Origin of the sequence: Massilia violaceinigra (assembly GCF_002752675.1) — a bacterium.
In the GTDB taxonomy this organism is placed as follows: Bacteria; Pseudomonadota; Gammaproteobacteria; order Burkholderiales; family Burkholderiaceae_D; genus Telluria_A; species Telluria_A violaceinigra.
Genome location: NZ_CP024608.1, coordinates 6661333 through 6890229 on the forward strand (window position 1 = coordinate 6661333; position 228897 = coordinate 6890229).

Below are 228897 nucleotides of genomic sequence, written 5' to 3' on the forward strand. Positions count from 1 at the left end.
CGAAGCCCATCGGGTGGCGCGCGAAGCGGGCCGCGTTGGTGCGCAGTTCGCGCGGCGGCGTGCCCATGATGGCCACGTCGATCTCCTGGCGCGCCAGCATGTTGACGATTTCAACCCGGTTGCCGACCTGGAGTTTCAGGCGCACGTCGGGCCGCTCCAGCGTGAACGGCACCAGCAGCGGCGGCAGCAAATGCTCGGCCGTGGTGACCGCGCCGATGCGCAGCGTGCCGCTGGTGACGCCCTGCAGCGCCGACAGCTCCTCGCCGGCGTGCTCCCACAGGCGCAGGATGCGTTCGGCGAAATCGACCATCACCTCGCCGGCCGCGGTCAGCTGGATGCCGCGCCCGTCCTTGCGCACCAGCGCCACGCCGGTGATGCTTTCCAGCGTGCGCAGTTGGAGCGACACCGCCGGCTGCGTCACGTGCATGGCCTCCGCCGCTTTCGACACGCTCTCGTGGCGGGCCACGAGAACCAGCGACTGGAGCTGGCGGAAGCTGGCGTGATACATAAGCTATTCCCTATCGATGTGTGAATTACGCGATAAACCCGTTTCTGCCACGCCATGATAGACCAGTTGGCGCGGCCCGGTTCAGAATGCGTAATTGACCGTCACCGCCAGCAGCGGCGCCGTCTTGCGCTTGACGATCGGGCTGTCGGCGGCGTCGCCCACGATGCTGACCACGCCGGCCATGGTGTTGACCGACCATGCCTTGCCCAGCTTGCGGTTCCAGTTGATACCCGCATTCACGCGCGAAAAACCGGCCTTGGTGTCGTAACGCTTGTAGCCGGACGTCAGGCTCTGGGCCGCGGTAACGCCATAAAACGCCTGCATGTTCTTTTTGTCGCTGTAGGTGGCCGACACGAACAGGCCCAGCTGGTTCGCTTCGCTCTTGATCAAAGGTGCCTGCGCGCCAAACTCATAGCTGTTGCCGCGCTCGCGGTGCGTGAGCGCCATCATGGCGCGCATGCCGATGCCGATGCCGCCGTCGAACTCATAGCCGACACCGAACACACCCAGCGCCGACGTCTTGATTTCGCCCATGCCCCTGAGCGCGTCGGATCCCTGCGAGATGCCGTGATCGCGGTCGCTGCGGCTCGGCGCGACGCCGAGCGCGCCGCTCAGGGACACCGGCCCGAACTTGGTCTTGTAGCCAATGCCGCTCACCGTGCTGGCGAAAAACCCGCTGCTGTGCTGATAGTCGGCCACCAGTACCGGCACTGCCCGGTTCTTGTCGCTGCCGGAGTATTCGGGAATGGCCGCCACGCCCAGGCCCAGGGTCATGGTCGATTCGCCCGGCTTGGCGGGGGCGACGCCCATCTCGGCGGCATGAAGGGTGGGAGCAAGCGTGCTCAGCAGGATGATGGCGGCGTGGCGAAAACGTAACATGACTGTGTCCTTGGACTAGAGGTTGGCGGTGTTTGCTTGATAACTTGAAACAACGGACGGGAGTGTCGCAACCTTTCCAAAGCTGCACCATGCAATCCTCGGGTGTACCGAACGGCGCCCTCAAACGTAGCGCCAGGAGGTACTTTCGGTCCTTGTCCTTGATACCGGTCATGCGGCCGGCACATGCATACGAATAAGTCGGGGCTTATGGATATCCACAAATGTCTGATTTTTCTTTTGTAGCGTGCGCATCTATATTGACATCCGGTCAACGCACTTTCCCATCGCGACACCTACAGGAGAAGACACCATGGAAACCATCGTCATCGTCGGCGGCGGCGCCGGAGGGCTGGAACTGGCCACCCGGCTCGGCAACAGCGCCGGCAAGGCAGGCCGCGCACGCGTCGTACTGGTCGACCGCTGGCCCACCCATTTCTGGAAGCCGCTGCTGCACACGGTCGCTTCGGGCAAGCACGATCCCCAGGTGATGGCGATCGACTACGCGGCGCAGGCGTCCGAACACGGCTTCGAGTTCGCGCGCGGCGAAGTGCTGGGCGTGGACCGTGAAACGCGGCGCGTGTCGCTGGCGCCGTGGATCGCCGACGACGGCGCCGAAGTGCTCCCCGCCCGCTCGATCGGCTACGACAAGCTGGTGCTGGCACTCGGGTCGGTCACCAACTTCTTCGGCGTGCCCGGGGCCGAACAGCACGTGCTGACCCTGGACGACGTGGCGCAGGCCGAAACGTTCCGCCAGCGCTTCGTGGATGGCTGTATCCAGGCCAGCGCGCGCCAGGCCGCCGGCGGCCAGCTCAATCCCGGCATCGACATCGTGATCGTCGGCGGCGGCGCCACCGGGGTGGAGCTGGCGGCCGAATTGAGCCACAGCGCGCGCACGCTGGCCAAATACAATGTGCACGCGCTCGATCCGGTGCGCCATGTGCGCATCCGCATCCTGGAGCGCGGTTCGCTGCTGCTGCCGCACCTGCATCCGCGCCTGTCCAAGCGCGCCGCGCGCCATCTGCGCGCGCTCGGCATCAAGGTGCTCACCGATACCGCCGTGGCGCGCGTCGATGGCGGCGCGGTGCTCGATACGGAAGGCTGCACCTACCCGTCGGCGATCACCCTGTGGGCGGCGGGTGTGGAAGCGCCGCCGCTGTGCGCCACGCTGGGATTGACCACCAACCCCCTGCGCCAGATCGCGGTCGCGCCTTCGCTGCAGGCGCTGGAAGATCCGGACGTGTATGCGATCGGCGACTGCGCCAATTTTGTGTGTCCGATCATGGGGAAAGTACCGCCACGCGCGCAGGCCGCGCACCAGCAGGCCATGTATCTGGCGCAGGTGCTGGGGCAGGCGTCACCGCTCAAGGCGCCCTTTGCCTACCGCGATTACGGCTCGCTGGTGTCGCTCGGGCCACTGGCGGCGGTCGGTGTACTCACCGGCACGGCCGGCGGGCGCAAATACCCGGTGGGCGGCGTGCTGGCCAGGTTGTTGTATTCGCTGATGTACCGCAAGCACCAGATGGCGCTGCACGGGGTGGTGAGGATGTCGGCGCAGACGGTGGCGGACTGGATTCGCCAGAAGCTCTCGCCGGCGGTCAAGCTGCATTAGGCCGCGCCGGGCGCGCGTGGCGATTGCCGGCGTCCGCCGCTTGGGTTTATAGTCAGGCCTGGTGTTCAAGATCATTGACATGCACGGACAAAGGAGATCGCCATGCCGCATCTGCCACCCCCCGGCCTGCCCACGCCGGCGCGCCGGCGCCTCGCCTGCGCCCTCTTCGTCGGCGCCGCCGCCGGTACGGCCCATGCGGGCGGCTGGGATATCGTCTCGGCGTCGCGCACTTACAACACCATTCCGCTGAAAAGCGACGACACCGTCAACCCCATGCGCGGCTACCACCGCTGGCAAAACCAGGAACTGGTGCCGCAGGCGGCGCCCGCCCGCGACGCTTTCCGCCGCTACCACTGGCGCGACCTCGAAGGCGTGCAGGGCCAGTACACGTTCGGCGCCATCCTGGCCGACCTGAAAACGGCGCGTGACCAGGGCCGCAAGTACGCGTTCAGGCTGCGCATGATGGCCGGCTACGACGACGGCCAGCTGTATGCCCCCGCCTACCTGGCCGGCAATGCATCCTGCCTGCACGGTTGCGGCTTCTGGGCCGACGCCGGCGCCGCTTCCGGCAAGACCTGGGTGCCCGACTGGAACGATCCGTTTGTGCTGGCGCGTTCGCGCGCGCTGCTGCAGGCGCTGGCGCAAGCGATTGCCGCTTCCGGCAACGCCGCCAGCATCGCCTGGATCGACGTCGGCCTGTACGGCCAGTACGGCGAATGGGCGATTCGCAAGAGCGTCTACACCAACCGCCCGGCCGGCATCGAGGAAGCCACCACGGCGACCCGGCGCGCGCTCGCAAAAATGCATTTCGAGGCCTTCCCCACCCAGCAATTCGTCATGTTCATCCCGTACGCGAACCGCGACGCGCTGCGCTACGCCCTGCTCGAACAGACCATCACCACTAAACCGGTGGGCTTGCGCGCCGACTGCCTGGCCCAGGCGGGCTACTTCAAGCAGTGGACCGATCACGCGGACGAGTGGCGCCAGTTTGCCGACCAATGGCGCAAAGCGCCCTTCATCGCCGAATTCTGCCCGTTTGAAAGCGGCCACCCGACCAACGGACCGGCGACGGCGCGCGCCCAGGCCAGCGAATTTCACATCTCCTCGGTGGGCAATGCGAACTTCGCGCTGTCCAAACCGGACGATCAACGCTGGCTGTCGCTGAGCGACCCGGAACGACACGACATGCTGATGCTGGGCCGCGAGGCGGGCTACCGCTACGGCGTCGACAGCACCTGGGTGAGCCTCACGGGCGATGGCCAGCTGACCCTGGCGGCCACCTTCCGCAACAGCGGCAACGCGCCCACCTACGAGCCGTGGAACGTCAAGCTGGAGATCGTCGACACCAGCGGCATGGCGCGCTGGTCGGGCACCGTGCCGGTCGCGTTGAACAGCCTCGCCGGCGGCGGCGTGACCACGAGGGTGCAATCGAGCTGGCGGGTGCCGGCGCTGGCGGCGGGCACCTATACCCTGCGGCTGGTTGCGCGCGACGCCCGCCCGGCCGATGGCCAGCAGCGCCGCCCCCTGGCATGGGTGTTGGGTGAACGCGACGCCGACGGCGGCCTGACCTTGCGCAGCCTGCGCCGGCGCTGACATGGGGCAGCCCCATGGTAGCATCGGATTTACCCGACAAATTGCGAGGGCAATGATGACAAAGAACTTGATTGGACCATTCGCTGCGCTGTTGGTGGGGGCGCTCATGTCCGGCTGCGACACGATGACGCCGGACGAGTGCAAGGCCGCCAACTGGAGCGATATCGGTCTGCGCGACGGCGCGGCTGGAAAGCCCATCTCCATGCTGGAAGAGCGCGCCAAAGCCTGCTCGAAGGCCGGCACCGCGATCGATTCGGCCGGCTACATCGCCGGCCGCGAACGCGGCTTGCAGACCTTTTGCCGGCTCGAGAACGCCGCGCCGCTCGGCCTGAACGGCACCGCTTATGCCGGTGTCTGCCCGGCGCCGCTCGACTTCGAGTTCCGCCGCCGCCATCAGGCCGGATACGCCGTTTATACCCTGCGCAACGAGATCAGCGGGTTCGATAGCCGTAGCGATCGTTTGCAACGCAAGCTGCGCGAGGCCGACAGTGACGAATCGAAGCAACTTGCGGCCAGCGACAAGGACGACGAGCGCAAGCGCATTCGCCGGGAATTCGACGAGCGCCGGCGCCATCTGCGCAATGAACTGCGCGACATCGACCGCTCGCTGCAAGGCACGCGCGACGCCCTGCGGTCCGCCGAATATATCGTCGATACACTGCGCTAAGCGTAGCGCGGCGCCGCGCCGGGGGGATACCGGCCGGCGCCCTGCATTTCGCGCCGCCCCGCTGCATTTCGCGCCGCTTTCCCGCATTTCGTCGCATGCCCGCTTCTCTCCGGTTTGATGTCGATAAAGTCACTTCATCGCAATCACAAACCCACCGGAGAATCCCATGCGCCACCTGCTCGCTACCGCCTTCTGCACCGCCGCCCTGCTGACCGCATCCCTGGCCAGCGCCGCCGACCTCACCATCCGCATCGACGACGTGCGCAGCGACGACGGCACGGTCATGGTGGCCCTGTATAACTCGGCCGGCAGCTTCCTCAAAAAACCCGTCGGCGCCGCCGGCGAAAAAGCCGTCAAAGGCAGCACCACCATCACCATCAAGGACCTGCCAGCGGGCGCCTACGCCTACGCCATCTACCACGATGCCAACGCCAATGGCAAAATGGATGCCAACATGATGGGCATCCCGACCGAGGACTTCGCATTCAGTAATAACGCCCTCGGTAAAATGGGCCCACCCAAATTCGACGACGCCATGTTCACCCTTCCAGCGGCTGGCCTGGACGCCACCGTCAGCCTGAAACACTAAGCCGGAGACCGCCATGCAACGCCGCACCTTCCTCACCTGCGCCACCAGCCTGGCCGCCCTCGGCCTCGTTCCCGGCAGCGCCATGGCCGATGCCGCCACTTTCCAGCGCTTCCATGCGGCGCTCAAGCGCGACCCCACGCTGGCGGTGTATGCCAACACGGTCGGCCAGCAGTCCGGCATCGCGCGCATCGTCGGGCGCATCCCGTCGGATCTGAACGGCGTGTTCTTCCGCAATGGCCCCGGGCGCTTTGAACTGGGCGGCGAACGCCACCACCACTGGTTTGACGGCGACGGCTTCGCCCAGCGCTGGCAGATCGCCGGCGGAAAAGTGAGCCACATCGGCAAATTTGTCGACACCGAACGCTTCACCGAAGAAAACGCCGCCGGCAAGTTCCTCTATCCATCCTTCGGCACGCATGTCGACCGGCGCGGCGTCAAGACCAACGACACCATGAACGCGGCCAATACCAACCTGCTGCCCTTCAACGGGCGTGTGTACGCCCTGTGGGAAGGCGGCTCGGCCATCGAGGTCGATGCGCAGACCCTGGCCACGGTCGGCATCAAGACCTGGAACGAGGACATGAAGTCGATGCCGTTTTCGGCCCACCCCAAGATCGATCCGGATGGCGGCATGTGGAATTTCGGCGCCCTCCCCGGCGGCAACCGCCTGGCCCTGTACCGCATCGGCGCCGATGGCAAGGTGCTTAAAACCGCCATGGTCAGCGTGCCGCAACTGGCCATGGTGCATGACTTCGTGGTCAGCGCGAACCATCTGATTTTCCTGATTCCGCCGTATGACATGATCAGGGCCGACGACCGCAGCTTCGCCGAGCAGCACCACTGGGCCGGCAGCGGCGCCAATGCGCGCCCGCTGCGGGTGGTGGTCGTCTCCAAGGCCACCATGGAGATCCGCCAGACCTTCGAGCTGCCGCCGCATATGGTTTTCCACTTCGGGAATGCCTTCGACGACGGCGCAACCACCCGCTTCGACGTGGTGCTGCACGAGGGCGATGCGCTGGCCGACGTCGGTCGCGTCATGCGCGGCGAGCGCCAGAAAAATTCGTCCGGCCGCGGCTTCGCGGCCCAGGTCACGCTCGATTACGCGAGCGGCAAGGCCACCACGGCGCGCCTGTTCGGCGCCAGCGAATTCCCGCGCGTGATGCCGCAGGTGGTTACGAGCCGCCACCGCCAGCTTGCGCTACTAAGCAGTTCAGCCCGCAATACGGAGATCTTGCTCGACACCGTCAATCTGGTCGGCACCGACACCGGCAAGGCCGACAGCTACCGCTTCGACGCCGGCTGGCAGATGGAAGAACACGTGCTGGTCCCACGCGCCGGCGCCCGCTCGGAAACCGACGGTTACCTGGTCGGCGTGGCGCAGGACACCAAACGCGGGCACACCGTGATGACCGTGTTCGACGCTGCCCGCATCAAGGCCGGTCCGGTGGCGCTGGCACGCCTTCCCTACCGCGCACCGCACTGCTTCCACGGTAATTTTCTGGCTGCCTGATGACGATGACTCACAGTCCCCCGCACACCTCGTCGCATCCGCTGGATGTGATTCCCCTGTTCCGGCGCTGGCCATGTTCACCGTGGCGCGACGTGCTCTATACCGGCATCTGGAACAGTCTGATCGCCATCTTCCTCACGGCGGCGAACATGCTGTTCAGCGGTGAAAGCCGCGGCTTTCCCGATTTTTTCGGGCCGACGCTGGTGATTTCGAACGTGGTGGGCTACCTGATCCATGCGGTGCTCAGCGGCGCTGACTGGCTGCTGCGCGGCTGGCCGTCGCGCCTCGTCGGGCTGCCGCGCGTCCTGTACTTCCTCACCACGGTGGGACTGTGCGTGGTCGCGGGCATCGTCATCGGCACCAGTCTGCTCAAAGGCGTCAATCCGCTGCACTATCTGACCGGCGGCGCGGACCTGGCGCCGCTGCTGCCATTTGCGCTGTTTACGGCCCTGATCATGGTCATTGTGCTGGTCAGCGGCGAGCGCCGCGTCGCCACCGAAACGCTGGCCGCGCGCCAGGGCGAGCAGATCGCCAGCGCCGCCCAGTTGCTGGCCGAAGCGCGCCTGCGCGCACTGCAGGCCCAGATCGAGCCGCATTTTTTGTACAACACCCTGGCCAACGTGGTCGGCCTGATCGACACCAATCCCGTCCAGGCACGCCACATGCTTGAACGCTTCATCGACTACCTGCGCGCCAGCCTCGCCGCCAGCCGCGCCGAGGAGGCCACCCTGGGCGCGGAACTCGATCTGGTGGCCGCCTACCTCGACGTGCTGGCGGTGCGCATGGGCGCGCGTCTGTCGTACCGCATCGAGGCCGACGGCTGCCGCCAGATCGGCATGGCGCCCATGCTGCTCCAGCCGCTCGTCGAAAACGCCGTCGCGCACGGACTCGAACCGAAGGTCGAGGGTGGCGAGATCGTGATCCGCGCGAGTTGCCGCGACGGGCAGCTGTGCATCGAAGTGAGCGACACCGGCGCGGGGCTGGGCAATGCCCCGCCCAAGCCGGGCGGCGGGGTCGGCCTGTCCAATTTGCGGGCGCGCCTGCGCAGTCTCCACGGCGTCGGAGCTCAGGTACAATTACTCGAAAATGAACCGTGCGGGATCACCGTGCGCCTCCTGCTGCCACTGAAAGACACGCCGCCATCGACCATCCACGCGCCCTCCTAGCGGACGACGAACCGCACCTGCTCGACTACCTGCAAACGCAGCTGGCCACGGCATGGCCGCAGCTGCGCATCGTCGGCAAAGCCGGCAACGGCATCGAAGCGCTGCGCCTGATCGACGAGCTGGCGCCGGACGTGGTCTTCCTCGACATCCAGATGCCGGGCCTGAACGGCCTCACGCTGGCCGGGCGGCTGACGGCGGACGGCAAGGCGCCGCACATCGTGTTCGTCACTGCCCATCACGAGTACGCGGTCGACGCTTTTGATCATGCGGCGCTCGACTACCTGCTCAAGCCGACCACGCCGGAGCGGCTGGCCAAGACCGTCGCCAAGCTCAAACTGGCGCTGCATGCACCCGCGCCAGCGGTGGCGCCGGATGCCCTGCGCGCGCTGCTGCAGCAGCTTGCCGCGCCGGTTCCTGCCGCGCCGGTGGCCGCGCCGCTGCAATGGATACGCGCCGCGCATGGCGACGAGACGCGCCTGATCGCCATCGACGAAGTGATCTACTTCCAGAGCAACGACAAATATACCAGCGTGTTTTTGCAGGACGGCGAATGCCTGATCCGCACGCCGCTGAGCAAGCTGCGCGAGCAGCTCGACGAGGCGCGCTTCTGGCAGATTCACCGCAGCGTGATCGTCGCCGCCAAGTCGGTGGCCGGCACCCACACCGATTTCCGCGGCCGCCTCGTGGTCAAGCTCAAGGAACGGCGCGAGCAGCTCACCGTCAGCCGCAATTACGCCGAGCAGTTCAAGCAGATGTAGCGGTGCGATGGACGTCAAGCCGCGCGCTCGGCGAAGACTTCCTTCGCCGCAAAAAGGCCATTGATGGCAGCGGGAAAGCCCGCGTACAAGGCCATCTGCATCATCACCTCCACGATTTCATCGCGCGTGCAGCCGACATTGAGCGCGCCATGAATATGCACCCGCAGCTGCGGCGCCGCCGTGCCGAGCGCGCACAGGGCTGCGATCGTGGCTATCTCGCGCGACCGCAAATCGAGGCCCGGACGCGAATAGATATCGCCAAAGCCAAACTCAATCAGCAGCCGGCCAAAATCGGGCGCGATACCGGCCAGGCTGGCGATCACTCTTTCGCCCTGCTCGCCATCGATTTCCTTCAGCTTGGCCCAGCCGCGTGCGTAGCGGTCCTTGTCCATCGTCTTCTCCTTGTGGTGGTTGATGGAGCGACTGTAGGGCCAGCCGGCGCGATGGTCCAATACCGTTTATGTGATACCTTTTCGGTATCGAATCATCAAGGACGATCTCATGGACGCCGCTACACTGACGCTGTTTGTTCCCGCCTGCTTTGCGCTGAATATGGCACCGGGCCCCAACAACCTGCTCTCGCTGAGCAATGCGACGCGCTACGGTTTTCGCCAATCGTGCGCTGCGGGACTGGGCAGGCTGGTGGCATTCGCGGGGATGCTGGTCCTCGCTTCCGCCGGCCTGGCGGTGATCCTGCACACGTCCGAACTGCTGTTCTACGCGATCAAGATCGTGGGCGCGGCCTATCTGTTTTACCTGGCCGTACAACTGTGGCGCGCGCCAGCGGCGGCGCAGGATGCCGCGCAGTCGCCAGCCGCCGGCTTGTTCGGTCTTGCGCGCCAGGAGTTCCTGGTCGCTGCCGGCAACCCCAAGGCGATCCTGATCTTCACCGCCTTCCTGCCGCAGTTCGTCAGCCCCGCCGAAGCATCCGCGCCGCAGTTTGCGGTGCTGGGTATCCTGTTCCTGCTGCTCGAACTGCTCGCCATCGCCGCCTACGCCTATATGGGCGTGCACCTGCGCCGCTGGTTTGCCCAGCCGCGCGGGCAGCGCATCTTCAACCGCAGTTGCGCGGTGCTGCTGGCCGGCGCGGGCACGGGCCTGCTGGCGGCGCGCCGCTAAAAACCAAGATAGGCGTTGATGGTGGCCAGCATGCCGGTCAGGCCGTCGAGTACCGGGTTGTGCGCCGCCGAGACGATCCTGACGCTGCCCGTCATGGTGCGGCCGGGCGCGGCCTGCGGTGCATCGATGTTGACGTCGACCGCGTAAAACGCGCCGTGCAGGCGTTCGCCGGCGGGCGTCTGCACGGCCGGCAGCGGCCCGTGCGAGAGCGATGTCAGGGCTCTTTCGGCGGCCGTGCTGCTGGCCGCCACGCTGACGGCGCGCACAGTTCCGCGCATGACCGTGAGCGGGTCCCCATCGGGAAAAAAGCGCACCATCGCGCCATTGCGCACCCGCCGGTAATCGACCTCGCGCACATACGCCACCGCCTGCAGAGTGGCACCATCGGCCGGCAGCAGGGTCGCGATCTTCTCGTTCATGCGCAGCCAGCGCCCTTCGACGATATGGGAAGGCAGGTCGCGCACGATGGCATTGCGGCTGGCGCGCACGGTCAGGCGCGCGATCTCGGCCTGGACGCTGTCGCGTTCGACCATGCGCTCGGCCAGCGTTTGCTGCAGCACGTCGGACTGGTCGAACGTGCTGCTGTTGGTGGCCGCCTTGTCCAGGCGCGCCTGCGCTTCGCGGATGCGGGCTTCAAGCGTCACCAGCCGGTGGGCCAGCTCCGGCGAGGCCAGTTCGAGCACGATGTCGCCGGCCTTGACGCGCTGCCCATTGTGCACATGCAGCGCGCGCACCTGCGCACTCGCCGGCACGAACAGGTTCTGGCGCGCGGCCACCGTCAGGAACGCCGGCGCCTCGACCCGCCCCGACCAGGGCAGCACGGTCACCAGCAGCAGGCCGACCAGCGCCGCTCCGTACCAGCGGCGCCGCGCGCGCGTGATCTCGCTACGGCGCGGCCACATGGCGGCCAGTTCCGCCACCACCGGTTTGACGATGAACCAGCCGATTTCCACCGCCGCCAGCGGCACGCCGAGCAGCGGAGGAAAACTGATGAAGACAAAATAGGCGATCCCCAAGAACAGCACCAGCCGGTACAGGGCCGTGCCGAAACCGAAGCCAGCCAGTGCCCACAGGGGCAGGCCGGCATGCGGCGCCGGGGGCTCGTTCAAGCCGATCCAGCGCCGCAGCACCATGCGCGCGGCGCGAAACGAGGCTTCCTGCAGGTTCGGATAATCGAGCAGGTCCGACAGCAGGTAATAGCCGTCAAAGCGCATGAAGGGATTGAGGTTAATCACCAGCGACAGCACCCATGCGGTGCCGGCGATGATGAACATCGCGCTTTGCAGCGGCCCTTCCGGCAGCAGCAGCCAGCCCCAGGTCGCCAGCACGGCAAATACCAGCTCGGTCGCAATGCCGGCCACGCTCACCTGCAGACGCGCGCGCCAGTCGGCCAGTTTCCAGATGTCGTTCACGTCGGTGTACAGCACGGGCCACAGCACCAGCAGCGCCACGCCGGTGCGCGTAACGCGCAGGCCCTGGCGCTTGGCCGCCACGCCATGGCCCACTTCATGGGTGGATTTGAGCAGGGCCAGCGACAGCGCGATCCACAGCGCCCCTTCGAGGCTGAAGGCGTAGCTGAAAGTAGCGCCGAAGCGGTCGGTCTGGGTCATCACCTGCCCCACGGCGATCAGCCCGAGCAGCGCGATGACGATCCAGAAGCCGGGCCGGAAGAGGAATTCCAGGCGCGGTGCCAGCCAGCCGTAGAAGCGGTCGGGATTGGCCAGCGGGACGCGCAGGAACAGGTAATTGTGCAGCAGCCAGCTGCCCCACGGCGTGGGCGGCGGCGCGAGACTGGCCAGTGCCGCGGTGGCGCTGCGCTCGCGCCGCGCCAGCAACTGATGCTGGTGCAGGAACAGCAGCAGCGCCTCGAGGTTGGCCGCCTCCGGCGCGAGCGGCATCGCATCCTGCAAGGCCGCCAGCGCTGCGGCGCTGCTGCCAAGGTGCCAGTGCGCCAGCATCTGGAACTCGGCCTCGCCGATCTGGAAGAAGCGGTTGCGCAGCGGGTCGTACAGTCGCCACGATGGTGTGCCCAGGGGCGACGGCCCGGCCGCGAAAATCTCGATGTCGTCGCGCAGCGGCGGCAGGTGCTCGGGCAGCGCCATCTCAAAGGCCGATCAGCCGGCGCAGGGCTGCCAGCGGCCGACGCAGCATGTGGTATGCCAGCGGCGCGCGTTCGCCGTACAGACGCACCGTTCCCTTGAGCCCGAGCTGGGGCGGCTGCCCCGTGAAGTGCCCGCGCAGCCGGTAGGCGCTGCCGCCTTCGGGGGCGGTTTCGGTTTCGTAGCTGCTGCCGTCGAGCGTGGCCGGCACCGATGCCAGCGGCGCGGTATGCAGCGACAGGCTCATTTGCGCGCCGGGCATGAGCGCGATCGCATCGGCCGGCGGCAGCCAGGCTTGCAGGGCCACGCGGGCCGGGTCGGCCAGGGTCATGATATGTTCACCGGTGACGACCGGTTTCCCTACCAGGTCGAGCGGGTCCGAAAACACCACCACTCCGTCGGCCGGGGCTTTGACGGTCAGGCGCTGAACCAGTTCGCCCAGATACGCCAGCTCGGCCTGTTTTTCCTCGATCCGCGCCGACAGCGCGGCCACGTCGGCACGCGAGCCGTCGTCGCTGAAACCTTTCTGGCTCGAGCGCAGCCAGTCGGCGCGTGCGATGTCGAGCGATTTGGTCGCCACCGCGAGGCGGTTGCGCACCCCGGTGTCGTCGAGGGCAAACAGCGCCTGGCCCGTCTTGACGGCCTGGTTGGGCCGCACCAGCACTGCGCGGATCGGCGCGTCGGCCGGCGCAGCCAGCACCAGCGGCGCCAGCGCCACCACTTCGCCGCTGACCACCACCGACATGCGCAGGGGCAGCAATAGCAGCAGCGACAGCGCCAGCACGCCGAAACGCAGGCGGCGGCTGCTCCAGCGCTTGCGCAGTCGCGCGCGCAAATTGCGGTGTTGGCGCCGCCAGCCCCACAAGGCGTGGCCATGAAAGATGGCCGCTTCCTGCAGCAGCGCCACCTCGTGCGGCTCGAACGGCGTGGCGCGCGCCAGGCACATGACACCCGGCCACGGCTCGCCCGGCGACGGCAGCGGAAGCCACAGCAAATGCGCAGGCAACCACTCGCTCCACTGGCTGGCCAGGCGCTCGGGAAAATCGGCTGGACCCAGTGCGGCCGCCTGCGTGCGCGCCTCCGGCAGCTGTTTAATGCGATGTGCGGCCAAGGCATTCATCCACAGCACGAACGGGCTGTCGCCTTCAATTCGCGCCAGGCCGGAAGCGTGGGTGACCCTGCCGCCGCCAACGTCCGATGGTTGCCACAGCAGCGCCAGATGGTAGGGCAGCAGCTGGAAGGTCTGGTTGACGATCGCGTACGCGGCCAGGTCTTCGCTGCGTGCCTGGCTGACGTCGCGCGCCAGCGACAGCAGGCCTGCCAGCAGGTCGGCGCGCGCGTCCACGCTAGCGTTCATTGAACTGCGCCGTCCCGCTCATGCCGGCGATGAGTTCCGGATGCTTGCCTTCGACCGCGCCGGTCAGTTCGACCGTGCGGCTCGCCGGATCGACGCGCCCATTGATCACACGCACGCGCGCCGGGTAGCTCTTGCCGGTTTCGTCGACGACGATGGTGAACGCGGCGCCCTCCCCCAGCCAGCTGAGCCAGCGCGATGGCACGTGCAGCTGGAAGCGGAAGGCGCTGTTGTCGATCAGCTCCAGCAAGGGCTGGCCGGCGGCCACGGTTTCGTGGGCGCGCGCGCGCAGGCGCACCAGGCGCCCCGAAAACGGCGCGCTGATGCTGCAGTAACCCATTTGTGCCTTGACCACGTTCACCTGGGCCAGCGCCTTGTCGACCGCGCTGGCGGCCAGGCGTACATCGAGTTCGCTGGCCGAGCGGTAGCTTTTCAGTTCCTGCTTGCTGGCGTTGGTTTCGCGCGCGGAGGCCAGTTCCGATTCGCTCATTTTCAGCCGCGCGGCCTGTTCGGCGCAGTCGAAGCGGACCAGCGTGTCGCCCTTGCGAATGCGGCTGCCCAGCGCCGCCGGCAAGGCCACGATGCGCGCCGCGATCTGGCTGGAGATGACCGCTTCGTTTTCCGGCACCAGCAGCACCCGGATCGGATCGCCGCTTTTTGCCGCCGGCGCGGGCACAGGCGCCTTGGTCTGGGCCATGACCAGCGCCGGCAGAAGAACAGCACATAGCGAGAAGGCGCATACCGTCGGCATGCGCGTCATGGTTTGGAGCTCTCCTGGGTCCGCAGAATCTGGTCGACGCTCCAGCGTTGCAGGCTCCGGTCCAGGCCCGCCGAGAAGTCGGCAAGGCTGGCCGCCTGCGATGGGATGGCCAGGTCGACGCCCATCGAATTGAGCATGCGCGCATGTGCGGCCTGCATCGCGGCCTGCGAGTTGGCGCGCTGGAGGCTGGAAAGCACTGCACGCGCCTGCGCGCGAATCGCTTCGAGCTCGTTTTCGGCCGAACTCTTGACGGCGTTCGCCATCTGCGTGTTGATGCGCTGATCGATCCCGTCGAGACGGCGCGCCAGTTCGAATTCCTCGATGCTCTGGCGATAGCGCTCGGCGGCGATGCGCACCTGCGCCATCACGGCCATGGTCAGGGCCGCGCGGCGCGTGTCGTCGACCTTGACCTGGGCCTCGTGCTGGCGGCGCGCGGCCGGCAGCGAGAACGCCTTGAACAGGTTGAACGAGACGCGCAGGCCCGATTCGTACCAGCTGTTGTGGTACAGATATTTGTTCGAGTCGTACTGGAAGCCCGTGTCGAACGACAGGCCGGGCAGGATGCTGAGCATCGTCTTGCGCATTTCGAGCGCGCTGTTACGCAGGCGGTAGTCTTCTTCACGCAGTTCGGCGCGATTGACCAGCGCATAGTCTTCTATACGCGGCAACGCAGCCACGTCCAGCATCGGCGGCATGGCCGGCTCGGCGCCGCTGTCCTTGAGGCGGAACGCGATGCCCGGACGCAGATTCATCAGCGCCGCCAGTTCGATGCGCGCGCTTTCCAGTTCGTTGCGGCGGCTGCGCAACTGCTGCACGATTTCGAGCAGGCCGCGCTGGTAGATCAGCGCCTGCAGCGGCGGCATCAGGCGCTTCTCTTCGATCTTCTTCGAATCGGTCAGCGCCGTCTCGGCCACGCCATGCAGGCGGTCGATCTCCGCGGTCCAGCGCTGCGCCGCCATCGCGCGCCAGTAGGCGGTGTAGACCTCCTGCGTGATGTTCTGCAGCGTCTTGCGGCGCCGTTCCTCGGCGATCAGCGCCTGGTTGGCGCTTTGCTGCGCGCGCACGTAGCTCAGGCCGAAATCGAGCGCGTTCCACGAAAAGGTCAGCTGGTCGGTGTTGCGGCTGCGTTCCTGGGCCACCGACACGTCGGTCTGGACCACCCCGGTGCGCAAGTTCATCGCGGTCCCACCCGGATCGTTGTTGCGGGTGGTGTAGCCGGCCGCCGCGGTCAGGCGCGGCAGCATGTCGTAGAACCCCAGGTCGAGCTGACTTTTCAGCAGCGCGTTTTCCATCAGCTTAACGCGGTTCTCCAGGTTGTACTGGTAGGCGCGCGCCAGCACGTCGGCGAAACTGAGCTCGCCGCTGACCGGCTCCTGGTCGCGGAACATCGCCTGCTGGTCGCTGCTCACGCGCGCCTGTCGCTCGGCCTCGGTGGTCACCACCGGGGTGAGGGTACAACCGGCCAGCATGGCGGCGGCGAGAGCAAGCGGCATCACTTTGATGAGCATGGAAGGTTCCCTGTGGTGTGGTTGGTTCATGTCGGTCGGGCTTCTCCGGAGTTAGCGCTGGCGCGCCGCGAGCGCCAGCAATTGGTCGCGTCCCTGCGTTTGCCGGGCGTGCGCATTGGCGATCTGTGCCACCAGACCGGTCTTGCCGGGGCGCGCAGCCTCGCCCGCATCGGCGCTGCCGCCAGGCCGTGGCGGTGCCCCCTCCAGCGCTGCCTCCGGGCCCCGATACTCCTTGGCGCCCTGCTGGACCTGGCCCGCCTCCGACTTGATGGTAAAGCGGATCGTGCGCTTGGCTTTGACGTCGCTGCCATCGGCATCGCGCAGCTTGAGGCCACGGATCACTTTCTCGTATTCGGTCACCGAGGCGCCGCCGCTCAGCACCATGGTGCCGGTGGCGGCGTCGAATACCGACGTGATGTTGGGCGAGGAGACGGTCAGGGCCAGCTGGTCGCGCTGCGGCACCAGGCCATCGTCGATGCGCACCACGGCCGAAACCAGCCGCACCGTATCCTTGTCGGCGGCGCTGCCGTCGGCCTGGCGCACATTGATCGAGAAGCCGGCGCCGATGTCGCTCGGGTTGAACGATTCCCCCACGCGCGAGGTACCGGTCGCGGTGTTGCCGGTCTCGATTTCGAATACGCTGACGCGTACCGGCTCCTGCGTCAGCAGGCCGGTGGCGCGCAAGCCGCTCGCCAGCACCGGGGAAGGCACGCCGGCCGCCACCAGCGGCATGCCCGGCGCCAGCACGGCGCTGTCGAGCGGCGCCGGGCCTGGCGCCTGCGCAGGCGCCGCATCCGGCGCCACGGGCGCGTCGACGATGACGGGAGCGACAGGCGCAGTGACGCCGGTCGAATTTGCATCGGCGCCCAACAGCGGTTCAGCGGCCGGCAGGGTATCGGGCGTAAAGACGATGCCGGTATCGGTCAGCGTGACGGCGCGCGTGCTGGCGCCGCCCGCGTTACCGGCGGCGTCGGTCAGGCGCGTGACGATGCTCCAGTTGCCGCCATGTGCGCCCGTGTCAGGCGCGTTCCAGCCAGTCCCGCCGACCGTTGCCGGCACCCAGCTGGCGCCGCCATCAAAGCTCACTTCCAGCAGCTCGCCGGCAGCCAGCGGTGCCGAAACGGTGCCGCTGACGGTGCGCCCCGCTCCGCCATCGCTGGTAATAAAGTCGCCGGCGGCGTCGGTGTCACGCTCCATCGTCTCGATGGTGACGGTTTGCGCGGGCGCGCTGGTATCGATGCGCAGCGCGTAGCCGGCTGACGGTACGCCGGCGCGCCCGGTCGCGCTGTTTTCCACGCGTGCCGTGTAGCTGACGCTGGCGCCATCGGCCAAGGCGCTGTCGGCGTAGCTCCAGGCGGTACCGGTGACGCTGGCCGTGCCGATGCGTACGCCATTGCGGTAGACCGCAAGCACTTCATTCGGGCCGAGTGCCGCGGACAACGCCCCGCTCACGCCTGGCGCACTATCGTTGGTTGCGCCGCCGTTGGCGACGGTGCCGGTCACGGGACCGACATCGTCAACGACGGTCGTGATGGTCACGCTTTGCGCCGGCGCACCCAGGTCGATCGTGATGCTGTACGGGGCCGAGGCGGTGCTGTTGATACCTGTGACGCTGTTTTCCACACGCGCCGTGTAGGCGTACGTGGCGCCGTCCGCCAGGCCGCTGTCGGCATAAGTCCATGCCGCGCCGCTGACGCTGGCGTTGCCGATGCGCGTGCCGTCGCGGTAGACAGCCACCACCTCGTTCGCACCCGGCGCCAGGGCCAGGGCCAGCGTGCCGGCCAGCAGCGGCGTGGTGTCGTTGCTGATGCCGCCGCTGGCCACCGTGCCAGTCGAAGGCGCAGCGTCATCGGTGATGCTGCTGATGCCAACCGCCTGCACCGGGTCGGCCTGCAGCACCACCGCGCGCGCCGCGGCGCCGCCAGTATTGCCGGCCGCGTCGACGATGCGCGTCGTGATAGTCCAGTTGGCGCTGTGGGCCGCCGCATCAAGGGCAGACCAGCCGGTGCCGCTGACGCTGGCCACGACCCAGCTTGCGCCATCGTCGAAGCTGGCCTGCAGCACTTCGCCGGTGCCGAGCACCGAAGACAATGTGCCCGTCACCACGCGTCCCGCGCCGCCGTCGCCGGTGACAAAGTCGCCGGCAATGCCACTGTCGCGTGTCATCGCCACGATGACGACGCCCTGCGCAGGCGCGCTGGCGTCGATGCTCACCGCGTATGCGCCGGAAGCGCTGCCTGCCAGCGTTGTAACGAGGTTTTCCACCTGGGCGGTGTAGCTGTAGCTGGCGCCGTCGAGCAGGCCGCCATCGGCGAAGGTCCAGGCGCCACCCAGCACGCTGGCGTTACCGATGCGGGTGCCGTTGCGGTACACCGCCAGCACCTCGTTCGCACCCAGCGGCGCGGATATGGTGCCGCTCACCCCAGGCGCGGTATCGTTGGTGACGCCGCCGCTCGCGACCGTGCCGGTCAGCGCCGCGACATCGTCGGCGATGGCGGTAACGGCCACTGTCTGCACGGGCGCGCCGGACAGAATGACATCCCGGCTGACGGCCGGGCCGACATTGCCGGCGCTGTCGACGATGCGCGCCGAGATGGTCCAGCCGGCGGCATGCGCAGCGCTGTCGGTGCTCGCCCAGGCGCTGCCGGTCACGGTTGCGAGGCTCCAGGTGACGCCGCCATCATGACTGATTTCGAGCACATCGCCGGTTCCCAGCGGCGCCGTGAGCGTGCCGCTGACCACGCGGCCGGCGGCGCCATCGCTGGTGATGAAGTCGCCCGCAATGCCGCTGTCGCGCGTCATGGCGGCGATGGCCACGCCCTGCGCCGGCGCGGCGGTATCGACCACGATCGTGTAGGCGTTCGATGGTGTGCCGGTCGATGGCGTAGCGGTATTGTCGATGCGCGCGGTGTAGCTGTACGTGGCGCCGTTCACCAGGGCGCTGTCGGTGAAGCTCCAGGTGGCGCCGCTAACGCTTGCATTGCCGATCTTGACCCCGTCGCGCAGCACGGACACGATCTCGTTCGCGCCAAGCGGCGCGGACAGCGTGCCCGAAATGGCCGGCGCGTTGTCGTTGGTGACGCCGCCGCTGGCGATGATGCCGGTGACGCGCGCCACGTCATCCGTCACCGCCGTGATGGCCACGCTGGTGCCGGCCGCGCCTTGCAGCACCACGTTCTGCGTGGCAGCGCCACCGGTATTGCCGGCAGCATCGACGATGCGGGTGGTGATGGTCCAGTTGCCGGTGTGGACGCCGGCGTCGAGCGCCGTCCAGCCGGTGCCGTCGACGCTGGCCACGACCCAGTTCGCACCGCCGTCGAAGCTCAGCTCCAGCACCTCGCCGTTCGCGAGCGTACTCCCCAGGGTGCCGGTCACGGTGCGCCCGGCGGCGCCGTCGGTGGTGATGAAGTCGCCCGGCGTGCCGCTGTCGCGCGTCATCGAGACAATCGTGACGTTTTGCGCGGGGGCGCCGGTATCGAGCACGATGGCGTATGCGCCCGATGCCGTGCCAGCCGTGCCGGCCAGCGAGTTCTCCACCTGCGCGGTGTAACTGTGGGTAGCGTCGGCCAGGCCGCTGTCGGCGTAGGTCCAGCCGGTGCCGCTGACGGTGGCGTCGCCAAGCCGGACGCCGTTGCGGTACACGCCCACGACCTCGTTGGCACCCAATCCGGCCGAGATGGTGCCGGCCAGCGCCGGCGCGGCGTCGTTGGTGGCGCCGCCGTTGGCCACCGTGCCGATGACCGGCGCCACGTCGTCGGCAATGCTGGTGATAATCACCGTCTGCGCCGGCACGTTGGCATTGGTGCTGACGTTGACGGTGGCCGTGGCGCTGGCGGCAGCATTGCCGGCATCGTCGCGCGCGCTGAATGCGAACGTGCGCGCGCCGAGTGTCGAGGCAGCGCCGGCGTCGTTCCGATAGCTGATGTCGCGCGCCACAGCCTGGGCTTCGGCCGCACTCATGGCGGCGAAATCGTAGCGCTGGATGGAAAAGACGCCGGCGGCGTAAGAAAGATTCACGCGCACGCCGCCGACCATGATGTCGGTGCGGGTAGTGACGCTGTCGCTGCCGTCGGCGGCAACCACGGTGCCGCCGAACACCAGCTTCTCGCTGGCGCCGTCGGCTCCCGCCAGGCCGCCCACGGCCAGCGTGAGGCGCAGCAGCCGGTTGCTCGCATCGACCAGGGTCAGAGGATCGGCGCCATCGTCCAGGCTGACCGCCCCCCCGTTGACGCTGGCGACGCTGCGATCAAGCGTGGCGCCGTTCGAGGGCGCCAGGTCGATCACGGGCGCGGCCAGATCCTGCACCGTGAGCTCGTTGCTGCTGCTGTCGGCCAGGATGTTGCCGGCGACGTCGCGAATGGTCGCCACCACCTGGTACACGCCGTCGAAGCCGGCGCCGGCACTGGCGGGCGTGAGGGCGTCGGCCTCGGGAATGGCCAGCGTCCAAGTGGCGCCGGTGACGCTCAGGCGGCCATCACCGGCGAGGTAGGTCTTGCCGTTGACGGTGACGGCGAGCGTTTCGCCGGCGCCCAGGGTGACGCTGCCGGAAATTTGCGGCGTGCTGTCGGATGTGACCAGCGGATGGACCACGCTCACCGGGCCATTCGGCGCAGCGGTGTCAACGATCACCGTTTGCGTAGCGACCGCGCCGAGGCCAACCTGCGCGCTCAGGGCGTAGCTGCCGTCGGCGAGCGTGCTGCCCTGGAAGTCGTAGCTCCAGTTGCCGGCACCATCGGCGGTGACGGTCAGGCCGTTGGCGAACACATTGCCGCCGGCGCCGGGACCGGTCATCACCAGCTTGACCAGCGCGCCCGGTGCCGCGCTGCCGCGGAACAGCAGCGTGTTATCGGAGGTGATGAAGTCGCCCGCGATGGCGCTGTCGGTGCTGATGCTGTCGATGGTGGCGTTGGCGCCGGCGATGCTCTTGTCGTGCAGGACGGTGGCCACCGCGACGTACGGGGTGCCGCCCGCATCAAGGTAGGTGGCGGTGACGGTGATGGTGCCGTTGGCCAGCCCGCGCAGGTTGGCCGGCGCCAGCTGCCACGCGTTGGCACTGACGGTGGCGGTGTCGGCCAGCGTGGTAACGCCGTCGGTGATGGTGATGGACAACGTGGCGCCGTCCGGCACGCCGCTGGTGGACCCGCGCAGGATCACGCTGGTGTCTTCGCTGGCGACCAGGATGCCGTTCGGCGTATTGCTGCCCGTGTAATCGAGTTCGGTGGTGATGGCAATGGCCGGCGCGGCGATGTCGATCACCATCGCCTTGCTGCTGCTGGCGCTGTTGCCGGCCAGGTCGGTGCCGCTGGCGGTAATCGTCAGCTGCGCGCCGTTGGAAAACGCTACCGGCCCGCCGCTGCCCGCCGGGACCGCATCACCGGTATCGATGCTCCAGGTGCCGTCAGGCGCCACCGTGGTGGTGTAGCTCAGGGTACCGCCGCCGCTGATGGCCACGTCGACCGCGATCGCGCGGCCGACTTCGATGTCGGTGGTGCCGCGCAAGACCGGGCTGGTATCGGCCGTCTTGTAGTTGGTGGTGATGCCGATATCGGCGCGCGTGTCGATCACGATCGCGCGGCTGACGGTGCTGGTGACGCCGGAAGCGTCGGTGACGGCGGCGCGCAGGGTGTAGCTGCCGTCGCCGAGGGCGGCATCGAGGCTGCGGTCGACCGACCACGCTCCGCCGGCAGCGCTGGCGAGCTGGCGGAAGACTTCGGCGCCGCTGGCGTCTTCCAGCGTCACGCTCACCATGGCGCCGGTTGTCGCGCTGCCGTTGAACACCAGCGTGGTGTCGCTGGTGAGGAAGTCGGCGCCGGCGCCGCTGTCGGCGCTGATGCCGCCGATGGCCAGCGCCTGGGCATCGATGACGATGGTCTGGGTGCTGAGCGCTCCGTTGCCGTTGACGGTGGTGGCGGCGGTCAGCGTGTAGCTGCCGTTGGCCAGCGAGGTGGCGCTGAAGTCGAAGGTCCACACGCCGGTGACCGGGTCCGCCACTGGCGTGCCGATCACGGTGCCGTTCAGGCGCAGGGTGACGGTCGCACCCAGTGCGGCGCTGCCGCTGAAGGTCAGGTTGCGCTGGTTGGTGATGAAGTCGGCCGGCGTGCCGCTGTCCGGGCTGATCGCCATGATCGACGTGGCCGCCACGCTGGCGGCGTTGCCGGCCGGGTCGCTGGCGGTGGCGATGATGATGCTGTCGGCCGGAGTCGGGATGGCCGACTGCACGCGCCAGCTGCCGTCGGCCTGCACCGTGGTGCTGTAGGTCGCTTCGACGGCGCCGGTGCGGTCGCTGTTGATGGTAACGGTAACGGTGGCGCCCGCGGCCAGGCCGGCGCTGGTGCCGGTGATCAGGGGCAGATTATTGGCCACGCTGGCCGCCGCCGTGATGTTGAGCACCGGCGCGGTCTTGTCATGCACGGTCGTGGTGCTGGTGCTGGCGCTGTCGCTGGTGGCGGGGTTGCGGTCGGGGTCGACCACGGCCGCCACCGTCAGCGTGCCGTCGTTCAGGGCCGACAGGTTCATGCCGGTCACGCTCCAGCTGCCGTCATCGGCCACGGTGGCGGTGGCGGTCGGGTCGACGGTGGCGTTGTCGCCATCGGAGACGGTGACCTTGACCTCCCCGCCGGCGGCATTGACGGCGCGCCCGCGGATGGTGACGCTGTCGTCCTCGGTGGCGTTGACCAGGCCATTGGCATCGACCACCTCGGTGATGCTGACCGACGGCGTGCCGGTCACCAGCAGCAGCGTCGGCTGGGTCACGTCCGAGACGGTGTAGAAGGTGCCGGCGCCGCTGCCGACTGTATCGGTCAGCTGGGCCTTCACGATCAGGGGACCGTTGTTGAAGCTCTTGACCACCGCCTCGGTCAGCACGGCGCTCCAGGTACCGTTGATGTTACGGGTCAGGGTGACGCCGGTGTCGGCATTGGTTTTGGTGTGCACGCCGTCCGTAATCGACAGCGTCAACGTGCCGCTGGCCGTGGTCTTGGTATTGGCGAAGGTGCCGGAGATGGTGACGCCGCCGAGAATGTCGCTGCTGGTGATGGTGGTGTCGCCGCTGCCGGTGCCGGTGATGCCGCTGATGGTGACCACCGGCGGATTCACGTTCGGGGTCTGGTAGGCCACCGTCTGTTCCGCGTTGGCGACCTTGTTGCCGGCCAGGTCGGTGGCGCTGGACGAGGCGGTAATCTTCACGGTGCCGTTGCTGCTCAGGCTTAGCGTTGTCGAAAAATCCCCGTTGGCGTCGACCGTCGCGCTCAAGCCGGTTTGCGGATAGTCGGTAACGAGCGAGATGACCGAGCCGGCCGGCAGGTTGGCGTTGCCGGTGACGACCGGGGAGCTGGTCTTGATGATCGACGGCGTGGTCAGCACGATCTGCGGTGCGATCTTGTCGTGGATGATGGCCTTTTGCGCGCTGGTGCCCAGCACCGTCGCCGTCACGGTCAGGCCGGCGCTGTTCAGGGCCGACAGATCGAATGCGTTGCCGTCGTTGGCCGTGCCGGCGCCGGACGACAGCAGCGTGAACGTACCGTTGGCGGCCACCACGGCGGTCTTGGTGTAGTCGAGCGTGCCGTCCGAGATGGTGATGACCACCGAGCTGCCCTGCGCCACGTTGGTCGTGGTACCGCTGACGATGACGGAATCGTCCTCGGCCATGTTGAAGATGCCGTCACCGGTGATGATATTGGCGAGGCTGCCGCCGTTGGCAATGGTCGTCTCGATGCCGGTCAGGTTGTTGGCGGCGGTTCCGATCGTGATGCCCGGGATGACCACGCTCAGGTTTTGCGTGTTGCTGGCGCTCTGCCCGCTCGCGTCGAGCGGGGTACTGGCCACCACCACCGCGCTGCCCGACAGGCCCGCCACCGGCATCGCGCCGGCTACTGGCTGCAACGGCCCGCTGGTATCCAGGCTCCAGTTGCCGCTGGCATCGGTCTGCACGGAATAGGTAATCCGGTCGGTCGTGCCATTGCCAGTCGGGTCGATGGATACCGTGATGAAGCCGCTCAGCACCGACGAGGTGCCGGCAAAGGTGGGTTTGGGCACCGTAACGGTGACGTTGTCGTCGTTGACGCCATCGTTGTCGACGATATCGATGCTCGGTCCGCCGATGATCACCAACTCGCCGCTGGTGGTGTCGGCCACGGTGGCGCCGCCGCGCGTGACCTCGGCCACGATCTGGTAAGTCTGGTCGGGCGCGAGCGCGCCCACGGTGCCGCCGCCGTCCTTGATGGCGCTGGCCAGGTCGACGCTCCAGCTGTTGCCGGCCGGCACCAGGGTGTACGTGGCCAGCAAGCTGCCGGGATTGCCCGCGTTGTTTGTGTACAGCTTGACAGTGAGCGTGTCGCCGGCCACGTTGGTCCAGCTGCCGCCGATGGTCGGGCTGGTCGAGCCGGTGCTCTGGCTGGTCACGGTGGGCCGGTTCAGCCCGACCGCGCTGCCCACATTGCCGGCGGCGTCGATGGCCGAGGCCGTGATTTTCGTGGTCGGCGTCAGGCCGCCGGCGGGCAGGCTGCCCGAGAGCGGCGTGGCAGTGGCGGTATTCAGGGTCCAGGCGCCGCCAGCCACCACCACCTGGTACAGCACATTGGCGGTAGCGGGGTTGTTGTCCGGGTCGAGCGTCAAGGTCACGACTGCGCCGTCGGGCAGGTCGGAGGTGCCGCTCAGGGTCGGCGTGCCGGCCGTGGTGGTGGCGAGCGGGTTGATGGCAACCAGCGGCGCGGTTTTGTCGAGCACGACGGTGGCGGTATCGGTCGCGGTACTGCCGCTTTCGGTGACCGAGGCGGCCACGCTCAGGGTACCTTCGGCCAGGCCGGACAGGTTGACGTTCGATACGCTCCAGGTATTGAGTCCGTTGACGCCGGCGACGACGGTGGCGCTGGCATTGGTGCTGCCGGCGCCGCTGTCGGTAATGACCAGGCTGACGGTGGCACCGGCCGCAGCCTTGGTGCCGCCCGACAGGGTGACTGCCGCAGCCTCCGTGGCGCCCGACGCGCCGGCCAGTTTGCCGTCGCCGACCGGTTCGTTAATGGTGATCGACAGCCCGTCCGGCACCGGATTGGCAGCCGACATGGGCGACGTGAACGCGCCCAGGGCGGCGAAGGTGGCGTTCTTGTCGTAGGCCGCGCCGACCCCGTTCAGGTCACCGTTGATGGGGCCGGTCTGGGTTTGCGTGAAGCTGATGTACTGCACCACCGTGTCTTTCCCGTAGTTGGCAATGCCGCCGGCGCCACGCGGGCCGGCCACGCCGCTGCGGTCGGTGGCCGACGGTTTGGCCAGCACGATGGCGATATCGGCGATCGGCACGCGCCAGTTGATGAACACGTCGGTGCCGTTGGCGCCGGTCAGGTTGCTGTTGCTGCTGCCGGGCGCGGGCACGGCGGCCGGGGCCCAGTCCGAATCTGTCGCGGCCGACACCGCCACCACGGAATAGTTGGATGGCGAGAAGGCGTACACGCCATTGTTCGGCAGCCAGCCGGTCGGCAGGGCCGAGGTGGAGGTGGTATTCGGCGAGACGTTGGCGCCGGTGCCGGGGTCGAGCAGGCGCACGGCCTGGCCGTTGTTGCGTCCATCAACCGAGAAGAACAGGTCGACCCGCCCGTCCCGGTTGGCATCCATGCCGACGATGGCCACGCCCGAAAAATTGGTGACGCTGGTCGGGTTGTCGATGCGCATGCGAAACACCAGCGTGTCGTCGCCGGTGGCCGCCGTGCCCTTGTCGTCGTAGGCGGTGTAGAGCGAGCCGTGGGTGGCGTCGCCGATGATGTCGGTGTCGGCCGCGCCGGCCTGGGTATCGTTGAAAGGATCGCGTACCGGGCCTTTCATGATCGTGGTCCAGCCGGTGGAGCCCGACAGGTTGATCGTGGCAAGGCGGTTGGCATAGCTGGCGCCGTCGCCCAGGCCGGGGCTGAACAGCGCCGGGGCGGCGATCGCACCGGTGCGGTATTCGAGCGTCCAGTCGGCGCCGGCGGTGCCGCCGCTGTCGTTGCTGGAGGCGGCCACGTCGGCGCCGGTGAGCGCGGCGAGGCGCTCGGCCAGGGCCACGCCGGCCTGGCCGGCGGCGACATCGCACCCGTAGACGAGGATGTCGGCGTCGGCGGTCAAGGCGTGCGACCACGCGGCCACCTGGGCGGCGCGCGCGTCGAGGGTGGCACTGCTGAGCGCCTGGCCGGGCAGCGCGATAAACGCATCCGAGCCGTGCGAGATGAGGTGGATGGCGGCCACGTCGTGGCGGGCGGCGAGGATGTCGCTGATCTGGTCGATGCCGTCGCGCCCGGCCGCCAGCTCGATCACTTCGGCGGTTGCGCCGAAGGCCTGGCGGATCTGCGCCGGGTCGGCGACTTCGGGCGAAATGAAGACGATCTGGACCGGTCCGGCTGAGGCGGGCGCGTCGGCTGGCGGTGGCGCTTGCGGCGCTGCCGTGGCCGCATCCCAGGATATCAGCGCTGCCCCGTCGAACAACATGCGCGGTTCGAGTGCGGACAATTCAACATGGCGCTTCAGGCCGGGGGTGCGGTTCGTCGACATCGGAGATTCCGTTTCAAAGGGACCGGTCACACGCGCGGATGGCGGACTGGTCAAAAATCTGGACACGGTTTGTTGGGTGTCAACGGAAACAAATATAGCGTAGATTTTGTGGGATACAGGGGCGCGATTCGACGTTTTTGGCAATACTGTCGCGTACGCCATACGGAATTGCCAGTTTTATATCGTGGCGCTGCGGTGAGGAATGCGATAGCGGTCGGAGGGCGAACGACGTGACAAGGCGCCCCGCCGCGCGGCTGGCGGCAGAGGCGAAGGCGGAGAGTCAGCGGCGCCGGACGCCGCCGCAGCGGGCTGCTCAGTCGGTGCCGACGACCGGTATGCCCAGGAATTTCTGCAAGTCGACCACGCGCGGGCCGACTTGTTCAATGGCTTCGGCCAGGCGCGCGCGGGTGACGCCGAACTGGCCGGTCCAGTAGACCAGCTCCGCCTCCACATTGACGTTGATGCGGTCGTAGTCCTGGGGATTCGGTTCGAGCGGATTGTCTGACATGGTGTTCTCCGGTGTGGCGCGTAGTGCGTCCGTATCCTCACAGCTTGACAGCGCGTTCCCGCGCACACCGTTCGATGACGCACGCATGGCGCCGCGGGCAGTTTTCACAAGGCAAGGCGACTCGGAGTAACTCGGAGTAAGATACCGCCCTCATCATGCTGCCACGACCGACCATGCGACGCCCACTAGCGCTTCTGTTGAGTTCTCTCGCGCTGCTGACGCTCAGGATGGATAGCAGCGCCAGCATCCGGCCCCCTGCCCATCCGGCACTGGCCGCCCTGCCCGCTCACATGATCTGGGCATGGGAGCGGCCGGAAGACCTGCGCTGGCTGCCCGCCGGTGTCGGCGTCGCCTACGTCGCCTCGACCGTGCTGCTGCAGGGCGACGAAGCGCTGGTCTACCGGCGCGCCGCGCCGCTGCTGCTGGCCGCCAGCGTGCCGCGGGTGCCGGTGCTGCACGTGGATATGTCGTGGCGCCGACCGCCGGCCCTCACCGACGCGCAGAGCCGGCGCGTCGCCGACGAACTGCTGCGCCTGGCCGGACGCGCCAACCGCCAGGTGGTGCAGCTCGACTTCGAGGTGCGCCGCTCGCAGCGGCCCTTCCTGGCGCGCACCATCGGCGCCATCCGCGCCCGCCTCGACCCCGCCATCGCGCTGTCGGTCACGGCGCTGGCCTCGTGGTGCCTGGACGATTACTGGCTGCACGATATCGCCGCCGACGAAGTGGTGCCGATGGCCTTTCGCATGGGTGGCGATCAGCACGCCCTGCGCGCCCGCCTGCTGCAGCAGCGCGGCTTTACCCGCGCGCGTTGCGGCGCGGCCATCGGCTTTTCCACCGACGAACCGATGATGGCGGTGCGCGAAGGCCGCCACTACTATTTTTCACCGCAAGCCTGGAGCGCCGCCCGCTGGCAGGCGCTGCGCAGCGCTCCCCGTTCATCCATTCCATCGAGACCCTAAGCCATGCGCCTATCCCGCACCTGTTCCCTCCTCGCCTCCGCCTTCCTGTGGATGGTGGCCCTGCCCGCCTCGGCCAGCGGCGGCGACGACTTCCAGACCAACCGCTTCGCCTCCGAATTCCAGCCCGCTAACGCCGAACTGTTCGCCTCCGGCAATCTGGGCGTGGTGCCGGGCAGTTACTGGCGCGTGTACCACTACCTGGCGTACCAGGCCGCGCGCGGGCGAGCGCTGACCAGGCAGCAGGTGGCGGCACTGGGCCTCAATACCTGGCACGTGGGCCGTTCCAGCGACTGGGCTGGCGTGGACCCTGAGAAAAACAGCGCGGATGCCTGGCTGGCCGCGCGCTCGCCGTACGCGGCGCAAGCGGCGCTGCCGGCCGATATCTGGATCGACCCGAGCGCCGACACGGCCGACAGCGAGAGCTATCTGAATTGCCATTCCGATGCGTTCAGGCAGGCCGGCGTCACCATGGCCGCCCGCGCGCGCCTGGGTGCGGGCGGCAAGCCCGATGCGTGGTTCAAGCTGTGGCTGCAGGGACAGGACGCGGTGTTCTCGAACTGCGAAGAGCCGCCGCACGGATTCGGCGAGCCGGTGCCGAAACGCGTGGTCAAGCTGCCGCCGCCGCTGCCGGCCAACGCACCGGACTGGCTCAGGGATGACCACGCCTACCAGACGGCCGCGGCCAATTTCTACGCGCGCAACTTCGATCTGGCGCGCACGCAATTCCAGGCGATCGCGCGCCAGCCCAAGTCGCCATGGCAGGCGCTGGCGCCTTACCTGGCCGCGCGCACGCTGATCCGCAAGGCCGTGCTGGACTATCCGCTGCGCGAGAAGCAGCCGGCGGCGCGCGAGCGCGTCGAGGCGCTGGCGCAGGCCAAACAGGAATTCGATGCACTGGCCCAGGCGTCCGGCCCTGCCCGGCAAATGGTGACCCTGGTCGAAGCACGCCTGAACCCGGCCGAACGGCTGGCCGCGCTGGCGCGTGCGCTCGACAAGGAACCGTTCGGTCCGGATACCCCGCGCATGCTGAGCGACTATCTGGTGTTGATGGACAAGATGATGGATACGCAGCCGAACAGCGCCCTCGCGGCCAGGGAGCCGATGACCGCCTGGATTGCCGGCATGCAGGCCGGACTCGGGTCCGGTGACGTGTCGGTGGACCAGGCCAGGCAGCGCGCCAGCGCCATCGACGCTCTGCGCAAGAGCTGGCTCAAGCAGGGAGAGCCGCTCTGGCTGGCGCCGCTGCTCACCATGGCCCGCGCCAACGAGCTGACGGCGGCCGAGCGCAAGGCGGCGGCCGCCGTGCCGGCCTCGCATCCGCTGTACCAGACGCTGCAATACCACCTGGCGCGCCTGGCGCTGCTCGAACAGCAGGCCGAGCGCGCCGACAAGGATATCGACCGCCTGCTGTCGGCCCACGGCAAGCAGATGTCGGTGGCAACCACCAATCGCTTTCTCGCGCTCAAGATGGTGTCGGCCGGCACGGTGGATGACTTCCTCAAGGCGGCGCGGCGCCGGCCCGATCCGGTCGAGCGGGGCGAGGCCATCGATGCGGCGGCCACGGCGGATGCCGCCGAGACCGATGAGGACTTCGGCATTGCCGTCTCGCGCCATCTGCCGATGGCGGAACTGAAGGTGCTGCTCAAGCATCCGCTGCTGCCGCCGGCATGGAAGCCCATGCTGCAGGAAACCATGCTGACACGCGCGCTCATTTTCAATGACGAGGACACCGCGCTCGGACTGCTCGATGCGGTAGCTAAAACGCGCAAGAGCACCGCGCATTTGTACGAGCGCTACCGCAAGGCGGCGAGCGGCCCCGGGCGTCGACTTGCTGGCGCGCTGATTCTGGTCAACACGCCCGAGCTGCAGCCTTCGGTCATCGACAGGGACGACAAGTCGCGCTACTGGGGTTGTGCCGGGACGGCGGGACGGCCGCCGGTGGCGCCGCACGTGGTGATGCCGGCGCCGCGTTTCCTCGGTGCGCAGCGCACGGCGGAAGCGGCCAGGGAGCAAGAGATGCTGCTGCGCCTGCCCCTGCGCACCGAGTTCCTGGCGCCCGCCCTGCTGGAGTGGGCACGCACCAAGCCGGTGGACGACGAGGCGCCGAAAGCACTGCACTTCCTGGTCGCGTCGACCCGCATGGAATGCCCGTACGGCACCGCCGTACCCGAGGAAAAACAATTGCGGGCACGGTACTCGCGCGAAGCGTATGAGGTGGCGCACAAGCTGTATCCGGCCAGTAAATGGACCAAGGCCACCAAGTACTATTATTGACGCGACCTGAACATGCGCCGATCGTTTGGCCGGCATCAGCGCGCCGCCTGTGCCTGGACAGCGCCAGCGTGGCATGCAGCCGGGCATGTTCATGCGTGCGCCAATCTGCCGCAAGGAAATGGTTTGGATCGACAGGATCGTGGCTGCCCCGCTCGGCGAAGCGACCGAATTTCTTTAGGCATTATCGGTGGGATCACATAAGATGCCGCCGTGCCTGATCAATGAAAGAAGTAGGAAGTGAGCGAACTGAAGAAAGACCTGGAAGGCTTGAATGGCTGGCTGCTGATGGTGGGAATCGGCGTGCTGTTCACGCCGCTACGCATGCTGTTTCAATTACCGGAACTGTATGTGAATTTGTTCGGCAGCGCCCACTGGGTCGCCATGACCACGCCCGGCACGGGCGCCTACCATTCGGCGTGGAAGCCGCTGATTTTCACGGAAGTGGCGTTCAACTGCGGCATGCTCCTGACATCCTTCGTGCTGGTCTACCTGTTTTTCTCCAAGAAACGTGGCTTCCCGATGCTATTCATCGTGCTGCATGTGGCCGGAATCCTGTTCATGGTGTGCGAGAGCATGATCGTTCACCTGATCTTGCCCGCTGAGCCGCTGTTCGACCCGGCTACCAGTACCGATCTGGTGCGCTCGCTGCTCATGGCGCTGATCTGGGTGCCGTACATGCTGGTGTCGGAGCGGGTGGAACAGACGTTTGTGGAATGAATTGAAGGAGTCGGAACATGCCGCTATGCGATCTCACCAGCCTTGCCAAGGCGCTGCCGCGCGCGTGGCAGTCCACCATCCTGGGCCGGGTCGGCCCCGCCCGCGTCAAGCTGCTCCGCATGGACGAGATGGCGTACGGCGAGGAAGTGCACGACTATAACGAGGCGCTGCTGGTCATATCCGGGCGGATGATGCTGGAGGTGGCTGGCCAGCCGGTGACGGTGGAAGCCGGTCATCTGTACCTGGTCGAGGCGGGCGTCGCACACACGGTGCTGGCAGGCAGCCACGGCAGCCTGGTGATTATCGACGTTGCGCCGGAGCCGCTCACCGCTTGCTTGCCGTGATCGCCTGCCCGTCATCCATCGTGGCATGGCGCGGCAAGGCGCGTGAGATCAGACTTTGACGAAGTCGATCAGCGCGCGCAAGGCCGGTGAGATCGCGCGCGGGCTCGGCGGCGCCTGATGCGAAGGCCCAAAAGATTATTTCGGCGCCAGGGTGTCCGTTTCGCGGAACAGTTCCATCGCGCGCTGCGCATTCATGTCGGCCACACAGGCAAGCCGGCTGATCTCGTGCGAATTGCCGGCGCCGCCGCCCGCGAGCGAGGTGGCGAAGGCGCACTGCGCCTGGCGATAACGGGCAAAGGCGGCGCCGGATTCCCGCAGCTTTGCCTGGGCCGCCTTGATGTAGTTGGCGTCTTCGTCCCACCTGGAAATGGCGTCAGCGGCCCTGGCCTCGGCCTTTTTCAGCGATGCCGCGCTGTCGATGGCCTTTTTGGCCAGGCACTCGCGCATGCCGGCCTGGGAAAATTCGCTGCATTCCTCGGCCGCATCGAATAGGCGCACCGGCTCGGCTGCCCGGGCCTGCACGGCGAGCAGTGCCGATGCGATTAGCGCCGCCCGGACGATCCCGTCCAGGGTGCGCATGGCGCAGTCGTCCAGGGCCGCGTCGCCAGACAAGTTTGCAAGACCTTGGGGCCACCTTTTGAAACAGCCCATTGGCATCCTTGGGAAAATGGCGTTGAAACATCAACGCATGTCAAACGATATCATTGCGCATGACATAAATGTCAATATCGAATGAGATCAGGCGGAATCAGTCCAGGCATCGACCAGCGGCCCAACGACGACATTTTCGAGCAACGCTTGATTCTCCAGCCAGGCGCCGACCGACGCGCGATGGTGCTCGCCGAGCGGTGCGTACTTCACGCCCAAGGACACGATACCGTGAAAGGCCTCGGTGCCACCTCCGCCGAACACCAAGCCCTGCCCCTCGATCGCAACGTCGATGAACGCGTCCATCATTGGGTAGAGCGCGGGCCGGTCTGGCTCGCTGCGATAGCGGGCGTCGACAGCGAAGCAGAACTCCTGAAACTCGCCAACATGCTTTTTCTTCCTTTGCCGTCGGTTCAAGCGGTGTGCTGCACGACTCATCACTTTTCATCCATTCGTCAGTAAAAAAGCATGATAGCAGCGTTGAAATAAAGAAATATGCAGCCGCTGTGGCAAATACCGCACGACAATGTTGTATTTTTACCCAGTAAAACGTTTGAAAATGATATTGCTTAGTTACACCCATCATTGCTGATTGAGTAATGCACAAAGACAAGTCATACTCGTTATCCGCCCGAACCGGACGCGGACCAATTCAGGAGAGAGCATGTTGATTGTATGGGGTAAGCGCACCTATGGCGCCGTGCACAAGGTGGGTGACACGTCGGTCAAAACCGTCTTCGGACACCTGTGGTATCTGCCCCTGTTTCCGATGAGCAGCCATTATGTCGACGGCAAAACTGGCGCTTCCTTCGAGCTCAACAACATGAATGTCCGCTCGGTCCTGTGCGGCTACATGCGCGTATGGCTACCGGTCGTGTTTCTGTTCTTTTTAATGTCCTTTCAGGCCAGGCACACCGGAATCAAGGTGTTCTCCGGACTGGCGATGTTTCTTATGGTCGCGTTGGTGATCGGTTCCTATATTTTCGACAAAAAAGTCGTCAGCCCGTCGACCGTCCAGGTGCGCAATATGATGAAGCGCCATTTCGGCGTGGCGGTCGATCCGTATCAGTGCCTGACCAGCCTGCAGATGGAAATCGACGAACGGATGCGCGCACACAGCAGCGACTCGCTGGACGCGTTTTGGTACAAGAACTTGCTCAACGCCCCTGCCAGCCGGCCGGAAATTGTTGAACTGGCCGTCCTGCGCGCCCGCTGCGACCAGCACGACCAGCCGCTGCAACAGCTCGCCCTGCAAAAACTGCCCGGCGTGCGCCTGGTAGCATAAGCGCGTCGTTCGCTGGCGGTGCGCGGCCTCGTGCCCGCGCCGCCAGCCCATCCCTTCCCCACCTGCGCTGTTGAGGCCGCGTTTAACCCCGTTTTCCTCGTCGCATCGTTTAAAGAACAAGGGCGATGCAATTGCCCGTCTTATCGCAGCCGCCAATGCGCCGGATGGCTGCTTTCTTCGATCGACAACGCAAGGATTGCCATGATGGACCTGAACCCCGTAACGCGCGCCGCCGGCTGCCTCACCCTGCTTGCCTTGATGGCGGCATGCTCGAAAAAAGAAACGATGGAATCGGCGCAAGTCGCTGCCGTCGCCCCGCTGGCCGAGAGTGCCGCAGCGCCGGCTGCCGCGCCGCCACCGCTGCCAGAGCTACGCGCGCGCAGACAGGCGGGAAATGAGGTGGCGCCAGCAGCCTCTGCCAAGGCCCTGACCACGGCAAGCGCCGGCGAGCAAATGGCCGGGGGCGCATCCACCTACATCGACAACAACGAGCGCAAGTTCATCCGTACGGCGAGCGCGCACTTTCGCGTCAAGGATGTGTATGTGGCCGCACTGGGGATCGAAGACACCGTGGCCGGCCATGGCGGTTTCGTGGTCAAGAACGATATCAGTACCGAAAGCACGAATACGCAGCGCCATCCGGGCGGCGACGGCAAGTTGATCGAGCTGAGCGAATACACCGTGCAAGCGCATTTGATCGTGCGCGTGCCCAGTGCCAAGACCCAGGAATTCCTGCGCGCGATTGCCGGTCATGTGGTGTTTCTGGATGCGCGCAAATACGCCGCCCACGACGCGCAATTCGACGTGCTGCGCCAGCAACTGCAAGCCATGCGCGACCAGGAAACCCAGGGCGAACTGGGCGACGCGGTGCGGGATGGCGGCAAGCTGGTACAAAAGACGGACGCGATTGCCATGCGCAGCGACGTCAAGGCCACGCGCGATGCCGCCCTGCTCGCGAAAAAGGAATTCGAGGACCGGGTCGCGTTCAGCACCATCGACCTGACACTGCTCCAGCCATCGCGCGTGCTGCAAAGCGAGCGCGTGGATGTGGACAGTGTGTACCGCCAGTACCGTCCCGGCTTTGCCAGCCAGCTGCGCGATCAGTTGCGCGGCGGCTGGGAAGGCTTGTTGACATTTTTCCTGGCGCTGGCCGGACTGTGGCCGCTATTGCTGATCGCCGCCGCAAGCAGCATGGTGCTGCGGCGCTTCCTGCGGCGTCAGAAAAAGGCCGTCGCGCCGGAGTAAGTGCTGGCGCGGCGGCAGCGACAAACGCGCTGGCACTGGCAGCGCGTCCGATGTCATGCGCGGGACCTCAACGAGGCTCAGGCGACGTTCTGGTCGCGCCGCGGCAGGCGCCAGTCCTTGCGGATGAAGTGGCAGGTGTAGCCGGACGGATTGCGCACCAGATAGTCCTGATGCTCAGGTTCGGCTTCCCAGAACGGCCCCGCCGGCGCCAGCTCGGTGACCACTGTCCCGGGCCACATGCCGGAGGCATCGACGTCGGCGATGGTGTCGAGCGCGGTCGCCTTCTGCGCGTCGCTGGTGAAGAAAATGGCCGAGCGATAACTCATGCCGGTATCGTTGCCCTGGCGATTGACCGTGGACGGGTCGTGGATCTGGAAGAAAAATTCCAGCAACTGGCGGTAACTCATCACGTCAGGGTCGAACACGATCTCGATCGCTTCCGCGTGCGTTCCGTGGTTGCGGTAGGTGGCGTTGGGCACGTCGCCGCCCGAGTAACCGACGCGGGTGGACGTCACGCCGGGCATTTTGCGGATCAAGTCTTGCATGCCCCAAAAACATCCGCCGGCCAGGATTGCTTGTTCTGATTTCATGTGTGCCTCTCGTTGTCACCGCTTTGCGGCATCAGGAATAGATGGGACGCGACCGGGTAATTGCAATAGAGCGGAGGAAAACGACCGGCCGATCAATTGCCCGGCTTGGTAAAATCGGGATTGGCATCATCAATATGCAGCATCAGGTCGCTACACGGGCCATCAGAGATGGACAACGAGAACGGACGATGACACAACAACCAGAACAAACCAACCCGGCACTGGCCGCCCCTGCGCCGGATGCAGATGCCCTGGGGGCACTCATCGGGAGCTACGACAAAGGCTTTCCACAAGCGTCCACATTGTGGTTCATGGCCGCGCTATTGTTCGCTTTCGGCATATTCGTCTTCTGGCGCAGCGCGCAAAACCTTCCCGACACGACACCCGACGGCGTTGTGTACATACTGTACGCGATCGGGGTTATCGCCTTGGCCTTGGGCGTTGCCTTGGGCTGTTTCATCCGTCGCCTGGTGGCGGAGCAACCGGCATATGATGTGTTCGAGCATGGCATCCGTACGTGCAATCGCTACGGGGAACAGACCGCCCTGTATAGCGACATCGAGGATATGTTTTCCCACAATAATCGCGCCATGGCCTTCCGCATATCGCCGCGAACCCCGTGGATTTTTCTCGGCTATTCCCCGGACCAGTTGGCCGTTTTAAGCGAACTGCACGACCGGCACAGGGCCCAGCGCGCCAAGACCTTGTTTCAACAAGCAATGGACGGCAAAACGGTGCTGTTCCGCTATTTCCAGAATACGAGCTGGCGGGCGAAAAACATGCTGATGAATTTCCCGACGTCCGAGCTAACACTGAACAAGCGGCAGCTGACAATCGGAGACAAGAGCATCGACCTCGACCGCATCGACCATATTGACATCAGTGCCTGGACGTTGAAAAAAACGTTCCTTCACAAGGATGGGAGCATTTTTCATACCATGCCGATGAATGCTGTTCTGTCATTCGATGTGCTGTATCTTCTCCTCATGACGCTTCAGGCAGTCCAACCGCCGCAGCCCGCGCCACAATGACCCGCCCATCGCGCACGCTCTCGCCGGGCTGTGGCGGACGCGTTCCAGTGCATGTTCGCCTTACTCCACCGCATGGCCAGATGATGCCGGTGGCGGATCCGATTCCGGAAAGGCGGGGCCCGGCGGCTCGCCCATGATGAACATTCCGGTCGTTGGAGCGCCGGCGGTATCGTTTGAACCGGGCGGCGCATCGCCAGCGGTACAGCCGACAGCGGACAAGGCGAGCACCGCAGCGCCGGCAATGCCGGGCAGTTTGCGCCACGCCTGCCGCACCGCAGCGCGCGGGCTGTCGCTGCAATCGCTGGTCATGACGGTACCATCCTGGCGCTGGTAGAACCGCACACACAGGTCGCCGTTATGGTTTTCCGCCAGCAGCGCCGCCGCTTCCGTCGCGGGCATGGCGGACAGGTTGAATACGTTCTTGTTGCAGTCCTTGCAGTGACGAACGCGATCATTGCCCGTCATCTTGTCCCATGACGCCGTACAGGGCGATGCGATCTCGATACGGTGCAGGGTTATCGGCTGGTCCTGCGTGCGCGATGGTTTCATGGTGAAATCCGTTTCTTTTCAATGGATCATAAGGCCCGACTGGACATATTCTTATCGGCTGCTTATTGAAACGGCCTACCCGCGCAAACAGGGTCAAACATGCCGCAAAAATTCGCCTGTTCCGGGCATACAGCGCTTATCGCGCTCGTGCCGTACAGTTTGCTAGAATCGGATGATTGTTTTTTCAACGTTGTACCGTTGGGCCCGAGGCAAGGCACATTCATGACCGATGATGAAAGCGAGCGATGACACAAGCCGAACAATCACGAAACGCGCAGGCGCTGGGTCCACTAATCGCCACCTATGGCAAAAGCCGTTCATTCCTGTTCGTTGGCTGGTTCATGGCGGCGCTGTTCGCCGGGGTCGGAATCTTTGTGCTGTGGCTTACCACCCGCATTGGCCCCCATTTCCGTTTCAGCGGCGATGTGTCGCTGCTGTACACGGTCGGATTTGGCGCTCTGGCGCTGGGCGCGGCGATTGCATTCTTTATCTGGCGGCTGGCCGCGTCGCAGCCAGTTTTCCAGTTGTTCGACAACGGCATCCGCGCGAGCGGGCCCGATGGCGAAAACGTGACCCTGTACCGCGATCTGGAAGACCTGTACACCTTCTTTTATGGCGGCATCGGCTATCGCGCCACTTCGAATGCGCCGTGGACGTTTATCGGCAGCCGCATCCACAAGTTCGGCGAATTGAGCGAACGCTTGCGCAGCCTGCAGGTGGCGCACCGGGGCGAGGTGTTGCACCAGCAGCTGCAGGCCGGAAAGCCCGTGGTCTTCCGCTATCTTGAGGACAGCGTGGCCCAATCGAAAAGCATGGTCGCTTCGCGCAATATGAACTTTCCCACCTTTGAAATGACCTTGACCGCGCACCAGTTGCAGATCGGACAGAAAAGCATCGGCATCGACCGCATCGCCGATATTAAAACCAATTTGTGGACGGAGACATCGAGCATCATGGATGGCGATGGCAAGGTGTTTCACAAAATTCACCCGAGCTCGATTCTGTCCTTCGACCTGCTGCGCGCACTGATTGCGCGACAGCAGAAATCCATCCAGTATTGATCAGCAGCCGGGTACAGGCAGTCCGCTCGCAGCTTATCGCGTGGGCGGGTTCGCGCCCTTGGCCGCTTGCTTGAGCGGCTCCCGTGGCGGCGCGACGTTGCCCATCCAAGCCGCCGACTTGGTTTTCTTTTCTGGCTGGCCAGTTTGGCCGCTTGGCAGCGCCGGCTTCGTGGCGTCGGACACGCCCTGCATGCTTGGCCGAGGCGGGGTACCCATCATTACCATCGTGCGCGCAGGCGTCACCTTCGGTACCGGGGCATCCACCTTGGCGTCGGGCACAGCGTCGCCCGCGGAGCTGCCTGCGGCGGACAATGCAAGCACGGCCGCACCAGCCATGTGAGGCAGCTTGCGCCACGCCTGGCGGACGGCCGCGCGCGGGCTGTCGCCGCGATCGCTGGTCATGACCGTGCCGTCCTGGCGTCGGTAAAACCTGACGCACAGCTCGCCGTGATGGTTTTCCGCCAGCAGCGCAGCGGCGTCCGCTTGCGGCATGGCCGACAGATTGAACACGTTCTTGTTACAGTCCTTGCAGTGGCGGACGCGATCGTCACCTGCCATCTTGTCCCATGATGCGGTACAGGGGGAAGCGATGTCGACGCGCTGCAGTGCGATCGTCTGCTTGCGGGGGCTGGATTGCTCCATGTTGAGATCCGTTTCTGATGATTGAGGAATCCGACTGGACAGATCGGCAACGGCCGATCGACGGCTTGCGTGGCCATGTGCGTCCGACGGCTTGTTTTTCTAATGTAGAGCTTGAAAATGGGCGTCTTGGCCGCCTGGCCGATTAACGCGTACACATGCCTTTACTATCCACCAGTACAGACGGCATTGAATGTCCTGCTGCCGGCTTTCCGATCAGGCGCTGTATCTCAGCATTTTTTTCACACTGCCGCGCGCCCTGGACGGACGATATGGTTGGCGCAACGACGGCCGGAGCCGGGGCGGTCGCGGGCGGCGCGCCCATCAGAACTGTCACGGGTGGTTCAGGGTTGACCGTTGCGCCGGCAGACACTGCCGGTACGGGCTGGGAGTCGTTTGTGGAACAGCCGGCTGCGGACAAGGCGAGCACCGCAGCGCCAGCCATGGCCGGCAGTCCGCGCCATGGCTGGCGCGCTGTGGGGCGGGCACTGTCGCCGCAATCGCTGGAGACGACGCTGCCGTCCTGGCGCTTATCCATCCGCACACACAGATCCCCATTGAGGTTCTCCGCGATGAGCGCGGCCCCTTCCGCGGCAGGCATGGCGGAGAGATTGAAGACGTTCTTGTTGCAGTCCTTGCAGTGACGGACCCGGTGATCGCCCGTCATGTCCTCCCATGAGGCGGTACAGGGCACGGGAATGTCGATACGGTGCAATGTAATTGGCTGGTGCTGCGCGCGTGGTGGTTTCATGGCGGAATCCGTTTCGTTCAATGCGTCAAAGGTCCGGATGGACAGTTCTACATCGGTACAGAGTGAAACGGGGGCGTCAGGCAAACGGGGTTAATCTTCTCAAGAATATTTTTCCTGTCTCAGCGAGAAATCGCTATATCGGCAGCCGAAGTACAAGGAATATGGCAACAGGCCCCTCGGCGCAGTCGATGCGCCAGGCGGGTTCCACGGTTCTGCGGACAGAAAACCCCGCACGCAAATGAAAAAAGCCCTCGTTGCCGAGGGCTTTTTCAACAAGCTAAGTGCTTGATTTTATGGCGGAAAGGGTGAGATTCGAACTCACGGTACACCATAGATGTACACTGGATTTCGAGTCCAGCGCATTCGACCACTCTGCCACCTTTCCTGGTCTTGCTTCAAAAAAAATCCCCAAATAGCGGGGATTTTTTCTTTATTCATGGCGGAGAGGGTGGGATTCGAACCCACGGATGGGTCGCCCCATCGCTTGATTTCGAGTCAAGTACATTCGACCACTCTGCCACCTCTCCTTTCTCACATTCCTGCGAGAAGGCAAGATTATAGCACCCCGAAAAAAAAAGGCAAAGACTATTTTCAGGGTGTCAAATGGGTCAGCCCGCCCATATACGGAAGCAGCACGTCCGGAATCGCCACGCTGCCATCGGCCTGCTGATAGTTCTCCAGTACCGCCACCAAGGTGCGTCCCACCGCCAGGCCGGAACCGTTGAGCGTGTGCAGCAGTTCCGGCTTGCCGGCCGCGTTGCGGAAGCGCGCTTGCATGCGGCGCGCCTGGAAGGCCTCGCAGTTCGACAGCGACGAAATCTCGCGGTACGTGTTCTGCGCCGGCAGCCACACTTCCAGGTCGTACGTCTTGGTCGCGCTAAAACCCATGTCGCCGGTGCACAGCGACATCACGCGGTACGGCAGGCCAAGCCCCTTCAGGATGGCTTCGGCGTGGCCGACCATCTCTTCCAGCACGTCGTACGAGGTGTCCGGATGCACCACCTGCACCAACTCCACCTTGTCGAACTGATGCTGGCGAATCATGCCGCGCGTGTCGCGCCCGTAGCTGCCCGCTTCCGAACGGAAGCACGGCGTGTGGGCCGTCATCTTGATCGGCAGCTGATCGAGGGCCACGATCTCGTCGCGCACGATGTTGGTCAGCGATACTTCCGACGTCGGGATCAGGTAGAAGGTCTCGCCCTCGCCTTCCGCGCCACCTTTTTTCACCGAAAACAGATCGGCTTCAAACTTGGGCAACTGGCCGGTGCCGCGCAGCGAATCGGCGTTGACCATGTACGGCGTGTAGCATTCGGTGTAGCCATGCTCGCCCGTGTGGGTGTTGAGCATGTACTGGGCCAGGGCGCGGTGCAGGCGCGCGATGCCGCCCTTCATTACCGAGAAGCGCGAGCCGGTCAGCTTGGTGGCGACGTCGAAATCGAGCCCCAGCGCACTGCCCACGTCCACATGGTCGCGCACCTCAAAGTCGAACGCGGGCGGTGTGCCCACCTTGCGCACTTCGACATTGCCGCTTTCATCCGCTCCAACCGGCACGCCGGCGTGCGGCAGGTTCGGCACCGCTTCCATGAACGCGGCCAGTTTCGCCTGCACGTCGCCCAGCGACGTTTCGTTGGCCTTGAGCTCGTCACCCAGGCCGGCGACGTCCGCCATCACGGCCGACGTATCTTCGCCCTTGCCCTTGAGCATGCCGATCTGCTTCGACAGCGAGTTACGCTTGCTTTGCAGGTCTTCGGTACGCGTTTGAATCGCCTTGCGTTCGGCTTCGAGGGCGTTAAAGGCGGCCACGTCGAGCTGGAACTTGCGCGTCGCGAGGCGGGCCGCGACGTTGTCGATATCTTTACGGAGAAGTTGAATGTCTATCATTATCGGTAGTGCCGCTATGTGGAAGGACAGGAAGGATCCGTTGCCGAATCGCTTTTCCCTGGGAACCGTGCGGGCGGATGCCGCCGCGCACGAATCAAGCAAAATAAAAGCTTCGTTACGAAGCCGGTGTCACAACGCGCTAACCAAGGCGATGCACTTGATGAGGCAGCCAGGCGGCAAGCCAAGCCTGCACAACGCGCACTGATCCTGTTGTTCAATGCGCAGTTTAACCGATTCCCTGCACAATGGCACCTTGTCGGGCCTGCATGCGCCCGCCGTGCGGCGGGCAATCGGCATTACCGTCCGGAGATCATGCTGGCCAGCTTGCGCTGTGCCCGCGCTACCTCGGCGTTCTTGGCGCTGAGCTCTTTCATGAGCACATTGGCATCATCGAGGACTTTCTGATCGTCGATCTGGGCCATGATCGCGGAGAACTTGATTTGGTCTTTGTGAGCATCGAGAAAATCGGCCAATTTTTCGGCACTGGTCAGCATGCCCTCCATCACCACGAGAAATTCCTTGAAGTTGTTTCCCGGATCGCTGACCGTACGGGCATACGCCTTGTCGTAGACCGGTTTCAAGTCGTCCGGCTGCTTGAGCGCGGTGCGCCTGGTGGCGGCCGCCGCCTGTTCGGCGTCAATCACCGCACGCAGTTGCGCACTGGTCTTGCGCAAGGCGACCACGTCGGCCCGGCGCGCCATCAGATCGGGCATGGTGTTCGGCATGTTCTTGACCATCATATCGCGCAGGGGTTGCTGGACCTTCGCATCCATCGATTTGTTGTAGTCGGTAATCACAGCATAATGCTTGCTGTAATCGCCGAACGACTTTTCTACTTTGGGGGTCAGGCTGGGTACATGGACCCCGGGCTTATCGACAATGCGCGTTTGCAGGAACGCGATGAACGCCGCACGCTCCTTGGGCTCGGCACTGCAGCCGGCGATGCCCAGGGCTAGAACGCCGCCCACGGCCCACATCAGGGCGCGTTGTGAAAAGCTCATGACTGTTTGCATGAATAACTCCTCTATGATCAGTGCCTGATCATAGTGCAAACATGCAAAATTGGCAGCAACAAACTATGCTTTCTCTGCCAGAAGCGTGCTGTGGAGTAACTAACAGGCACGCTGCGGTGCGGGGAGGCCCGCCCCGGACTTACTGTTGTGCGGCTTTTTCGGCGGCGGTGAGGCGCTTGGCGCTGACCACGACGACGGTCACATTGCTGTCGGCGACGGCGGCGGCACGGGCTGGCGCGGCACTTGCGCGCACCGGTACGTCGGCGGTGGCGTAGGCGGCAAAGGTGACCATGACGGTGGCTGCAAGGAAAACGGCTTCGAGGTTTTTGCGGACTTTCATGTTCTTCTCCAGTGGGTGAGGCGAGTTGGTATGGTGTTACTTTACCCATTCGCCCCCTGCCCTTCCACCGGATTGCGATGAAGCGCCGGAAAGCCGGGACAGGACGCATTAGATCGCGACGGCCTGTTATCCGCATGCAAGCGCGCCCGCCGTTGCAGGCGAACCCACCACAGCAGCGGCTTTCCCGCACCGCCGATAGCCCTCGAAGCCAGCCCTGGCGGCGCCTCCAGCACGTGCGCCGCGCGCGCTGTTCAGTTGCCAGCGTCCTCGTCGAGCCCGCGCAGCCAGGCCAGCTTCTCGGCGATCTTGGCTTCGATCCCGCGCGGCACCGGCTCGTACCAGCGTGGCTCGACCATGCCGTCCGGCAGATAGGTTTCGCCGGCCGCATACGCGTTCGGCTCGTCATGCGCGTAGCGGTACTCGTGGCCGTAGCCGAGTTCCTTCATCAGCTTGGTCGGGGCGTTGCGCAGGTGCACCGGCACCTCGCGCGACTTGTCCTTCTTGACGAACGCCACGGCACGGTTGTACGCGTTGTAGCCGGCATTGCTCTTGGCCGCGATGGCCAGGTAGATGACCGCCTGCCCCAGCGCCAGTTCGCCTTCCGGCGAGCCGAGCCGTTCGTAGGTGGCGGCGGCATCGTTGGCGATCTGGATCGCGCGCGGGTCGGCAATGCCGATATCTTCCCACGCCATGCGCACGATGCGGCGCAGCAGGTATTGCGGATCGGCGCCGCCGTCGAGCATGCGGCACAGCCAGTACAGCGCCGCGTCCGGGTGCGATCCGCGCACCGATTTATGCAGTGCCGAAATCTGGTCGTAGAAATTGTCCCCGCCCTTGTCGAAACGGCGCGAATTGAGGGTCAGCGCATTGTCGACGAATTCGCCGGTGATGTGCGTGAGGCTAGATGTTTCGGCCGAGGTCTTGGTCTGTTCGAGCAGGTTGAGAAAGCGGCGCGCATCGCCATCGGCATAACCGATCAGCGTGGCGATGGCGACCTCGTCGAACGTCAGGTGGCCGAGCACCTTCTCCTGGGCGCGCTTGAGCAGTTGCAGCAGCTCGGCGTCGGTCAGCGCCTTGAGCACATATACCTGCGAGCGCGACAGCAGCGCCGAATTGACCTCGAACGAGGGATTTTCAGTGGTCGCGCCGATCAGGGTCACCAGGCCCGACTCGACGAACGGCAGCAAGGCATCCTGCTGCGACTTGTTAAAGCGGTGAATCTCGTCGATGAACAGGATCGTGTGCTTGCCCGTTGCCAGGTGATGCTCGGCCTGTTCGATGGCGGCGCGGATATCCTTCACGCCCGACAAAACGGCCGACAAGGCGATGAATTCGCAGCCGAAGGCGTTCGCCGTCAGGCGCGCCAGGGTCGTCTTGCCGACCCCGGGCGGGCCCCACAGGATCATCGAATGCGGTTTGCCCGATTTGAATACGAGGCGCAGGGGCTTGCCCTCGCCCAGCAAATGGCTCTGGCCGATGACCTCGTCAATCGTTGCCGGACGCAGCGCTTCGGCGAGGGGCGCGGCAGGTTCGGTCTTGAACAAATCGTCCATGCGAAGTCTTCATTGATAGGAAGCGCGTAGTCTAGCGCATGGCGCGAATCGGCGTTCAAGATAAGACCCGCGCAGTGCGCAACAGTTCCCGCACAACGCGAAATTACCGCACGACGCTCTATGCAACTTCTCAAGCAGCGCCGACGCCATGCACGGCGCCTGCGTTCGCCTGCACGCCGCTCTTGCGCATCAAGATGGCTATCGCTGGCGGAAACACCAGCCAGAAGCCCGAGTCCGGCATCAGCACCACACCCAGCACGGCCATCCCGATCAAGCCCCAGCCGATCGACTTGGGCAGTGCGACGCCGGCTTTCTCGAGCGCATGCACCGGGATCGCAAACAAGGCCAGCAGAATGCCGAACAGGAAGAACCAGGTAGTCGCGCCCTCGGTCATGCTCTTGGCTGAATTAAACAAGCCCTTGTCCAGCATCGACAGCATGACCGGCCCCATGACAACGAAAGCAAACACGGTGTGAAGAAATGCAACCCCTAGCAACCAACGGCTGATCCAATGTTTCATGAAGCCCTCCCGATGACGCGGCCCCGGCGGGACCGACGCACGATCATATACCTGGGAAATCAATATTGCCAGATATGCATGTCCGATTTATTCGGCGGGGGGGGAGTTGCCAGCAGCACGCGTCCATACACGGCATCGGTCTTCGGTCCCGGAGCGTTGGCGGCGACGAAACGGCAGGTTTGCACGTAGTGCCTGATGTGTTCTGCCAGCGCGGTATCGGTGACGCGCCCTTCGAGGCGGATGTTAAACGGCTCGCCCCGGCCATTGGTGAGGAAGCGCACCAGCACGCCGTCGCGCGCGGTCGGCGTCCTGTCGAGCGGCACGAAGCTACTGAACAGCGGCGATGCCGCACAGCTGCCGGGATGGAGTTGCGGGCGCGCCGACGGTCCGCCGGCCGTTGCCCACACGTAGTCGACCGACCGCACCGCGCTCTCGCGCGGCCGGGCGGGATCGGCCTTCAGCTTACATGCCTGCAAAGTGCGCGCTGCGGCGGCATCGAGGATCGGCCAGCCGCTGCTCTTGCGCACCTTCACATCGGCGATGCGCCACTCCCTGATCCGGTAGGCGAGCACGGTCGTGCCCTCCAGATCGTAGCGCCTGGCCTCGGGAGGCCAGTCGGGCCGGGTGCAGGCCGACGGCAGCCGGTCGGCCGTGGCAGACGGCGCCCTGGTCTGCGCCAGAGCGGGAGCCAAGGCTAGAGCCTAGGCTGGAGCCATCGTGGTGCCAGTAAAAAACGTTACAGCCAGTACAGTACCGATTGTTCGACGATTCAAGTGTGCTCCACGAGGAAGAGGGATCAGTTATTGACGACGTCGGCGCCTTTCGGAATGACGAATTTGAACTGGGTCGCCGTCAATGGCGGGTTTTTCTCGAACTTCTTGAACGCGAGCACCGAAGTCTGGCCGAAGGCATCACGCAGCTCCATCGCTTCCGGCGTGCCGTTGCGCAGGCCGATGCTGATCTGCTCGAACTGTGAATCCTTGCCCTTGGGCAAGGCGTTGAGCCACTCCAGGCCGTCGCGCGTGCCCGCTTCGCTCAGGGTGAAATTCTTTTCCAGGTCGTTGCTGCCGAACAGGATGGCGGCGGGCGAGGAACCGAGCGCGTCGCCCAGCTTCCTGGTCGTGACCTGGTTCAGGTCCTTGTCGTAGATATACAGCTGCTCGCCATCGGCCTGCAGCAGTTGCTCGTACGGCTTCACGTAGGTCCAGATGAACTTGCCCGGACGGGCGAACACGAAGGTGCCCGACGATGGCGCCGCCACCTTGCCCGCATCGGCCTTCTTGACCTGGCGCTGGGTGAACTCGCCGCGCGCAGCCTTGGTGCCGGAGACGAAGGTTTTGAATTGATCGAGGGCGGTAGCGTGGGCCATGCCGGCGCAGGCCAGGCTCAGTGCCAGCACGGCGGTCGTTTTAGTCAGTAGAAATCGCATGTATATCCTTTATGTGGGCCGCGTGGGCAATGTGATGCCCGGGAACCGGTCCATCCTGTAACGGATGAGCAGGGAACCCGGTGCACACGCGACGGTTTATTCTGCGCTGGCAGCCGGCACCAGGATGTCGCGGTTGCCGTTCGATTGCATCGGCGACACAACCCCGCTGTTTTCCATCTGTTCCAGCAAGCGCGCGGCGCGGTTGTAGCCGATGCGCAAGTGACGCTGCACCAGCGAGATCGAGGCGCGCCGGTTCTTGAGCACCACCTGCACCGCCTGGTCGTACATCGGATCGGCTTCGCCGCCGGCATCGCCCGCCGCGCCGCCTTCCGCGCCGCCGCCCTCGCCTTCGAGCGTGCCGCCTTCGAGGATGCCTTCAATATAGTTCGGCTCGCCCGACAGCTTGAGGTGGGCGACCACCCGGTGTACTTCCTCATCGGAAACAAACGCACCGTGTACCCGCACCGGCAAACCGGTACCGGGCGGCATGTACAGCATGTCGCCCATGCCCAGCAGCGCTTCCGCGCCCATCTGGTCGAGAATGGTGCGCGAGTCGATCTTGGACGACACCTGGAACGCGATCCGGGTCGGAATATTCGCCTTGATCAGGCCGGTGATGACGTCCACCGACGGCCGCTGGGTCGCAAGGATCAGGTGCAAGCCGGCCGCGCGCGCCTTTTGCGCGATACGGGCGATCAATTCCTCGACCTTTTTGCCGACGACCATCATCAGGTCGGCCAGCTCGTCGATGATGATGACGATGGTCGGCAGTTTTTCCAGCGGCTCCGGCGAATCGGGCGTGATGCTGAACGGATTCGGAATATGTTCTTCGCGCTTGGCCGCCTCGGCGATCTTGGCGTTGTAGCCAGCCAGGTTACGCACGCCGAGCTTGCTCATCAGCTTGTAGCGGCGCTCCATCTCGTTGACCGCCCAGTTCAGCGCGTGCCCCGCCTGGCGCATGTCGGTCACGACCGGCGCCAGCAAGTGCGGAATGCCTTCGTACACCGACATTTCCAGCATCTTCGGATCGATCAGGATCATGCGCACATCGGCCGGGTCGGACTTGTAGAGCAGCGACAGGATGGTGGCGTTGATGCCCACCGATTTCCCCGAACCGGTGGTACCGGCCACCAGCAAGTGCGGCATCTTGGCCAGGTCGGCGATGACGGCCTTGCCGGCGATATCCTTGCCCAGCGCCACAGTCAGCTGCGACGCGCTGTCGTTGTAGATCTTGGAACCGACGATTTCGGTCAGGCGCACGATCTGGCGCTTAGGATTAGGCAACTCCAGCGCCATGAAATTCTTGCCGGGAATAGTTTCCACGACCCGGATCGAGGTCAGCGACAGCGAACGCGCCAGGTCGCGCGCCAAGCCGACAATCTGGCTGCCCTTGACGCCCGTGGCCGGTTCGATTTCGTAGCGCGTTACCACCGGGCCCGGGTACGCCGCCACCACCTTGGCATCGACCCCGAAGTCCGACAATTTCTTTTCGATCAGGCGGCTGGTGAATTCCAGCGTTTCCACCGACACCGTTTCCTGCACCTCGGGCGCGTCGTCCAGCAGGGACAGCGGCGGCAGCGACGAGTCGCCCGGCAGGTCGCGGAACAGCGGCGCCTGCTTTTCCTTCTGCACGCGCTCGGACTTGACCACCTCCATTACCTGCGGCTCGATCTTGACCGGCGGCGACGCCACATGCTTTTCCACATGCTTGGCGCGCTCGTGCACCACCACTTCATCGCGTTTCACGGCCGCCACTTCGCCCTGCTTGCGGTCCTCGCGGTCCTGGTAGCGCAGGCGGAACCAGTCGATGGCGTTTTCGATGGCGCCGCCGATGCGCTCGGCCACGCCCAGCCACGACACATGGAAAAACAGGCTGAAACCGAGTCCGAACAGCAGCAACAGCAGCAAGGTGGCGCCGGTGAACCCGAACGCCGAATGGGCCGCATGGCCGATCAGCTGGCCAAGCACCCCGCCAGGCGCGCGCGGCAACTGCACCGAGAGCGACCACATGCGCAAATATTCCAGGCCCAGGCTGCCGACGAACAGCACCGCAAAGCCGAGCCAGCGGATGGCCGCTTCCTGCTGGTGCTCGGGATCTTCTTCCGTTTCCAGCACAAACTTTTGATTGAGCGAGCGATAGCCCTTCCACAGCATGCGCAGGAAACAGACGCACCACCACCAGGCCGAAAAGCCGAAAATGAACAGCAGCAAATCGGCCAGGTAAGCGCCCGCGCGCCCGCCCAGGTTGCTCACCTGCGATACCTGCACCTCGTGCGACCAGCCGGGATCGCCCTTGTTGTAGCTGAGCAATATCATCACGAAATACAGGAACATCACGCCCAGCGCGATCCAGCGCGCCTCGGACAGCAGGCGCACCACGCGGTTCGGCAGCGGTTGCCGCATGACGGGCTTTCGGGTGTAACTGGCGTTGGAAGGTTGGCTTGTCTTAGTCATTCTTTGTTACTTGCAGTGCTGCCGTGTGTTTACCGATGTTGGCGATGCGCCCATTCTAAGCCATCCGGCGTGCATCGGCCCCATGATTCATGCTAGGGCGCATCATGGACTATAATCGAGGGTGCGCAATTGAATTTCCGCGCTCTTGATCTGTCCCCAATCGACCCCAGTTTCTCTTCATACACATTTCGATTAAAGCCGCCCCATGACCACTACCAAACACGCCAAAGTTCTGATTCTCGGCTCCGGCCCAGCCGGCTACAGCGCGGCCGTTTACGCTGCGCGCGCCAACCTGCAGCCGATGCTCGTCACCGGCGTGGAGCAAGGCGGCCAGCTGATGACCACGACCGACGTCGAAAACTGGCCGGGCGACCCGATGGGCGTACAAGGCCCGGACCTCATGCAGCGCCTGCTGGAACACGCCAAGCGTTTTAACACCGAAATCGTGTTTGACCACATTCACACGACAAAGCTCAATGAAAAACCGATGCGTTTGATCGGCGACAGCCATGAGTACACCTGCGACGCCCTGATCATCGCCACCGGCGCCTCGGCCATGTACCTGGGCCTGCCGTCCGAAACGGCGTTCATGGGCCGCGGCGTCTCGGCCTGCGCCACCTGCGACGGTTTCTTCTACCGCAACCAGGAAGTCGCGGTCGTCGGCGGCGGCAACACCGCGGTCGAAGAAGCGCTGTACCTGTCGAACATCGCCAACAAGGTCACGATCATCCACCGCCGCGACAAATTCCGCGCCGAACCGATCCTGATCGACCGCCTGAATGCCAAGGCGGCCGAAGGCAAGATTGTCATCAAGTACAACCACACCCTGGAAGAAGTGGTCGGCAACGACAGCGGCGTGACCGGCGTGCACATCAAGTCGACCGTCGACGGCGCCATCACCCCGATTTCCGTGCACGGCCTGTTCGTGGCGATCGGCCACAAGCCGAACACCAGCATCTTCGAAGGCCAGCTCGACATGCACAACGGCTACATCAAGACCCGTACCGGCCTCGAAGGCATGGCCACCGCGACCAACATCCCGGGCGTGTTCGCCGCCGGCGACGTGCAGGATCACATCTACCGCCAGGCCATCACCAGCTCCGGCACCGGTTGCATGGCGGCGCTCGATGCCCAGCGCTACCTGGAAAGCCTGAACGACTAATATAGGTAAATAAGTAAAGCGATGCCGATGAAAGACTTTTCCGATCTGAAATCCCTGCGCGAACAGCTCAAGGGCCAGGACGAAGCGCGCGCCCGCGAAAAAGCCGAGCGCGAAGAACGTGAACGGGTGGCCGCGCAAGAGGCCAACCTGTTCAAGAGCGCCATCGGCGGCGTGCGCAAGATGCCCGAATCGAACCGCTTCGTGCCCAACGCCCCGCCCGGCATCAACGTCAAGATCAAGCCGGCCAAGGTGTTTCGCAACCAGGCCGAGGACGACGCGGCGGTGCTGCGCGAGTCGCTCTCGGACCAGTTCGAGGTCGATCACCTGCTCGAGGACGACCCCAGCCTGAGTTTTTCGCGCGCCGGGATCGGCACGGACGTGGTGCGCAAGCTGCGCAAGGGGCACTGGCCGGTCCAGGACGAGCTCGACCTGCACGGCTTGCGCCGCGATGGCGCGCGCGATGCCATCGGCGAATTCCTGCACAATGCCGGCAAGCGCAAGCTGCGCTGCGTGTGCGTGATCCACGGCAAGGGCCTCGGATCGGCCGGCGGCGAACCGGTGCTGCGCTCGATGGTGCACAGCTGGCTCGAGCAGAAGGATGAAGTGATTGCCTTCTGCGCCGCCAATGTGGACGGGCGCAGCCATGGCGCCCTGATCGTCCTGCTCAAATCGGCCATCGGCACCTGAATCACGCGCCCGGTATTTCCCCGGGCGCACTCCTTACACTGTCCATCATGCCAAGCGCATGTTAGGCTAGCAATATTCGCCACAGTACAGTGCACCGCATGACCCTCATTACGCTCATCGAAATCATGGCGATCCTGGTTGGCGCCTTTTCCGGCTTCATCGAAGCGCGCCGCAAGCGCATGGATCTGGTCGGCGTCTTCACGGTGGCCTTCATTACCGCCTTCGGCGGCGGCACCCTGCGCGACATCCTGCTCGACCGGCGTCCGCTGTTCTGGGTCACGCACCAGGAATACGCCATTCTCATCTTCGTGCTGGCCCTGATGGCCGCGCCGCTGATCCGCACCCTGCGCCAGATCGTGTCGGAGCGCCTGATCGTGGTAGCCGACGCGGTGGGATTGGGATTGTTCTCGATTGCCGGCGTGGCATCGGCGCTGGAAGCGCACATGCCGATTTTCATCGCCTCGATGATGGGGGTGATCACCGGAATTTTTGGCGGGGTACTGCGCGACATCGTCTGCAACGAAGTGCCGATGGTCTTCCGTGACGGCAAGCCCTACGCGATCTGCGCGTTCATTGGCAGCTGGATGTTCCTGCTGATGAAGAAATTCGGCGCCGATCCCGACCTGGCGCTGTGGTCGAGCGCCACGGTCATCAGCGGCCTGCGCCTGCTCACGTGGAAATTCGACATGCGCATGGGCCGCTCATAAAGTTTCCTGACCGGGGACAAACCTCGATGCATCAAAGTTCAGAACTCGATGCGTTATATTCAAAACCGTCGCCCCCGCGCCAAGGCGGCTCTCGGCGGGGGCCCAAGTTCCCCGCTCAGCTGTAGGCTACGGACCGAACTTGCCCCCCGCCGAGAGCCGCCTTGGCGCGGGGGCGACGGCTCATAGGTTAACGCTACGGATTTGCCTCGTTACAGCGAACTTCTTAAACTGCTTCCGGACCCGTCTCGCCGGTGCGGATACGGATCACTTGCTCCACATCCTGCACGAAAATCTTGCCGTCGCCGATCTTGCCGGTACGGGCGGCCTTGATGATGGCGTCCACCACCTGGTCCGCCATGCTGTCGTCCACCACCACTTCAATCTTGACCTTCGGCAGGAAATCGACCACGTACTCGGCACCGCGGTACAGCTCGGTATGGCCCTTCTGGCGGCCGAAACCCTTGACCTCGGTGACCGTCAGCCCCGTCACATTGACGTCGGCCAGCGCTTCGCGCACTTCGTCCAGCTTGAACGGTTTGATGACACAGGTAATTTGTTTCATGGCTACTCCTAAATAGTTGCTCGTCACGCGATGGAATTGCTGTTGCCGCTATTCTAAACGAGCGGCCGCACCCCAGGCCGGGCTATTTCCCGGCTTCATCCGGAATCCTGTCCAGATCGGCCTGCCACACGACCGCCTCGGCGTCGCTCGGCGCACGCCAGTCGCCGCGCGGCGAGAGCGATCCGCCATTGCCGACCTTCGGCCCGTTCGGCACGCACGAGCGCTTGAACTGGCTGATCTTGAAGAAGCGGTACACGAACGTGGCCAGGTGTTTCTTAATATCGGCCAGCATATACTGGTTGCGGCTGGCATGGACCGCGTCCGGCCAAGCGCCCTGCTCGCGGTCCTTCCACGCCGACCACGCCAGGAACGCCACCTTCGACGGCGCAAAGCCATAGCGCAGGATGTAATACAGATTGAAATCCTGCAGCTCGTACGGTCCGATCGAACTTTCCGTGCTCTGCGCCGGCTTGTCTTCCCCGGCCTTGCCCGGCACCAGCTCTGGGCTGATTTCGGTCGCCAGCACCTGCAGCAGCACGTCCGAGCCGCTCGTGCCGATCACGCCCGACTCGGCCACCCAGCGCACCAGATGACTGATCAGGGTCTTGGGCACGCTGGCGTTGACGTTGTAGTGCGACATATGGTCGCCCACGCCGTACGTGCACCAGCCCAGCGCCAGCTCGCTCAGGTCGCCCGTGCCGATCACGATCCCGTTGTGGAAGTTCGCCAGCCGGAACAGATGGCTGGTGCGCTCGCCCGCCTGCACGTTCTCGAACGTGATGTCGTAGGTTTCCTGCCCTTCCGCGTACGGATGGCCCAGGTCCTCGAGCATCTGGATGCAGCTCGGACGGATGTCGATTTCGTGCGCTTCGCAGCCCACCGCTTCCATCAGCGCGCGCGCCTGGCGCAAGGTACGCTCGCTGGTCGCAAAACCCGGCATGGTGTACGCCAGGATATTCGTGCGCGGCAGCTTCAGGCGGTCCATCGCCTTGGCGCACACCAGCAGCGCGTGGGTCGAATCGAGCCCGCCCGAGACGCCGATGATCACCTTCTTCATGCCGCTTTGCGACAGCCGCTGCACCAGCGCCTGCACCTGGATGTGATAGACCTCGGTGCAGCGCTCGTCGCGCCGCTGCGGGTCCGACGGCACGTACGGAAAGCGCTCGACCGCGCGCCCCAAGGCCAGCGTTTTGCCGCCGCCGGGCGCGCCCGGCAAGGCAAAGCGCACCACGCGGAACGCCGCCACCTGCTGCGCATGGTGCCGCACCTGCTGCGCAAACGTGGTCGTATGCATGCGCTCGCGCGACAAGCGTTCCAGGTCGACGTCGCCATAAATGATGTGCGAGTCGTCCTGGAAGCGCTCGGCCTCGGCCAGCAGGTCGCCTTTTTCGTAGATCAGGGTCTGGCCATCCCACGCCATGTCGGTCGACGATTCGCCACGCCCGGCCGAGGTGTACAGATACGCCGCCAGGCAGCGCGCCGACTGCTGCGACACCAGCTGGTGCCGGTAGCCGCTCTTGCCCACCAAGACGTTCGACGCCGACAGGTTGACCAGCACCGTGGCCCCGGCCAGCGCCGCAAACGACGACGGCGGAATCGGCACCCACACATCCTCGCAGATCTCCACATGAAAGCGCAGCAGCGCCACGCCCTCGACCTCGAACAGCAGGCCGGCGCCGAACGGCACGCTTTGCCCGAGCAGGTCGACCTGGCTGCATGGCGCGCTGTCGGCGGCGCTGAACTGGCGCGCTTCGTAAAATTCGCCGTAGTTCGGCAGGTAGCTTTTCGGGACCACGCCGAGGATCTTCCCGCCCGCGAGCACTACCCCGCAGTTGAACAGCTGATGCCCGACCCGCAGCGGCAGGCCGACCACCAGCGCCAGCGGCAGCTGCGCGGTCGCATCCATCACCGTGCGCAAGCCCGCTTCGCAGGCGTCCAGCAGCGCGGCCTGATGAAACAGGTCGTCGCAGCTGTAGGCCGACAGTCCCAACTCGGGAAAGGCCACCAGCGCCGCGCCCTGCTGCGCCGCCGCTTCGGCCAGCGCGATGGTCTGGGCCGCGTTGAAGACGGGATCGGCGATCTTGCAGCGTGGCGTGGCCACCGCGACCCGGGCGAAACCGTGCGAATAGAGGTTAAAGAAGTCGTTCTGCATGCAGTGTCTTTCGTAGGGTGGCGGCGCGCGCGGCGCGGCGTCCGAACGCCTTGCGCCTCCTTACGCTAATGTGCGTAGAATGCAATGGACCGGCCTGCATCAGCCAGCGTCGCCCGCCAAAATAATGGAATAGCCGATTCGACAAGAATGAATTATCGCACGCAAATCGTATCCTCTCTGAGCGAGATCGGACAACCCGCCTGGGACGCCCTGGCATCCTCCCAGGCCGAGACCAATCCCTTCCTCTCCTTCGCTTTTCTCGACGCCCTGCATGAATCAGGCAGCGCTTGCCCTGATACCGGCTGGCAGCCGCAATTCCTGGTCCTGTACGACGGCGCCGAACTGGCCGCCGCCATGCCGCTGTACGTCAAGATGCACTCCTACGGCGAGTACGTGTTCGACTGGGCCTGGGCCGACGCCTACCAGCGCAACGGCGTCGATTACTATCCCAAGCTGCTCTCGGCGATTCCCTTCACGCCGGTGACCGGGCCGCGCCTGCTGGCGCGCGACACCGCCGCGCGCGCCGCGCTCCTGGCCGCGCTGGTGTCGACCCAGAAGGCATCCGACGTCTCCTCGACCCACATCCTGTACCCGCCCGAAGACCAGGTAAAGCAGCTGGAGGAGGCCGGCTTCATGCTGCGCAGCGGCGTGCAGTTCCACTGGCTGAACGCCGGCTACCGCGATTTCGACGAGTTCCTCGCCACGCTGGAGCAAAAGAAGCGCAAGAACATCCGCGCGGAGCGGCGCAAGGTGCGCGAGGCCGGCGTGATGCTGCGCCGCGTGCGCGGAGCCGCAGCGACGGACGCCGACTGGCGCCTGTTCAACCGCTGCTACCAGCGCACCTACGCGGCGCACCGTTCCTCGCCCTACCTGAACCTGGATTTTTTCCAGCGCATCGGGCGCACCATGCCGGACAATATCCTGCTGGTGATCGCCGAGCGCGAAGGTGAACCAATCGCCGCCTCGCTGGTGATCCACAGCGCCGACACCCTGTTCGGGCGCTACTGGGGCGAACTCGAACACGTGCCCTGCCTGCACTTCGAAACAGCCTACTACCAGCCGCTCGAATTTTGCATCGAGCACAAGATCGCCGTGTTCGAGGGCGGCGCCCAGGGCGAACACAAAATGGCGCGCGGCTTCCTGCCGACCCGCACCTGGTCGGCGCACTGGCTGGCCCACCCCGCGTTTTCGGACGCCATCGAGCGCTTCCTGGAGCGCGAAAGCGGCGGCATCGACGACTACATCGATGAACTGAACGAGCGCAATCCTTTCAAGGAACCCGCATGATTTCGCATGTCTTCATCGGCGTCACCGACTTCGCGCCCGCCTTCGGCTTCTATGCGGCCCTGATGCCGGAACTGGGCCTGGCGCTCAAGTTCAGCGATCCGGCCAAGCCGTGGGCCGGCTGGATGAAGCCGGGCAGCCCGCGCCCGCTGTTCCTGATCGGCCATCCCTTCGCCGGCCAGCATGCCGCCGGCAACGGCCAGATGACCGCCCTGCTGGCGCCCTCGCGCGCCGCGGTCGAGCGCGCCCACGCCACCGCCCTCGCCCACGGCGCCACCTGCGAAGGCGCGCCCGGCCTGCGGCCCGAGTATCACGCCACCTACTACGGCGCCTACTTCCGCGATCTGGACGGCAACAAACTGTGCGTCTGCTGCCACGAGTAAGCGGCGCGGAAACCGGCGGCGGCCGTCAATATGCCGGTCGAAACCTTGTTCCAGCCGGAACCAGATAATCCACAACACTTGCGTCGCGACATTCCAATCAGGCGCCTCATTGAGGCAGGTCGGTTTTATCACTGACGCAGGCTGAACTCCGGCGCGCCATCCGGCCCATGATGACCTTCCAACCTCATCACCGGGAGATATCATGACGCAAGCTACCGCCAATGCAGAGGAACTGTTTCGCTTCGCCACCGCCCGGGCACCCAACCCGACACCGGCGCCAGCGGGACTCCTCGAACTGCCGGACGAATCGAACGTCGCGGCGTGGATCGCCTCCGCCGCCAATCAGGATTTCACAGCACAACTCGAGACCCTGACCGCACGCTGGTCCGCGCTGGTCAAGCGCACGCCGGAAGCCATCGACGCCGACCTCAACGCAGCGCGCCAGGGCCAGCTGACCCTGGCCGCCGACACCCTGTTCCCGATCGCCCAGAGCGCACCGGCCGAGGTCACCCCCTTGCAGAACGACCTCTGGCAGTTCCACCTGCAAGGCATCGCCTCCGGCAAAGCCAGCACCGCCCAGTTGCAGCGCGCCCAGCAGTTGCTGGGCCAGGTCACCCTGCTGCAAAAACTGGTGGCCGGCGACCAGAACGCGCTTTCGAGCGCATCGGTGCAGGCCGCGCTCGCGCCCGCGCTCAAACTGCCGGCCGCGTTCGAGGAACAGATGCGCCTGCGCCGCGAACAGCAACATGCCCAGCAAACCGTCGCCGGCGACAACGCCGCCGAGGAAGAAGATGCCATCCTGCGCGACCTGCTCAAGCAGATCGATACCCTGGTCCTGCTCGAAAAACGCCTGATTGCGGCGCTCGACCAGATCGCCGGCGGCGGCGCGCACACGCCCGGCATGCCAGGCACCGGCAGCCCGTCGGAACTGCAAAAAGTATTCCGCATTCAGCCCGCCGCCGACATCGACGCGCAGTTCCGCGCCGACAACGCGAACCTGATCCAGGAGCTGGCCGACGCCAATGTGCCCACCGCCACGCTGGGCGCCTACGAGCTGCTCGACGACGTGCGGCGGCGCATTTCGAACGGCGTCGCCATTGCCGCCGGCACGCCCGCCACGGGTCCGGAAGCGGCAGCCGTGCTGGCCGCCAGTCCGGAACTGGGCCAGCTTCTGCCCACCGCGCCGGTCTCGAAACCGGCCCCCGCGCCAGGCATGAAGTTCGGCATCCGTCCCGTTGGCGTGGCCGACCTGCGCGTGGTGCGCCAGGTACTGGTGGGCTACGAAAAAGGTGAGCTGGCCAATATCCACAACGTCCTGCAAGGCGAAGAGCACGAGCACTTCCGCTCGCGCCTGAGCCGCGCCGACGAAAGCCAGGGCAGTTTCAACGACGGCGACGCCGAATTCTCGCAGGAAGAGACGGGCTTCAACCGCTTCGAACTGGGCCAGTCGGCTTTCCAGACCGCGCGCAACCAGCAGGACCGCAACGCCAGCATCAACCTGACCACCAACTATGGCGCCGTCAATGCCCAGGCATCGACCTTCATGAACAACTCGCGCGGCGGCGACCAATCGCGCGGCAACGATGTGCGCCAGTCGCGCGATCTGGTCGACCGCGCCGTGACGCTGGTGCGCGAACGGGTCGGGCGCCAGCGTTTCCTTACCCGCAGCGCCGAGGTATACCAAAGCGATATGGTGCGCCACTGCGCACCGGCAGCCAATGTGCGCGCCCAGTACCGCTGGGTCGACAAGGTGTATCAGGCGCAGGTGTTCACCTACGGCGCGCGCGCCATGTACGAGGTCATGGTGCCGGCGCCGGCGGCCATGTTCCGCCACCTGCTGGCCCGGCAGCCCGGCTTCGGCGGACATGCCGGTCCGGCCCCGATCAAGCCCACCCTGCGCCCGGCCGAGATCACCGACGCCAGCTGGCTGGCGATCGCCGACCGCTTCGACGTGACCCTGCCGCCGCCACCGACGGCCGCCATCACCGAATACGCCAGCCTGACCTACCCCTCGGGTAGTGGCGCAACACCCGCCGTCAGCGGCGTGTTCAATTCACCCGTGGCGCTGGAACAGGGCTACGCGGCGACGGCGGCCGGCGTGTCGATGGCCTGGTACGGGGTCGAGAACCAGTCCGGCATCACCGCCAGCATCGGCACCCGGCTGTTTTCGAGCAGCCCGGCAGGCAGCACGCCGATCGCGGCCCAGACCATCGGCACCAACAGCGGCGCGGTCAGCTACAACGCCAGCGGCTGGGGCCAGCTGGACCAGTTCACGGTCAATTTCTACTTGGTCTGGACCCGCACCAAGGTGGCGGTCGAGAAGTGGCAGCTGACGTGCCACCAGATCATCATGGACCAGTACGAAAGCGACCTGAAACAGCAGCACGCCCGGCTGGCCGCGGCGCGCGCCGACGAAAAAGGTCCCTACGCTGCGCTGGGCGAAGAACAGATGCGCACCATCGAACGCACCGAGCTCAAACGCGCGGTGCTGGAAATCGTGCGCAGCGGCAGCGGCCGGGCCGCGCCGGCCTCGCCCATCATCCAGGGCGCAATACCGGCCATCGCGCCGGAGCGGCTGGAGCAGGCGGCGCGCGAAGTGCGCTTCTTCGAGTACGCCTTCGAGTGGGATCAGCTGACCTACAGCTTCTTCCCGTATTTCTGGAGCGAGGGGTCGCAGCAATGGGCCGCTTCCCGGTTCGAGCAGCAGGGCGACAGCGTGTTCACGGCTTTCCTCAACGCCGGCTTTGCGTCGGTGATCCTGCCGGTGCGCAGCGGGTATGAAGATGCCGCCGCGCTGTACCTGCAGACCGGGATCGTGTCCGACATCGCGGTGGTGCCGGCCGACCAGGTGCTCGCCGACCTGAATCGCGAAGTCCAGCTGGTCAACCGCACCACGCCGATGGAAGGAACGCCGGAAGGCGCGGCATGGGCCTACCGCGTGCCAACCACGCTGATGGTGCTCGATGACGGTACCGACATCGCGTTCCCGAAGCTGGCGGTGCCTGCGGGCCAGGAAGAAACCATCCTGATTCCACCGCTGGTGATCGACGGGAAGCCGGAGGACTAAAACCACTGGCGCTGCCTAGCAGCGTTAGCCAGTAGACCGTCGTTCCCGCGCCAAGGCGGCACTCGGCGGGAACCCAAGTTTTCTGTGTAGCCCGCGAGTGCGCTACGAACTTGGGTTCCCGCCGTCGCGGGAAGTCGTTCCTGCCAGTGGCATGGAACGACGAGTTGCAGGCTCCTCCTTCCCGTGCACGAACAGCGACGGCTGCCGGTCCGAATACTCCCTCAGCAAATTCCACACCGCCCGCACCCGCTGCAGGCGGTACAGATCGGTCGGCGCGGCCAGCCAGAACGAGCGCTCCGCAAAAAACTGGTCGAGCACCGGCACCAGCCGGCCATCGTCCGGCACCGCATACGGCGGCGCCATGATCAGCCCCATCCCCAGCGACGCCGCCTCCACCTGCGCAGTCATCCCGGTGCAGCACAGGCGGCGCCTCGGCGTGAATCCCAGTTCATTGAGATAACTGAGCTCGCGGCTGGCCAGCCGGTCCTGCACGTAATCGACAAAATCGTGGCGCGCCAGGTCGGCATGCTCGCGGATCGGCGGATGGCGCGCCAGGTAGTCGGGCGATGCGTACAAATAGAAACGGAACGACGCCAGCCGCGTGATCATGTAGCGCCCGGTGCTGGGCGGATCGAGCATGACGCCCAGGTCGGCCTCGCGGTTGGCCAGGTTGGCAAAGCGCGGCAGCACCAGCAGATCGATGCTCAGGTCGGGGTGGGTCTGCAAGAGGCCAACCAGCAGCGGCGCCACCACGCGCACGCCGAACACTTCCGGCACGCCGAGCCGCACCACACCGTGCGCCGCCACTTCGGTGCCGCCCAGCTGCTCGGTGGCGGCCAGCGCCGCGCTTTCCATCGCTTCGGCATGCGGCAGCAGCGCCTGGCCCATGTCGGTGAGCTCATAGCCTTCGCGGCTGCGGTCGAACAAGGTGGTGCCGAGCTGGATTTCGAGCCGGTCGATGCGGCGCGCCACCGTGGTGTGCTCCACCTCCAGCCGGCGCGACGCGCCCGACAAGGTGCCGGCGCGCGCCAGCTCCAGAAAGAAACGCAGGTCTGTCCATTCAGGCAAGGTATTCATGGAATCAATATCCGGTATTCATCGCGGATATTGTGCACTACTGCACATCGCGCACGCAAACTTTTCGTATCTCTGTGTTGATAAAACGCAAAGTCCCAGAGGAACTAGCCCGTGTGCAAAGAAGAAGTTGAACAATAAACCACTGTGCAAATTTGCACAGTGGGTGGGCGTTTCGTTATCTTTCGCGCAAATTTAAATGGGGGCACACTGCATGGCGTTCATTTCTGGCTTACCGCATTGTCCAAAAAAACTCAAGGAGACAACACCATGCGCCTGACCATTCGTCATTTCCCTTTACATCGTATTGCCGCCGCCGTGCTGGCCCTGTCGGGAGGGGCGATGGGCACGGCGCAGGCACAGACCGAGTCGGGCGCGCCCGCCGCCGGTCCCATCCAGGACGCCGGCGTGGTGACGGTGAGCGCGCGGCGCCGCCCCGAGAACCTGCAGGACGTCCCGGTATCGGTCACCGCGTTCGGCGGCGACCAGCTCTCCAAGCAGGGCACGCCCGACATCACCGCCCTCGCCCTGTCGATTCCGAACACCACGCTCAAGGCTTCGCGCGCCACCAACTCGACCCTGACCGCGTTCATTCGCGGCGTCGGCCAGCAAGACCCGCTGGCCGGCTTTGAAGCCGGCGTCGGCATCTACCTCGACGATATTTACCTGGCGCGCCCGCAGGCCGCCGTGACCGATATTTACGACGTCGAGCGAATCGAAGTGCTGCGCGGCCCGCAAGGCACCCTGTACGGGCGCAACACCATCGGCGGCGCGGTCAAGTACGTGACCCGCAAGCTCGGCTCCAAAACCGATATCCGCGCCCGCCTCACCCTGGGCGACTACAGCCAGCGCGAAGCGGTGCTCACCGCCAGCACCCCGATCTCCGACGCGGTGCGGGTGGGCGGCTCGATTGCCCGCTTCAAGCGCGACGGCTACGGCCGCAACCTCGTCACGGGCGCCCACAACTACGACAAGGACATGACCGCGGCGCGCCTGTCGGCCGAATTCACGCCCACGCCGGAACTGTTCATCCGCCTCGCCGGCGACGCCACCGACGACGACTCGAGCCCGCGCAACGGCCACCGCGTCACGGTCGGGCGCACCAGCGGCGCGCAAATCCTGTCGAACGTGTACGATACCCGCGCCAACCTGACCCGCGCGCTCGGGCACGAGCAGGAAGTGAAGGCCCACGGCTGGTCGGCGCTGCTGGAGTACGCGGTCAGCCCGCAACTGAGCGTCAAGTCGGTCACCGCCGCGCGCCGCGACAAATCGTACGCGCCGATCGATTTCGATTCGCTGGACATGACCGACTTTCACGTGCCGGCGCTGTACAAGAACAAGCAGTTCAGCCAAGAATTCCAGCTGACCTACACCGGCGACAAGGTGCAGGGCGTGGCAGGCGTGTACTACATCGATGCCAACGCCTACAACATCTTCGACACCGTGCTGGCCGGCGCCGTCCCCAGCTCGACCTACACCCTGGGCGACATCGACACCAAGGCCTGGGCCGTGTTCGCCGACGCCAACTACAAGGTCAACGAAGCCTTGAGCTTTTCGCTGGGCGGACGCTACACGGTCGACCAGCGCGAAGCGAGCGTGCTGCGTCAGATCTACCTGGGCCTGAACGGCTCGCCGGCGATGGGCAACCCCAACGCCGTGATGTTCCGCACCGATACCGACTTCACCCACGGCGAACTGGAACGCGAAGACAAGAAATTCACGCCAAAAGTGGGCCTGGCCTACAAGGCCAGCGCCAACCAGAACATTTACGCCAGCTGGGCGCGCGGCTTCAAGGGCGGCGGCTTCGACCCGCGCATGAACGTGGTCGGCACCAAGATCAGCAACGCCACCGCGCGCGCCGGTTTCCTGCCAGAAACCATCGACTCGCTCGAACTGGGCCTGAAATCGTCGTACAACAACAACCGCATCCTGACCAACATCGCCCTGTTCGACAGCAAATACAAGGATGTGCAGATTCCCGGCTCGGTGGAGGTCGACACCAACGGCGACGGCCGCCCCGACAGCTTCGCCGGCGTGACCACCAATGCCGGCAAGGCCAAGATCCGCGGCATCGAACTCGAAGCGAGCGCGAAGCTGACCAACGCCCTCAGCGTCACCGGCATGTACAGCCACATCAACGCCGATTTCACCCAGTACCTGACATCCCAACTGGTCGGCGGCGTGCCGGCCCTGGTCAATATGGCTAACGAGCGCTACTTCCAGAACACGCCGAAGAACTCGGCCAACCTGCGCGCAACCTACGACATGGCGCTGCCGATGATGGGCCGCGGCGGCACCTTCAGCGTCAGCGGCAGCGCTTCCTACAAGGACGAGACCAGCCAGTTCGAATACGCCTCGGTGCTCGACCAGCCAGCCTACACCCTGTACGACCTGAGCCTGACGTGGACCAGCGCCGACAACAAGATCCGCGCCGGCCTGCACGGCAAGAACCTGGGCGACAAACGCTATCGCACCGGTGGCTACGTCTTCCCGAACCTCGGCAAAGAGGGCGTGCTGACGGCCTTTTACGGCGCCCCGCGCACCGTGTCGGCAACGCTCGAGTACCGGTTCTGAGCATGTCGGTACAAGTACAAGAACACGATGGCGCGCAGGCGGCCCGCCACTTCCACCCGGGTGGCGCAGCGGACGGGGCCAGGCAATTCAATGACGTCAGCTACACCAGCGACGACGGCCTGACCCTGTACGCGCGCGATTATCCGGGCCACAGCGGGCCGGCGCGCCTGCCCGTCATCTGCATCCATGGGCTCACGCGCAACTCGGGCGACTTCGACGAACTGGCGCCGTGGATCGCCGGCCAGGGGCGGCGCGTGCTGGCGCTCGACGTGCGCGGGCGTGGCCAGTCGGCGCGCGACCCCGACCCGGCCCACTACAACCCGGCGGTCTACGCCGGCGACGTCATCAAGCTGGCGCACGACCTGGGCATCGAGCGCGCCGTGTTCGTCGGCACCTCGATGGGCGGCATCATCACCATGACCCTGGCCTTGCGCCGCCTGAAACTGATCGCCGCCGCCGTCCTGAACGACGTCGGCCCGGTGATCTCGCAAAAGGGCTTGTCGCGCATCGCCACCTACGCCGGCAAGGGCGCCACCATGATGACGTGGGAACAGGCGGCCGAGTACATGCGCGACATCAACCAGCCGGCGTTTCCATCGAACGACATGACCGAATGGAACAAGTGGGCGCGCCGCGCGTTCAGCGAAAACGATGCCGGCCAGCTGGTGCTGCACTACGACCCGAACATCGCCCTGCCCCTGCAGACCGGCAAGCTCAAGCCGTCGTCGTGGATGTCGCGCCTGGCATTCCGGCGCCTGGCGCGCAACCGTCCCACCCTGCTGGTGCGCGGCAGCCTGTCCGATCTGGTCGAGCAGGAGCAGGCCAGCTACATGCAGCGTGCCGCGCCAACCATGCAGTACGCCGAAGTACCCGGCGTCGGCCACGCGCCGATGCTGACCGAAGCGCCGGCCCGGCAAGCGATCGAACGCTTCCTGGGACAGGTAGACTGAGCCTGTAACCGTCCGTATAAATATAAGCAGCATTCCCAACGAGGAGACACGATGTACAAACTGAACACCCTGGCAGCAACCGTCCTGGCCACGCTCGCGACCTCCCTGGCGGCACCGGCCATGGCCGCGGCCGACCTGAAAATCGCCCTTATCGCCGGAAAGACTGGCATCCTGGAAACCTATGCCAAGGAGACCGAGACCGGCTTCATGATGGGCCTGGAGTATCTCACCGGCGGCAAGATGGAAATCAACGGGCGCAAACTGAAGGTAATCGTCAAGGATGACCAGAGCAAGCCCGACCTGGGACGCACCCTGCTGGCCGAAGCTTACGGCGACGACAAGGCCGATATCGCGGTCGGCACCACCTCGTCCGGCTCGGCCATTGCCATGCTGCCGGTGGCGCTGGAGTACAAAAAGATCCTGATCATCGAGCCGGCCGTGGCCGACGCCATCACCGGCGACAAATGGAACCGCTACATCTTCCGCACCGCGCGCAGCTCGATGCAGGACGCGCTGGCCGCCGCCAGCACCCTCAAGGCCGGCAGCGTGGCCTTCCTGGCGCAGGACTACGCCTTCGGCAAGGATGCGGTCAAGGCCGGCAAGGAAGCGCTGGCCGCCACCGGCAGCAAGGCCCAGGTGATCCACGAGGAATACGCGGCCCAGAACACGACCGACTTCACCGCCCCGGCCCAGCGCATCTTCGACGCCCTCAAGAACAAGCCCGAGCCGCGCCTGCTGCAAATCGTCTGGGCCGGACCGAACCCGATGAACAAGCTGGCCGACATGAAGCCCGAGCGCTACGGCATCATATTGTCCCCGGGCGGCAATATCCTGCCGGTGATGAAAACCTGGAAGAATTTTGCCGGCACCCAGGGCACCATCTTCTACTACCATGGCTTTCCGAAAAATAAGATGAACGACTGGCTGGTGGCCGAACACAGCAAGCGCTACAAGGCCCCGCCCGACATGTTCACCGCCGGCGGTTTCGCGGCGGCCAGCGCGGTGGTCACGGCATTGACCAAGGCCAATTCGGGCGATACCGAAAAGCTGATCACGGCCATGGAAGGCATGGAATTCGACACGCCCAAGGGCAAGATGAGCTTTCGCAAGGAAGACCACCAGGCCTTGCAGTCGATGTACCACTTCAAGATCAAGAAAGACCAGAAAAACGAATGGGACCTGCTCGAACTGGTGCGCGAAATCCCGGCCAGCGAGCTGCCGCTACCGGTGAGGAACAAGCGATGACGCCGGCGGCCATGCCGTCGCTGTCGACGCGCGAACTGAGCATCCGCTTCGGCGGGCACGTGGCGGTCAACCAGGTCACTGCCGATTTCTATCCCGGCACCCTGACCGTGATCGTCGGCCCCAACGGCGCCGGCAAGACCACCTACTTCAACCTGATGTCGGGCCAGCTGCCGGCCACTTCCGGCACGGTGTTGCTCGATGGTGCGGACATCACCCGCCATGGCGCGGCCAAGCGCACGGCGCTCGGGATCGGCCGCGCCTTCCAGCTGACCAACCTGTTTCCGCACCTGACGGTGAGCGAGAACGTGCGCCTGGCGGTGCAAAGCCGGGCGCGTATCGGCATGAATATGTTCTCGCGCTGGTCCAGCCATACCGACCTGATCGTGCGCGCCGACCATTACCTGGAACGGGTCTCCATGGCCGGCCGGCGCGACACGCGCGTGGCCGCCCTGTCGCACGGCGACAAGCGCAAGCTCGAAGTGGCGATTCTCCTGGCCCTGGAACCGGCGGTGATGATGTTCGACGAACCGACCGCCGGCATGAGCGTGGATGAAGTACCGGTCGTGCTCGACCTGATCCACCAGGTCAAGGCCGAGCGCAACAAGACCATTTTACTGGTCGAACACAAGATGGACGTGGTGCGCTCGCTGGCCGACCGCATCATCGTCCTGCACAACGGCGCCCTGGTCGCCGACGGCAATCCGGCCGAGGTGATGGCGTCGGCCATCGTCCAGGAAGCTTATCTGGGAACGCCTGAACATGCTTAACCCCATGCCTGAGCCCATCCTTCAACTGAGCGGGGTCCACACCCACATCGGCGAGTACCACATCCTGCAAGGGGTCGACCTGACGGTGCCGCGCGGCGGCCTGTCGGTGCTGCTGGGACGCAACGGCGCCGGCAAGACCACCACCCTGCGCACCATCATGGGCTTGTGGAAAGCCAGAGCCGGCACGGTGCGCTTCGACGGGCGCGACATCGCCGCCCTGCCCACCCCCGACATCGCGCAACTGGGCATCGCCTACGTGCCCGAATCGATGGCCGTGTTTTCCGACCTGACGGTGCGCGAAAACCTGTACCTGGCCGCGCGCAACGGACCGCTCGACGAGCAGCGGGTCGAGTGGATCTTCGGCTTCTTTCCGGCGCTCAAAAAATTCTGGCACTACCCGGCCGGCAACCTGTCGGGCGGACAGAAACAGATGGTGGCGATTGCGCGCGCCATCGTCGAGCCGCGCAAGCTGCTGCTGATCGACGAGCCGACCAAGGGCCTGGCCCCGGCCATCATCCAGAGCCTGATCGCCGCCTTCCGCGAACTCAAGCAGACAGACACCACCATCCTGCTGGTCGAGCAAAACTTCAGCTTCGTCAGGCACCTGGGCGACACGGTCTCGGTGATGGATGACGGGCGCGTGGTCCACGCCGGCGGCATGCGCGAGCTGGTCGAGGACCAGGACCTGCAGCAGCGCCTGCTCGGGCTGGCGCTGAGCTCCCATCAATGAACCTGCACCCATCATGAACACGGAGACCAACCACGTGACCACCAAATCACCGCCGGTGAGCGGCGCCACCGCGCTGCCCGCCGCCCCGGCCGCATCAAGCGATACCCCGCTGCAGGCCGCCAGACGCGACATCGCGCCCCTGCTGCTGGTGCCCGCGCTGATCCTGCTCGTGCTGCCGCTGGTGGGCAGCTTTCCCACCTGGGTCACCCTGACCATCGCCGGCCTGGCGATGGGCATGATGATCTTCATCATGGCCAGCGGACTGACGCTCGTGTTCGGCCTGATGGACGTGCTCAACTTCGGCCACGGCGCCTTCGTCTCGGTCGGCGCCTACGCCGCCACCATGGTCCTCATTCCCATGCGCGGCTGGCTCGAGGTCGATTCGCTGCTGATCAACCTGGGCGTGCTGGGCCTGGCCATTGCGGTGGCCATGCTCTCCACCGCGCTGCTCGGCTGGGCCTTCGAGCGCATCATCATCGCACCCGTGTACGGCCAGCATCTCAAACAGATCCTGATCACCATGGGCGGCATGATCGTGGCCGAGCAGCTGATCAACGTGATCTGGGGCGCCGAGCAGATTCCCCTGCCGCTGCCGGCCAGCCTGCGCGGGGCGGTGATGCTGGGCGACGCGGCGGTCGAGAAATACCGGCTGGTGGCGGTCGTGATCGGCCTGCTGGTGTTCGCGGCCATGTTCCTGGTGCTCAACCGCACCAAGATCGGCCTGCTGATCCGCGCCGGCGTCGAAAACCGCGAAATGGTCGAGGCCATGGGCTACCGCATCCGGCGCCTGTTCGTGGCCGTGTTCGCGGCCGGTTCGGCGCTGGCGGGCCTGGGCGGCGTGCTGTGGGGGCTGTACAAGGAAACCCTGAGCGCGGCCATGGGCGGCGAAATCATGGTGATGATTTTTATCGTCATCATCATCGGCGGGCTCGGCTCGGTCGGCGGCTGCTTCATCGGCGCGCTGCTGATGGCCCTGGTAGCCAACTATGCCGGCTTCCTGGCGCCCAAGTTCGCGCTGGTGTCGCACATCGTGCTGATGATCGCCATTTTGCTGTGGCGTCCGGCCGGCCTGTTTTCCAACCTGCGCCGTTAAGGAACGACGATGCTCAATCACTTGTTATCCGGCGACCTGCCGCGCAGCCGGGCCTTGGCCGCCACCCTGCTGCTGATCCTGCTGGGACTGGCACTGGCGCCTTTCCTGACCAGCGGCGCGCGCCCGCTCAACACCGCCGCCACCATCTGCATCTATATCGTGCTGGTGGCGTCCTACGACTTGCTGCTCGGTTACACCGGCATTGTGTCGTTCGCCCACACCATGTTTTTCGGCATCGGCGCCTACGGGGTCGGACTGGGCCTGTCGAGCGGCGAGCCGACCTGGGGCGCGGCCTTCATCGGCCTGCTGCTGGCCCTGCTGCTCACCCTGGTGCTGGCCCTGGTGGTGGGCCTGTTCGCGCTGCGCGTGCGCGCCATTTTCTACGCCATGATCACGCTGGCGGTCGCCTCTTCGTTTGCCGTGCTCGCCTCGCAACTGTCCGACCTGACCGGCGGCGAAGACGGCAAGACTTTCAGCGTGCCGGAATTGCTCACGCCCGGCTTTCGCCTGTTCGAGTCCGAGCTGTTCGGGCGCGCCATCGACGGCAAGCTGATCACCTACTACATCGTGTTCATCGGCTGCCTGCTACTGTTCCTGTTGCTGCTGCGGCTGGTCAATTCGCCCTTCGGACGCGTGCTGCAGGCCATCCGCGAAAACGAGTTCCGCGCCGAGGCGCTGGGCTACCGCACGGTGCTGTACCGGATCTGGGCCAACGTGCTGGCGGCGCTGGTGGCGGCCCTGGCCGGCGCGCTGATGGCGCTGTGGCTGCGCTACGTGGGGCCGAAAACCATGCTCGGCTTCGAGGTGATGACCGATATCCTGCTGATCGTGGTGATCGGCGGCATGGGCACCATGTACGGTGCGGTGGTCGGCGCGACCTTGTTCATCATCGCGCAGAATTATCTCAAGTCGCTGATGGCAGAAGGCTCGGCCGCGCTGGAAGGCGTGCCCTTTCTGGCCGAGGCGCTGCATCCGGACCGCTGGATGCTGTGGCTGGGCGTGCTGTTCGTGCTGTCGATCTACTTTTTCCCCATCGGAATCGTAGGGAAACTGCGCCTGCGAAAGATTGCCGCACGCGCAGCCGGCAAGTGATTGCTTTTCACGGCGTCCCCGCAGCGGCGGGGACGCTTGTTTTTCCTTCTTCCATACCGGCTGCATCAGCATCGCCGCGCTTCTTCATTTAAGTTCCCTCCGATTGCCCGAAATCGCGCTTCGCACATTAAGCGCACATCAATGCTGGCGCTTCTTCCACTCCTATCATGGGATCAACCGTGGCCTCGCTGCCTGCCAGCGCGAGTGGAAGTGCCATCCCTACTGGCAACTGCTGAAAGAACGACGATGAAACTAGCTCATAAACTGCTTGCCATGGCGACCATCGCCATGGCCGCCGCGCTGCCCGCTGCGTCGCACGCCATCGAACCCATCGTGGTCCTCAACGAAAATTTCAACGACATCAGCACCCTGAACGACTGGGTCCTCAACAACAAGAGCATCCCGCCGGGCCAGCCCTGGTCGCAAGGCAACGCCGGCGTGTTCCCGGCCCCCTCCGGTCCGGCCTCGTCCTATATCGCGGCCAATTTCCTGAGCGCGCAAAACGGCATGGGCAGCATCGACAACTGGCTGATCACGCCGGTGGTGACCCTGATCGGCCCCAGCGAGCTATCGTTTTTCACGCGCTCGGCCAGCGCGTCCGGCTTCGGCGACACGCTCGAAGTGCGCTTTTCGCCGGGCAGCGGCACCGATACCGGCAGCTTCAACACCGTGCTCGGGGTGCTCGGCGGCATATCGGCCTATCCCACGGTCTGGCAGCAAGTCATTTCCAGCCTCGACCATGAAGGCCAGGGCCGTTTCGCCTTTCGTTACGCTGGCGACGCCTCAGCAGCGAACTATATTGGCATTGACGCTGTCGTAGTCACTACGGTGCCTGAACCTGGTACCTACCTGATGCTGCTGGTCGGCTTGGGCAGTCTGGCATTGCTGCGCCGAAGGCAGTTAACAATGAACGAACCCGGGAGATTTTCAACATGTTGAGTAGAACCCTGATCACCTGCTGCGCGCTGGCTGCCTTCTCGATGGCAGCCTCGGCCGCAGCACAAGCGGACGGCATGGCCGTGGTGCGCGACAAGCAAACCGGACAACTACGTCCGGCCACCGCGGCCGAGCTGCGCGCGATGCAAGGCGACTTGCAGCAACCGCAGATGGCGCGTCCGCAACCGCAGGTCCAGGTGCGTGCCGACGGCACCCGCAGCGCGCCCGTGGGCGATCGCGGCATGGTGTATTCCGTCGTCGCGCGCACGCCCGACGGCAAGCTGGCCCAGCGCTGCGTGGAAGGCGAAGCCGCCGCGCAGCACGCTGTCCACGACCATGCCACACCAGCGGGGGAGCACGGCAATGAGCAATAAGCGCCCCCTCCTGCGGCGCGCGGCCGCCGCCCTCGCTGTTTTCTGCTGCACCCTCGGTGGCGCCCACGCGGCGACGACCATCACCATCGTTAACACCAACGGGCCCAATGTCGGCTTCAACGATCCCACGCCGGTGCAGCCGGTCGGGGGCAACAGCGGGCGCACGCTCGGGGCCCAGCGCCTCATTGCATTCCAGCAAGCGGCCGACATCTGGGGCCGCACGCTCACCAGCCCGGTGCCGGTCAGGGTCGCCGCCTCGTTCGAGCCGTTGCCGTGCAACGCCGACGGCGCGGTGCTCGGCGCGGCGGGCGCGGTGGAAGTGTTCAGCAATTTCCCCAACGCTCCCAAGGCCGACACCTGGTATCCGGGCGCGCTGGCCAGCAAGCTGGCCCGCACCGACCTGGCCACGCCGGGTCAGGCGCATATCCAGGCGCGCTTCAACTCGCGCCTCGGCCTGCTCCCCGATTGCATGCCCGGTTCCGGCTTCTACCTCGGGCTCGATCGCAAAGCCGGCGCGCAGATCGACCTGGTGGCCGTATTGCTGCACGAACTGGCGCATGGCCTGGGGTTCCAGAACTTCACCGACGAAAGCACCGGCGAGTTCTTCCTCGGCACACCATCGATCTGGGATTACTTCCTGGTCGATATCCGCAACAACAAAGCCTGGGTCAACATGAAAAATGACGAACGGCGCCGCTCGGCAATTGGCGGCGCCAACCTGTCGTGGAACGGCGAACGCGTGTACAAGGTCACCTCCAAGGTGCTCGCGGCCCAGCCCCAGCTGTTGGTCAGCGGCATGGCGGCGGGCATGGCCAGCGGCGGCCACGCAGTGGGCGACGCTTCGTTCGGCCCGCAACTGGGGCAAAACGCCGTGACGGGCGAGCTGATGCCCGTGGTCGACCAGGCCAACGGCAGCGGCCTGGCCTGCACCCCGCTCAGCCCCGCCAACGCGAGGGCGGTCCGGGGCAATATCGCCCTGGTCGACCGTGGCGCGTGCACGTTCGTGACCAAGGCCCGGATTTTGCAGAACGCCGGCGCGCGCGGCATGGTGGTGGTGGAAAACACGGCCGACCCTGTCAGTGCGCTGGGCGGCGCCGATCCGGCCGTGCGCATTCCGGCGGTGCGCATCGACCGGGCGACAGGCAACCAGCTCAAGTCGGTAATGGTCCGGCGCTCGCGCACGTCGTCGGGCGTGACCGCCAGCCTCGGCGTCGATCCCGACCGGCTCTCGGGCACCGACCTGGTCCGGCGGATACGCATGTACAGTCCGGAAGTATTTTCTCCGGGCTCGTCGGTATCGCACTATTCGGTCGATACCAAGCCGAACCAGCTGATGGAGCCAGCCATCAACACCGACCTGCTGCACGACGTCAACCCGCCGCGCGACCTGACGTATCCGCTGCTGCAGGATATCGGCTGGTGACGCGCGGCTGGTGACGCGCGGCTGGTAAGCGCGGCTGGCAAAACCGCGGGTGGCAGAACGCGGCTGGTAATAACGCGGCTGTAAACGCACGACGCGCTCCCTCGGGAGCGCGTCGTGTACTGCGGCATGCCATCTGCCGGTAGCAGGTCGCTGCCAAAGGCAACGACGCTGCAAGGCTTACGCCTTGGCGGCCTTGTCTTTGTCGAACGCGGCGATGCCGTTCATGATCTCTGCCTTGGCATCTTCAGGACCGCCCCAGCCTTCGACCTTGACCCACTTGCCTGGCTCCAGATCTTTGTAGTGTTCGAAGAAGTGCTGGATCTGCTGCAGGCGCAGTTCGTTCATGTCTTCCGGCTTTTGCCAGTGCTTGTAGATCGGCAGGATCTTATCGACAGGAACCGCCAGCACCTTGGCGTCGCCGCCGGCTTCGTCGGTCATTTTCAGCACGCCGATGGCGCGGCAACGTACCACCACGCCAGGGATCAGCGGGAACGGGGTGATGACCAGTACGTCGCACGGGTCGCCGTCGTCGGCGATCGTGTTCGGCACATAACCGTAGTTGCACGGGTAGTGCATGGCAGTGCCCATGAAACGGTCAACGAAAATCGCGCCCGATTCCTTGTCCACTTCATACTTGATCGGATCGGCATTCATCGGGATTTCGATGATCACGTTGAAATCATTCGGCACATCGCGGCCGGCGGAAACTTTATTCAAACTCATGGGATATCCTTAGATTGCTGAGGGGGTCAATGGCCGACATTATAACGAAGTTTCACGCGAGCTTGTGCATTGCAGCAAGCGTCGTCGCGCGCTTTGCGCGGGAAGATCGACTGGAGAGGGGCAAGGAAATCGGCTGGCGAGCGCACAAAAAACCACAGACTATGCCGTAGCGTTACCCTTAAAACCGTCGCCCCCGCGCCAAGGCGGCCCTCGGCGGAGGCCCAAGTTCGTCCTTCAGTTGCCGGCTGTGGAGAACTTTGGCGCCCGCCGAAGGAAGCCTTGGCGCGGGCGCAACGGTTTTCAAACCAGCAGCATCGATCACAAAATACTCGCCAGCGCGCACTGCCTGAAATGCGCATTGGCTTCTTCCTGCTGGCCGAGCGCTTCGTGCATCTGCGCCAGTTTCAGGTGCGCCTCGCGCACCATGCGCGGCTCGGTCGCGTCCGACAGTGCCTGTTCCAGGTAGCGCTGAGCCTTGCCCCACAGTTTCTGCTTCAGGCACAGCGAGCCGAGCGTGAGCGCCAGTTCGGCATCGGTCGGGCGCTGCTTCATCCACGCTTCGCAATGCTCGATCTGGGCCAGCAGCGCGGGCGAACCGGCCTGCGCGGCCGCATCGCGGTAGGCGCGCACCACCCGGTCGTCCCAGCCGGCGCGCAACGCTTCCTCGGCGCTGGTGCGCGCCTCGTCGTGCAGGCCGCGGGCATTGAGCGCCGCCGCCGCGCGTGCCGCCACGTAGGGCTTGACCCGGTCGGCGCTCGGCACGGTGGCCCACACGCGCAGGATCGATTCGGCATCGTGCGAACTATCGGACAGCAAGGCGTCGTAGGCCAGCTCGCGCAGGCGCGCCGACAGGGCCGGATGCAGCGCCTTGTGCTTGTCGAGCGAACGCACCAGGCGCAGCACTTCCGGCCAGTTCTTGGCTTGCTGGTGCGCCTTCATCGACCATTGCAGCGCATGGATGTGGCGCGTGCCGCTGGCATTGAGTTCGGCCACGGCGTCAAGCGCCGCCTGCGGCTGGTGATCGTCGACCAGCAATTCGGTCATGGTCATCAGGCGTGCGGTTTTGAGCGCGTTGTCGTGCACCACGCCGGCCAGCCAGTTGTCGCGCCGCGCGCCCTGGCGCATGCGGTGCGCGGCGCGGGCCCCGATCAGGGCGGCGATGCCAGCGTTTTCCGGCAGTTCGGCGGCGCGCACGGCGGCTTTTTCGGCGTGCCCGAAGCGGCCTTCGAACAGGGCCTTGAGCGCATCGCGCAAGCCCTTGTTGCCGTCGCGCTCGCGTTTGCGCTGGCGGTAGGCGGCGACCCGGCCCGGCATGCCGACGGTGGCGCGCAGGGCGCGCAGCAAGGCGTACATGACGAGGAACAGCAGTACCACGACCACGACGAAGAAATTGAGCGACATGTCGATCCGGTGCGGCGGGTAGAAAAACACCACGTTGCCCGGATTGAAGCGTGCCGTCACGGCAATGCCGATGGCCGCGGCCATCAGCGCGACTAACCAGAGAAGAAGACGCATGTTATGGCTTCGCTTTGTAGTTGCGCACGGCGTTCAGGCTGTCGGACAGGGACGGCATCTCGATCGCCAGATTGCTGGCCTGGACCTGGCGCAGCAGCGCTTGCGCTGTCTGGGTGGTGCCGGCGCGCGTGTCGAAATACTTGGCGAGGGCGTCCTGCGCCGCCACCAGGTCGTTGCGGAAGGCCACTTCATTGCGTGCCAGCAGCGCCATGCGCGCGTTCAGCAGGCGCAGCTTGACGTTCTCGCGCACAAAATAGGTTTCCGACGGCGAGAGCATCAGCGCTTCGGGCGTATCGACGCGGCGCACGCGGATCAGCTGGCGCATTTCATCCCACATTTCGCCGGTCCAGCTCTGCCACACGTCCTGCACCCGCACCAGCATCGACTCCTTGACCGGGGCCGCGGCGGCCGTCGTGGCTGAAGCGGTGCCCGCTTTCGGCGCCACCGGGGCCGCCACTGCCTTGACCGGCTTGGCCGGCAGGGCCGGCTGTTCGTCGGCCAGCATCGGCAGGGTATTAACTTGGGTAATCACGTTGTCCAGACGCAGCGCGACGCCGGTCAGGTCTAGCGCCGGCAAGGCCTTGAGCTTGTCGATATCGCCCGCAATCGCGCGCCGGATCGTGATGAATTGCGGCTTGTCCGAGCGCGACAGCGAACGGTCGGCGTTTTGCAGCGCGATCAGCGCGCCCTGCACATTGCCGGCCAGCTGCAGTTGCTGGCTGGCGGTCGAGAGCACCTGTTCGATTTCAGCCAGCGCCCATTCGTCGCGGTTCTTCGACAAATCCTGGTACAGCTGTTCCAGCGCCAGTTGCTGGCTCTGGGCTTCGAGCTGGCGGTTTTCCAGCAAGCCGACCTTGGCCTGCAAATCCTTGGTCTGGTCCTGCACCGTGCGCACCAGCGTGCTGGTTTCGGTATTGACCACTTCACCCTTTTGCAGGCGGTTGGCCATTTCCATGCGCAGCTTGAGCAGATTGCTGCGCGTCGACCAGGCGTGCGCGGCCAGCAGCAGCGCCAGCAGGATCACCACCACCGTCATCGGACGCTGCAGGATTTCAGTCATGCTGTCGCCGCCGGACGAACGCGCGCGCCCGCCCGCCGGCTCACTGTATTTGTCGGCATGGGAAGCAGCACCGGGTGCTGCATTGTGTTCAGGTAATGTAGGCAATTCGTTCATGCTCGTGATTGTAACGCGGCAAGCAGACGTTCGTCGCCTGATCCGCACAGCGTCAAATGGCGCAGGCCCAGGCTGCTTGCCGTTTCGGCAATACGGGCATGCGGCACGATCAGATGCTGTTGTTGCATTTTTTCCACAAGGGCGGGATCGCCCATCTCCTGCACCAGCGCCACCAGCCCGCGCAGCGCCTCGGAACTGGTGACGATCCAGTCGTTGTCGCCTTCCATCAGCGCGCGCAGCTGCTGCGCCAGGGCCGGCGTCAAGGCCGGCACATTGCGCCGGTAGGCCGCCACGGTCGTGACCAGCACGCCGGCGGCGCGCAGGCCGTCGGCCATCAGTTCGCGCCCGCTTTCGCCGCGCACGATCAGCACCTTCTGGCCGGCCAGGGCCGCCAGGTCGAGCGTCTCGAGCAGGTTTTCCGAGTCGCTGCGGGCCGGGTCGCGCGGGCTGACGATGGTCGCCGTATGGTTGTTGATGCCATGCCGTTCCAGCGCGGCGCGGCTGCCCTCGCCCAGCACCGCCAGCGTTACCCAGGCCGGCCACACGCCGATGTGGGCAAACGCCGCATCGATCGCGTTGGGCGACACGAACGCCACCATGGCGCAATCGTGCATGCCGGCCAGCGCCGCCTTGAGCGGGCCCTGGTCCTCCAGCGCCGAGATCTCCAGCAGCGGCAGCAGCACCGCTTCGCGCCCGAGCGCCCTCACCTGCTCGGCCAGCGCGCCTGCCTGCGCCAGCGGACGCGTGATGATGACCGCGTCAGGCATCGGCAGCGATATCGGCCTTGCAGGCGGCCAGGATCGCGCGCGCATCCTGGGTGTCGAGCAAGTCCGACACCTGCTGCCCGAGCAGTTCCGGGGCATCGGCCGGGCCGCGCAGTTCGGCGTGCGCGCTGCGCTTGCCGTCCGGCGTGGCCACCATGGCGCGCAGGTGCATCACGCCGTCCTCAATGGTGGCGAAGGCCGCCAGCGGAATCTGGCAGCTGCCGCCGAACACCTTCGATACCTTGCGCTCGGCCGCGACGCGCTGCGCGGTCGGAAGGTGGTTCAGCGGCGCCAGCACGGCGCGCAGGTCGACCCCATTGGTACGGCCCGAAACGATTTCAATCGCCATCGCGCCCTGCCCGGCCGCCGGCAGCGAATGCTCGGGGTCCAGCAGCGCACGGATGCGCTGCGGCAGTCCCAGGCGCTTGAGGCCGGCGGCGGCCAGGATAATGGCGGCATACTCGCCGCGGTCGAGCTTACCCAGGCGCGTATCGAGATTGCCGCGCAGCGGCTTGATCACCAGGTGCGGATAGCGCGCCGCGATCAGCGACTGGCGCCGCAGGCTGCTGGTCCCCACCACCGCGCCCGGCGGCAGCTCGGCCAGGCTGCCGAAGTCGTTCGACACGAACGCATCGCGCGGGTCTTCCCGCTCCAGCACGGCGGCCAGCTCGAAGCCCTCCGGCAAATCCATCGGCACGTCCTTGAGCGAATGCACGGCCAGGTCGGCGCGCCCTTCGGCCATCGCCACCTCCAGCTCCTTGACGAACAGCCCCTTGCCGCCGACCTTTGATAAAGTGCGGTCGAGGATCTGGTCGCCCCGCGTGGTCATTCCCAGAATCTCGATGCTGCACTGCGGATATAATAAAGATAATTGCGCGCGAACATGCTCAGCCTGCCACATGGCGAGCCGGCTTTCGCGCGAAGCGATAATGAGCTTGGAGGGCTGCTGATTCAATTCAGTTGCTTTCAAAACGGATTCTTTCACTGTCGTAAAACCTCAAACCGGTTATGGCAGTCATCGGCACATGCATAAGATCACAAATTTTATCATGCGTCCCCTTTGCAGAACCTGGCCAGAAGCCTTTGCACCAACTTTCACTCTGTGGTCCAACATGGTAAATTTATCTGCTGCACAAGAAACCCCTCCAGTCCTCGACAAGGACGCTCCGCTGAAAGAAGATATCCGCCTGCTCGGCCGCCTGCTCGGTGACGTGCTGCGCGACCAGGAAGGCGAAGCCGTCTTCGATGTCGTCGAGACCATCCGCCAGACCGCGGTGCGTTTCCGGCGCGAGGACGACGCCCAGGCCGGCGAGGACCTGACCGCCCTGCTGCACAAGCTCACGCGCGAGCAAACCATTTCGGTGGTGCGCGCATTTTCGTATTTTTCGCACCTGGCCAACATCGCCGAGGACCAGCACCACATCCGCCGCCGCCGCGCCCACCTGCTGGCCGGCTCGGCGCCGCAACAGGGCAGCGTGAGCTTCGCGCTGTCCAAGCTGAAAGCCGCGGGCGTGGGCAGCGACACCGTGCGCACCTTTTTCGGCGACGCCCTGATCGCGCCGGTGTTGACAGCCCACCCGACCGAAGTGCAGCGCAAGAGCATCCTCGACGCCGAGCATGACATCGCGCGCCTGCTGGCCGAACGCGACCTGCCGCTCACCCCGCGCGAACGCGTGGCCAACATGCAGTTGCTGCACGCGCGCATCGCGACCTTGTGGCAAACGCGCATGCTGCGCTACTCCAAGCTGACCGTGGCCGACGAAATCGACAACGCCCTGTCCTACTACCGCATCACCTTCCTGCGCGAATTACCCGGCCTGTACGACGACATCGAAGAAGAAATCGCCGCGCATTATCCTGATGATGCGGACGGTGCGGCGCCCGGCAACGACAACTCCTACGTGCAGATGGGCAGCTGGATCGGCGGCGACCGCGATGGCAACCCGAACGTCAACGCCGGCACCATGCAGCACGCGCTGGTGCGCCAGGCCACCACCATCCTCGACTTCTATCTCGACGAAGTGCACGCGCTGGGCGCCGAACTGTCGATTTCGACCCTGATGGTAGGCGCCAGCCCGGCCCTGCAAGCGCTGGCCGACGCCTCGCCCGACCAGTCGCCGCACCGCAGCGACGAGCCATACCGGCGCGCCCTGATCGGCATCTACGCGCGCCTGGCCGCCACCGCGCGTTCGCTGGGCGCGACCAACATCCTGCGCAAGGAAGTCGGCCACGCCGCGCCTTACCTGGACGCCACCGAATTCTGCACCGACCTGCAGGTGCTGGCCGACTCGCTGCGCGCCCATCACGGGCAGTTGCTGGTCAAGCCGCGCCTGGCCACGGTGCAGCGCGCCGCCGCCATCTTCGGCTTCCATCTGGCCTCGCTCGACATGCGCCAGACCTCCGACGTGCATGAACGCGTGCTGGCCGAACTGTTCGCCGGCGCCGGCGTCGAAGCCGATTACACCAAGCTCACCGAAGAACAAAAGGTGCAGCTGCTGCTGGCCGAACTGGCGCAACCGCGCCTGCTGTATTCGCCGTACGCCGAATTGAGCGAGGAAACCGCATCCGAACTGGCGATCCTGCGCGCGGCCAAGGATATCCGCCAGCGCTACGGCAAGCGCGCGATCCGCAACTACATCATTTCGCACACCGAGACCGTGTCCGACCTGCTCGAAGTGCTGCTGCTGCAAAAGGAAACCGGCCTCCTGCGCCCGCGCGACAAGCAGCTCGACGCCATGGTCATCCCGCTCTTTGAAACCATTCCCGACCTGCAGCGCGCGGCCGGCATCATGAACGAGTGGATGGCGCTGCCGCTGGTGAAAGAACTGATCGCGCATCAGGGCCAGCTGCAGGAAGTCATGCTCGGCTACTCGGACTCGAACAAGGATGGCGGCTTCCTGACGTCGAACTGGGAGCTGTACAAGGCCGAAATCCACCTGGTCAAGGTGTTCGCCGACGCCGGCGTCAAGCTGCGCCTGTTCCATGGCCGCGGCGGCACGGTTGGCCGCGGTGGTGGACCGAGCTACGAAGCGATCCTGGCGCAGCCGCCGGGCACCGTCAATGGCCAGATCCGCCTGACCGAACAGGGCGAAATCATCGCCTCCAAGTTCTCGAACGCCGAAATCGGCCGCCGCAACCTGGAGCTGCTGGTCGCCGCCACGCTCGAAGCGAGCCTGATGCCGCACGCCGCCGAAGGCGCCAAGGCCAAGCAGCTGGCCGGCTTCGAGGCCATCATGGCCGACCTGTCCGAGCGCGCCTACAAGGCTTACCGCAACCTGGTCTACGAAACGCCGGGCTTCACCGATTACTTTTTCTCGGCCACGCCGATCGCCGAAATCGCCGAACTCAATCTCGGTTCGCGTCCGGCCTCGCGCAAGTCGACCAAGCGCATCGAAGACCTGCGCGCCATTCCGTGGGGGTTCTCATGGGGCCAGTGCCGCCTGCTGCTGCCGGGCTGGTACGGCTTCGGTTCGGCCATCACGCAATGGGTCGAGGAAGGCGAGCGCGATGCAAAGATCGCGACCCTGCAAGCCATGTTCAAGGAGTGGCCGTTTTTTGCCACGCTGCTGTCGAACATGGACATGGTGCTGGCCAAGACCGACCTGGCGATCGCTTCGCGCTACGCGGGCCTGGTGGCCGACGTGGAACTGCGCGAGCGCATCTTCAAGCGCATTTCGGCCGAACACGGCACCACCCTGCGCTGCCTGGAGATGATCACCGGCGCGCACGAACGCCTGGCCGGCAATCCGCTGCTGGCGCGCTCGATCCAGAACCGCTTCGCCTACCTCGATCCGCTGAATCACTTGCAGGTCGAGCTGATCCACCGCCATCGCGCGCTGTCGGGCGAGCCGGACAAGGTCGACGAGCGGGTCCATCGCGGCATCCACCTGTCGATCAACGGCGTCGCCGCCGGCCTGCGCAATACGGGTTAAGCACCTGCCCCGGGGCGGCGCGCCGGCATGGCGCGCCGCCCGCTTGTCACTTGCAGTTCTCGGCGACGCGTTGCTCGGCCTGAGCGATCTCCGCCGCCCGGCGCTTGGCATCGGCGACCTGCAAGGCCCCCTTGCCATCGGGGACAATCATTTTTTCAGAATCCTTCAGCACGCTCACATTCTTGCGATAGATCTCGCACATGCGCACGCGCATGCGTTCGTTGACGGCCGCCAGGTCCGCCTGCTCGGGCGACACCGGATCTTTCCTCGGCACGGCGGCGCTGGCGGCCTTCTGCACGGGCGCCGCCTTTTTCTCCTCGCGCGCCCCCTGCTCCGGGGCGCAAGGCGTACTTTGATAGGTCGTGCGGCCGTTGGCATCCTTGCACTTGATAACCTGTGCCTGAGCGATGCCGTGTGCAGCGGAGAGGATCAGGGCGAAGTAGAGCGAACGTGGAATCATGGTGGCAATCTGGCTCTGGCTGGCGTGGAAGGGGGATGCGCCGTAAAGTTTGGCAGCAAACCGCCCTTTGAGCAATCAACAACTTTCCATGAGGCAATTTACCAACACTCCATGCACGACATGCACGGGGCATATGCCCGATTCGCTTGTCTAATACAAATAATGCTGCTTCCCAAAAGCTGGCATAGAATAAACTGACCAACAACCTGACTGAACCACGAGGGGTGTGCGCATGAAAACGTGGAGCGTGGAGTCGCTTTGCCTGACCGTAGCCGCCATCGTCCTGATCCTGGCGTCGGTGGTGGCGCTGATTGCCCTGAGCGACGCGCACGCCGTGCCCCGATGGCTGTTCTCCCTCACCATTGCGCTGGCCGGCGCCGCCCTCGTGGTCAGCCTGCGCATACGGGCACTGGCCATGGCGCGCAACACCGCGCAGAGCCGCTACCGCCACTTCATCGACACCGCCCACGAAGGCGTCTGGACGCTCGATAAGGAATCGAACACCACCTTTGCCAATGCCCGCCTGGCCCAGATGTTCGGCGCCACGCCCGGCACCCTGGTGGGCCGGTCGATGCGCGACTTTCTGGGCGACAATCCGCGGCGCGACCTGGACGAAATGATCAGCACCGATGCCGCCCACGTCGGTTTCACCCACGACCTGTCGTACCGGCGGGTCGACGGCAGCATCGGCTGGGCGATTGTCAGCGGCCGACCGATGCTGGGCGACGACGGCGTGGCCGAGGGCACCTTGCTGATGCTGACCGACATCACCGAACGCAAGGCGGCCGAGCTGGAACTGGCGGCGGTGCAGATCGGGCTGGAAGTGCGCATCCGCATGCGCACGGCCGAGCTGGAGCGCAGCAACGCCCAGTTGCGCATCGAGGTGGCCGAGCGCCAGATGGCCGAGAATGCGCTGGCCGAGTCCTTCCGCGAGCTGCGCCAGCTCAGTTCCCATCTTGAAACGATCAAGGAAGAAGAGCGCAAACGCATCGCCAAGGGCATCCACGACGAGCTGGGGCAGAACCTGATGGCGCTCAAGATCGATGTGGAGATGCTGCACGCGCGCGCCGGCCAGCGTCATCCTTTGCTCAAGCGCAAGGTCGGCGACGTGCTCGACACCATCGACCTGACCATCCGGTCGGTGCGCGCGATCATGAACGACCTGCATCCGAGCACCCTGGAACTGGGTTTGCCGGCGGCGGCGGAGTGGCTGGTGCAGCAATTCGAAAAACGCAGCGGGATTGCCACCTCGCTGACGGTGAGCGAGGGCGAAGGGCCGCCGCCGGACAGCCACCGTACCGAAGTCATTTTCCGCATCATCCAGGAGTGTCTGCTCAATATCTTGCGGCACGCCAAGGCAACCCATGTGGACGTGGGGCTGGAAATCGGCATGGAATACCTGACCATTACCATCGTCGACAATGGCGTGGGCATGGGGCCGGGGGACGCGGCCAAGGTGGCCTCGTTCGGGCTGCGCGGCATCCGCGAGCGGGTCGATGTGTTCGGCGGGCAGATGGTGATCGACAGCCGGCCGGGCGGCGGCACGACCCTGGCCATGATGATTCCACTGGAAAGCCACGAGACGGAGGCTGGATTAGCGTAAATACAACGATTCAAAAAATATAAGGGATCGATCGCGGCAGTGTAAAAAACGTATGTACAATGAGCCCCGATAGAACAGGTGCGACAGGTTCGGCCTGGTTTATTGACTACCCCTGTTTGCGCGTCCGGGCTTCCGGATGCGCATTTTTTTTGGGTGTTGCTCCCGCTCGTACCATCGCTCCGCCGCTACCGTCGCTCCCGCGAAGGCGGGAGCCCAAGTCCGTTGAGGCGCCTGCGGCTGCGCTCGCAACTTGGCCTCCCGCCTTCGCGGGAGCGACGGTAGTAGGCGGAGCGACGGCGGTAAGCGGAGCGACGATGGCAGGAAAGCGACGGTAGAGGCAGCGGAGCACTGGTGCTGGACGCCGAAGCGAGGAGCTTCGGTGAGAATGTAAAAAAACCGTGCGCACCCCGAAGGTGGACACGGCCTTTTCTCGCATCGCATCGGCCAACGGCCGACGCAACAAGCGCACTTTAATTAATGGTTGTGCAGGAAGCTCTTGAGCTTGTCCGAACGCGATGGCTGGCGCAGCTTGCTCATGGCCTTCGCTTCGATCTGGCGAATCCGCTCGCGCGTCACGTCGAACTGCTTACCCACTTCTTCCAGCGTGTGGTCGTTCGACATTTCAACACCGTAGCGCATACGCAACACTTTGGCTTCGCGCGGGGTCAGCGAATCGAGCACTTCCTTGATCACATTGCGCATCGATGCATGCAACGCGGCATCCAGCGGCGCCAGGGTCGCATTGTCTTCGATGAAGTCGCCCAGCTGCGAATCGCCATCCTCGCCCATCGGCGTTTCCATCGAAATCGGCTCTTTCGCGATCTTCATGATCTCGCGAACCTTGTTCTCCGGCATTTCCATCTTCAAGGCCAGGGTCGCCAGGTCCGGCTCGCTGCCCGTTTCCTGCATGATCTGACGCGAAATGCGGTTCATCTTGTTGATCGTCTCGATCATGTGCACCGGCACGCGGATGGTGCGCGCCATGTCGGCGATCGAACGCGTGATGGCCTGGCGAATCCACCACGTGGCATACGTGGAGAACTTGTAGCCGCGACGGTACTCGAACTTGTCGACCGCCTTCAACAAACCGATATTGCCTTCCTGGATCAGATCGAGGAATTGCAGACCGCGGTTGATGTACTTCTTGGCGATCGAAATCACCAGACGCAAGTTGGCAACCGTCATCTCGCGCTTGGCGTGGCGCGCGCGCTTTTCGCCTGCGGCCATCTGCTTGTTGATCTTGCGCAGGTCAGCCAGCGGCAGCGCCACGCGTGCCTGCAGGTCGATCATGCGCTGTTGCAGTTCCTTGATCGCCGGTACGTTACGGCTCAGCACCACGCTGTACGGATAGGCGCAGTCGACTTCGCGGTCGACCCATGCCAGGTCCGTCTCGTTACCCGGGAAGACCTTGATGAAGTGGGCGCGCGGCATGCCGCAACGGTCCACGCAGATCGCCAGCACGGCTTTTTCGATATGGCGCACTTCATCCATCTGGCCGCGCAGGGTGTCGCACAGCTTCTCGACGACCTTGGCGGTGAAGCGGATGCCCAGCAGCTCGTTGGAAATGACTTCCTGCGCCTTGACGTAGTTCTTGGTGCCGTAGCCATCCTTCTCGAAGGCCTTGGCCATCTTGTCGAATTCGACTTCGATGATCTTGAACTTGTCGAGCGCGTTCTTGCGCAGCTGGACCAGCTGTTCGGCCGAGAAGCCGGCCGCGCCGCCATTGGCGTCGCCGTCTTCTTCCTCGACTTCTTCTTCCTCTTCTTCGTCATCTTCCGACGGCGCGGCGTGCACCACGGGCGCGGCCGGGGCCGAGCTTTCGTTGTGGTCCACGAAACCGTCCACCACCTCGTCGACCTTGAGGTCGTCGTTGGCGATCTTGTGCGACAGCGCGATGATCTCGGCGATCGTGGTCGGGCAAGCCGAAATGGCCTGGACCATGTCTTTCAGGCCGCCCTCGATGCGCTTGGCGATTTCGATCTCGCCTTCGCGCGTGAGCAGCGCCACCGCGCCCATTTCGCGCATGTACATGCGGACCGGGTCGGTGGTGCGGCCGAAGTCGGAATCGACCGTCGACAGCGCCGTCGCCGCAGCCGCTTCGACTTCATCGTCGCTGGTGGCGGTGGCGACCGTGTCGGTCAGCAGCATCATTTCGGCGTCGGGGGCGCGCTCGTAGACAGCGATGCCCATGTCGTTGAAGGTGGCGATGATGCCTTCGACCGCTTCCGGATCGATGATGTTTTCCGGCAGTTGATCGTTGATCTCCGCATAGGTCAGGTAGCCGCGCTCCTTGCCCATGTTGATCAGGTTCTTGATCTGCTGGCGGCGGCGCTCCATATCCGCTTCCGACGCTTTCGGGTCGGCGGCCAGCATGCCGTTCACGCCGCCCTTGGCCTTGCGTTCCTTGGCTTTCGAAACCGCTTTCAGCTCGGCGCGTTCGACCGCGTTGAGCGCCGCGACTTCGTCGTTCTCCGGCGTGAATTCGCTAGGCTTACGGCCGCGGCGGCCCGGGACCTTGACCGATGGCAGCAGGTAGCCGGACGTGTCGATCGCGGCCAGCGCGGCGGCGTCGGTGGTCTGGCTGACGGCCTGGCCGGCGGTCTGGATCATGGTCGGTTCCGGATCCATCTTCTTGACGGCGGTGCGCGCTTTCGGCGCCACTTTCATGCCCGGCACCAGGTCGGCGTGGACTTCGGCGGCCAGGTCCGGACGCGCGGCCAGCTTGGAGCGCTTGCGCACCACCACCGGCACGGCGGCGCCGTCCTCGGGCGCGGATTCGGATTCAGATTCGGCGGCGTACGATACTGCGTCCTGGGCTACGTCCTGCATGGTCTCGGCGGGCACGCCCACTTCGACCTGCTCGACCGGATCGGCGGCAGCCATCACCGCGGCCAGGCGCGAACCCTTCTTGACCACCGTCACCTTGGCCGCCGCTTCCGTTTCGAGGAAGTAGGAGGTCGCGGTTTTCGGCACAGCCAGCTGGGCGCTGCTTTTACGCGGCGCTTTGGTGGCGGTCAGGGTTAAGGTCTTAGCGGTGTTCTTCATTAAAACTCCAGTCAATAATCCACCCGAGCCCGGCGTACCGCGCTCGATGGAACGTGTATCAGGATGGCCCTAGCTAAGGGCGATGTAGCCGAATTGCAAGCACGACCGACTGCTTCGGTAGCCCAGGCGGGCATTCCCCGTGCGGGGTTGCAGTGGTGCGTGTGCTATGATCAAAATGGCGCTATGCATGGCGGAACGAAAAAAAGCCCGTGGCAAAACGGGCTTGAATCTATTTTTCAGATGAAGAATAGAGGAGACAGTCACTATTATGCACCAATGCGAGATATCGCGATAATTGATATATCGAATACCAGATATAAGCCAAAGATATAATCCTGACCCACACCGCTGGTGCCGTGACGCCCTCTTCCTACTGACTGAACCTTCTGCGCTTCGTCAACCCGCGCGCAGGGCAAGAGGTGGATGATACACGATTTCCTGCTCATCCGCGCATGTGCGGATGGGTCCAAAGCGAATAAAATCCCCGCACGCGCCTATGGCCGCATGCTATCCTTCCGGTTCCAGCTCTTACAATGAAGTCAATGAATACAACTAGTCTTGCCGCCGAGTCCGCGGACGTTCCCGTCACAGCGCCAGCTCCAGCACCCGCGATGACCGCTCCAGCACCTGCGGTCGCCGCGCCAGCTCCGGCACCCGCGCAAAGCGCGCGCTCCCTGCTCAAGCAATTGCAACAACAGTTTCCTGCTTTCCGCGACTGCCTGCCCCTGGCCATCGGCATCGACAAGCAGCTTCTGGCGCGCGTTCCCGGCCTGGACCGCAAGACCATGCGCGCCGCGCTGGGCATCCACACGGGTTCCCTGCGCTACCTGCGCGCGATGGAAAAAGCCACGGTGCGCTACGACCTCGACGGCGTGGCAGGTGCGGAAGTGACCGACATCCACCGCACCCACGCCAAGGAAACCCTGCAGCAGCGCTTCAAGAAAGAAGCCGAGCGCAAGAAGGCCGAACGCGACGCCGCGCAAGCGGACGAAGCGAACCGCCTGCGCCAGGAAAAGCTGCTCCAGCTCGCCTCCAAGTTCTCGCGCAACGGTTGATTTCGGGCTCAATGACGACCGATCCGGAAGCGCTGCTGCCGCCTTACGACGGCATCAAGCTGGCCGACGTGCGCATGGTCAAGTCCGACCAGGATGCGGCCGAAGCGCTGGCGGCGCTCTCCTCCACGGACGTGCTCGGCTTCGATACCGAATCGAAGCCGACCTTCTTGAAGGGTGAACAGTCGACCGGCCCGCACCTGGTGCAGCTGGCGACCGACGAGGTCGCTTATCTGTTCCAGATCGGCGCCAAGCCGTCCGTTGAGGTGCTCAAGGCCGTGCTCGAATCGAAGACAATCCTCAAGGTCGGTTTCGGCCTGAAGGATGACCTGCTGCGCCTGCAAAGCAAGCTCGGCATCGACACCCATAATGTGCTCGACCTGTCGAACGCGCTGCGCAAGGGCGAACGCAATACCTTGGGTGCCAAGACCGCGGTCGCGCGCTTCTTCGGCCAGAAGCTGCAGAAATCCAAGAAGATCACCACCACCAACTGGTCCCTGCCGCGCCTGAGCGACAAGCAGATCCTGTATGCGGCCGACGACGCGCACGTGGCGTTGCGCGTGTACCGGCGCTGGCGTTCCGACCAGGCAGCGGCCAAGGCCGCGCTGTAAGCCTTCATTTCAGCAAGCAGGCTGCCCGTTCGGGCAGCCTGCCTCGATTTACGGCTTTAACGTCACCTTCCAGATCTTCGTATTCGTATTGTTCGGCACGCTATCCTTGTCGCCGGCGGCATCGCTGTTGGCCATCCACAAATTGCCGTCGATCGCCGGTTCCACCGTGCGCAGCCGGTCATAGGTGCCGACAAAAAATTGCCGGGCATTGATCAGCTTGTCGCCGCTGATGTCGCTGCGATACAAACGTTTACCGGCGAGGCATGCAACGTACAGCGAATCGCGGACGATGGCGATGCCGCTGCACGATCCTTCCGAATTGCGATAGGTCGTTTTTGGCGCGACATACCCCGCCGTTGCACAACCGCTACCGGAGCGCGAGGTGACGCCTTCGCAATTCGGCCAGCCGTAGTTGCCGCCTTTTACGATCAGGTTGGTTTCATCCTGCGAATCGCCAAACTCCTGTTCCCACAAACGGCCGCGTGAGTCGAAGGCCAGTCCCTGCGGATTGCGGTGGCCGTAACTCCAGACATAGTTTCCGAACGGATTATCGGCCGGCGGCGTGCCGTTGGGATTGAGCCGCAGGACTTTGCCGGCAAGATTGTTGGTGTCTTGCGCGTAGTTGCCGTTTTGAGCGTCGCCCGTGGTGGCATACAGTTTGCCGTCCGGGCCAAAACGCAGGCGCCCGCCATTATGATATTTGTTGCGGCCGATGCCCTTGAGTAAAACCTCGAGCGACGCCGTGTCGAGCGCGCCATTCAAATAGCGGATGCGCACGATCCGGTTGTCCGTCGGGCTGGTGTGATACACGTACAGCCAGGAATCCGTGTCCGGGAAGCCGGGCGGTATGGCCAGGCCAAGCAGCCCGCCTTCGCCATCGGTACCCTGGACGTTGGGAATCACGCCCACCGTTTTCTTGACGCCCGAAACCGGGTTCAACAAGATGATGTCGCGCGCGTCGCGGCGGCTGTATAACACCGTTCCGTCCGGCAGGGCAGCGAGGCCCCATGGAATATCCGTCTCGGTCGCCACCTGCACCGTCGAGCAAATGACGTCGGCGCAGGCGCTGCCGGATGTGAGCGACAAGGTCGTCCCGCGTGGTGACACGTTGCCCTGCGCATCGCGCGCAGCGAGCGTGTATTGGTAAGTCGTGTTGGCAGCGAGCCCGGTGTCGGTGTAGCCGAGCGTACTGGTGGTGCCGGCGACGACATTGTTGCGGAAGATGTCGTAGGCGGTCACGGCGACGTTGTCGGTGGAAGCAGACCAGGCGAATGTCGCCGTGGTGCCGGCAATCGTTCCCCGGAAGCCGGTGGGGACGGAGGGAGGCTGGGTGTCCACCTGGCATTGCGGCACCTTGACCTGCAGCGAGGTGCTGGCCTGCGACACGTTGCCCGCCGCATCGCGGGCGTTGACGTACACGCCCCAGTTCGCTCCCGGCGTTAGTACGAGCTGGGCCGTGAGCGTGCTGGCGTTGACCGTGCCGAGGGCTTGCCCATCGCGATAGATATCGTAATAGGCAATACCGACATTGTCGGTCGATGCCTTCCATGTGAGCGTGGCGGAGCGGCACGCCAGGGCACTGATCGCCAGGCCGCTCGGCGGCGTTGGCGCCTGCGTGTCGGTCGGCGGAGGCGTTGTTGCACCGACTGACCATTGTTGGTGGGCGCTGCCTTCGCAGCGCCACATGTCGATGCCGGTCGAATTGGCGGTGGCGGCTCCTTTCACAGTCAGGCAAAGCCCGGATTGCGCATTGACGATGGTTTTATCGGCCTTGAGCGTCCATTTTTGATTGGCACCGCCATTGCAGGTATACGATTGCACGATGGCCTGTGGCTGGGTGCTCGCACCGCGTACATCCAGGCACCGGGCGCCGTCGAATGTTTTTAATTCACCTGCGGCGGAAAATTCCCACTTCTGATTGGCGGCCCCGTGACAATCGAAGATGATGGCGGCCGTGCCGGGCTGCTGGTTGCCTTGGGCTACGTCCAGGCAACGTTGCGAAGCGCTGCTGACGAGCGTTGCCGGGGTTGCCGCAAACGCCGGCAGGACAGTCAATGCCCCAAGGCCGACAATCGCATGCATCACCGCAATACGGCTTGCCCGACGTCGGGCGGTAAACCGATGAGTTGCCGCGGAGATTGCGGGCTGTACGTACAAATACGAATAAGTCGAGTCGTTCGGGATAGGTCGCATCAGATTCGTCCTCATGAATGCGGTGGGTGGAGTACGCCCGGGCAAAGTTGGCGCAGTGTGAAACGATAAATGGACACGGTTCATCAGGACCGCAAACAAACGTCACTGTCCAACTTGCATACATGAACTTTTTATAACTATACAGCCCCGATGGCGGGCTGGACAGCTTGATTTGCGCAGCCCGGCTCCTAACCCCCGATTCCCGCACCTTACTCATTCATCGCATACCCTTGCCACCGCTTCAATTTCAATCAAGGTTTGCGGGGACGCCAGCGAGGCGACACCGATGCCGGTGAGCGCCGGCCGCGATGCGCCGAAGTATTTGCTCATCATCGGCGCCAGTGTCTCCATATAATCGCCCAGTTCGCCCCGCACATACACGCGCAGCTGCAGCACATTGCCGGCCGACGAACCAGCCGCATCGAGCACCGTCAACAGGTTCTGCAAGGCGCTCTCGGCCTGCGCTTCGATGCTGTCGTGTTTGACCTGGTAATTCGTATCCCAATCGACCTGCCCCGATACAAAGACAAGCCCACTGCCGCTATCGACCGTGGCCTGCGACATGCCGAACGGTGCGCCGTCATACAAGGCGGCGGGATTGATCTGTTTGATACGCATGAACGACCTCACTGAAAAGAATGAGGCCGCAGTATGCGGGCGCGCCACCGGCCTATCAATCGCCGCGCACTTGTAAGCGATACAAGCGAACTCATGGTCAGGCCGACAGCAGCAGGCGCACCCGCCCCAGCAGCCAACGCAAGAAGGGGTCGTTGTTTGCGCTGGGATGGTACGCGGCCACGACTTCATACCCGGGCGGATATTTTTCCAGCGGGATGTCAAACAAGCCATCGCACGGCAGCAGGCGGGTCGGGATAAAACCGACCATGTCCGACTGCTTCAGATAGCCCATCGTCATGAAAAACGATGGGGCCGACATGACCACGTTGCGGCGCAAGCCCTGCCGCTCGAACCAGGTATCCGCCGATCCTTTGAAGCTGCCGATGCCAGGCGAGGTAATAATAAAGTCGTATTCGATCAGCTTATCGAGCGCCATGACGCCGCCGGCGAGCATGGCTTCGTCGGCCGACACGCAGCGGTACTGTTCGATGAACAGCGGCTCCGAGATCAACCCGGCCGGCACGTAGCCGTCGGAGGTGAACGTCAGGTCAATGTCGCCCCGCTGCATTTTTTGGTTCAGGTTAACGACCTCGATGCCGCTGACAATGATTTTCACCTTCGGCGCCAATACGCGCAGCTCGCCGATGAGCGGGCCGAGGATGACTTTTTGCGTATAGTCCGTGGCGCAGATCGCCAGCGTCCGCTCGATCTGGGCCGGCGTGACCGAATCGGGCAGCGGAATGGCGTTGATGCGCACCAGCACCTGCTCAATATGCGGCTCGATCAATCTGGCGTATGGGGTCGCCACCATGCCGTGCCCGGTCCGCACAAACAGCGGGTCGCACAACAGTTCGCGCAACTTCTTCAACTGCAGGCTGATCGCCTGCTGCGACACGCCCAGATGCTCGGCCGCCGCCGACAGCTTGCCCAGCTTGTACAAAGCGTCGAGGATTCTTAAGTGATTGATCTCCAGCTTGTCGATCATGAACGTGTTTCCTGCCTCTCCTGAATAGCCCTGCCCTGATCCGCTTTTTCGCTTCGCGCTGCACCTGTCGTGCCCTGCCCCGACGCGCTATGATGCTGTCACCGGTTACCTTATCAGAGAATCATCCATGCGAAACACCCTCACCAGCACAGTCGTGTTCGGCGCGCTTGCGTTCGTCGCGTTGGCAGCGGCCCCGCTGCACGCGGCCGAGCGCCCCGCCGTGCTGCCCGACACCATGCAGCAGCGCCTGCTCGCCTGCGCCTCCTGCCACGCCAAGAAGGACGTCAACGACGCCTTCTTCCCGCGCATTTCCGGCAAGCCGGCCGGCTACCTGTACAACCAGCTGGTCAATTTCCGCGAAGGCCGCCGCCAGTTTCCGCTGATGACCTACATGGTCGATTACCTGCCCGACGCATACCTGCGCGAGATCGCCGACCACTTCGCCAGTGAACACCTGCCGCCGCTGCCGGCGCGCGCCACCGCCAGCGCGCCCGCCGTGCTGGCGCGCGGCCGCCAGCTCGCCATGCAGGGCGACCCCGCCATCAAGGTACCCGCCTGCATCGCTTGCCACGGCGAGAAACTGACCGGCGTGACGCCATCGATTCCCGGTCTGGTCGGCTTGCCGCCCGATTATCTCACCGCCCAGTTCGGCGCCTGGCGCAACAAGACGCGCCGTGCCCACGAGCCCGACTGCATGGCCGTGATCACCGAGCGCATGAGCCTGGAAGACGTGGCCGCCGTGACCGTCTGGCTCGGCACCCAGCAGACGGCGCCCGACGCCCGCCCCGTCGCCGCCATCGCCCGCCCCTTGCCCATCAAGTGCGGCAGCGCCCCGGATTAAGCCAGGAACCGATTCATGAAAAAGAAACTACTCATCAGCCTGGCTGCACTGACCGCCGTGATCGGCGTTGCCGTGGCCATCGCCTGGCCGCGCAACGACTTCATCGCCGCGTCGTCGCCGGCCGCCTTCGCGCCGACCGCCGACAACATTACCCGGGGCGCTTACCTGGCCAAGGCGGGCGACTGCATGGCATGCCACACCGTGCGTGGCGGCGCCGAATACGCTGGCGGGCGCGCGCTGGAAACGCCCTTCGGCAGCCTGGTCGCGCCCAACATCACCTCCGACCGCGAGACCGGCATCGGCGCCTGGAGCGCCGACGATTTCTGGAACGCGCTGCACAACGGCAAATCGCGCGATGGCCGCCTGCTGTATCCGGCCTTCCCGTACACCAATTACACCAAGGTCAGCCGCGCCGACTCGGACGCGCTGTACGCCTTCATGCAAAGCATCCCGGCGCAAAAGGTGCCGAACAAGCCGCATAAGCTCGCCTTCCCCTACAACCAGCAGATCATGCTGGCCGGCTGGCGCCTGCTGTACTTCAAGCCGGGCGAATACGTGCCGGCCAGCAGCCAGAACGCCCAGTGGAACCGCGGCGCCTACCTGGTCGAGGGGCTGGGCCACTGCGCCGCCTGCCACAGCACGCGCAACAGTTTCGGCGCCAGCGAAGACGGCTTGTCGGGCGGCCTGATTCCGATGATCGGCTGGTACGCCCCGTCGCTCACCTCCGACGCCGAAGCCGGCCTGGGCAGCTGGGAAGTGCCGCACATCGTCGATCTGCTCAAGACCGGCATCTCGCCGCGCGCGACTGTGTTCGGACCGATGGCCGAGGTGGTGCAGCGCAGCCTGCAGCATCTGGACACCGAGGACGTGACGGCGATGGCGGTGTATCTCAAGTCGCTGCCGGCCACGCCGGCGCCTGCGGTGGAGATATCGACCGATCCGCGCGTGGGCCAGGTGATTGCGGAGGGCAAGAAGCTGTACGAAGCGAGCTGCGTGGAATGCCACGGCTCGGACGGCAAGGGCTTGCCGCCGCACTACCCGCCACTGGCCGGCAACCGCGCACTGACGATGAAGGAAGCCGTCAATCCGATCCGCATCGTGCTCAACGGCGGCTTTGCGCCGGGCACGGCCGGCAATCAGCGGCCATATGGCATGCCGCCTTACAGCCACAGCATGAACGACAATGAAGTGGCGGCCGTGGTGACCTATCTGCGCAGCAGCTGGGGCAACAAGGCGCCGCCGGTGACGGCGTCGGAGGTCAACAGGTATCGCAGCGCGCCACTCGATTGAGTTGCGACGGGGCATGCCATTCGCCGCCTTGCGCATCGAACACGCCTTCCTTGCGCAGGGCCTCGGGCGCGGTGGATGTGCGCACCGCTCGCTCAACACCATGGGGCCTTGCACCTGCAGTGCTCAAATGGGAGTGAGAGTACGATCTAGGAGATCGGTCAGCGGGATCAAGCCGGCAATAAAATGCGGCGATATTGGCATCGGCCCATTCCGCGCGTCCAATCGGCTCCCAGCGAATTTCGAAGCCAGCATTGATGCCAATCAATTCAAACATCAGCCGTTGCGCACGCCCATTTCCATTGCGAAACGGATGAATGACGTTGAGTTCACAGTAATAGTGCGCCAATCGGCGCCACGAATTGCGCACGCGGCAAACCAACAAGATGATTTTATTGCCCAAGCTTCCGAACCTTGAAGTGACTGACGGCAAAGCGCGCGGCAAGCGAAAAACGCGCGCGCCTTCTTGTCCTGACTCGGGCAACCAGCCGTCACGCCGCGTCCAGCATCCCGCTATAACACGCATCGGCAAACCCGATCCGGTCGGTGGTCGCATTGCGCGCATCTTCGACGCTGATTTTTTTCTCGCGCAGCAGGTTCACCAGCGCCGTATTCATCGAATGGCAGCCCGCGTTGAACTTGCCGGTGCCGCCATCCATCAGCGAGCGCACTTCCGCCACCCGGCCGGATTCGATCATGCGCACCACTTCCGGATTCGAGCTCAGGCACTCGGTGGCCAGGTAATACCGCTCGCCCCCGACCGACGGCAGCAAGGCCTGGCACAGCACCCCGCGCAGGGCACTGGCCAGGGCCTGCGCCTGCGCGTCCGAATTGCCCAGCAGGCGCAGCATCTTCTGCAAACCCAGCTCGGTCGAGCGCGCGTGCAGGGTCGCCAGTACCAGCGGACCCGATTCGGCCAGCGCCAGCGCTTCCTGCGCGGTCTGGGCGTCGCGGATTTCGCCGATCACAATCACGTCCGGCCGCTCGCGCAGCGCATCCAGCGCGCCGAGGTAGTAGCTCTCGACGTCGCCGTCGAAGCCCACTTCGCGCTGGGTGATGATGCATTTACGCTGAGGGATCAGCGTCTCGACCGGGTCTTCGATGGTGATGATGTGGCCCGAGCGCGTCTTGTTGATCTGGTCGATCATCGAGGCGATCGTGGTCGACTTGCCCTGGCAGGTGTCGCCGATGATCAGTACCAGCCCGCTGGTGAGCAGCGCGAAATCCTGCTCGGCCGCGCGCAGGCCCAGTTGATTCAGCGGCAGCGGTTCGCGCGGAAAGCGCCGCACCACGCAGCCGAGCCGCTTCTTGCCCTGGAACGTGAAGCAGTTGGCGCGGATGCGCGCCGTGTGCAGGTCGATCGAACGGTCGAAGGCGCGGTCGGAAATGCGCTCGGCCCAATCGGGCTCGATCACTTCGAAGAACTCTTCCAGCTCTTCCTTGGTGATCGGCGAATCGGTCACCGCCACCAGCCCTTTCGGCTGGCGCAGCATCAGCGGACTGTTCTGATGAATGATGATGTCGCTGAAAATCAGCTTGGAATTGAGCAGGTGGAGAATCTGCTCGACCAGGGTGCCGAACACCGGATGGTCTTCATTCTCCACATAGGTCAGGGTAGGGATTTGCGAGGACTGGTGGTTTTCCATCTGGCTCTTGGCGTGGTCAATAGTGCCGATAATTATAAGTCCAGTCCCCGCAAAAAATTGCATCATTGAAAGATAATTTTTCAAGACGATGCCATTGCGCCCCGTTCGGTGTCACTCCAGCGCAACAGCGCGGCGCGCTCCGGCCAGCCGCGCCAGTCCGCAAGCCACGGCCAGGGCGACAACAGCCGCCAGCGCCGCCACCGGCGCCATGCCGGTGAGCCTGCCGTCGGCCGCCTCGCCCAACTGCCAGCTGGTCACCAGCGCGGCCGCGCCGATGGCCACATCCTGCACCAGGCTTTGCAGCGACATGAAGCCGGCCCGTTCGTGCGGCGACGGCACTTGGCTGACGGTGGCCGCCATGGTCACGTTGCGCCCCGCGTTCCCGGCCATGAACAGCACGAAGAACAGGATCGGCAGCGCCGCGCCGAGCCCGAAAAACGGCGCCAGGCCGGCGCAGAAGGCGGTCGTGGCCAGCCCCGCCGCCAGCACCGGACCGGTGCGGTCGGCCAGGCGCCCGAGCAGCTGCACCGTCAAGAGCGCCACCACGCCGCCGGCAAAGTACAGCATGCCCAGCTGCGCGCGCGGAAAGCCCATGTTGAGCAAAAAGTAGGCCGAAAAATGGGGGATCACCAGGAACGCCGAGAACGCGCTGCCGGCCTGCAGCAGGATCGCCAGGCGCACCGCGGGCCGCGCCAGCAGGATGCGCGCCGAGACCTTCTCGCGCGCGTTCAGGTGCCCTTCCAACGCCGGCAGCAGGCAGGCCATCGCCACCAGCACCAGCGCCGCCAGCGCCGCCACCATATAGAACGGCGCCTGCCAGCCACCAGCGCGCGCCAGCTCCAGCCCGAGCGGCACGCCGGCGATCGCCGCCAGCGAAAAACCCAGCATCACCTTGGCCATGGCCTTGCCGCGCTGTTCGGGCGGGGTCAGGTCGATCACGATGGCCATGCCGATCGCCACCGCCGGCCCGCCAAAAGCGCCGGTGAGCGCGCGCGCCACCATCAGCGCCGGCAAGCCATGGCAAAAAGTGGTCGCCAGCGTCGCCAGCGCCAGCAGGCCGAAGGTGAGCAGCAGCGCTGGTTTGCGGTTGAAGCGGTCGAGCAGGCGGAACGTCACGAGGCCGGACACCGCCGACGCCAGCGTGTAAGCGGCGGCCAGCCAGCCCAGGCGGTCGAGCGCAAAGCCATGTTCGCGCGCCAGGTCCGGCCCGAGCGGCAGCACCATCATGAAGTCGACCAGATACACGAACTGCAGCGCCGCGACCAGCAAAATCGCGCGGGACGGCTTAGACATCGCGGCCCTCCCGCAGCGCCGCCACGCTCTCGCGCAGGGCCTCGCGCGCAGCGCGCAGCATGGCTGCCGTCTCGGCCCAGTCGACGCACGGGTCGGTCACCGAGCAGCCATAGCGCAGGGCGGACAGTTCGGCCGGGATGGCCTGGTTGCCCGCCTCGATGAAACTTTCGATCATCACGCCGGCCACGCTGCGGTTTCCCGCCAGGCGCTGGCGCACCACGTCGTCCAGCACGCGCGCCTGCAAGGTGTGGTTCTTGTTCGAGTTATCGTGCGCGCAGTCGATCACGATATTCGGCGGCAGGCCGCCCTTCTCCAGCGCCTGCCCGGCCAGCGCCACGCAGGCCGCGTCGTAATTGGGACGCCCGCCGCCGCCGCGCAGCACCAGGTGCCCATACGGATTGCCCGGCGTGCGGATCACCGCCGCGCGGCCATCGGCATCGATGCCCAGAAAAGCATGCGGATGCGAGCTCGATGCGATGGCGTTCACCGCGGTGTCGACCTTGCCGTCGGTGCCGTTCTTGAAGCCGACCGGCACGCCCAGGCCCGACGCCATTTCGCGGTGCGTCTGCGATTCCGTGGTGCGCGCGCCGATCGCCGCCCAGCTGATCAGCTCACCCACATACTGCGGCGACACCGGATCGAGCGTCTCGGTCGCCGCCGGCAAACCCAGTTGGGCCACATCGATCAGGAAGCGCCGCGCCAGCGCCAGGCCCTCGGCGATGCGGAACGATCCATCCATGCGCGGATCGTTGATCAGCCCTTTCCAGCCGATGCGCGTGCGCGGCTTTTCGAAGTACACGCGCATGACGACGAACAGCGTGTCGGCCACTTCATCGGCCAGCGCCTTGAGCCGGCGCGCGTAATCGAGCCCCGCATGCAGGTCGTGGATCGAACAGGGGCCGACCACCACCATCAGGCGCGGGTCGCGCCGGTCGAGGACATCGCGCACGCTCTGGCGTGCGGCGCCGATGAGCAGCGCCGTGCTGTCCGACAGCGGCAACTGCGCGCGCAATTCGGCGGGCGACGGCAAGGCGCCGGGCGTGTCGTGCGAGAGCGGAGACAGGTCGCGCTTCATGCGTGCTCACTCCGGGTAGTGGCGTGAACGGCAAGGGCCGCCGCGGCATGCGGTGGCAAGCCCGGTTGGCGGGCGGCGGGGTGCGGTACGGGCATGATAGGTCTTTTCAGGTGTGATGAACATTTCGTCATCGTTGACAGGCGTGAAACTTAAGCATACCATAATCAGTAAATGCGAATCAATCTCATTTGCATTAATATTTAGATTGTAAATGATAATCATTATGATCTATAGTTCGGCCCCGCCTACCCGGCGAATCGCTCCGACTGCCCTCCTCACGCAAGGAATATTCACGATGAATGACAGACTGCACGGCCACTATCTGAGCCGTTCCAGCGCGGCCGATCTCCGCGCGCATTACGAAACTGGCGCCACCCTGTTCTCGTCGCCCGGCCACACGCTGCTGGCCAGCGGCAAGCGCAGCATCCTGCCGCCGCAATCCGGATCCGCGCTGGCCGGCGCCGCTGCGGACCTGCTGCGCTCCGCGCGCCGCGACGGTACCGCGACCCCGGTGATGATCGGCGCCGTGCCGTTCCTGGCCGACGCTCCGGCGCACCTATTCATTCCCGAGCACGTGATGATGGCGACCGGCCCGGCCAATCTGCCTGCCGCAACCCCGCAAGCACCACCGGCGCGCGCCCGCTTCCCGCGCACCATCGCATCCGTTCCCACGCAAGACCAGTACCAGCGTGCCGTGGCCCAGGCGGTCGAACGCATCCGCGCCGGTCGGCTTGAAAAGGTGGTGCTGTCGCGCTCACTGACCCTCGAAACCGAGATCGACGTGGCCGGCCTGCTGGCACGCCTTGGCGCGCGCAACGCGCACGGCTACACCTTCGCCATCGATCTCGCGCCGGACCACGACGGCCGCCGCACTCTGATCGGCGCCAGTCCCGAGCTGCTGCTCTCGCGCCATGGCACCCGTGTGCGCTGCCATCCGCTGGCCGGCTCGATCCCGCGCAGCGCCGACCCGCATGAAGACCAGCGCCGCGCGCAAGGCTTGCTGCAGTCGGAAAAGGACCTGCACGAACACGCGCTGGTGGCCGACATGGTGGCCGATTCGCTGCGTCCGTACTGCCACTCGGTGACCGTGCCGGCCGTGCCGTCGCTGATCGCCACACCCACCATGTGGCACCTGGGCAGCGAAGTGACGGCGCAACTGAACGAGCCCGGTATGAGTTCGCTCGCGCTGGCAATGGCGCTGCACCCCACGCCAGCCGTTTGCGGCCATCCCGCCGCACTGGCGCGCAGCTTCATCAGCGAGGCGGAAGGCTTCGACCGTGGTTTCTTCGCCGGTCTGGTGGGCTGGATGGACGCCAACGGCGACGGCGAATGGGCAGTCACCCTGCGCTGCGCCGAAGTGGGCACCCACAGCGCCACCCTGTACGCCGGCGCCGGCATCGTGGCCGGATCGGACCCCGAACTCGAATTCCTCGAAACGTCCGGCAAGCTGCGCACCATGCTGCGCGCAATGGGCCTCGAAGCGGTGCTGGAGGAAGCGGCATGACCAGTGACTATCTGCCCGGTTTCACCCCGTATCCCGACGACTTTGCGGCGCGCTATCGCGAAGCCGGCTACTGGACCGGTGAAACCTTTGGCTCTCTCCTGCGCACCCGCGCGCTTGTTCATCCCGACAGCGTCGCCCTGGTGTGCGGCGCGCGCCGCTGGAGCTATGCCGAACTCGATCGGCGCGCCGACCGCTTCGCCGCTGGCCTGATCCGCCTGGGCATCGCCCCGCGCAACCGCGTGGTCGTGCAACTGCCCAACGTGGCCGAATTCTTTGTCGCCTGCTTCGCCCTGTTCCGCATCGGCGCGCTGCCCGTGTTTGCCCTGCCCGCGCACCGCCGCCACGAAATCGGCCACCTGTGCGCGCTTACCGATGCCGCCGCCTACCTCATCGCCGACAGCGACGCCGGCTTCGACTACCGCACCCTGGCGCGCGAAGTGATGGCCGAAGTGCCGGCGCTGGCGCGTGTGATCGTGCTGGGCGACGCCGCCGAATTCATCTCTTTCGACTCGCTGTATGAAGATGCAGCGCCGATTGCCGGCCCGCAGCCGGGCGACGTGGCCTTCCTGCAGCTCTCCGGCGGCACCACCGGCCTGCCCAAGCTGATCCCGCGCACCCACGACGACTATTTATATAGCGTGCGCGCCAGCGCCGACATCTGCGAACTTGACCGCGACAGCGTGTATTTATGCGCCCTGCCGGTCGCGCACAACTTCCCAATGAGTTCCCCGGGCAGCTTCGGCGTATTCCACGCGGGCGGCTGCGTGGTGCTGGCGCGCCGGCCCACGCCGGACGACGCCTTCCCGCTGATCGAAGCCGAAGGCGTGACCATCACCGCGCTGGTGCCGCCGCTGGCCATGGTGTGGCTGGACGCCGCCGGCGCCACCCGCCACAAGCTGGGTAGCCTGAAACTGCTGCAAGTGGGCGGCGCGCGCCTCTCCGCCGAAGCGGCATGCCGCGTCGGGCCGGTGCTCGGCTGCGCCCTGCAGCAGGTATTCGGCATGGCCGAAGGCCTGGTCAACTACACCCGTCCTGACGACTCGCCCGAACTGACCGCCAATACGCAGGGCCGCCCGATCTCGCCAGCGGACGAAGTCCGCATCGTCGACGATGAAGACCGCGACCTGCCGGACGCCGAAATCGGCCACCTGCTCACGCGCGGTCCGTACACCATCCGCGGCTACTACCGCGCCGAAGAACACAACGCGCGCGCCTTTACCAGCGACGGTTTCTACCGCACCGGGGATCTGGTGATGCGCCTGCCGTCCGGCCACCTGGTGGTCGAAGGCCGCGCCAAGGACCAGATCAACCGCGGCGGCGACAAGGTCGCAGCCGAGGAAGTCGAGAACCACCTGCTGGCCCACCCCGGCGTGCACGACGCCGCGCTGGTGTCGATGCCGGACGCCTACCTGGGCGAGCGCAGTTGCGCCTTCATCGTCACGCGCGGCGCGCCGGTGCGGGCGATTGAACTGACGCGCTTCCTGCGCGAACGCGGGGTGGCCCAGTACAAGATCCCCGACCGCATCGAATTCGTCGAGCGCTTCCCCACCACCGGCGTCGGCAAAGTTAACAAACGCCAGCTGCGCGAACAGATCGCCCAGCTGATCGGCACTCAATCACAAGATCGGCAAGCACCATGACCATCCCGAAAATCGCCTCCTACCCCATGCCCACGGCCATGCCGGACAACCGCGTCACCTGGATGCCTGAACCGAAGCGCGCAGTGCTGCTGATTCACGACATGCAGGAATACTTCCTCGATTTCTACGATACCGCCGCCGCGCCGATTCCCGAGCTGATCGCGCACATCAGGCAGCTGCGCGATGCAGCCGATGCCGCCGGCGTACCGGTGGTCTACACCGCGCAGCCGGCCGAGCAATCGGCCCAGGACCGTGGCCTGCTCACCGACTGGTGGGGTCCCGGCCTGACCGCCAAGCCCGAACGCGCACCGGTCGTGGCAAGCCTGGCGCCGCGCGCGCAGGACACCGTGCTGACCAAATGGCGCTACAGCGCCTTCGTGCGCAGCGACCTGCTGGCGCGCATGCGCGAACAGGGCCGCGACCAGCTGATCGTGTGCGGCGTGTACGCCCATATCGGTTGCCTGATGACCGCAGCCGACGCCTTCATGAACGACATCCAGCCCTTCCTGGTGGGCGACGCGCTGGCCGATTTCTCGGCTGAACAGCATCAGATGGGCCTCGACTACGTATCGCAGCGGTGCGGCGTGGTTGCCAGCACGGCGACCGTGGCCGGCGCGCTCAAGCCGGCAATCGCCTGGCACGCCACGCGCACCGCCCTGCAGGCGGAAGTGGCGGAACTGCTTGCCGTTCCGGCGTCGGACCTGCTCCCCGATGACAACCTGCTCTTCGCCGGTCTCGATTCGATCCGTCTTATGAGCCTGATCGAACGCTGGCGCCGCGCCGGCATCGAAACCACGTTCGTCGAACTGGCCGAACGTCCGACCCTGGCCGACTGGTGGGAACTGCTCGACGCGCGCCGGGTGGGCAAGTGAGCGGCGCACGGCTGGCGCTGACAAGCGCGCAATACGGCATCTGGCTCGGGCAGCAGCTCGATGCCGCCAGCCCCGCCTACTGGACGGCGGAAGCGGTCGAACTAAGCGGCCCGCTGGAGCACGCCCACTTCGAAGCCGCGCTGCGCCAGGCCGTGCGCGAATGCGATGCCCTGCACATGCGCTTTGCCAGCGATGGCGACGCGGTCTGGCAAACGCCCGAGCCGCAGAATGACTGGCCGTTCGCGCGCCACGACATGAGCGAGACTGAGGCCCGGCTGTGGATGCAGGCCGACCTGCAGCAGCCGGCCGACCTGGCGCGCGGCCCGCTGTTTGCCAGCGCGCTGCTGCAAATTGGCCCGGAGAAGGCGCTGTGGTACCTGCGCGCCCACCACATCGCCCTCGACGGCTTTGCCTACGCCATGCTCGCGCAGCGCGTGGCGGCCCTGTATTCGGCCCGCACCGGCAATACCGAAGCGCCGCCGGCGCGCGCCGGCAAGCTCGATCCGGTGGTGGCCGAAGATGCCGCCTACGTCGCATCGCCCGCCTACGCGCGCGACCGCGACTTCTGGATCGCGCGCATGGCCGATGCCGGCGCGCCGGCCATGCTGGCACCATCGGCCACCGTGGCGCGCGGCGTGCGCCGTGTGCGTGGCGGCATCGCCACCAGCACGATCGAACGCTGCCAGACAGTGGCCAGCGCCGCCGGTGTGGACTGGGCCGCCGTCCTGGTCGCCGCCACCGGCGCGTGGCTGCGCCGCCACAGCAGCGCGGGCGACCTGACCCTGGGCTTGCCCGTCATGGGCCGCCTTGGCTCGGTGGCGCTGACCATTCCGTGCATGGCGATGAACATCGTCCCCCTGCGCCTTGCGCCAACGTCCGGGCAGTCGCTGGCCGATTTGGCGCGCGCGGTCGCCGCCGAGATGAAGGCAATCCGTCCGCACCAGCGCTATCGCTACGAACACCTGAAACACGACCTGGGCATGAGCGGCGGCACGCGCCGCCTGTTCGGCGCGGTTATCAACCTGATGCCGTTCGACCGCCCGCCGGTATTCGGTGCGCTGCACGCGGTCACGCACCCGGTGTCGGCCGGTCCGGTTGAAGACCTGTCGATCACCATCGCCCCGGGCACGAACAGCCGCATCGACATCGAAGCCAATCCGGACGCCTACGACGAAGCCACCTTGCATGCGCTGCACCAGTCGCTGTTGAACGCGCTGGCCGCCCTGCTTGAACAGCCCGACGCGCTGCTTTCCGACGTTCTCGGACAAGCGCCGCACGCCACGCCAGCCCTGCTGTCGGGCGGTGAGCTGCCCAGCGCACCTGTATCGGTGCTCGCTGCCCTGCTCACGCACGACGCGCACAAGACCGCGCTGATTCACGGCGACGCCGAACTCAGTTATGCGGAGCTGATAGCTGCGGTCCAAAGCATGGCCGGGCGCCTGCGCGACGCCGGCGTTACCGAAGACAGCCGGGTTGTTCTGCTGCTCCCGCGCAGCCTTGACACCATCATCGCGATGCTGGCCATCATGTGGGCCGGCGGGGGCTACGTGCCGCTCGACCCGGACGGCCCTGCCCTGCGCGTGGCCGCCGTGCTGGAAGACGTGAAGCCGACACTGGTCCTCAGCCTGCGCAAATATGCGCCGCTGCTGCCAGCCTCCCTGCCGCTGCTGTGCGTCGACGAGGCCGCGGCGGCCGATCCGATGCCATCCCCGCTGCCGGTGGCCGACAGCGCGCTGGCGTACATCATCTACACCTCCGGCTCCACCGGCCGGCCAAATGGCGTCATGATCGAGCGCGCGGCGCTGGCCCACTTCGGCGCCGGCGCCACCGCGCGCTACCAGGTCACCGCAAACGACCGCGTGCTGCAATTCGCCCCGCTGCATTTCGACGCCAGCGTCGAAGAGATCTTCCTCACCTTGGGCTCCGGTGCAACCCTGATCCTGCGCGACGACGCCATGCTCGAATCGCTCGAACGCTTCATCGATGCCTGCGCACGCCTGCGCATCAGCGTTCTCGACCTGCCGACTGCGTTCTGGCACGAACTCGCATTCCACGTGGGCCAGCACGGCGCCGCGCTGCCGGACTGTCTGCGGCTGGTCATCATCGGCGGCGAAGCCGCGCTGGCCGAACGCGTGGCGCGCTGGCGCACGGCAGCACCAGCCCATCTGGTGCTGCTCAACACCTATGGACCGACCGAAGCCACCGTCATCTGCACCACCGCGCAGCTGGCTGGCCCGGACGCCATCGCCTGGACCGGCGACGCCGTGCCGATCGGCCGCCCGCTGCCTGGTGTCGATATCGCCGTTGGCGCCCCCCACCCTGTCGGCATCGGCGAGGAAGGAGAACTTTTCCTGATCGGTGGCGGCCTTGCGCGCGGCTACTTCGACCGCGAAGCGCTGACCGCGCAGCGTTTTGTCACGTTGCCGGATGGTCGCCGCGCCTACCGCACCGGCGACCGCGTGGTATTGGGCGAAGATGGAGAGCTGCGCTACCTGGGCCGGCTCGACGACGAAGTCAAGATCAGCGGCCACCGGATCGACCCGACCGAAATCGAAGCCGCACTGCTTCAGTATCCCGGCGTGCGCGAAGCGGCGGTGGTGTGCCAGTCCCAGTCCGACGGCGGCAAGCACCTGCGCGCGTTCGTCGCCACCGCCGGCAAACTGAATGCCCCGGCCTTGCGCGCCTTTTTGGCCGAGCGCCTGCCCGCAGCGGCGGTGCCGGCCAATTACGCCAGCCTTGCGCGCCTGCCACGCAACGCCAACGGCAAGATCGACCGCTCCGCACTGCGCGCCCGTGAACTGGATGCTGCGCCCACCGTGCTCGGTGTCACCCCGCTCGAACAGTCGGTGATGTCCGTCTGGCGCGAGGTGCTCGGCGTGGAGGCATTGACGCCAATGGACGACTTCTTCGCTCTCGGCGGAAAATCGCTGCAGGCGATCCAGGTCGCCAACCGCCTCGGCGCGGCGCTCAAGCGCGAAGTGGCGGTATCGGCCCTGTTCCGCCACCGTACCGTGGCCGCGCTGGCGCATTCGCTCGGCACCGTCGGCCACGCGCCGCCAGCCGCCGCTGCGGGCGGCGAATTCGCACCGCTGCTGACCATCCAGCGCGGCAGCGGCCCAGCCCTGTTCTGCGTGCACCCGGCTGAAGGCTTGTCGTGGTGCTATCTGGGCCTGGCCGCCTACCTTCCGCACACGCCGATCCACGGCCTGCAGGCGCGCGGCATGAGCGGCACGCCGCCGGCCGACATCGACATGCAGCTCGACGATTACCTTGGCCTTGTGCGCGGCGCCCAACCGCACGGCCCATACCGCCTGATCGGATGGTCCTCCGGCGGCGGTCTTGCCCACGCCCTGGCAGCGCGCCTGCAAGCCGCTGGCGAAACGGTGTCGCTGCTGGCGATGATGGATTCCTATCCGAGCGACATCTGGGAAGGCAAACCGGAAGCCGAGGAACGCGACGCCCTGATCGCCATGCTCGACGTGATCGGCGCGCCCTCGGTTGACGCCGACGGCCAGCCGCTCCCGCGCGAGGCGCTGCTGGCCCAGTTCCGCCGGCCCGGCAGCTCGCTGGCCACGGCCGACGACGCCCACCTCGAACGCATTACCACCACCGCGCTGCTGTCGATGCGCCTGTACCGGCAGCTGCGCCATCCGCGCTATGACGGCGACGTGCTGTTCTTCCATGCCAGCCGGCGCGGCCCCGACGCCCCCGACTGGAAAGGCTGGACGCCGTACGTTAACGGCCAGCTCGAACGCATCGACGTCGATTGCACCCATTCGTCCATGAGCCAGCCGGCGCCCTTGGGGCACATCGGCCGCGTGCTGGCGCAACGTATTCACCCGGAAGGCAACCCACGATGAGCACTCCCACACCCAAACGCAGCCCGCCGCGCATGCTGCGCGTGCGCCGCACCTTGCAACTGACCCCATTAATGCGCCGCATCACCCTGGCCGGCGAAGCGCTGGCCGGCTTTCCGCTCGATAGCGACGGCGCCCACATCAAGCTGCTGCTGGCGCGCGAAGGCCAGCGCGAACCGGTGCTGCCGACGCTCGGGCCCGACGGCCCGATGTGGCCACCGGCCGACATCCGGCCCATCGCGCGCACCTACACCGTGGCGCGCTACGACGCCGAAGCGGGCGAACTCGATGTGGACCTGGTCCTGCACGGCGACGACGGCCCGGCCTCGCGCTGGGCCGTGCACGCCCAGCCGGGCGACGCCGTCGGCGTGGCCGGTCCGGGCGGGCCGCCGCGCTTCGTGCCGTCCGCCGACTACCACCTGATGATCGGCGACCCGAGCGCGCTGGCCGCGATTGCCGCCGCACTGCGCGGCGTGCCCCGCAAGGCGCGGGGCACCGTGCTGATCGAAGTTCCCGACCACTCCGAAGTGCAGGCGCTGCCCTACCCCGCCGGCTTTTCGGTGCACTGGCTGTCGCGCCGGGGCGCCCGTCCCGGCGCCAGCACCTTGCTGCTCGACGCGGCAAAAGCGATGGCGTGGCCGCCGGGCCGCGTGTCGGTCACGCTGGCGGGCGAAAGCAACCAGCTGCTGGCCGTGCGCGACTTTTTGCTGTCCGAACGCGGCGTGGCCCGCGCCGACATGTACGCGGTCCCGTACTGGAAAGACGAACACACCGAAGAGGCGTACCACGCCGAACGCCACCGCATCATGGATGAACTGGAAGAAGCCGAATCATGAACACATTCTCACCTCTGCGCCGCGTTGCGCTGTTCGCGCTCGTGGCGCTGTGCGCCGCGCCGGCGCTGGCCCAGCGCAAAATCGTGGACGCCGCCAATCGCGCCGTCACCGTGCCCGAACGCGCGCAGCGCGTGGTGGCGCTGTCCGAACTCGATCTCGACGCCCTGCTGGCCCTGAAAATCAAGCCCGCCGGCGCCACCAAGGGCCGTGGGCAAACGGCCATGCCGCGCTACCTCGGCGCCACTGCCGCCACGATTCCCAGCGCCGGCAATTTTGCCGCGCCCGTGCTCGACCTGGTGGTCGGCATGCAGCCCGACCTGATTCTCGCCGGCGGCATGAGCGACCCGGAGCTGCTGTCCCAGCTCGCCAAGATCGCCCCTACCGTGGTCACCTACCTGCCCGGCGAAAGCTGGCAGGCCACGTTTCGCCGCATCGGCACCGTCATGGGCAAATCGCCCGACGCCGACGCCTTCCTGGCCGACTACATCGCCAAGGCCGACGCACTGCGCCAGCGTCTGGGCGAGCGCGCCAACATCACGGTGAGCGTGGTGCGCTGGAATCCGCAAGGCCCGTCGTACATGCTGCGCGACTCCTTCTCCAGCCTGGTGCTGGCCGACCTCAAGATGCGCCGTCCCGCCGCGCAGATGCAGCCCGGCGCGGCGCATTCACGGCCACTGAGCCTGGAGGCGCTGGCAGCCATCGACGCCGACTGGATCTTTGTCGGCACGCTGAGCGCCAGCGGTCCTGCCAACGACGCGCTGGCCGCGGCGCGCCAGTCGCCGCCATTTCGCCAGCTCGGCGCGTCCCAGCGTAATCAGGTACGCGCGGTGGATGGCTCGCTCTGGACCAGTCCCGGCGGCCCGCTGGCCGCGCTGGCGGTTCTGGCCGACATCGACAAAGCCCTGGCCGCGCCTTGAGTCCTTCCGGCCGCATCGCGCTGCTCGTCCCCATCCTGCCGGCACTGCTGCTGGCATCGATGCTGACCGGAGCCGGCGAAGCCGGCATGGCCGACCTGCGCGCCGTGCTGGCCGGTGGCGACAACTCGCCCTTGCAAATGATCGTGCGCGACGTGCGCGCGCCGCGTACCTTGGCGGCGCTGCTGGTGGGGGCCGCGCTTGGCGTGGCCGGCATGCTGATGCAAACCGTGACCCGCAACCGCCTGGCCGAACCGGGGCTGCTCGGCGTGAATGCCGGCGCGGCGCTCGGCGTCGTGACTGGCATCACCCTGGCCGGCGCCGAATCCGGCCTCGCTTATTTGTTGTGGGCCGGCGCCGGCGCCCTGCTGGGCAACGCCTGCGTGCTCGGCGTGGCCAACGCGGGACGCCAGTCGGGCAGCCCGCTGCGCCTCGTCCTGGCCGGCGTGGCGCTGGGCGCGACCTTTCACGGTTTGAGTTCCGCCATGCTGCTTAGTCAGCCGTCCGGCTACGACCAATACCGCTTCTGGGTTCTCGGCTCGCTGGCCGGCTCCAGCGGCGGCATGATCATGCTGGCCGCACCCTTCATCATCTTCGGATTACTGGCAGCGCTGTTCCTGGCGCGGCCGCTGTCCGCCATGCTGCTGGGCGACGACATCGCCCGCTCGCTCGGGCATTCGCCGCGTCTTCTGCGCGCAGCCGTCGCCTTCACCGCCACGCTGCTGACCGGCAGCGCGGTTGCCCTGACCGGGCCGATCGCCTTTCTCGGCTTGCTGGCGCCCTTCCTCGCACGCGCGCTGGCGCAAGGACTGGCGGCCCAACTGGCGGCATCGGCCTGGGTGGGTGCGATCGTGCTGCTGTTCGCCGACCTTGGCGCGCGCCTCGTGGCGCAACCGTTCGAAACGCCCATCAGCGTCCTCACCGCCCTACTCGGCGCGCCGCTGCTGGTGTGGCTGGCGCGCGGGAGCATTCGATGATGGCGCCCGAACCAGGCCTGGTTGTGCTGCGCGGCGGCGCGCTGTCGGTGCTGGTGGCCAAACGCTCGCTGTACACCATCCTGGCCCTGCTGCTGGCCCTTGCACTGGCTGTCGCCGTGGCCCTGTCGGCTGGTCCGGCGTGGCTGTCGCCATCCCAGCTGCTCGATGTCGTCAACGGCGATGCCCCTGGCGGCACGCGCCTGATGGTGCTGGAGTTTCGCCTGCCGCGCGTGCTCACCGGCGTGCTGGCCGGGGCCTCGCTCGGTCTCGCCGGAAGCCTGATCCAGACCCTCACGCGCAACCGCCTCGCCTCGCCCGACATGCTCGGCGTGGCCGACGGCGCCATGCTCGGCGTCTTCATGGCGCTCATCGTCGGCACCACCGGCATGCTCGGACCGTGGTGGGTCGGGCCCTTGGGCGCCTTGGGCGCGGTGGCGCTGCTGCTGTTGGCCAGCGGCCCGCTCGACAGCCGTGGGCATCGCCTGCTGGTGGTCGGCATCGCCATCGCCAGCCTGCTGCGCGCTGCGGCCGAACTGGTGCTGTCGCAGCAGGAGCTGATGCACGCCAGCGCGCTGTACGCGTGGAGCATCGGAAGCCTGAGCGGGCGCACGTACGGTTCGGCCCTGCCGCTGGCCGGCGCTCTTCTTTTGCTGCTGCCGCCGGCGCTGCTGGCCAGCCGCCGCCTTGCGCTGCTGCGCTTCGACCCCGATATCGCCGCCGGCCTTGGCCTGCCGGTGCGCGCGACCCAGTGGCAGGTGCTGCTGTGTGCCGTGCTGCTGGCCGGGATGGCGGTCGGCGTGTGCGGACCCATCGCCTTCGTGGCGCTGGCCGCGCCATTCATCGGCGAACGGCTGATCGGCTACGGGCGGGCCGCGCTGCTGGCCGCCGCCTTGTCCGGCGCGTTGCTGGTGGCCGCCGCCGACACGCTCGGGCGCGTCGTGCTGGGCGATGCAGAACTGCCGGTCGGCGTGATCTGCAACCTGCTCGGCGGACCATTTTTGCTGTACCTGCTCCTTCACGAGCGCAACGGAGAAACGCAGTAATGGATAAACAAGTCACACAACTCCTTGTGCAAGACCTGCATGCAGGCCATCCGGGCCGCCCCGTGCTGCACGGGATCGACCTGGCAATCGAACCGGGCAAGGTCACGGCCATCGTCGGTCCGAACGGCTGCGGCAAGTCCACCCTGCTGCGCTGCATGGCGCGACTGCACCGGCCGCAGCAAGGCAGCATAAAGCTCGGAGCGCACGACCTGTGGCAAATGCGCCAGCAGCAAGCCTCGCGCACCTTGGCGATGCTGCCACAGTCGCCGCAGGCGCCTGAAGGCATCACGGTCAGCGGGCTGGTTCGCTTCGGCCGCCATCCGCACCAGGGTTTGTTCCGCCAGTGGTCGCGCGAGGACGAACTGGCGGTGAATGCGGCCATGTCGTCCACGGACGTGAGCGCGCTGGCCCAGCGCCGGCTCGATCAATTGTCCGGCGGGCAGCGCCAGCGCTGCTGGCTGGCGATGACCCTGGCGCAGGAGACGCCAATCTTGCTGCTCGACGAACCTACCAGCATGCTCGATCTGGGTCATCAGGTCGATGTGCTGGACCGGGTGCGCGCGTTGGCGAACGGCGGGCGTTCGGTTGTCATCGTGCTGCACGACCTGGCCGCGGCGGCGCGCTGTGCCGACACGCTGGTGGCCATGCGCGACGGCCGCATCGTCGCCGCAGGCGCGCCGCGCGATGTGGTCACGCCGGCACTGGTGCGTCAATTGTATGAGCTTGACGTGGACGTGCTGTCCGCGCCCGGCGACGGTGCGCCGGTGGTGGTACCGGTCAGGCGTTTTCACTAGTTTTCATTCATCGAACAAGGAACAAGATGACAAATCAATTCGAAGGCAAGGTCGCGCTGGTCACAGGCGCGGCGCAGGGCATTGGCGCGGCCGTGGCACGCAAGCTGGCGCGCGAAGGTGCGGCCGTGGCGGTGTTCGATGTGAAAGCCGGTGCGGTCGAGGACATGGCGGCAACGCTGCGCGCCGGCGGCACTCAAGCCATCGGCGTCGCTGTCGACGTGAGCGACAGCGACGCCGTGAACGAGGCCGTGGCGCGTGTACGGCACGAGCTGGGCGAGATCGATGTGCTGGTCAACGTGGCGGGCATCCTGCGCATGGGGTCCATTCTGGACTACAGCGATGCGGATTGGGAGCAGACGTTTGCGGTGAATGCCGGCGGCGTGTTCCGCCTGTGCCGCGCGGTGGCGACCGGCATGGTGGAGCGCAAGCGCGGCGCCATCGTGACGGTGGCGTCGAATGCATCGACCGTGCCGCGCATGCAGATGGGGGCGTATGCCGCGTCGAAGGCGGCGTCGACGCAGTTCATGCGCTGCCTCGGGCTGGAACTGGCGCCGTACGGGATTCGCTGCAACGTGGTGTCGCCGGGGTCGACCGACACCGAGATGCAGCGCCAGTTGTGGAACGGCGCGGATGGATCGCAGGGCGTCATCGGTGGATCGCTGGAGACGTTCCGACTGGGTATTCCGTTAAAACGGATCGCGACGCCGGAGGATATTGCAGATGCGGTGCTGTACCTGGCGTCGGACAGTGCGCGCCACATTACCATGCATGATTTGAGGATTGACGGTGGTGCAACGCTGGGAGCTTAAGGTGGAGGGAGTCCTGTAGCGCCACCGCCCTTATCTCTGGCTGTCGTAAAGACGAAGGCGTTGTTCGGGCAGAACGACGTTGTTGGCGGCGCGACTCAACAACTCGATCAGCGAGAATGGCTCAGATTTGACCTGCCAGATCCTGTCAGAAGACCGCCGGCCTCCGCCTCACAGCGGAACCTGCTAATTTAGTCGCCGCGAAGCAATCAGATTTGCTATTTCCCGGGGTGGCCCCACATCTCCTTGCTGGGCGCAGGCGCGCCGCAAATTCTATGACTTGCACGAAGCCAGACCTTCCGAACTGACGACCGAAGCCTTACGCCGCATCGGCGAACTGTAGGTGATCGAAGCGAAGATCCGGGGCAAGCCACCGCACGAGCGACTACTGGCACGCCAAGCAGAGGCTAAACCGCTGATCGGTGACCTGGCGCGATGGTTGCGAGGCATGCTTGAGAAGCTCTCGCGCAAGTCCGATACGTCGGCGGCGATCCTGTACGCCCTCAATCTGTGGCCCGCGCTGACGCGCTACTGCGATGACGGCCAGATCGAGGTCGACAACTCCGCAGCAGAACGCGCTCTGCGTCGGGCGGCCATCGGTCGCCACAACTACCTGTTTGCCAGCGCCGACACGGGCGGCGAACGCGCTGCCACCATTTACTCGCCCCGCGCGCAGCGCGTAAGGTCCGTTCAGGCCGTCTTCAGGGACTTCGCACGACGGCGTGCCAAGCCCACGACCCCCAGACCAAGTGTCATCAGCGCATAGGTCTCGAGTTCGGGAACAGCGCTGATGGTGACGGCGCCGGGCCCGCCAATGGTCGTGCTGTGCTTGCCATACTCGAAGCCTTCATAACCGGTAATCACCAGTACGTAAGGCGTGTCGGCGTCCAGGTTGGCCACGAAGCCCGATGTGGTCGTACCAAGAAGATCGTCGTTACCGATCAGGGCGTTCGTCAGCGACGAGCTGGGATCGAAGCTCGGGCTGTAAAGGAAAACCAACGAGTCGAAAACCGCCGTCGTCAAGAACGAGTACTGGCCCGCCGCGGAGACCGTGAATCTGAATTGGTTGAAGCTGACATCCGTGCCGATTTCCGACAATCCGGAAAGGTTCTCGACCGGTCGATTAAAGATGGCGGCGCCAGTCGTGTCGCCGGTGATGGTGTGGATGGAATCAGCCTGGGCGGTCGATGCAAAGGCACAAAAGGCCAGGGCGAGCAGTGTCGATTTCAGAAACATGGTCATTCCTTTTTGATAGTTGCTAAGTCATTGGGTGGGAGGGGGAAAGCTCAAGCAAGACCGCAGCGCTCGTAAAGAGCGCGGGTCTTGCCGGCACGTTGCTATCTGGTTTGCGCTGGCAGGATGGCGATCCGCCGGCCTCGCCCGTCGACCGACATGGTCGGCGCCGTGCTATCGACGCTGGGTCTGGCAGCCTGGCCGTTTTGCACGGTGAACGACGAAATCTTCGAACGTCGTTTGCCGTCAAACTGACCATCGAACTGCACCGCCAGGCGGCTCGTCTAAAGCTGGCGAAGGCCATATTCCAATGTGCCCCGAACATCCATGAACGTCTCTCCTATTGGTCAATCGCCAAAAAACCATGGCAACCTCCGTTGCCATGGTCACGTTTCGTTGCCCAGGGCTGTACGGGCCGCAGCAAGCGCGGGGCTCATCCCGCCCTGCGGCAGATTTGCCTGTTAACAATATCCCATTGTTAACAAATATTAAAATATTTTGTGACACTTGTCAGATGCGGACACCGCCTCTTGCTAATCGTTGGCCGAAAACAACAAGCTGCAAATGATTGCTGTCACCTGCTGTACCAATACCGCCCATGCGCCTGCTGGACTACCTCCATTGGCTGCTCGGCGTCAGCTCCGGCGGCAAGGTCGAACCAGGCGATATCCTGATGACGGAGGTAATCGACATGCTGGCCACCAGGCTGCGCACGCCGTTGCAGGTCTGCGCAATTTTTTCTAGATAGGACGAAAGTGGAAGCGCCGTACGAGATCTCTTGCTGTCTTTTACCAAGTGATCAAGGAGCTCAATGTCTGCGCGTGTCAGTGCCAGTCCAGGCTTGGCGTCTGGGTATGTGCGGTTGAGCATGGTCAAGAAAAATAGACGCCAGCTGATTCTGCAAAGGACCGAGATCAGATTGGCGAGTCGGTCTGCGGATCGCAGCCGCGAATCCTCAGCCTTGCATCCAGATGTGAGTAACTTGTGGAATGTTTCGATCTTCCACCGCAGGGCATACCAATCCAACTTGTCGATCGCCTGGCGCCGTGACGTGACAGGCGGACCGGTGATCAGCTTCCACTTGCGCTGGATAGATTGTCTTCCTGAGTGCGTTGCAGCCTTTGAATTTGCTGCGCGTCCAAAATTTGATCGCAGCCAGACCGGGCGACACTCCCTCGGTCGTCATGGCCAGACTGGAATGCATCAGGATGCCGCAAAATTGAATCGACGTCAGATTCCGGCCGAGAACTGTCACAAGGAAGGTAGTCAAGGCACACCTGGTAGAAGAATTTTCACGCCGACACCAGCCATCAAGTCCTCAGCAATTCGTCGCAGCCCAGTGAACAGCAGGGGAAGTTCGACTGTCAAAGCGCGAACGTTGATTAATTCGATTTCACACTTGCCTGGCCAACCAGGGCCACCCGCTGAGACCGCATCCCAAAACGCACTCAGATTTCTACCGAAGTATTCTTCGCCTTCGGGGCCGACTACTTTGCAATAGAGGTCCCAAAAGTCTCCCTCGGTTTTTACGGCCGCACAATCCAGGATATATTTTTTCATTTCACTTCTATTTCCGCCATTGGATTCGCTGCCAGCTCACCTTGAAAGACTTTTAGTTCATGCGAAAGCAGCCCTCAGGTCAAGTTCGAGACGCTACACATCAGCGAAACTTATAGCGCTCGCCCGTCTTCAAATCCAACGCGAACTTGACGCCGTTCTCGGTGACCGGCACTTCATCCGGCGGCTCGTCGCCGGCCAGCGCGCCTTCGACGAACGCCAATCCTTCGCCCTTGCGCACCAGTTCATCGGCGCGCTCGTACACATTGCGGCAGCCCGTCTCCGCGATCAGGGTCTGCACGATCGGCACCTTCCACGCGTCCACGCCGGCAGCCTGGAATTCGCAGATCAGATACCCCTCTTTACCGCCGTACTGCTCCACCAGCAAACCAGGCAGGTTGTCCGCCTCGGCGTTAACCAGCTTGACCACTTGATCGGGGCGCGCTTTCTTCGCCGCCGCCGCGCTCTTGGCCAGGGCCGCCTTGACACGCCGCTTGATCAGCGCGTGGTCGACCGGCTCGCCTTCGTCGAAGGTCCACACCCGCGCGCGGATCTGCGACTTGGAATTGTAGGCGGCGCGCGCCAGGAATTTGGTCGACGACGACTGCACGATCGCCGTGCCGCCCGCCTTCATTTTTTCGTTCGGCTTGCCGTCGACTTTTTCAATCGCGGACGCGTAAATCCAGGGCTCGCCGGCGAGCAGGCTCTTTTCCTTGCCCTGTTTGATGGTGATGATCAGCATGTGGTTCCAGTGAAAATGCATTGCAATACCGAATGATACCGCCTGCGGTCCCATTTAGAGCCCCTGCTCTACCTCCACAAGATTTTTCTTGCGCCTAGACCGATCGTCTATAGGATGAATTGTATGAAACCAAGCGATGCCAAACAACGCCTGATCGGCGCCATGATCGAAGCCCTGCAACGCCGCGGCCTGCACGGCAGCGGACTGACCGAATTGCTGGCCGCCGCCGATGCCCCCAAGGGCGTGCTCTACCATCATTTTCCAGGGGGCAAGACCGAACTGGCTGTGGCCGCCATCGAGGTGACCATTGCGCGCCTGTGCGACAGCATGGAAGCGAGCATGGCCGCCAGCGGCGATCCGGGCGCAGCGCTGATGATCTGGATTAACGGCGCCCAGAAACGGCTCGACGCCAGCCACTACGAACGCGGCTGCCCGCTGGCGACCATCGCCCTGGAGACGACCGCCGACGACGTGGAGATTCGCGCGGCCCTGGCCAGGGGCTTCGCCGCGGTGCGGGACCGCATCGCCACGGGCCTGGTCAACGCCGGCTACGAAGCAGCCGGCGCGCACGCCACGGCGGCGCTGCTGCTGGCCGCCTACGAGGGCGGTTTGCTGCAGGCGCGCGTGGCCGGCACGCCCGAACCGATGGCGCTCGTCAGCAGCGCCCTGCTCACCTATCTGAAGCTGCAGCGCCCCAAGGAGCCCGATCATGAGTAAGAGCGCCGATGCCCAATCCCTGACCCTGACCACCGCCGACGGCTACCCGATCGCGGCGCTGCGCTACCCGGCCGCCGGACCCACGCGCGGTCACCTGGTCGTGGCCGGAGCCACCGGCGTGCCGCAAGGCTTCTACCGGCGCTTCGCGCAGTACGCCAGCAGCTGCGGCTACAACGTGATGACGCTCGATTACCGCGGCATCGGCTTGTCCAAGCCGGCCACGCTCAAGGGCTTCCGCATGGATTACCTGGACTGGGGCCGCCAGGACCTGGCCGCCGCCGTCGACGCCATGAGCGAACCCGGACTGCCTTTATATATGGTGGGCCACTCCTACGGCGGCCATGCCTTCGGCCTGCTGCCCAACCACGACAAGGTCGACGGCCTTTACACCTTCGCCACCGGGGCCGGCTGGCACGGCTGGATGCCGCCGATGGAACGCCTGCGCGTGCTGCTGATGTGGCGCGTGCTCGGCCCCCTGATCGTGCGCGTGAAGGGTTATCTGGCGTGGAACTGGATGGGCATGGGCGAGGACTTGCCGGTCGATGTGTACCGCCAGTGGAAACGCTGGTGTACCTTCCCGCGCTATTTTTTCCAGGACCCGAACATGAAGCACATCGCCGCGTCGTACGAGAGCGTGCGCAGTCCGATCATGGCCTGCAACGCGCTCGACGACCTGTGGGCGCGCCCGCCATCCCGCAACGCCTTCATGTCGGCATACCGCAACGCCGGCTGGCAGGCGACCGACATCGACCCGCGCCAGGCCGGCCTGGGCCCGATCGGCCACATGGGCTACTTCAAGGCGCACTGCAAGCCGCTGTGGGAAGGAGCACTGGGCTGGCTGGAACAGCACGGGCGGATTCCTCCGGCCAGCCCATCGCGCTAAACTGCAGTCTGTCCGGCGCGCGCTGCAGTTTGTCGCAAACGGCGCACCGCACCATGGCGGCTTCCCTAGTATGCTGGTCAGGAATCCAATCCCACCGCATCGTTCAGAAGGAAGCCACCATGACCCGAGCATCGACTACCCGTTTCGCCCTGCGCCACCTCATTCTGGCCGCCGCCCTTGCGTGCGCGCTGCCAGCCAGCCACGCTGCCGGCGGCGACTGGTTCAGCGGCGACAAGGTCCAGGGCAGCACCATCGTCAAACGCGAGACGCGCGCGCTGGGTCACTTTACCGGCGTTGCGCTGAGCCTTCCGGCCAAGGTGGAAGTGCGCATCGGCAACACCGAAAGCGTCAGCATCGAAACCGACGACAACCTGCTGCCGCTGGTCGAGACCGTGATCGAAAACGGCACGCTCCAGCTGCGCCCCAACAAGCGCAACCTGAGCTTCAAGACCCGCCACATGAAGATCGTGGTGCAGGCCAAAAGCCTCGAACACATAGCCATTGGCGGCTCGGGAAGCATCGATGCCGATACCCTGCGCGGCGACAAAGTCAGCATCAACGTCGGCGGGTCGGGCTCCATTGTCCTCAACGGCATCGAAGCGGACAACGTCATCATCGCCGTCGGCGGCAGCGGCAGCCTGACCAGCGGCCCCGGATCGCTGAACAAGGTGTCGATCGCCATCGGCGGCTCGGGCGACGTCAACATCGGCAAGGTCAAGGCGCGCGATGCCAAGATCAGCGTGGCCGGCTCCGGCGAGGCCATTGTGTGGGCCAGCGACAGCTTGAACACATCGATTGCCGGCTCGGGCGACGTGAAATATTATGGCGACCCGACAGTGAGCAAGTCGACGGCCGGCTCGGGCACCACGCGCCGCCTTGGCGACGCGCCGCAGCGCTAAGCCCTTACAGGTCGAAGCGCAGTTCCGCGACCGCGGTGCGCTGGGTGTACGGGTGGAAGGCCCAGTAGCGCGCATTGTTCACGTTATCGATCCCGAGCGCCGCGCTCCACTGCTTGCTGATCTTGTAGCGCACGCGCAGGTCCGCCACCAGATAGTCGGACACGCCCATGTAGGTGGCACCGTTCGGATCGGTGTTGTCCAGGGTGCCGTACTGCTTGCCGCTGTAGCGCACCCCCACGCTGCCCACCCAGTCCCGACCCAGATGGTAGGTCGTCAGCAGGTTGGCGCGCCACTGCGGCACGCGCGGCTGGCGTTTGCCCACGCTGGCGGCAAAGGCGCGGTTTTGCGTGATGGTCGAATCGGCGTAGGTCAGGCTGCTGTTGATGGTCAGCCCGTGCACCACCACGTCGTCACCCTGCCATGCCATTTCGAGCCCGTTGGTGCGGATCTTGTCGACATTCTGCACCGTGTTCACAAAGCTGGTCAGCGGTTGCGAGTACAGCGCGTCGCGCGTGGTTTCGTGGAACAGGGTCGCGCGCAGCGAGCTGTCGGACGTCATGCGTTCGGCGCTCAGTTCGCCCGTCCATGAACGCTCGGCGCGCAGGTTCGGGTCGCGGTTGACGATCTGCTGGTCGACGATCGAGCCCTGGAACAGTTCCGCCGCGGTCGGGTTGCGCACCGCGCGTCCGGCCGATCCCTTCAACGCCCAGTCGTGCGTGACCTGCCACGCCAGCGCCGCTTTCGGCGACCAGCTGGTGTCAACCCGTTCGCCGAACGGCAGCGGCGTCACCGATGCGGCGTTCGATACTTCGCCGCCGTACGCGCTCCAGCGCTCCAGGCGCATGCCGAGGGTGGTCTTCCACTGCGGCGCGAAGCGCCAGGTATCTTGCGCGTACACGCTTTGCAGGCGCGTGTTGCCGTTGAAGGTGGAGACGGTGGCGCCGTCGCCCGCACGAATCCAGTCGCTGCCGGAGAACACCCGCGTGCGCAGGGCCGCGCTGTCGCTCTGCACGCCCATGTCGACGATGTGGGCCGGCGTCGGACGCCAGATGCCCTTGAGCGCCAGCGTGGTCCAGCCGCTGCCTTCCATATCGGTCACGTTGCCGCGCCCCGCCTGGCCGATGCTGGCTACCGGCACTACCGGCGTGCGCACCTGGTCCATGGCATAGTCGTATTTGCTGGCCGCGATTTCCCAGTCCCACACGCCCTTGCTGTGCTGCTTGAGCGAGAAGCCGTGCATCAGGTGTTCGAGCTTGCCGATGGCGGGCGCCAGGTCCGACGGCTTGAGCTCATAGCGCTTGCCGCCGATGTTGATGAAGCCATTCGCGTCGCCCCGGCACACCGGGGCGCCAGCGGCATCAACCAGGTAGGTTTTGGCGGCGCGGTGGGCGTCGTTGCCCCACCAGCCCAGGGTGTAGCTGGCGCGCAGCACCGGCGTCACATCGTAGGCGAGCTTGATCTTGGCGTGGTCCTGCACCGTGTGCGACTGGCCGGTGGTGCCGATAATCAGCCAATCCTTGTTGGCGGAATTCTTATCGGCCACGGCGCCCGTCACCGGCAAGCCGGCCGCGCTGTTCACGCCCGTCGATACCAGCTTGTTGGCAAACCCGATCGGCTGGCCGCGGCTGTCCAGACGCGACACATCGACCCACCACGACCATGCGCCCTGGCGGTTGCCGACCGAGGCGCTGCCCTGGCCGCCGCCGAAGCGGTCGTCGGTCGCGTACTGGCGATAGCGCTGGCTGAAGGCTGACAGCTTCACGTGCGCCTCAAGGCGGGCCGGCATGCGGGTCTGGAAGTCGACCACGGCGCCGGCCGAATTGCCCGGATAGGCGGCCGAAAATGGCCCGTACAGCACGTCCACACGCTCGATCTCCTCGGGCGAGACCATGCCCCAGCGCGGCGTGAAGGTGGCGCCGTTACCGAGCAGGTTGGAGAGCAGGATGCCGTCGGCATACACCAGCGAACGCGCGCTGTTGCCGGTGCCGGACGCACGGCTGGCCAGCACCGCGTGGTCGTAGTCGCCGATGTAGCGCTTGCGCACATTCAGGCTGGGGAAGTATTTGAGCGCGTCTTCGCTGTCGGTGGCGTTGATGCGCTGCTCCACCTGGGCGCCGCTGATTGACTCGATGGTGGTCGGGATCTGGGTCGGCAGCGAACTGGGGCGCCCGCCGTTGATGGTCACCGCGGGCAGCTTGACTGGCGTATGGGTGGCCTGCGCCAGGTTGGAGGTACAGGCGAGCAGGATCCCCAGCGCCGGTGCGCTGGTAAACAATGTTTTCATGACGGGCCCTTAGTGGTGGGGTGCGCCGGCGGCGGCGGGGAGAATCTCGAGCACCGGTGCGGGCGACGCCAGCTTGGCGCCGCTGGCGTCGGGAATGGCATCCCAGTCCAGGCGGCCCTCGTCGCACAGTTGCGTGACCTTGAAGTAGTGCTTGCCCACGGTGGCGGGCAGCTTGACCTGCATGGCGAATTCGTCGAAGTGCGCGTCCGGCAGCGGGCCGCCTTTCCAGGTCACCTGGCCGGCCGTGCCGGAGATGATCCAGCCGGCCTTGGGCATCGGCTTGGCGCCGCTGATTCCTTGAGGCAGGGTCACGGTCAGGGTGTGGGTCGGGCTGCCCTTGCAACCGTGGCCGACGCGGAAGGTCAGCTTTTGGTAAGCGCCGGCATTGGCGCTGGCTTGTTCGAGCGTCACGTGGGCGTGCGCGAGCGGCGCGGCCAGGGCCGCGCAAGCGAAGAGAATGCGAATGTTCATGATGTTTTCCGTGTAGGTTGCGGCGTCAAGTTCAGTGGGCAGCGGCGTGCGCACCGTGCGGGCTGACAAAGTTCAGCGGCTTGACGGGAACCTCGATGGTCATCGATTCGCGTTTCTTGTTCGGGTGTTCAACGGTCAGTGTCAGCGGCACCGAATCGCCCGCCTTGAGCTGGCGTTTCAGGTCGATCAGCATCAGGTGGTAGCCGCCCGAGGCCAGCTTGACGGCCTTGCCGGCTGGCAGATCGATGCCGTCGACCTGCTGCATTTTCATCTGGTCGCCCTGCATCTCCATCTTGTGCATTTCGACGGTGCCGGCGACCGGCGAACTGGCGCCGACCAAACGCACGTCCTTTGCCGACTGCAGCTGCATGAAGGCGCCGCTGGTTTTCTGGACCGGCACGGTGGCACGCGCCCACGGGGCGTCGACCTTGACTTGGCCGAAGGCGGACGAGGCGAGCGCGCACAAGGCGATCAGCGCAAAGCTATTTTTTTTCATGGTCATTCTCTGTAATAGGGTCTGGGGACGTGGGCCTGCCGAACAGGCGCGCAACGTCGCAACGGTGCGGCGCGCGATGCGCCGCAAGAGCTATCAGAGAATCGTGGGCGGGCCGCGCGGAGGGGCGGCGGTGAGCGCGAGCAGGGGCTGCGGCGCGCGGTAGAACAGGAAGGGACGCAGCTCGTGGCCGCCGAGGATGGCCAGGCCCGTGATTGCGTTCGGCATCAGCGAATAGCTGCCGGCGTGCGGAAGACAGTAGCCGCAGTCTTCCATCATGCCGGCGCCGCTGTGGTCAAGCTGGCCGTCGAGCAGGCTGATGGCCTGGACGCCGGGGGTGGCGCGCGCGCTTGGGTCGGTGAAGCAGATGTCCGCGCTGAGCGCATCACCGCGGACGGCGGCGAGCGCGTGCGAAATCGATGGAGCGAGCACGTTCATCAGGATCGCGAGACACGCGATCCAGATTTGCAGGCGCCACTTGGTCGACTTCATTTTCATGGGGAGAATTATATCGCAGGGATGCGGACGCCGGGGGGACTACCGCGGTCGGCAAAAGGACTAGGCGCCGCGCGGCGATATCGCCGTCCATCATCAAAACAACAGTTACAAAATAGTAAATATTTTCATATGGCTTGACGTAGTATCTGTAAACCACCCACGAAAAAGGAATGACCATGTCCTCGCCCGTCCGGCACCTCGCCGCCAGCGCCATCGCTTTCGCCGCCCTGCTCGCTCCCCAATTGGCGTACGCCGACGGGGTCCATATCGAGAGCAGCGCCGTCATGTTCGATACCTCCTGGTCTCAGCGGGCAGAAACCTTGGTGTCCGATGTGAACGGGGCTGCCACTTTTTCCCTGGTCAACGCTGTCGACCGCCTGCGTTTCCCGAATCAGTTTAATTATTTCAACGACTACGGCGGCGTATTCCAGCTCAGCGCGCGCGCCGGCTACAAGGTGACCGGCTACTCCCTGTCCGGCGGCTTTAGCGGCGATATCTACGTGGGGCAATCGCCCAACGGGACCGGACGTCCGGGCGGGGCCAACACCAGCGCCGGCGCCATGAGCGGCGCGCACGACGCCGTAACGGGAGAGTCGTTCGCGCAGCATAGCTGGTCGGCTTCCGACCTGCGGGGAAATGGCGATTTCACCTTCAACAGCGGGGCGCTGGAGCGCACCGGGTCGTTCTTTGTGTCGTTCGAAGGCTACGCCTACGGCCAGGCGTCGCCCGCGATCTGGAACAGCACCGATCCGAGGGACCCAAGAAACTACTACGATTTCTCGCGGGCGGAAGTCGGCCTCAGGGATCCGCTGCTGCTGACGGTGTACACCCAGGCGGTTCCGGAACCGCACACGTACGCGATGACGCTGGCGGGACTGGCCTTGCTTGCCGGCGTGGCGCGGCGCAGGAAAAGGGCCGCGCGCGCAGCGTGAAGGGCTGGTCCCGGTGATATCCCCACAACCGCTTTGAAGGAATCGTCATGCACTCCCGCACCCGGCACATCGCCGTCACCGCCATCGCTTTCGCCGCCCTGTTCGCGCCTCAGCTGGCGCATGCCGACACGGTCCATATCGAGACCAGCGGCCTCACATTCGACACGTTCCAGTCGCCGTATGCGGAAACGCTGGTGTCGGACGTGAACGGGGCTGCGACTTTTTCCCTGGTCAATGCCGCTCACTTCATGGGCAATCCGAACATGCTTAATTACCACACCGTCCACGGCAGCGTGTTCCAGCTGAGCGCGCGCGCGGGTCACAAGGTGACCGGCTACAGCGTGACCGGCGGCTTTTGGGGCGAGCTCCACGTCGGCCAATCCCCGGACGGGTCGGGATTCCCCGGAAGCGCGGAGACCCGGTCCGGCGCATGGGCCTATGCGCACGATGTCGTGGGGGGCGACAATTTCGCGTTAGGCGAACATACGACCTCGAATCTGCAGGGGCATAGCGACTTCAGGTTCGACAGCGGCCCGCTGAACAAGACCCAGCCGTTCTACCTTACGTTCGAGGGCTACATTGAAGGATACGCGGCGCCGGCGATCTGGTATGGCAACGAGCCGGGACAAATGTGGCCCTATCGCGATTACTCGCGGGCCGACGTCAGGTTGAAAGGCCCGCTGCTGCTGACGGTCTATACCCAGGCGGTTCCGGAACCGCACACGTACGCGATGACGCTGGCGGGACTGGCGCTGCTGGCGGGGGTGGCGCGGCGAAGGAAACGGGCTGCGCGCGCTGGTGCGCAAGCCTGATACCATCCCGCGCATGAAGTCGTTTTTTGCCAGTGGCGCAAACGACAAACCATCACGGTGGCTTAACGCAGCGCCTTGAAATCCTCGCGCTCGACCAGCACCGTGTTCACGCTGTCGGTCAGGTAGATCTGGCCATCCTGGATCGTGCACTGCAGCTGCATATTGCGCTGCGCCAGCGCTTCGAGCTGGGCGCTGGCGTCGGCCGGGATATTAATCACGGTCAGGTTCTTGGCCCGATCGAGCTTGTTGGCGATCTGCTTGTACCAGATATGGCTGGTCGCGCTGTAGCTGTACACAATCACGCGCTCGCTGCGGCCGCACGCTTTCATCAAGCGTTTTTCGTCCGGCTGCCCGACTTCGATCCACAACTCGATCGCGCCGGTCAGATCCTTCTGCCACAGATCCGGTTCATCGGTGTCGAACAAGCCCTTGGTGAAGGTCAGCGATTCGCTCGCGTGAATCGCAAAGGCGAGCAAACGGATCATCATCCGCTCGTCGGTTTCGGATGGATGCCGCGCCAGCGTCAGGATGTGCTCCTGGTAGTAATTGCGGTCCATGTCCGCAATCTGCAGTTCTGCCTTGTAAATCGTCGCTTTAAGTGCCATTGATACGCCTGCCTTTAACTTCTCTGAATTATTTGAAGACGACAGTCTTGTCGCCATTTTGCAAAATGCGGTGCTCGACAAACCATTTCACCGCGCGCGCCAGCACCACGCACTCCACATCGCGCCCGATGGCGCTGAGCGTGTCGGCATCCATCGCGTGATCGACCCGTTCGACATCCTGCTCGATGATCGGGCCCTCATCCAGGTCGCCCGTGACGAAGTGCGCGGTGGCGCCGATCAGCTTCACGCCGCGGTGGTGCGCCTGCGCGTACGGCTTGGCGCCCTTGAAACTCGGCAAGAAGGAATGGTGGATATTGATCGCCTTGCCCCGCATCGCTTCGCACAAGCCGGGCGACAAAATCTGCATGTAGCGCGCCAGAACCACCAGGTCGATCTTGTGGGTGTGCATCAGGTCCAGCACGCGCGCTTCCTGCGCCTGCTTGGCCGCCGCATCCGCACCGGTCGCCAGCGGCAGGTGGTGGAAAGGAATGTTGTAGCTGGCCGCCAGCTGGTAGAAATCCATGTGGTTCGAGACGATGGCTGGAATTTCCACCGGCAGCAGGCCGCTCTTGTAGCGGAACAGCAAGTCGTTCAGGCAATGCCCGATCTTCGAGACCATCAGCATCACGCGCGGCTTGGTGCCGGCATCGTGCAGCTGGCCGTTCATGCCCATCTGGGTGCACAGGGCGGCGAAGTCGGCGCGCAGCGGCGCATCGCCGACCGCACCTTCTTCCAGCGCAAAATGGACGCGCATGAAAAACAGCTTCGATTCGGCATCGCCGAACTGGGCCGAATCGATGATGTTGCAACCATGCTCGGCGAGGAAGCCCGAAACACGATGCACAATGCCGCGCTGGTCGAGGCAGGACAGGGTCAGGATGTATTCTGGATGCGTCATGGTCTTGTAGTGGATGGCGTGGAAACTGCGAACCTTGTATTGTCGCATGCGTCAGGGAAAATCGCCCCATTACAAAAAAGCACGCCCGTGCAGAAATTGCGGTATAGTAGACAAATCACTACCTCATACAAGGATTCGCCATGACGACTACCGCACTGATGAACCAGCAGTTCCGCCTCGCCGCCCGCCCTGTCGGGATGCCGAAACGCAGCGACTGGGAGCAAACCACCGAGCCAGTGCGCGACATCAACGATGGCGAAATCGTGGTCAAGGCCTTGTACCTCTCGCTCGACCCCGCCATGCGCGGCTGGATGAACGAAGGCAAGTCGTATATCCGCCCGGTGGCCATCGGCGAAACCATGCGCGCCGGCGGCGTGGGCGTGATCGTGGCCTCGAAGTCCGACAAGTTCGCCGTGGGCGACACCGTCTCCGGCGGCATCGGCGTGCAGCAATACTGGGTCGGCGCGGCCGACGACAAGTCGGCCAACTTCTACAAGATTTCCCCGGCCATGGCGCCGCTGACCACCTGGCTCAATACCCTCGGCATGCCCGGCATGACCGGTTACTTCGGCCTGATCGAATCGGGCCAGCCCAAGGCCGGCGACACCGTGGTGGTGTCGGGCGCGGCGGGCGCGGTCGGCATGACCGTCGGCCAGGTCGCCAAGCAGCTCGGCTGCCGCGTGGTCGGCATTGCCGGCGGTAAGGAAAAATGCGATTTCGTGGTCAATGAACTGGGCTTCGACGCCTGCATCGACTACAAGAACAGCTCGGTCAAGGATGGCCTGAAAGAGCATTGCCCGGGCGGCGTGGACGTTTTCTTCGACAACGTGGGCGGCGAGATCCTCGATACCGTGCTGACCCGCATCAACCTGCGCGCCCGCATCGTCATCTGCGGCGCCATCTCGCAGTACAACAACACCACGCCTGTGAAAGGCCCGGCCAATTACCTGTCGCTGCTGGTGAACCGCGCGCGCATGGAAGGCATCGTCGTGTTCGACTATGCCGACCGCTACCACGTGGGCGTGGCCGCCATGGCCAAATGGATGCAGGAAGGCACTTTCAAAAGCCGCGAAGATGTGGTCGACGGCCTGGAAAACTTCCCCGAAGCGCTGCTGATGCTGTTTGAAGGCAAAAATTTCGGCAAGCTCGTACTCAAGGTGGCGGACGCGTAAGGCTCTCGCCGCACCCCGCCGGCGCGCCACTGCGCCGGTGACCTGACCAGAATGACCCGGGCCGCCCGTTCGCGGCGGCCCTTTTCCACCCTCCCCGCTTGACCGAACGCGCGTGCGCACGAAGTTCATGGAACTTTGACGCGCCCCCTCACGTCTATCACATGCCCATGCGACGCGCGTTCGCTCCACTGCGACAGCGTCCTTCCATGTTTTATGACGAGGACAGCCATGCCATCCTATTCAAGCAGACTACCGATGCGCTCGCACTTCGACGCGCAGGTCGATTTTTTCAGCGAACTGGCGCGCGCCGGGATCGACGCGCTGCGCAGGCTGAGCGAGCTCAATGTGCAGCTGGCGCGGCAACTCAATGACGATGCCCTGCATGCCGCGCGCGCCATGGTGTCGTGCAGCTACCCGTTCCAGCTGCCCGTGGTCGCCGCAAGCGAGTCGGCGCCGTTCATCGAGCACCTGCGCAGTTACCAGCAGCAGCTCGCCGCCGTGCTGTCCGGCGCGCAGGTCGAACTGGCGCGCAGTGCCGGATCGCGCCTGCCCGGCATCAGCCGCGCCGCGGCGGCCACGCTCGGCGGCATGGCCCGGCGCGATGCCGGTACGGCGCACAGCCTTGCCCGCCCGGCCGGCGACAGCGCGGTCAGCGCGGCGCGCCCCCCGCACGAAACCAACCACACGCCGGAGTAAAAGCCGGAAAACAGCCCACCACGGAGTTCACTTATGTCTACCCACGGTAAGCCAAAAAGCGGCGCGGCGATCGACGCGCTCGAATTGCTGAAAGCCGACCATGAAAAGGTCAAAAGCCTTTTCCGCGAGTTTGAAAGTTTGTGTGACAACGCCGAAGACGATGACGAACGCAAGTTCGAACTGGTCGACGACATTTGCTACGAACTGACGGTGCACTCGATGATCGAGGAAGAGATTTTCTATCCGGTACTGCGCTCGCTGATCGATGACGACCAGTTGCTGGACGAGGCCGAGGTCGAGCACGCCGGCGCGCGCGACCTGATCAGCCAGCTGGAAGTGATGTATCCGGGCGATGACCATTTCGACGCCATGGTGACGGTGCTGGGCGAGGAAATGGCGCACCACATCGACAAGGAAGAAAGCGATCTGTTCGTCGCCGCGCGCCGCTCGGGCATCGACCTCGACAACCTGGGCGAGCGGCTGTCGGCCCGCAAGGATGAACTGGACGACGACCTGTCATCGCCGCCATCGCCGGTCGATGCGATGGAGCCGCACAACGGCGCGCGCCGCACCCCACGTCCACCTAACGAGTGACGGGTGACGGAACTATTGAAGTGAGCACGTCTCTAACCCACAAGCCCGATAACGCGTCAGTAACGCACGAGAGCGGGGTTCCGATACCGAAGCAAACAAGGAGAACGACATGGCGACAAGTAAAGAAAGTGGAGGCAACAAGAGCAGCACATCCAGCGGCAACGCGCAAAAAAGCGGCAGTGGCAGCAGTCAGGGTCCCGCCAAGCGCGGCTTCGCAGCCATGGATCAGCATCAGCAGCGCGAAATTGCCAGCAAGGGGGGCCAGGCTGCCCACCAGAAAGGAACGGCGCACGAATTCGATTCCGAAGAAGCGCGCCGGGCCGGGCAAAAAGGTGGCGAGGCGGTCAGCCGCAACCGCGAGCACATGGCTGACATCGGGCGCAAGGGCGGCGAGAGCCGGCAATCGGCGGCCCGCAACGCGGCGGCGGCGGCCGCCGCTGCCGGCGGAGACGGCCCCGGCGCTGCCGCCAAGGGATCGCGCCAGGGGGGCAAGGAAAAGGACAGGGACAAGACGGAGTGACGGGCCAGGCAGCCGGCGCCAGCGGGCGGTCTGGCTCCGTATCGACTATTGGTGATCGGGGGTGGGATTGCCCGTGCACTCATTTCCATCTTTGAGAATGCATCATGCCCCCATTTGCGCGGATGACACCGCGTCGGGCGGCGCAATGCGGGCGCACGCCGCACCGGGCGTCGCCATAGCCCGCCGTCAGTGCCATGTGCGTGCGTTCGCATGCATATGCAGACCGGCGCGGACGCATCAGCTTCACGCGCGTGGCCGCTGCGCTTTCAGGCCGCAGCGGGGCATCCTGCATCGCCGCTCGTATCTCCATACATATATGCATCCTGGCGCGCCGGAAGCGACGGCGCACCGCGACCGCATGCATATGCAAGGACGCCAATGCCAGCATGGCGCGCTTTCACGAACAGCATTTCCCATTCCTCCTCAAGCACTACAAATTGATCTATTATGCAACTCCGGAAGCCGCAGCTGGCGGCATCCCCAATCCAACAAGAAAGACGTTTGCCATGCCACGTTTCGCCTTGCGTATGTCCATGTTCGCCATCGCCGCAGCTTGCAGCGCTTCCAGCTTTGCCCAGGCGCCCGCCGCGCCCGATACCCAGCTCGCTTTTTCCCATGCCAACCAGATGGTCGACATTGGCGGGCGGCGCCTGAACCTGTATTGCAGCGGTTCCGGAGCGAACACGGTCATCTTCGATTCGCCGTCGGGCATGGGGGGCTGGGTCTGGCACGCGGTGCAGCCGGAAGTCGCAAAGCAAACGCGCGCCTGCGTCTTCGACCGTGCCGGCATGGGCTTCAGCGATCCGGCTGAACGCCCGAACACCTCGCAAAACGTGGTCGAGGACTTGCATGCCGCGCTGGGCAAGGCCGGCATCGCCCCACCTTACGTCCTGGTCGGCAATTCCTTTGGCGGCGGCAACATCCAGCTGTTCGCCTACCGCTATCCCAACGAGGTCAAGGGCCTGGTGCTGGTGGAAGCCCAGCATGAAGATGAAATAGACCGCATGAATGTCGTCTCCAAGGGCAAGCTCAAGGAAATGAGTGCAATGCTGACGGAGTACGGAAAAACCTGCGAGGCGCAGTCCACAAAAGGCTTTGTTCCCGGCAGCGAGCTGTTCGCCAACTGCACTGGCGGCTTCCAGCCGGAATTCGGCCGCGCCCTGAACGCCGCCTACCTCGCCTCGCTTACCTCACCAGCCTACTGGCGTGCGCGCAATGCCGAGGAAGACGCCTTCGAGACCAGCAACGCCCAGCTGCGCGCCGCGCGCCGCCCGTTCGGCGACCTGCCGCTGATGGTGCTCACGCGCAGCGTGTCGCCGTATGCCATTCCCGGCAAACCGCAAAGCGAGCTGAACAAGGCGACCGAGAAAGAAAACCTTGCCATCCATCAGGAGATGGCAGCCCTGTCCACGCGCAGCACGCACCGGGTGGTGCCGGGCGCCGGCCACCTCATCCAGGCCGACAAACCGCAGGCGGTCGTCAAGGCGGTGACCGACCTGCTGGCGCAAATCAAGCCATAATGCGGCATCAGGCAGGCGGACCGATCCGCCTGCGAAACAAGGAATGAGCATGATCCCAGTTGAAGTAAGGGCCGAGATAATGCGCCGGCTGGCGCGTACCGAGCAGGAAGAAGGCGTGCGCATTCTGCTCGCGATCGAATCGGGCAGCCGCGCCTGGGGCTTCGCCTCGCCCAACAGCGACTACGACGTGCGCTTTATTTACGCCCGCGAGGCGGACTGGTATCTGGCCGTGGATCTGGAAGAGCGGCGCGACGTGATCGAATACCCGATCGTCGACGATATCGACCTCAATGGCTGGGACCTGCGCAAGGCGCTGCGTCTGCTGTGGAAAACCAATCCGGCGATGGTGGAGTGGATTCAGTCGCCGATTTCGTATATCGAGACCGGCGGCTTCGGCGCCGGCGCGCGCGATCTGCTGCCCACCCTGTATTCGGCCGAGCGCGGGATTTATCACTATCGCAGCATGGCGAAGACGAACTACGCCAATCATCTGAGCGGCGACCAGGTTCCACTCAAAAAGTACTTTTATGTGCTGCGCGCGCTACTGTCGGTGCACTGGATAGAGCGCTACGGCACGGCCGCGCCGATCGAATTCCACAAACTGCTGCACTTGCTCGATCACCGTCGGGATTTGCTGGCCGAGATCGACGCGCTGCTGGAAAAGAAACGCGCCGCACCTGAACTGGGGCTGTCCGAGCCGATTGCCAGTCTCAATGACTTCATCGAGCAGGAACTGGCACGCCTGGAGTCGGTCCAGCCGCTGCCGGCGCCACGCGTCCAGCCCCTGCCCGGCTTGAACGCCCTGTTCCACGCCGTTCTGCGCGAGCAGCAGGGATAAATCTCCTCGCGCGACACCCTCGCGCGTTCGCCTTCCTGCCGGATGCCAGCTCCGACATCCAGACGCGTTCTCATAAGCTAATACCTCCACAGCGCACGCCCGGCAACCCGGGCCGGCCGGCGCTTGCCTGTTCGTCATGCATGAATGCCGGTGCCGGCACCTGGCGCGCGGCAACTAAGCTGCTGGCGGCGTTTTATGAGCATGGCCTGCACGTAATTCGTAAACCTTCTATAATTTCAGTAATTCCTGAAAATTCAATACTTCCAAAGACCTATAGACATGACAAATCTCAGCCCACTTGCCCAGAAATTCATCCTCCACTTCGGCGAAATGGGCAGCCGCTGGGGCATCAACCGGACCGTGGGCCAGATTTACGCCCTGCTGTATGTGCTGGCCAAGCCGCTCAATGCCGACGAAATCGCCGAACATCTGCAGTTTTCGCGCTCGAACGTGTCGATGGGACTGAAGGAACTGCAGTCCTGGCGCCTCGTCAAGCTGCTGCACCAGGCGGGCGACCGCCGCGAGTACTTCGAGCCGCCCAAGGATATCTGGGACATCTTCAAGGCCCTGCTCGAGGAGCGCCGCCGCCGCGAAGTCGAGCCGACCCTATCGATGCTGCGCGACGCCCTGCTCGAAACGCCCGCCACCGACGCCGACCGCGTCGCCCAGGAGCGCATGCGCGAGATGTACAACCTGATCGAGCTGTCGAGTTCCTGGTTCGACGATGTGCAGCGCCTCTCGCCCGAAACCCTCACCTCGCTGATGAAGATGGGCTCCACGGTGAAGACCCTGCTCAACGTCGGCGACACCGTGCGCGGCACCTTCCGCAAAAAGCGCGCCCCCGAGCCGGCCGCCACCAACGCAACAGCCGCCGACAGCGGCGACAAAGGCGAATAAGATGCGCGCCCTTCTCCACCGCCTCCCGTTCGCACTGGCGATCACGCTGGTACTGGTTTTGAAGGTCGTCATCCTGTTCATGCTCCACAAAGCCTTCTTCTCCACGCCCCAAGTGAAAAAAATGCGCATGCCGACCGCGCAGGTGGAACAGCACCTGCTCGATACGCCGCGCTTGACACCACCTCCTCCCGTCAAGGCCACGAAATGATTCCCATCGATGATGTTGTCAGCCTGTCGCGCCTGCAGTTTGCCGCGACCGCCATGTATCACTTCCTGTTTGTCCCGCTCACGCTCGGCCTGTCGTGGATCCTGGTGATCATGGAGTCGGTCTACGTGATGACCGGCCGCGAAATCTACCGCGACATGACCAAGTTCTGGGGCAAGCTGTTCGGCATTAACTTCGCCATGGGCGTCACCACCGGCATCACCCTCGAATTCCAGTTCGGGACCAACTGGGCTTACTACTCGCACTACGTGGGCGACATCTTCGGCACCCCGCTGGCGATCGAAGGCATGATGGCCTTCTTCCTCGAATCGACCTTCGTGGGCCTGTTCTTCTTCGGCTGGTCGCGTTTGTCGAAAGTGCAGCACCTCGGCGTGACCTTCCTGGTTGCCCTCGGATCGAGCCTGTCGGCGCTGTGGATCCTGATCGCCAACGGCTGGATGAACAACCCGGTCGGCGCCGAGTTCAATTTCGAGACCATGCGCATGGAACTGGTCAGCATGACGGACGTGATCTTCAATCCGGTCGCCCAGGTCAAGTTCGTGCACACCGTCGCCGCCGGCTACGTGACCGCCTCGATGTTCGTGCTGGGCGTGTCCGCCTTTTACCTGCTCAAGGCACGCGACGTGCCGTTCGCACTGCGCTCGTTCGCGATTGCGGCCGGCTTCGGGCTGGCCTCGACCCTGTCGGTGATCGTGCTGGGCGACGAATCGGGCTACACCGCCGGTGAAGTCAACAAGGTCAAGCTGGCCGCCATCGAAGCCGAATGGGAAACCGAACCCGCCCCCGCCGGCATCACGCTCATCGGCCTGCCCAACGACGCCGAGGAACGCACCGATTACGCGGTCAAGATTCCCTACGTCCTGGGCCTGATCGCCACCCGTTCCGTCGACAAGCAGGTGACCGGCATCAAGGACTTGAAAAAGCTGCACGAAACGCGCATCCGCAACGGCATGCTGTCGTACGCCGCCCTCACGCGCCTCAAAAGCGGCGACAAGTCGCCCGAAGCGCGCGCCGAGTTCCTGCGCCTGAAGGACGACCTGGGCTACGGCCTGCTGCTGAAAAAGTACACGCCGCGCGTGATCGACGCCACCGAGGCGCAGATCAAGATGGCCGTGAACGACACCGTTCCGAAGGTCGCGCCGCTGTTCTGGTCCTTCCGCATCATGGTGGGCTTGGGGCTGCTGTTCCTGTTCATCTTCAGCGCCTCGTTCTACTTCCTGATCCGCAAGCGCCTGGCGCAGCAGCGCTGGCTGCTGAAACTGGCCGTGATCTCGATTCCGCTGCCATGGGTGGCGGCGGAACTGGGCTGGGTGGTGGCCGAATACGGGCGCCAGCCATGGACCATCGCGGGCATCCTGCCGACCCACCTGTCGGCGTCGACCCTGCAGGTATCGAACCTGTATTTCAGCCTGGCCGGCTTCATCGGTTTCTACACGCTGCTGCTGGTGATCGAAATGGGGCTGATGATCAAGTTCACGCGCCTGGGGCCAAGCGCCCTGCACACGGGTAAATATCATTGGGAAAAGCTGGAGGCCGCATGATCTTCGACTACGACACGCTCAAAGTCATCTGGTGGGGCTTCGTCGGCATCCTGCTGATCGGCTTCGCGCTGACCAACGGCTTCGACTTCGGGGTCGGCATGTGGCTGCCCTTCCTCGGCAAGGACGATATGGAGCGGCGCGTCATCATCAACGTGATCGGCCCAACCTGGGAAGGCAACCAGACCTGGTTCATCGCCGCCGGCGGCGTCATGTTCGCAGCCTGGCCGCTGGTGTACGCGGCCGCCTTCTCGGGATTCTATGTGGCGCTGATGCTGCTGCTCTTTGCGCTGTTTTTCCGGCCGGTCGGCTTCGACTACCGCAGCAAACTGGCCGACACGCGCTGGCGCAATGCCTGGGACTGGGGCCTGTTCACCGGTGGCTTCGTGCCGCCGCTGATCTTCGGCATCGCCTTCGGCAACCTGCTGCAGGGTGTGCCCTTCCACTACGACGACACCATGCGCATGGAGTACACCGGCAGCTTCTTCGGCCTGTTCAATCCTTTCGGCCTGCTGGCCGGGGTGCTGGGGGTGTCGATGCTGGCCATGCACGGCGCCACCTACCTGTATCAAAAGACCGATGACGTCATCGCCGAGCGCGCGCGCAAGGCCGCCATGGCCGCCGGCGCGGTCACCATCGCCGCGTTCGCGCTGGGCGGCGTGTGGGTCGCAACAGGCCTGGACGGCTTTCGCATCGTCTCGATGCCGCCGGTCGACAGCGCCTTCATGCCGACCGCCAAAGTGGTCGAACGCGGCGTCGGCGCGTGGATGGACAACTACACGCGCTGGCCGCTCACGATCGCCTTCCCGGTACTGGGCCTGCTCGGCGCGGCGCTGGCGCTGGCCTTGTGCGCGGCGCGCCGCAGCCTGCTGGCGTTCCTGGCCAGCGGCGTGTCGGTCGCGTCGATCCTGCTGACCGCTGGCGCGGCCATGTTCCCCTTCATCATGCCGTCGTCGCTCTCGCCCGGCAGCGGCCTGACCGCGTGGGATGCGGTGGCCAGCCACAAGAGCCTGGGCGTGATGTTCTGGGTGATTGTGGTGATGCTGCCGATCGTGGTGGTCTACACCAGCTGGGTGTACTCGATCATGCGCGGCAAGGTCACCGCGGCGCACATCCGCGAAAACGAACACGAATCTTATTAGGAGCAGACCATGTGGTATTTTGCCTGGATATTAGGGATCGGCCTTGCCCTGTCGGCCGCCATCATCAACGTCATGTGGCTGGAAGCGAACTACGCGTTCGGCCTGCGCGACGAAGACGCCACCCGCGCCAGCTTTGAACAGGCCAGCAAGGATAATCTGCTGCTGTGAGAGGCCGCGGCGCCGCGCAAGAAGCCGTGAATTAACTGGGAGTGAGCTTCACGTACTCGATATTGAGCGTGATGATTTCGCTGTAGCGCAAAACGAACGTATCCCCGTCGACCTGGTAAAAACGTTCGCCGTCGCTGCCGTCGGCATGCGCGCCGTCCTTATCCCTCGAGATGGGCCGGCGCGAAACATTTTGAAGCACAAGGCGATCGAGCTGCCCCTCGGCATTGACATAGAATTCGTTCAACATGCCCACATACAGCACCGCTTCTTTTGCCACCTCGACAATCGCGGAAACGATGATGAAGTCCGGCGCTTCATGCTCCGAGAAATCCGCGCCCGTCAGCAGGTAATACCATGGCGCTTCATGAAACCGGAACAAGGTCCCCCAGGGTGCACTTGAACGGTCGAGCCGATAGCGCGAAATGGCAAAGCGTATCAATGTCGGCACCACGAACGATGCCACGAACAAGGTGACGAAGTAGCGGGCAAGCCACGGGAAATCGGCTGCTACTGCGGCCGTCGCCTCGGCCTGGCTCTGCGGCGCGGCTGACAGCAGTTTCATCAGCACAAGGGGATCGATCCGCAGGTTGAACCAGCTCTCGGCCGCCCACAACGCAAGATAATGTGCAAACACGGACCACAGCACGGCTTCGGCGACCACCTGTCCGAACGGTGAAAAGTCGAGGGAAGTCCGCTCGGCCCGTTTCAACCGGGTGCGGAAGATGAAACCGGGTAGAAGAAACAGGAAAATGATGACCGCCGGGAGCGCAATATTCATCCCGGATGTCAGGCGTCTTTGGCCTTGGGCACGAACACGGCTTTCACCGTGCCACCCGTCTTACTACGGCGAATCTCGACCTGGGCATCGGCGCCTTGCTCGGTGTTACCCGCACCTGCTCGGCGGGTGACGAGGAAACGGCGCAGCTGCTCGCGCGCGATCGGGTCGGCAAGCAGCTCGGTGGCAAGGGGACTTTTCAGGGCTTTCATGGTTTGATGATGCCATAAGCGGGCCGCATACGCATCAATTTCGGTCGGGGCGCCCCCCTCCGACCGGCCCTCAGGCTTTCCCAAGGCCAAATTCACGGATCGGCGGCAATGCCGATGGCGGACCGCTGTGCATACCGCCCGGATGGCGCGATAAAGACTATCCAGAGGCAACGCGACGAGCCGGTATGTTAAAGTGCTCTCATGCAACCCCTCAAATACCTCGGCGCGTATTCCGACCAGACGCTGGCGCAAGTGACCCAGCTGATCGAGCAGAACAAGCTCGGCGACGTACTCAAACAGCGCTACCCCGCCGCCCACGACGTGCGTACCGACCGCGCCCTGTACGATTACGTGCAAGACCTCAAGTCCGAATTCCTGCGTAATGCCGACCCGATCAACAAGGTCGCCTTCGACGGCAAGCTACACGTGATCCAGCACGCGCTCGGCCTGCACACCACCATTTCGCGGGTCCAGGGCAACAAGCTCAAGTCCAAGCACGAAATCCGCGTGGCCACCGTGTTCAAGGACGCGCCCATTGAATTCCTGCGCATGATCGCCGTGCACGAGCTGGCGCACGTCAAGGAAAAGCAGCACGGCAAGGCGTTCTACAAGTTGTGCTGCTACATGGAACCCAACTATCACCAGTACGAATTCGACTTGCGCCTCTATCTGACCGAACTCGACATTTCGGGAAAGCGCCTCTGGAACGCCACCTGATCCAAGGTCCTGCCTGCACGCTGCCCATTATCGCCGGCCTGCTCGGATGGCACGCCTTGTCGACATACCCCTAATTAATTGCATTAATAGCACTGGCAACTGCCCGCTTGCCGCATTGCCGCGCTAGCCCCGGGCCTTGTGCGCCGCCCGGACAGCGGCGAGTGCATCCTTTCAGCCATCTTGCACATGCGCGCCTGTCACCTGCCGCCGTGGCGGCTTGGTCCTGGCCGTGCGTGGCCCTCGCGTCGCAACATTTACTCAAGCAAACGGCTGCACGCTGGTGACGGCCGTGCCGGTGCGGCACTCCGCCTGAACCTGCCGCGTTGTTCCGCTGGTTGGCGCCCCAGTTCGGTTTATGGATATCAACCACATTTTCTAACAGTAAAGACAGGCGAGTGTCAAATGCGAAATAAAAATTGTTGTTTGTTAATTTTTTTGATGTTTTTGTGCTAATCTTGCCCCCTCAAAAAATGGGGATGATAGCGATGGATATGCTTACAAGAATACGGGGCTGCGTGACACCGCGATCGTCCCGCCGCGCCGGTCAGGGGTCGTCGCCGCCGCGCCCTCGTGCAGGCAGTCTTGCGCGCGCGATCGCATGGATCGCCGGGCCCCTTGCCATGCTTGCGGCAATGGCCTTTATCCCGGCAGCGGCTCAGGAAAATCCGGCTGTCACGCGCGGCGCGGCTTGGCTGCAGGCGCAAATCAGTGCGAACGGCGCGTTGCTGAGCGAGGCGAGTTCCATTGCTACTCCCATGCAAGCCCGTAGTGAAACCAATACCACCCTGACACTGCGTTCATTTGCGTCCCCCGCGCTGGCCGGGATCATTGCCGGCGAGCCCGACGACGTTACCGAATACCTGGCCCGAAAAGTACTCAGCCTCCCGGCGGCGCTGGTCCCGGCTTCCGCATCGCTGATCGAACTGACGACGCGTCAAAATGCCGACGGCGGGTTCGGCGGGGCGCGCGGGTTCGCCAGCAATCCTCTCGATACCGCCTGGGTCTTGCTGGCATTGAACCAGTCGAAGAACACCCCACCTTCCTTGTCTGGCGCCGCAGTGAATTACTTGCTCGCGACACAACAAGTCGACGGCGCATTCGGGATGGCGCCGGACACGCCGAATGCGTACATTACATCGACCGTGGCGCTGGTATTGCAAGCGAACGGCAGTAATACCGCCGCCTTGAATGCCTTGAACCGGGTAAATGCATGGCTGCTGGCGCGCCAGGGTGCCGATGGAAGCTGGGGCAGCGTTGCTGAAACGTCCGCCGTCTACCTGGCCTTGATCGGCAGCGTCAGCGACGCGGCGCTGCAAACCACCGTGAAATCCTATCTGTTATCGCAGCAAGCGCTCGATGGCGACTGGGGTGCCGATCCGTACGCGACGGCACTGGCCTTGCGCGCCCTGGCGGCCAAGCCACAGCCGGTCGTCACCACCGGACGCGTTGTCATGCGTGTCGTTGACGGCGCGACCGGGCAGGCCGTTGCAGGCGCCATGGCGCAGTTGCAAGGGACGTCCATCGCCCCCTCGCTCAGCGACGCTACCGGCCAGCTCAGCTTCTCTGAAGTTCCTGCTGGAAATTATATCGGTATCCTGACCGGTGCTGGATATGCGCCCCGCAGCGTGCCATTCGCCCTGCGCGCAGGAACCACGACCGACCTGGGCTCGATCGCCCTGACGGTGGCACAGACCAGCGGCGTGCTCAAAGGCGTCGTCCGGGACAAGGCGAGCAACAGCGTGCTGCGTGACGTCGTGGTCAGCGTGGCGGGCAGTGCGAATGCCAGTACCCATACCTTGGCCGACGGCTCGTATGCGCTCACCGGCCTGGCCCCCGGCCCGGTGACGATTGTCGCCGCCAAGCCCGGTTTCGCGAGCGTCAGTGCCAGCGGCACCGTGGTTGCCGGCGAGACACTGATGTTCAGCCCGACCCTGTCCCTGCCCGGCGAACCGGCGGACACGGCAGGCACCTTGATCGGGCAGGCGGTCGATCAGACTTCCCTGGCGCCACTGCCGGGAGTAATGATCAGCGTCGGCGCAACCGGCAAAACCGCAGTGAGCGGCCAGGACGGCAGATTCAGCATGATGAATGTTCCCGCCGGAACCTATGCCGTCAGTTTTTCCAAGCCGGGATACACGAGCAAACTGTTTGCCACGGTGCTGGTCGCCCCCGGCAGCACGAATGATTTCCAGGTGCTTGGCTTTAGCAAGACGCTGACCACGGTCGCCCTGGCCGGTCGTCTGAGCGACATCCAGTCCGGCAAGGCCATCGCGCAGGCCACCGTCACGGTGGTCGGCGCCGCGCTCACCACCCAGACCGACAGCAATGGCGACTACCGCATCGAAGGCCTGGCCCCTGGCGGCACGACCTTGCGCTTTAGCGCGTCCGGCTATGCCAGCGAAACCGTGGCCGCCAGTTTTCCGGCAGCCGGCGAATACCGGTTCGATAAAACGCTGGCGCTCGACGGCGCCGGCAATCCAAGCTTCAGCATGCTTGTCAGCGACCAGCCTGTCTATCCAGCGCATGCGCCGGCCGTCCTGAAAATGGAGATCGCCAATACGGCGGCGACACCGGTGGAGAATGCGGTGATCGACATCACGATCTTCGATCCGCAAGGCCAGGTTATCGGAATGCAGCAAGCGGTCCGGATCGACGCCGACGGCGTTGCGCAAGAAAATTTCATGCTCGCCCCCAACAGCACGACCGCGGTCGATGTCAAATGGTCGACCCTGGCGCATGCGCCCGGCGTGTATCAATTCAAGGCACGCATCTTCACCAGCAACGCCAGCACCGGCGGCAAGACGGTACTAGCCGAGCGCACGTCGTCCTTCACGATCGCGGCAAGCCGCAAGGTTTTGCGCCTGAGCATAGTTCCGGTGCCGGCGTACAGCGTCTTCGAGGCCACCGAGCAGATGCAATTCAAGGTCGAGGCGATCCATCAGTCGAACCAGCCGGTCACCATCCCGTTCCGCTATGCCTTCATGGCACCGGGCGGCGCCGTGCTGAAAGAAGAGGAAGGCAGCATCACCCTGCAGCCCAACGACATGCTGGGATCGGTCACCCTCGGTCCCTTTGCCCACCGCTTCACGGCTGCCGGGGTGTACCCGGTGGTGCTGTCGTCCACGGGAGATCCGGCGCCCCAGGTGCTCGCCAATGGTGAAGTACAGGTCGCTCCCGGCATCCGGGTCGGCGTCACCCAGAAGATCACGCCGACCAGCGTGACCGCGGATGGCGACAAGCGGATACGGATTCACCTGGAATTGAAGGGAGTGGAGCAAAAATGATGACCGAACAACGTTTCAACACTGTATCGGCGCGCACCGGTTTCTTCCTCTGCGCTGCGGCCATCGGCTTGATCGCCCGCCTGGGCGCGGCCGTCACCCGCGCCACCCTGCTCGCCTTCGTCGGCCTGGCGTGCATGCTCGCGCCCTGTCACGCCGGCGCGGCCGAGCTGATCACCGGCCTGGGCGGCGACTCCGGTTTCGGTAACCTGGCCATGGGGCGCAACGACGACGGCTCGTCGGCCAGCATCGCATTTGGCGCCGGCTTCCCGCACGGTCTCAAGCTGTTTTCCGGAACCTACAAGACCGGCTATATCAACAATAACGGCAACATCACTTTCAGTGCCGGGCATGGTCCGTATACCCCGGTACCGTTTCCGGTCACCAATCTGCCCATGCTGGCTGCGTATTGGGGCGATGTCGACACGCGCGGCACGCTAAGCGATCCATTGCGAAACAATGTCTATTACAGCACCGCAATCGCCGGCAAATTCATCGTCACCTGGCATGACGTCGGTTACTACAGCAATGGCGTCAACAAGCTCAATGCGTTCCAGATGGTCCTCACCGACCGCAAAGACGTTGCGGAGGGCGATTTCGACATCGAGTACCGCTACAGCCGGCTGGAATGGACCACGGGCAGCGCCAGCGGGGGCGCGGACGGCTTGGGCGGTACCCCGGCCCAGATGGGCTATGACGCCGGTGACGGCAAGAATTTCTTCCGCCATGCCGATTCCGGTACGGCAGCCATCCTGACGCTCGTTGAAACGAGCAATGTGGGCGTGCCGGGCGTGTGGCGTTTCGAAGTCAGGGGCGGTAATGCGACTCCCGTGCGCACGCCGATCCTGGTCGATGTCCGCTTGATCCAGACGCTCAATGCCAGCCATATTGCTGTCGATCCCGCCTCGTTCGTCACGCCGCCGCAAAGCGTCACCACGGCCAATGGGCGCACGGTGATCGAGTGGGGCTTTGCCGCCTTTCCAGCCGATATCACGAAAGACCTGAGTTTCGACATCGTCTTCAAGAACCCGGTCGGCGGCGAGCGCCGCGAGGTGGTGTCGAAACTTGAATTGCTCTACAAGGATGTCAACGGCAATCCGGTGCGCACCGAACTCGGAGCGGAATTCGTCAACGTCCATCCATCGGTCTACCAGGTCACGCCGAGCAGCGATAAAGCGCTGTATGGGCCGAACGAGCCGGTGCTGATCAGCAGCGCGGTAAAAAATCTGAGCGCCGCGAGCGGGAGTACCGCCGTGCGTTTGTCCATTTTAGACAGTAGCAATGTCTTCGTCGCCATGGTCGGCACCCTGCCCGCGCAGACCGTGGAGGCTGGCGCCGTCAAGCTCTTCGGCGCGCTGTCGTTCCCGAGCGGGACGACGTACGTGGGCAATTACAAGATTCTGGCGGAACTGCTCGACCCGGCCGGCAAGGTCATCGCCAGCGGGACCAGTTCGTTCGCCATCGGCGCCGCCGCCGGCCAGAATGCCAAGGTGGCCATTGTCAGCGACAAACAGGTCTACCAGCCGTTCGAGACGGTGCGCCTGTCCGACCATCTGGTCAACCAGCTGGTCAATGCCAGTATCGACGATCTGCGGATCCAGACCGTCGTGCGCAATCCGGACAACAGCGTGCGCATGACGCGCACCGAAGTGCTGGCGCAATTGCCGCCTAGCGGGGTCAAGGACTACGCGTACAGCGTTGCGCTCGGTTGGGCTGCCATCGGCCGCTATACGGCGACGGTCACGGTGACCAAGGCTGACGGAAGCGTGCTGGCACAGGCGCTCACGACGTTCTCGGTAGCTTCCAGCGCTGACAGCGGTGCCGGACTGACCGGATCGATCACTGCCGCTCCCGCCTCCACAGGCAGCGGGCAAACGATCAAGCTTGCCTTTAACGCGACCAATAACGGCAATGCCGCTCTGGTCGGCCTGCCACTGACCGTCAGCATTATCGATCCGGACCTGCAGCAGGTCGTTGCAAGTTATCCGTATGCGGGTAACCTGGCGATCGGTGGTGTCTACGACGGCGCTTCTGAATGGGTGGCGCTGGCCGGCACCGGCGGCAACTATGTTGCGGTACTGAGCGCGCGCGTCGGCGCCAAGGATCTCACGCTGGCCCAGGTGGCGCTGCGCGTCGTCACGCTCGACAGCACCCAGACGCGCCAGCCGGTCAACCGGGTGCTGGCCCTGGTTTCCTGCCGCGAGGGCGAGGATGACGCCAAGCCGGGTGCTGCCTGCCTAAGCGCGCGTGCCCAGACCATCGCCCACGCGCTGGAAGCGGCCAAGGTCACGCATACCATCGTCAGCGACGAGCTGGCATTCAAGAAAGCACTGCGTAGCGGCCTATACAACACGTACTGGCTGTCGGGCAAACAAGGCAAACTGCATGGCCAGCTCGCCAACGAACTCAAGCAAGCGGTGTTCGGCGGTGACAGCGCGCTGATCGATAGCGAGCACGATCAGCGCAACGGGCTCGATGCGATGGCGGGAATACGCTGGAATGGCAAATATGGCGCGTCCGACTTGAATGTCGATATCGCCGGGCCGGTCTTCAGCGTACAACAGCTGGCAACGGTTGGCCGCAGCGGCCGCGTACTGCTCGCCGGCGGGACCCAGCACGCCGCCTTCAACGCGGGACGCGGAGCCGATGGCGCCGCCATCATTGGCAACCATTTCGGCGCCGGCCGGGTCGTGCAATACACCTTCGACTTGCCGTTCAGCCTGCGGACATATGCGCAGTGGCAGGCAGTACTCGAAACGAGCCTGAAGCACGTGCAGACGGCGCCGGCGGACATCGTCATCCCGGGTGCCGTGGTGCCGGTCAAGCTTGCGCTCAACAATCGGGGGCCAGCCGCCGCGTTCTCGATCAACACTGCCTTGCCGCTCAACTCGGCGTATCTGGGGTCAAGCCCTGACGCCAGCGTCGATGCCGGCACCGGTGCCCTGTCGTGGCTTGTCAGTCTGGACGCGCAGCAAAGCTGGGACGGCCTGCTGAGTTTCCGGGCGCCTCCGGCGGCTGGTCCCGGCGTGCTGCGCACGGTGGTGAGCCTGGTCGATCCTGCCTCGGGCACCGCGGCGCCGTTTGGCGACCCGCTGGTATTGACGCTCAACGTCGTCGACGCCACCAAGAGCGCGGCCCAGGCCAGGGCTGCCCTGATGGCCTATGCGCCGCTGGCCCGCAAGGACAGCAATCTGCGCGACAAGCTGGCGGCCGACGTCACTGTTGCCATGAGCTCTTTCAACCTGAACACGGCGGCAGGATACGACACCGCCATTGCTCAGTTGCTCGACGTCATCGATCAACTGTCCGGATTGCCCGCCGTGAACACCCGCCCGGTACACGACTGTCTCAATCGGATTGTGCGGGAAGCGCAGTGGCGCTGGAGCCAGGCGGCAAAGAACTGAGTGCCCGGTGAACAACGTCAAACCGGGGAAGCCCTGCGCCTCCCCGGATTGACGCGCACTCTTTCGCGTTCTACCGGTTAAAGAATCAAATGACGTTAAATCAATAAGGAAGTCCCGATGTTCCGCAACTTGTTCCGTAATTTCACGTTCCAACGCACGACCGCCTCCTTTGTCCTCCTGACTTTTACCAGCCTGACGCTATCGCCGTTGGCGCGCGCTCAGAATCAATACAATGCTGCCGAGGAGGCTGGCCTGCTGAAGAATGCGAATCGCGCCGTCGCCGCCCGCCATGCCAGTGCAAAGGTTCCCACTAGCGACGAGCGCGCTGCGAAATTGCTGGCAGACATACATGAAGATCTGAAGGTCACTGTGCCGCAAGTGGCGCTCGGCAAGAACGCCCTCATGACTGGCAAAGCCAAATTCGTTGGCCACGACCTGCCAGCAAAAGCGAAGAACATTCGGACCAAATATGGGGAATTGAAGGGGCTGTATTCAAGCATTGAAGAGGGGTTCGCCAGTACCGGTCAACGTTTAAAGGATGCCAGGCTTCCGCAAGAAATCCTTAACCGTCATGCGCTTGCCGCAGGTCAATACAAAAGCCGTAGGGCAGAATTCGACCGCCTGATGATTGCCGTTGAGCAAAGCCCTGATCAAGGCAGTGGCCAAGCGGCTGCATTGGCCGAACTCGCTAGCTTCATGGTAAGGCACCAGCACGCGAAGCCGCACCAATATACAGACCCGAACAAGCTACCGTTCGGTATGGCGGATGCCAAAACGCGTGCGCCAATCACAAGCAAGGAACAGTATCAGGCTAGTCTGTTCCCGCCAAAGCATAATGCCATCCTGCTTGCCGGTCCAATTCCGGATGGCATCCAGTTCACCCAGACGGTGCTGCCGAAGACGCCAAATGCGGCCGATCTTGCGCAAACCGATGACGTGCAAATCACGCCGGCCATCCATGCCCAGGCTGCACTGCTCAATAAGAATCCGGTCACGATCTACAATTGGGTTAGAAACAATATCTTATATATTCCATCGCACGGGAGTATTCAAGGCAGTGAGATGACGCTTGAGAACAAACGCGGCAATGCGATCGACACGGCGTCACTGCTCATTGCGTTGTACCGCGCGAGCGGCATTCCGGCGCGGTATGTTTACGGAACGATCGATATCCCGGCTACCGCCGCCATGAACTGGGTGGGAGGCGTAAGCAAGCCCGAAGCGGCCCAGAATCTGCTGGGGCAAGGCGGCATCCCGAATATTGGAATGACGGCAGGCGGCGTCGTGCAGACGATCCGCATGGAGCACGTCTGGGTGCAGGCGTATGTTGACTATATTCCAAGCCGTGGTGCGGTTAACAAGAATCCGGATACTTGGGTTGACCTCGATGCAAGCTTCAAGCAATATCGGTACACCAAGGGTATGGATATCAACGATAAGGTCGCGTTTGATGCCGCAGCTTCCCTGGCAAGCATTCAGCAAGGCGCGACGCTGAACGAGACGCAGGGCTATGTTCAAAATATCAACCTGAAGAACCTGCAGAGCCAGATTGCTTCTCATCAAACTCAGCTGGCGTCTTATATTGACGGCCAGAATCCAAAAGCAACGGTGAGGGATGTGATAGGTTCGCAAAACGTGACTGTTCAGTCCCTATGAACGCCAGATATTTGTTGTAAACAATTCCGATCACGTTCATCATGCTCGGATGGCAACGAAACCTCCTTCTCCCGACCTGACCTGCCTGTCCCACGAACAGAAGGACATCCTCATTCTGACGTTACTGGCCCGCTTGGAGGCGCTCGAATCGAAGGTCAACAAGAACAGCAACAATTCCAGCAAGCCACCCTCGTCGGATGGACTGACCAAGAAGACCAGTTCCTTGCGCGAGTCGTCGGGCAAACTGCCCGGCGGCCAGGCTGGCCGCAAGGGCAGCACACTCAAGCAGGCCTTGCAGCCGACCAGCCACACCGGTCATCCGCTGCCAGAACACTGCAACCGCTGTCAGCATGCATTGCCGCTGTACGATGCCGTAGTCCAAGAACGCCGTCAGGTATTCGATGTGCCTGTCGTTGCGTTCGACATCGTGGAACACCGCACGCTATCCGTGCGCTGCCAGTGTGGACAACTGCACAGCAGCGCATTCCCGGCTAACGTGACCGAGCCGGTGCAATACGGCCCCAACGTGCGCGCGTTGGCGGTCCACCTCACGCAGGGCCAGATGCTACCGTTTGCTCGCGCCGCCGAGCTGATTCGTGACGTGTATGGTCTCGCTATTTCACCCGGCACGCTGGTGGCCTGGGTAGGCGAAGCGCGCCTGGCATTGCAAGGCACGGCAGATCTGATCGCGCAGTATTTGCGCGACGCCGCGCTGGTCAACGCCGATGAATCAGGCCTGCGTGTGGCTGGTCAACTGCACTGGCTTCATATCGCGGCCAACGACACGCTTACTTGGTACGGCTTGCACGCCAAGCGTGGCATGGAGGCGATCACCGCGCATGCCATCTTGCCCCATCGCTCGGGCGTACTGGTGCACGACTGCTGGTCGCCGTACTGGAAACTGGACGATGCCACACACGCCTTGTGCAACGCGCATTTGCTGCGCGAACTGCTGTACGTGAAGGAACTCACGGGACATCAGTGGCCCCAGACGATGACGGATTTCCTGCTCAGCGCCAATCAGCTATGTTGGGCTGCACGGCGCTCCGGAAAGCGCTTCAGCGAAACCGACATCGCTGCATTCACGACACTTTATGACGCCATCGTCGTTGAAGGGGAAGCACTGCATCCCGAGATCGAACTTCCCATCTGGAAGGGCGGCCGCGCCAAGCAATCGGTCGCCTGCAATCTACTCCGGCGCTTCCGCAAACATGCTGACGCCGTCCTGTTGTTCATTCGCGATCTCGCCGTACCGTTCACCAACAACGTGGCCGAACGGGCCGTGCGCATGCCCAAGGTAAAACAGAAGGTTTCGGGCTGCTTCCGCACCGTCGAAGGCGCCGACAATTTCTGTGTCATTCGCTCCTGCCTTGATACGCTGCGCAAGCAGGGTCACGGTATGCTGGAAGTGCTACAGCGAGCATTCGCCGGTAATCCCATCCAGCCAACTGCATAGGCGCTGAACAGTCACCGCAAAACATCATCGCCCACAACCACAGTATGCTGGCTGGCACGCTGCCATACAAGACGGTGGCGATTGGCAGCCGATTCCAGCTTGTTCCCGATAACTTGAAATGGAAATTTAAAACCAATATTTATGCTGCCGACGGCTTTAGTGATGGCAGCGATCCAATTATCGAGATTAATCGCCCTACCTCGACGCTGGCGGGAAAGAAGATTACCTTGAGCTTTGCCGCAGCGACCAAGGCAGATGAAGACCTGATTGCCAGTTACATGCCCAAGCCGCATCTGGACGGCACACCTATCCAGCCTCATGAGTTTCCCACGAGCTTGCCTGGCTATTTGCTGCGCTTGAAAGCGCAGCTCAGGGTTGATGGCGAACTGGTGGCGCAAACCCCTGGTAGCTTTACCATGGGCAGCGAAGTGCGGCAATCAAATCAGTTTTATAACCCGTCCAAGGCAGCATGGGACGGCGGCGCAGACAACGACATTGTGGTGGGGGAATACAACGCTATTGGAATGGACCTGCAGGGCAATGGTGCACAACAATTGAAAAAACAACAAGCACGGATGGAAGCGACCCACTCAAAGCTCAAGCAGTTCGAGCAGCGCCCAAATGACACAACTTTGATCGAGGGACTGACAAAAGAAGACGTGGCAGGCGATTTATTGCAGGCCGGAATATTGGCTTACTTCGCCAAGGTCAACGCCAGCAATGCGCTCGACGCCACCATTTCCGGCAACATGAAGTCGTACCGCTTGCCAAGTTATGGACGTTTTTATACATCGGTCCAGCCAAGCTACTGGTTTGGCATAGCACGTAATGTCAGCTTCCCGGGTATGGGAATTGATGTAGACTATCTCTTCACCCAGCTTGAGTCAAGCAACGCCAACGCCAGCGACAAGGCGGACCACATGCGGCGAATCGGTGCAGAAAGCTCAGCTGCTGAGCACACGATACCGGAAATATTGGCCCGCAACGCGGCCTTGCCGGCGAGTCATCCCGCACAGCCACAGGGTGTGTCGGCAGTGAAGGCTCTAGCAGTTGCTGCAGCGCAGGGGCAGAGGATCTATGCTCTTAATTCACGCAATCTATCTCTGCACAGTACCATTCTGCAATCACTTGCGATCGATCAGGATGTGAAATCGGAAATCGCCAATGCACTTGCTTCAGGTAAGGAAGTCACTGTACACGAAAAAAATATTGCCATCAGCGGCTGGACGGGAAGCGGCTATTTGATACTCGACCCACAGACAGGTGCTGGTGCGTATAAAATAGCAGGGGGCGGCAACGGCGGCGAAGTAATCTTTCAGGGCGGCGCGGCACTGTTTGCGCTTACGCAGATAATGAGTTTTGCATTTTATGGCGGTACTGCTATTGGATTAGCACTAGTCGCTGGACCGGTCGTCGTAGGTATCACGCTTCTGATAGCGGTGGTGACGCTCGTAGCTGCCCTGGCGACAGATCCCGATAAATTATGGATCCAGACGGAACTGACCAAACGGCTGGCGATTATCGTCGGGCTTGTACAGCTCGGCGCATTGGCCTTTGCCCTTTCACCGTTCCTGTTCTTTTTTGTATTTATCGCCCTGCTTTTATATATCGCTTTGATTATCGTGACGGAATTGGGATTCAATCTTCGGAAAAATAGGCCGGATTGGAGGTATGCATGAGTGTGAGATCGAAGAACATTTGGAAGGCGCATTTTATATTCAATTTTGTCTTTTTCCTTTTGGCACTGATCGGGCTGTGGAAGACGCATACTCTGTGGGGATTTGTCTTGCCCGCCGCTTCGGTAGGAATGACGGCAATACTAGCCTGGTTCGTTGATAAACAAGAAGCGGGCAAAAAAGACGACTGATGCAACGTCGTTGCGACGAGAAGTAAGCAGTACGCGACGAGCAAGCATGCCACCTCTGTCCAATGACTGGTATTGTTCGGATCGAGCAGCGTTTCGAATACGGTGGAGTCGGAGACAGCGGCGTGGGTTACGGCCAGTTTTCGTATGAGCTTGCAACGCTTGGCTGCCGGACGCCGCCGTCCGCGCAGCCTCCGGTAGCGCGCTAACGCCGCTGCAGCGCCCACTGCTCGCTGGCGGCGTTGTTGAGCGGGTTCTGGATGATGGCCGCATTGTCCTGCGTGCTGCCGCCTTTGATGTCCAGCCCCATGCCGCTCAGCTGGTTGCTCACCGTGTGCCAGCCCGCCGCCGGACTGGCGAAACGCCAGCGCTGCCCGCCGCCGGCCCAGTAATCCCACTGCGCGATGGGGGTGCCGGCCGTGGTGGAATTGCCGTAGTTATCCAGGCTGCGCAAGCTGCCCGCGTTGATGATGCTGTAATAGCCATCGCCCTGCCCGATCACATACCACGACTGGTGCTTCGCGCCGCTGTCGGCAGCCTGCTGCACCATCGCGCCGTTTGTTGTGGCGGCGCCGGCCACCGTCAGCACCTTGCCGCTGGCGCGCGACTTGATCGCATAGGCGCCGTCGCTGATGCCGCCGCAGCCGGCAAAGCTGGTGAAATTGCGCGTCATGCTCGGCCAGCCGCCGCTGTACGTCATCTTGAGGATATCCAGCTTGGCCCTGCCCCCGTCGGACAGGTCGTAATAATGCGTGGAGACGAAATTGCAGCCATCCTGCTTGAGCACCGCCACGTGGCCCGGCCCCCGGTATTTGCCATCGCTGACGGGAAGAATGGTGCGCGCGTCCGAATACGGCCCTGTGATACTGGTCGCGCGCAGCACTTCCACGTAATAGGTGCTGTCGGCCCACTTGCAGCAGGCGCCACGGTTGACGAACAGGTAATAGTAGCCGCCATTGCGCGTAATGTACGGCGCCTCGATGTCCTTGTGCCCGCCGCCGAGCACCTTGGTCACGCTGCCGGCCAGCTTGCCGGTGGCCTGGTTGATCTGCGCCACTCCGATCCCGCCAAAGAATGAGCCGTACGACATATACACCTTGCCGTCATGGTCGCGGAACAGGGCCGGGTCGATCGCGTTCATTTCGGTGAACCCGCCGAACGATTCGACCACGATGCCAAGGTCGGTCCAGGACGGATTTTTCAGCGACGCCGAACGCGCCACGCCGATCGCCGACGTGGTCGTGCCCCATTGCGACACCGAGTAGTACAGGTAGTAGTAGCCGTTCATGTGGATCACGTCGGGCGCCCAGATCGAGCCCTTGAAACCCGGGATCTTGTTGGCGATCCAGGCCGGGTAGGTGGCAAACACCGGTTTGGTCTGCGGCGACCAGGTCACCAGGTCCTTCGAGGTGGAGTGCCAGATGCCCTCGTCGCTCGTGGTGAAGTTGAAGTACGTGTCGCCGTCCTTGGTGATGGTGCCAGGGTCGTGGGCGCCCTTCGCGCCAGCCAGTTCGATGGCCAGCGCCGGGGCGGCGGCAAGGGCGAGGCTCAGCGCCGTCAGTAGTGGTTTTAACATGGGTCTCCGATCTTGTTATGTGGTTGTCCTGCCAACACAGGGTAGGCCGCGCCGCGCGCGCCGGCCAATCACTTTTTAGCGCCGCGCGATCACCGTTTCGGTATCGCCCGCCATCCCTGCGAAAGTCAATTCTCACCGAATGTTGCGTTTCTGCAGCACAAGTTATCAGGACGATTACGTCCGGCAGGATAATCATCGACAAGCGCCACCCTGCTCTATAAAGTCGAGTCTGAACCCCGCGCTGGCCCCGCTCCCGCCAGCCTGACGAACCGACCACTCCCGCACCTGGCCTCCCCGCTTGCGCGCGCACCACCGTGCTGCGCCTCCGTAAGGCATGCACCACCGGACCTTATTCATGCACAAGTCTTCCCCCTGCCCTGCCCATGTTGTCGCCACGCGCGCCTGCGCCCTGGGCGTCGTGCTGCTGGCCAGCGCCGGCGCGCGCGCGGCCGACGCCGATGCCGTGAAATGGACGTTCGGCGGCTTCGGCACGGCCGCGGTGAGCCATTCCGACAACCGCCAGGCCGACTTCAGCTCCAGCGTGCTCAAGGCCACCGGCGCCGGCTATACCGACGCCTGGAGCCCGCACGTGGACAGCCGCCTCGGCGCGCAGCTCGGCGTCACCGTCAACAAGCAATGGTCGGGCGTGGTGCAGGTGATTACCGAACAGCGGCTGGACCGCAGCTACCGCCCCATCGTCGAATGGGCCAACATCAAGTACCAGGCCACGCCCGACCTGTCGGTGCGCCTCGGGCGCATCGCGCTGCCGGTGTTCCTGGCGGCCGACTACCGCAAGATCGGCTACGCCTACCCATGGGCACGCACCCCGGTCGAGGTGTATGGCGCCATCCCGATCAGTAACAGCGACGGGATCGATGTCAGTTACCGCTGGCGCGCCAATGGCGTCAAGTTCGTCAGCCAGGCATTCGCCGGCGGCACCACCCTCGATCTGCTGAACGACAACGAGGTCAAGTCGCGCAAGCTGACCGGCGTATCGACCACGGCGGAACACGGCGCCCTGAGCGGCCGTATCAGCGCCTTCAGCAGCGAGGTGACGATCGACCTGGCCGAGTACCTGTTCGACGGCCTGCGCCGGTTCGGCCCGCGCGGCGAGTCCCTGGCGGATCAGTATGAAGTCGAGCGCAAGCGCTTCAACGCCCTGACCCTTGGCGCCACCTACGATCCGGGCAACTGGTTCGCGATGGCCGAAATCGGGCGCTTTACCACGCATTCCTTTTTCGGCAAGTCGATCACCTTGTATTCCAGCGCCGGCTACCGCTTCGGCGCGTTCACGCCCTACATCGCCTTCGCCGGCGCCAAGGCCAGGAGCTCGACGCGCGACCCCGGCCTGCCGCTCGACGGCTTGCCGCCCGCGCAGGCCGCGTCGGCCGCTCGACTCAATGAAGGGTTGAACTACCTGTTGATGAGCGTGCCGGCCCAGACCACCGCCAGCGCCGGCGTGCGCTGGGACGTGCGCCGCAATATCGCCCTCAAGCTCCAGTACGACCGGGTGCGGCCGGACGAGCGTTCGCGCGGTACCCTGTTCAACGTGCAGCCAGGCTTTAGCGCGCGCCCGCGCGTGAACCTCGCGAGCGCGGTGCTCGACTTCGTGTTCTGAGGGCGCCGGCATGAACAACCCTTTTCTCCACCGCCTGCTGGCCGCCTGCGCCCTCTCGCTCCTGCTGCTCCAGCCGCTGCACGCGGCCGGCACCGACCTGGTGGTGATCGTCTCGGCCAAAAGCCAGGTCGCCAGCATGCGCGCCGACCAGGTGGCCGACATCTTCCTCGGCCAGGTCGGCACCTTCCCCGACGGCGCCGAAGCGGTGGCGCTCGACCAGCGCATCGGCACCGGCCTGCGCGACGAGTTCTATGCGCGCGTCACGGCCAAGACGCCGGCGCTGCTGAAGGCTTACTGGACCAAGATGATCTTCACGGGGCGCGGCCAGCCGCCGCAGGAGGCCGGAGACAGCGCCGCCGTGCGCCGCATGGTGGCCGATAACCCGGCGCTGATCGGCTACATCGACAAGGCGGCGCTCGATCACAGCGTCAAGGCCGTGCTGGTGGTGCGCTGAGCATGAACGGACCGCGCGCCCGCTTCACGCGCCTGCTCGGGCTCGCACAGGAGACCCACATCTCGCTGCCGCTGTTCGCCATGCTGCTGCTGGTGATCATCTGGATGGCGACCGACCACTTCATCGGCATCGAACGCAGCGCCGCGCGCGACGCCGCGCGCGACTCGAGCCAGGAACTGATCGACACCTACGAAGCGCAGATGCAGCGCAACCTGGGCAGCATCGACCAGACCCTCAAGGTGCTCAAGTACGCGGTCGAGCTGAAAGGCACGGCCGGCGCCCTGCCGGCCCTGAACCAGCAAGGCTTGCTGCCTTCGGGCCTGGTGTTCGTGGTCAGCATCGCCGACCGCGGCGGCATGGTCGTGGCCAGCAATCCGCCTGCGCGCGAGATCAACGTCTCGTCCCAGAGCTACTTTGCCTTTCACCGCGACAGCGGCAGCGACACCGGCACCCCTTTCGTCAGCCAGACCCTGCGCGACAGCGCCAATCCCGACTGGCACCTGCACTTCACGCGGCGCCTGAACGACAAGGATGGCCGCTTCGCCGGCGTGGCCATCGTCGAAGTCGACCCGGCCTACTTCACCAGCGGCTACGAGCGTTCGCGCCTGGGCGAGTCGGGTGCGCTCGGGCTGTACGGAACCGATGGCGTGTTCCGTGCCCTGCGCATCGGCGACAAGGTGGTATGGGGCCTGCGCGCGCCGCACGTGCCGCGCGAGGCCGGCGCCGGCCAGGTCGTCGCCAGCGACTGGGACGGCGTGCGCCGCCACACCAGCGTGCGCCGCCTGCACGGCTTTTCGCTGACCGCGCTGGTGGGCCTGTCCGAACACGAATCGATGGCCGCCTTCGAGCAGCAGCGCCGCAACTACCTGTGGGTGGCCGGCAGCGGCAGCGCGCTGCTGGTCATCATCGTCACGCTGGTGTGCGGGTGGTCGTGGCAGCTCACGCGCACGCGGCGCCGCATCCGCCGCGCCCAGGAGACCTATGCCGCCGCCTCGGAAGCGAGCCTGGACGCCTTTTTCGTCATGCGCAGCATCAGTGCCGACGACGGCACGATCGCCGACTTCGTCATCGAGGCCACCAACACGCGCGCCGAAAAGCTGGCCGGCATGGACAAACCGAGCCTGCGCGGCCTGCGCCTGTCGGCCATGCTGCCGGCCTTCCGCGACAACGGTATCTTCGAGGACCTGATCAAGGTCACCCTGGTCGGCGGCGTGCACGAAGCCGAATGGCTGGCTGAATTGAGCGGCGGGCGCACCTGCTGGCTGCACCGCCAGGTGGTGGCGGTCGAAGACGGCGTGGTGGCGATCGTGCGCGACATCACCGAGCGCAAGGTGGCCGAGGAACGCATCCGCCACATGGCGCACCACGACGAACTGACCGGCCTGCCCAACCGCAGCCTGATCCGCGACCGCCTCGACCAGGCCATCCTGCAGGCGCAGCGGCGCGGGCGCTGCGTGGCGGTTGCCTTCATCGACCTCGACGGTTTCAAGCTGGTCAACGACGGTCTCGGCCACAACGCCGGCGACGAACTGCTCAAGGTGGTCGGCGCGCGCATGAGCGCCTGCGTGCGGCGCGAGGATACCCTGGGCCGCTTCGGCGGCGACGAATTCATCATCATCCTGCCCGACCAGGCCGACAATCCGATGGCGGTCGCCCCGATCCTCGAAAAGATCCGCCAGGCGGTCACCGAGCCGGTGCTGCTGGAGGGCCAGGAAGTGCAGGTCAGCTGCAGCATGGGCGTGGTGATGTACCCGCGCGACGGCGCCGATCCGAATACGCTGATGATGAACGCCGACGCCGCCATGTACCGCGCCAAGGAGATGGGCAACAATAACTTCCAGTTCTACGCGCGCGAGATGAACGCCAGCGTGGAAGAAAAACTGGTGCTGCTCGAAGGCTTGCGCGGCGCCCTCGACGAAGGCCAGTTCCACCTGCTGTACCAGCCCAAGGTGGACCTGCGCAGCGGCCTCATTTTCGGCGTCGAGGCGCTGATCCGCTGGGAGCATCCGGAGCATGGCGTGGTGTCCCCGCTGCGCTTCATCGGCCTGGCCGAGGAAAGCGGCCTGATTGTCGCCATCGGGGACTGGGTGCTGCACACGGCCTGCCGCCAGAACAAGGCGTGGCAGGATGCGGGACTGGCGCCGATCACGATGTCGGTCAACGTCTCGCCGCGCCAGTTCGAGGAAAAGCGCCTGGTCGAACGGGTCGCCGCGGCCCTGCGCGAGAGCGCCCTGGCCCCGGGCGCGCTGGAACTGGAAGTGACCGAAAGCCTGATCATGCGCGACCTGGCGCAGTCGGTCGGCAAGATGCGCGAGCTCGAGGCAATGGGCCTGTCGCTGTCGATCGACGACTTCGGCACCGGCTATTCGAGCCTGTCGGCGCTCAAGTCCTTCCCCATCAGCAGCCTGAAAATCGACAAATCCTTCGTACGCGAGCTGGCCGACAATACCGACGACCAGGCCATCGCGATGGCCGTGATCTCGCTCGGCCACAAGCTGAACCTGCGCGTGATCGCCGAAGGGGTGGAGACCGAGCAGCAGTGCACCTTCTTGCGCGATAACGACTGCGATGAAATGCAGGGTTACCTGTTCAGCCGCCCGGTGCCGGCGGCCCAGATCGCGGCGCTGCTGGCCGAACAGGCGCGCATGCAGGCCGGTTGCGCTCACCCCGGGCGCAGTCTGCATCCACCGCAAGCCGATGTCGCCTGAAGCCATCCGGTTGAACTAAATGCGATGCGCGCAGGTCGAATCAGAAGCGATCAACGTGTTCGTGTTCATTTCCTGGTTGGAGGTTCTTGATGCTATCGAAAATACTCAAGGCATTTCCGGTCGTCTTTTCGTTGCGCCACAACAGCGATTACGGCGATTACAACAATTACAGCGGGTTTCACGTCCCTGATAGCGCTGCTGAGATGATGCGCGACAACTGGGCAGGGGTCGGGTGCCGAATGAAAGCTGCCATCGACAAGGTGGGGCGAGATGTCGAAAAAGAAAATACCGAGTAGGCATGTTGGTTCGTCCCCACTCTACACACCTCTCATCCTCAGCAAAACACCTGGAAATTTTCTTAAAATACGAGAACTGTCCCGCAACTTTCCATCCATGATGACCCGAGTACTGCCTGGCACCGATCATCTGACCGAGAGGCGAAGGATGAATGACGCACTTGGACGCCACGCGTTTAACAGCTCGCTACCGCATCCTGAAATATTACGCCAGTACGGTGAAGTCATTGCCGATGCCCCCGAGCGCATTCTGAAAATACTCGAGGCAGACTCAGCCCATATCCGCGAGCTGCAACAGAATATTTTCAACGCAAAAAAAGACGACAAGCGCCGCATTCGCTGGATGGCGTATAGCTTGACCGCCGGCGGATACGGGATGTCGGCGCTGTTCGCGTGGATGAGTAGGGATGTTCTAGCTGGCATTGTTTTGACGTAACTATTCAGCCTGAATGACCAAAGCAATCCGCGTCATTCGCATCGGTGAAAGCGATGTCGCCTTGTTCGGCCGCCGCTGTGCATTCCCATAGCCCGTCTTGATGCAGCGCGATCGAATCGGCATTTCGCAAGTAGAACTCATCGGGACCCAGGCCGTCCATCAGGACCGGACGACGCACCCGTTTTTGTTTTCCGTTGATGAAGATTGTCATGAACTGCGCCTTCTCCCTTTTCTGGGCGGAGGTCAGTTTGCGCTTCGGTTTGACCATGGTATTGAATGCGATTGTTAACTGTTCGGCCGCTACGCAGCTGGCATGATCGGATCGCCAGCAAATGCCCGACGCAGCACTTCCAACATGCTGTGTCCCTGCTTGCGTAGCGTGTCGAGGCAGGAGCGGATGGTGCAGAAGTTGGCGGCGCCGGTAACGGTGCGGAAGCAGCCCGATATTTTCTGTTTGACCTTGGGCATGCGCACGGCCCGTTCAGCAATATTGTTGGAGAACGGGACGGTGGGGTCGGCGATGAAGCGCAAGATGGCGTCGGCGTGCAGTCGGAAGCGGCGCAGCAAATTGTGGGCGTCTGACTGTTTGCAGCGACCACGTTTTCCGTCGGGCTTGAGTTTGAGAGGGTTCAATTGTTCGCCTGCGCGCACGATATCGTTGTAGACGGTGGTGAAGGCGGCGATGGCATCGGCGTCAAATGGCCGGCCTTGCTGGCGCGCCGCCGCGCTCAGTCTATGAGCGTTGAGCAGCAGTTCCGTCATGGCGGCCGGCCAGTCCTGGCCGGTCACCTCTTGCGCATAAACCAGTTCTCGAAGGAGATGAGCATTGCACAAGGCGTGCAGGCCATCGTCGAGTTTCCAGTAGGGAGCCCAGCAGTCGTGCACCAGGACGCCGAGGCGTTTGGGCAGAATGCCATGCGCGACGATAGCCTCCAGGCCGCGCTTTGCGTGCATGCCGTACCAGGTGAGATCCGCAGTGGCCGCCACATGCATCCAGTGCAGCTTGCCGTCCACACGCAGGCCGGATTCGTCGGCGCACAGCACTGGCGCGTGGTGCAACTGCCGTGCGATCAGGTCGGCTGTGCCTTGCAAAGCCACGCTGGCATCGCCAACCCATGCGTGCAGCGTTGCCGGCGACACCGATAAGCCCGTCATCTCGCAAATCAACTCGGCGGCGCGGGCATATGGCAGCATCTGTCCTTGGGTCAGATGCACGCCCAGTGCGCGCACATTCGGACCGTATTGCGCCACTTCGCTGACTGCGGCGGGAAAAGCGCTGTCGTGCCGCTGGCCGCAGGCGCATACGACCGTGTAGACGCGGTGTTCGATCACCTCGAAGCTCATCGCCGGCACATCGAATACCTGACGGCTGTCCAGCATTTTTGCCTGCTCCAGGGGCAACGCACTGTGGCAGCGGTCGCAGTGCGACGGCGGCGGATGATCCTCCGTTCCGGTGGGCTCGCCCACCCTCTTGAGCGTGCTGCCTTCATGGCCAGGTTGGCCTCCAACCGCCTTGCCAGACTTGCCGCGCAACGAGCTAGTCTTCGGCTTTCTCGCTAGGCCATCCGACGATGGCGGTTTGCTCGAATTCTCGCTGGTCATGCCCAGTTTCGCTTCGACCGCGTCCAGGCGCGCAAACAAGGCGTCGATGAGCCGGTCCTTATCGGTATCGGACAGGTGCGTGAGGTCGGGACGAGGCGGTTTCGGTGGCATGACAACATGATGCGGCAATTGCACATAGTTTACAACCGCTGATTGCTTTGGTCATTCAGGCTGAACAGTTACGTTTTGACCACCACGATGATTGGAACAGTGACTGGATTCATGAAACATCGCAGTGATGATCCGACTGAAAAAACGGGAACGATCCGCCTTCGGAATAGGCCATCATCGAACCCGTTTTGTTCGGTCGCGTCCGTGCTCATCCGAACCGTCAAGCATCACGTGACCGCCGTACCAGGCGCCATCACGCAAAGCGCATGGTCACCGCGCCTGCCGCAATCAAACCGACGGCGCACAGTCGATGCGGGCCAAGCTGCTCGCGCAGGAACACGCGCGCGATGATCGCGGCGAACAGGATCGACGTTTCGCGCAGCGCGGCAACCACGGCTACCGGTGCCATGGTCATCGCCCACAAGGCCAGTCCATACGACGCCATGGTGCCGAAGCCGCCCAGCAGGCCGGTCTTCCAATACTGCCGTCGGTATGCAAGCAGCGCATGGCGCTTGCCCGCCAGCGCCAGCAAAAGCAGGCCTGCCGTGAGCGCGAACAGCCACAAGGTGTAGGCGACCGGAGCGCCGGACAGACGCACGCCGGTGCCGTCGATCAGGGTGTAACACGCGATCAGCACGGCATTGAGCAAGGCGACCGAGGTGGCGCGGCGCGCGGCCGGGGTGGCGGCGGCGCGCCCTTGAAGGCTCATCGCCAGTACGCCGCCGCAGATGAGGGCAATTGCGCCATACTGCAGCCATCTGAGCGACTCGCCGTGCAGCGTCACGCCCGCCAGCGCCACCAGCAAGGGGGCGCTGCCGCGCATCAGGGGATAGGCGTGCCCCATGTCGCCATGCGCATAAGCGGCGGCAACCAGTCGATAGGACGCCACGTGGCAGCACACCGACCCGGCCAGCCACGGCCAGCTGGCCGCCGCCGGCAGCGCCACGAACGGCAGCACCAGCGTGGCCAGCGCGCCGGCGCCGGCGGCGACCAGCACCGTGCTCAGAAGTTTATCGGGGCCTGCCTTGACCAGCGCATTCCAGCTCGCGTGCAGCACGGCCGCGAGCAGCACCACCAGCACGGTCGCGCCGGACATGATCGGGGATGGCCGCTAGCGGGCCAGCAAGCGCGCCAGCAGCGCCTCGGGCTCGGATTCCACCATCATCAGGCGCGCATGCTCCTCGCGCACGAAGGCTTCGCGATGCTGATGCGCGACAAAGGCCGCCAGCAGGTCATAGAAGCCGCCGGCATTGAGCACGCCGACCGGCTTGCGGTGGATGCCGAGCTGCGACCAGGTCAGCATTTCGAACAGTTCTTCGAGCGTGCCCATCCCGCCGGGCATGGCGATGAAGCCGTCCGACAGCTCGGCCATCATGGCTTTGCGTTCATGCATGTCGCGCACGATGAACAGCTTGGTCAGGCCGCCATGGGCCAGTTCGCGTTCGACCAGCGCCTGCGGAATCACGCCGACCGCCTCGCCGCCCAGGCGCAGCACTTCGTCGGCGATGACGCCCATCAGGCCCACCTTGCCGCCGCCATAAACGAGGCCGATACCGTGCCCCACCAGCGCGCGTCCCATGGCGCGCGCGGCTTCCGCGTACAGCGGCAAAACGCCGTATGAGGCGCCGCAATAGACTGCGATTGACTTCATTGGTTCCTGCTTCTTATTTGAGTTTTTTGAGGTATTCCTCGGACAGCTTCTGGAACAGCAGGTGCGTGTCGCCGCGCAGGTACGGGCCGATTTGCGAGAGCACCTGGTAGCAGCCGCGCGCCAGCGCATCCGACATGGCCTGCTGCTCCGAGTACTTGCGCGGATTGAGCACGTATTCGTACGACAGCCAGTAGGTGGCCACCACCACCATGTTGGTGGCCATGGCATTGATGTCGGCGTCCGACGCTTCGAGCGACTTCTCGCTGCGCAGGTCTTCGCACAATTCCTTGGCCACCTTGATCTTGTGCGCCAGGATCAGCTTGAAATGCAGTTCGAGCTTGCGGTTACGCGAAAGCAGGTCGTTCAGGTCGCGGTAGAAGAAGCGGTAGCGCCAGATCAGCTCAAACATCAGGTGCAGGTAAATCCACACGTCCTCGATGTTCGAGCGGCGCCCGTCCGGCACCGTCAGGATGCGCTCGATCTCGGCTTCGAACTGCACGAAGATCGAGTTGACGATGTCGTCCTTGTTGCGGAAGTGGTAGTAGAGATTGCCCGGGGAGATATTCATCTCCTCGGCAATCACCGTGGTCGTGATATTCGGCTCGCCGAACTCGTTAAACAGCCGCAACGACAATTCCAGGATGCGTTCTCGGGTGCGGCGTGGAGCTTTCTGTAGCATGGCGGGGCGGTCGATGTTTTTTCTCACGCAAGCATAACACCGAACATGCATGTATTCACAGGGTCAATGACGATACCCCGGCGTACGGTCACGTGCCCTTCCCGCCCTCCGGCGCCGGCGTTTTTTTGACCGCGCGCTTGCGCGCCCGCGCCGCCGCCGCCTTGGCAGTTGGCTTGGCCGCCTTCTTGGGCGCCGTCGTGGCGGCTTTGGCGCGCAGTTCTTCCACAATCTGGCTCAGTTCCTCGACCTTCAAGGCAAGCGCCTGGACTTCCTTCTGAGTCGGCACACCCATGGTAACCAGCGCGCGCATGACGCGGTCCTCGAACACCTGCTCCATCTTGTCCCACGAGCCGGACGCCTGCCGGCCCACCAGGTCGGCCATGCCGACAGCGGCGTCGGCCACGCCGGCGGCGGCCTCCGCCACGGTGCCCGCCTTTTCCTCGGCCATCGAGCGGGTGCGTTTTTGCAGGTCGTTACCTTCCTCGACCAGTTTGCTGAAGACCCGGCTGCCCTCCTGCTGCGCCTTGGCAAACGCGCCGAGGCCGGCCTGCCAGACCTGATGCGCAGAACTGCGGACGGTGTCGGTGAGCTGGGTGTCGTCGTCAATCGTCTGCGGCTTAAGCTTTTTTTCCATTGTGCAACTCCGTTGATGAGTGGGGGTGGGGATCGCTGCAGCCCATTTTAGTGAGCTAGTCTAGAGAACGCTATCTAAAGCGCGGGCGGCCTCGCTATTGCCTGTCGCCATGCTTCCAGTCGCTGGATGAAAAGCTGTAATGCATCCGTAAAAGTTGCAGGCGCGTCTCGGCGAAACCTGGCGGCGTCCTGGCGAGCAGCTCGTCGATTTCCTTGAAACGTGCCGCGCGCAGGCTGCGGTCGTCGTCGCGAATCCCGTGCAGCAGCGCGACCGCCTGGCATCCCGCCTCGTCATAGGATCGGGCCGCCACCTGCAACAGCGCCGTCACCACCGCGGGCGTCATCGGCGCCAGCCGGCCGATGCGATACACGGCCAGCGCGCCCTTGGTCGCGGGATCCCGAGCACGCTACCGGGGCGGTTGCCAATGACCAGACTGTACCGGGAAACCGGCTCGGGCACCCGTTCACCGGCATCGCTCCTCAATGGCAGCGTCAGCAAGGCTGGCAAGACGCGTTCGCGGTGCCTGCGCAGGGCGTCCTGCGCGGCAGCCGCGAATAACAAGGTCTCGACCGCGGCCAACGTTCCGCCGTGCAGGCCGCCTATCTCCGCTTCGATGCGCGGCACGAGCTGCTCCACGTTGCGCGTCAGGATCTGGCTCAGCAAGTACGTGTGCTCCTCATTGCCGCCGTCCAAAAAACGCTCGTAAAGAAATTCAAGCGCAGAGAGGGTGCGAATGTCCGCGATCATTCCGGCCACCGCGGCACTGTTGTGAATAAGACGACCGGCCGCACCGGCTCGACTCACGGGCAAGATTTCCAATCTGCATTAATTGTATCCTGCCTTCCGTGAGCCGGCCTTGAAACGCGGCCCTCACGGGCGTTGACCGCCATGAAAACGATCGCTTGAACAGGAACTTGATGGATGGCGCATGCTCGCCGCCGCGCTGGCCGGATGCCGGGGCAAGACCTGATGCTGCCGCGACCTGTCAGCGGCAGCTCGCGTTCCACGCATCGTAATCGGCACCGGTGCGCCGCGCCCAGATGGTGGCATCGCCATCGCGCGCGCTGCGGTACACCAGCGCCACCATTTCTTCGCTGCCCTCGCCGGCCGTGCCGACATCGATCGCATGCAGCTCGAACGGCGCCGAGCGCTGGCGCGCGCAGCCGGTGTTCCCGGCCAGCAGAAGGCGCGCCTTCTCCAGCAGCTTGCCCTGCTGCGCCAGCACGCCGACCAGTTCCGTATCCGGCATGCGCTGCAACAGCTCCACCGGCCTGGCCGGCACCGCGCAGCCGCTGGCGCGGTCGAGCCAGACGAACTGGCGCGCGCGTTCGCCGCCGCTCCACTCGCCTTTTTCGGGCGCATAGGCAAAGTCGATGCGCTGCATCCGGCACAGCAGCTTGAGCCCGCGCCGGGGCGCCGTGCGCACCGTGGCCGTCACCTGCCACGGCGCAGTGGCGCTCGCGCGCGTGACCGAGAAGGCCGGCGCCGCACTGTGATTGTCGGGAAAACGCTTCTGATAGTACGCATGGAACGACTTGAGCTCGGCCTCGGCCAGCGCGCGCGTTTCCGCGCCCGCCCGGGCGCCTGCCGCGGCCAGCAGCAGCATCGTCAGCAGCGCCGCCCTCATGCGCGCGCGGCCCCGCGCCGCTCGGCCGGCTCACCGGCGCGCATGCGGAACGTAAAGCGCGTGGCGCCGTGATCGGACTTCACTTCCAGCGTGCCGCCGTGCGAACGGGCGATTTCGGCGACGATGAACAAGCCCAGTCCCAGGCCCTCGCTGGCGGCGTGGCCGGGCGCGCGCCAGAACGGCTTGAACAACTGGTCGATGGTGGCCGGCGCGATGGCCGGGCCGCCGTTGAGCACGGAAATCTCCAGCTCGCCGGCATGTACCAGGGCCCGCACCAGCACCGGCTCCTCGCGCGCCCCGTGCACCAGCGCATTCTTGAGCAGGTTCGACAGCAATTGCTGGATGCGTCCACCGTCGCACACCACCTCGCCCGGCAGGTCGATCTCGGCCAGGATGCGGTGTTCCGGATACGCGCCCTGCAGCTCGGCCACCACCTGTTCGAGCGACTGCCGCAGGCCGGCCTCGTTGCGCAGACTGAGCGCAATGCCGCCGCCCATGCGCCCGCGCGTGAAATCCATGACATCGTTGACCAGGGCCGAGATGCGCAGCGCGCTGCGGCGCATGCGTTCGAGCACGCCCGTGGCCTGCGCGCTGAGCGGCTCGCGCCTGAGCAATTCGGCGCCGAGCAGGATCGACGACAGCGGCGTGCGCAGGTCGTGTCCCAGCACGGCAATGAACTGCTCGCGCAGCTCCGAGGTATCGCGTTCGCTCAGCAGCGCACACTGCGATTCGTTCAGTTTCAGTTCGCTTTCGAGATGCTTGGAAATGAGCTGGGCGAACAGGCCCATGCTGGCCACGGTGGCCGTGTTCGACAGGTTCGCCGGCAGCGGATCGAGCCCGCACAAGGTGCCGAAATAGCTGCCGTCCGGGCGCTGGATCGGCAGCGAGATATAGCTCTGGAAACCGTACATGCGCGGCGTATGGTGGTCGCGGTAGCGCGCATCCTGGCTGACATTGTCGATGATGACGGGGCGGCCGGTGTCGCGCACTTCTTCGCACAGGGTGGTGGCCACATCGAGGCCGTCGCCGACCTTGAGGCCGAAACCGAGCCGGTCGAGCACGGCGCAGGTGGTCCACGAATCGGCGCTCACGCGCGCGATGCAGACAAAGCGCAGTCCCGTGATCGCGGCGACCGCTTCGAGGATCGTGGGAACTGAGGAAATCGCCTCAATGGCGGCGATGTCGGCCGCTAGCTCTGTTTGCATCAATCTCTCTTGCGCGAAAACCGCGTTGAACGGACTGCAATCGTATCATGCGTTCCGGGTACGCGAGATTTTCAGGCAGGCTGGCGTGCCGCCCTTGTCACGCGGCCTGGCGCCCGTGCCCGTGCATCTGGTGGTGCAGGCGGAAGCCCTCGCGGATATTCTCGCGCAGCACCGCGCCCTTCCACGGCTTGGTGTAGAAGCGGTCGATCGCGCCATGGTTAATCGCCGCCATGATCGGGGTCAGGTCCGAATACGCCGACAGCATGATGCGGAAGGTATCCGGACACAGGTTCTTGACCCGCTCCATGAATTCGGTCCCGCTCATGAGCGGCATGCACTGGTCGCACAGGATCACCTGCACCTTGTGGCGCGCCAGGATGTCGAAGCCTTCGGCCGCCGTTTGCGCCGTCAGGATGCGGTAGCCGTCCTGCGCCAGGAAGTCCGACAGCACGTCGAGCATGAAGGCGTCGTCGTCGACGATGAGCAGGGTCTGCTGGTTGAGCAGGGATTCGTCGAGCGGCGGCATCAGGTACTTGCCGTCGCTGAGCATCTGCTCGAATTCATCTTCCGGCAGCGGGCGGCTGAAGTAATAGCCCTGCATCTCGTCGCAGCCGTGGCGGCGCAGGTAAGCGAGCTGCGCATCCTTTTCCACGCCCTCGGCGATCACCTGCAGTTTCAGGCTGTGCGCCATGTTGATGATGGCCAGCACGATGGCCGCGTCGTCCGGGTTGCTGGTCACTTCGCGCACGAACGCGATGTCGATCTTCAGTTTGTCGATCGGGAAGCGCTTCAGGTACGCCAGGCTCGAATAGCCGGTGCCGAAATCGTCGATCGAAATCTGGATCCCCAGCGCCTTGAGGTTGCGCAGCACCGTGATGGTGTCTTCCGCGTTCGACATCAGCGAGCTTTCGGTCAGTTCGAGTTCGAGCAGTTCGGGCGCGATGTCGTGCACCTTGATCGCATTGAGCACTTCCTGTTCCAGGCCGCCGACGAAAAACTGGATGCCCGACACGTTCACCGACAGGTGCACCGGCCCGGTCTTGGTCTTGCCCCATTCGCTGATCTTGCGGCACGCTTCGTTGAGCACCCAGGTGCCGACCCGCACGATCAGGCCGGTCTCTTCCAGGATCGGGATGAACAGGCCGGGCGAAACCATGCCGTGGCCCGGCCGCTTCCAGCGGATCAGCGCTTCGGCCCCGCTGATGCGGCCCGACCCGATGTGCACCTTGGGCTGGTAGTACAGCACGAATTCGCCATTGTCGATGGCGCGCCGCAGCGCGTTTTCCAGGTCCAGGCGCGCCAGCGACTGCGCGTTCATCTCGGCCGTGAAGAAACGGAACGCATCGCGTCCGGCTTCCTTGGCGCGGTACATGGCCGTGTCGGCGTATTTGATGAGCGTGTCGGCATCGAGCCCGTCGTCCGGATACACGGTGATGCCGATGCTGGCCGTGACCGTCGCTTCGTGCCCTTCCAGGTCGAACGGGCGGCGCAGGCTCTCGCGGATCTTGTCGACCACCGCGATAGCTGTCTGCGGGCCTTCGGGCAGCATCAGGATGGCGGCGAATTCGTCGCCGCCGAAGCGCCCGATGGTGTCGCGCACGCGCAGCGAATCGACCAGGCGGCTGGCGAACTGGCGCAGCAGCTCGTCGCCGATCGGGTGGCCGAGCGTGTCGTTGATGGTCTTGAAGCGGTCGATGTCGAGAAACAGCACCCCCACCGCCCAGCGGTGTTCGCCGGCCTGCTCCAGCGCGCGCGTGAGCGAGGCATAGAACTGGCTGCGGTTCGGCAGTCCGGTCAGGGTGTCGAAGTGGGCCAGTTTCAGCAGGCGCAGTTCGGATTCCTTGCGCTCGGTGATGTCGCGCGCCACCGCCACCAGGATCCAGCTCGAGCCGGAGCGCAGCGTGCGGCGCTGCACTTCGACCGACAGGGTCGAGCCATCCTTGCGCTGCACCAGCATTTCGGTCATGGCGCCCGACTGGTCGCCCGACAGCATGCGGTCGTACAGGTCTTTCAGGCGCAGCTTGTTGTTCGCGTCCTCGCCCGGCAGGGCCGGCGCCGACAGCGCCAGGAAATCTTCACGCTCGAAGCCGAGCATGCGGCAGGCGGTGGCGTTGACGTCCACAAAAGCCATGCCGGAGCGGTCGATCAGGAAAATCGCGTCGGCGGTGGCGTCCATCGCGGTGCGAAAGCGCCGCAAGTCTTCATCGAGGCGGATGCGCGCCGTCATGTCGGCGGTCAGCTGGGCATGGTGGCGCTTGATTTCTTCGTACAGCAGCAGGTTTTCGTAGGCTACCGCGATCTGCGCGCTGACCGTCACCGCCACGCGTTCGTCGACTTCCGAAAAGCCGTCGGCGCCGAGTTTGTCGACCAGGTACAGCCAGCCGTGCACGCGCTCGCGCGCCGCGATCGGCACACCCAGGAAGGAGTGCACGGGCGGGTGCCCCTGCGGCAGACCGATCGAGCGCGGATCGCCGTCCACGCCGTCCATGCGCACCGGCACGCACTGGTCGAGCAAGGTGGCCAGCACCCCGGCGCGCGGGGTGGACGCCACCACCCGCGCCGCGCGGTTTTCGCCGCACGAGGAAAAATAACTCAGTTCGTCGGCGCCTTCATCGAGCACCCCGATGCAGGCATATTTGGAGACGCAGATGTTTTGCGCCACGCGGCAGCCGATTCCGAGCAGCGCGGTCGGGTCGCGCTCGGCCCCGAGCTCGATCCCCAGCTCGATCAGGGCGGTCAGGCGCAGGCTCACCGCTTGCAGGCTCGACAGGGAACTGGAGAGCCGGTCGGTCATCTGCGACAGGTCGTACGAGGGCTCGGGCATGCCGTGGCTGGCGATGCGCGACAATACCTGGCTGCTGCTCGACTCGACTTCGACCAGATACTCGGCCATGGTGTTATCGATCAACAGCATGCGGTTCGGTTCGGCCGGCGGCGCGGAAAACGAGGGCAGCAGGACCGGATCGGTGATGCCGAGCGCTTCGTGCACGGTGCGCAGGATCACGTCCGGGTCCGACGGCTTGGGCAGCACCCAGCGCACGCCGCAGGCCAGCGCCATCTTGTTCGCTTCGCGCTCGCGGTAGGTAGCCGTGTAAAAGATCACCGGCAGTCCGGCCACGGCCGGGTCTTTGCGCAGGTGCATGACGAACTCGTAGCCATCCATGTTCGGCATGAGGATGTCGGAAATGATCAGGTCGGGACGCTCGGCGTACACCATCTTGAGCCCCTCGACCCCGTCGGCGGCCTCGATCAGGCGGTAGCCGCCGTAGCCCAGCAGGGTCATCAGAAATTCGCGGTTGAGCACATGGTCGTCGACGATCAGGATCGTGGCCTGGCCGGCGCCCTGCGGCCTGGCCGGCGCGCCGGCCGGCTCGGCGGGGGCGGCCTCGGGCGTGCTCACCAGTGCGGACGGCGCCTGCAGCGGCAGAAAGCTTTCCAGCTGGGCGACAAAAGTGTCCGGTTCGATCGGTTTGCCGATGTAGCCGTCGAAGCCGGCGTCGAGCAGGCGTTCGCGGTCGCCCACCATGGCCAGCGCGGTGACCGCCAGCACGGGAATGGCGGCCAGCGCCGGGTCGCCCTTGAGCGCCGCGACCACGCCGTAGCCGTCCAGGCGCGGCAGGTGCACATCGCAGATGATCAGATCGGGAATCGCCTCGCGCGCGGTATCGACGCCACTCACGCCGTCGTAGGCCGTCAATGGGGTATAGCCGAATGCCTTCAGCAAATACACCATCAACTCCATATTGGTGGGGTTGTCTTCGATGATAAGGATGCGTGCGGACACTGTTGCGCTCCTGGGTTAATACCGGTACTCGTGCAACTGGTGGAATCGCATTTTGAGCTCGTCTGTTGCATCCTGACACATCCGCACGCCGATAGGCAATTGTGCGCACGTTATCACCGGGACAGCAACGCAAGCAGTCGCTATTCGGCGACAAAATCCTGTTCAGTAATGCAATGAAAACAAGAATCTCACCAATACTATCGAGCAAGAAATCGGATTGTCCATGACAATCAATTTCACAATGACTCTATCACGCCTTTTGCCGGTGTTGCTAAAGATTATGGCGTGGATAGCTTGGCAATTTCATCCATCAGGCGGGCCAGCACGCGCCGGTTGCGGCACAGCGCCACGTGGCCCACGCCGCCGAAGGCGATATTGCGCGCGCCTTCGAGCACGCTGGAGGTTTGCGGGGCCACGATATTGTCGTGGTGGGTATAGAAGGAGGTGATGAGGGCGCGCGTGGCCGCGCTTTCGCTCGCGCCCAGGGCGCGCAGCCAGGCGCTTTCCGGCGCCTCGCCGCTGGCCTGGCGCCGCATCTGGCTGGCGTTCACGCCCACGCCCTTGCTGGCCAGGCTGGTGCCGTGGTGCGGCGTGCCGAGCGTGAAGACATGGGCCACGCGCGCGCTGCCGTGCTCGCGCAGATAGGCGCGCGCCACCAGCCCGCCCATGCTGTGCGCCACGATGATGATGCGCTGCGCGCCGCTCGCTTCGCACAAGGCGTCGGCCGCGCGCTGCACCAGCGGCACGAAGTCGTCTATACCGGCCAGGACCGGCTCCAGGTCAAGCGAGGCGTAGCTGATGCGCGCCGCGTCGAGCTCCCTGGTCAGGTGCGTCCAATAGCCGCTGTTGCAGCCGTAACCGTGCAGCAGCAGCACCGGCGGGGCCGCGCTGGCGGGGTAAATACGCTGGCGCGCCACCCCGTGCGCCATGAACCACGACGATTGCAGCATGGTCGCCATGAATTCTTCGGCGAACAGGCGCAGCATGGCGCCGGGGCTGATCCGGAACGGCGCCGGCGTGGCGCTGGCAAAACGCGCCGTCAGCACGAAATTGTTGGCCGTGATCAAGAGGCGCACCAGCAGCACGGCGCCCAGCCCGCAGGCCAGCGCCAGCCAGGGCGAGGCCACGCCGCCGTAGCGCATCGCCGCCAGCCCGATGGCGCACGCCGCCGCGGCCTGCGCCAGCAGCAGCCAGCGCAGCATGGCGCGCGTGCTCAGCGTCACATTCATGCCACCCGCGGGGCCGGCTTGCCGGTCAGTTCGCGCGCCAGGTCGCTCGCCAGGCGCGCGGTCACGGCGTAGATCGACAATTGGGGATTGGCCCCGATCGCGGTCGGGAACAGCGAGCCGTCGTGCACCGACAGGTTGCGCACGCCGTGGTAGCGGCCGTTCGCGCCCACCACCCCGCGCCGCTCGTCGTCGGACATGGTGCAGCCGCCCATCACGTGGGCCGAGACGATGCGCGTGATGTGCTCCCTCATCGGCAGCGCGCCGATGCCTTTTTTGGCGGCGTCCCAGCTGGTATAGCGTTCGGCCAGTTCGTGCACCGGCTGCACGCTGGCGGCACCGGCGGCGAACTGGATTTCGGCCATCGACAGCATGGCGCGCCGCACGCCGTCCCACAGAAACTCGCTGATCGGATAGTCGAGCAGCGCCGCGCCTTCGCGCGTCAGGCCCACGCTGCCGCCCGGCGCGTCGGCATGGAAACCGTCGCGCAGCAGCGCCAGCACGGCCTGCACGTGCGGGAACTGGCGCATGGTGTCGGTATGCGCTTGGCCGTAGCCGGCCATGGTGGTCGACAGCAGCAGCGGATGCAGGGGCGGCGCTTCGAGCTTGTAGCCGATCGGCCCGTCGACCGGGCCGGTCTCGAGGAAGTGGTCGGAATAGATGGTTTGCGGCGCGCCCGCATAGCCATCCACGCGCTGGGCGAAGATGCCGGCCGAGATCACGGTCGGATGCAAAAAGGTGCGCCTGCCGAGCAGCCCGTGGGGATTGGGCGCGCGCGAGCGCAGCAGCAAGGCCGGCGAATTGATCGCCCCGCCGGCCACGATGAAGTGCTTGGCCCGCAGCGTGAGCACGCGCCCGCTCGCGGCCAGCCCGCTCGCGTCCATCGCTTCGCACAGCAGGCTGTCGACGGCGTCGCCCTTGAACACCAGGCGCTGGGCGCGCGCATGGGTGACCAGGGTGGCGCCGTGGCTGAGCGCCGACGGGATGGTGGTGACCAGCATGGACTGCTTGGCGTTGGTCGGGCAGCCCATGCCGCAATAGCCCAGGTTCCAGCAACCCTTGACGTTGCGCCGGATGGCGCCGGTCGCGATGCCCAGGCGGGCGGCGCCGCGCTTGAGCAAATCGTTGTTTTCGTTGGGCGGGGCCTGCCAGTCGCCCACCGACAGGCGCGCTTCCATCATGTCGAACCAGGGCGCCAGCAGCGCCGGCGTGTAGCTGGCCAGGCCGAAATTCTTCTGCCAGTAGTCCAGGGTCGGCTTCGGAGTGCGAAAGCTCGACGTCCAGTTGACGGTGGTCGAGCCGCCCACGGTACGGCCCTGCAGGATGTTGATGGCCTTGTCGCGCGTCTTGCGCGCGGCCGATTCCTGGTACAGCGCCGGATAGGCATCCGCCTCGCGCATCTTGAAGTCCTTCGAGGACTTGAGCGCGCCCTCCTCCACGATGACGACTTTCAGCCCGGCCAGCGCCAGGATCTCGGCGCTCACGCCGCCCCCGGCGCCGCTGCCGATGATGACCACGTCGGCCTCGATGGTGCGGTCGGCGGCGACGCTGGCGCCGTCGATGACGTTCCAGCCGGCCGCGATGCCGGCCGCGATCGGATCGGGGATGGGGCTGCTCATGCCAGTTCCTTCATCGGACCGGGATAGCCGATGCCGGCCCAGCTGGAGGGATCGGCATACCAGGAACCGATGATCAGGTCATGCAGCGCGTGGTAGGCGCTTTGCAGCATGCCGAGGCGGTGAAAGCGCCAGTCGTGCAGGAATACGCCGACCTGCTCGACGCTGGCGCCGGCCCAGCCGCCCGACACGCCCGCCAGCAGGCGCCGCGCGGGCGCCAGCGAGAGCAGCCCGAACAGGTCCTGGACTTCCTTTTGCGCGGCCAGCGGCAGGCCGAGGATGGCCTGGTGCACGCGCGCGGTGGTGGCCGTCACGGCGGCCAGGCGCGCGCCCGGATCGGCCGGCAGCGCCCCGGCCAGCATGGCCGGCACGATGGCGTCGATGGCCGCCTTGGCTTCGCCGTCGAGGGCGAAACGGCCCAGCGGCGAGGGATGGGTGTAGCGATAAATGCCGCCGCCTGCCGCCAGGGTCAGCGCGGCCAGCGCGCCAACCTTGAGAAAGGTTCTGCGTTTGGTCTCCATGTCTTTGTTTTCCATGCTATTTTTGGGGTAGTGTACGCCAAAGGACATGGCATAAAATCCAACAAACTAGAGTGAACCGTCTAGACGTTTCTGATACAAAGCGAATGAATAAAGACAAACTGGCCGCCGAACTCGAACAGCACCTGCGCCAGCTGGCGGCCGGGCGCGAGCTGGCACGGCGCGATCCGGCCCTGCAGGCGGCGCGCACGGCCGTCAAGCGCTATCAGTCGGCCCGCCTGGCCGCCACCCACCCCGACCTGCTGGCCGCGCCCGACACGCGCGACGCCGCCGCTTTTTTCCTCAACGATATCTATGGCGCGCACGACCTGGAGCGGCGCGAGGCCGACCTCGAACGCATCGCCCCCAGCCTGCAGCGGCTGCTGCCCTACGAATCGCTGCACACGATCACGGGCGCGATCGCGCTCGACGCCCTCACCGAGCAGCTCGATACGGCCATGGCGCGGGTGCTGGGAGCGGAATTTGACGAAGGCGCCTACCTGCTGGCTTACCGCAGCGCCACCGCGCCCGAAGAACGCAAGCGCCAGCTCGACCTGGTGCAGCAGCTGGGCGACTCGCTGTGTGCGCTGGTGCGCATTCCCCTGCTCGCGCTGACCTTGTCGGTGATGCGCGGGCCGGCCAAGCTGGCCGGCGTGACCGACCTGCACCAGTTCCTCGAACGCGGCTTCACCACGTTCAAGAAGATGAAAAAGCCGGCCCAGTTCGTCGAGACCATCGTCGGGCGCGAACGGCGCGCCATGGGGCATATTTACAGCGGGCGCAGGGAGCCTTTCGATGTGTTCTAGGCGTGCAAGGGCGAGCTACAATTGGAGCGCCAGGCCGATCCAGAAAACGCCAACAACAACGAGCAGCCAGTACTGGTGATTCATGCCGCGCTCGAGCGCATGCCTGTGAGGACGCCGCTCGTCGACGAACACGTCGATGGCCTGGCCTGCAATGTACTGCCGCCCGGATGCGACAGCACTCGCGCGCATCGACACTTTCTCACCCAGGATGCGCCAACCTCGGTGTATCACGCCGTTGAAGACGTACTTGTAGTGCAGCTTGGGACTATAGAAAACCGTAGTCGGGCGGCTGCCAATATCGCCGCCGCGCGTCTCGATCGCGACCTCGACGACCGTGCCGGCCACCCGGCGCCAATGCGAGGTAGCCCGGCTCTTGAACAGAAGGGCGATACCGGCGCCAGCGATAACAATCCCGACGATGGCGGGCACGATGCCATTGATCATGGGGGCAGCTAGCCGCGCGCCTTGAGTATGTGGCGCGCGATCCCGCGCAGGATGTTTACTTCCTCGGTTTCCAGCTGGGTGCGCGAAAACAGGCGTTTCAGGCGCGGCATGAGCTTTTTGGGATTGTCGGCATCGAGAAAATCGATGGCCACCAGCGCCTGCTCCAGGTGCGCATACATGCCCTCGATCTGTTCCAGGCTGGCCGCGTCGCCATGAAAGCCGATCGCGCTCGGCGCCGCTTCCCCGTTCTCGTTGGCCATGCCGGCCACCCGGCATTCGTAGGCCAGCACCTGGGCCGCCTGGGCCAGGTTGAGCGAGGAATAATCGGGATTGGCCGGGATATTGATCAGCACATTGCATTGCTCGACGATCTGGTTGGGCAAACCAAAGCGCTCGTTGCCGAAAATGAGGGCGGCCGACAGCTCGCCCTGCCCCGCCACATGGCCGGCAACATCGCGCGGGGTCCACACCGGCGGCGAAAATTCGCGCAGCCGGGCCGAGACGGCGGCGGCAAAGTTGCACCCTTCCAGGGCTTCGCCGATGCTGCCGACGATGCGCGCCCCGACCAAGACATCCTGGGCGCCGCTGGCAAAAGCCACCGCTTCCGGGTCCCGCAGGGCGTCGGGAAAGCGCGGATTGACCAGGACCAGGTCGCCGAAGCCCATCGTTTTGATGGCGCGCGCGACCGCGCCGATATTGCCGGCGCGGCTGGTCTCGACCAGGACAAATCGGAGGCGTTTGAAAACAGACGTGTTGATTTCGGGCGTGTTCATTTAAAATAGCGCTATCGCGCAGTAGCGGATCATTAAAAACAGGGCTGACAAGCCCGCGATTTTAACCAGTTCGCCGCCGCACCGCTCTTTAATTCATTCTTGTTCACTACCGTTCGCTGCGCCCAAGGGGGCGCCGTGGGCGTTAGCGTTCTTTTAACGGAAGCTCTACATGCACCCAATGCTCAATACGGCGATCAAGGCAGCTCGCCGCGCCGCCACCGTGATCCAGCGCGCGTCCTTCGACGTCGACCGGATCAGTGTTACTGAAAAACAACACAACGATTTCGTCACCGATGTCGACCAGGCGGCCGAACAGGCGATCATCGAAACCTTGCTCAAAGCCTATCCCGACCATGCGATCCTGGCCGAGGAATCGGGTGCATCCGCCAACCTGAACGACGAGAGCGAATTCGCCTGGATCATCGACCCGATCGATGGCACCACCAATTTCATGCACGGCTACCCCAACTATTGCGTCTCGATCGCGCTGGCCCAGCGCGGCATCGTCACGCAGGCGGTCATCTACGATCCGGTGCGCAATGACCTGTACACCGCCAGCAAGGGCGCCGGCGCCTACCTGAACGACAAGCGTATCCGCGTCACCAAGCACGACCGCCTGGCCAACACCCTGCTGTGCTCCGGTCACGGCGCCGGTCCGCGCGCCCTGGCTGAATACATGAAGATGTACGGCGTCGTCGCCGAACGTTGCCAGGCCGTGCGCAGCGCCGGTTCGGCCGCGCTGGAACTGGCCAACGTGGCCGCCGGGCGCAGCGACGGCTTCTACGAAAAGGGCTTGAAAGCCTGGGATATCGCCGCCGGCTCGCTGCTGGTGACGGAAGCGGGCGGCATCGTCGGCGAGTTCAACGGCGAATCGGCCTACCTGCACAAGGGCGACATCATCGCCGCCAGCCCCAAGGTCTTCGGCCAGATGGTCACGCTGTTGGCGCCTTTCGCGTAAAATACTGTAGTACGCTGTACTGGAGGCCTTGTCCGGCCTCCGCTTTCCCTCCGCCAGGCTTAACAAGCCGCACGTGAAATTTCCACAGCGAAACTGATTTCTGTTAAATTTAGCATCGCTGTGTATGCTGCAATGTCGGGTGGCTCCGTTTCCAGTGCCTTTGCCACCACGATTTTCTAATATTGATTGCCTGCGACTGGCGCTTTCTGCAATGAGCGACGGGCCGATCTCCACCATAAAGTTATCATGTCATTTTCTAAACTCGGCCTGTCCGATGCTATCGTTCGTGCCGTAACCGAACACGGTTACACCGTCCCGACCCCGATCCAGACCCAGGCGATTCCCGCCGTGCTGTACGGCGGCGACCTGCTGGCGGGCGCACAGACGGGCACCGGCAAGACCGCCGGTTTTACCCTGCCGATTTTGAACCGTCTCTCGACCGACGCCATCGGCGCGGCCTTGAGCAGCAAAACCTCGACCCGCTCGGTGCGCGCGCTGATCCTGACCCCGACCCGCGAACTGGCGGCCCAGGTTGAGGAAAGCGTGCGCGTGTACGGCAAGTACACCCAGCTCAATTCGGCCGTCATCTTCGGTGGCGTCGGCATCAATCCGCAGATCAAGCAGCTCAAGCACGGCGTCGACATCCTGGTGGCCACCCCGGGCCGCCTGCTGGACCACATGGAACAGCGCACGGTCGACCTGTCGAAAGTCGAAATCCTGATCCTGGACGAAGCCGACCGCATGCTCGACATGGGTTTCATCCGCGACATCAAGAAAGTGCTGGCGGCCCTGCCGGCCAAGCGCCAGAACCTGCTGTTCTCGGCCACCTTCTCGGAAGAGATCAAGGCACTGGCCGATGGCTTGCTGAACAAGCCGGCCATGATCGAAGTGGCGCGCCGCAATTCGACGGTGGAAGTGATTGCCCAGAAGATTCACCCGGTCGACCGCGACAAGAAGCATCCGATGCTTTCGCACCTGATCAAATCGAACAAATGGACCCAGGTGCTGGTATTTACCCGCACCAAGCACGGCGCCAACAAGCTGGTCGAACAGCTCGGCGCCGACGGCATCGGCGCGATGGCGATCCACGGCAACAAGAGCCAGTCGGCGCGCACCAAGGCGCTGTCGGAATTCAAGGATGGCGCCCTGCAGGTGCTGGTTGCGACCGATATCGCCGCGCGCGGCATCGATATCGACCAGTTGCCGCACGTGGTCAACTACGACCTGCCGAACATTCCTGAAGACTATGTGCACCGCATCGGCCGTACCGGCCGCGCCGGCGCCACCGGCGAAGCCGTGTCGCTGGTCTGCGTGGACGAGCACGACATGCTCAAGGATATCGAGAAGCTGATCAAGCAGACCCTGCCACGTCAGATCATCGCCGGTTTCGAGCCGGACCCGACCGCACGCGCACAGCCTGTGCAACTGCGTAGCGGTGCGCCAGGCCATGGCGGCCGCGGTGGCCGCTCCGGCGGCGGCCAGGTGGTCAAGGTCGGCGGCGGCGGTGGCCGTGCTCCGGCCAAGCCACGCAGCGCCAGTGGCGGCGGTGGCGGCACTGCCGGCGCGCGCGGTCCGCGTCCTGCCGCACCGCACCGTTCGGGCGGCCGCGGCCGCTAAGCAGTCCGGCTCACACGCAACCGGCTCGCGCCGGCGCGCGTGGCCACAGATTGGCCCATCCGCAACGATGGGCGCAAATTTGTGCCCACGCGTTTTTTAAACCGTATATACTTGCGCACTCAAACATCTATACCGCATTTATAAAGGATGACGCAATGAACGAATTGAATTCCCACGCCGAACTCTGTCTGCGCATGGCACGCGCCAATGCGGCCCTGCTGCGCCGTTTCGACAACTCGCTGGGCGGGCATCACGGCATCAGCTTTTCCGATTTCCAGATCCTCAATCACCTGAGCCGGGCGCCGGGCGGCCGCCTGCGCCGGGTCGACCTGGCCGAGCGCCTGGGACTGACCGCGTCCGGCATCACGCGCAGCTTGCTGCCGCTGGAGAAAATCGGCCTGATCACGCGCGAAGCCGATCCGCGCGACGCCCGCGTGGGCTTTGCCGTCATCACCGCCAGCGGCAAGGAACTGGCGCTCAATGCCAGCGATGTCGTCGACCTGATCAGCCGGGAAGCGCTGCGCCCGTTCGCGCCGGACCAGCTCGAAGCGATGTCGGCCATCCTGGGCCAGATCGCCGGCATTAACCTGAGCAACAGCTAGCCTGTATGAACGATCGACAAAGCGCCCGCGCCGCCCTGCTGCGCGAACCGAACTTCCGCTGGACCATGGGCGGCGCCATCATCACCTCGCTGGGCGACCAGTTCACCCTGATCGCCCTGCCCTGGCTGGTGCTGGTGAGCACCGGCGATCCGCTCAAGATGGGCCTGGTGATCGCGATGATGAGCATACCGCGCGCCATATTCATCCTGCTGGGCGGCGCGCTGGTGGACCGCTACTCGCCCAGGTCGGTGCTGATGATCACCAGGTTCGTCAACGCCGCCCTGCTGGCGCTGCTGGCGACGATGGTCTTCGCCAACCGGATCAGCTTGCCGATGGTGTGCACGCTGGGTGTGCTGATCGGCTTCGCCTCGGCCTTCAGCATTCCGGCCGGCACCTCGATGCTGCCCACCGTGGTGACGCCGGCCCAGCTGCCGATGGCCAACGCCATCATGATGGGCGTGCGCCAGCTGACCATGCTGGCCGGGCCGCTGCTGGCGGGCCTGCTGTTCGCGCTGTTCGGCGATGGCAGCGCCAACACCCGCGCCCCGGGCGCGGTCGGCGGCATCGGGGCCGCGTTCGCCCTGGATGCGCTCAGCTTCCTGGTGGCGACCTGGACTTTGTCGAAGGTGCGCGCCTTGCATGTCGCGCCGGCAGCATCGCCCGAACCGGTGCTGCGCGCGGTCGGCGCCGGCATAGCCATGGTCTGGAACGACACGGCGCTGCGCACCTGCATGCTGTACTGGGGCCTGTGCGCGTTCGTGGTGGGCGGCACCATGCAGGTGGCGCTGCCGGTGCTGGCCGGCAGCGTGCTGCACGGTGCGTCCGCGCTGGGGCTGATCATGGGCGTGCACGGGGCCGGCAGCCTGGCCGGGATGGCGCTCAGCGGCATGCTGGGCAAGTTCCGGGTGCGCAATTTCGGCACCACCGTGCTGCTGGCCGACGTGCTGGTCGGGCTGCTGCTCATCCCGCTGGGGCTGGTGGCGGCGACCTGGCAGGCGGCCGCTCTGATGCTGGTGATCGGCGTGCTGGGGGGCTACATGCAGGTGGCCGTGTTCAGCTGGCTGCAGCAGCGCGTGCCGCGCGCCATGCTGGGGCGGGCGATGAGCATCTTCATGTTCATCTTCATGGGCGTGGCGCCGCTGTCGGCGGCACTGACGGGGTGGCTGCTGCAACACATGTCGCTGGCGCAATTGTTTGGTGGAGCGGGACTTTTCCTGATGGGAACGGCGCTGCTGGCCTGGCTGCTCACACCGATGAGCACGGTGTCCGACAAACCGTCACCGCCGGCACAAGCCTGAAGCAAGCGACCTTAGCATGACCTCCACTTTTACAACACTATGAATTAAAAGAGGCCGACTCAATCGCGCATACATGCCTTTGCGTTATAGTTTTCAGACACGAAACTTAACCGTATTATTATTTTTGTGTCTGGTACCTGCTCAATGGAAATTACCGGCTCCACCGTCACACTCCAGCCTGGCATGTATATCCTGCGCCATCCGACCGGGAACAAGGCCGCGCTGAGCATCGCGCGCGCGCCCGGCGACGGCGCCACGCAGGGGAAGATGGAAATACTCAGCACAGCGGGCACCCACGGCAGCGTGCTGCGCGACGGCGCCGACTGCATCGTGCTGCACATCAGCGAAGCGCCGGTCACCTTACTGGTCAGCGCCTTTCTGGAAAACAAAAACGCCCCCGTTCCGGCTCTGCGTGTCGACCAGATCGCGCTCGAGCGTGGGCCGGTGCCGCCATCCATGCGCGCAGCCGCCGGCGCAGCCCTGTCCACCCCAGCGCACGCGCACGCCGCGCCGATCGCCATCAGCCCCCAGGGCATGACCCTCATCGGTCACATCGAGCGCAACGGCGACGTCATGGCCGCCCCCGGCGCCGTGCTCGGCGACCCGGACAGCCTGCTGCGACTGGAAGGCTTCCAGGTCATGTGGCCCGACCGTCCGCACGGCGTCGACCTCGCGTACAGCATCGCGGTTGAAGGCGGCGGCGTGCTGCCAATGGTCAAGAGCGGCAAATTCTGCGGCACCCGCAACGAGGCCAGACGCATCATCGAAGTGAGCTTCGCCCTGATCGGACCGGCCGCCAGCCAGTGGCGCCTGGAAGGAACGGCGTACTTCAGCGGTGGCTACCAGGCGCCGGTGCACTCGGCCGTGCCGCTCAGCGGCCCCTCGGGGCTCGAACACCTGACCGCGATCACCCTGCACGCGCACCCCGGCCAGGCCGCCGCCAGCGAACCGAACCCATGGCTGGAATCGGCCACCACCAAAGTATTCAAGGCAACAGCCGCGCAAGCCGAGCAGGTCCAATCGGCTGACAGAGCTGAAGAGCTTGCTTCATGAACCACGTCTCGTAGCCACTTACGATCGCGGCGGCACGTCTTAACGACCAGAGGAGAATATTCGATGTATCAACTATCAAACAGTGCGACTACCACGACCCTGATGAATCTGAATTCGACGCTATTTACGCAGGGAACGATCGACCGCATCCTGGCATTGACGGCCTCGGCCGACAAATTGGTGTCCTTCGATACGGTGACGCCCAATTCGGGCGGCAAGCTTCCCGTTAGCGCGACCAGCGAAGTGCTGCTGGTGGCCACTTCCGACACCGCCCAGACCACCATTGTCGGCGGCGACAGCGCGCCGGTCACGATTTTCCAGGGCAAGGGCGGGGTCAATGTGCGCTTCGAAGATGCGCGTCCGACCGACCTGCCCAACACGGTTCCCGAACGCATCGTGGTCGGCACCAACGGCACCGACAAGTTCGTCATCGCCGATGACCGCAACACCCAGCTGACCCTGGGCAGCGGCAACAGCGTCGCGTCGAGCATCGGCACCAGCTACGATACCATCGTCGCCGGTCTGGGCAACAGCACCATCGTCGGCGGCAATTCCGGCAATGCGATCGTGCAACTGAAGGGCAATGCGTCCGACTACAAGGTCACGGTCCAGGATGGCCATGCCATCGTCACCAACCTCGCCACGCTCAAGACCACCGACGTCAGCAAGCTCCAGTTCGTCCAGCTCGACGGCGGCCAGGCGCTGGTATTCGCCAGCGACGCCAAGGAAGCCAGCGTGAGTACCCTGTACTCGGCCGCGCTGGGCCGCTCGCCCGACGCCAAGGGCCTCGAATTCTGGATGGATGCGGTGCGCTCCGGCGTTTCCCTGGAAAGCATCGCGCAAAGCTTCCTCGATTCGAGCGAGTACAAGGCCAAGCCGCAGCTCAGCGATCAGCAATTCCTCGACGGCCTGTACCTGCGCACCTTCAACCGCGCGCCCGATGCCGAGGGCCTGGCCTACTGGAACAACGTGCTCGACAGCGGCGTCTCGCGCGCCTCGGTGCTGGCCGGCTTCATTTCCGTGGCCGGTAACAGCCTCGATGGCACCGGCAACTATATCGAGCCGGTCGTGGTCGGTTCGGTGACCATCGTTCATAATATTGTTTGAACGCGAACGCTGCCGTCCAGGGCACGCCAGCCGCGGCAGTCTGGAGCGCGTCGCGCCTGCGCGAGGATTTCCTGCTCGCGCAGGCGGTCGACGCCCTCCAGGAAGGCTGGCCGGCCGACGCCCTGCTGGCCGCCGAAGCGGCGTGCCGCCGCCATGCGGAGGCGGCCATTCCGGCGCTGCTGCGCGCCACCATCCTGCAAGCGTCCCGCTCCGCCTTCAGTAGTGCGGCGTGGTGCCACGCCTGGCGCCGCGATCCGCAAGATGCACGGCTCCAGGATTTGCTGATCAACGATTGGCTCGCCCACGGCGAGCGCGCCCGCATCGCCGCACTGGCGCCGGCGCTGTTGCCGGCCCGCTGCCGCGCCGCCAGCGACGCCGACTTGCTGCCCAGCTTGCGCGAAGCCGCCTGCCTGCCCGCCGGGGCTTGCTGGCGCGCCGGCGCCGCCATCGAAGGCATGCTGTTCGAGGCCCACGCGGGCGCGTCGGTCCAGCTGTGCCTGCGCGACGAACTCACCCAGGAAAACCATGACGTGCGCCTGCCGCCCGGCGCGGCCGGGGCGCGCTTTTCCTTGGTGCCGCCGCATCCGGACGGGGTCTGGTCGCTGGCCCTGGCCGGCGCCACCGCCGCCCTGCCCGGCTCGCCCCTGGTCTTTGCCGTCCCGCGCGCCTTGTCCGCCGCGCAGTCCAGCACCGCGCCCGCGCCCACGCCCGCGCCGCTGAGCGTACTCATCCCGGTCCACAGCGGCTTGGCGCAAGTGCAGGCCTGCATCGCCAGCGTCCTGGCCAGCCTGCCCGCCAACCACGGGCTCGCCGGCGTACTGGTGATCGATGACGCCAGTCCCGAGCCGGCGCTGGCGGCCTGGCTTGACGCCGAACACGCCGCCGGCCGGATCGGCCTGCTGCGCAACCGCTACAACCTGGGCTTCGTCGAAAGCGTCAACCGCGGCCTGCGCCAGTTGCCGGGCCACGACGTGCTCCTGCTCAATGCCGACACCCTGGTCCACGGCGACTGGCTGGACCGCCTGCGCGCCGCCCTCTACCGGGCCGACGATATCGCAGCCGTGGCCCCATGGTCGAACAATGGCGAAATCAGCAGTTTTCCCAGCATCGCCAGGGCCGCCCCGGCACCGGACGCGGCCGGCCTGGCCCGCCTCGACGGGCAGGCCAGCGCCCTGCACCGCGCTGGCGCCTGCGCCGACGTCGACGTGCCGGCCTGCTGCGGCTTCGCCATGCTGATGCGCGCCAGCGCGCTCGCCGCGATCGGCGGGCTCGACGGCAACGCCATCGAGCGCGGCTATGGCGAGGAAGTCGACTGGTGCCTGCGCGCGGCCGCCGCCGGCTACCGCCACCGGATCGCCACCGGCGTGTATGTGGCCCATGCCGGCGGGGTCTCGTTCGGCGACGAAAAACACCTGCGGGTACGCCAGAACCGCGCCGTGCTGATGGCGCGCTATCCGCACTACTACAGCGCCTACCAGCGCTTCCTGCAAGACGATCCGCTGGCCGCCGCGCGCGCCTGCCTGGCCGCAGCGCTGCCGCCCGCGGCGCCCGCCGGCGATGCGCCGCCCGCGCCGCTGCCGGCGCCGCTGGCGTCCTCGTGCACCCGCATCGCGGTCCTCGCCCATTGCGCCGCGGGAGCGCTGGCGGCCGCCGTGCTGGCGCTGGCGCGCCTGGTCGCCGCGCGCACCGACCTGGCCCTGCGCCTGCTGGTGATCGGCGAGGTCAGCGAAACGCTGTGGCGCACCGGCGTGGTCGACGTGGTCCCGCCCGCCAGCGGGGCAAGCTTGCTCAGCGACAGCGACCTGATCGGCCTGAGCGGCTGCATCGTGCTGCTCGCGGCCGACCCGGCGCAGGCCCGCGTCGCCATCGACACGGTGCGCCTGGACCCCGGCTTCGATGCCGGCAGCTGGTTTTCGGCCTTGCTGGCCAGGGCCCACGTGGCCCCGCGCCCGGCCCTGGCGCCTCTTCATTTTGCCAACCCGGGCAGCACGGGGGCGCGATCATAGCGCAGCCGGGCGAGGCCGGCGTAGCGCGCCGCCTGTCCGACGACTGCGCCGCCGCGCGCCCGCGCCAGCTGCTGCACGTCGGCTGCGGCGCGCGCGGCAACCGCGACTTGCCGGCTTGCCTGCGCGGCCCCGCATGGCGCGAAATACGGCTCGATATCGACCCCGCCGTCGAACCGGACATCGTGGCCAGCATCAGCGACCTGCACATGGTGGCCGACGCCAGCATCGATGCCATTTTCTCCTCGCACAACCTGGAGCACCTCGATGCCTTCGCGGTGCCGCGCGCCCTGGCCGAATTCCACCGCGTGCTGCGCGCCGACGGCTACGCCCTGATCACCCTGCCCGACCTGCGCGCCATCGCCCTGCACATTGCCGCCGACCAGCTCGACGCGCCGCTGTACCAGTCGCCCGCCGGTCCGATCAGGCCGTTGGACATGCTGTTCGGCCACCAAGCCGCGCTGGCCGCCGGCCACCGGCACATGGCGCACCGCAGCGGCTTTACCGCCACGACCCTGGGGCGCAGCCTGCTGGCGGCGGGCTTTCACGAAGTGCGCGTGCACGAAGGCGGGCACTGGGACCTGTGGGCCGTGGCCAGCATGCCCGCCACCGGCGCCGCCGTGTGGGACGAGCTGGCGCGGGTGATGCAATGAAGATCCTGTTCATCCATCAGAATTTCCCGGCCCAGTTCCTGCACCTGGCGGGCGACCTGGCGCAGCGCGGGCATCAGGTCGTTGCGCTGTGCCGCAACGCGCGTGCGGCGCCGCACGGGGTCGCGCTGCGCCCTTACCAGTTGCTGCGCCCGGCGATGCCCGAGATCCATCCGCTGCTGGCCGAACAGGAAAGCCAGGTGCGCCACGCCGAAGCCTGCGCCGCCGCCGCCATGCAGCTGCAGCGCGAAGGCTTCGCGCCCGACATCGTGCTGGCCCATCCGGGCTGGGGCGAAGCGCTGTTCATCAAGGATGTGTTCCCGCACGCCAAACTGCTGCTCTATTGTGAATACTATTACGCGCTCGAAGGCCAGGATGTCGGCTTCGATCCCGGGCTGCCTCCGCTCAGCATGCCCGAACGCTGGCGCTTGCGCCTGCGCAACAGCACCAATCTGCTGAGCATGGAACTGGCCGACGCCGCCATCGCGCCCACCCGCTGGCAGCGCGACACCTATCCGGCCTGGGCGCGCGACAAGATCAGCGTCATCCATGACGGCATCGACAGCGAGCGGCTGCGCTTCAACCCGCAGGCAAGCCTGGCCTTGCCGGGCCTGGCCGCGCCGTTCGCGCCGGGCGATGAAGTGATCAGCTTTGTGGCGCGCAACCTGGAACCGATGCGCGGCTTCGATGTGTTCATGCGCGCGCTGCCGGACGTGCTGCGCCGCCGCCCGCACGCGCACGCGATCGTGGTCGGCGGGGACGAGGTCGGCTACGGCTATCCCGCTCCGGGCGGGCGCAGCTGGAAAGAGCACATGCTGGCCGAGGTCGGCGCGCGGCTGGACCTGTCGCGCGTGCATTTCGCCGGCCAGCTGACGCCGCGCGCATACCTCGACCTGCTCAGCATCAGCCGCGTGCACGCCTACTGGAGCGCGCCCTTCGTGCTGTCCTGGTCGTTCCTGGAGGCGGCCCTGAGCGGCGTGCCGGTGCTGGCCTCGGCCACCGCGCCGGTGCTCGAATTCGCCGCCGCCCTGGGCGTGCGCTGCGTGCCGTTTTTCGATGCCGCCGCCTGGGCCGATGCCATCGTCCTGCGCTGCGCGGGCGGCGCGCAGCCGCGCCAGGCGCCGCCGCCCTTGCCGGAACTGGTGCTGGAGAACTGCCTGGCGCGCCAGCGCCAGTGGCTGGCCACGGCGCTGGCAACATGAAACCCCGTTTTTCTTACCGCACCTGGAGAACGCATGGACCTGCATGACAATGCCCCTGAGGGCCACGCCGACGCCACGCTCGACGCTGCGCACGAGGCACAGGACGGGGCACCCCGGCGCCTGATTCGCGGGCGCATCGAGCGCGTCGACGCCGCCGGCGTGAGCGGCTGGTGCGTGGACCTCAATTGCCCGCAAGAGCAGCTGGCGCTCGAGTTTCGCGCCGGTGGCAGGCCGGTCGGGTTTACCACCTGCGGCGCGTGGCGCGACGACTTGGGCGCCGAGGGTATCGACCCGGGGCGCATCGGCTTTCACTGGCCGCTGCCGCGCCACCTGCCGCAACTGGCGCTCGACACGCTCGAAGCCTGGGTCTTTGAAACCCCGGTGCGGCTCGAGCGCGCGCCGGCGCACGGGGCACACCTGGCGCGCGCCGCGCGCCAGGCGGGCGCCATCGTCATCGAACGGGTCGAGTCGTGCGGCATCGCAGGGATGCTGCGCGGGGCCGATCCGGCGCGCGCGCTGACGCTCGAACTGCATGCCGACGGGGTGCTGGCGGCCACCTGCTCGGCCGGCGCGCCCACCCATGCCTTCGTGCTGGCGCTACCGGATATCCTGTTCGACGGCCAGCCGCACCGGCTGCTGGTGCGCGCGCCCGAACTCGATGCCGAACTGGCCCTGACGCCGGCGCAAAGCCTGTTCCAGGCCTACCAGGGCGGCAGCTGGCACATCCGCAACGGCATCCTGTACGGCTGGATCGATCCGCAGCGCTTGCCCGGCGGCGCGGCCGAACTGCGGGTCGACGACGGCGCCCGCAGCCTGGGCAAGATGCCGGTCGACGCCGCGACACTGGTCAACGGCGCCTTCAGCTTCAAGTTCGAGATGCCGTTCAGCGTCTACGATGGCGCCCGCCACGCGATCGCCATCAACCTGCAAGGCACGCGCTACCGCCTGTGCGCCCAGGGCGGCGCGCTCTCGCTGGCCTGGTGCAACAGCGTGATCGGCCGGGTCGACCTGATCGACGCCAACGGCATCTGCGGCTGGGCGCTCGATACCGCCGACAGCGGCGCGGTCCTGACGGTCGGCCTGTACCAGGACGAGCAATTGCTGGCCCAGGCCACGACCCGGATGGTGCGCAGCGATGTCAACGAGCTGTTCAGGAGCGAAGGCCGGCATGGCTTCGAGCTGCTGTTCCCGGCGGCCCTGTATGACCGCCAGGCGCGCCGGATCGCGGTGCGCGTGAACGGCGTGCCGCTTAATTTTCGCATCGAACACGACGTGCCGCTGCTGCTCAGCGAGCAGCAACTGGCCCAGATCGCGCCCGCCGAGCGCTACCAGGGCTATGTCGAGCAGCTCACCACCGGCGCCATCATGGGCTGGGCCTGGGACCGCAAGAACCCCGCGCTGCCGGTGCACGTGGCGATCCATGTGGACGACCAGTTGCTGGACGTGGTACAGGCCAACCGCTTCAACGCCCGCCTGCGCGGCGAGAACCGCCACGGCCATCATGTGTTCCTGCTCAAGTTCCCCACGCGCCTGATGAATGGCAGCAAGCGCCGCATCCGCGCCGTGATCGTCGAAGGCAATCTCGAGATCAAGCAAAACGACGATACCTTGCTGTTCCCCCTGGTCGACCATGGCGCACGCCAGATCCGGCCCCTGCCGGACGGCCACTATACCCACAGCGTGCCGCCCCGGCTGTGGCAAGGAGGGCGCCCGCGCGCCCCGGCCGTCGCCGCCGAATCGGCCACGCCGCTGATTTCCATCATCGTGCTGAACTGGAACGGCGCCACCATCCTGCGCGACTACCTCGACTCGATGCTGCGCATCGACTGGTTGCATTCCTACGAACTGCTGCTGGTCGACCATGGCTCGAGCGACGCCAGCCTGGAGGTGGCGGCCGAATACGCCGCGCGCCTGCCCTTGCGGGTGCTGGCGCGCGGCGTGAATTTTTCATTTTCGGCATCGAACAACCATGCCGCGGCGCAGGCGCGCGGACGCTACCTGGTGTTCGCCAACAACGACCTGGTCATGCTGCACGACTGCTTCGCGCCCATGCGCGCCCACCTCGACGACGAGCGGGTCGGCGCGGTCGGCCTGAAACTGCTCGAACCGCTCCCCAACGGCGCCGACGCGTGGCGCTTCATCACCCATCACCAGGGCGTGCAGTTCAAGACCGACAACCTGCCCGGCAAGGGCGGGCGCTACTACGCACCGATGGAAGTGGGCGAGCAGCCGCACGCCGACCTGGCCGGCTGCTACGACCTGCCGGTGGCCACCGGCGCACTGCTGATGTGCCGCAACGAGGATTTCCGCGCCGTCGGCGGTTTCCACGAAGGCTATGTGTACGGCATGGAAGACGTGGATCTGTGCCTGGCGCTGCGCCTCAAGCTCGGCAAGACGATCTTGTGCGATACCGCCGCGGTGGCGCTGCACAACCGCAGCGCCACGCGCGACGCCAAGATCCTGGCCGGCAGCGAGCAGAAAGTGTACTCGGCCAAGGTGCACGCCAACAACCGCAGGCTGTATATCGAGCGCTACGGGCGCGACCTGACGCGCACCATCCTGCGCGCGCTGGTCGAGGGCGACAGCATGTGGCGGCCGGCGCCGCTGCGCGTGACCATCGCCGTCACCGCCACCGACATCGGCACCGCGGCCGGCGACTTTTTCACCGCGCTCGAATTCGGCGAAGCCCTGCAGCGCCTGTACGGCTGGGAGGTGATGTTCGTCAACAACCAGGTGCACCAGCTGCCCGGCACCGACGTGGTCGTCGCCATGCGCCACGATTACGCCATCGACAAGATCAGCGAAGCCAATCCCGGCCTGGTGACGGTGGCCTGGGTGCGCAACCGGGTCGACCAATGGCTGGACGCGCCGCAATTGCAGGCTTACCAGCTGATCTTCGCCTCCTCGCACAAGGCGATCGAGCACATCAAGGCCGCCACCGGCATCGATGCCACCCTGCTGCCGATCGCCGCCAACGCGGCGCGCTTCCGGCCCATGCCCCCCGCCGCCGAACACGCCAGCGACGTCACCTTCACCGGCAGCTACTGGGGCGCCGAGCGCGAAGCGATCGGCTTGCAGGACCTGGCGCGCGAGCCCTACCGCTTCGCCATCTACGGCCACGGCTGGCAAGACCGGCCCGACTGGAAAGCGAACTGGCGCGGCGCCGTGCCCTACGCCGCCCTGCCGCAGATCTACAACTCGGCCAAGATCGTGCTCGACGATTCGCACCCGGTCACGCGCGACTGGAACTCGCTCAATTCGCGCGTGTTCGACGCCATCGCCAGCGGCAAGCTGGTGCTGACCAATTGCAGCGGCGGCGCGGCCGAACTGTTTCCGGACCTGCTGCCCAGTTTCGATACCGACCAGCAATTGCAAGCCTTGCTGCGCCACTTCCTGCGCCACGACGACGAGCGCGAAGCGCTGGCCGCCAGGCTGCAGCGCGACGTGCTCGACAAGCATACCTACGACCAGCGCGCCGCCACCTTCCGCCAGCGCCTGCGCGGCTTGCTCGAGCAGTCGCTGCGCTTTGCCATCAAGATCGGGGTGCCGTCCATGAAGGAGCGCGAACAATGGGGCGACTACCATTTCGCGCTCGGCATCAAGCGCGCCCTGGAACGGCGCGGCCACGTGGCGCGCATCGATATCCTGCCCGACTGGTACGGCGGCCTGTGCGCGTCCGACGACGTGGTGATCGTGCTGCGCGGCCTGTCCCAGTACCAGCCGCAGCCGACCACGATCAACCTGGCCTGGCTGATCAGCCATCCGGACGAGGTGACGGTGACCGAGCTGCAGCAGTATCACCACGTGTTCGTGGCCTCGGACAGCTTCGCGGCCTGGCTGGGCGAGCGCATGGGCGACCAGGTCAGCCCGCTGCTGCAATGCACCGATCCGGACCTGTTCTACCCGGAGCGCGATGCCGGACTGGACGTGCCGGAAGTGATTTTCGTCGGCAATTCGCGCGGGCAGTTGCGTGAAGTGGTGCAGTACGCGCTGGCCGGCGGGGTCGACTTCAAGGTCTATGGCGGCATGTGGGAAGGCATCCTGCCGCCGCACCAGGTGCCCCGGACCTATATCGCCAACGCGCGCCTGCGGCATTATTATTCGGCGGCCAGGGTGGTGCTCAACGACCACTGGGGCGACATGCGCAGCCAGGGCTTTTTGTCGAACCGCCTGTTCGATGCCGGCGCCTGCGGCGCCACCATCGTCACCGACGAGATGCAAGCGTGCCGCGCCCTGTTCGGCGATGCGCTACATTACTACAGCACGCCGCACAACCTGGCCAGCGAAGTAGCCAAAGCGCGGCGCGCCAGGTCCAGGCCGGACAAGGCGGGCCAGCGCTTGCGCGAACTGATCGTCAACCATCATACCTTCCAGCACCGGGTCGACGCCATCCTGCAAGTGCTCGCGCGCCTGTCGCCACAGATGGCGGCCGGCGCGCAGGCGGGCGCCGCCGCGGCGGTCCATCCATCCACCGGAGTTCAAGCATGAGCGCAGTCCTTTCCCAGATCCCCCCACCGCGCTTGCGCTTCATGGGCGAGAGCGACACCAGCTTCATGCCGGTGGCCGAGCAATTGAGCGCCACCGTGCTGGAACAGGTGGGCGGGCGCGATGTCGACCTGCTCGACATCGGCTGCGGCTACGGGCGCCTGGCGTACGGGCTGCGCCAGGCCGGTTTTGGCGGCAGCTACCGCGGCCTGGACATCCTGCGCGAGCATATCGCGTGGCTCAAGGAACACTTCGCCGCGCCCGACGATGGCGCGCGCTTCGGCTTCGACTTTATCAACGTCCACAATTCCCGCTACAATCCGGGCGGCCTGCCCCTGGCCGACGTCGCGCTGCCCTACGCCGAGAACAGCTTCGATTGCGTGACCGCGTTTTCCGTGTTCACCCACATGGAGGAGGATGACGTGCGCACCTACCTGCGCCGCATTCGTCCGCTGGTGCGCGAGAACGGCATCTGGATCGCCACCTTTTTCTCGCTGCCCGACGGCTTTTCGCTGGCCACGCAAAACCCGCAGATGCGCTACCGCCTCAGGGAGCAGGTGTCCGAGCACGCCTTCGTCCACGATCCGGCCGAACCGCTGCACGTGATCGCCTACCGGGAAGCGTTCCTGCGCACCCTGTTCGCGCAGGAAGGCTGGGAGCCGGTGGCGCACAAGGGCGGCAGCTGGCTGGGCGACCCGGCCAAGGGCGAGTTCCAGGACCGCTTCGCGCTGCGCAAGCGCGAAGCGCCAGTGGCGCTGGCGGTGGCGGCGCCGCAGCCGGAACCCGCAGCGGCGCCACCGAGCTGCAATATCTGCGGCAACCAGGCCTTCGTGCCCGGCCCGTCCGGCCGCATGGCCGGCAGCGGCGCCGCCCCGTGCTGCGCGCGCTGCGGGGCGCTGGAACGCCATCGCGTGGTGCGCCAGATCTTTTTGGGCATGCCGATCGGCTATCTCGACTGGCGCCGCGGCCTGCAGTTCAGCCCCGACCCGGCCCAGCACACGGCCTGGTACCGCAGCTACGAAGTGTCGGTGTATGGCGGCTCCGGCAGCCTCGACATCCAGGCCATCGACCGGCCCGACGACAGCTACGACTTCATCACGCTCAGTCACGTGCTCGAATGCATTCCGGACGACCTGACCGCGTTCGACGAGCTGCAGCGCGTGCTGGCCCCGCGCGGCCTGCTGCATATCGGCTTCGGCGGCGCCCAGGGGCGGGCGCTGAGCGAGGACTTCGAGGCCGATATCGACCAGTACGGCAACCGGCACCGCTACGGGCGCGATGTGTACCAGCGCTTCGGCTGCGCCGCCAAGGGCATGGGCATGCTGGCGGTGCAAGGGACCGATCCCGCCACCGGCGTGCGCGACGTGGCCTGGCTGTTCGTCAACCATGCGCCCGACGTGGCCTTGCTGCGCGGCTTCCTGCTGGCCTGGGATCCCACGCTGACCATCCTGGAGCAGGCCCTGCCATGAACCGCGACGCCACGCCGGTGCGCCGCGAGCACGGCGCGCAGTGCAATCTGTGCGGCGCCGCCATGCCCGACCCGGCCGACGCCGGCGCCGGCGTGGCGCCGCCGGCCTGCCCCGCCTGCGCCAGCAGCGCGCCCCAGCGCGTGATGCGGCGGGTGTTCCAGGCGCTGCCGGCCGGCTTGCTGGCCTGGCGCAGGCACGCGCTGGAAGCGGGCCGGCACGGGGTCGATCCGGCCTGGTTCGGCGCGCCGGCGGCGGACGATGCCATGGCCGACTTCATGGCCGTCGAGCTCGACGCCCAGGGCGAGGCCATCGCCGCGGCGCTGGGGCGCCTGACGGCGCGCGGCGTGCTGTATGTGAGCGGCGCCGCGCCGGGCGCCATCGGCAGCGCCCTGGACATGCTGGCATCGATGACGGCGCTGCTGGCCAACCAGGGCTTGCCGTGCGCGGTGATCGCCATCGACGCCGCCGACCCCGGCAGCGGCGCGCGCCTGCCCGTCTGGCTGCTGCTGCGCGACGCGGCGCAGGCCGAACGCTGGCACCACCACCTGGCGGCCTGGCCCGGGGCCGCGCCGATGGCGGCCGGGCCGGTGCCGGACCGCTTCGCGCCGCTGCGGGAAGAGCTCGCATACTGGCAGGCCGCGCGCTCCGAGTGTGCCTTCTGGTGGCGCGACGACGACCTGGTCGAAGACAGCGCCGCGCTGCGCCGCCTGGCCGCGCTGTCGCAGCGCCACCAGGCGCCGGTGCTGATGGCGGTGATCCCGGCCCAGGCCGATGCCGCGCTGGCGCAGGCGACGGCCGATGGCATGCCGACCCTGGTCTATTGCCAGCACGGCTGGGACCATGTCAACCATGAAGCGCCCGGCCAGCCCAGCAGCGAATTTGGCCCCGGGCGCGATCCGCAGGCGGCCGAGGCCGACCTGGAGCGGGGAGCGGAGCGCCTGCGCGCCCTGTTCGGCGAGCGCTTCCTGCCGGTCATGGTGCCGCCCTGGAACACGCTGGCGCCGGCGCTGGCGGCGCGCCTGCCGGCGCTCGGCCTGCATGGCTTGTCGCAGTATCTGTTCCAGCCGCGCGGCGCCGCGCCCGCCGGGCTGGTGCGGGTCGACACCCATCTCGACATCGTCGACTGGAGCGCCGGCGCCGGCGTGCGCGATCCCGGGATGCTGGTCGAGCGCCTGGTATCGATCCTGCAATTGCGCCGCGCCGGCCAGCTGGACGAGCCGCTCGGCATCCTCACCCACCACCGCGTCATGGCCGGCGGCACCTGGCGCTTCCTGGAGCAGCTGCTCGCGCTGACGGCCGAATTTCCCTGCGTGCGCTGGCTGCACCCGCGCGCCGTGTTCGGCGCCGCGCCGGCCAGCGAAGGAGCGCCATGCGCTGCCTGATCGTCGGCACGGCCAAGACCGGCACCACGGCGCTGCTGTACGCGGTGGCCCAGGCGATGGGCGGCCAGCCCGTGGTGCACATGGAAGACCGCATCGGCGACCTGCAGGTCTTGCCCGAACACACGGCCGTCAAACTGATCTTCGAGCACGAAAGCGGCGCCGCCATCGCCGCCTTCGGCGCCGGCTTCGACAAGCGCATCCTGCTGGTGCGCGATCCGCGCGATAACCTGGTCAGCCGGCTGCTGTACATGGTGGCCGACAATCCGGCCATGCTGGGCGACCCCGCCTGCCTGCGCGTGTTCCACAAGCTCTTGCAGCGCAAGCAGCAGATGCCGGGCTCGGTATCGCTGCAGCAATTTCCCCCCATGGGCAAGCCCTCGGATTTCCTGGCCTCGTCCTGCGCCCACATCCAGGCCCTGGCCGCGTTCGCCGCCGACGCCGGCCCCGGCTGGCATATCCTGCGCTACGAAGACCTGGTGGCGGGCCGCCTCGACGCCCTCGCGGCCTACCTGGGGCTGGCCGTGCAGGCCGGCGCCAAGGTCGACCCGCAGTACCAGCGGGTGGCGCGCACCAAGGGCGCGGGCGACTGGCGCCACTGGTTCAGCGGCGCCGACGTGGTGCTGCTCAGGCCGCTGCTGGCGCCCATGATGGCGGCGCTCGGCTACGCCGACGACTGGCAGCTCGCACCCGAGCAGCACATCACGCCCGAGCACAGCTGGCTCTATTTCGAGCGCCTGGTGCGCGAACGGCGCCAGCACGTCGGCCTGGCGCCGCTGGCCCTGCCCGCGCCGGAGCCATACCAGAGCGGCGCCGTGGTGCGCCTGTCCAAGGCCGACATCATCAACCGCCTGATCCGCCAGTTCGGCTTCAAGACCTTTTTGGAGTACAACAAGTTCGACGGCAGCAGCTTTTACGGCGACATCGTGTGCGACAGCAAGTGCATCGCGTACCAGCCGGAAAACCTGCACCTCGATGCGGCGCGCGCGCGCCACCTGCTGCGGGTCACGGCCGCGGTCGACCTGGGCCAGCTGCTGCCACTGCCAGCGCTGCTGGAGCGCCATGCCGGCCAGCGCTTCGACATCATCTTCCTCGATCCGACCCACGAACGGCCCGACGTCGACCTGGCGCTGCGCGCGCTGCCGGCGCTGCTCAATCCCGGCGGCGTGCTGGTGGTGCACGACTGCAATCCGGAACGCGAGGAACTGACCGTGGTCAAGCGCCGCCCCGGCGCCTGGGTCGGCGAAACCTACAAGGCCTTCGCCCTGCTGCGCCAGTACAACCGCGCCAGCACGGTCACCGTGTCCGAGGATTACGGCGTCGGCCTGGTGTGGAACAAGGACCTGCTGCTCGATTATCCGATCGGGGCCGATATTACCTACGCCCAGTTCGCGGCGCGGCGCCAAGCCTACAACGGCTTGATCAGTTACCAGCAATTCCTGGAACGAAGCGAGCGCGGCGATATCGCCACCCTGTTCGCCCAGCCGCCGGCGCCGGCGCCGCTGCGCTTCCAGCCCAGGCCGGCGCCGCCGGCCGGCCTGGAATGCCAGTTGTTCTGGCGCAAGCCGGGTGCCGATTTCGCGGAGGCCGACGCGCTCACCCTGCCCCTGCCCGCCGACGGCAGCGTGCAGGCGCTGCACTTCACTTTGCCGCCCGGCGCCGGGCCCATCGAGCGCCTGCGCTTCGACATGGCCGACGCCGTCGTGGCGGTGCGGATCGAAGCCATCGAGCTGCGCAATCCGGCCGATGCGCTGATGTGGACCTGGGACGCGGCCGCGCACGCGGGCCAGGACTGGCGCAACGTGCGCTTCCACGACGCCGGCGCCGAAGGCCTGTTCCAGCTCGCCACCAGTGCCGATCCGCAGTTTTATCCGGCCCTGCCGGCGACCATCCTGGGCCAGCTCGGGCCCGGCTGGCAAGTGCTGGTGGTGATGGCCGCGCAGCCGCCCCTGGTCAGTTCGCTGCTGGCGGCGCTGGCCGGCGCGCCGCCGCGCCAGCGCGATTCAAGCCAGGCCTGCGCATGAAAGCCATCCTCGTGATCGGCCACAGCCACATGAATGCCCTGCGCGCCGTGCCGGACGCGCTGCAGACCTGCGACTTCATGCCCTTTACCGAAGCCGGGGGCGCCTACCAGACGCGCGCTCCGGCCGAGTTCGCGGCCCTGGCGGCGGGTCCGGCCGACACGGTCGTGTTCATGATGGGTGGCAAGACCCATATCACCCTGGGCATGCTCAATCCGCCCGAGCCCTTCGATTTCTATCTTCCCGAACATACCGATCTGCCGATCAACCCGGCGGCGCGCCTGCTGCCGGTGGACCTGGTACGCCTGCTCCTGACGCGCCACCTCAAGCACGACCTCGACTATATGGGCCAGCTGAGCGCCGTGTTCAAGGGCCGCCGCCAGCTGCACATCGAGCCGCCGCCGCCGCTGCCAAGCGCGTATATCGCGCAGCATCCGTCCGGATTCGCCGAGCGGGTGCGCGAACGCGGCGTGGCCCCGGCCGCCTTTCGCCACAAGTTCTGGCTCCTGCATTCGGCCATCCTGCGCGACCATTGCGCCGCGCTGGGGATCGACTTCGTCGCGCGCCCGGCGGGCGCCCAGGACGCCGATGGCTGCCTGGCCGCGCCTTACCTGCGCCAAGACCCCACCCATGCGAACGCGGCCTATGGCGCCCTGCTGCTCGATCAAATCCTCAGCCTGCGCCAAGGCGCGCCCTGTCCATGAAAAACACGCCCTACCAAGCCCTGCCCGAACACTGCTTCTGGCAACGCGCCGTGGCCGGCGTGGCGCGCGAGCAGGTCGATGCGCTGGTGACGGCGCCGTTCATGATCGCGCCGGGCGAGCGCATCGTCACCGCCGGCAGCTGTTTCGCGCAACACGTCGGACGCCACCTGCGCGCCGCCGGCCTGTCGGTCCTGCAAACCGAACCGGCCCACGACTGGCTGCACGACAGCGAGGCGGCCAGCTATGGCTACGGCATCTACAGCGCGCGCTACGGCAATATCTATACCGCGCGTCAATTGTTGCAACTATTCCAGCGCGCCCACGGACAGTTCCAGCCCGCCGAGCGGCTGTGGGAGCACGGCGCGCGCTGCATCGATCCGTTCCGCCCGCGCATCCAGCCCGACGGTTTCGCCACGCGCGAGGAATTCGAGGCGGACCAGCGCCAGCACTTTGGCGCCGTGCGCAGCGCCTTCGCGCAGCTGGACGTGCTCATTTTCACCCTCGGCCTGACCCAGGCGTGGGAAGCGCTCGACGACGGCGCCGTGTTCCCGCTCTGCCCCGGCGTGGCCGGCGGCAGCTTCGATGCGCTGCGCCACCGGGTCCACAATTTCAGCGTGGCCGAGGTGACCGGCGACATGCTGGCCTTGATCGACCTGCTGCGCGCCGTCAATCCCGCCGCGCGCCTGATCCTGACGGTGTCGCCGGTGCCGCTGGCGGCCGGCGCCGCCGCGCACGAGCACGTGTTAACTGCCAACACCTGGTCGAAATCGGTCTTGCGGGTCGCGTGCGCCGACATCGTGGCCAGGCGCGAGCGGGTCGCCTACATGCCGTCGTACGAACTGATCACCGGTGCGCATGCGCGCGGCGCCTATGTCGCGGACGATCTGCGCAGCGTGACTGAAGCCGGCGTGAGCCATGTCATGCGGGTGTTTTTGCGCCATTTCATCGGGAGCGCCGGCACCGTCGTGGCGCCGGGCGTGGCGGCCGCGGGCGGCGGCCTGGAACAGATGGCGCAGCTGGTGGCGGTCAATTGCGACGACGATGCGCTCAAGCTGGCGCCCGCGGCGCCCTTGCTCGCGCCGCTATGCAACCTGTGCGGCGGCGAGGCGTTCGGGCCGGGGCCGGGCGGGCGTCTCGGCAAGGACCAGCTTGGCCCGCACTGCCTGGCCTGCGGTTCGCTGGAGCGGCAGCGGGTCGCCGCGCAGGTACTGCTGGAACTGGGCCGCGAGCAGCTGGCCGGACGCCGCGCCCTGCTGGTGGGGGCGGAACGGGGCGCCGACGTGCGCTGGTTCCGCCACTGCGATGCGGTGCAGGCGAGCGCGCCCGGGGTGCTGCCGGCGGCCCTGGCCGACTATGCCGACGCCAGCTACGACCTGATCGTGCTGGTGCATGTGCTGGAATACCTCGACGACGACCGCGCCGGCTTCGACCAGCTGCGGCGCCTGCTCTCGCCCACCGGCCTGCTGCTGGCGTGCTTCGTCGATCCGCGCGTGCGCCCGTGGACCAGCCTGCATGTGGGCCCAGCCGGCAGCGCGCGCCGCTGGTACGGGCGCGATCTGGCCCAGCACTTTCGCTGCAAGCCGGAAAAACTCGGCGTGACCATGCACGAAGTCGCCGACCCCGGCACCGGCGCGGTGCTGCCGGTACACCTGTTTGCCGCCGCAACGTCCCCGAAAGCGCCACCCCCATGCTGACACCGGAAGAACTGGCCACCACCAAAGACTACATCCTGCGGCGGACCAAGAGCCTGGACCAGGCCCTGCTGCCGCTGGGCGACCCGGCCGGCAAGGACGTGCTGGTATTCGGCTGCGGCTTGGGCAACGAAATCCTGTGGTGCGCGCGGCGCCAGGCGCGCTCGGCGCTCGGCATCGATCTCGGCACTCCCCGGCAGGAAGCGCTGAACGCCGTCATGGCCGACGAGGGGTACGCCGGGTTCCCATACGCCATCCATGAGTGCAATGTGCATGACCTGGCGCTCGACCATCCGGGCCGCTACGACCTGATCGTTTCGAACGGCGTGTTCGAACATGTATCGGACCTCAAGGGCGTGCTCAACGCCATGCGCGCCCTGCTGCGCCCGGGCGGGCGGATCGCCATCTATGCCGACGGACTGTGGTTCTCGGCGATCGGCGGGCATCTGGGCAAATACAACTGGGAGCATTTGTGGATGACGCCCCAGGCCATCAAGGAACAGTTCCCCGAGCGCTGGCACGCCTACATGAATAACCTGAACCGCATGACGGCGGCCGATTTCCTGCAGGCGCTGCGCGATGTCGGCGCCCTGGTGCTGCAATTTCATGTGCGCAGCGATCCGTATTTGCCCAAGCTGGCGCCGCTGATGGCGCAGATCCAGGCGCGCCAGCAAGTCTCGCCGACCGATCTGTCGATCACCTCGATCGGCTGCGAGCTGTGCTTCCTGGAGCATCTGTGACAAGCGGCTTGCCTGACGGGCGGCTTACCCATCACATCGTGATGCCATGTCCACGCGCGACGGACACGCCATGATTCTAGTGACCGGTGGTGCCGGATTTATCGGATCGAATTTCATTCTCGACTGGCTGGCGCACAGCGACGAGGGCATCGTCAATCTCGACCAGCTCACGTATGCGGGCAATCTGAACAACCTGGCCGCGCTCAGGGGCGATGCGCGCCACCTGTTCGTGCGCGGCGATATGGGCGAGCAGTCCCTGGTGGCGGCCTTGCTGGCCCGGCACCGCCCGCGCGCGCTGGTCCATTTTGCCGCCGAAAGCCATGTCGACCGCTCGATCGCGGCGCCGGGCCAGTTCATCGCCACCAATATCGGCGGCACCTTCGCGCTGCTGGAAGCGGCGCGCGCCTGGTGGCAGTGCCTGCCGGAGCCGGAGCGCGCCGATTTCCGCTTCCTGCATGTGTCCACCGATGAAGTGTATGGCTCGCTCGGCGCGGACCAACCGGCATTCACCGAGCGTTCGGCGTATGCGCCGAACAGCCCGTATGCCGCCTCCAAGGCCGCGTCCGACCATCTGGTGCGGGCCAGCTTTCACACCTATGGCTTGCCGACCCTGACCAGCAATTGCTCGAATAATTACGGCCCCTACCAATTCCCCGAAAAGCTCATCCCGCTGATGATCGCCACGGCCCTGGCCGGGCACGCGCTGCCGGTGTACGGCGACGGCATGCAGGTGCGCGACTGGCTGTACGTGGGCGACCATTGCGCGGCGCTGCGGTGCATACTGGCGGCAGGCCATCCTGGAGAGGTGTATAACGTGGGAGGAGAAAACGACATGACCAATATCGACGTGGTGCGCACCCTGTGCGACTTGCTCGACGCGGCGGCGCCGGCACGCGCCAGTTATCGCCGGCAGATCACCCATGTGGCCGACCGCGCCGGCCACGACCGCCGCTACGCGGTCGACGCCGGCAAGCTGCGGCGCGAACTGGGCTGGACGCCGGCCGAGCATTTCGCCAGCGGCATCGCGCGCACCGTGCACTGGTATCTGGCGCAGCGCGCCTGGGCCGACGAGATCGCCTCGGGCGCCTACCGCGACGCCCGCTGGCCCAGCGGCGGTGCCGCATGATGGCCGCGCTGGCGCGCAAGGGAATCATCCTGGCGGGCGGCTCCGGCTCGCGCCTGTATCCGGTCACCACCAGCACCTCCAAGCAGCTGCTGCCGGTGTACGACAAGCCGATGATCTATTATCCGCTCACCACCCTGATGCTGGCGGGGATCCGCGATATCCTGTTGATCTCGACCCCGCAGGACACGCCGCGTTTTCACGACCTGCTGGGCGATGGCAGTAAATGGGGCATCAATCTGCGCTACGCGGTGCAGCCGTCGCCGGACGGCCTGGCGCAAGCCTTCCTCATCGGGCGCGCGTTTGTCGGGCAACACCCGTCGGCGCTGATCCTGGGCGACAATATCTACTATGGCCACGAACTCGATGCCAAACTGGGCAAGGCGCATGCCCACGGCGACGGCGCCACCGTGTTCGCGTATCACGTGCTCGACCCGGAACGCTATGGCGTGGTCGAATTCGGCCCGGACCAGAACGCGCTGTCGATCGAGGAAAAGCCAGCGCGGCCGAAATCGCATTACGCCGTCACCGGCCTGTATTTTTACGACAACCAGGTGTGCGACATTGCCGCCGCGATCACGCCATCGGCGCGCGGCGAGCTGGAAATCACCGATGTCAACCGCGCCTACCTGGCGGCGGGCCAGTTGCGCGTGGAAGTGATGGGGCGCGGCATGGCATGGCTCGACACGGGTACCCATGAATCCTTGCTGGAAGCCTCGCAATTCATCGCCACCATCGAAAAACGCCAGGGCCTGAAGGTCGCCGTGCCGGAAGAAGTGGCCTATCGCAAGGGATATATCGATGCCGATGCGCTCGCGGCGCTGGCCCGGCCGATCAAGGACAATGCCTACGGCCGCTATTTGTTGCACGTCTTGCATGAGCAGGTATTCTGAGGGCGCAGCCGGGCAAAGCGGGTTAGCATAAGGCCTTGCTAACTCGCCGTTCCCGCAATGCCAAAATTCTGCGCCAACCTCAGCCTGATGTTCACCGAAGTGAGCTTCCTCGACCGCTTCGCCGCCGCCCGCGCCAACGGCTTCGACGCTGTCGAATTCCTCTTCCCCTACGCGTATGAAGCGGACCAGATCGCCGAGCGCCTGGCGCGCTACGACCTGCAACTGGTGCTGCACAACCTGCCCGCGGGCGACTGGAGCGCGGGCGAGCGCGGCATGGCGTGCGATCCGCAGCGCGTCACCCAATTCCAGGACAGCGTGGCGCTGGCCCTCGACTACGCCGTCGCGCTCGGCGTGGGCCGCCTGCACTGCCTGGCCGGCAAGCTGCCGCCCGGCGTCGCACCCGAACGCGCCCACGAGACCTACGTCGCCAACCTGCGCTTCGCCGCCGCCGCAGTGGCCAGGCACGGCATCGACCTGTTGATCGAGCCGATCAACAGCTACGATATTCCCGGCTACTTCCTCACCGGCAGCGCCCAGGCCGCCGCCGTGATCGCCGAGTGCGGCGCGCCGAATCTGTTCATGCAGTACGACATCTATCACATGCAGCGCATGGAAGGCGAGCTGGCCAACACGATCCGCGCCCACCTGCCGCTGATCCGCCACATGCAGGTTGCCGACAATCCCGGCCGCCATGAACCGGGCACGGGCGAAATCAATTACCGCTATCTGTTCGCCCTGCTCGACGAACTCGGTTATGACGGCTGGGTCGGCTGCGAGTATCATCCACGCGGCGACACCGTCGCCGGCCTTCATTGGCGTAGCGCATCGAGTTAATCCATGGCAAAATAGACAACTTGATCGAAGGCATATTTCGCGAATGAAAACATCAGTGAAGTTTGACCTATAGCAAACTGCATTCAAATCATCGGCGCAAGAATGGGAACTTCTGGCAAGCCCTTCCGCGCGCGCCTGAAAGGATTTATGAACCCGCTTCGCACCCTCGCCACCTCCGCCCTTCTCGCCGCCAGCCTGTTGCTGGGCGGCTGCGTCAGCAACCAGGTCAATCTGGAAGAGGTGCGCGAATTCGCCAACGCCTCGGCCCGCCTGGGCGGCTACGCCGAACTGTCCACGCGCTACCGCGACACCTATTTGCGCGAGCAGCCCTACCTGCCGGCCGCGGCCGACAAAGTGGCCAGGGAAAACGATGCCAAGCGGCATGCCGCCTACAACGATTTCGTGACGATCCAGAAAGCCGTGGTGCTGTACATGCAAACCCTGAGCGCACTGGCCGGCGAGGGGCGCTACGATTTCACGCCCCAGATCGACAACATGGGCGCGGGCCTGACCGGGCTGGCTGAAACCACCCTTGGCCAGAAACAGGTGAGCGCCTACACCGGCCTGGCGCGCCTGCTGACGCGCGCGGTCACCTCGCACTATCAGAGGGAAAGCGTCGAGACCATGGTGCGCGAAGGCGACGCCGACGTGCGCGTGCTGCTCGAAGCGATGATCACCCTGACCGATGTGTACGCGGCGGCCAACGAAAACGAAAAGAAAACCGTGCTCGGCTTTTTCGAGGTGGCCCTGCCGCTGGCCGACCGGCCCCAGGACCGCCTGCTGTACACCCTGGCGCGCGCGCATGTGCAGGGCAAGACCAGCGAGTACCGCATGATCGACAAGCGCTTCGAGCTGGCGCGCCAGGGACTGACCAAGGTCGCGCAGGGGCACCAGAAGCTGCGCGAGAACCTCGCCACGATGTCCTCGTCCGAGATGCGCAAGATGCTGACCGCTTACGTGCGCGACCTGCGCATGATCCGTGCCGGCCTGGCCGCCGACTAAACCGACCCGAGGTGTGCTATGAAAACAGATCAAGACGGACTGGCCAGTGTGGCGGACATCATGGCGCTGGCCGCGCAATTGTCGGCCTGCGCCGCCGCCATGCATGAGCGCGCGCTGGTTGCCATCCGCACGCCCCCCGACGCCAAGCTGAGCCAGGAGGAACGCGACCATGCCTTCGCCCTGCTCGACGAGGAACTGGTGCTGCGCCAGCACGTGCATGCGCTGTACCTGGACGCCGCCCGCGCCGTGCTCAAGGGCCTGGGCCAGCCGCAGCAGCATGTGATGGCGCTGACCGCCGACGCGACCGAAAAAATCCGCAAGATCACCGCGATCGCCAATGTCACCGGGCTGGTCGCGTCCGTGGTGGCACTGGCCGGCGCGGCGGCCAGCGGCGTGCCCGGCACGGTCTCGCTCGCGCTCAAGAATGTGCAAGACCATATCAAGGCGGTCAAGGGGCAGTAGGGTGACCCGTGTAACAGATGCGTGCAACGGACGCGTGCAACGCACGCGCGAAGGCGGCACGCTTCGTGCGCGTGCGCGGGTATTCAGCGCCGCGCGAACGCGCTACACTCGATATCAGCACGCGCGCGTCCCGGTGCGGTGACGCGGCCGTGCCAACATTCACTTTCCCGAGCGTCATCATGAATGGACTGGAACCAGGGCAGCTTGCGCTCCTCAAAGCCGTCCTCGAACAGCGGCTGGCCGATCTGGCGCGCCACGATGGGGCCGAGGTGCTGTCCGGCCCGCGCGACCTGGCGGTGCAGGAGGTCGAAACCTCGCCCGCCGACAAGGCTACCGTGCGCCTGCTCAACGACCTGGCGCTGGAAGCGGCCGGCCACCACGTGGCGCAACTGCGCACGCTGCGCCAGGCGCTGGCGCGCATCGACGATGGCAGCTATGGCGAGTGCGAGGAATGCGGCAATCCGATCGGCTTTTCGCGCCTGCAGGCGCGCCCGGAAGCGCGGCTCTGCATTGCCTGCCAGACCCGCGCCGAGAAGCGCTGACGCGCGCTCGTCGCGCCAGCGGGGATGCGTGCGCTGACGCGCTCAGACCATGTGCTGCCCGCCATTGATGGCGATATTGGCGCCCGTCACGAAGGCCGCCTCTTCCGACGACAGATAGGCGACCAGGCCCGCCACTTCCTCCGGTTCGCCCAGCCGCCCCACGGGAATTTGCGGCAGGATACGGCTCGTCATCACCTCGTCCGGCACCCCGGTCACCATCTTGGTGCGCAGGTAGCCGGGCGAGATGGTGTTGACGGTGACGTTATGGCGCGCCATTTCCAGCGCCAGCGCCTTGGTGAAACCGTGCATCGCGGCCTTGGCCGCGGAATAGTTGGTCTGGCCGAAGGCGCCCTTTTGCCCGTTAACCGAGGAAATATTGATGATGCGGCCCCAGCCTTGGGCGGTCATCGGCTCGATCGCCTGCTTGGACAGGTTGAACACGCTGTCGAGATTGGTGCGCATGACCTCGAGCCAGTCGTCATGATGCATCTTGGCAAGCGTGCGGTCGCGCGTGATGCCGGCATTATTGACCAGCACGTCCAGGCGCCCCTGTTCGGACAAGAGTTTTTGCACCATCCATTCACTGTCGGCAAAGTCGCCCACGTCGGCCTTGTAGGCCGTGAAGCGATAGCCTTCATCGCGCTGCGCCGCCAGCCAGCCCTCGGGCGAACTGTTGTTTGGCGAATAGGTCGCCGCCACGCTGAAGCCGGCCCGGTGCAGGCGCTGGCAAATTGCTGTTCCCAAACCTCCCATGCCCCCGGTTACGAGAGCCACTCTTTTGATTTCCATCATGCTTTCCTGTCATCGTGGTGAAGTCCGAGCCCAAGTCTAGGGCGCTTACCGTGCGCAACATTGAGCAATATCAAAGCTTGGGGAAAGATGGTTTAAGATGATGGATATCAAGTCCATCGAGACAGGAGCATTCATGGGGTATCAGACCATCCTCGTCCACGTTGACGACAGTCCGTCCGCGTACGCGCGCATCGGCGTGGCGATCACGCTGGCCAACAGTGGCGGCGGCCATCTCATCGGCATGGCCCCGACCGGGGTCGCGCGCACCCTTCTTCCCAGCCTGCCGCCCGGCCAGAGCGACCCCACGCTGTCGCTGCACCTGGGTTTCCTGCGCGAGCAGGCGCAGGAAGCGCTGGCCGCCTTCAGCCAGCGCTGCGAGGCGGCCGCGGTGGCCTCGCACGAGGCGCGCGTCATAGACGACGACGCCGGCGGCGGCCTGTGCCTGCATGGACGGGTGGCCGACGTGGTCGTATTGAGCCAGTCCGATCCGGACCAGGGCGGACCGGGCCTGCTGGCCGACCTGCCCGCCTATGTGGTACTGCACTCCGGCAAGCCGGTGCTGATGGTGCCGTTCACCGGCGAGCGCGCCAGTGTCGGGCAGCGCGTGCTGGTGTCGTGGGATGCCAGCCGCGAGGCGGCCTGCGCGCTGCAACTGGCGCTGCCGCTGCTGCGCCACGCGGTCGCGGTCGACCTGGCGGTGTTCGATACCGGTCCCGGCAGCCACACGGCGGCCGACGCGCGCGCGGCCGATCCGCGCCCCTGGCTGGCGCGGCATGGCGTGCACGCCAATTTCGCGGTGCACGCGCTGGCGCACAAGCGCCAGCAAGTGGGCGAAGCGCTGCTGGCGCTGGCCGCCCAGAAAAATGCCGACCTGCTGGTGATGGGCGCCTATGGCCACTCGCGCGTGCGCGAAACCATCCTGGGCGGGGTCACGCGGACCTTGTTCGAGTCGATGAGCGTGCCGGTGCTGATGGCGCACTGAGCCGTTTCAGTGCCAGTCGAGTTCGCGGATGCGCGACACCTGGCGCCGCGCCATGAGCGACCATAGCTGCTGCGCCAGGGTCAGGTCGGCGCTCATGCGGCGCGGCGGCGCCAGCGCCAGTTCGCAGTCGCGGTCGGACCATTCCTCGAAGCGGATGGCGCCCCCGCGGCTCACTTCGATCACATACATCAAACCGTCGTCGTATCCGAAGCGCAAGGCCGCGCTGGCCGGTTCAGCCGCAGGCGCGGGCGCGCCGTTCCCCTTGGCCTCGGCCTTGGACCGGGTCTTGCGCGGCGCTGCGTACAGCTCGGCCAGAACAGCCGTCAGCTGGGCCTCGGTGGGCGCGGCGATGTCGCGTCCGTCCATGCTCGTCAGGGTGAGCCAGGCTTGGTTCATGGTCGCGTCCTCCCGTCGGCACGCAGCCACCGGCGCGGATGCGCTGGCTGGACTGGTACATGGATGCACTATGTAAAGAGCATAATACCGAAAAACCCCGCGTTGGGAAGCGCTATCTGAACGCTGTTGCAGGCAGCATGAAATGTAAACAAATGCCAACAAATGCAAACGCGCCGCCGGGCACGAAGGCCGGGCGGCGCGCGCTTTCCGCCGGCGCTGAACCGGCAGAGGCGTCAGGTGCGGCTTACTGCACCAGCACCGGCAAGCTGAGCGGATCGAAATCGGTCCAGTCGCCACCTTCGATGGTGCCCTTGGCACGCTCGATATGGTGCGAGCCGAGCCCGCGCAGCACGTCGATGGCGCGCGCTTCCTGGTCCGGCTGGTCGGCCGCCACGGCGATCAGCATGCCGGACTGGCGCGGTTCGTAGCGGTTGGCATTGCTGCCCTCTTCCTTCTCGCCGGCATCCTTCATTTTAGATAGGCTGAACAGCGAGCCGACGTGCGCGCCCACCAGGCCGCCCACGATCGGACCGGCCGGACCGGTGACAAAGGCGGTCGCCGCGCCCACGGCCACGCCGAGCGCGCCACCGGTGGCCGCGCCTTGCAGCACGCCTTCCGGGGTTTCCTTGGCGCCCGGAGACTGCATGTTGTCGCCGCCGATCGGGGTCTGGTCATGCTGGCCCGGCTGGTTCAGGAAAAAGGCGGAAATACGATCTTCGGAAAATCCGGCGCGCACCAGCTCGCGGCGCGCGTGATCGATCTCGTCCTGAAGTTGAAAATGACCTGCAACGATGGTAGACATGCTGTATTCCTCCTGCATTAATGATGGGGCCAGCATGCGCCAACACGCCCGTTTCCTCTGTACGCAAACGCACCTAAGGCCAGGGCGCAACAAAAAGAAATCTTTCCCTCCCGCTCGGTAAATATTTCTCCGTATAATATAAATCGACGGTAAGACGGCTTGTTTCGTCTGCCCGGCAAGGCCCAGCAAGCTCGCAATCTTTATTGAAAGACGCTGATGGAATTGGACACCGCGCATCCCTTACGATCGAGTCCCGCCGCCGCCGCGGTGCTGTCCGCGTGTAGCAACGGTGTGCTGCTGGTCGATGCCAGCGTCGCCGCCTTTCCCATCCTCGATGTCAACCCCGCCTTTTGCCAGCTCAGCGGCCGCACGCCGGAGCAGCTGATCGGCACCAGCGCCATCCTGCTTGGGGGCGCCGAAGGCGCCGTTCCCGGCGGGCCGTTCGGCGCGGCGCTGGCGGACGTGGCGGCCGGCGGCGCCAGCGCCTCGCTGCTGCTGCGCGTGGGCGGCGCCGGCGGCAGCGCCCCGTGGTGCCAGTGGACCATCAGCGCGGTGCCGCACGAAGGCGAAGGCGACGGCATTACCCCGCGCCAGCTGGTCTGCATTGCCGAGAACGTCAGCGAGCTGCACGAACAGCAAGCCCTGCTGGCGCACCTGTCGACCCACGACGCCCTCACCGGCCTGGCCAACCGCAGCCTCTTCAACGAGCGCCTGCAGGCGGCCATGGCGCGCGCCCGGCAGCGCGCGGACGGCTTGGCGGTACTGTGCCTGGCGCTGGACGGCTTTAACCTGGTCAACGAAAGCCTCGGCTACGTGGCCGGCGACCAGTTGCTGATCAGCGTGGCCATGCGCATCCAGGGCTGCATGCGCCCGCAGGACACCTTGTCTCGCCACGGCGGCAACGAATTCGTGCTGGTGCTCGACGAGGTCGACAGCACCGCGCAGGTGCAGGCCGTGTGCGAGCACATCGTGCGCGTGATCGGCGCGCCCTTCCCCGTCATCGGCCAGAGCCTGCACGCCGGCTGCAGCATCGGTATTGCGCGCTTTCCGCAGGATGCGGACGATGGCGTGACCCTGCTGCGCTACGCCGACATGGCACTGTCGCATGCGCTCGGCCTGGGCGGCAACCAGCTGCAGTTTTTCACCCCCGAAATGAACCAGCGCACCGCCGAGCGGGCCCAGATGGAGGCGGCGCTGCGCATCGCCCTCATCGAAGGCCAGCTGCAGCTGCAATACCAGCCGGTGGCCGACCTGCAGCAGGGCGCCATCTGCGCGCTCGAGGCGCTGGTGCGCTGGCAGCACCCGGTGATGGGCCTCATTCCCGCCGGGCGCTTCATCCCGCTGGCCGAGGCGGCCGGCCTGACCACCGCGCTCGGCTACTGGAGCCTGCGCCGCGCGGTCGAGGACATGGTGGCCTGGCGCACGGCCGGCCTGCCGACGGTGCGGGTGGCGATCAATATCTCGCCCAAGCAGTTCCGCGACGCCGCACTGCCCCAGGTGGTGGCCGACGCGCTGGCGCAGTCGGGCATCGCGCCCTCCCAGCTGTCGCTGGAAATCACCGAAGCGGCCCTGATGCAGGACCTGCCCAGCAGCGACGCCACCCTGGCCCAGCTGAAAGCGCTGGGAATCGGCCTGACCCTGGACGACTTCGGCACCGGCTACTCCTCGCTCAACCACCTCAAGCGCTTCCCGCTCGACCTGGTCAAGATCGACTGCGGGCTGACCGGCAATATCGTCACCGGCGCCGACGATGCCGCCCTGGTCAAGACCATCATTTCGATGGCGCACCACCTGGGCATCGAAGTGGCGGCCGAGGGGGTGGAAACCGAAGCCCAGTGCGACTTCTTGCGGCGCAATATGTGCGACCAGATCCAGGGCTATTTCTTCGGCAAGCCCTGCGACCGCGACGAGGTGGCCGGGATGCTGGCCGCGCGCCATGCGGTGCCGCCGCATCTGCTGCGCATCCAGAAGCAGCCGCGCACCCTGCTGCTGGTGGACGACGAGCAAAACATCGTCTCGGCCCTGAAGCGCCTGCTGCGGCGCGACGGTTACCAGATCCTGTCGGCCAACAGCGGCCAGGAAGGGCTCGACGTGCTGGCCGCCAATGCGGTCGACGTGATCGTGTCGGACCAGCGCATGCCGGGCATGATCGGCGCCGACTTCCTGCGCGCGGCCAAGGGCTTGTATCCGGACACGATCCGCATCATGCTGTCGGGCTACACCGAATTGCAATCGGTGACCGACGCCGTCAACGAGGGCGCGATCTTCAAGTTCCTCACCAAGCCCTGGGACGACGAGCAGCTGCGCACCCACATCGCCGAAGCGTTCCGGCTCAAGGAAATCGCCGACGACAATGAACGCCTGAACCTGGAGCTGCGCACCGCCAACCACGAACTGGCCGCGGCCAACCGGCGCATGGAAGACGTGCTGCGCCAGAAGCAGCAGCAGATCACGCGCGACGAGATCAGCCTGAACGTGGCACGCGAATTGCTGCAGTTCGTACCGCTGGCGGTGATCGGGCTCGACGACGATGGCATGGTGGCGTTTGTGAACGGCGCAGCCGAGCGCATGTTCCGCCAGAATGGTGCCATACTCGGCAATGAGGCGGAGATCGTCCTGCCCGAACTGTTTCCCGACGGCCTGGCCCCCAGCGGCAGCCACCAGGTCCATATCAACGAGCGCTGCTATCAGGTGGTAGCGCATCCCATGGGCGCGAATTCGCAGTCGCGCGGCAGCCTGATCATCATTAGCGTGTGCGAGGAAACCGAATGACGCCTGCCGAAGACACCATCGATATCGACGACGCCAGCGAAGGCATGGTGCTGGCCCAGGATTTGCGCGACGCCGGCGGCGGCGTGCTGCTGCCGGCCGGCGCCACCCTCAGCGCCTCCTCGCTGGCCTCGCTGCGCCGGCGCGGCATCGAGCAGATACAGGTGGTGGGCGCCGCGCCCCCGGTCGACGAGGCGGCCGTGCGCGCCGAACGCGAGCGCCAGTGCGCGCGCCTGGAACACCTGTTCCGGCGCTCCCTCTCCGGCGCGCCCGCCAGCGCCAGCGCGGTGCTCTACGAGCGCCTGCTGGCCTACCGCAGGAGCTGCTGATGGCCACCTCGCTCGACGACCTCGTCAAACGCATCCGCGACCTGCCCTCGCTGTCGACGGTGGTGGTGGAACTGCTCTCGACCATGGAGCAGGAAGATATCGATGTGCACGTCCTGGGCGACAAGATCGCGCTCGACCAGTCGCTCACGGCCAAGACGCTGCGCCTGGCCAACTCCTCGTTCTACGGCATGTCATCCAAGGTGACCACCATCCACCAGGCCATTTCGGTGCTGGGCTTTCACAGCATCCGCACCTTGGTGACGGCGTGCGCGGTGACCGGCAGCTTTCCCGCCAGCACCAGCGGCGGCGTCAATTTCCAGGCTTTCTGGCGCCATTCGGTGGCCACGGCGGTGTGCGCCAAGCTGCTGGCGGTGCACCTGAAACTCAATCCCGACACCGCATTCACGGCCGGCCTGCTGCACGATATCGGCACCCTGGTGCTGGCCACGCGCTTTCCCACCGAGTACGCGGCCATGCTGGCTTACCGCAAGGAACACGATTGCTACGTCATCGAGGCCGAGCGCGCCGTGATCGGGATCGACCACGCGATGGCCGGCGCCGCCCTGGCGGCCTACTGGAAGTTCCCGGCCGCCATGCAGGAAGCGGTGGCCAACCACCACCAGCTCGACAGCGCCGGTACCCCGACCCTGCCGCTGCTGATCAACGCCGCCAACGTCTTTGCGCACGCGCTCGACCTGTCCGGCGAGGAAGACGACCTGGTGCCGCCGCTGTCGCAGGCGCTGTGGGTGAGCCTGGCGCTGAGCGAGGCCGACTGCGCCAAACTGTTCCGCGATTCCGAGTCGACCTTTGTCGATATGTGCCAGATTCTCGTCAGCTAGCGCGACGCGTGCCATAAAGGCCATCAACATGCCCAACCGCGAACACCCGTTTCATACCAGCCTGCCCGCCGCCGATGGCGGCGGCGGCCGGATTGCCCTGTCCGAACTGCTCGACGGCCACCCGGTGGCCACCTTCGTGATCGACCACGAGCACACCATCACGCACTGGAACAAGGCCTGCGAACACCTGCTCGGCTGGAGCACCGAAGCGATGATCGGCACGCGCAACCATGGCGTGGCGTTTTATGCGCACGAGCGGCAGATGCTGTCGGACATGATCGTCTCGGGCGACGGCACCGGCCTGGCCGCGCACCGCCAGTCGGCCCTGATTCCCGGCGCCTACGAAACCGAAGGCTTTTTCGAGAACCTGGGCGTGGGCGGGCACTGGCTGCACTTTACCGCCGCGCCCCTGCGCGACGCCTCCGGCCAGGTGGTCGGCGCGATCGAAACCATGCGCGACGTGACCGAGCGGCGGGTGGCCGAAAACGCCCTGCGGCGCGCCCACGACAACCTCGAACACCTGATCGAGAAACGCACCGCCCAACTGGCCGAGGCCAACGAACGGCTGGAAGACGACCTGCGCCAGCGCCAGATCGCCGACGCCGAACTGCGCGCCAAGCACCTCGCCCTGACCGAACTGAACGCCAAGCTGTCGATGGCCCAGGAGCAGCTGGTGCAGTCCGAAAAGCTGGCCTCGATCGGGCAGCTGGCGGCCGGCGTGGCGCACGAGATCAACAATCCGATCGGCTACATCTTTTCCAATTTCGGCACCCTGCAAAGCTACCTCGACCAGCTGTTCGACATGCTGCATGTGTACCAGGAGGCGGAAACCGAAGCCAGCCCCGAAACAGCGGCGCGGCTGGCGGCGATGCGCAAGACGCTCGACCTCGATTTCCTGCGCGAAGATATTCCCGTCCTGATGAGCGAGTCGAAGGAAGGCATCGTGCGCGTGCGCCACATCGTGCAAGACCTGAAGGATTTCTCGCGCGTGGACGCCAACCAGGACTGGGTCTGGGCGAACGTACACGGCGGCATCGATTCGACCCTGAACATCGTTTCCAACGAGGTCAAGTACAAGGCCGACGTGGTCAAGCAGTACGGCGCCATTCCCGACATCGAATGCCTGCCTTCGCAGGTGAACCAGGTGATCATGAACCTGGTGGTCAACGCGGCCCATGCGATGAGCGAGCGGCGCGGCACGATCACGGTGCGCACCGGCACCAGCCAGGGCCTTGAAGCCGGGCCCGAGGGCGAACAGGTATGGATCGAGGTGGCCGACAACGGCGGCGGGATCGCGCGCGAAAACCTGTCGCGCATCTTCGATCCCTTCTTCACCACCAAGCCGGTGGGCAAGGGAACCGGCCTGGGCCTGTCCCTGGCCTACGGCATCATTCAAAAACACCGTGGCAGCATCGACGTCGACAGCGAGGTGGGACGTGGCACCACGTTCCGCATCGTCCTGCCGGTGCGCCAGACCACCGTAGCAAGCGAGGAGCCCAGCCCATGACAGACAGCCTGACCGACGATCTTGCCCCACCTCCGGCCACCGTGCTGTGCGTCGACGACGAACCGAACATCCTGTCGGCGCTGCGCCGCCTGTTCCGCCCGGAGGGCTACCGGGTGCTGGTGGCCGAAAGCGGCGCGGCCGGCCTGGCCATCCTGGAACAGGAAAAAGTGGACCTGGTCATTTCCGACATGCGCATGCCGGAAATGGACGGCGCCAAATTCCTCGAACATGTGCGCCAGCGCTGGCCCGACACCGTGCGCCTGCTGCTGACCGGCTACTCGGACGTATCCTCGATCCTGGCGGCGATCAACCGCGGCGAAATCTACCGCTACATCACCAAACCGTGGGACGACAACGATATCCTGCTGGTGGTGCGCCACGGGCTCGAACGCCACGCGCTGGAGCGGGAAAAAGCGCGCCTGGAAGCCTTGACCCTGCGCCAGAACGATGAACTCAAGACGCTCAACCAGAGCCTGGAAGCGAAGGTCGAGATCCGCACCGAAGAGCTGCGCAGTTCGCGCGACACCATCCTTGAGACCAACAAAAAACTCAAGGGCAATTTCATCACGACCATCAAGATCCTGTCCAGCATGATCGAGATGCGCGGTGGAAATTTGGCGGGTCATTCGCGCCGGGTCGCCGATCTGGCGCGGCGCATCGCCGTCAAGCTCGGGCTCGATGCGAACGCGACCCAGGAAGTGTTCATTGCCGCGCTGCTGCACGACATCGGCAAGATCGGTTTCCCGGACGACTTGCTGGCGATGCCGGTCAACCTGCTGGCCGGCGACATGCTGGGCGTGTTCCGCAAGCACCCGCTGCGCGCCGAGCAACTGCTGATGCCGCTGGACGACTTGCGCGGGGTGGCGGCCCTGCTGCGTGCCCACATGGAACGCTTCGACGGCGGCGGCTTTCCGGACGGCATAGCCGGCCCTTTGATTCCCCTGGGTGCGCGCATCCTGGCGCTGGCGTCGGACTACGACAACCTGCAGATCGGCGCGCTGCTGCAGCGCAAGGTGCTCGCGCCCGACGCCAAGCAGATCATCTACGACGCGGTGGGCAAGCGCTACGACCCCAAGGTGGTGGCCGCGTTCCGCGCGCTGATGGATGGCGAACCGGTGGAAAAACTGCGCGACCTGGCCACGGTGGCCAAGTACCTGACGCCGGGCATGACACTTTCGCGCGACCTGGTCACGCCGGACGGCGTCATGCTGCTCTCGGCCGACCATGTGCTCGACGAGCGCCTGATCCAGCAAGTCCAGGATTTTGAAGCCAAGAACGAGGTCCGCCTGAATATCTGGGTGTGGCCTGCACCACCGAAAGGGGACTGACATGCGACGAATTCTTTTGGTCGATGATGAAATCAACGTCCTGAACGCACTGGTACGGGCCATGCGCCAGCACCTGGAGATTGAGGACCTGCATATTGAAACGTTTACCGATCCGTTCGATGCGCTGACCCGCTGCGCCGAATGCACCTTCGATCTGGTGATTTCCGATTTCCGGATGCCCCAGATGACGGGCGTGGAATTTTTGCACGCGATCAAGGAAGTGGCGCCGGACACGGTGCGCATGATTTTATCGGCCTCGACCGAGTTCGAGACGGTGACCAGTGCGATCAACGACGCCCAGGTGTTCCGCTTTATTCCCAAGCCGTGGCAGGTGGGCGATTTACGGGAAAACATCCGCCTGGCGTTCGAATACCGCGATTCGCTGCGCAAGGAGCACCTGCTGGCCGACCGCCAGCGCGTGCAGGAGGGCACCCTGAGCAAAGAGGAACTCGCGTTGCGCAAGATGGAGGAAGAGGAACCGGGGCTGCTGAAGGTGAAGTGGGGGCCGAACGGAGAAATTATCATGTAGCCCCAGCCCGCTCGGGTCCGGGACGCGCGATAGCGGGCCTATGCCGCGGCGCCAGCCGTCCCCGGCTCCGACCCCGGCGACACCGCCGCCGGCGGCACCACCGGCAAGCGCACCGTGAACGTGGTTCCCTCCCCCGGCGTGGAGGCCACATCGATCCGTCCGCCATGCTTGTTCACAATCCCATACGACAGCGACAAGCCCAGGCCGGTGCCGCTGCCCACCGGCTTGGTGGTAAAAAACGGCTCGAAAATCCGGTTCAGATGCTCCTGCGCGATGCCGCAGCCGGTGTCGCTCACCGCTACCCACACCCAACCCTCTTCGGCGCCGGTGCGGATCGTGATCACGCCCTTGTCCTTGATCGCATGACCGGCGTTGACCAGCAAATTCATGAACACCTGATTGAGCTGCGACGCCAGGCAGGTGACCGGCGGCAGCTGCCCGTACTGCTTGTCGACCGTGGCCTTGTACTTGATCTCGTTGGAAACGATGTTCAGCGTGCTGTCGAGCCCATGGTGCAAATCGGCCACCTGCCATTCAGTCTCGCCCACATGCGAAAAATCCTTGAGCGCCTGCACGATATCCTTGACCCGCTTGAGGCCATCCATCGACTCGCGCACCAGGTCGGTCGCATCATCCTGCAAGAATGCCAGGTCGGCGCGCTTGCCGATCTGCGCGATGGCGCTGGCCAGCGCCGGCGGCGGGCTGTGGGCGGCAATCGCGGCATCGTACTCGCGCACCACGCCGAACAGGGTGGCCACGTACTTTTGCAAGGTGCTCATATTGGAATTGACGAAACCGACCGGATTGTTGATTTCGTGCGCGATGCCGGCGGCCAGCTGGCCGATCGACGCCATCTTTTCCGACTGCAGCAACTGGTTCTGCGCTTCCTGCAAACGGCCGATCAGCAATTGCTGTTCCTGGCCCTTGCTGTAGAGCGCCTCTTCCATGGTCTTGCGGATCGTGATGTCGGTGAGCGCGCCGATCACTTCGAGCGGCGCGCCCTGCTCGTCGCGGATCAGGCGCAGGGTGTCGTGCATCCACAGGTAGCCGCCGTCGGCGGCGCGGAAGCGGTACTCGTAGGCGCGCTGCCCTTCCACGAACACCAGCGCCAAGCTGGAAAAAATCGCCGGCGCGTCGTCCGGATGAATATGGTCGAACCAGAAATTGGGATCGGCCACCATGTCTTCGGGCCGGTAGCCCAGCACATTGTAGGCATTGTTGCTCACGAATGTCATCTTGAAGTCGCCGCTGGGCACGGTGCAATAGATGATGGCCGGGGTATTGTCGATCAGGTATTGCAGCCGCACCAGGGGCGAGGCGGCGTCCGCGCCCGGCGCGCGCGCCGCGGGCGGCGTGTCGGACGTGAAGGATTCAAATTCCTCGAACTGCATCGCCATGATCGATCCCGTGGGAAAGTGCTTCAGGCAATTATGAACGAGTATTCAGGACAGCGCCACTCTCATTGCCATTGCCCGTACACGGTGCCGTAGGACGGCGGCTCCGGTTCGTGCCCGGCGTCCGGTTCCGGGGCGGGCGGCGCCAGCCAGGCGCGCGGGTCGACCCGGTAGTATTGAAGGAACTGGTCGAACAGGTCGGCATGGCGTTCGGCCATCTGCCAGGGCTTCTCGAAAAACGTTTCCGTGGCAACGGCAAAAAATTCGGCGGGACTGACCGCGCCGTAGTGGTCGAGCACGCTTTGACGGTGAAACATGGCTTCGTGGCGCAGGTTGTTGAAATCGCGCGAAAGCACCTCGGACCAGTTGCGGTAACTGCCCGGATGGCCGAGGAAGGGCGCGCCATTGTTGCTGCCCGATTCACTGTCGAGCTGGTGCGCGAATTCGTGCAGCACCACATTCTGGCCATCGGTCCAGTCGCCCGCGCCGCGCTGGACGTGGTCCCACGACAACACCACGCGGCCATCGCCCCACGATTCGCCCAGCAGCTCCTGGCGCACCGGGTTGACGATGCCGGCTTCGTCGGCATGGTTGCGCGGCACCAGGAAGGCGCTCGGGTACACCAGGATGGTGTGCAGCTTGCGGTACACGCGGGTGAAGCGGTTAAGCAGCAGCAGGCAAGCCTGGCCGGCGATGGTGACGCGGATTTCGTCGTCCACTTCCAGCCCTTCGCAGCCGACGAATTTTTTCTGGAACAGGAATTGCTGCACCAGCCGCTGCAGCTGCGCCTGCAGCTCGGGCTGCATGCGCCGATAAATCGGGATATTGCGTTCGAGTATATTTAGCCACGCCGGCGGAAAAGGCTGGGCCAGAGCGCGCTTGAGGCGCCAGCCGGGATAGCTCATGCCGAGCGCGATTGCCACCACGATGGCGGTGGTCCAGAGCAGCGCTTCCATCTTGTTCCTTGTCGGGGTGGGGTACGAAAACGAGGCCCGGCGCAGCCATGGCGCTGCGCGGGACCGGGTGGCGCGGCCGGGGCTTACGCCGCCTTGGGAGCGCCGAACCAGGCGTCGACCGCGTCGGCATTGCCGATCAGCTTGCCGCCGATGAAGACTTGCGGCCAGGTCGACTGGCCCGACACCGCGCGCAGCACGCTGGCATTGATCTTCTGGTCCTGCACGATCTCGGTGAACGTGAGGCCATGCGCCTTGAGCGTGGCCTTGGCGCGCGCGCAATGCGGGCAGCCGGGCTTGGAAAACACCACCACCGGTTCCGGGATCTGCACGTTCGGGTTAATGTAACGCAGCATGGTTTCGGCGTCCGACACCTCGAACGGGTCGCCTTCCTTGTCCGGCTCGATGAACACCTTCTGAATAAGGCCATCCTTGACCAGCATGGAATAGCGCCACGAGCGCATGCCGAAACCCAGGTTGCGCTTGTCGACCAGCATGCCCATGCCCTGGCTGAAGTCGCCATTGCCATCCGGGATCACGGTGATATTTTCCGCATCCTGCCCGACTTTCCACTCGTTCATCACGAAGGCATCGTTGACCGAGATGCAAATGATGTCGTCGACCCCGTTTTGCCGGAACACGGGCGCCAGTTCGTTATAGCGCGGCAAATGGGTGGAAGAACAGGTCGGCGTGTACGCCCCGGGCAGCGAAAACAGGACCACCGTCTTGCCCTTGAACAGCTCGTCGGTGGTGAGATCTTTCCACTGGTCGTTGGGCCTGGCCTTGAACGTCACATTCGGCACGGGCTTGCTTTCCAGCGATTCTGGCGTCGGTAACATGGGTGTTCCTTCTGGTGAGTGATCGGGACGGCAAAGCATCCCCGCACCGCCACAAGTGGGGCTGGTTCAGGGGTTTTCAATTGGTGGGGATGACAGAAAAACAGCAGACGTGCCTGTACCCGCACTGCCGCGAAGGGGAAGCGCTCAGATGGACACAAGAAAAGTGACGCGAAGGTCACGCACAAAAACGGGGGCCGGACTGCGCCGGCCCTGTCTGGACGATACGAGAGGTGAACGGACCCTGCCCTGCAACCGAACCGGGAGGTGGCGGCAGGCGCGGTGCCAGGCGCCGCGGGGACCGCTCAGCGCGGCATCAAGCCTGTTCTTTGGCCGACGGTGCCGCGCCGAACAGGGCGGCGACGAGGGGGTCGCGCGCCACCGGGCTGCGATTGACGCGGATGGCATAGTGGGTGTCATCGGCCAGGATATGGAAGTGACGGCCCGTGCCTGCCATGCTTTGCTCGCGCAGGCCTGGACGCTCCTTGCGCGGTGCGGCGCCTTCGCGTTTCGGCTGCACGATCGCGGCCAGGAAAGCCTTGACCCGTTCCGGATCGGGCGAGATCTGGTACACGGCCTTGCCCAGGTAGGTGGCGGTGCCTTCGATATAGCGCGCCAGTTCGATCACGCCCGCTTCGCGCAGGTCGCGGATGTATTTACGCGCGCCGGACGGCGAAAACTTCAGGAACCAGGCGATTTCATCGGCCAGCATTTCGTGCGTCGACAATTCACCGATCAGTTTTTGCATATTCTCGATGCGGCGCTGGGTGGCCGATGTCGAACGCACGCGTTCGATCGGGGCCATCGAGATCGGGGCGCGCTCGGCTGGCTGGGGCGCGACGCGCTCGATCAGGGTGGAGTTGGCGGAGGTGTGCAATGTGGTCATGTCGCCTTGGGCCGCATTGTGGTGCTGTGTCGTTGCATGCATGTTGAGTACTCCAAGAGAAGAGATAGTCATGTCGTCCGGACCCGGTACATGTCGTTTGACAGCCTGACAATAATTCGGTTCCGCACATCTGGGTACAAGATTGCCTGCGTGGACATCGATGGTCTGTGCGCCATCGAACATTTCGCACAATTTACTTCCTATGATCATCTTTTCATCGTTGCAATTGTGATGACGGGCCCGGCTGTGTGCGTTGGCGTACAGATTCCATCAATACAACACCGTATTCTGGCCCCGTTCGCACAACATTGTGTGTGCAATGACTTCATTGACGTTCAGTCTGCCTGCCGCCCGGCACCAGACACTTATAAAAGGAAACCACCATGAAAACGACACTTCTGGCAGCACTGTTGGCAATCGCCGGTCTGACCGCATGCGAAAAAACCACTGTTAACCCACCTGCAACGGTTGTTACCCCAACCGTTGAAGTTCCGGTTGCCGTACCTGGCCCTGCCGGCGCGCCTGGCGCTCCTGGCGCACCTGGCGCCGCCGGTACTGACGGTACGTCGGGCGCCACCGGCACCCCCGGTGCTGCAGGCACCCCGGGCGCACCAGGCATGGACGGTTCCAAGGGCGACACCGGCAAGACCGGCGGCGACACCGTGATCGTCGTGCCGGAAAAAACGAACTAATAGCCTCGGCTATTTTTCGCGCGACAATATCGCGCCGGACCAGGTTTGCGCCTGGTCCGGCGCGATTTTTGTTGGCACTCGCACAAATCGTTGTATTAAAAAGACAAGTCCAACATCACGGTGCGCTATCGAACGGTTGCATTGAACTCCCCCGCTTAATCTCAAGTCGAACGTCACACTGCCTCGCATCAGTGATGACATATCTACTGACCCATCGAATAGGAGTTCCCTGTGAACAGAATGAAAAAGACGGCCCTAGCGGCGGCGCTGTTGTGCAGCGCCGGACTGGCCTTTGCGCAAGACCTCAACCCCTCGTGGTACATCCAGCCCAGCGCCAACGCGTTCAAGCCCGACCAGGATTTCGGCGTGAGCGAGCGCGACTACGGCGGCGGGCTCAAAATCGGCAAACCGCTTTCCGAAATGTGGGACGTGCAGATCGGCGCCACCCACGCCCGCGCCGAAGAAGGCCGCTACAACTATCGCCAGACCCTGCTGGGCGCCGACGCGCTGCTGATGCTGTCGCGCCAGAACTTCCGGCCCTTCCTGCTGATCGGCGTCGGCGCCCAGCGCGACCGGGTCGACAATCCGCTGCGCCGGGTCAGCAAAACGTCTCCCTACGCGACCGCCGGCATCGGCTTTCAGCTCGGCATGACGGACCAGTGGTCGATGCAGGCCGACCTGCGCACCGTGCGCGGGCGCCTGCGCGACGACGCTGCGTTCGGCTTCGGCCGCAACAACAACAAATACCTGACGATCGGCTTGAACTACGCCTTCAGCAAGCCGACCCCGCCGGCTCCGCCGCCAGCGCCGACGCCGCCACCGGCCGTCACGCCGCCGCCGGAGCCGGTCGCGCCGCCACCGCCAGCGCCGGCCCGTTTCGAGAAAATCACGCTGACCGCCACCGAGCTGTTCGCCTTCAACAGCGCCACGCTCAACGTGACGCAGACGCGGCTGGACGAGATCGCCGCCGCGCTGCAGGCCGATCCGAGCATCACCGACGTCGACATTACCGGCTACGCCGACCGCCTCGGTTCGGAGCAATACAACCTCAAGCTGTCGGAGCGGCGCGCCAACGCGGTACGCGACTACCTGGTCGCCAAGGGCATCGACGGCGCCCGTCTGAAAGCCTACGGCAAGGGCGAAGCCAACCCGCTCGTCACCTGTACCGACAAGCGGCGCGCCGACCTGATCAAGTGCCTGGAACCGAACCGCCGCGTCGAAGTCGAACAGATCACCATCGAACGCCGCGTTCAATAAGCAAGGGCCGCGGCCTGTTTTGCGGGGGGCGCGCGCCCCTCGCGCAAATTTTAGGAAGACATATGATCGAAATCAAAGAATGGGTGCCGTACTCCAAACAACTGGCACGCGTGATGCGCTGCGCGGTCACCGAATGGTTCGCCCACCGCGCCGCCAGCAAGGGCGCGGCATTGGCGTTCTACACCCTGTTTTCGATGGCGCCGATCCTGGTGCTGGTGATTGCCATCGCCGGCTTTTTCTACGGAGCCGAAGCGGCCCAGGGTCAACTGCTCAACGAGCTCAGGGGACTGGTCGGCAAGCAGGGCGCGGAAGCGATCCAGCTGGTCCTCGCCGGCGCGCAAAACAAGGAAAGCGGGATCTGGGCCACCGTCATCGCCACCGCCCTGCTGCTGTTCGGCGCGACCACCGTGTTTTCCGAGCTCAAGGATAGCCTGGATGAAATCTGGGCGGTGCCGGCCTCGACCGACGCCACGTGGTGGGACATCCTGCGCACGCGCCTGCTGTCGTTCGGGCTCATTCTGGTGCTGGGCTTTTTGCTGATGGTCTCGCTGGTGGTCAGCGCCGCGCTGGCCGTGCTGGAAAAGTACATGAACGGCTTGTGGAAAGATGCGGCGGTGTTGCTGTCGTGGGTATCGTGGGGGATCAGCTTCCTGGTGATCGCCACCCTGTTCGGCGTGATCTACAAAATGCTTCCGCGCATCAAGCTGTCATGGCGCGACGTGACCATCGGCGCGCTGGGGACGGCGGCCTTGTTCACCTTGGGGAAATTTGTCATAGGGCTTTATATCGGTAACAGCGGCGTGGCCAACAGCTTCGGCGCGGCCGGGTCGATGATCGCCCTGCTGCTGTGGGTGTATTACTCGGCGCAGATTTTCTTTTTGGGTGCGGAGTTCGCCCGCCAGTATGCGCTGCAATTGGGCAGTCTCAAGCACAAGCCGGATGAAGTGACCGGTGGCGGGCAGACGGCGGCGGCGAAGGTGACGCGGATTCGCTGAGCGAGATGACCGTTTGAACAGACTCGTGGTCGACAATGAGGATGGGGGAAAAGCGGTATCGGAGGTCAGGAACATTCAGGAAAAGGTGACCGCATCTCTGCGCACGCAGTGATCTGGCCTGGATTTTGCATAAAAAGGGACAAGAATGCCCCTTTTTATGAAATAACCAAGCTAATATCACGTCCATGATCAAAAAAACACTTTCTTGTGCCGGCGCTATGGCCCTTGTTTTCCCTGGCGGACGAGCCGAGTTGATCAGCGTGCAGCGCGACGCTGTGGCGCAAGAACTGCACGGTCATCACGTTTGTGTACGACGCTTCGATGCAGGCGCCCGGTGTCATGTTTCGCGACATGGCCGGTGCCGCTCCACTCACCATCCCCGTCACCGACGGACTCGCATTCAAGGACCAGACTATGGGTATCTACAAGGTTGCCATCTACCGTTTTGCCGATTGGCCACGCGACGGCGTCGTGCGTACGCCCGTGAAACCGGCCGCGATCGGAACCATCCATGAATAGGCGCGCCCTGTTCATCGCGGCGCTGGCCACGAGCCTGTTGGCCGCCTGCGGCGGCGGCGGCGGCGGCGGCGGGGGTGGTGCTGCGCCGCCAGCCGGCGATGTCGTGCTGGCGCCGGTGACCACGCTGGCGGCGGGCGTCACGCAAACGGCGCAGCCCGAAGTGGACCAGTACATGCAGGGGCAACTGGTCGAGCAGCGCATTCCCGGCATGACGCTGGTGGTGGTCCGGGACGGCACCGTTGTCTACAGCAAGGGCTATGGCTACGCCGACCGGGAGACGGCGCGCCCGGTGAAACCGGAGGACCGCTTCGAAATCGGCTCGATCAGCAAGTCGTTCGCCGCCACCGCCATCATGCTGCTCGTAGAGGAGGGCAAGATAGCGCTCGACGACAAGCTCGACAAATTCATCGGGGCGGTGCCGCCGCAATGGAGCGGCATCACCATTCGGCACCTGCTGAACCACTCTTCCGGCCTGCCCGAATACCCGGACGATGCGACCTTTGCGGACATTTTTGCCAACAGGATCCTGGGAGAAGACGACATGCTGGCCAGGTTCAGGGCGTATTCCCCGAGCTGGGAGCCGGGCACCAAGTACCGGTACTGCAATGTCGGCTACGATATTCTCGGCATCGTCGTGCGCAGGGTCAGCGGCAAGGGCTATTTCGATTTCTTGAAAGAGCGGGTGTTCACGCCGCTGGGCATGCACAGCGCGCGACTCGTCGCGCCGAAACCGGCGCGCGCGGACAGCGCCATCGGGTACGAGCTCAAAGACGGCAAACACGTCCCGTTTGTCACCACCGACGCGATGTCGGTCTACCTGGGCATGGCGGCGAGCGGGATCGAGCTCAGTGCCATGGACATGGCGAAGTGGGATGCTGCGCTGTACACCGACAAGATCCTCAAGCAATCGACCCTGGCCCTGATGTGGACCAATAACGTGCTGGTGCAGGCGGCCAATGCCGACAATACCGGCATCTACTACGGCTTGGGCTGGCAGCTGCGGACCCAGAACGGGAAGCGCTGGGTGTACCACTCCGGCGGCATGCCCGGATACGTCACCGACTTCATGCGCTACCCGGATCAGAAGCTGACCATCATCGTGTTTACCAACCTGAGTGACCAGCATGCGAATGCCCGCAACATCGTGCGCGCGGTCGCGCCCATGTTCGGCCAAACGCTCTAGTTGTCGCATGTGCTGGCCAACGCGCCGCAGCACGTCGACGACGTAGTCATACGGATGGATGTAATGCAGCCGACAGGTGGGCCGGCAAGCTTTGCACAATACCGACGTGCTTGGCGCCCGGCTCGGTCCAGCTGAACCGCCAATTCCTTTTACCGATCGGGATGACCCGTAGCGCGCTCGAGATGATGCATGTCGATCGATACGTCAGGGGGATCCAGGCAGACCGGCAGGCCGGCCCGGCGCTCGCGGAGAATAAGCGGTTCCTGAGCGGCGTTGTATCTTTCGGTTTCAGAAGCCGACACAATCCGGTCCGAGTTCAACAACACGGAGCCGCGAAAGATGCAACGCCGCTCAGGAGCCGCTTACCACGACAGGCTGGAGTCCTTGGCGATGGCAGCCCGAACGCGGCCTGCGGATCGGGCGGCCCTGTTGCATGAGGTGGCCCGACTCCATTTCTGTCCGTGTCGCTCGATCTCCGCCACAGAAATTGTTCCAAGCTTCGACGCCGCGCCTTTCGGCGTGGCTCGGTCAACTGCAAACGCTTCGGGAAAAATCCGTTTGATGGACAGTGCAATGCCTTTGCCCATCTGGCACCGGCAATTACAGCCATGGACGATCACATCAAAGGTGCCGTCGAGAGCAAGTTGAAGAAGGTCCCTGTGCGTGTTTTCATGAGTTTATTGATCGGAACTTTCAGTGATGTTCTACTCGTACCGCAAGGACTCCGCCGGATTAATCCGCGCCGCGCCGTAACTCGGATACAAGGTCGCCAGGAACGCCAGCGCCACCGAAACCCCGCCGATCATGACCACATCCTGCCATTGCGGGTCCGACGGCACCGAGCTCAGGAAGTAGATCTCTTTTGACAGCAGCTTGCTGCCCAGCAGCTTCTCCACCACCGGCATGATCACATCGATATTGAGCGCAAAGAGCACGCCCGCAGCGACCCCGGCCACAGTCCCGATCACGCCCACCAGAGCGCCCTGCATCATGAACACCGCCATGATCGAGCGCGGCGACGCACCCAGGGTGCGCAGGATCGCGATATCGGCCTGCTTGTCGTTGACCTTCATCACCAGGGTCGACACCAGATTGAACGCCGCCACCGCAATAATGAGCACCAGAATCAAAAACATCATGCGCTTTTGCGATTGCAGGGCCGCAAACCACACCTCGTTCTGGCGCGTCCAGTCGCGAAACATCAGATGCTCGGGCATGCTCACCATTAATTCCTGCGCCACCTTCGGCGCCTGGTGCAAATCGTGCAAGCTCAGGCGCAGTCCGGAAGGCAGCTCCAGCTGTTCAACAGCGCGCGCATCGTCGATATGCACCAGGGCCACGCCGGAATCGAAATCGTTATGTCCCACATTGAACAATCCCGTCACCGTGAACACCTGCCGGCGCGGCGTCCACGACGTCGCGTTGCCACCCTGCGGCGCCACCAGCAGCGACAATTTGTCGCCTGCCTTCACGCTCAGCTTGTTTGCCAACTCATAACCGAGCACGATATTGAAGCGGCCCGGCTGCAAATCGTCCAGTTTTCCGCCCTTCATGCGCTCGGCGATGGCGGACACGGTCTTTTCGGCCGACGGCAAAATGCCTTGCACCGCCACCGGCCGCATGGTTTCGTCGTACAGCAACATGCCCTGCAGGGTGACGAACGGCGCACCGCCGGACACGGCCGGATTGCTGCGCGCCTGCGCCAGGGTCTGCTCCCAGTTCGGCAAGCCGCCACGCTCGTCGATGACTTCGATGTGCGGAATCATCGACAGCATGCGGGCCGCCACTTCCTTCTGGAAGCCATTCATCACCGACAGCACGACGATGAGCGCGGCGACGCCCAGCGCAATGCCGCTCACCGAAATGAGGGAAATGACCGACAGCATGGGATTGCGTTCGCTGCGGCGTTGCGCGCTGGTGTAACGCAGCGCGATCTGTAATTCGTAAGGAAAATTGGCGAGCATGTGTTCTTAGTATCCTTGTGCTTTCAGGCTGGCGATATCGGCATCGCCATCGTCGACCAGTCGTTCCCAGCCATCAAATTGGTCCACCCCGAGGCTGCGCGACATCGACAACAGCAAACTCTGCCCAGGTGCGGCACGTTGCGGCGCGAGTTGATACACCAGGTCCTCGAAGGCCTTGGCCGGCGACACGATGGTCCAGCCCATGTCCTTGAACATGCCGATCACGTCATCGAGAAACAGTGCGTTGATCAGGTTGTGATGCATCAGCATGACCTGGGCGATGTCGCGGCCCTGCAGGCGCTGCGACAAGGCGCGGTAAGCCAGGGCCCGCTGGCGCACATGCGCCAGATAGACTTTTTTCAACGGCGCCAGATCGGCCTTGCTGTTCTTGGCGAGCAGTTCGGTCAGGTGATCGTCGAGGCGCCAGTCGCTGGTATCGAGGCTCACATACGCGTTGCGGTAACCCTGCGCGGCGAGAAAGGCGCGCATGCCGTCGCGCTTCTCGGGCGTGTTGCCTTCGCGCAGATACGTGTAGCGGAACCATTTCTGGTAACCAGGCAAGGTGGCGATGATCTTGTCGCAGTCCATCACTTCCTGCTGGTATTGCGCCAGGGTGAGCTTGGCGCTGTCGAGGTCGGGATGGGTCATCGTATGGTTGCCGATGGCGTGGCCGGCCTCGCCCCAGGCGCGTGCCAGCGCGTGGCCGGCGCTCTTGTCGGCGCCATTGCCGGCGGTAACGAACAGCGCCGCCTTCACCTTGTGTTTGGCGAGCGCGTCGAGCATGGCCTGGTTGCGCTGCTGCGGCGACAGGCGCGGCGTTTCGGCGAGTGACGGTCCGTCATCGAAGCTGAAGGCCACCGATTGCGCACCGGCGGCGCCGGACAGCAGGCCGGCGCACAGGACGGCAGCGGCAACGCTGGAGAGCTTCATCGCGAAATCTTTAATCGCGAAATTTTTAAACTGGAGCATGGACGAAGCGCACTTCTGAATTGACGATCTGCAAGCCTAACATACGGCGAGGCGGGCGCAAAGGCACGCGCCCTGCCCCGCCGTCGTCATAGTCGCCCAACCGGCTGGCCGAACTTACTCGCCCAGCAGCTCGGCCAGCACTTCCATGCCTTCGACCCGTTCGGCCACGACCTTGATCATCACCACCACCGGCACGCCCAGCAGCAAGCCCCACATGCCCCACAGCCAGCCCCAGAACAGCAGGCTGACGAAGACGGCGGCCGGGTTCATCTTGGCGATCTTGCCAGTCATCCAGGTGGCGATGACGGTGCCGACCAGGGTCGCGATGGCAAGCGAGGCGCCGCTGACCAGCAGCACCATTTCCAGCGATTCGAACTGCATGAAGGCAACCAGCCCTGTCAACGCGGTGATCAGCAGCGGACCGAAGTACGGCATGATGTGCATCAGCCCGGCGAAAATGGCCCAGGCGCCGGCATTTTCCAGCCCGAGCGCGCGCAGGGCGACCCACATCATCAGCGCCAGCAAGGTATTGGTAACGAGCAGCATGAACATATAGTTCTGGATCGAGCTGTTGATGTCGTCCAGGATGTGCACGGTGACCTTCTTGCGGCTCAATGACGGCCCGGTCAGCTTGACCAGCTTGCGCTTGAAGGTATCGCCCGCAAGCAGCAGGAAGAACACCAGGAACACCACCATCGTGGCCTGGGTGATGAAGCCGATGAAGCCCATCGAGCCGGCCAGCACCCAGTCCATGATCTTGAACGTGCCGCCGGCCGCGGCGGCCGCCGGCACCGCCTTGCGCGCCGACGGGCGCTGCCCGCCCACGCTGGAGGTGGCCTGTTCGATCTGGGAGGCGGCTGCCTGCATCTGCTGGATCGTGCTCGGCTGCCCGCCGCTGGCGTTGGTCAGCAGGCGCGTGACTTTCTGCGTGATTGTCGGTAATTCATCGATGATGTTGAAAAACTCGCCCTGCACCCGGTTCAGCACGCCGCCCATCAAGACCAGGATGGCGACCGTGACGATGGTGGCGCCGATGGCGCGCTTGATGCGCAGGCGCCGTTCGAGCCACAGGACCACGGGATTGAGGGTGTAGGCGATGAAGATCCCGAGCAAGAGCGGGACCAGGAATTTTTGCGACCACTGCAGCGCATAGACAAAGGCAATCGTCGCGATGATGCCCAGCGCCAGCCCGCGCGCGTTGACATGGATCGGGATGCGCAAGGTGTGCGCGGCGCTTGAAATCAGGGGATCGTGCTGCTCCGCGCCGGGATCGGCGGGGGGTGCCTTGACGGCGGCGCTCTCTACGGAAGGAGCGGGATGTTCATTGGCGGGGGCCGGAATCGGATCTGCAAGCTGCATAAAATCTTCACATTATAGAGCCGGCGCCACAGGCCGGCCACTGCGGGCCAGCCTGAAGAGCTCAGCTTACTTCACACGTACGTCGTTCTTTACCGATACTACACCCTTCACGCCGCGTGCCACATCGGCAGCTTTGGTGGCATCGGCTGGATCAGCCACGAAACCGGACAGTTGCACGTCGCCCTTGAAGGTTTCAACGTTGATTTCCGACGCCTTGAGCGTTGGGTCGTTGAAGATCGAAGCTTTGACCTTGGCGGTGATCACGGTGTCATCGATAAATTCGCCGGTGCCTTCTTTGGTGGCAGTCGAAGCGCAACCTGCCATGGTGGCAACGAGGGTAGCGGCAAACAGCATGGACGACAGACGTTTTGCGATTTTCATGGTGGACTCCTTGGTGGGTGGTTCAAAAAAGATGCTCGATGTGAGCTGTTGCAGGACGGCTCTACTTCCCGTACTGCGATTTTGCGGCTGAGACACAAGTGTCCTTGGCCGCTCCGGCGAACGCGTCGCACTTTTCGAGCGCGACTTTGTACTCGGCCGTTCGTTTATCGTCGCGCGCATCGGTGCGCGCTTCGATCGCTTTCTTGTCGGCCCTGGCGTCGGCCTGGGCCGCGATCAGGGTCGCTTTTGCCTGTTGGATGCAGACATCCTTGTCGTTGCCCGTCAATGCCTTGCACTTGACCCTGTCGAGGTCGTAGTTGGCGGCGGCAATCTGCAGGCGCGACTGGGTGTAAGCCTTGAGCGTGTTCTTGTAAATGGCGGTGGCTTCTTCCACGCTGCGCACGCGCGCCACCTTGGCTTCTTCCACGCAGACCTCTTTCGGGTTGCCGGTAATGGTGTCGCAGCGCGCGCGTGCCACCTTGTAAGCGGCGCTCGCCGCATCCCTGGCCTGGCTGTACGCCGCTTTCGCTTCCGGCGTGGCCGCGCTGGCGGCCAGTGAGGCCGACATCAGGAAGGCGCCGATCAGGGCTGGGGTAACTGCTCGCTTCATCTTGCTTTTCTCCGGTGACAATACATCGCTGAGCTATGTTTTACGGGAAGTGCAACAACACATCTGTACGCTGGCGAACACAGCGCGATTAGTGGCAAAAACCCAACAGGTTGATGCAAACCCAGCCCCAGCAGACTGGGTGCGGCAGCGCACAGACCCGGGGTTTGTTGCTGATTATGCTGGCTCTACACTTTGTCAGGAGAACAACATGAAATCGACTCAGACTATCGCAGCACTCGTGGTCGCCGCGTCTGCCGTCCTCGGCGGCTGCGCCAGCACCAGCTCGACCCCGGCCAACAATGGCAGCTACGACAACCCGGCATCGTCCTCGGCCGGATACGGCACCATCGAATCGATCCAGGTCACCCGCAGCGAAGGCCAGACCAACGGTACCGGCGCGGTTGTCGGCGGCATCGTCGGCGCGCTGGTCGGTAACCAGGTCGGCAGCGGTAGCGGCCGTACCGCGGCCACGGTCGCCGGTGCGGTCGGCGGCGCCGTCGTCGGCAACAAGGTCGAAGCGAACCGCAATGCGGGCAGCGGCCAGGACCTGTACCAGATTCATGTTCGCCTCGAAAATGGCGAAACCCGCACGATCGTGCAGGACAGCGTGTACGACCTGCGCGTGGGCAACCGCGTGCGTCTGGTCGATGGCCGCGTCTACCGTTACTAATTTCACCGTACTACCCACCCACTTACAATAAAACACGAACTGCCCGCCAGCTCGACCACCTTTAAGGAGCCCACCATGGGTACCATTCTTCTCGTTATTCTCATTCTTGCGCTGATCGGCGTCCTTCCTACCTGGAACCACAGCCGCAGTTGGGGATACGGTCCAACCGGCATCACCGGCCTGATCGTCATCGTGCTGATCGTGCTGCTCATCACCGGGCGCCTGTAAGAAGTCGACAAACCGGCGCCGCGTGCGCCGGTTTTTTTTGCCCCACCGCCCCACCATATCGCACGATAAGAAAAGGAGCTGCCATGAGCCAGCCTGTTAAGAACGCGCTGCCAAGCGCATCGCGCAACACCACCACCCAATTTTCCCGCGCGCTGCGCGCCGCCCTGGCCTCGGCCTGTTTGATGGGCATGAGCCTGTCGCACGCCCAGATGGCGCAGACATCGACCGACCGGAATGTGCCGGCCGCCACCGCGCGCCAGCAAGCGGCCGAGATCGCCCGCGGCGACCCGGCGCGCTGGTCGCGCGAGGATACGACCCCCGACGCGCGCCTGCGCACCCTGCGCAAGGAAATGGGCGCGGCCCTGCAGGAAGCCAAAGGCGCTTGCCGCGCCCTGCCCGCCGCCGAACGCAGCGCCTGCAACAAGGAAGCGCAAGCGAACTATCAGAAAGATATGGCCGGCGCGCGCGCCCAGGCAGCCGCCGGCGGCTGAGGCCGCCCCCGTCATTGTCCTTACGCCGCGACAGCGACCCAGTCGTCCTGCTCCGGCGGCAATTCGTGCACCACCACGGCCGTCTCTTCGGCCACCATCGCCAGCCACCCGGCATGCTTGAGCGCGCGCAATGCATCGCGATAGCCCTGCTCCCAGCGCCACTCGATCGATCCCTTGGAAAAATTGACGTCTTTCGACGCCATATGCCAGTCGTGGCCCGCGTAGGGAATCCGCACGATGTGCAAGGTGGCGTCGCAGCCCAGCGCCGCCAGTTCGCGCCGGTCGTCGTCGCTGCGCTCGGCCTCCGGCAAGCGCGCGTACAGCTGGCGCAGCTTGTGCTGCAGCGCGTGGGTCGCGCTGTAATCTTCGATATGGCGTTTCGAGCGCGAGGCGTACGTCACATCCTTCTGGCGCGTGCTCACTTCATCCATCGTCACCGGCACCTCCCCTTCGGCGCTCCACAAATCGACCATGAAGCAGATCGTATCGCCGCCGGGCAGCTCGCGCAGCACCGATTCGAGCGGGGTATTCGAGTACAGGCCGCCGTCCCAGTACAGTTCCTCGCCGATGCGCACCGGGGCGAACGCCGGCGGCAGGCTGCCGCTGGCGCGCACATGGTCGGCGCACAGCTGCCCGCTCTCGCTGTCGAAATGCGCCAGTTCGCCGGTGCGCACATTGACGGCGTTGACGGTCAGGCGCATGCCGCCCTCGGCGTTGAGGTAGTCGAAGTCGACCAGTTCCCTGAGCGTGTCGCGCAGCGGCAGGGTGTCGTAGAAAGACGCTTCTTCGGGCGCCACCGTCATCCCGTAGGGAAATCCGCTGAACGGGCGCGGCGAGAAAAAGCCCGGCACCCCGCGCATGACGGTGTCGAAGGTGTTGAGCCAGATATTCGAGCGCCGCTGGCGGTCGTCGACCCGGGCCATGTCCAGCATATCGGGATGCGACACCCGGTCCCAGAAAGCCTTGACCTTTTCCAGGCGCACCGATTGCTCGTTGCCGGCGATCAGCGCGGCATTGATGGCGCCGATCGAGGTGCCGACGATCCAGTCCGGCACCAGCTTGTGCTCGTGCAGCGCCTGGTACACCCCGGCCTGGTAAGCGCCCAGGGCGCCGCCACCTTGCAAAACGAGAACAATACGTAGCTTGTCGGGATTGAGTTTGTTAATGTCTGTCATGGGATAGCCGGAATGAAAAGATGAATCGAGTATAGAGGAAAGAGATGAGCGGAAAAAAAGACGGCGTCGAATCCGAAGATTACGACGCCGCTCAAGCCCCACCATATTTTTCCGTTCTTGTTGCAAGGCCGGGTTCGCTTGCCCGGCATGGTCACCAAGCAGTTCACAAGGTCTGCGCGTCCCGCGTGCGGCGTTGCTGCAGGTACCAGACCACGCCGCCGACAACCGCCGCCACCCCGATCGCCGGCTTGATCAGCCGGCGCCGCGTGATGAAACCGACGATGGTTGCCGCGTACGGCATGATCGACGCCACGCTGATGCCGGTCGGATGCAGCACGGCGTCGATCCGCGAGCGGACCGCCCAGGTCGCATGGTCGAGCGCCGAGTGAAACAGCACGTCGGGACGCGAATCGTGCTTGATCTGGGCCTTGGCATGGGCAATGCCGACGCGGTAAAAGTCGCCCTGGCGCAGCAGGCGCGCCTTGCGCTCAGATACCGAATCGATCTTGACCCCACCCTTGCCCGGGTTTTTTTCGAGCCCGATAATGTTATCCATCTAATCCTCCCGTCTGAATGGCCGCTTACAGCAGCATGTCACGATCGTTCTTGAGTTCGTTCATGGTCTCGGGGAAAGCCAGCTTGCCCTCTTTGAGCATGGCCTTGGCCTTGACCACGAGGCCGATCGTCACGGCGATGAACACGGCAAACATCAGCAGGAGGATTTTCCAGCCCATGCTTTCCCAAGCGAGCGCGACGATTGTCGCGGTGCCGTAGGCCAGCGCAAACATGGCGCACAGCACTGCCAGCGAAAAGACCACCAGCAGTTCGAGCACATGATTGCGCACTTCGGACAACTCGAGTGCCGCCAGTTCCACGCGCGACACCACGAGTCCGAAGATATTTTTTGCCAGCCCTGTCAGGCCGCCCATCAGGCCGGGGCCATGCACTGCAGCAGTTGTTTTGTCCATGGCTTCTCCCGGCTAGAATTATTTACGGCCCAGGATCACGCCGACCAGCAAGCCGACGCTGGCTGCTGCAGCGATCGTGCGCCATGGGTTGTCCTTAACATAGACATCGGCGGTGTGCGCCAGTTCCTTACCTTTGACGATGGCTTGACCTTGCACTTGCGATGCCTTGCCCAGCGCCACGTCCAGCATTTCCATGCCGCGTGCGCGCATGTCTTCGGCTTTCTCGCCGGTCAGTGCGGCCGCTGCGGACAGCAGGGTCTGTGCATCCTTGACCAGGGTTTTGACATCGGTCTGGACTGCGTTCACATTGCCGTTCAGGTTGGCCGAGCCGTTGGTGCGGGTATTGGTATCTAACATGATGAACTCCAGTGGTGGGTTGAAAAAAATCTGAAAAGTGCTTCTCTTTTTGCTCTTAATGCGCCAGCAGATCGCGCATGTCGTCTGCGTGCTCTTCTTCGACCGCCATGATGCTGATCAACAGATGCTTGGTGGTCGGGTCCTTGTCGCCAATGGCGGCAATCATTTGCCGGTACGACTCGATCGCCACGCGTTCGGCGATCAGGTTCGAGCGGATCATGGCTTGCACATCGTCCGAATCGTCGTACTCGGCGTGGCTGCGCGCGGTCAGCGTGGCCGGATTGAAATTCGGCGAACCGTTCAGCTGGACGATACGTTCGGCCAGCGAGTCGGCGTGTTCCTGCTCCTGCTGCGCGTGCTCGAGGAACTCGGCCTTGATCGGGCCGTTGCCCACGCCGCTGACGGTGTAGTAGTGGCGCTTGTAGCGCAGCACGCACACCAGTTCGGTGGCCAGCGCATCGTTGAGCATGTTGATGACCGCTTCACGGTCGGCGGCGTAGCCGTCCGTCACGGCGCCGTCGTCCAGATTGGCGGCTGCCTGGCGGATGGCTTGCACGTCGAATCCGTGCGCCAGTGGCTTGGTGGTTTGTTCCATGATGATTCCTTAAATATCTGTTGCGATTGTGTTCGTATTAACGGCGCGGGGCGATCGCCGCGCCTTCGTTCGACAGCACGATTTCCACGCGGCGGTTCATCTGGCGGTTGCCGGCCGTGTCGTTGGCGGCGACCGGGAATGCTTCACCGTAAGCGCGCATGGCGACGCGGTCGCGCGGGATACCCATCTCGACCAGGGCGGCGCGCACGGAGGTGGCGCGGCGCTCGGACAATTGCTGGTTATGCGCGCTGCTGCCGGTACTGTCGGTAAACCCTTCGACCAGGACGGTGCGGTTCGGGTTCTGTGCCAATGCATCGGCCAGCTTGCGCAGGGTGGCCTGGCCGTTCGGGGTCAGGTTGGCCTGGTCCACGCCGAACAGCACGTCGCCGATCGTGATGATCAGGCCGCGTTCGGTTTTCTTCGCTTGCAGATCCGTCATCAGCGCTTCGAGCTGGGCGGCGCGGGCCTGGGCTTCGCGGGTCTGGGCTTCGGCGGCGGCAACCTGGCCTTGCGCGGCGGCAGCCTGGTTCTGGGCGGCGGCGGCATCAGCGTTGGCGGCGGCGGCGGCGGCCTTGGCGGAGGCGGCATCCATCTTGGCGCGGTCCGCTTCGACGGTGCGCGCTTCGAGGCGCACGGCGTCGCGCTGTTTGCCGGAAGCGGCGATATCGGCTTCAGCCTGCTTCTGTTTGGCTACTTCTTGTGCGGTGGCGATCTTTTGCTTGGCCAGGTAGGCCAGCTTGTCGATCTGCTCCAGGCTATCCTTGCGGGCGGCGGCGGCGTTGGCTTGTTCCAGCGCTTCGCTGGCCTGCTTGAATTCCAGCGGTGCGAAAGTCGACACGCGCGAATTGTTGTTGGCGGCGACGAAAGCGCCACGGGCTTCATCGAGCAACGGGGTGGTGGTCGGCACGCTGCTGCAGGCGCCCAGCGCGAGGACGGAGGCGAGGATGGCGGACTTGATCAATGTATGTTTCATGGAGGTGTTTCCTTTTCTTGTCGTGGCGCACTTGGCGCGGTAATCAATCGTTTTCTTGTGCTCTGGGTGGTACTGTGCGCGGACCGGTCGGCCTGCGCTGCCGCTGTGAGGGCGCGCGGCGTCAATCTGTTTTTATTGTTGTGGCTTGTTGGCGCGGTCGACTTCTTCGCGCAGCACGCGCAGGTCATCCTGCAGTGCGTTGGCGGCGGTGGTGGCCTTGGTCGAATTGGCCTTGCTCTGTGCCAGCTTGGCGTCGGCCTGGGCTTGGGTCGCCAGTTCGCGTGCCAGCTTGTAATCCTTGGCGGCCAGGGCTTCGTTGGCGCGCATCATCTTGGCGCGGGCTGCGTTGATTTCTTCAGGAGCCAGGTCGGCGGCGCCGGCGCTCACTGCGTTTTCAACCGCGTTCTTCGACACGGCCACATCGGCCGTTGCCGGTGCTTTTTGCGAACTGGCGCAAGCGGCCAGTGTCATAACCAGTGCGGCGCAGAGTACTTTACTGACGTGTGTCTTGATTTGTGCATTCATCGGGTTTCTCCATGAGGTGTAATGATGTCGTGATAACGTTATAAGCTGATTTATTGGCAAGTTCGGTTCGCTGCCGCACATAGCAAATGTTTTGCGCGCAATGGCACTTGCGACCGTGCGCTAACGTACACAAGAGCGCTACCCTTATCGCTTAAGCTGCTCCTACTTTCACCAGAAGGATAGTCATGAGTCAAGCCGCCCCGATCCCTTCCGGCCGCACCCCGCCCGCGCGCCGCACCAAAATCATTCTCGCCATCCTTGCCGTGCTGGTCGCCATTCCCGCCATCGCACTGGCCATCCTGCTCACCTACGACTGGAACAAGGCCAGGCCCTGGCTCAATGCCAAGGCCAGCGAAGCGATCGACCGCCCGTTCACGGTGGCGGGCGACCTCAAGCTGAGCTGGGAAAAACCGGCCACCGTCATGGCCGAGCGCGACCGTACCTGGCGCGACCTGGTGCCGTGGCCGCACCTGGTCGCCAACGATGTTCACGTCGGCCAGCCCGAAGGCATGGATGCATCAGGCTTAGGGGCGGGCGACATGGCCAGCGTGAAGCAGTTTTCGTTTTCGCTGAACCCGTTCGCGCTGCTGCACAAGACCATCGCCATTCCCGTGCTGCGCTTCGACGCGCCGGCGGTCGACCTGCGCCGCACCAGGGATGGCAAGAACAACTGGACCTTCCACCAGGAAGACAAGCCGGCGCGCTGGAAGCTCGACCTCGAACGGGTGATCTTCACCAAGGGCGTGGTCAAGTTCAACGATGCGGTCGAAAAGATCGACCTGACGGCCGACGTCGACACCGTCAACGCCGACCCCGCCTACGGCATCAGCTGGAAACTGCGCGGCACCTACCACGGCGGCCCGGTCACCGGCGGCGGCAAGGCTGGCGCGGTACTCTCGCTCAAGCAGCAGACCACGCCCTACCCGCTGCAGGCCGACCTGCGCGTGGGCAAGACCCACATCGAAGTCGAAGGCACGGTCACCAAGCCGACCAAGCTGGCCGCGCTCGACCTGCGCCTGAAGCTCTCCGGCGCCAGCATGGCGCGCTTGTATACGCTGACCGGGGTGCTGCTGCCGGAAACGCCAGCCTTTCGCACCGAGGGCCGCCTGACCGGCGAGCTGGGCGACACCAGCAGCAGCTGGGTCTACGACAAATTCACCGGCAAGGTCGGTTCCAGCGATATTTCCGGCCGCCTCGCATACCAGACCGGCAAGCCGCGCGGCAAACTGAGCGGCAGCGTATCGTCGAAATTGCTGCAGTTCGCCGACCTGGGGCCGCTGGTCGGCGCCGACTCGAACGCCAGCAAGGAAGCGCGCGGGGTCGACGCGGTGCAGCCGGCCGGCAAGGTGCTGCCGGTCGAATCGTTCCGTACCGAACGCTGGACCGCCATCGACGCCGACGTGCGCTATGCGGCCGAACGCATCGTGCGCGAAAAGCAGCTGCCGATCAGCAAACTGAACACCCACCTGATCCTCAAGGATGGGGTGCTCAACCTGGCGCCGCTGAATTTCCAGATGGCGGGCGGGAACATGACCTCGACCATCAAGCTCGACGGCAGCGGCAAGGGCAAGCAAGCCATCAAGGCTACCGCCAAGGTCAGCGCGCGCCACATCCGCATCAAGGAACTGTTTCCCTCGATTCAGGAAATGAAAGCGACCGTCGGCCAGATCAACGGCGACGCCCAATTGTCCGCCACCGGCAATTCGGTCGCCTCCCTGCTGGGCGCGTCCAACGGCGAAATCAAGGCGCTGATCGACGAAGGCACGGTGAGCAAGATGCTGCTCGAACAGATGGGCCTCAATATCGGCAACATCGTGCTGACCAAATTATTTGGCGACAAGCAGGTCAAGCTCAATTGCATGGCCACCGATTTCCAGGTCACCAACGGCTTGATGCAGACGCGCACCTTCGTCGTCGATACCGAGGAGGCGGCCATCACGGCCGAGGGCACCATCAACCTGGCCAACGAACAGATGGACCTGACCCTGAACCCCAAGACCAAGGGCTTGCGCATCTTTTCGCTGCGCTCGCCCCTGCACGTGCGCGGCAGCTTCTCCAAGCCCGACGTGAGCGTCGACAAGGGCGTGCTGGCCCTGAAGGCGGGCGGCGCGGTGGCGCTCGGCCTGGCGGCGCCGGCGGCCGCCCTGCTGCCGCTGGTCAACACCGGACCGGGCAAGGACAGCGGCTGCGCGCGCCTGCTGGCCGAAGCGCGCGAAAAGCCGGTGGCCCCGCCGCCGGGCAAGAGCAAGCGCCGATAAAGTCACAAAATTGCGTTTTATCACTTATGTGCGTTGCCGAACAGACCACGCGCCCGCCAGACCGTAATCTAGACGTATCGGTTGGGCGACACGCACCACCGAACGCATAACAACATAGACCACCACCATAGAGGAACACCCCATGAAAAACCTGAAAATCGTATCGACCCTGCTCGCCGCCCTGATGCTGACCACTGTTGTCGGCTGCGCTTCGACCGACAAGAAAGAAAGCGTCGGCGAGTACGTTGATGACAGCGTGATCACCACCAGCGTGAAAGCCGCCATCCTCAACGAGCCGACCCTGAAAGTTGCTGAAATCAACGTTGAAACCTTCAAAGGC

General features: G+C 64.9%; 206 protein-coding genes, 2 tRNA genes and 2 pseudogenes (2 of these 210 cut by a window edge). 119 read left to right on the forward strand and 91 right to left on the reverse strand.

Annotated elements, in window-relative coordinates; genetic code table 11:
• Together CR152_RS28730 and CR152_RS28735 are read right to left on the reverse strand one after the other, a co-directional pair.
• Nucleotides 1–508: the 5' portion of a LysR family transcriptional regulator gene (locus CR152_RS28730; RefSeq protein ID WP_099880705.1), read on the reverse strand. 431 nt of this gene lie to the left of the window's left edge; the window shows 508 of its 939 coding nt (coding positions 1–508); it begins with the start codon at nucleotides 506–508; the stop codon falls past the left edge of the window.
• Nucleotides 509–589: 81 nt separating this feature from the next.
• Entirely contained in the window at nucleotides 590–1387 is a 798-nt protein-coding gene (locus tag CR152_RS28735; RefSeq protein ID WP_099880706.1) for a MipA/OmpV family protein, read from the reverse strand.
• A 310-nt stretch (nucleotides 1388–1697) separates the two neighbouring features.
• On the opposite strand from CR152_RS28735, the gene CR152_RS28740 reads away from it, so the two are divergent.
• The 7 genes from CR152_RS28740 (at nucleotide 1698) to CR152_RS28770 (ending at nucleotide 9279) form a co-directional block, all read left to right on the forward strand.
• On the forward strand, nucleotides 1698–2996 hold the full coding sequence (locus CR152_RS28740; RefSeq protein WP_099880708.1) for an NAD(P)/FAD-dependent oxidoreductase: 1299 nt from the start codon (nucleotides 1698–1700) through the stop codon (nucleotides 2994–2996).
• Between the two features lie 102 nt (nucleotides 2997–3098).
• Nucleotides 3099–4589 carry a DUF4832 domain-containing protein gene (locus tag CR152_RS28745; protein WP_099880710.1) on the forward strand — a complete coding sequence of 497 codons (1491 nt, stop codon included), beginning with the start codon at nucleotides 3099–3101 and terminating at the stop codon, nucleotides 4587–4589.
• A gap of 106 nt (nucleotides 4590–4695) precedes the next feature.
• Complete coding sequence (locus CR152_RS28750; protein WP_157778803.1) at nucleotides 4696–5256, forward strand: DUF2799 domain-containing protein; 561 nt, start codon at nucleotides 4696–4698, stop codon at nucleotides 5254–5256.
• A gap of 166 nt (nucleotides 5257–5422) precedes the next feature.
• A complete protein-coding gene (locus CR152_RS28755; RefSeq protein WP_099880714.1) occupies nucleotides 5423–5845 on the forward strand; it encodes a DUF2141 domain-containing protein in 423 nt (140 codons plus the stop codon).
• A gap of 13 nt (nucleotides 5846–5858) precedes the next feature.
• The gene (locus CR152_RS28760; RefSeq protein WP_099880716.1) at nucleotides 5859–7355 is read left to right on the forward strand and encodes a carotenoid oxygenase family protein; all 1497 of its coding nucleotides are present in this window, start codon (nucleotides 5859–5861) and stop codon (nucleotides 7353–7355) included.
• On the forward strand, nucleotides 7355–8521 hold the full coding sequence (locus tag CR152_RS28765; RefSeq protein ID WP_229413684.1) for a sensor histidine kinase: 1167 nt from the start codon (nucleotides 7355–7357) through the stop codon (nucleotides 8519–8521). The genes CR152_RS28760 and CR152_RS28765 overlap by 1 nt, the downstream gene beginning before the upstream one ends.
• Complete coding sequence (locus tag CR152_RS28770; RefSeq protein ID WP_370663836.1) at nucleotides 8449–9279, forward strand: LytR/AlgR family response regulator transcription factor; 831 nt, start codon at nucleotides 8449–8451, stop codon at nucleotides 9277–9279. Before CR152_RS28765 ends, CR152_RS28770 begins: the two co-directional genes overlap by 73 nt.
• Before the next feature lie 14 nt (nucleotides 9280–9293).
• Here CR152_RS28770 and CR152_RS28775 read toward each other — a convergent pair whose 3' ends face one another.
• The gene (locus CR152_RS28775) at nucleotides 9294–9671 is read right to left on the reverse strand and encodes a carboxymuconolactone decarboxylase family protein (protein WP_099880718.1); all 378 of its coding nucleotides are present in this window, start codon (nucleotides 9669–9671) and stop codon (nucleotides 9294–9296) included.
• A 109-nt stretch (nucleotides 9672–9780) separates the two neighbouring features.
• Between CR152_RS28775 and CR152_RS28780 the strand changes: the two genes are divergently transcribed.
• Nucleotides 9781–10398, forward strand: coding sequence for a LysE family translocator (locus CR152_RS28780; protein ID WP_099880720.1), 618 nt, complete (start codon nucleotides 9781–9783; stop codon nucleotides 10396–10398).
• Here CR152_RS28780 and CR152_RS28785 read toward each other — a convergent pair.
• The 6 genes from CR152_RS28785 to CR152_RS28810 all read right to left on the reverse strand — a co-directional run bounded on the left by CR152_RS28785 (nucleotide 10395) and on the right by CR152_RS28810 (nucleotide 27142).
• Nucleotides 10395–12500: a site-2 protease family protein gene (locus tag CR152_RS28785; protein ID WP_099880722.1), complete on the reverse strand. Its 2106-nt coding sequence runs from the start codon at nucleotides 12498–12500 to the stop codon at nucleotides 10395–10397. The genes CR152_RS28780 and CR152_RS28785 overlap by 4 nt on opposite strands.
• Before the next feature lies 1 nt (nucleotide 12501).
• Nucleotides 12502–13854 carry an efflux RND transporter periplasmic adaptor subunit gene (locus CR152_RS28790; protein ID WP_099880724.1) on the reverse strand — a complete coding sequence of 451 codons (1353 nt, stop codon included), beginning with the start codon at nucleotides 13852–13854 and terminating at the stop codon, nucleotides 12502–12504.
• A complete protein-coding gene (locus CR152_RS28795; protein ID WP_099880727.1) occupies nucleotides 13844–14611 on the reverse strand; it encodes an efflux RND transporter periplasmic adaptor subunit in 768 nt (255 codons plus the stop codon). The genes CR152_RS28790 and CR152_RS28795 overlap by 11 nt, the downstream gene beginning before the upstream one ends.
• A complete protein-coding gene (locus tag CR152_RS28800; protein ID WP_167399969.1) occupies nucleotides 14608–16119 on the reverse strand; it encodes a TolC family protein in 1512 nt (503 codons plus the stop codon). The genes CR152_RS28795 and CR152_RS28800 overlap by 4 nt, the downstream gene beginning before the upstream one ends.
• 51 nt (nucleotides 16120–16170) lie before the next feature.
• The gene (locus CR152_RS28805; protein ID WP_167399970.1) at nucleotides 16171–26634 is read right to left on the reverse strand and encodes an Ig-like domain-containing protein; all 10464 of its coding nucleotides are present in this window, start codon (nucleotides 26632–26634) and stop codon (nucleotides 16171–16173) included.
• Between the two features lie 313 nt (nucleotides 26635–26947).
• Nucleotides 26948–27142: a DUF3606 domain-containing protein gene (locus tag CR152_RS28810; RefSeq protein ID WP_099880733.1), complete on the reverse strand. Its 195-nt coding sequence runs from the start codon at nucleotides 27140–27142 to the stop codon at nucleotides 26948–26950.
• A gap of 173 nt (nucleotides 27143–27315) precedes the next feature.
• Between CR152_RS28810 and CR152_RS28815 the strand changes: the two genes are divergently transcribed.
• The 4 genes from CR152_RS28815 to CR152_RS28830 all read left to right on the forward strand — a co-directional run bounded on the left by CR152_RS28815 (nucleotide 27316) and on the right by CR152_RS28830 (nucleotide 31436).
• On the forward strand, nucleotides 27316–28101 hold the full coding sequence (locus tag CR152_RS28815; RefSeq protein ID WP_167399971.1) for a hypothetical protein: 786 nt from the start codon (nucleotides 27316–27318) through the stop codon (nucleotides 28099–28101).
• 3 nt (nucleotides 28102–28104) lie between these two features.
• Nucleotides 28105–30375, forward strand: coding sequence for a hypothetical protein (locus CR152_RS28820; protein WP_099880736.1), 2271 nt, complete (start codon nucleotides 28105–28107; stop codon nucleotides 30373–30375).
• Between the two features lie 237 nt (nucleotides 30376–30612).
• A complete protein-coding gene (locus CR152_RS28825) occupies nucleotides 30613–31092 on the forward strand; it encodes a DUF2569 domain-containing protein (protein WP_099880738.1) in 480 nt (159 codons plus the stop codon).
• Nucleotides 31093–31109: 17 nt separating this feature from the next.
• Nucleotides 31110–31436: a cupin domain-containing protein gene (locus CR152_RS28830; RefSeq protein ID WP_099880740.1), complete on the forward strand. Its 327-nt coding sequence runs from the start codon at nucleotides 31110–31112 to the stop codon at nucleotides 31434–31436.
• A 135-nt stretch (nucleotides 31437–31571) separates the two neighbouring features.
• Here the strand turns inward: CR152_RS28830 and CR152_RS28835 are convergent, their stop codons facing one another.
• Both CR152_RS28835 and CR152_RS28840 read right to left on the reverse strand, forming a co-directional pair.
• The gene (locus CR152_RS28835) at nucleotides 31572–32048 is read right to left on the reverse strand and encodes a lysozyme inhibitor LprI family protein (protein WP_229413686.1); all 477 of its coding nucleotides are present in this window, start codon (nucleotides 32046–32048) and stop codon (nucleotides 31572–31574) included.
• Between the two features lie 126 nt (nucleotides 32049–32174).
• Nucleotides 32175–32522, reverse strand: a complete 348-nt coding sequence (locus CR152_RS28840; protein WP_099880742.1) for a 50S ribosome-binding protein YggL — start codon at nucleotides 32520–32522, stop codon at nucleotides 32175–32177.
• A gap of 154 nt (nucleotides 32523–32676) precedes the next feature.
• Here CR152_RS28840 and CR152_RS33400 point away from each other — a divergent pair, with 154 nt between their 5' ends.
• Nucleotides 32677–33369, forward strand: a complete 693-nt coding sequence (locus CR152_RS33400) for a hypothetical protein (RefSeq protein ID WP_157778805.1) — start codon at nucleotides 32677–32679, stop codon at nucleotides 33367–33369.
• Between the two features lie 201 nt (nucleotides 33370–33570).
• Nucleotides 33571–34614: a DUF4349 domain-containing protein gene (locus CR152_RS28845; protein WP_157778806.1), complete on the forward strand. Its 1044-nt coding sequence runs from the start codon at nucleotides 33571–33573 to the stop codon at nucleotides 34612–34614.
• Nucleotides 34615–34691: 77 nt separating this feature from the next.
• On the opposite strand, the gene msrA is transcribed toward CR152_RS28845, so the two are convergent.
• Nucleotides 34692–35204 carry a peptide-methionine (S)-S-oxide reductase MsrA gene (msrA, locus tag CR152_RS28850; protein WP_099880744.1) on the reverse strand — a complete coding sequence of 171 codons (513 nt, stop codon included), beginning with the start codon at nucleotides 35202–35204 and terminating at the stop codon, nucleotides 34692–34694.
• Between the two features lie 188 nt (nucleotides 35205–35392).
• Here msrA and CR152_RS28855 point away from each other — a divergent pair, with 188 nt between their 5' ends.
• Nucleotides 35393–36235, forward strand: a complete 843-nt coding sequence (locus CR152_RS28855) for a hypothetical protein (protein WP_157778807.1) — start codon at nucleotides 35393–35395, stop codon at nucleotides 36233–36235.
• Nucleotides 36236–36295: 60 nt separating this feature from the next.
• Here CR152_RS28855 and CR152_RS28860 read toward each other — a convergent pair whose 3' ends face one another.
• On the reverse strand, nucleotides 36296–36784 hold the full coding sequence (locus CR152_RS28860; protein ID WP_099880749.1) for a hypothetical protein: 489 nt from the start codon (nucleotides 36782–36784) through the stop codon (nucleotides 36296–36298).
• Nucleotides 36785–37029: 245 nt separating this feature from the next.
• Here CR152_RS28860 and CR152_RS28865 point away from each other — a divergent pair, with 245 nt between their 5' ends.
• Nucleotides 37030–37845 carry a hypothetical protein gene (locus tag CR152_RS28865; protein WP_099880751.1) on the forward strand — a complete coding sequence of 272 codons (816 nt, stop codon included), beginning with the start codon at nucleotides 37030–37032 and terminating at the stop codon, nucleotides 37843–37845.
• Nucleotides 37846–37878: 33 nt separating this feature from the next.
• Here CR152_RS28865 and CR152_RS28870 read toward each other — a convergent pair whose 3' ends face one another.
• The 5 genes from CR152_RS28870 to serS all read right to left on the reverse strand — a co-directional run bounded on the left by CR152_RS28870 (nucleotide 37879) and on the right by serS (nucleotide 41116).
• Complete coding sequence (locus CR152_RS28870) at nucleotides 37879–38487, reverse strand: hypothetical protein (protein WP_099880753.1); 609 nt, start codon at nucleotides 38485–38487, stop codon at nucleotides 37879–37881.
• 142 nt (nucleotides 38488–38629) lie between these two features.
• Nucleotides 38630–39235, reverse strand: coding sequence for a hypothetical protein (locus tag CR152_RS28875; RefSeq protein ID WP_157778808.1), 606 nt, complete (start codon nucleotides 39233–39235; stop codon nucleotides 38630–38632).
• A 294-nt stretch (nucleotides 39236–39529) separates the two neighbouring features.
• Nucleotides 39530–39620 (reverse strand) — tRNA-Ser (locus tag CR152_RS28880).
• Between the two features lie 52 nt (nucleotides 39621–39672).
• A tRNA-Ser gene (locus tag CR152_RS28885) sits at nucleotides 39673–39762 on the reverse strand.
• Nucleotides 39763–39826: 64 nt separating this feature from the next.
• Nucleotides 39827–41116: a serine--tRNA ligase gene (gene serS, locus CR152_RS28890; protein ID WP_099880757.1), complete on the reverse strand. Its 1290-nt coding sequence runs from the start codon at nucleotides 41114–41116 to the stop codon at nucleotides 39827–39829.
• On the opposite strand from serS, the gene CR152_RS33405 reads away from it, so the two are divergent.
• Nucleotides 41106–41321 carry a hypothetical protein gene (locus CR152_RS33405; protein ID WP_157778809.1) on the forward strand — a complete coding sequence of 72 codons (216 nt, stop codon included), beginning with the start codon at nucleotides 41106–41108 and terminating at the stop codon, nucleotides 41319–41321. The two genes, serS and CR152_RS33405, sit on opposite strands and share 11 nt — an antisense overlap.
• Nucleotides 41322–41412: 91 nt before the next feature.
• On the opposite strand, the gene CR152_RS28895 is transcribed toward CR152_RS33405, so the two are convergent.
• The 7 genes from CR152_RS28895 to CR152_RS28925 all read right to left on the reverse strand — a co-directional run bounded on the left by CR152_RS28895 (nucleotide 41413) and on the right by CR152_RS28925 (nucleotide 48425).
• Nucleotides 41413–42117 (reverse strand): DUF3053 family protein, encoded by a 705-nt coding sequence (locus tag CR152_RS28895; RefSeq protein WP_157778810.1) that lies wholly within the window; start codon nucleotides 42115–42117, stop codon nucleotides 41413–41415.
• 151 nt (nucleotides 42118–42268) lie between these two features.
• The gene (locus tag CR152_RS28900; RefSeq protein WP_099880760.1) at nucleotides 42269–42469 is read right to left on the reverse strand and encodes a hypothetical protein; all 201 of its coding nucleotides are present in this window, start codon (nucleotides 42467–42469) and stop codon (nucleotides 42269–42271) included.
• A gap of 251 nt (nucleotides 42470–42720) precedes the next feature.
• Nucleotides 42721–44022: a replication-associated recombination protein A gene (locus CR152_RS28905; RefSeq protein WP_099880762.1), complete on the reverse strand. Its 1302-nt coding sequence runs from the start codon at nucleotides 44020–44022 to the stop codon at nucleotides 42721–42723.
• A gap of 130 nt (nucleotides 44023–44152) precedes the next feature.
• Nucleotides 44153–44542 (reverse strand): DUF6463 family protein, encoded by a 390-nt coding sequence (locus CR152_RS28910; protein ID WP_099880764.1) that lies wholly within the window; start codon nucleotides 44540–44542, stop codon nucleotides 44153–44155.
• Nucleotides 44543–44601: 59 nt separating this feature from the next.
• The gene (locus tag CR152_RS28915) at nucleotides 44602–45234 is read right to left on the reverse strand and encodes an energy transducer TonB (protein ID WP_099880765.1); all 633 of its coding nucleotides are present in this window, start codon (nucleotides 45232–45234) and stop codon (nucleotides 44602–44604) included.
• 104 nt (nucleotides 45235–45338) lie between these two features.
• Nucleotides 45339–45971, reverse strand: a complete 633-nt coding sequence (lolA, locus tag CR152_RS28920; RefSeq protein WP_099880767.1) for an outer membrane lipoprotein chaperone LolA — start codon at nucleotides 45969–45971, stop codon at nucleotides 45339–45341.
• 96 nt (nucleotides 45972–46067) lie between these two features.
• The gene (locus CR152_RS28925; protein ID WP_099880769.1) at nucleotides 46068–48425 is read right to left on the reverse strand and encodes a DNA translocase FtsK; all 2358 of its coding nucleotides are present in this window, start codon (nucleotides 48423–48425) and stop codon (nucleotides 46068–46070) included.
• Nucleotides 48426–48630: 205 nt separating this feature from the next.
• On the opposite strand from CR152_RS28925, the gene trxB reads away from it, so the two are divergent.
• From trxB to CR152_RS28940, 3 genes are all read left to right on the forward strand, one after another.
• The gene (gene trxB, locus CR152_RS28930; RefSeq protein ID WP_099880771.1) at nucleotides 48631–49587 is read left to right on the forward strand and encodes a thioredoxin-disulfide reductase; all 957 of its coding nucleotides are present in this window, start codon (nucleotides 48631–48633) and stop codon (nucleotides 49585–49587) included.
• A gap of 21 nt (nucleotides 49588–49608) precedes the next feature.
• On the forward strand, nucleotides 49609–50274 hold the full coding sequence (locus tag CR152_RS28935; protein ID WP_099880773.1) for a Smr/MutS family protein: 666 nt from the start codon (nucleotides 49609–49611) through the stop codon (nucleotides 50272–50274).
• A 98-nt stretch (nucleotides 50275–50372) separates the two neighbouring features.
• Nucleotides 50373–50981, forward strand: coding sequence for a trimeric intracellular cation channel family protein (locus CR152_RS28940; RefSeq protein WP_099880775.1), 609 nt, complete (start codon nucleotides 50373–50375; stop codon nucleotides 50979–50981).
• A 223-nt stretch (nucleotides 50982–51204) separates the two neighbouring features.
• Here CR152_RS28940 and CR152_RS28945 read toward each other — a convergent pair whose 3' ends face one another.
• A complete protein-coding gene (locus CR152_RS28945) occupies nucleotides 51205–51543 on the reverse strand; it encodes a P-II family nitrogen regulator (protein WP_054263304.1) in 339 nt (112 codons plus the stop codon).
• Between the two features lie 82 nt (nucleotides 51544–51625).
• The gene (locus CR152_RS28950; RefSeq protein WP_099880776.1) at nucleotides 51626–53695 is read right to left on the reverse strand and encodes an NAD(+) synthase; all 2070 of its coding nucleotides are present in this window, start codon (nucleotides 53693–53695) and stop codon (nucleotides 51626–51628) included.
• A 147-nt stretch (nucleotides 53696–53842) separates the two neighbouring features.
• Here CR152_RS28950 and CR152_RS28955 point away from each other — a divergent pair, with 147 nt between their 5' ends.
• The 3 genes from CR152_RS28955 to CR152_RS28965 all read left to right on the forward strand — a co-directional run bounded on the left by CR152_RS28955 (nucleotide 53843) and on the right by CR152_RS28965 (nucleotide 58429).
• Nucleotides 53843–54982: a GNAT family N-acetyltransferase gene (locus tag CR152_RS28955; RefSeq protein ID WP_099880778.1), complete on the forward strand. Its 1140-nt coding sequence runs from the start codon at nucleotides 53843–53845 to the stop codon at nucleotides 54980–54982.
• Nucleotides 54979–55362: a VOC family protein gene (locus tag CR152_RS28960; protein ID WP_099880780.1), complete on the forward strand. Its 384-nt coding sequence runs from the start codon at nucleotides 54979–54981 to the stop codon at nucleotides 55360–55362. Before CR152_RS28955 ends, CR152_RS28960 begins: the two co-directional genes overlap by 4 nt.
• A 202-nt stretch (nucleotides 55363–55564) precedes the next feature.
• On the forward strand, nucleotides 55565–58429 hold the full coding sequence (locus tag CR152_RS28965) for a hypothetical protein (protein WP_099880781.1): 2865 nt from the start codon (nucleotides 55565–55567) through the stop codon (nucleotides 58427–58429).
• A gap of 102 nt (nucleotides 58430–58531) precedes the next feature.
• On the opposite strand, the gene CR152_RS28970 is transcribed toward CR152_RS28965, so the two are convergent.
• The gene (locus CR152_RS28970; RefSeq protein WP_099880783.1) at nucleotides 58532–59506 is read right to left on the reverse strand and encodes a LysR family transcriptional regulator; all 975 of its coding nucleotides are present in this window, start codon (nucleotides 59504–59506) and stop codon (nucleotides 58532–58534) included.
• A gap of 267 nt (nucleotides 59507–59773) precedes the next feature.
• Between CR152_RS28970 and CR152_RS28975 the strand changes: the two genes are divergently transcribed.
• The 10 genes from CR152_RS28975 to CR152_RS29020 all read left to right on the forward strand — a co-directional run bounded on the left by CR152_RS28975 (nucleotide 59774) and on the right by CR152_RS29020 (nucleotide 70687).
• Entirely contained in the window at nucleotides 59774–62077 is a 2304-nt protein-coding gene (locus CR152_RS28975; RefSeq protein ID WP_099880785.1) for a TonB-dependent receptor, read from the forward strand.
• A 2-nt stretch (nucleotides 62078–62079) separates the two neighbouring features.
• Complete coding sequence (locus CR152_RS28980; protein ID WP_099880787.1) at nucleotides 62080–63027, forward strand: alpha/beta fold hydrolase; 948 nt, start codon at nucleotides 62080–62082, stop codon at nucleotides 63025–63027.
• A gap of 51 nt (nucleotides 63028–63078) precedes the next feature.
• Nucleotides 63079–64272 carry a substrate-binding domain-containing protein gene (locus CR152_RS28985; protein ID WP_099880789.1) on the forward strand — a complete coding sequence of 398 codons (1194 nt, stop codon included), beginning with the start codon at nucleotides 63079–63081 and terminating at the stop codon, nucleotides 64270–64272.
• The gene (locus tag CR152_RS28990) at nucleotides 64269–65039 is read left to right on the forward strand and encodes an ABC transporter ATP-binding protein (RefSeq protein WP_099880791.1); all 771 of its coding nucleotides are present in this window, start codon (nucleotides 64269–64271) and stop codon (nucleotides 65037–65039) included. Before CR152_RS28985 ends, CR152_RS28990 begins: the two co-directional genes overlap by 4 nt.
• A 4-nt stretch (nucleotides 65040–65043) precedes the next feature.
• Nucleotides 65044–65769, forward strand: a complete 726-nt coding sequence (locus tag CR152_RS28995) for an ABC transporter ATP-binding protein (protein ID WP_099880793.1) — start codon at nucleotides 65044–65046, stop codon at nucleotides 65767–65769.
• Between the two features lie 55 nt (nucleotides 65770–65824).
• The gene (locus CR152_RS29000; RefSeq protein WP_229413859.1) at nucleotides 65825–66862 is read left to right on the forward strand and encodes a branched-chain amino acid ABC transporter permease; all 1038 of its coding nucleotides are present in this window, start codon (nucleotides 65825–65827) and stop codon (nucleotides 66860–66862) included.
• 9 nt (nucleotides 66863–66871) lie between these two features.
• Nucleotides 66872–67954, forward strand: coding sequence for a branched-chain amino acid ABC transporter permease (locus tag CR152_RS29005; protein ID WP_099880797.1), 1083 nt, complete (start codon nucleotides 66872–66874; stop codon nucleotides 67952–67954).
• Nucleotides 67955–68200: 246 nt separating this feature from the next.
• Nucleotides 68201–68893, forward strand: coding sequence for a choice-of-anchor J family PEP-CTERM protein (locus tag CR152_RS29010; protein ID WP_229413688.1), 693 nt, complete (start codon nucleotides 68201–68203; stop codon nucleotides 68891–68893).
• Entirely contained in the window at nucleotides 68887–69264 is a 378-nt protein-coding gene (locus CR152_RS29015; RefSeq protein WP_099880801.1) for a post-PEP-CTERM-1 domain-containing protein, read from the forward strand. Before CR152_RS29010 ends, CR152_RS29015 begins: the two co-directional genes overlap by 7 nt.
• The gene (locus tag CR152_RS29020; RefSeq protein ID WP_099880803.1) at nucleotides 69254–70687 is read left to right on the forward strand and encodes a PA domain-containing protein; all 1434 of its coding nucleotides are present in this window, start codon (nucleotides 69254–69256) and stop codon (nucleotides 70685–70687) included. The genes CR152_RS29015 and CR152_RS29020 overlap by 11 nt, the downstream gene beginning before the upstream one ends.
• A 177-nt stretch (nucleotides 70688–70864) precedes the next feature.
• Here the strand turns inward: CR152_RS29020 and ppa are convergent, their stop codons facing one another.
• From ppa to hemC, 5 genes are all read right to left on the reverse strand, one after another.
• Nucleotides 70865–71410: an inorganic diphosphatase gene (gene ppa, locus CR152_RS29025; protein WP_054263314.1), complete on the reverse strand. Its 546-nt coding sequence runs from the start codon at nucleotides 71408–71410 to the stop codon at nucleotides 70865–70867.
• Nucleotides 71411–71728: 318 nt separating this feature from the next.
• On the reverse strand, nucleotides 71729–72925 hold the full coding sequence (locus CR152_RS29030; protein WP_099880805.1) for a heme biosynthesis protein HemY: 1197 nt from the start codon (nucleotides 72923–72925) through the stop codon (nucleotides 71729–71731).
• Nucleotide 72926: 1 nt separating this feature from the next.
• Complete coding sequence (locus tag CR152_RS29035) at nucleotides 72927–73985, reverse strand: uroporphyrinogen-III C-methyltransferase (RefSeq protein ID WP_370663837.1); 1059 nt, start codon at nucleotides 73983–73985, stop codon at nucleotides 72927–72929.
• Between the two features lie 110 nt (nucleotides 73986–74095).
• Nucleotides 74096–74866 (reverse strand): uroporphyrinogen-III synthase, encoded by a 771-nt coding sequence (locus CR152_RS29040; protein ID WP_099880809.1) that lies wholly within the window; start codon nucleotides 74864–74866, stop codon nucleotides 74096–74098.
• Complete coding sequence (gene hemC, locus CR152_RS29045; RefSeq protein WP_370663838.1) at nucleotides 74859–75833, reverse strand: hydroxymethylbilane synthase; 975 nt, start codon at nucleotides 75831–75833, stop codon at nucleotides 74859–74861. The genes CR152_RS29040 and hemC overlap by 8 nt, the downstream gene beginning before the upstream one ends.
• Before the next feature lie 142 nt (nucleotides 75834–75975).
• Here hemC and ppc point away from each other — a divergent pair, with 142 nt between their 5' ends.
• Entirely contained in the window at nucleotides 75976–78795 is a 2820-nt protein-coding gene (ppc, locus tag CR152_RS29050; protein WP_099880811.1) for a phosphoenolpyruvate carboxylase, read from the forward strand.
• Between the two features lie 46 nt (nucleotides 78796–78841).
• On the opposite strand, the gene CR152_RS29055 is transcribed toward ppc, so the two are convergent.
• A complete protein-coding gene (locus CR152_RS29055) occupies nucleotides 78842–79330 on the reverse strand; it encodes a DUF4124 domain-containing protein (RefSeq protein WP_099880813.1) in 489 nt (162 codons plus the stop codon).
• A gap of 157 nt (nucleotides 79331–79487) precedes the next feature.
• Between CR152_RS29055 and CR152_RS29060 the strand changes: the two genes are divergently transcribed.
• On the forward strand, nucleotides 79488–80858 hold the full coding sequence (locus tag CR152_RS29060; protein ID WP_099880815.1) for a PAS domain-containing sensor histidine kinase: 1371 nt from the start codon (nucleotides 79488–79490) through the stop codon (nucleotides 80856–80858).
• A gap of 474 nt (nucleotides 80859–81332) precedes the next feature.
• Here CR152_RS29060 and rpoD read toward each other — a convergent pair whose 3' ends face one another.
• Complete coding sequence (gene rpoD, locus CR152_RS29065) at nucleotides 81333–83903, reverse strand: RNA polymerase sigma factor RpoD (protein WP_099880817.1); 2571 nt, start codon at nucleotides 83901–83903, stop codon at nucleotides 81333–81335.
• A 542-nt stretch (nucleotides 83904–84445) separates the two neighbouring features.
• Between rpoD and CR152_RS29070 the strand changes: the two genes are divergently transcribed.
• Nucleotides 84446–84958 carry a ProQ/FINO family protein gene (locus tag CR152_RS29070; RefSeq protein WP_099880819.1) on the forward strand — a complete coding sequence of 171 codons (513 nt, stop codon included), beginning with the start codon at nucleotides 84446–84448 and terminating at the stop codon, nucleotides 84956–84958.
• A gap of 11 nt (nucleotides 84959–84969) precedes the next feature.
• Nucleotides 84970–85566 carry a 3'-5' exonuclease gene (locus CR152_RS29075; RefSeq protein WP_099880821.1) on the forward strand — a complete coding sequence of 199 codons (597 nt, stop codon included), beginning with the start codon at nucleotides 84970–84972 and terminating at the stop codon, nucleotides 85564–85566.
• 48 nt (nucleotides 85567–85614) lie between these two features.
• On the opposite strand, the gene CR152_RS29080 is transcribed toward CR152_RS29075, so the two are convergent.
• The 3 genes from CR152_RS29080 to CR152_RS29090 form a co-directional block, all read right to left on the reverse strand.
• On the reverse strand, nucleotides 85615–87843 hold the full coding sequence (locus tag CR152_RS29080) for a PQQ-dependent sugar dehydrogenase (RefSeq protein ID WP_208640216.1): 2229 nt from the start codon (nucleotides 87841–87843) through the stop codon (nucleotides 85615–85617).
• A gap of 129 nt (nucleotides 87844–87972) precedes the next feature.
• On the reverse strand, nucleotides 87973–88377 hold the full coding sequence (locus tag CR152_RS29085; protein WP_099880824.1) for a RidA family protein: 405 nt from the start codon (nucleotides 88375–88377) through the stop codon (nucleotides 87973–87975).
• Between the two features lie 97 nt (nucleotides 88378–88474).
• Nucleotides 88475–89362, reverse strand: coding sequence for a LysR family transcriptional regulator (locus tag CR152_RS29090; protein WP_099880826.1), 888 nt, complete (start codon nucleotides 89360–89362; stop codon nucleotides 88475–88477).
• A gap of 127 nt (nucleotides 89363–89489) precedes the next feature.
• On the opposite strand from CR152_RS29090, the gene CR152_RS29095 reads away from it, so the two are divergent.
• Together CR152_RS29095 and CR152_RS29100 are read left to right on the forward strand one after the other, a co-directional pair.
• Entirely contained in the window at nucleotides 89490–90203 is a 714-nt protein-coding gene (locus CR152_RS29095) for a c-type cytochrome (RefSeq protein WP_099880828.1), read from the forward strand.
• 15 nt (nucleotides 90204–90218) lie between these two features.
• Nucleotides 90219–91493 (forward strand): c-type cytochrome, encoded by a 1275-nt coding sequence (locus CR152_RS29100; protein WP_099880830.1) that lies wholly within the window; start codon nucleotides 90219–90221, stop codon nucleotides 91491–91493.
• Here CR152_RS29100 and CR152_RS29105 read toward each other — a convergent pair.
• From CR152_RS29105 to CR152_RS29120, 4 genes are all read right to left on the reverse strand, one after another.
• Nucleotides 91462–91893 (reverse strand): Fic family protein, encoded by a 432-nt coding sequence (locus CR152_RS29105; RefSeq protein ID WP_208640217.1) that lies wholly within the window; start codon nucleotides 91891–91893, stop codon nucleotides 91462–91464. The genes CR152_RS29100 and CR152_RS29105 overlap by 32 nt on opposite strands.
• Before the next feature lie 88 nt (nucleotides 91894–91981).
• Nucleotides 91982–93136 (reverse strand): type IV pilus twitching motility protein PilT, encoded by a 1155-nt coding sequence (locus tag CR152_RS29110; protein WP_099880834.1) that lies wholly within the window; start codon nucleotides 93134–93136, stop codon nucleotides 91982–91984.
• A 111-nt stretch (nucleotides 93137–93247) separates the two neighbouring features.
• Entirely contained in the window at nucleotides 93248–94429 is a 1182-nt protein-coding gene (locus CR152_RS29115) for an MFS transporter (RefSeq protein ID WP_099880836.1), read from the reverse strand.
• Nucleotides 94422–95504: a 3-deoxy-7-phosphoheptulonate synthase gene (locus tag CR152_RS29120; RefSeq protein WP_099880838.1), complete on the reverse strand. Its 1083-nt coding sequence runs from the start codon at nucleotides 95502–95504 to the stop codon at nucleotides 94422–94424. Before CR152_RS29120 ends, CR152_RS29115 begins: the two co-directional genes overlap by 8 nt.
• Nucleotides 95505–95799: 295 nt before the next feature.
• Here CR152_RS29120 and CR152_RS29125 point away from each other — a divergent pair, with 295 nt between their 5' ends.
• The 11 genes and pseudogenes from CR152_RS29125 to CR152_RS29175 form a co-directional block, all read left to right on the forward strand.
• Nucleotides 95800–97008 (forward strand): isochorismate synthase, encoded by a 1209-nt coding sequence (locus CR152_RS29125; protein WP_099880840.1) that lies wholly within the window; start codon nucleotides 95800–95802, stop codon nucleotides 97006–97008.
• Nucleotides 97005–98648 (forward strand): (2,3-dihydroxybenzoyl)adenylate synthase, encoded by a 1644-nt coding sequence (locus CR152_RS29130; RefSeq protein ID WP_099880842.1) that lies wholly within the window; start codon nucleotides 97005–97007, stop codon nucleotides 98646–98648. Before CR152_RS29125 ends, CR152_RS29130 begins: the two co-directional genes overlap by 4 nt.
• The gene (locus CR152_RS29135; RefSeq protein ID WP_099880845.1) at nucleotides 98645–99520 is read left to right on the forward strand and encodes an isochorismatase; all 876 of its coding nucleotides are present in this window, start codon (nucleotides 98645–98647) and stop codon (nucleotides 99518–99520) included. Before CR152_RS29130 ends, CR152_RS29135 begins: the two co-directional genes overlap by 4 nt.
• On the forward strand, nucleotides 99517–103380 hold the full coding sequence (locus CR152_RS29140; protein WP_208640218.1) for a non-ribosomal peptide synthetase: 3864 nt from the start codon (nucleotides 99517–99519) through the stop codon (nucleotides 103378–103380). Before CR152_RS29135 ends, CR152_RS29140 begins: the two co-directional genes overlap by 4 nt.
• A complete protein-coding gene (locus CR152_RS29145; protein WP_099880849.1) occupies nucleotides 103377–104213 on the forward strand; it encodes a siderophore-interacting protein in 837 nt (278 codons plus the stop codon). Before CR152_RS29140 ends, CR152_RS29145 begins: the two co-directional genes overlap by 4 nt.
• Complete coding sequence (locus CR152_RS29150; RefSeq protein WP_099880851.1) at nucleotides 104210–105130, forward strand: ABC transporter substrate-binding protein; 921 nt, start codon at nucleotides 104210–104212, stop codon at nucleotides 105128–105130. The genes CR152_RS29145 and CR152_RS29150 overlap by 4 nt, the downstream gene beginning before the upstream one ends.
• On the forward strand, nucleotides 105127–106104 hold the full coding sequence (locus CR152_RS29155; protein WP_208640219.1) for a FecCD family ABC transporter permease: 978 nt from the start codon (nucleotides 105127–105129) through the stop codon (nucleotides 106102–106104). Before CR152_RS29150 ends, CR152_RS29155 begins: the two co-directional genes overlap by 4 nt.
• Nucleotides 106101–107147: a FecCD family ABC transporter permease gene (locus CR152_RS29160; RefSeq protein ID WP_099880854.1), complete on the forward strand. Its 1047-nt coding sequence runs from the start codon at nucleotides 106101–106103 to the stop codon at nucleotides 107145–107147. The genes CR152_RS29155 and CR152_RS29160 overlap by 4 nt, the downstream gene beginning before the upstream one ends.
• On the forward strand, nucleotides 107147–107941 hold the full coding sequence (locus tag CR152_RS29165; RefSeq protein WP_099880856.1) for an ABC transporter ATP-binding protein: 795 nt from the start codon (nucleotides 107147–107149) through the stop codon (nucleotides 107939–107941). Before CR152_RS29160 ends, CR152_RS29165 begins: the two co-directional genes overlap by 1 nt.
• A 26-nt stretch (nucleotides 107942–107967) precedes the next feature.
• Nucleotides 107968–108750 (forward strand): 2,3-dihydro-2,3-dihydroxybenzoate dehydrogenase, encoded by a 783-nt coding sequence (locus tag CR152_RS29170; protein WP_099880858.1) that lies wholly within the window; start codon nucleotides 107968–107970, stop codon nucleotides 108748–108750.
• A gap of 244 nt (nucleotides 108751–108994) precedes the next feature.
• Nucleotides 108995–109513: pseudogene (locus CR152_RS29175) on the forward strand (IS66 family transposase); the annotation flags it as partial.
• Here CR152_RS29175 and CR152_RS34480 read toward each other — a convergent pair.
• Nucleotides 109438–109983: a hypothetical protein gene (locus CR152_RS34480; protein WP_229413689.1), complete on the reverse strand. Its 546-nt coding sequence runs from the start codon at nucleotides 109981–109983 to the stop codon at nucleotides 109438–109440. The pseudogene CR152_RS29175 and the gene CR152_RS34480 overlap by 76 nt on opposite strands.
• Nucleotides 109984–110578: 595 nt before the next feature.
• On the opposite strand from CR152_RS34480, the gene CR152_RS33415 reads away from it, so the two are divergent.
• The gene (locus CR152_RS33415) at nucleotides 110579–110728 is read left to right on the forward strand and encodes a hypothetical protein (protein ID WP_157778812.1); all 150 of its coding nucleotides are present in this window, start codon (nucleotides 110579–110581) and stop codon (nucleotides 110726–110728) included.
• Nucleotides 110729–110935: 207 nt separating this feature from the next.
• Here CR152_RS33415 and CR152_RS33915 read toward each other — a convergent pair whose 3' ends face one another.
• The 3 genes from CR152_RS33915 to CR152_RS29190 form a co-directional block, all read right to left on the reverse strand.
• A complete protein-coding gene (locus CR152_RS33915; RefSeq protein ID WP_208640220.1) occupies nucleotides 110936–111250 on the reverse strand; it encodes a hypothetical protein in 315 nt (104 codons plus the stop codon).
• Nucleotides 111247–111540, reverse strand: a complete 294-nt coding sequence (locus tag CR152_RS33420) for a barstar family protein (protein WP_157778813.1) — start codon at nucleotides 111538–111540, stop codon at nucleotides 111247–111249. Before CR152_RS33420 ends, CR152_RS33915 begins: the two co-directional genes overlap by 4 nt.
• A gap of 100 nt (nucleotides 111541–111640) precedes the next feature.
• Nucleotides 111641–112279 (reverse strand): class I SAM-dependent rRNA methyltransferase, encoded by a 639-nt coding sequence (locus CR152_RS29190; RefSeq protein ID WP_099880862.1) that lies wholly within the window; start codon nucleotides 112277–112279, stop codon nucleotides 111641–111643.
• A gap of 123 nt (nucleotides 112280–112402) precedes the next feature.
• Here CR152_RS29190 and CR152_RS29195 point away from each other — a divergent pair, with 123 nt between their 5' ends.
• From CR152_RS29195 to CR152_RS29205, 3 genes are all read left to right on the forward strand, one after another.
• Nucleotides 112403–112996 carry a TetR/AcrR family transcriptional regulator gene (locus CR152_RS29195; RefSeq protein WP_099880864.1) on the forward strand — a complete coding sequence of 198 codons (594 nt, stop codon included), beginning with the start codon at nucleotides 112403–112405 and terminating at the stop codon, nucleotides 112994–112996.
• Nucleotides 112989–113879 (forward strand): alpha/beta hydrolase family protein, encoded by an 891-nt coding sequence (locus CR152_RS29200; protein WP_099880866.1) that lies wholly within the window; start codon nucleotides 112989–112991, stop codon nucleotides 113877–113879. Before CR152_RS29195 ends, CR152_RS29200 begins: the two co-directional genes overlap by 8 nt.
• 119 nt (nucleotides 113880–113998) lie before the next feature.
• Nucleotides 113999–114778 (forward strand): head GIN domain-containing protein, encoded by a 780-nt coding sequence (locus CR152_RS29205; protein WP_099880868.1) that lies wholly within the window; start codon nucleotides 113999–114001, stop codon nucleotides 114776–114778.
• Nucleotides 114779–114782: 4 nt separating this feature from the next.
• Here CR152_RS29205 and CR152_RS29210 read toward each other — a convergent pair whose 3' ends face one another.
• From CR152_RS29210 to CR152_RS29225, 4 genes are all read right to left on the reverse strand, one after another.
• Nucleotides 114783–117062, reverse strand: coding sequence for a TonB-dependent receptor (locus CR152_RS29210; RefSeq protein WP_099880870.1), 2280 nt, complete (start codon nucleotides 117060–117062; stop codon nucleotides 114783–114785).
• Between the two features lie 9 nt (nucleotides 117063–117071).
• On the reverse strand, nucleotides 117072–117533 hold the full coding sequence (locus tag CR152_RS29215; RefSeq protein ID WP_099882899.1) for a YcnI family copper-binding membrane protein: 462 nt from the start codon (nucleotides 117531–117533) through the stop codon (nucleotides 117072–117074).
• A 31-nt stretch (nucleotides 117534–117564) separates the two neighbouring features.
• Nucleotides 117565–118029, reverse strand: coding sequence for a copper chaperone PCu(A)C (locus CR152_RS29220; protein ID WP_099880871.1), 465 nt, complete (start codon nucleotides 118027–118029; stop codon nucleotides 117565–117567).
• 93 nt (nucleotides 118030–118122) lie between these two features.
• Complete coding sequence (locus tag CR152_RS29225; protein ID WP_099880873.1) at nucleotides 118123–118524, reverse strand: DUF2946 domain-containing protein; 402 nt, start codon at nucleotides 118522–118524, stop codon at nucleotides 118123–118125.
• A gap of 176 nt (nucleotides 118525–118700) precedes the next feature.
• Between CR152_RS29225 and CR152_RS34485 the strand changes: the two genes are divergently transcribed.
• Together CR152_RS34485 and CR152_RS34490 are read left to right on the forward strand one after the other, a co-directional pair.
• Complete coding sequence (locus CR152_RS34485; RefSeq protein ID WP_229413690.1) at nucleotides 118701–119456, forward strand: PEP-CTERM sorting domain-containing protein; 756 nt, start codon at nucleotides 118701–118703, stop codon at nucleotides 119454–119456.
• A 47-nt stretch (nucleotides 119457–119503) separates the two neighbouring features.
• Entirely contained in the window at nucleotides 119504–120268 is a 765-nt protein-coding gene (locus CR152_RS34490; RefSeq protein ID WP_229413691.1) for a PEP-CTERM sorting domain-containing protein, read from the forward strand.
• A gap of 62 nt (nucleotides 120269–120330) precedes the next feature.
• Here CR152_RS34490 and CR152_RS29240 read toward each other — a convergent pair whose 3' ends face one another.
• A complete protein-coding gene (locus CR152_RS29240) occupies nucleotides 120331–120873 on the reverse strand; it encodes a YaeQ family protein (protein ID WP_099880875.1) in 543 nt (180 codons plus the stop codon).
• A gap of 28 nt (nucleotides 120874–120901) precedes the next feature.
• The gene (gene purU, locus CR152_RS29245) at nucleotides 120902–121771 is read right to left on the reverse strand and encodes a formyltetrahydrofolate deformylase (RefSeq protein WP_099882903.1); all 870 of its coding nucleotides are present in this window, start codon (nucleotides 121769–121771) and stop codon (nucleotides 120902–120904) included.
• A 140-nt stretch (nucleotides 121772–121911) separates the two neighbouring features.
• Here purU and CR152_RS29250 point away from each other — a divergent pair, with 140 nt between their 5' ends.
• The 11 genes from CR152_RS29250 to cydX all read left to right on the forward strand — a co-directional run bounded on the left by CR152_RS29250 (nucleotide 121912) and on the right by cydX (nucleotide 131082).
• Nucleotides 121912–122943, forward strand: coding sequence for an NADP-dependent oxidoreductase (locus tag CR152_RS29250; RefSeq protein WP_099880876.1), 1032 nt, complete (start codon nucleotides 121912–121914; stop codon nucleotides 122941–122943).
• A gap of 228 nt (nucleotides 122944–123171) precedes the next feature.
• Entirely contained in the window at nucleotides 123172–123639 is a 468-nt protein-coding gene (locus tag CR152_RS29255) for a phasin family protein (RefSeq protein ID WP_157778814.1), read from the forward strand.
• Between the two features lie 33 nt (nucleotides 123640–123672).
• Entirely contained in the window at nucleotides 123673–124233 is a 561-nt protein-coding gene (locus tag CR152_RS29260) for a hemerythrin domain-containing protein (RefSeq protein WP_099880879.1), read from the forward strand.
• Between the two features lie 109 nt (nucleotides 124234–124342).
• The gene (locus CR152_RS29265; RefSeq protein WP_099880881.1) at nucleotides 124343–124753 is read left to right on the forward strand and encodes a KGG domain-containing protein; all 411 of its coding nucleotides are present in this window, start codon (nucleotides 124343–124345) and stop codon (nucleotides 124751–124753) included.
• 506 nt (nucleotides 124754–125259) lie between these two features.
• A complete protein-coding gene (locus CR152_RS29270; RefSeq protein ID WP_157778815.1) occupies nucleotides 125260–126273 on the forward strand; it encodes an alpha/beta fold hydrolase in 1014 nt (337 codons plus the stop codon).
• A gap of 49 nt (nucleotides 126274–126322) precedes the next feature.
• Entirely contained in the window at nucleotides 126323–127111 is a 789-nt protein-coding gene (locus CR152_RS29275) for a nucleotidyltransferase domain-containing protein (protein WP_099880884.1), read from the forward strand.
• A 279-nt stretch (nucleotides 127112–127390) separates the two neighbouring features.
• The gene (locus CR152_RS29280) at nucleotides 127391–128008 is read left to right on the forward strand and encodes a GbsR/MarR family transcriptional regulator (RefSeq protein ID WP_099880886.1); all 618 of its coding nucleotides are present in this window, start codon (nucleotides 127391–127393) and stop codon (nucleotides 128006–128008) included.
• Nucleotide 128009: 1 nt separating this feature from the next.
• Nucleotides 128010–128216: a cytochrome oxidase putative small subunit CydP gene (gene cydP / locus CR152_RS29285; protein ID WP_099880888.1), complete on the forward strand. Its 207-nt coding sequence runs from the start codon at nucleotides 128010–128012 to the stop codon at nucleotides 128214–128216.
• Complete coding sequence (locus tag CR152_RS29290) at nucleotides 128213–129775, forward strand: cytochrome ubiquinol oxidase subunit I (protein WP_099880890.1); 1563 nt, start codon at nucleotides 128213–128215, stop codon at nucleotides 129773–129775. The genes cydP and CR152_RS29290 overlap by 4 nt, the downstream gene beginning before the upstream one ends.
• Complete coding sequence (cydB, locus tag CR152_RS29295; protein WP_099880892.1) at nucleotides 129772–130914, forward strand: cytochrome d ubiquinol oxidase subunit II; 1143 nt, start codon at nucleotides 129772–129774, stop codon at nucleotides 130912–130914. Before CR152_RS29290 ends, cydB begins: the two co-directional genes overlap by 4 nt.
• A gap of 9 nt (nucleotides 130915–130923) precedes the next feature.
• Entirely contained in the window at nucleotides 130924–131082 is a 159-nt protein-coding gene (gene cydX, locus CR152_RS29300) for a cytochrome bd-I oxidase subunit CydX (protein WP_099880894.1), read from the forward strand.
• A 31-nt stretch (nucleotides 131083–131113) separates the two neighbouring features.
• Here the strand turns inward: cydX and CR152_RS29305 are convergent, their stop codons facing one another.
• Nucleotides 131114–131860: a hypothetical protein gene (locus CR152_RS29305; RefSeq protein ID WP_099880896.1), complete on the reverse strand. Its 747-nt coding sequence runs from the start codon at nucleotides 131858–131860 to the stop codon at nucleotides 131114–131116.
• An 8-nt stretch (nucleotides 131861–131868) separates the two neighbouring features.
• On the reverse strand, nucleotides 131869–132069 hold the full coding sequence (locus CR152_RS29310) for a hypothetical protein (protein ID WP_099880898.1): 201 nt from the start codon (nucleotides 132067–132069) through the stop codon (nucleotides 131869–131871).
• A 201-nt stretch (nucleotides 132070–132270) separates the two neighbouring features.
• Here CR152_RS29310 and CR152_RS29315 point away from each other — a divergent pair, with 201 nt between their 5' ends.
• The 7 genes from CR152_RS29315 (at nucleotide 132271) to CR152_RS29345 (ending at nucleotide 144450) form a co-directional block, all read left to right on the forward strand.
• Nucleotides 132271–132786, forward strand: a complete 516-nt coding sequence (locus CR152_RS29315) for a YgjP-like metallopeptidase domain-containing protein (RefSeq protein ID WP_099880900.1) — start codon at nucleotides 132271–132273, stop codon at nucleotides 132784–132786.
• Between the two features lie 755 nt (nucleotides 132787–133541).
• On the forward strand, nucleotides 133542–136070 hold the full coding sequence (locus CR152_RS29320; protein WP_167399972.1) for an MSCRAMM family protein: 2529 nt from the start codon (nucleotides 133542–133544) through the stop codon (nucleotides 136068–136070).
• Complete coding sequence (locus tag CR152_RS29325) at nucleotides 136067–139471, forward strand: nidogen-like domain-containing protein (RefSeq protein WP_099880903.1); 3405 nt, start codon at nucleotides 136067–136069, stop codon at nucleotides 139469–139471. Before CR152_RS29320 ends, CR152_RS29325 begins: the two co-directional genes overlap by 4 nt.
• A gap of 117 nt (nucleotides 139472–139588) precedes the next feature.
• The gene (locus tag CR152_RS29330) at nucleotides 139589–141127 is read left to right on the forward strand and encodes a transglutaminase domain-containing protein (protein ID WP_099880905.1); all 1539 of its coding nucleotides are present in this window, start codon (nucleotides 139589–139591) and stop codon (nucleotides 141125–141127) included.
• A 49-nt stretch (nucleotides 141128–141176) separates the two neighbouring features.
• Nucleotides 141177–142583 (forward strand): IS66 family transposase, encoded by a 1407-nt coding sequence (tnpC, locus tag CR152_RS29335; protein WP_099875919.1) that lies wholly within the window; start codon nucleotides 141177–141179, stop codon nucleotides 142581–142583.
• A gap of 44 nt (nucleotides 142584–142627) precedes the next feature.
• Nucleotides 142628–144262 carry a hypothetical protein gene (locus CR152_RS29340; protein ID WP_099880906.1) on the forward strand — a complete coding sequence of 545 codons (1635 nt, stop codon included), beginning with the start codon at nucleotides 142628–142630 and terminating at the stop codon, nucleotides 144260–144262.
• Nucleotides 144259–144450 carry a hypothetical protein gene (locus CR152_RS29345; RefSeq protein ID WP_099880908.1) on the forward strand — a complete coding sequence of 64 codons (192 nt, stop codon included), beginning with the start codon at nucleotides 144259–144261 and terminating at the stop codon, nucleotides 144448–144450. The genes CR152_RS29340 and CR152_RS29345 overlap by 4 nt, the downstream gene beginning before the upstream one ends.
• Nucleotides 144451–144652: 202 nt before the next feature.
• Here the strand turns inward: CR152_RS29345 and CR152_RS29350 are convergent, their stop codons facing one another.
• The gene (locus CR152_RS29350) at nucleotides 144653–146023 is read right to left on the reverse strand and encodes a family 43 glycosylhydrolase (protein ID WP_099880910.1); all 1371 of its coding nucleotides are present in this window, start codon (nucleotides 146021–146023) and stop codon (nucleotides 144653–144655) included.
• A 355-nt stretch (nucleotides 146024–146378) separates the two neighbouring features.
• Between CR152_RS29350 and CR152_RS29355 the strand changes: the two genes are divergently transcribed.
• The 5 genes from CR152_RS29355 to CR152_RS33430 all read left to right on the forward strand — a co-directional run bounded on the left by CR152_RS29355 (nucleotide 146379) and on the right by CR152_RS33430 (nucleotide 151535).
• Complete coding sequence (locus CR152_RS29355; RefSeq protein ID WP_099880912.1) at nucleotides 146379–147641, forward strand: hypothetical protein; 1263 nt, start codon at nucleotides 146379–146381, stop codon at nucleotides 147639–147641.
• Between the two features lie 10 nt (nucleotides 147642–147651).
• Nucleotides 147652–148095, forward strand: a complete 444-nt coding sequence (locus CR152_RS29360) for a type 2 periplasmic-binding domain-containing protein (protein ID WP_099880913.1) — start codon at nucleotides 147652–147654, stop codon at nucleotides 148093–148095.
• A gap of 2 nt (nucleotides 148096–148097) precedes the next feature.
• On the forward strand, nucleotides 148098–150803 hold the full coding sequence (locus tag CR152_RS29365) for a bifunctional diguanylate cyclase/phosphodiesterase (protein ID WP_099880915.1): 2706 nt from the start codon (nucleotides 148098–148100) through the stop codon (nucleotides 150801–150803).
• Between the two features lie 89 nt (nucleotides 150804–150892).
• A complete protein-coding gene (locus tag CR152_RS33425) occupies nucleotides 150893–151099 on the forward strand; it encodes a hypothetical protein (RefSeq protein WP_157778817.1) in 207 nt (68 codons plus the stop codon).
• Between the two features lie 148 nt (nucleotides 151100–151247).
• A complete protein-coding gene (locus tag CR152_RS33430; RefSeq protein ID WP_157778818.1) occupies nucleotides 151248–151535 on the forward strand; it encodes a DUF2335 domain-containing protein in 288 nt (95 codons plus the stop codon).
• 4 nt (nucleotides 151536–151539) lie between these two features.
• On the opposite strand, the gene CR152_RS33925 is transcribed toward CR152_RS33430, so the two are convergent.
• The 14 genes from CR152_RS33925 to CR152_RS29440 all read right to left on the reverse strand — a co-directional run bounded on the left by CR152_RS33925 (nucleotide 151540) and on the right by CR152_RS29440 (nucleotide 166191).
• Nucleotides 151540–151746: a hypothetical protein gene (locus tag CR152_RS33925; RefSeq protein ID WP_208640098.1), complete on the reverse strand. Its 207-nt coding sequence runs from the start codon at nucleotides 151744–151746 to the stop codon at nucleotides 151540–151542.
• Between the two features lie 89 nt (nucleotides 151747–151835).
• Nucleotides 151836–153248, reverse strand: coding sequence for an IS66 family transposase (gene tnpC / locus CR152_RS29380; protein ID WP_099880918.1), 1413 nt, complete (start codon nucleotides 153246–153248; stop codon nucleotides 151836–151838).
• Between the two features lie 253 nt (nucleotides 153249–153501).
• The gene (locus CR152_RS29385) at nucleotides 153502–154344 is read right to left on the reverse strand and encodes an EamA family transporter (protein WP_099880920.1); all 843 of its coding nucleotides are present in this window, start codon (nucleotides 154342–154344) and stop codon (nucleotides 153502–153504) included.
• A gap of 15 nt (nucleotides 154345–154359) precedes the next feature.
• Entirely contained in the window at nucleotides 154360–154899 is a 540-nt protein-coding gene (locus CR152_RS29390; protein WP_099880922.1) for an LOG family protein, read from the reverse strand.
• Nucleotides 154900–154912: 13 nt separating this feature from the next.
• Nucleotides 154913–155578 carry a TetR/AcrR family transcriptional regulator gene (locus CR152_RS29395; protein ID WP_054263370.1) on the reverse strand — a complete coding sequence of 222 codons (666 nt, stop codon included), beginning with the start codon at nucleotides 155576–155578 and terminating at the stop codon, nucleotides 154913–154915.
• Nucleotides 155579–155666: 88 nt separating this feature from the next.
• Nucleotides 155667–156212: a phasin family protein gene (locus tag CR152_RS29400; RefSeq protein ID WP_099880924.1), complete on the reverse strand. Its 546-nt coding sequence runs from the start codon at nucleotides 156210–156212 to the stop codon at nucleotides 155667–155669.
• Nucleotides 156213–156306: 94 nt separating this feature from the next.
• Complete coding sequence (locus tag CR152_RS29405) at nucleotides 156307–156582, reverse strand: hypothetical protein (protein WP_157778819.1); 276 nt, start codon at nucleotides 156580–156582, stop codon at nucleotides 156307–156309.
• Nucleotides 156552–156959, reverse strand: a complete 408-nt coding sequence (locus tag CR152_RS29410) for a hypothetical protein (RefSeq protein ID WP_157778820.1) — start codon at nucleotides 156957–156959, stop codon at nucleotides 156552–156554. The genes CR152_RS29405 and CR152_RS29410 overlap by 31 nt, the downstream gene beginning before the upstream one ends.
• 238 nt (nucleotides 156960–157197) lie before the next feature.
• Entirely contained in the window at nucleotides 157198–157839 is a 642-nt protein-coding gene (locus CR152_RS29415) for a hypothetical protein (RefSeq protein WP_157778821.1), read from the reverse strand.
• Complete coding sequence (locus CR152_RS29420; protein ID WP_099882905.1) at nucleotides 157836–159044, reverse strand: GAF domain-containing sensor histidine kinase; 1209 nt, start codon at nucleotides 159042–159044, stop codon at nucleotides 157836–157838. Before CR152_RS29420 ends, CR152_RS29415 begins: the two co-directional genes overlap by 4 nt.
• Before the next feature lie 97 nt (nucleotides 159045–159141).
• Nucleotides 159142–162828 (reverse strand): EAL domain-containing protein, encoded by a 3687-nt coding sequence (locus CR152_RS29425; protein ID WP_099880930.1) that lies wholly within the window; start codon nucleotides 162826–162828, stop codon nucleotides 159142–159144.
• 278 nt (nucleotides 162829–163106) lie between these two features.
• Nucleotides 163107–164057, reverse strand: a complete 951-nt coding sequence (locus CR152_RS29430; protein ID WP_099880931.1) for an esterase/lipase family protein — start codon at nucleotides 164055–164057, stop codon at nucleotides 163107–163109.
• A complete protein-coding gene (locus tag CR152_RS29435; RefSeq protein ID WP_099880933.1) occupies nucleotides 164054–165673 on the reverse strand; it encodes a GMC family oxidoreductase in 1620 nt (539 codons plus the stop codon). The genes CR152_RS29430 and CR152_RS29435 overlap by 4 nt, the downstream gene beginning before the upstream one ends.
• On the reverse strand, nucleotides 165670–166191 hold the full coding sequence (locus CR152_RS29440; RefSeq protein ID WP_099880934.1) for a hypothetical protein: 522 nt from the start codon (nucleotides 166189–166191) through the stop codon (nucleotides 165670–165672). The genes CR152_RS29435 and CR152_RS29440 overlap by 4 nt, the downstream gene beginning before the upstream one ends.
• Nucleotides 166192–166295: 104 nt before the next feature.
• On the opposite strand from CR152_RS29440, the gene CR152_RS29445 reads away from it, so the two are divergent.
• Complete coding sequence (locus CR152_RS29445; RefSeq protein ID WP_099880936.1) at nucleotides 166296–166994, forward strand: DUF8198 family protein; 699 nt, start codon at nucleotides 166296–166298, stop codon at nucleotides 166992–166994.
• Between the two features lie 15 nt (nucleotides 166995–167009).
• Here CR152_RS29445 and CR152_RS29450 read toward each other — a convergent pair whose 3' ends face one another.
• On the reverse strand, nucleotides 167010–167438 hold the full coding sequence (locus tag CR152_RS29450) for a DUF3592 domain-containing protein (RefSeq protein ID WP_099880938.1): 429 nt from the start codon (nucleotides 167436–167438) through the stop codon (nucleotides 167010–167012).
• A gap of 8 nt (nucleotides 167439–167446) precedes the next feature.
• Nucleotides 167447–168211, reverse strand: a complete 765-nt coding sequence (locus tag CR152_RS29455) for an RNA methyltransferase (protein ID WP_099880940.1) — start codon at nucleotides 168209–168211, stop codon at nucleotides 167447–167449.
• A gap of 178 nt (nucleotides 168212–168389) precedes the next feature.
• On the opposite strand from CR152_RS29455, the gene CR152_RS29460 reads away from it, so the two are divergent.
• The 22 genes from CR152_RS29460 (at nucleotide 168390) to CR152_RS29565 (ending at nucleotide 196046) form a co-directional block, all read left to right on the forward strand.
• Entirely contained in the window at nucleotides 168390–169169 is a 780-nt protein-coding gene (locus CR152_RS29460; protein ID WP_099880942.1) for an inositol monophosphatase family protein, read from the forward strand.
• Nucleotides 169170–169415: 246 nt separating this feature from the next.
• Nucleotides 169416–170786 (forward strand): DEAD/DEAH box helicase, encoded by a 1371-nt coding sequence (locus CR152_RS29465; RefSeq protein WP_099880944.1) that lies wholly within the window; start codon nucleotides 169416–169418, stop codon nucleotides 170784–170786.
• 155 nt (nucleotides 170787–170941) lie between these two features.
• Nucleotides 170942–171388: a MarR family winged helix-turn-helix transcriptional regulator gene (locus CR152_RS29470; RefSeq protein WP_099880946.1), complete on the forward strand. Its 447-nt coding sequence runs from the start codon at nucleotides 170942–170944 to the stop codon at nucleotides 171386–171388.
• A 5-nt stretch (nucleotides 171389–171393) separates the two neighbouring features.
• The gene (locus CR152_RS29475) at nucleotides 171394–172686 is read left to right on the forward strand and encodes an MFS transporter (protein ID WP_099880948.1); all 1293 of its coding nucleotides are present in this window, start codon (nucleotides 171394–171396) and stop codon (nucleotides 172684–172686) included.
• A gap of 144 nt (nucleotides 172687–172830) precedes the next feature.
• The gene (locus CR152_RS29480) at nucleotides 172831–173739 is read left to right on the forward strand and encodes a hypothetical protein (protein ID WP_157778822.1); all 909 of its coding nucleotides are present in this window, start codon (nucleotides 172831–172833) and stop codon (nucleotides 173737–173739) included.
• 102 nt (nucleotides 173740–173841) lie between these two features.
• Entirely contained in the window at nucleotides 173842–174846 is a 1005-nt protein-coding gene (locus tag CR152_RS29485; RefSeq protein WP_208640222.1) for a DUF4214 domain-containing protein, read from the forward strand.
• The gene (locus CR152_RS29490; protein ID WP_099880953.1) at nucleotides 174843–176852 is read left to right on the forward strand and encodes a glycosyltransferase family 2 protein; all 2010 of its coding nucleotides are present in this window, start codon (nucleotides 174843–174845) and stop codon (nucleotides 176850–176852) included. The genes CR152_RS29485 and CR152_RS29490 overlap by 4 nt, the downstream gene beginning before the upstream one ends.
• Nucleotides 176853–176923: 71 nt before the next feature.
• A complete protein-coding gene (locus CR152_RS29495) occupies nucleotides 176924–177502 on the forward strand; it encodes a class I SAM-dependent methyltransferase (protein ID WP_370663869.1) in 579 nt (192 codons plus the stop codon).
• Nucleotides 177499–178701 carry a glycosyltransferase gene (locus tag CR152_RS29500; protein ID WP_099880955.1) on the forward strand — a complete coding sequence of 401 codons (1203 nt, stop codon included), beginning with the start codon at nucleotides 177499–177501 and terminating at the stop codon, nucleotides 178699–178701. The genes CR152_RS29495 and CR152_RS29500 overlap by 4 nt, the downstream gene beginning before the upstream one ends.
• Nucleotides 178702–178734: 33 nt before the next feature.
• Nucleotides 178735–183189 (forward strand): glycosyltransferase family protein, encoded by a 4455-nt coding sequence (locus CR152_RS29505; RefSeq protein ID WP_099880956.1) that lies wholly within the window; start codon nucleotides 178735–178737, stop codon nucleotides 183187–183189.
• Nucleotides 183186–184655 (forward strand): class I SAM-dependent methyltransferase, encoded by a 1470-nt coding sequence (locus CR152_RS29510; RefSeq protein WP_099880958.1) that lies wholly within the window; start codon nucleotides 183186–183188, stop codon nucleotides 184653–184655. Before CR152_RS29505 ends, CR152_RS29510 begins: the two co-directional genes overlap by 4 nt.
• Nucleotides 184652–186037: a polysaccharide deacetylase family protein gene (locus CR152_RS29515; RefSeq protein ID WP_099880960.1), complete on the forward strand. Its 1386-nt coding sequence runs from the start codon at nucleotides 184652–184654 to the stop codon at nucleotides 186035–186037. Before CR152_RS29510 ends, CR152_RS29515 begins: the two co-directional genes overlap by 4 nt.
• Nucleotides 186025–188058, forward strand: coding sequence for a hypothetical protein (locus CR152_RS29520; RefSeq protein ID WP_099880961.1), 2034 nt, complete (start codon nucleotides 186025–186027; stop codon nucleotides 188056–188058). The genes CR152_RS29515 and CR152_RS29520 overlap by 13 nt, the downstream gene beginning before the upstream one ends.
• The gene (locus CR152_RS29525) at nucleotides 188055–188759 is read left to right on the forward strand and encodes a hypothetical protein (RefSeq protein WP_099880963.1); all 705 of its coding nucleotides are present in this window, start codon (nucleotides 188055–188057) and stop codon (nucleotides 188757–188759) included. The genes CR152_RS29520 and CR152_RS29525 overlap by 4 nt, the downstream gene beginning before the upstream one ends.
• A complete protein-coding gene (locus CR152_RS29530) occupies nucleotides 188756–190453 on the forward strand; it encodes a GSCFA domain-containing protein (RefSeq protein WP_099880965.1) in 1698 nt (565 codons plus the stop codon). Before CR152_RS29525 ends, CR152_RS29530 begins: the two co-directional genes overlap by 4 nt.
• A complete protein-coding gene (locus CR152_RS33435) occupies nucleotides 190447–191190 on the forward strand; it encodes a class I SAM-dependent methyltransferase (protein ID WP_157778823.1) in 744 nt (247 codons plus the stop codon). The genes CR152_RS29530 and CR152_RS33435 overlap by 7 nt, the downstream gene beginning before the upstream one ends.
• 70 nt (nucleotides 191191–191260) lie before the next feature.
• Nucleotides 191261–192316, forward strand: coding sequence for a dTDP-glucose 4,6-dehydratase (gene rfbB / locus CR152_RS29540; RefSeq protein ID WP_099882911.1), 1056 nt, complete (start codon nucleotides 191261–191263; stop codon nucleotides 192314–192316).
• On the forward strand, nucleotides 192313–193206 hold the full coding sequence (rfbA, locus tag CR152_RS29545) for a glucose-1-phosphate thymidylyltransferase RfbA (protein ID WP_229413694.1): 894 nt from the start codon (nucleotides 192313–192315) through the stop codon (nucleotides 193204–193206). The genes rfbB and rfbA overlap by 4 nt, the downstream gene beginning before the upstream one ends.
• A 57-nt stretch (nucleotides 193207–193263) precedes the next feature.
• Complete coding sequence (gene hyi / locus CR152_RS29550) at nucleotides 193264–194040, forward strand: hydroxypyruvate isomerase (protein WP_099880967.1); 777 nt, start codon at nucleotides 193264–193266, stop codon at nucleotides 194038–194040.
• Nucleotides 194041–194187: 147 nt separating this feature from the next.
• Nucleotides 194188–195042: a hypothetical protein gene (locus CR152_RS29555; protein ID WP_099880968.1), complete on the forward strand. Its 855-nt coding sequence runs from the start codon at nucleotides 194188–194190 to the stop codon at nucleotides 195040–195042.
• 18 nt (nucleotides 195043–195060) lie between these two features.
• Nucleotides 195061–195504 (forward strand): hypothetical protein, encoded by a 444-nt coding sequence (locus CR152_RS29560; RefSeq protein WP_099880970.1) that lies wholly within the window; start codon nucleotides 195061–195063, stop codon nucleotides 195502–195504.
• Nucleotides 195505–195683: 179 nt separating this feature from the next.
• On the forward strand, nucleotides 195684–196046 hold the full coding sequence (locus CR152_RS29565; protein ID WP_167399973.1) for a TraR/DksA family transcriptional regulator: 363 nt from the start codon (nucleotides 195684–195686) through the stop codon (nucleotides 196044–196046).
• Between the two features lie 42 nt (nucleotides 196047–196088).
• Here CR152_RS29565 and phbB read toward each other — a convergent pair whose 3' ends face one another.
• Nucleotides 196089–196835 (reverse strand): acetoacetyl-CoA reductase, encoded by a 747-nt coding sequence (gene phbB / locus CR152_RS29570; protein ID WP_208640224.1) that lies wholly within the window; start codon nucleotides 196833–196835, stop codon nucleotides 196089–196091.
• A gap of 136 nt (nucleotides 196836–196971) precedes the next feature.
• On the opposite strand from phbB, the gene CR152_RS29575 reads away from it, so the two are divergent.
• Nucleotides 196972–197820, forward strand: coding sequence for a universal stress protein (locus tag CR152_RS29575; protein WP_099882918.1), 849 nt, complete (start codon nucleotides 196972–196974; stop codon nucleotides 197818–197820).
• 6 nt (nucleotides 197821–197826) lie between these two features.
• On the opposite strand, the gene CR152_RS29580 is transcribed toward CR152_RS29575, so the two are convergent.
• Nucleotides 197827–198216, reverse strand: coding sequence for a hypothetical protein (locus tag CR152_RS29580; protein ID WP_099880972.1), 390 nt, complete (start codon nucleotides 198214–198216; stop codon nucleotides 197827–197829).
• Nucleotides 198217–198460: 244 nt separating this feature from the next.
• Complete coding sequence (locus CR152_RS29585) at nucleotides 198461–199018, reverse strand: hypothetical protein (protein ID WP_099882920.1); 558 nt, start codon at nucleotides 199016–199018, stop codon at nucleotides 198461–198463.
• A 216-nt stretch (nucleotides 199019–199234) separates the two neighbouring features.
• Between CR152_RS29585 and CR152_RS29590 the strand changes: the two genes are divergently transcribed.
• From CR152_RS29590 to CR152_RS29615, 6 genes are read left to right on the forward strand one after another with little or no spacing between them, the layout of a single operon-like run.
• Nucleotides 199235–201790: an EAL domain-containing protein gene (locus CR152_RS29590; protein ID WP_099880973.1), complete on the forward strand. Its 2556-nt coding sequence runs from the start codon at nucleotides 199235–199237 to the stop codon at nucleotides 201788–201790.
• Complete coding sequence (locus CR152_RS29595) at nucleotides 201787–202116, forward strand: hypothetical protein (RefSeq protein WP_099880974.1); 330 nt, start codon at nucleotides 201787–201789, stop codon at nucleotides 202114–202116. The genes CR152_RS29590 and CR152_RS29595 overlap by 4 nt, the downstream gene beginning before the upstream one ends.
• Nucleotides 202116–202955, forward strand: a complete 840-nt coding sequence (locus CR152_RS29600) for an HDOD domain-containing protein (RefSeq protein WP_099880976.1) — start codon at nucleotides 202116–202118, stop codon at nucleotides 202953–202955. Before CR152_RS29595 ends, CR152_RS29600 begins: the two co-directional genes overlap by 1 nt.
• Before the next feature lie 28 nt (nucleotides 202956–202983).
• On the forward strand, nucleotides 202984–204462 hold the full coding sequence (locus tag CR152_RS29605) for a PAS domain-containing sensor histidine kinase (protein ID WP_099880978.1): 1479 nt from the start codon (nucleotides 202984–202986) through the stop codon (nucleotides 204460–204462).
• Entirely contained in the window at nucleotides 204459–205790 is a 1332-nt protein-coding gene (nosR, locus tag CR152_RS29610; protein WP_099880980.1) for a response regulator c-di-GMP phosphodiesterase, NosR family, read from the forward strand. Before CR152_RS29605 ends, nosR begins: the two co-directional genes overlap by 4 nt.
• A 1-nt stretch (nucleotide 205791) precedes the next feature.
• Nucleotides 205792–206319, forward strand: a complete 528-nt coding sequence (locus CR152_RS29615; protein ID WP_099880982.1) for a response regulator — start codon at nucleotides 205792–205794, stop codon at nucleotides 206317–206319.
• Nucleotides 206320–206357: 38 nt separating this feature from the next.
• On the opposite strand, the gene CR152_RS29620 is transcribed toward CR152_RS29615, so the two are convergent.
• The 4 genes from CR152_RS29620 to CR152_RS29635 all read right to left on the reverse strand — a co-directional run bounded on the left by CR152_RS29620 (nucleotide 206358) and on the right by CR152_RS29635 (nucleotide 210430).
• A complete protein-coding gene (locus tag CR152_RS29620) occupies nucleotides 206358–207710 on the reverse strand; it encodes an ATP-binding protein (protein ID WP_099882922.1) in 1353 nt (450 codons plus the stop codon).
• Between the two features lie 68 nt (nucleotides 207711–207778).
• The gene (locus CR152_RS29625) at nucleotides 207779–208669 is read right to left on the reverse strand and encodes a M90 family metallopeptidase (RefSeq protein WP_099880984.1); all 891 of its coding nucleotides are present in this window, start codon (nucleotides 208667–208669) and stop codon (nucleotides 207779–207781) included.
• 83 nt (nucleotides 208670–208752) lie between these two features.
• Nucleotides 208753–209505, reverse strand: coding sequence for a glutathione peroxidase (locus CR152_RS29630; RefSeq protein ID WP_099880986.1), 753 nt, complete (start codon nucleotides 209503–209505; stop codon nucleotides 208753–208755).
• Nucleotides 209506–209818: 313 nt separating this feature from the next.
• Complete coding sequence (locus CR152_RS29635; protein WP_099880988.1) at nucleotides 209819–210430, reverse strand: winged helix-turn-helix domain-containing protein; 612 nt, start codon at nucleotides 210428–210430, stop codon at nucleotides 209819–209821.
• A gap of 341 nt (nucleotides 210431–210771) precedes the next feature.
• Between CR152_RS29635 and CR152_RS29640 the strand changes: the two genes are divergently transcribed.
• From CR152_RS29640 to CR152_RS29660, 5 genes are all read left to right on the forward strand, one after another.
• Complete coding sequence (locus tag CR152_RS29640; RefSeq protein ID WP_099880990.1) at nucleotides 210772–211080, forward strand: hypothetical protein; 309 nt, start codon at nucleotides 210772–210774, stop codon at nucleotides 211078–211080.
• A gap of 240 nt (nucleotides 211081–211320) precedes the next feature.
• On the forward strand, nucleotides 211321–212337 hold the full coding sequence (locus CR152_RS29645) for an OmpA family protein (RefSeq protein WP_167400010.1): 1017 nt from the start codon (nucleotides 211321–211323) through the stop codon (nucleotides 212335–212337).
• Nucleotides 212338–212399: 62 nt separating this feature from the next.
• The gene (locus tag CR152_RS29650) at nucleotides 212400–213332 is read left to right on the forward strand and encodes a YihY/virulence factor BrkB family protein (protein WP_099880994.1); all 933 of its coding nucleotides are present in this window, start codon (nucleotides 212400–212402) and stop codon (nucleotides 213330–213332) included.
• A gap of 339 nt (nucleotides 213333–213671) precedes the next feature.
• Nucleotides 213672–213851, forward strand: a complete 180-nt coding sequence (locus tag CR152_RS29655; RefSeq protein ID WP_157778824.1) for a hypothetical protein — start codon at nucleotides 213672–213674, stop codon at nucleotides 213849–213851.
• Nucleotides 213844–215034 (forward strand): serine hydrolase domain-containing protein, encoded by a 1191-nt coding sequence (locus tag CR152_RS29660; RefSeq protein ID WP_099880998.1) that lies wholly within the window; start codon nucleotides 213844–213846, stop codon nucleotides 215032–215034. Before CR152_RS29655 ends, CR152_RS29660 begins: the two co-directional genes overlap by 8 nt.
• A gap of 9 nt (nucleotides 215035–215043) precedes the next feature.
• On the opposite strand, the pseudogene CR152_RS29665 reads toward CR152_RS29660, so the two are convergent.
• The 6 genes and pseudogenes from CR152_RS29665 to CR152_RS29690 form a co-directional block, all read right to left on the reverse strand.
• A pseudogene (locus CR152_RS29665) lies at nucleotides 215044–215285 on the reverse strand (IS66 family transposase); the annotation flags it as partial.
• Between the two features lie 453 nt (nucleotides 215286–215738).
• Nucleotides 215739–216998 (reverse strand): lipoprotein-releasing ABC transporter permease subunit, encoded by a 1260-nt coding sequence (locus CR152_RS29670; protein WP_099881000.1) that lies wholly within the window; start codon nucleotides 216996–216998, stop codon nucleotides 215739–215741.
• A gap of 6 nt (nucleotides 216999–217004) precedes the next feature.
• Nucleotides 217005–217928 (reverse strand): polysaccharide deacetylase family protein, encoded by a 924-nt coding sequence (locus CR152_RS29675; protein WP_099882924.1) that lies wholly within the window; start codon nucleotides 217926–217928, stop codon nucleotides 217005–217007.
• A 153-nt stretch (nucleotides 217929–218081) separates the two neighbouring features.
• Nucleotides 218082–219326: an AI-2E family transporter gene (locus CR152_RS29680; RefSeq protein ID WP_099881002.1), complete on the reverse strand. Its 1245-nt coding sequence runs from the start codon at nucleotides 219324–219326 to the stop codon at nucleotides 218082–218084.
• A gap of 66 nt (nucleotides 219327–219392) precedes the next feature.
• The gene (locus CR152_RS29685; protein ID WP_099881004.1) at nucleotides 219393–219707 is read right to left on the reverse strand and encodes a BON domain-containing protein; all 315 of its coding nucleotides are present in this window, start codon (nucleotides 219705–219707) and stop codon (nucleotides 219393–219395) included.
• Nucleotides 219708–219768: 61 nt separating this feature from the next.
• Nucleotides 219769–220317, reverse strand: coding sequence for a hypothetical protein (locus tag CR152_RS29690; RefSeq protein WP_099881006.1), 549 nt, complete (start codon nucleotides 220315–220317; stop codon nucleotides 219769–219771).
• 208 nt (nucleotides 220318–220525) lie between these two features.
• Between CR152_RS29690 and CR152_RS29695 the strand changes: the two genes are divergently transcribed.
• The 3 genes from CR152_RS29695 (at nucleotide 220526) to CR152_RS29705 (ending at nucleotide 221706) form a co-directional block, all read left to right on the forward strand.
• Nucleotides 220526–220987 carry an outer membrane lipoprotein gene (locus tag CR152_RS29695; RefSeq protein WP_099881008.1) on the forward strand — a complete coding sequence of 154 codons (462 nt, stop codon included), beginning with the start codon at nucleotides 220526–220528 and terminating at the stop codon, nucleotides 220985–220987.
• 75 nt (nucleotides 220988–221062) lie between these two features.
• The gene (locus CR152_RS29700) at nucleotides 221063–221215 is read left to right on the forward strand and encodes a DUF3309 family protein (protein WP_099881010.1); all 153 of its coding nucleotides are present in this window, start codon (nucleotides 221063–221065) and stop codon (nucleotides 221213–221215) included.
• Nucleotides 221216–221298: 83 nt separating this feature from the next.
• Nucleotides 221299–221706, forward strand: a complete 408-nt coding sequence (locus CR152_RS29705; RefSeq protein WP_229413696.1) for a hypothetical protein — start codon at nucleotides 221299–221301, stop codon at nucleotides 221704–221706.
• 20 nt (nucleotides 221707–221726) lie between these two features.
• On the opposite strand, the gene CR152_RS29710 is transcribed toward CR152_RS29705, so the two are convergent.
• The 7 genes from CR152_RS29710 to CR152_RS29740 all read right to left on the reverse strand — a co-directional run bounded on the left by CR152_RS29710 (nucleotide 221727) and on the right by CR152_RS29740 (nucleotide 226299).
• Nucleotides 221727–222881: a patatin-like phospholipase family protein gene (locus tag CR152_RS29710; RefSeq protein ID WP_099881012.1), complete on the reverse strand. Its 1155-nt coding sequence runs from the start codon at nucleotides 222879–222881 to the stop codon at nucleotides 221727–221729.
• 163 nt (nucleotides 222882–223044) lie between these two features.
• Nucleotides 223045–223437 (reverse strand): hypothetical protein, encoded by a 393-nt coding sequence (locus CR152_RS29715; protein WP_099881014.1) that lies wholly within the window; start codon nucleotides 223435–223437, stop codon nucleotides 223045–223047.
• 25 nt (nucleotides 223438–223462) lie between these two features.
• Nucleotides 223463–223849 carry a phage holin family protein gene (locus CR152_RS29720; protein ID WP_099881016.1) on the reverse strand — a complete coding sequence of 129 codons (387 nt, stop codon included), beginning with the start codon at nucleotides 223847–223849 and terminating at the stop codon, nucleotides 223463–223465.
• A gap of 18 nt (nucleotides 223850–223867) precedes the next feature.
• Nucleotides 223868–224206: an ElaB/YgaM/YqjD family protein gene (locus tag CR152_RS29725; protein WP_099881018.1), complete on the reverse strand. Its 339-nt coding sequence runs from the start codon at nucleotides 224204–224206 to the stop codon at nucleotides 223868–223870.
• 55 nt (nucleotides 224207–224261) lie between these two features.
• Complete coding sequence (locus CR152_RS29730) at nucleotides 224262–224801, reverse strand: ferritin-like domain-containing protein (protein WP_099881020.1); 540 nt, start codon at nucleotides 224799–224801, stop codon at nucleotides 224262–224264.
• Between the two features lie 37 nt (nucleotides 224802–224838).
• Complete coding sequence (locus CR152_RS29735) at nucleotides 224839–225774, reverse strand: OmpA family protein (protein ID WP_099881022.1); 936 nt, start codon at nucleotides 225772–225774, stop codon at nucleotides 224839–224841.
• Nucleotides 225775–225906: 132 nt separating this feature from the next.
• The gene (locus CR152_RS29740) at nucleotides 225907–226299 is read right to left on the reverse strand and encodes a DUF4398 domain-containing protein (RefSeq protein ID WP_099881024.1); all 393 of its coding nucleotides are present in this window, start codon (nucleotides 226297–226299) and stop codon (nucleotides 225907–225909) included.
• Nucleotides 226300–226484: 185 nt separating this feature from the next.
• On the opposite strand from CR152_RS29740, the gene CR152_RS29745 reads away from it, so the two are divergent.
• Both CR152_RS29745 and CR152_RS29750 read left to right on the forward strand, forming a co-directional pair.
• Complete coding sequence (locus CR152_RS29745; RefSeq protein ID WP_099881026.1) at nucleotides 226485–228557, forward strand: AsmA family protein; 2073 nt, start codon at nucleotides 226485–226487, stop codon at nucleotides 228555–228557.
• A 142-nt stretch (nucleotides 228558–228699) separates the two neighbouring features.
• Nucleotides 228700–228897 carry the 5' portion of a BON domain-containing protein gene (locus tag CR152_RS29750; RefSeq protein ID WP_099881028.1) on the forward strand. 114 nt of this gene lie beyond the right edge of the window, so the window shows 198 of its 312 coding nt (coding positions 1–198); its start codon is at nucleotides 228700–228702; its stop codon lies off the right edge, out of view.

Bases quoted from the DNA above. Each gene is read 5' to 3' on its own strand.
- CR152_RS28735 (WP_099880706.1), bottom strand. From the start codon at position 1,387: ATGTTACGTTTTCGCCACGCCGCCATCATCCTGCTGAGCACGCTTGCT.
- CR152_RS28740 (WP_099880708.1), top strand. From the start codon at position 1,698: ATGGAAACCATCGTCATCGTCGGCGGCGGCGCCGGAGGGCTGGAACTG.
- CR152_RS28745 (WP_099880710.1), top strand. From the start codon at position 3,099: ATGCCGCATCTGCCACCCCCCGGCCTGCCCACGCCGGCGCGCCGGCGC.
- CR152_RS28750 (WP_157778803.1), top strand. From the start codon at position 4,696: ATGTCCGGCTGCGACACGATGACGCCGGACGAGTGCAAGGCCGCCAAC.
- CR152_RS28755 (WP_099880714.1), top strand. From the start codon at position 5,423: ATGCGCCACCTGCTCGCTACCGCCTTCTGCACCGCCGCCCTGCTGACC.
- CR152_RS28760 (WP_099880716.1), top strand. From the start codon at position 5,859: ATGCAACGCCGCACCTTCCTCACCTGCGCCACCAGCCTGGCCGCCCTC.
- CR152_RS28765 (WP_229413684.1), top strand. From the start codon at position 7,355: ATGACGATGACTCACAGTCCCCCGCACACCTCGTCGCATCCGCTGGAT.
- CR152_RS28775 (WP_099880718.1), bottom strand. From the start codon at position 9,671: ATGGACAAGGACCGCTACGCACGCGGCTGGGCCAAGCTGAAGGAAATC.
- CR152_RS28780 (WP_099880720.1), top strand. From the start codon at position 9,781: ATGGACGCCGCTACACTGACGCTGTTTGTTCCCGCCTGCTTTGCGCTG.
- CR152_RS28785 (WP_099880722.1), bottom strand. From the start codon at position 12,500: ATGGCGCTGCCCGAGCACCTGCCGCCGCTGCGCGACGACATCGAGATT.
- CR152_RS28790 (WP_099880724.1), bottom strand. From the start codon at position 13,854: ATGAACGCTAGCGTGGACGCGCGCGCCGACCTGCTGGCAGGCCTGCTG.
- CR152_RS28795 (WP_099880727.1), bottom strand. From the start codon at position 14,611: ATGACGCGCATGCCGACGGTATGCGCCTTCTCGCTATGTGCTGTTCTT.
- CR152_RS28800 (WP_167399969.1), bottom strand. From the start codon at position 16,119: ATGCTCATCAAAGTGATGCCGCTTGCTCTCGCCGCCGCCATGCTGGCC.
- CR152_RS28805 (WP_167399970.1), bottom strand. From the start codon at position 26,634: ATGTCGACGAACCGCACCCCCGGCCTGAAGCGCCATGTTGAATTGTCC.
- CR152_RS28810 (WP_099880733.1), bottom strand. From the start codon at position 27,142: ATGTCAGACAATCCGCTCGAACCGAATCCCCAGGACTACGACCGCATC.
- CR152_RS28815 (WP_167399971.1), top strand. From the start codon at position 27,316: ATGCGACGCCCACTAGCGCTTCTGTTGAGTTCTCTCGCGCTGCTGACG.
- CR152_RS28820 (WP_099880736.1), top strand. From the start codon at position 28,105: ATGCGCCTATCCCGCACCTGTTCCCTCCTCGCCTCCGCCTTCCTGTGG.
- CR152_RS28830 (WP_099880740.1), top strand. From the start codon at position 31,110: ATGCCGCTATGCGATCTCACCAGCCTTGCCAAGGCGCTGCCGCGCGCG.
- CR152_RS28840 (WP_099880742.1), bottom strand. From the start codon at position 32,522: ATGAGTCGTGCAGCACACCGCTTGAACCGACGGCAAAGGAAGAAAAAG.
- CR152_RS28845 (WP_157778806.1), top strand. From the start codon at position 33,571: ATGATGGACCTGAACCCCGTAACGCGCGCCGCCGGCTGCCTCACCCTG.
- msrA (WP_099880744.1), bottom strand. From the start codon at position 35,204: ATGAAATCAGAACAAGCAATCCTGGCCGGCGGATGTTTTTGGGGCATG.
- CR152_RS28855 (WP_157778807.1), top strand. From the start codon at position 35,393: ATGACACAACAACCAGAACAAACCAACCCGGCACTGGCCGCCCCTGCG.
- CR152_RS28860 (WP_099880749.1), bottom strand. From the start codon at position 36,784: ATGAAACCATCGCGCACGCAGGACCAGCCGATAACCCTGCACCGTATC.
- CR152_RS28865 (WP_099880751.1), top strand. From the start codon at position 37,030: ATGACACAAGCCGAACAATCACGAAACGCGCAGGCGCTGGGTCCACTA.
- CR152_RS28870 (WP_099880753.1), bottom strand. From the start codon at position 38,487: ATGGAGCAATCCAGCCCCCGCAAGCAGACGATCGCACTGCAGCGCGTC.
- CR152_RS28875 (WP_157778808.1), bottom strand. From the start codon at position 39,235: ATGAAACCACCACGCGCGCAGCACCAGCCAATTACATTGCACCGTATC.
- CR152_RS33405 (WP_157778809.1), top strand. From the start codon at position 41,106: ATGTCTATCATTATCGGTAGTGCCGCTATGTGGAAGGACAGGAAGGAT.
- serS (WP_099880757.1), bottom strand. From the start codon at position 41,116: ATGATAGACATTCAACTTCTCCGTAAAGATATCGACAACGTCGCGGCC.
- CR152_RS28895 (WP_157778810.1), bottom strand. From the start codon at position 42,117: ATGAGCTTTTCACAACGCGCCCTGATGTGGGCCGTGGGCGGCGTTCTA.
- CR152_RS28900 (WP_099880760.1), bottom strand. From the start codon at position 42,469: ATGAAAGTCCGCAAAAACCTCGAAGCCGTTTTCCTTGCAGCCACCGTC.
- CR152_RS28905 (WP_099880762.1), bottom strand. From the start codon at position 44,022: ATGGACGATTTGTTCAAGACCGAACCTGCCGCGCCCCTCGCCGAAGCG.
- CR152_RS28910 (WP_099880764.1), bottom strand. From the start codon at position 44,542: ATGAAACATTGGATCAGCCGTTGGTTGCTAGGGGTTGCATTTCTTCAC.
- lolA (WP_099880767.1), bottom strand. From the start codon at position 45,971: ATGCGATTTCTACTGACTAAAACGACCGCCGTGCTGGCACTGAGCCTG.
- CR152_RS28925 (WP_099880769.1), bottom strand. From the start codon at position 48,425: ATGACTAAGACAAGCCAACCTTCCAACGCCAGTTACACCCGAAAGCCC.
- trxB (WP_099880771.1), top strand. From the start codon at position 48,631: ATGACCACTACCAAACACGCCAAAGTTCTGATTCTCGGCTCCGGCCCA.
- CR152_RS28935 (WP_099880773.1), top strand. From the start codon at position 49,609: ATGCCGATGAAAGACTTTTCCGATCTGAAATCCCTGCGCGAACAGCTC.
- CR152_RS28940 (WP_099880775.1), top strand. From the start codon at position 50,373: ATGACCCTCATTACGCTCATCGAAATCATGGCGATCCTGGTTGGCGCC.
- CR152_RS28945 (WP_054263304.1), bottom strand. From the start codon at position 51,543: ATGAAACAAATTACCTGTGTCATCAAACCGTTCAAGCTGGACGAAGTG.
- CR152_RS28950 (WP_099880776.1), bottom strand. From the start codon at position 53,695: ATGCAGAACGACTTCTTTAACCTCTATTCGCACGGTTTCGCCCGGGTC.
- CR152_RS28955 (WP_099880778.1), top strand. From the start codon at position 53,843: ATGAATTATCGCACGCAAATCGTATCCTCTCTGAGCGAGATCGGACAA.
- CR152_RS28960 (WP_099880780.1), top strand. From the start codon at position 54,979: ATGATTTCGCATGTCTTCATCGGCGTCACCGACTTCGCGCCCGCCTTC.
- CR152_RS28965 (WP_099880781.1), top strand. From the start codon at position 55,565: ATGACGCAAGCTACCGCCAATGCAGAGGAACTGTTTCGCTTCGCCACC.
- CR152_RS28970 (WP_099880783.1), bottom strand. From the start codon at position 59,506: ATGAATACCTTGCCTGAATGGACAGACCTGCGTTTCTTTCTGGAGCTG.
- CR152_RS28975 (WP_099880785.1), top strand. From the start codon at position 59,774: ATGCGCCTGACCATTCGTCATTTCCCTTTACATCGTATTGCCGCCGCC.
- CR152_RS28980 (WP_099880787.1), top strand. From the start codon at position 62,080: ATGTCGGTACAAGTACAAGAACACGATGGCGCGCAGGCGGCCCGCCAC.
- CR152_RS28985 (WP_099880789.1), top strand. From the start codon at position 63,079: ATGTACAAACTGAACACCCTGGCAGCAACCGTCCTGGCCACGCTCGCG.
- CR152_RS28990 (WP_099880791.1), top strand. From the start codon at position 64,269: ATGACGCCGGCGGCCATGCCGTCGCTGTCGACGCGCGAACTGAGCATC.
- CR152_RS28995 (WP_099880793.1), top strand. From the start codon at position 65,044: ATGCCTGAGCCCATCCTTCAACTGAGCGGGGTCCACACCCACATCGGC.
- CR152_RS29005 (WP_099880797.1), top strand. From the start codon at position 66,872: ATGCTCAATCACTTGTTATCCGGCGACCTGCCGCGCAGCCGGGCCTTG.
- CR152_RS29010 (WP_229413688.1), top strand. From the start codon at position 68,201: ATGAAACTAGCTCATAAACTGCTTGCCATGGCGACCATCGCCATGGCC.
- CR152_RS29015 (WP_099880801.1), top strand. From the start codon at position 68,887: ATGTTGAGTAGAACCCTGATCACCTGCTGCGCGCTGGCTGCCTTCTCG.
- CR152_RS29020 (WP_099880803.1), top strand. From the start codon at position 69,254: ATGAGCAATAAGCGCCCCCTCCTGCGGCGCGCGGCCGCCGCCCTCGCT.
- ppa (WP_054263314.1), bottom strand. From the start codon at position 71,410: ATGAGTTTGAATAAAGTTTCCGCCGGCCGCGATGTGCCGAATGATTTC.
- CR152_RS29030 (WP_099880805.1), bottom strand. From the start codon at position 72,925: ATGCGTCTTCTTCTCTGGTTAGTCGCGCTGATGGCCGCGGCCATCGGC.
- CR152_RS29035 (WP_370663837.1), bottom strand. From the start codon at position 73,985: ATGACTGAAATCCTGCAGCGTCCGATGACGGTGGTGGTGATCCTGCTG.
- CR152_RS29040 (WP_099880809.1), bottom strand. From the start codon at position 74,866: ATGCCTGACGCGGTCATCATCACGCGTCCGCTGGCGCAGGCAGGCGCG.
- ppc (WP_099880811.1), top strand. From the start codon at position 75,976: ATGGTAAATTTATCTGCTGCACAAGAAACCCCTCCAGTCCTCGACAAG.
- CR152_RS29060 (WP_099880815.1), top strand. From the start codon at position 79,488: ATGAAAACGTGGAGCGTGGAGTCGCTTTGCCTGACCGTAGCCGCCATC.
- rpoD (WP_099880817.1), bottom strand. From the start codon at position 83,903: ATGAAGAACACCGCTAAGACCTTAACCCTGACCGCCACCAAAGCGCCG.
- CR152_RS29070 (WP_099880819.1), top strand. From the start codon at position 84,446: ATGAATACAACTAGTCTTGCCGCCGAGTCCGCGGACGTTCCCGTCACA.
- CR152_RS29075 (WP_099880821.1), top strand. From the start codon at position 84,970: ATGACGACCGATCCGGAAGCGCTGCTGCCGCCTTACGACGGCATCAAG.
- CR152_RS29080 (WP_208640216.1), bottom strand. From the start codon at position 87,843: ATGAACCGTGTCCATTTATCGTTTCACACTGCGCCAACTTTGCCCGGG.
- CR152_RS29085 (WP_099880824.1), bottom strand. From the start codon at position 88,377: ATGCGTATCAAACAGATCAATCCCGCCGCCTTGTATGACGGCGCACCG.
- CR152_RS29090 (WP_099880826.1), bottom strand. From the start codon at position 89,362: ATGATCGACAAGCTGGAGATCAATCACTTAAGAATCCTCGACGCTTTG.
- CR152_RS29095 (WP_099880828.1), top strand. From the start codon at position 89,490: ATGCGAAACACCCTCACCAGCACAGTCGTGTTCGGCGCGCTTGCGTTC.
- CR152_RS29100 (WP_099880830.1), top strand. From the start codon at position 90,219: ATGAAAAAGAAACTACTCATCAGCCTGGCTGCACTGACCGCCGTGATC.
- CR152_RS29110 (WP_099880834.1), bottom strand. From the start codon at position 93,136: ATGGAAAACCACCAGTCCTCGCAAATCCCTACCCTGACCTATGTGGAG.
- CR152_RS29115 (WP_099880836.1), bottom strand. From the start codon at position 94,429: ATGTCTAAGCCGTCCCGCGCGATTTTGCTGGTCGCGGCGCTGCAGTTC.
- CR152_RS29120 (WP_099880838.1), bottom strand. From the start codon at position 95,504: ATGAAGCGCGACCTGTCTCCGCTCTCGCACGACACGCCCGGCGCCTTG.
- CR152_RS29125 (WP_099880840.1), top strand. From the start codon at position 95,800: ATGAATGACAGACTGCACGGCCACTATCTGAGCCGTTCCAGCGCGGCC.
- CR152_RS29130 (WP_099880842.1), top strand. From the start codon at position 97,005: ATGACCAGTGACTATCTGCCCGGTTTCACCCCGTATCCCGACGACTTT.
- CR152_RS29135 (WP_099880845.1), top strand. From the start codon at position 98,645: ATGACCATCCCGAAAATCGCCTCCTACCCCATGCCCACGGCCATGCCG.
- CR152_RS29145 (WP_099880849.1), top strand. From the start codon at position 103,377: ATGAGCACTCCCACACCCAAACGCAGCCCGCCGCGCATGCTGCGCGTG.
- CR152_RS29150 (WP_099880851.1), top strand. From the start codon at position 104,210: ATGAACACATTCTCACCTCTGCGCCGCGTTGCGCTGTTCGCGCTCGTG.
- CR152_RS29160 (WP_099880854.1), top strand. From the start codon at position 106,101: ATGATGGCGCCCGAACCAGGCCTGGTTGTGCTGCGCGGCGGCGCGCTG.
- CR152_RS29165 (WP_099880856.1), top strand. From the start codon at position 107,147: ATGGATAAACAAGTCACACAACTCCTTGTGCAAGACCTGCATGCAGGC.
- CR152_RS29170 (WP_099880858.1), top strand. From the start codon at position 107,968: ATGACAAATCAATTCGAAGGCAAGGTCGCGCTGGTCACAGGCGCGGCG.
- CR152_RS34480 (WP_229413689.1), bottom strand. From the start codon at position 109,983: ATGTTTCTGAAATCGACACTGCTCGCCCTGGCCTTTTGTGCCTTTGCA.
- CR152_RS33415 (WP_157778812.1), top strand. From the start codon at position 110,579: ATGCGCCTGCTGGACTACCTCCATTGGCTGCTCGGCGTCAGCTCCGGC.
- CR152_RS33420 (WP_157778813.1), bottom strand. From the start codon at position 111,540: ATGAAAAAATATATCCTGGATTGTGCGGCCGTAAAAACCGAGGGAGAC.
- CR152_RS29190 (WP_099880862.1), bottom strand. From the start codon at position 112,279: ATGCTGATCATCACCATCAAACAGGGCAAGGAAAAGAGCCTGCTCGCC.
- CR152_RS29195 (WP_099880864.1), top strand. From the start codon at position 112,403: ATGAAACCAAGCGATGCCAAACAACGCCTGATCGGCGCCATGATCGAA.
- CR152_RS29200 (WP_099880866.1), top strand. From the start codon at position 112,989: ATGAGTAAGAGCGCCGATGCCCAATCCCTGACCCTGACCACCGCCGAC.
- CR152_RS29205 (WP_099880868.1), top strand. From the start codon at position 113,999: ATGACCCGAGCATCGACTACCCGTTTCGCCCTGCGCCACCTCATTCTG.
- CR152_RS29210 (WP_099880870.1), bottom strand. From the start codon at position 117,062: ATGAAAACATTGTTTACCAGCGCACCGGCGCTGGGGATCCTGCTCGCC.
- CR152_RS29215 (WP_099882899.1), bottom strand. From the start codon at position 117,533: ATGAACATTCGCATTCTCTTCGCTTGCGCGGCCCTGGCCGCGCCGCTC.
- CR152_RS29220 (WP_099880871.1), bottom strand. From the start codon at position 118,029: ATGAAAAAAAATAGCTTTGCGCTGATCGCCTTGTGCGCGCTCGCCTCG.
- CR152_RS29225 (WP_099880873.1), bottom strand. From the start codon at position 118,524: ATGAAAATGAAGTCGACCAAGTGGCGCCTGCAAATCTGGATCGCGTGT.
- CR152_RS34485 (WP_229413690.1), top strand. From the start codon at position 118,701: ATGTCCTCGCCCGTCCGGCACCTCGCCGCCAGCGCCATCGCTTTCGCC.
- CR152_RS34490 (WP_229413691.1), top strand. From the start codon at position 119,504: ATGCACTCCCGCACCCGGCACATCGCCGTCACCGCCATCGCTTTCGCC.
- CR152_RS29240 (WP_099880875.1), bottom strand. From the start codon at position 120,873: ATGGCACTTAAAGCGACGATTTACAAGGCAGAACTGCAGATTGCGGAC.
- purU (WP_099882903.1), bottom strand. From the start codon at position 121,771: ATGACGCATCCAGAATACATCCTGACCCTGTCCTGCCTCGACCAGCGC.
- CR152_RS29250 (WP_099880876.1), top strand. From the start codon at position 121,912: ATGACGACTACCGCACTGATGAACCAGCAGTTCCGCCTCGCCGCCCGC.
- CR152_RS29255 (WP_157778814.1), top strand. From the start codon at position 123,172: ATGCCATCCTATTCAAGCAGACTACCGATGCGCTCGCACTTCGACGCG.
- CR152_RS29260 (WP_099880879.1), top strand. From the start codon at position 123,673: ATGTCTACCCACGGTAAGCCAAAAAGCGGCGCGGCGATCGACGCGCTC.
- CR152_RS29265 (WP_099880881.1), top strand. From the start codon at position 124,343: ATGGCGACAAGTAAAGAAAGTGGAGGCAACAAGAGCAGCACATCCAGC.
- CR152_RS29270 (WP_157778815.1), top strand. From the start codon at position 125,260: ATGCCACGTTTCGCCTTGCGTATGTCCATGTTCGCCATCGCCGCAGCT.
- CR152_RS29275 (WP_099880884.1), top strand. From the start codon at position 126,323: ATGATCCCAGTTGAAGTAAGGGCCGAGATAATGCGCCGGCTGGCGCGT.
- CR152_RS29280 (WP_099880886.1), top strand. From the start codon at position 127,391: ATGACAAATCTCAGCCCACTTGCCCAGAAATTCATCCTCCACTTCGGC.
- cydP (WP_099880888.1), top strand. From the start codon at position 128,010: ATGCGCGCCCTTCTCCACCGCCTCCCGTTCGCACTGGCGATCACGCTG.
- CR152_RS29290 (WP_099880890.1), top strand. From the start codon at position 128,213: ATGATTCCCATCGATGATGTTGTCAGCCTGTCGCGCCTGCAGTTTGCC.
- cydB (WP_099880892.1), top strand. From the start codon at position 129,772: ATGATCTTCGACTACGACACGCTCAAAGTCATCTGGTGGGGCTTCGTC.
- cydX (WP_099880894.1), top strand. From the start codon at position 130,924: ATGTGGTATTTTGCCTGGATATTAGGGATCGGCCTTGCCCTGTCGGCC.
- CR152_RS29305 (WP_099880896.1), bottom strand. From the start codon at position 131,860: ATGAATATTGCGCTCCCGGCGGTCATCATTTTCCTGTTTCTTCTACCC.
- CR152_RS29310 (WP_099880898.1), bottom strand. From the start codon at position 132,069: ATGAAAGCCCTGAAAAGTCCCCTTGCCACCGAGCTGCTTGCCGACCCG.
- CR152_RS29315 (WP_099880900.1), top strand. From the start codon at position 132,271: ATGCAACCCCTCAAATACCTCGGCGCGTATTCCGACCAGACGCTGGCG.
- CR152_RS29320 (WP_167399972.1), top strand. From the start codon at position 133,542: ATGCAAGCCCGTAGTGAAACCAATACCACCCTGACACTGCGTTCATTT.
- CR152_RS29325 (WP_099880903.1), top strand. From the start codon at position 136,067: ATGATGACCGAACAACGTTTCAACACTGTATCGGCGCGCACCGGTTTC.
- CR152_RS29330 (WP_099880905.1), top strand. From the start codon at position 139,589: ATGTTCCGCAACTTGTTCCGTAATTTCACGTTCCAACGCACGACCGCC.
- tnpC (WP_099875919.1), top strand. From the start codon at position 141,177: ATGGCAACGAAACCTCCTTCTCCCGACCTGACCTGCCTGTCCCACGAA.
- CR152_RS29340 (WP_099880906.1), top strand. From the start codon at position 142,628: ATGCTGGCTGGCACGCTGCCATACAAGACGGTGGCGATTGGCAGCCGA.
- CR152_RS29345 (WP_099880908.1), top strand. From the start codon at position 144,259: ATGAGTGTGAGATCGAAGAACATTTGGAAGGCGCATTTTATATTCAAT.
- CR152_RS29350 (WP_099880910.1), bottom strand. From the start codon at position 146,023: ATGTTAAAACCACTACTGACGGCGCTGAGCCTCGCCCTTGCCGCCGCC.
- CR152_RS29355 (WP_099880912.1), top strand. From the start codon at position 146,379: ATGCACAAGTCTTCCCCCTGCCCTGCCCATGTTGTCGCCACGCGCGCC.
- CR152_RS29360 (WP_099880913.1), top strand. From the start codon at position 147,652: ATGAACAACCCTTTTCTCCACCGCCTGCTGGCCGCCTGCGCCCTCTCG.
- CR152_RS29365 (WP_099880915.1), top strand. From the start codon at position 148,098: ATGAACGGACCGCGCGCCCGCTTCACGCGCCTGCTCGGGCTCGCACAG.
- CR152_RS33425 (WP_157778817.1), top strand. From the start codon at position 150,893: ATGCTATCGAAAATACTCAAGGCATTTCCGGTCGTCTTTTCGTTGCGC.
- CR152_RS33430 (WP_157778818.1), top strand. From the start codon at position 151,248: ATGAATGACGCACTTGGACGCCACGCGTTTAACAGCTCGCTACCGCAT.
- CR152_RS33925 (WP_208640098.1), bottom strand. From the start codon at position 151,746: ATGACAATCTTCATCAACGGAAAACAAAAACGGGTGCGTCGTCCGGTC.
- tnpC (WP_099880918.1), bottom strand. From the start codon at position 153,248: ATGCCACCGAAACCGCCTCGTCCCGACCTCACGCACCTGTCCGATACC.
- CR152_RS29385 (WP_099880920.1), bottom strand. From the start codon at position 154,344: ATGTCCGGCGCGACCGTGCTGGTGGTGCTGCTCGCGGCCGTGCTGCAC.
- CR152_RS29390 (WP_099880922.1), bottom strand. From the start codon at position 154,899: ATGAAGTCAATCGCAGTCTATTGCGGCGCCTCATACGGCGTTTTGCCG.
- CR152_RS29395 (WP_054263370.1), bottom strand. From the start codon at position 155,578: ATGCTACAGAAAGCTCCACGCCGCACCCGAGAACGCATCCTGGAATTG.
- CR152_RS29400 (WP_099880924.1), bottom strand. From the start codon at position 156,212: ATGGAAAAAAAGCTTAAGCCGCAGACGATTGACGACGACACCCAGCTC.
- CR152_RS29410 (WP_157778820.1), bottom strand. From the start codon at position 156,959: ATGATCGCGGACATTCGCACCCTCTCTGCGCTTGAATTTCTTTACGAG.
- CR152_RS29415 (WP_157778821.1), bottom strand. From the start codon at position 157,839: ATGAGGGCGGCGCTGCTGACGATGCTGCTGCTGGCCGCGGCAGGCGCC.
- CR152_RS29420 (WP_099882905.1), bottom strand. From the start codon at position 159,044: ATGCAAACAGAGCTAGCGGCCGACATCGCCGCCATTGAGGCGATTTCC.
- CR152_RS29430 (WP_099880931.1), bottom strand. From the start codon at position 164,057: ATGAATGTGACGCTGAGCACGCGCGCCATGCTGCGCTGGCTGCTGCTG.
- CR152_RS29435 (WP_099880933.1), bottom strand. From the start codon at position 165,673: ATGAGCAGCCCCATCCCCGATCCGATCGCGGCCGGCATCGCGGCCGGC.
- CR152_RS29440 (WP_099880934.1), bottom strand. From the start codon at position 166,191: ATGGAGACCAAACGCAGAACCTTTCTCAAGGTTGGCGCGCTGGCCGCG.
- CR152_RS29445 (WP_099880936.1), top strand. From the start codon at position 166,296: ATGAATAAAGACAAACTGGCCGCCGAACTCGAACAGCACCTGCGCCAG.
- CR152_RS29450 (WP_099880938.1), bottom strand. From the start codon at position 167,438: ATGATCAATGGCATCGTGCCCGCCATCGTCGGGATTGTTATCGCTGGC.
- CR152_RS29455 (WP_099880940.1), bottom strand. From the start codon at position 168,211: ATGAACACGCCCGAAATCAACACGTCTGTTTTCAAACGCCTCCGATTT.
- CR152_RS29460 (WP_099880942.1), top strand. From the start codon at position 168,390: ATGCTCAATACGGCGATCAAGGCAGCTCGCCGCGCCGCCACCGTGATC.
- CR152_RS29465 (WP_099880944.1), top strand. From the start codon at position 169,416: ATGTCATTTTCTAAACTCGGCCTGTCCGATGCTATCGTTCGTGCCGTA.
- CR152_RS29470 (WP_099880946.1), top strand. From the start codon at position 170,942: ATGAACGAATTGAATTCCCACGCCGAACTCTGTCTGCGCATGGCACGC.
- CR152_RS29475 (WP_099880948.1), top strand. From the start codon at position 171,394: ATGAACGATCGACAAAGCGCCCGCGCCGCCCTGCTGCGCGAACCGAAC.
- CR152_RS29480 (WP_157778822.1), top strand. From the start codon at position 172,831: ATGGAAATTACCGGCTCCACCGTCACACTCCAGCCTGGCATGTATATC.
- CR152_RS29485 (WP_208640222.1), top strand. From the start codon at position 173,842: ATGAATCTGAATTCGACGCTATTTACGCAGGGAACGATCGACCGCATC.
- CR152_RS29500 (WP_099880955.1), top strand. From the start codon at position 177,499: ATGAAGATCCTGTTCATCCATCAGAATTTCCCGGCCCAGTTCCTGCAC.
- CR152_RS29505 (WP_099880956.1), top strand. From the start codon at position 178,735: ATGGACCTGCATGACAATGCCCCTGAGGGCCACGCCGACGCCACGCTC.
- CR152_RS29510 (WP_099880958.1), top strand. From the start codon at position 183,186: ATGAGCGCAGTCCTTTCCCAGATCCCCCCACCGCGCTTGCGCTTCATG.
- CR152_RS29515 (WP_099880960.1), top strand. From the start codon at position 184,652: ATGAACCGCGACGCCACGCCGGTGCGCCGCGAGCACGGCGCGCAGTGC.
- CR152_RS29520 (WP_099880961.1), top strand. From the start codon at position 186,025: ATGCGCTGCCTGATCGTCGGCACGGCCAAGACCGGCACCACGGCGCTG.
- CR152_RS29525 (WP_099880963.1), top strand. From the start codon at position 188,055: ATGAAAGCCATCCTCGTGATCGGCCACAGCCACATGAATGCCCTGCGC.
- CR152_RS29530 (WP_099880965.1), top strand. From the start codon at position 188,756: ATGAAAAACACGCCCTACCAAGCCCTGCCCGAACACTGCTTCTGGCAA.
- CR152_RS33435 (WP_157778823.1), top strand. From the start codon at position 190,447: ATGCTGACACCGGAAGAACTGGCCACCACCAAAGACTACATCCTGCGG.
- rfbB (WP_099882911.1), top strand. From the start codon at position 191,261: ATGATTCTAGTGACCGGTGGTGCCGGATTTATCGGATCGAATTTCATT.
- rfbA (WP_229413694.1), top strand. From the start codon at position 192,313: ATGATGGCCGCGCTGGCGCGCAAGGGAATCATCCTGGCGGGCGGCTCC.
- hyi (WP_099880967.1), top strand. From the start codon at position 193,264: ATGCCAAAATTCTGCGCCAACCTCAGCCTGATGTTCACCGAAGTGAGC.
- CR152_RS29555 (WP_099880968.1), top strand. From the start codon at position 194,188: ATGAACCCGCTTCGCACCCTCGCCACCTCCGCCCTTCTCGCCGCCAGC.
- CR152_RS29560 (WP_099880970.1), top strand. From the start codon at position 195,061: ATGAAAACAGATCAAGACGGACTGGCCAGTGTGGCGGACATCATGGCG.
- CR152_RS29565 (WP_167399973.1), top strand. From the start codon at position 195,684: ATGAATGGACTGGAACCAGGGCAGCTTGCGCTCCTCAAAGCCGTCCTC.
- phbB (WP_208640224.1), bottom strand. From the start codon at position 196,835: ATGGAAATCAAAAGAGTGGCTCTCGTAACCGGGGGCATGGGAGGTTTG.
- CR152_RS29575 (WP_099882918.1), top strand. From the start codon at position 196,972: ATGGGGTATCAGACCATCCTCGTCCACGTTGACGACAGTCCGTCCGCG.
- CR152_RS29580 (WP_099880972.1), bottom strand. From the start codon at position 198,216: ATGAACCAAGCCTGGCTCACCCTGACGAGCATGGACGGACGCGACATC.
- CR152_RS29585 (WP_099882920.1), bottom strand. From the start codon at position 199,018: ATGTCTACCATCGTTGCAGGTCATTTTCAACTTCAGGACGAGATCGAT.
- CR152_RS29590 (WP_099880973.1), top strand. From the start codon at position 199,235: ATGGAATTGGACACCGCGCATCCCTTACGATCGAGTCCCGCCGCCGCC.
- CR152_RS29595 (WP_099880974.1), top strand. From the start codon at position 201,787: ATGACGCCTGCCGAAGACACCATCGATATCGACGACGCCAGCGAAGGC.
- CR152_RS29600 (WP_099880976.1), top strand. From the start codon at position 202,116: ATGGCCACCTCGCTCGACGACCTCGTCAAACGCATCCGCGACCTGCCC.
- CR152_RS29605 (WP_099880978.1), top strand. From the start codon at position 202,984: ATGCCCAACCGCGAACACCCGTTTCATACCAGCCTGCCCGCCGCCGAT.
- nosR (WP_099880980.1), top strand. From the start codon at position 204,459: ATGACAGACAGCCTGACCGACGATCTTGCCCCACCTCCGGCCACCGTG.
- CR152_RS29615 (WP_099880982.1), top strand. From the start codon at position 205,792: ATGCGACGAATTCTTTTGGTCGATGATGAAATCAACGTCCTGAACGCA.
- CR152_RS29620 (WP_099882922.1), bottom strand. From the start codon at position 207,710: ATGCAGTTCGAGGAATTTGAATCCTTCACGTCCGACACGCCGCCCGCG.
- CR152_RS29625 (WP_099880984.1), bottom strand. From the start codon at position 208,669: ATGGAAGCGCTGCTCTGGACCACCGCCATCGTGGTGGCAATCGCGCTC.
- CR152_RS29630 (WP_099880986.1), bottom strand. From the start codon at position 209,505: ATGTTACCGACGCCAGAATCGCTGGAAAGCAAGCCCGTGCCGAATGTG.
- CR152_RS29635 (WP_099880988.1), bottom strand. From the start codon at position 210,430: ATGCATGCAACGACACAGCACCACAATGCGGCCCAAGGCGACATGACC.
- CR152_RS29640 (WP_099880990.1), top strand. From the start codon at position 210,772: ATGAAAACGACACTTCTGGCAGCACTGTTGGCAATCGCCGGTCTGACC.
- CR152_RS29645 (WP_167400010.1), top strand. From the start codon at position 211,321: ATGAAAAAGACGGCCCTAGCGGCGGCGCTGTTGTGCAGCGCCGGACTG.
- CR152_RS29650 (WP_099880994.1), top strand. From the start codon at position 212,400: ATGATCGAAATCAAAGAATGGGTGCCGTACTCCAAACAACTGGCACGC.
- CR152_RS29655 (WP_157778824.1), top strand. From the start codon at position 213,672: ATGTTTCGCGACATGGCCGGTGCCGCTCCACTCACCATCCCCGTCACC.
- CR152_RS29660 (WP_099880998.1), top strand. From the start codon at position 213,844: ATGAATAGGCGCGCCCTGTTCATCGCGGCGCTGGCCACGAGCCTGTTG.
- CR152_RS29670 (WP_099881000.1), bottom strand. From the start codon at position 216,998: ATGCTCGCCAATTTTCCTTACGAATTACAGATCGCGCTGCGTTACACC.
- CR152_RS29675 (WP_099882924.1), bottom strand. From the start codon at position 217,928: ATGAAGCTCTCCAGCGTTGCCGCTGCCGTCCTGTGCGCCGGCCTGCTG.
- CR152_RS29680 (WP_099881002.1), bottom strand. From the start codon at position 219,326: ATGCAGCTTGCAGATCCGATTCCGGCCCCCGCCAATGAACATCCCGCT.
- CR152_RS29685 (WP_099881004.1), bottom strand. From the start codon at position 219,707: ATGAAAATCGCAAAACGTCTGTCGTCCATGCTGTTTGCCGCTACCCTC.
- CR152_RS29690 (WP_099881006.1), bottom strand. From the start codon at position 220,317: ATGAAGCGAGCAGTTACCCCAGCCCTGATCGGCGCCTTCCTGATGTCG.
- CR152_RS29695 (WP_099881008.1), top strand. From the start codon at position 220,526: ATGAAATCGACTCAGACTATCGCAGCACTCGTGGTCGCCGCGTCTGCC.
- CR152_RS29700 (WP_099881010.1), top strand. From the start codon at position 221,063: ATGGGTACCATTCTTCTCGTTATTCTCATTCTTGCGCTGATCGGCGTC.
- CR152_RS29705 (WP_229413696.1), top strand. From the start codon at position 221,299: ATGAGCCAGCCTGTTAAGAACGCGCTGCCAAGCGCATCGCGCAACACC.
- CR152_RS29710 (WP_099881012.1), bottom strand. From the start codon at position 222,881: ATGACAGACATTAACAAACTCAATCCCGACAAGCTACGTATTGTTCTC.
- CR152_RS29715 (WP_099881014.1), bottom strand. From the start codon at position 223,437: ATGGATAACATTATCGGGCTCGAAAAAAACCCGGGCAAGGGTGGGGTC.
- CR152_RS29720 (WP_099881016.1), bottom strand. From the start codon at position 223,849: ATGGACAAAACAACTGCTGCAGTGCATGGCCCCGGCCTGATGGGCGGC.
- CR152_RS29725 (WP_099881018.1), bottom strand. From the start codon at position 224,206: ATGTTAGATACCAATACCCGCACCAACGGCTCGGCCAACCTGAACGGC.
- CR152_RS29730 (WP_099881020.1), bottom strand. From the start codon at position 224,801: ATGGAACAAACCACCAAGCCACTGGCGCACGGATTCGACGTGCAAGCC.
- CR152_RS29735 (WP_099881022.1), bottom strand. From the start codon at position 225,774: ATGAAACATACATTGATCAAGTCCGCCATCCTCGCCTCCGTCCTCGCG.
- CR152_RS29740 (WP_099881024.1), bottom strand. From the start codon at position 226,299: ATGAATGCACAAATCAAGACACACGTCAGTAAAGTACTCTGCGCCGCA.
- CR152_RS29745 (WP_099881026.1), top strand. From the start codon at position 226,485: ATGAGTCAAGCCGCCCCGATCCCTTCCGGCCGCACCCCGCCCGCGCGC.